Source organism: Emticicia sp. W12TSBA100-4 (assembly GCF_040253585.1).
In the GTDB taxonomy this organism is placed as follows: Bacteria; Bacteroidota; Bacteroidia; order Cytophagales; family Spirosomataceae; genus Emticicia.
In genome coordinates, this window is record NZ_JBELAU010000006.1 from 57,672 (window position 1) to 288,357 (window position 230,686).

188 protein-coding genes, 7 tRNA genes, 1 pseudogene and 1 CRISPR repeat array (2 of these 197 only partly in view) are annotated in these 230,686 nt (G+C 36.6%); of the genes and pseudogenes, 128 read left to right on the plus strand and 68 right to left on the minus strand.

What is annotated here, in order from left to right:
• Both pheT and ABR854_RS09430 read left to right on the plus strand, forming a co-directional pair.
• A protein-coding gene (pheT, locus tag ABR854_RS09425; RefSeq protein ID WP_350265155.1) for a phenylalanine--tRNA ligase subunit beta crosses the window boundary here: on the plus strand, positions 1-282 show its end. The gene continues 2,151 nt to the left of window position 1, outside the view; only the last 282 of its 2,433 coding nucleotides appear in the window; its start codon lies off the left edge, out of view; its stop codon occupies positions 280-282.
• Positions 283-504: 222 nt separating this feature from the next.
• On the plus strand, positions 505-1,122 hold the full coding sequence (locus tag ABR854_RS09430) for a hypothetical protein (RefSeq protein WP_350265156.1): 618 nt from the start codon (positions 505-507) through the stop codon (positions 1,120-1,122).
• A gap of 47 nt (positions 1,123-1,169) precedes the next feature.
• Here the strand turns inward: ABR854_RS09430 and mce are convergent, their stop codons facing one another.
• Positions 1,170-1,571, minus strand: coding sequence for a methylmalonyl-CoA epimerase (mce, locus tag ABR854_RS09435; RefSeq protein ID WP_350265157.1), 402 nt, complete (start codon positions 1,569-1,571; stop codon positions 1,170-1,172).
• A gap of 158 nt (positions 1,572-1,729) precedes the next feature.
• Between mce and ABR854_RS09440 the strand changes: the two genes are divergently transcribed.
• From ABR854_RS09440 to ABR854_RS09475, 8 genes are all read left to right on the plus strand, one after another.
• Entirely contained in the window at positions 1,730-2,083 is a 354-nt protein-coding gene (locus ABR854_RS09440; protein WP_350265158.1) for an S-adenosylmethionine decarboxylase family protein, read from the plus strand.
• 42 nt (positions 2,084-2,125) lie between these two features.
• The gene (locus ABR854_RS09445) at positions 2,126-3,376 is read left to right on the plus strand and encodes a DUF4178 domain-containing protein (RefSeq protein ID WP_350265159.1); all 1,251 of its coding nucleotides are present in this window, start codon (positions 2,126-2,128) and stop codon (positions 3,374-3,376) included.
• On the plus strand, positions 3,373-3,546 hold the full coding sequence (locus ABR854_RS09450) for a hypothetical protein (RefSeq protein ID WP_188768360.1): 174 nt from the start codon (positions 3,373-3,375) through the stop codon (positions 3,544-3,546). The genes ABR854_RS09445 and ABR854_RS09450 overlap by 4 nt, the downstream gene beginning before the upstream one ends.
• Positions 3,547-3,671: 125 nt before the next feature.
• Positions 3,672-3,890 carry a DUF350 domain-containing protein gene (locus tag ABR854_RS09455; protein WP_188768362.1) on the plus strand — a complete coding sequence of 73 codons (219 nt, stop codon included), beginning with the start codon at positions 3,672-3,674 and terminating at the stop codon, positions 3,888-3,890.
• Entirely contained in the window at positions 3,883-5,400 is a 1,518-nt protein-coding gene (locus ABR854_RS09460; RefSeq protein WP_350265160.1) for a polyamine aminopropyltransferase, read from the plus strand. Before ABR854_RS09455 ends, ABR854_RS09460 begins: the two co-directional genes overlap by 8 nt.
• A complete protein-coding gene (locus tag ABR854_RS09465) occupies positions 5,382-7,025 on the plus strand; it encodes a flavin monoamine oxidase family protein (protein WP_350265161.1) in 1,644 nt (547 codons plus the stop codon). The genes ABR854_RS09460 and ABR854_RS09465 overlap by 19 nt, the downstream gene beginning before the upstream one ends.
• A 55-nt stretch (positions 7,026-7,080) precedes the next feature.
• Positions 7,081-8,103 (plus strand): hypothetical protein, encoded by a 1,023-nt coding sequence (locus ABR854_RS09470; RefSeq protein WP_350265162.1) that lies wholly within the window; start codon positions 7,081-7,083, stop codon positions 8,101-8,103.
• A gap of 212 nt (positions 8,104-8,315) precedes the next feature.
• Positions 8,316-8,726 carry a DUF6326 family protein gene (locus ABR854_RS09475; RefSeq protein WP_350265163.1) on the plus strand — a complete coding sequence of 137 codons (411 nt, stop codon included), beginning with the start codon at positions 8,316-8,318 and terminating at the stop codon, positions 8,724-8,726.
• Here the strand turns inward: ABR854_RS09475 and ABR854_RS09480 are convergent.
• Entirely contained in the window at positions 8,698-9,276 is a 579-nt protein-coding gene (locus ABR854_RS09480) for a Crp/Fnr family transcriptional regulator (RefSeq protein WP_350265164.1), read from the minus strand. The two genes, ABR854_RS09475 and ABR854_RS09480, sit on opposite strands and share 29 nt — an antisense overlap.
• A 178-nt stretch (positions 9,277-9,454) precedes the next feature.
• On the opposite strand from ABR854_RS09480, the gene ABR854_RS09485 reads away from it, so the two are divergent.
• The 8 genes from ABR854_RS09485 (at position 9,455) to ABR854_RS09520 (ending at position 14,672) form a co-directional block, all read left to right on the plus strand.
• A complete protein-coding gene (locus tag ABR854_RS09485; protein ID WP_350265165.1) occupies positions 9,455-9,889 on the plus strand; it encodes a hypothetical protein in 435 nt (144 codons plus the stop codon).
• 215 nt (positions 9,890-10,104) lie between these two features.
• Positions 10,105-10,509, plus strand: coding sequence for a hypothetical protein (locus ABR854_RS09490; RefSeq protein WP_350265166.1), 405 nt, complete (start codon positions 10,105-10,107; stop codon positions 10,507-10,509).
• A gap of 121 nt (positions 10,510-10,630) precedes the next feature.
• Positions 10,631-11,212, plus strand: a complete 582-nt coding sequence (locus ABR854_RS09495) for a Crp/Fnr family transcriptional regulator (protein WP_350265167.1) — start codon at positions 10,631-10,633, stop codon at positions 11,210-11,212.
• 29 nt (positions 11,213-11,241) lie between these two features.
• On the plus strand, positions 11,242-11,895 hold the full coding sequence (locus tag ABR854_RS09500) for a hypothetical protein (protein WP_350265168.1): 654 nt from the start codon (positions 11,242-11,244) through the stop codon (positions 11,893-11,895).
• 104 nt (positions 11,896-11,999) lie between these two features.
• Entirely contained in the window at positions 12,000-12,566 is a 567-nt protein-coding gene (locus ABR854_RS09505; RefSeq protein WP_350265169.1) for a Crp/Fnr family transcriptional regulator, read from the plus strand.
• A gap of 65 nt (positions 12,567-12,631) precedes the next feature.
• Complete coding sequence (locus tag ABR854_RS09510) at positions 12,632-13,003, plus strand: VOC family protein (protein ID WP_350265170.1); 372 nt, start codon at positions 12,632-12,634, stop codon at positions 13,001-13,003.
• Between the two features lie 86 nt (positions 13,004-13,089).
• Positions 13,090-13,731 (plus strand): hypothetical protein, encoded by a 642-nt coding sequence (locus tag ABR854_RS09515; RefSeq protein ID WP_350265171.1) that lies wholly within the window; start codon positions 13,090-13,092, stop codon positions 13,729-13,731.
• Positions 13,732-13,835: 104 nt separating this feature from the next.
• Positions 13,836-14,672 carry a DUF2306 domain-containing protein gene (locus ABR854_RS09520; protein ID WP_350265172.1) on the plus strand — a complete coding sequence of 279 codons (837 nt, stop codon included), beginning with the start codon at positions 13,836-13,838 and terminating at the stop codon, positions 14,670-14,672.
• A gap of 147 nt (positions 14,673-14,819) precedes the next feature.
• Here the strand turns inward: ABR854_RS09520 and katG are convergent, their stop codons facing one another.
• The 3 genes from katG to ABR854_RS09535 form a co-directional block, all read right to left on the minus strand.
• Positions 14,820-17,045, minus strand: a complete 2,226-nt coding sequence (gene katG / locus ABR854_RS09525; protein ID WP_350265173.1) for a catalase/peroxidase HPI — start codon at positions 17,043-17,045, stop codon at positions 14,820-14,822.
• A 412-nt stretch (positions 17,046-17,457) separates the two neighbouring features.
• Positions 17,458-17,808, minus strand: a complete 351-nt coding sequence (locus ABR854_RS09530; RefSeq protein WP_350265174.1) for a LytR/AlgR family response regulator transcription factor — start codon at positions 17,806-17,808, stop codon at positions 17,458-17,460.
• Positions 17,809-18,007: 199 nt separating this feature from the next.
• Positions 18,008-20,587, minus strand: coding sequence for a transglycosylase domain-containing protein (locus tag ABR854_RS09535; RefSeq protein ID WP_350265175.1), 2,580 nt, complete (start codon positions 20,585-20,587; stop codon positions 18,008-18,010).
• 318 nt (positions 20,588-20,905) lie between these two features.
• Between ABR854_RS09535 and ABR854_RS09540 the strand changes: the two genes are divergently transcribed.
• Together ABR854_RS09540 and ABR854_RS09545 are read left to right on the plus strand one after the other, a co-directional pair.
• Complete coding sequence (locus ABR854_RS09540) at positions 20,906-21,820, plus strand: ABC transporter ATP-binding protein (RefSeq protein ID WP_350265176.1); 915 nt, start codon at positions 20,906-20,908, stop codon at positions 21,818-21,820.
• Between the two features lie 57 nt (positions 21,821-21,877).
• Entirely contained in the window at positions 21,878-23,215 is a 1,338-nt protein-coding gene (locus ABR854_RS09545; protein ID WP_350265177.1) for an ABC transporter permease, read from the plus strand.
• Positions 23,216-23,303: 88 nt separating this feature from the next.
• On the opposite strand, the gene ABR854_RS09550 is transcribed toward ABR854_RS09545, so the two are convergent.
• The 8 genes from ABR854_RS09550 to fbp form a co-directional block, all read right to left on the minus strand.
• Positions 23,304-25,649: a TonB family protein gene (locus tag ABR854_RS09550; RefSeq protein WP_350265178.1), complete on the minus strand. Its 2,346-nt coding sequence runs from the start codon at positions 25,647-25,649 to the stop codon at positions 23,304-23,306.
• 101 nt (positions 25,650-25,750) lie between these two features.
• Positions 25,751-26,620, minus strand: a complete 870-nt coding sequence (locus ABR854_RS09555; protein WP_350265179.1) for an alpha/beta fold hydrolase — start codon at positions 26,618-26,620, stop codon at positions 25,751-25,753.
• 51 nt (positions 26,621-26,671) lie between these two features.
• Positions 26,672-27,076, minus strand: coding sequence for an energy transducer TonB (locus ABR854_RS09560; RefSeq protein ID WP_350265180.1), 405 nt, complete (start codon positions 27,074-27,076; stop codon positions 26,672-26,674).
• Positions 27,077-27,130: 54 nt separating this feature from the next.
• The gene (locus tag ABR854_RS09565; RefSeq protein WP_350265181.1) at positions 27,131-28,054 is read right to left on the minus strand and encodes a M56 family metallopeptidase; all 924 of its coding nucleotides are present in this window, start codon (positions 28,052-28,054) and stop codon (positions 27,131-27,133) included.
• A 58-nt stretch (positions 28,055-28,112) separates the two neighbouring features.
• Complete coding sequence (locus tag ABR854_RS09570) at positions 28,113-28,490, minus strand: BlaI/MecI/CopY family transcriptional regulator (protein ID WP_350265182.1); 378 nt, start codon at positions 28,488-28,490, stop codon at positions 28,113-28,115.
• 201 nt (positions 28,491-28,691) lie between these two features.
• On the minus strand, positions 28,692-29,228 hold the full coding sequence (locus ABR854_RS09575; protein ID WP_350265183.1) for a photosynthetic reaction center cytochrome c subunit family protein: 537 nt from the start codon (positions 29,226-29,228) through the stop codon (positions 28,692-28,694).
• Between the two features lie 219 nt (positions 29,229-29,447).
• Entirely contained in the window at positions 29,448-31,037 is a 1,590-nt protein-coding gene (pckA, locus tag ABR854_RS09580) for a phosphoenolpyruvate carboxykinase (ATP) (protein ID WP_350265184.1), read from the minus strand.
• A gap of 117 nt (positions 31,038-31,154) precedes the next feature.
• A complete protein-coding gene (gene fbp / locus ABR854_RS09585; protein WP_350265185.1) occupies positions 31,155-32,147 on the minus strand; it encodes a class 1 fructose-bisphosphatase in 993 nt (330 codons plus the stop codon).
• A gap of 378 nt (positions 32,148-32,525) precedes the next feature.
• On the opposite strand from fbp, the gene ABR854_RS09590 reads away from it, so the two are divergent.
• The 9 genes from ABR854_RS09590 (at position 32,526) to ABR854_RS09630 (ending at position 41,805) form a co-directional block, all read left to right on the plus strand.
• Positions 32,526-33,272 carry an acyl-CoA desaturase gene (locus ABR854_RS09590; RefSeq protein WP_350265186.1) on the plus strand — a complete coding sequence of 249 codons (747 nt, stop codon included), beginning with the start codon at positions 32,526-32,528 and terminating at the stop codon, positions 33,270-33,272.
• A gap of 244 nt (positions 33,273-33,516) precedes the next feature.
• Entirely contained in the window at positions 33,517-34,965 is a 1,449-nt protein-coding gene (locus ABR854_RS09595; RefSeq protein ID WP_350265187.1) for a peptide MFS transporter, read from the plus strand.
• Between the two features lie 146 nt (positions 34,966-35,111).
• Positions 35,112-35,903: a PASTA domain-containing protein gene (locus tag ABR854_RS09600; protein WP_350265188.1), complete on the plus strand. Its 792-nt coding sequence runs from the start codon at positions 35,112-35,114 to the stop codon at positions 35,901-35,903.
• 21 nt (positions 35,904-35,924) lie between these two features.
• Positions 35,925-37,727 carry a T9SS type A sorting domain-containing protein gene (locus tag ABR854_RS09605; protein ID WP_350265189.1) on the plus strand — a complete coding sequence of 601 codons (1,803 nt, stop codon included), beginning with the start codon at positions 35,925-35,927 and terminating at the stop codon, positions 37,725-37,727.
• A 26-nt stretch (positions 37,728-37,753) separates the two neighbouring features.
• On the plus strand, positions 37,754-38,062 hold the full coding sequence (locus ABR854_RS09610) for a rhodanese-like domain-containing protein (RefSeq protein ID WP_350265190.1): 309 nt from the start codon (positions 37,754-37,756) through the stop codon (positions 38,060-38,062).
• A 176-nt stretch (positions 38,063-38,238) separates the two neighbouring features.
• Positions 38,239-38,709, plus strand: coding sequence for an NADH-quinone oxidoreductase subunit A (locus ABR854_RS09615; RefSeq protein WP_350265191.1), 471 nt, complete (start codon positions 38,239-38,241; stop codon positions 38,707-38,709).
• Positions 38,706-39,221 carry an NADH-quinone oxidoreductase subunit B gene (locus ABR854_RS09620; protein ID WP_350265192.1) on the plus strand — a complete coding sequence of 172 codons (516 nt, stop codon included), beginning with the start codon at positions 38,706-38,708 and terminating at the stop codon, positions 39,219-39,221. Before ABR854_RS09615 ends, ABR854_RS09620 begins: the two co-directional genes overlap by 4 nt.
• Positions 39,222-39,396: 175 nt before the next feature.
• On the plus strand, positions 39,397-40,548 hold the full coding sequence (locus ABR854_RS09625; protein ID WP_350265193.1) for a hypothetical protein: 1,152 nt from the start codon (positions 39,397-39,399) through the stop codon (positions 40,546-40,548).
• Positions 40,549-40,719: 171 nt separating this feature from the next.
• The gene (locus ABR854_RS09630; RefSeq protein ID WP_350265194.1) at positions 40,720-41,805 is read left to right on the plus strand and encodes a Gfo/Idh/MocA family protein; all 1,086 of its coding nucleotides are present in this window, start codon (positions 40,720-40,722) and stop codon (positions 41,803-41,805) included.
• A gap of 111 nt (positions 41,806-41,916) precedes the next feature.
• Here ABR854_RS09630 and ABR854_RS09635 read toward each other — a convergent pair whose 3' ends face one another.
• On the minus strand, positions 41,917-42,453 hold the full coding sequence (locus ABR854_RS09635; RefSeq protein ID WP_350265195.1) for a DUF8685 domain-containing protein: 537 nt from the start codon (positions 42,451-42,453) through the stop codon (positions 41,917-41,919).
• A 188-nt stretch (positions 42,454-42,641) separates the two neighbouring features.
• Here ABR854_RS09635 and ABR854_RS09640 point away from each other — a divergent pair, with 188 nt between their 5' ends.
• The 3 genes and pseudogenes from ABR854_RS09640 (at position 42,642) to ABR854_RS09650 (ending at position 46,383) form a co-directional block, all read left to right on the plus strand.
• Positions 42,642-44,855 (plus strand): TonB-dependent receptor, encoded by a 2,214-nt coding sequence (locus ABR854_RS09640; protein WP_350265196.1) that lies wholly within the window; start codon positions 42,642-42,644, stop codon positions 44,853-44,855.
• Positions 44,856-44,982: 127 nt separating this feature from the next.
• A pseudogene (locus ABR854_RS09645) lies at positions 44,983-45,669 on the plus strand (CoA transferase subunit A); the annotation flags it as partial.
• A 42-nt stretch (positions 45,670-45,711) separates the two neighbouring features.
• On the plus strand, positions 45,712-46,383 hold the full coding sequence (locus tag ABR854_RS09650; protein WP_350265408.1) for a 3-oxoacid CoA-transferase subunit B: 672 nt from the start codon (positions 45,712-45,714) through the stop codon (positions 46,381-46,383).
• A 90-nt stretch (positions 46,384-46,473) separates the two neighbouring features.
• Here the strand turns inward: ABR854_RS09650 and ABR854_RS09655 are convergent, their stop codons facing one another.
• The 3 genes from ABR854_RS09655 to ABR854_RS09665 all read right to left on the minus strand — a co-directional run bounded on the left by ABR854_RS09655 (position 46,474) and on the right by ABR854_RS09665 (position 50,110).
• Complete coding sequence (locus ABR854_RS09655) at positions 46,474-47,982, minus strand: tetratricopeptide repeat protein (protein ID WP_350265197.1); 1,509 nt, start codon at positions 47,980-47,982, stop codon at positions 46,474-46,476.
• 147 nt (positions 47,983-48,129) lie between these two features.
• Positions 48,130-48,870 carry a zinc ribbon domain-containing protein gene (locus ABR854_RS09660; protein WP_350265198.1) on the minus strand — a complete coding sequence of 247 codons (741 nt, stop codon included), beginning with the start codon at positions 48,868-48,870 and terminating at the stop codon, positions 48,130-48,132.
• A 142-nt stretch (positions 48,871-49,012) separates the two neighbouring features.
• Positions 49,013-50,110 carry a Nif3-like dinuclear metal center hexameric protein gene (locus ABR854_RS09665; RefSeq protein WP_350265199.1) on the minus strand — a complete coding sequence of 366 codons (1,098 nt, stop codon included), beginning with the start codon at positions 50,108-50,110 and terminating at the stop codon, positions 49,013-49,015.
• 250 nt (positions 50,111-50,360) lie between these two features.
• On the opposite strand from ABR854_RS09665, the gene ABR854_RS09670 reads away from it, so the two are divergent.
• Complete coding sequence (locus ABR854_RS09670; RefSeq protein WP_350265200.1) at positions 50,361-51,254, plus strand: 3-keto-disaccharide hydrolase; 894 nt, start codon at positions 50,361-50,363, stop codon at positions 51,252-51,254.
• Positions 51,255-51,352: 98 nt separating this feature from the next.
• Here ABR854_RS09670 and ABR854_RS09675 read toward each other — a convergent pair whose 3' ends face one another.
• Positions 51,353-51,874 (minus strand): DinB family protein, encoded by a 522-nt coding sequence (locus ABR854_RS09675; RefSeq protein ID WP_350265201.1) that lies wholly within the window; start codon positions 51,872-51,874, stop codon positions 51,353-51,355.
• Between the two features lie 99 nt (positions 51,875-51,973).
• Here ABR854_RS09675 and ABR854_RS09680 point away from each other — a divergent pair.
• The 19 genes from ABR854_RS09680 (at position 51,974) to ABR854_RS09770 (ending at position 71,207) form a co-directional block, all read left to right on the plus strand.
• Positions 51,974-52,047, plus strand: a tRNA-Asp gene (locus ABR854_RS09680).
• A gap of 144 nt (positions 52,048-52,191) precedes the next feature.
• Positions 52,192-52,265 (plus strand) — tRNA-Asp (locus tag ABR854_RS09685).
• Between the two features lie 145 nt (positions 52,266-52,410).
• A complete protein-coding gene (locus ABR854_RS09690) occupies positions 52,411-53,634 on the plus strand; it encodes a site-specific integrase (RefSeq protein ID WP_350265202.1) in 1,224 nt (407 codons plus the stop codon).
• Positions 53,631-54,566, plus strand: a complete 936-nt coding sequence (locus tag ABR854_RS09695) for a hypothetical protein (RefSeq protein ID WP_350265203.1) — start codon at positions 53,631-53,633, stop codon at positions 54,564-54,566. The genes ABR854_RS09690 and ABR854_RS09695 overlap by 4 nt, the downstream gene beginning before the upstream one ends.
• 73 nt (positions 54,567-54,639) lie before the next feature.
• Positions 54,640-54,930, plus strand: a complete 291-nt coding sequence (locus tag ABR854_RS09700; protein ID WP_350265204.1) for a hypothetical protein — start codon at positions 54,640-54,642, stop codon at positions 54,928-54,930.
• Positions 54,931-55,049: 119 nt separating this feature from the next.
• Positions 55,050-57,716, plus strand: coding sequence for a BT4734/BF3469 family protein (locus ABR854_RS09705; RefSeq protein ID WP_350265205.1), 2,667 nt, complete (start codon positions 55,050-55,052; stop codon positions 57,714-57,716).
• Between the two features lie 259 nt (positions 57,717-57,975).
• Entirely contained in the window at positions 57,976-58,341 is a 366-nt protein-coding gene (locus ABR854_RS09710; protein WP_350265206.1) for a hypothetical protein, read from the plus strand.
• Positions 58,341-59,039, plus strand: coding sequence for a P-loop NTPase family protein (locus ABR854_RS09715; RefSeq protein WP_350265207.1), 699 nt, complete (start codon positions 58,341-58,343; stop codon positions 59,037-59,039). The genes ABR854_RS09710 and ABR854_RS09715 overlap by 1 nt, the downstream gene beginning before the upstream one ends.
• Entirely contained in the window at positions 59,032-59,562 is a 531-nt protein-coding gene (locus ABR854_RS09720; protein WP_350265208.1) for a hypothetical protein, read from the plus strand. The genes ABR854_RS09715 and ABR854_RS09720 overlap by 8 nt, the downstream gene beginning before the upstream one ends.
• A gap of 211 nt (positions 59,563-59,773) precedes the next feature.
• Entirely contained in the window at positions 59,774-60,412 is a 639-nt protein-coding gene (locus tag ABR854_RS09725) for a hypothetical protein (RefSeq protein ID WP_350265209.1), read from the plus strand.
• The gene (locus ABR854_RS09730; protein ID WP_350265210.1) at positions 60,409-61,281 is read left to right on the plus strand and encodes a relaxase/mobilization nuclease domain-containing protein; all 873 of its coding nucleotides are present in this window, start codon (positions 60,409-60,411) and stop codon (positions 61,279-61,281) included. Before ABR854_RS09725 ends, ABR854_RS09730 begins: the two co-directional genes overlap by 4 nt.
• A 183-nt stretch (positions 61,282-61,464) precedes the next feature.
• A complete protein-coding gene (locus ABR854_RS09735) occupies positions 61,465-62,145 on the plus strand; it encodes a CRISPR-associated endonuclease Cas6 (protein WP_350265211.1) in 681 nt (226 codons plus the stop codon).
• Positions 62,146-62,147: 2 nt separating this feature from the next.
• Positions 62,148-64,727 carry a type III-A CRISPR-associated protein Cas10/Csm1 gene (gene cas10 / locus ABR854_RS09740; protein WP_350265212.1) on the plus strand — a complete coding sequence of 860 codons (2,580 nt, stop codon included), beginning with the start codon at positions 62,148-62,150 and terminating at the stop codon, positions 64,725-64,727.
• 23 nt (positions 64,728-64,750) lie between these two features.
• Positions 64,751-65,146, plus strand: a complete 396-nt coding sequence (gene csm2 / locus ABR854_RS09745) for a type III-A CRISPR-associated protein Csm2 (protein ID WP_350265213.1) — start codon at positions 64,751-64,753, stop codon at positions 65,144-65,146.
• 29 nt (positions 65,147-65,175) lie between these two features.
• Positions 65,176-65,880 (plus strand): type III-A CRISPR-associated RAMP protein Csm3, encoded by a 705-nt coding sequence (csm3, locus tag ABR854_RS09750; RefSeq protein ID WP_350265214.1) that lies wholly within the window; start codon positions 65,176-65,178, stop codon positions 65,878-65,880.
• Position 65,881: 1 nt separating this feature from the next.
• Positions 65,882-66,895: a type III-A CRISPR-associated RAMP protein Csm4 gene (gene csm4, locus ABR854_RS09755; RefSeq protein WP_350265215.1), complete on the plus strand. Its 1,014-nt coding sequence runs from the start codon at positions 65,882-65,884 to the stop codon at positions 66,893-66,895.
• Positions 66,892-68,454: a type III-A CRISPR-associated RAMP protein Csm5 gene (gene csm5 / locus ABR854_RS09760; protein ID WP_350265216.1), complete on the plus strand. Its 1,563-nt coding sequence runs from the start codon at positions 66,892-66,894 to the stop codon at positions 68,452-68,454. The genes csm4 and csm5 overlap by 4 nt, the downstream gene beginning before the upstream one ends.
• 66 nt (positions 68,455-68,520) lie before the next feature.
• On the plus strand, positions 68,521-69,696 hold the full coding sequence (locus ABR854_RS09765) for an ATP-binding protein (RefSeq protein ID WP_350265217.1): 1,176 nt from the start codon (positions 68,521-68,523) through the stop codon (positions 69,694-69,696).
• Positions 69,693-71,207 (plus strand): hypothetical protein, encoded by a 1,515-nt coding sequence (locus tag ABR854_RS09770; RefSeq protein ID WP_350265218.1) that lies wholly within the window; start codon positions 69,693-69,695, stop codon positions 71,205-71,207. Before ABR854_RS09765 ends, ABR854_RS09770 begins: the two co-directional genes overlap by 4 nt.
• On the opposite strand, the gene ABR854_RS09775 is transcribed toward ABR854_RS09770, so the two are convergent.
• Positions 71,199-72,215, minus strand: a complete 1,017-nt coding sequence (locus tag ABR854_RS09775) for a helix-turn-helix transcriptional regulator (RefSeq protein WP_350265219.1) — start codon at positions 72,213-72,215, stop codon at positions 71,199-71,201. The genes ABR854_RS09770 and ABR854_RS09775 overlap by 9 nt on opposite strands.
• 218 nt (positions 72,216-72,433) lie before the next feature.
• On the opposite strand from ABR854_RS09775, the gene ABR854_RS09780 reads away from it, so the two are divergent.
• From ABR854_RS09780 to ABR854_RS09810, 7 genes are all read left to right on the plus strand, one after another.
• A complete protein-coding gene (locus ABR854_RS09780; RefSeq protein WP_350265409.1) occupies positions 72,434-73,711 on the plus strand; it encodes an ATP-dependent DNA helicase in 1,278 nt (425 codons plus the stop codon).
• A gap of 57 nt (positions 73,712-73,768) precedes the next feature.
• Positions 73,769-75,148 carry a coiled-coil domain-containing protein gene (locus tag ABR854_RS09785; protein ID WP_350265220.1) on the plus strand — a complete coding sequence of 460 codons (1,380 nt, stop codon included), beginning with the start codon at positions 73,769-73,771 and terminating at the stop codon, positions 75,146-75,148.
• A gap of 50 nt (positions 75,149-75,198) precedes the next feature.
• Positions 75,199-76,038, plus strand: coding sequence for a hypothetical protein (locus tag ABR854_RS09790; RefSeq protein WP_350265221.1), 840 nt, complete (start codon positions 75,199-75,201; stop codon positions 76,036-76,038).
• 87 nt (positions 76,039-76,125) lie between these two features.
• A complete protein-coding gene (cas1, locus tag ABR854_RS09795) occupies positions 76,126-77,100 on the plus strand; it encodes a CRISPR-associated endonuclease Cas1 (protein WP_350265410.1) in 975 nt (324 codons plus the stop codon).
• A 32-nt stretch (positions 77,101-77,132) separates the two neighbouring features.
• Positions 77,133-78,119, plus strand: coding sequence for a CRISPR-associated primase-polymerase type B (locus ABR854_RS09800; RefSeq protein ID WP_350265411.1), 987 nt, complete (start codon positions 77,133-77,135; stop codon positions 78,117-78,119).
• A 1-nt stretch (position 78,120) separates the two neighbouring features.
• Positions 78,121-78,594, plus strand: a complete 474-nt coding sequence (cas2, locus tag ABR854_RS09805) for a CRISPR-associated endonuclease Cas2 (RefSeq protein ID WP_350265222.1) — start codon at positions 78,121-78,123, stop codon at positions 78,592-78,594.
• Positions 78,595-78,804: 210 nt separating this feature from the next.
• A complete protein-coding gene (locus ABR854_RS09810) occupies positions 78,805-80,085 on the plus strand; it encodes a tetratricopeptide repeat protein (protein ID WP_350265223.1) in 1,281 nt (426 codons plus the stop codon).
• 139 nt (positions 80,086-80,224) lie between these two features.
• A CRISPR array of direct repeats spans positions 80,225-85,603; the repeat unit is 37 nt; unit sequence AACAGAAACCGTCTTCCAGTAGAATAAGGATTAAGAC.
• 177 nt (positions 85,604-85,780) lie between these two features.
• Here ABR854_RS09810 and ABR854_RS09815 read toward each other — a convergent pair.
• Positions 85,781-87,073: a hypothetical protein gene (locus ABR854_RS09815; RefSeq protein WP_350265224.1), complete on the minus strand. Its 1,293-nt coding sequence runs from the start codon at positions 87,071-87,073 to the stop codon at positions 85,781-85,783.
• A gap of 176 nt (positions 87,074-87,249) precedes the next feature.
• Here ABR854_RS09815 and ABR854_RS09820 point away from each other — a divergent pair, with 176 nt between their 5' ends.
• A complete protein-coding gene (locus ABR854_RS09820) occupies positions 87,250-87,528 on the plus strand; it encodes a LytR/AlgR family response regulator transcription factor (protein WP_350265225.1) in 279 nt (92 codons plus the stop codon).
• 114 nt (positions 87,529-87,642) lie between these two features.
• Here ABR854_RS09820 and ABR854_RS09825 read toward each other — a convergent pair whose 3' ends face one another.
• Positions 87,643-88,341, minus strand: a complete 699-nt coding sequence (locus ABR854_RS09825) for an NUDIX hydrolase (protein ID WP_350265226.1) — start codon at positions 88,339-88,341, stop codon at positions 87,643-87,645.
• A 108-nt stretch (positions 88,342-88,449) separates the two neighbouring features.
• On the opposite strand from ABR854_RS09825, the gene ABR854_RS09830 reads away from it, so the two are divergent.
• The 14 genes from ABR854_RS09830 to ABR854_RS09895 all read left to right on the plus strand — a co-directional run bounded on the left by ABR854_RS09830 (position 88,450) and on the right by ABR854_RS09895 (position 105,092).
• The gene (locus tag ABR854_RS09830; protein WP_350265227.1) at positions 88,450-90,081 is read left to right on the plus strand and encodes a carboxylesterase/lipase family protein; all 1,632 of its coding nucleotides are present in this window, start codon (positions 88,450-88,452) and stop codon (positions 90,079-90,081) included.
• Positions 90,082-90,136: 55 nt separating this feature from the next.
• Complete coding sequence (locus tag ABR854_RS09835; RefSeq protein WP_350265228.1) at positions 90,137-91,099, plus strand: sugar phosphate isomerase/epimerase family protein; 963 nt, start codon at positions 90,137-90,139, stop codon at positions 91,097-91,099.
• A gap of 100 nt (positions 91,100-91,199) precedes the next feature.
• Positions 91,200-92,069, plus strand: coding sequence for an alpha/beta hydrolase (locus tag ABR854_RS09840; protein WP_350265229.1), 870 nt, complete (start codon positions 91,200-91,202; stop codon positions 92,067-92,069).
• Positions 92,070-92,105: 36 nt separating this feature from the next.
• Positions 92,106-93,599 carry a DUF1593 domain-containing protein gene (locus tag ABR854_RS09845; RefSeq protein ID WP_350265230.1) on the plus strand — a complete coding sequence of 498 codons (1,494 nt, stop codon included), beginning with the start codon at positions 92,106-92,108 and terminating at the stop codon, positions 93,597-93,599.
• A 5-nt stretch (positions 93,600-93,604) separates the two neighbouring features.
• Positions 93,605-94,537, plus strand: coding sequence for a prolyl oligopeptidase family serine peptidase (locus ABR854_RS09850; RefSeq protein ID WP_350265231.1), 933 nt, complete (start codon positions 93,605-93,607; stop codon positions 94,535-94,537).
• A 10-nt stretch (positions 94,538-94,547) separates the two neighbouring features.
• Entirely contained in the window at positions 94,548-96,062 is a 1,515-nt protein-coding gene (locus tag ABR854_RS09855; protein ID WP_350265232.1) for a carboxylesterase/lipase family protein, read from the plus strand.
• Between the two features lie 142 nt (positions 96,063-96,204).
• Complete coding sequence (locus ABR854_RS09860; RefSeq protein WP_350265233.1) at positions 96,205-96,696, plus strand: HI_0787 family protein; 492 nt, start codon at positions 96,205-96,207, stop codon at positions 96,694-96,696.
• On the plus strand, positions 96,693-97,709 hold the full coding sequence (locus tag ABR854_RS09865) for an alpha/beta hydrolase (RefSeq protein ID WP_350265234.1): 1,017 nt from the start codon (positions 96,693-96,695) through the stop codon (positions 97,707-97,709). The genes ABR854_RS09860 and ABR854_RS09865 overlap by 4 nt, the downstream gene beginning before the upstream one ends.
• A gap of 12 nt (positions 97,710-97,721) precedes the next feature.
• Positions 97,722-98,588 (plus strand): alpha/beta hydrolase, encoded by an 867-nt coding sequence (locus ABR854_RS09870; protein WP_350265235.1) that lies wholly within the window; start codon positions 97,722-97,724, stop codon positions 98,586-98,588.
• Between the two features lie 21 nt (positions 98,589-98,609).
• Positions 98,610-100,247 (plus strand): sulfatase family protein, encoded by a 1,638-nt coding sequence (locus ABR854_RS09875; protein ID WP_350265236.1) that lies wholly within the window; start codon positions 98,610-98,612, stop codon positions 100,245-100,247.
• Between the two features lie 127 nt (positions 100,248-100,374).
• Positions 100,375-101,670 (plus strand): CitMHS family transporter, encoded by a 1,296-nt coding sequence (locus ABR854_RS09880; RefSeq protein WP_350265237.1) that lies wholly within the window; start codon positions 100,375-100,377, stop codon positions 101,668-101,670.
• Positions 101,667-103,046: an acyclic terpene utilization AtuA family protein gene (locus ABR854_RS09885; RefSeq protein WP_350265238.1), complete on the plus strand. Its 1,380-nt coding sequence runs from the start codon at positions 101,667-101,669 to the stop codon at positions 103,044-103,046. The genes ABR854_RS09880 and ABR854_RS09885 overlap by 4 nt, the downstream gene beginning before the upstream one ends.
• A 42-nt stretch (positions 103,047-103,088) precedes the next feature.
• The gene (locus tag ABR854_RS09890) at positions 103,089-103,388 is read left to right on the plus strand and encodes an AtuA-related protein (protein ID WP_350265239.1); all 300 of its coding nucleotides are present in this window, start codon (positions 103,089-103,091) and stop codon (positions 103,386-103,388) included.
• A 102-nt stretch (positions 103,389-103,490) separates the two neighbouring features.
• Positions 103,491-105,092 (plus strand): carboxylesterase/lipase family protein, encoded by a 1,602-nt coding sequence (locus ABR854_RS09895; protein WP_350265240.1) that lies wholly within the window; start codon positions 103,491-103,493, stop codon positions 105,090-105,092.
• A 54-nt stretch (positions 105,093-105,146) separates the two neighbouring features.
• On the opposite strand, the gene ABR854_RS09900 is transcribed toward ABR854_RS09895, so the two are convergent.
• Both ABR854_RS09900 and ABR854_RS09905 read right to left on the minus strand, forming a co-directional pair.
• Complete coding sequence (locus ABR854_RS09900) at positions 105,147-106,172, minus strand: zinc-binding alcohol dehydrogenase family protein (RefSeq protein WP_350265241.1); 1,026 nt, start codon at positions 106,170-106,172, stop codon at positions 105,147-105,149.
• A gap of 25 nt (positions 106,173-106,197) precedes the next feature.
• Positions 106,198-106,965 (minus strand): biotin--[acetyl-CoA-carboxylase] ligase, encoded by a 768-nt coding sequence (locus ABR854_RS09905; RefSeq protein WP_350265242.1) that lies wholly within the window; start codon positions 106,963-106,965, stop codon positions 106,198-106,200.
• Between the two features lie 191 nt (positions 106,966-107,156).
• On the opposite strand from ABR854_RS09905, the gene rsfS reads away from it, so the two are divergent.
• Complete coding sequence (gene rsfS, locus ABR854_RS09910; protein WP_305952636.1) at positions 107,157-107,564, plus strand: ribosome silencing factor; 408 nt, start codon at positions 107,157-107,159, stop codon at positions 107,562-107,564.
• A 97-nt stretch (positions 107,565-107,661) separates the two neighbouring features.
• On the plus strand, positions 107,662-109,665 hold the full coding sequence (gene ftsH, locus ABR854_RS09915; RefSeq protein WP_350265243.1) for an ATP-dependent zinc metalloprotease FtsH: 2,004 nt from the start codon (positions 107,662-107,664) through the stop codon (positions 109,663-109,665).
• Positions 109,666-109,955: 290 nt separating this feature from the next.
• Here ftsH and ABR854_RS09920 read toward each other — a convergent pair whose 3' ends face one another.
• Positions 109,956-110,909 (minus strand): DUF8428 domain-containing protein, encoded by a 954-nt coding sequence (locus ABR854_RS09920; RefSeq protein ID WP_350265244.1) that lies wholly within the window; start codon positions 110,907-110,909, stop codon positions 109,956-109,958.
• A gap of 205 nt (positions 110,910-111,114) precedes the next feature.
• Here ABR854_RS09920 and ABR854_RS09925 point away from each other — a divergent pair, with 205 nt between their 5' ends.
• The gene (locus tag ABR854_RS09925; protein WP_350265245.1) at positions 111,115-112,137 is read left to right on the plus strand and encodes a hypothetical protein; all 1,023 of its coding nucleotides are present in this window, start codon (positions 111,115-111,117) and stop codon (positions 112,135-112,137) included.
• Between the two features lie 45 nt (positions 112,138-112,182).
• On the opposite strand, the gene ABR854_RS09930 is transcribed toward ABR854_RS09925, so the two are convergent.
• On the minus strand, positions 112,183-112,554 hold the full coding sequence (locus ABR854_RS09930) for a DUF423 domain-containing protein (RefSeq protein ID WP_350265246.1): 372 nt from the start codon (positions 112,552-112,554) through the stop codon (positions 112,183-112,185).
• A gap of 53 nt (positions 112,555-112,607) precedes the next feature.
• Positions 112,608-113,900, minus strand: coding sequence for a DUF3472 domain-containing protein (locus ABR854_RS09935; protein ID WP_350265247.1), 1,293 nt, complete (start codon positions 113,898-113,900; stop codon positions 112,608-112,610).
• A 137-nt stretch (positions 113,901-114,037) separates the two neighbouring features.
• Here ABR854_RS09935 and ABR854_RS09940 point away from each other — a divergent pair, with 137 nt between their 5' ends.
• The 8 genes from ABR854_RS09940 to ABR854_RS09975 all read left to right on the plus strand — a co-directional run bounded on the left by ABR854_RS09940 (position 114,038) and on the right by ABR854_RS09975 (position 120,795).
• The gene (locus tag ABR854_RS09940) at positions 114,038-114,919 is read left to right on the plus strand and encodes a pirin family protein (RefSeq protein ID WP_350265248.1); all 882 of its coding nucleotides are present in this window, start codon (positions 114,038-114,040) and stop codon (positions 114,917-114,919) included.
• A 699-nt stretch (positions 114,920-115,618) separates the two neighbouring features.
• On the plus strand, positions 115,619-115,777 hold the full coding sequence (locus ABR854_RS09945; RefSeq protein WP_350265249.1) for a hypothetical protein: 159 nt from the start codon (positions 115,619-115,621) through the stop codon (positions 115,775-115,777).
• A gap of 114 nt (positions 115,778-115,891) precedes the next feature.
• Positions 115,892-117,184, plus strand: coding sequence for a PcfJ domain-containing protein (locus tag ABR854_RS09950; RefSeq protein ID WP_350265250.1), 1,293 nt, complete (start codon positions 115,892-115,894; stop codon positions 117,182-117,184).
• 37 nt (positions 117,185-117,221) lie between these two features.
• Positions 117,222-117,310, plus strand: a tRNA-Cys gene (locus ABR854_RS09955).
• 157 nt (positions 117,311-117,467) lie between these two features.
• Positions 117,468-117,542, plus strand: a tRNA-Pro gene (locus tag ABR854_RS09960).
• A 154-nt stretch (positions 117,543-117,696) separates the two neighbouring features.
• Positions 117,697-117,747, plus strand: a tRNA-OTHER gene (locus ABR854_RS09965).
• Positions 117,748-118,129: 382 nt separating this feature from the next.
• The gene (locus ABR854_RS09970) at positions 118,130-119,224 is read left to right on the plus strand and encodes a slipin family protein (protein ID WP_350265251.1); all 1,095 of its coding nucleotides are present in this window, start codon (positions 118,130-118,132) and stop codon (positions 119,222-119,224) included.
• A gap of 56 nt (positions 119,225-119,280) precedes the next feature.
• Complete coding sequence (locus ABR854_RS09975) at positions 119,281-120,795, plus strand: RtcB family protein (RefSeq protein WP_350265252.1); 1,515 nt, start codon at positions 119,281-119,283, stop codon at positions 120,793-120,795.
• Positions 120,796-120,853: 58 nt separating this feature from the next.
• Here the strand turns inward: ABR854_RS09975 and ABR854_RS09980 are convergent, their stop codons facing one another.
• From ABR854_RS09980 to pdxH, 3 genes are all read right to left on the minus strand, one after another.
• The gene (locus ABR854_RS09980; protein WP_350265253.1) at positions 120,854-123,175 is read right to left on the minus strand and encodes an Ig-like domain-containing protein; all 2,322 of its coding nucleotides are present in this window, start codon (positions 123,173-123,175) and stop codon (positions 120,854-120,856) included.
• Positions 123,176-123,504: 329 nt separating this feature from the next.
• The gene (locus ABR854_RS09985) at positions 123,505-125,109 is read right to left on the minus strand and encodes a GMC family oxidoreductase (protein ID WP_350265254.1); all 1,605 of its coding nucleotides are present in this window, start codon (positions 125,107-125,109) and stop codon (positions 123,505-123,507) included.
• Between the two features lie 131 nt (positions 125,110-125,240).
• Positions 125,241-125,885, minus strand: a complete 645-nt coding sequence (gene pdxH, locus ABR854_RS09990; RefSeq protein WP_350265255.1) for a pyridoxamine 5'-phosphate oxidase — start codon at positions 125,883-125,885, stop codon at positions 125,241-125,243.
• 135 nt (positions 125,886-126,020) lie between these two features.
• On the opposite strand from pdxH, the gene ABR854_RS09995 reads away from it, so the two are divergent.
• From ABR854_RS09995 to ABR854_RS10015, 5 genes are all read left to right on the plus strand, one after another.
• On the plus strand, positions 126,021-128,252 hold the full coding sequence (locus tag ABR854_RS09995; RefSeq protein ID WP_350265256.1) for a DUF349 domain-containing protein: 2,232 nt from the start codon (positions 126,021-126,023) through the stop codon (positions 128,250-128,252).
• 213 nt (positions 128,253-128,465) lie between these two features.
• A tRNA-Thr gene (locus ABR854_RS10000) sits at positions 128,466-128,538 on the plus strand.
• A gap of 124 nt (positions 128,539-128,662) precedes the next feature.
• Positions 128,663-128,735, plus strand: a tRNA-Thr gene (locus ABR854_RS10005).
• Positions 128,736-128,810: 75 nt separating this feature from the next.
• Positions 128,811-129,887, plus strand: a complete 1,077-nt coding sequence (locus ABR854_RS10010; protein ID WP_350265257.1) for an aminopeptidase — start codon at positions 128,811-128,813, stop codon at positions 129,885-129,887.
• A 31-nt stretch (positions 129,888-129,918) separates the two neighbouring features.
• Positions 129,919-130,707 carry a DUF3108 domain-containing protein gene (locus ABR854_RS10015; RefSeq protein WP_350265258.1) on the plus strand — a complete coding sequence of 263 codons (789 nt, stop codon included), beginning with the start codon at positions 129,919-129,921 and terminating at the stop codon, positions 130,705-130,707.
• 112 nt (positions 130,708-130,819) lie between these two features.
• Here ABR854_RS10015 and ABR854_RS10020 read toward each other — a convergent pair whose 3' ends face one another.
• Positions 130,820-131,116, minus strand: coding sequence for a hypothetical protein (locus ABR854_RS10020; protein ID WP_350265259.1), 297 nt, complete (start codon positions 131,114-131,116; stop codon positions 130,820-130,822).
• Between the two features lie 145 nt (positions 131,117-131,261).
• On the opposite strand from ABR854_RS10020, the gene ABR854_RS10025 reads away from it, so the two are divergent.
• The 5 genes from ABR854_RS10025 (at position 131,262) to ABR854_RS10045 (ending at position 135,561) form a co-directional block, all read left to right on the plus strand.
• A complete protein-coding gene (locus ABR854_RS10025) occupies positions 131,262-131,825 on the plus strand; it encodes a thioredoxin family protein (protein ID WP_350265260.1) in 564 nt (187 codons plus the stop codon).
• Between the two features lie 35 nt (positions 131,826-131,860).
• A complete protein-coding gene (locus tag ABR854_RS10030; protein ID WP_350265261.1) occupies positions 131,861-134,155 on the plus strand; it encodes a fused MFS/spermidine synthase in 2,295 nt (764 codons plus the stop codon).
• 61 nt (positions 134,156-134,216) lie between these two features.
• The gene (locus tag ABR854_RS10035) at positions 134,217-134,924 is read left to right on the plus strand and encodes a matrixin family metalloprotease (RefSeq protein WP_350265262.1); all 708 of its coding nucleotides are present in this window, start codon (positions 134,217-134,219) and stop codon (positions 134,922-134,924) included.
• Positions 134,925-134,975: 51 nt separating this feature from the next.
• Positions 134,976-135,203, plus strand: coding sequence for a DUF433 domain-containing protein (locus tag ABR854_RS10040; protein WP_350265263.1), 228 nt, complete (start codon positions 134,976-134,978; stop codon positions 135,201-135,203).
• A gap of 1 nt (position 135,204) precedes the next feature.
• Positions 135,205-135,561: a DUF5615 family PIN-like protein gene (locus ABR854_RS10045; protein ID WP_350265264.1), complete on the plus strand. Its 357-nt coding sequence runs from the start codon at positions 135,205-135,207 to the stop codon at positions 135,559-135,561.
• A gap of 73 nt (positions 135,562-135,634) precedes the next feature.
• Here the strand turns inward: ABR854_RS10045 and clpB are convergent, their stop codons facing one another.
• Complete coding sequence (gene clpB, locus ABR854_RS10050) at positions 135,635-138,265, minus strand: ATP-dependent chaperone ClpB (protein WP_350265265.1); 2,631 nt, start codon at positions 138,263-138,265, stop codon at positions 135,635-135,637.
• Positions 138,266-138,537: 272 nt separating this feature from the next.
• Positions 138,538-138,828 (minus strand): hypothetical protein, encoded by a 291-nt coding sequence (locus tag ABR854_RS10055; protein WP_350265266.1) that lies wholly within the window; start codon positions 138,826-138,828, stop codon positions 138,538-138,540.
• Positions 138,829-139,250: 422 nt separating this feature from the next.
• Here ABR854_RS10055 and ABR854_RS10060 point away from each other — a divergent pair, with 422 nt between their 5' ends.
• From ABR854_RS10060 to ABR854_RS10090, 7 genes are all read left to right on the plus strand, one after another.
• Entirely contained in the window at positions 139,251-139,670 is a 420-nt protein-coding gene (locus ABR854_RS10060) for an OsmC family protein (protein ID WP_350265267.1), read from the plus strand.
• A gap of 80 nt (positions 139,671-139,750) precedes the next feature.
• Positions 139,751-139,942 (plus strand): hypothetical protein, encoded by a 192-nt coding sequence (locus ABR854_RS10065; RefSeq protein ID WP_350265268.1) that lies wholly within the window; start codon positions 139,751-139,753, stop codon positions 139,940-139,942.
• Positions 139,943-140,070: 128 nt separating this feature from the next.
• Positions 140,071-140,895 carry an ion transporter gene (locus ABR854_RS10070; protein ID WP_350265269.1) on the plus strand — a complete coding sequence of 275 codons (825 nt, stop codon included), beginning with the start codon at positions 140,071-140,073 and terminating at the stop codon, positions 140,893-140,895.
• A 96-nt stretch (positions 140,896-140,991) separates the two neighbouring features.
• Entirely contained in the window at positions 140,992-142,131 is a 1,140-nt protein-coding gene (locus ABR854_RS10075; protein WP_350265270.1) for a 5-(carboxyamino)imidazole ribonucleotide synthase, read from the plus strand.
• Between the two features lie 101 nt (positions 142,132-142,232).
• Positions 142,233-142,718, plus strand: coding sequence for a 5-(carboxyamino)imidazole ribonucleotide mutase (gene purE, locus ABR854_RS10080; RefSeq protein ID WP_064198467.1), 486 nt, complete (start codon positions 142,233-142,235; stop codon positions 142,716-142,718).
• A 138-nt stretch (positions 142,719-142,856) separates the two neighbouring features.
• Positions 142,857-143,576, plus strand: a complete 720-nt coding sequence (locus tag ABR854_RS10085; RefSeq protein ID WP_350265271.1) for a LysM peptidoglycan-binding domain-containing protein — start codon at positions 142,857-142,859, stop codon at positions 143,574-143,576.
• A gap of 168 nt (positions 143,577-143,744) precedes the next feature.
• The gene (locus ABR854_RS10090; protein ID WP_350265272.1) at positions 143,745-144,251 is read left to right on the plus strand and encodes an anthrone oxygenase family protein; all 507 of its coding nucleotides are present in this window, start codon (positions 143,745-143,747) and stop codon (positions 144,249-144,251) included.
• A gap of 3 nt (positions 144,252-144,254) precedes the next feature.
• Here ABR854_RS10090 and hemW read toward each other — a convergent pair whose 3' ends face one another.
• From hemW to ABR854_RS10105, 3 genes are all read right to left on the minus strand, one after another.
• Entirely contained in the window at positions 144,255-145,430 is a 1,176-nt protein-coding gene (gene hemW, locus ABR854_RS10095) for a radical SAM family heme chaperone HemW (RefSeq protein ID WP_350265273.1), read from the minus strand.
• Between the two features lie 104 nt (positions 145,431-145,534).
• On the minus strand, positions 145,535-146,311 hold the full coding sequence (locus ABR854_RS10100) for a class I SAM-dependent methyltransferase (protein WP_350265274.1): 777 nt from the start codon (positions 146,309-146,311) through the stop codon (positions 145,535-145,537).
• A 119-nt stretch (positions 146,312-146,430) separates the two neighbouring features.
• The gene (locus ABR854_RS10105; protein WP_350265275.1) at positions 146,431-150,027 is read right to left on the minus strand and encodes a M12 family metallo-peptidase; all 3,597 of its coding nucleotides are present in this window, start codon (positions 150,025-150,027) and stop codon (positions 146,431-146,433) included.
• A 166-nt stretch (positions 150,028-150,193) separates the two neighbouring features.
• On the opposite strand from ABR854_RS10105, the gene ABR854_RS10110 reads away from it, so the two are divergent.
• The gene (locus ABR854_RS10110; RefSeq protein WP_350265276.1) at positions 150,194-150,544 is read left to right on the plus strand and encodes a hypothetical protein; all 351 of its coding nucleotides are present in this window, start codon (positions 150,194-150,196) and stop codon (positions 150,542-150,544) included.
• 74 nt (positions 150,545-150,618) lie between these two features.
• Positions 150,619-151,611: a hypothetical protein gene (locus ABR854_RS10115; RefSeq protein ID WP_350265277.1), complete on the plus strand. Its 993-nt coding sequence runs from the start codon at positions 150,619-150,621 to the stop codon at positions 151,609-151,611.
• 60 nt (positions 151,612-151,671) lie between these two features.
• On the opposite strand, the gene ABR854_RS10120 is transcribed toward ABR854_RS10115, so the two are convergent.
• Positions 151,672-152,766, minus strand: a complete 1,095-nt coding sequence (locus ABR854_RS10120) for a chorismate mutase (protein WP_064198472.1) — start codon at positions 152,764-152,766, stop codon at positions 151,672-151,674.
• Between the two features lie 178 nt (positions 152,767-152,944).
• On the opposite strand from ABR854_RS10120, the gene ABR854_RS10125 reads away from it, so the two are divergent.
• The 4 genes from ABR854_RS10125 (at position 152,945) to ABR854_RS10140 (ending at position 156,224) form a co-directional block, all read left to right on the plus strand.
• Positions 152,945-154,150, plus strand: coding sequence for a proline dehydrogenase family protein (locus tag ABR854_RS10125; protein ID WP_350265278.1), 1,206 nt, complete (start codon positions 152,945-152,947; stop codon positions 154,148-154,150).
• 96 nt (positions 154,151-154,246) lie between these two features.
• Positions 154,247-155,080: a lipoprotein signal peptidase gene (locus tag ABR854_RS10130; protein ID WP_350265279.1), complete on the plus strand. Its 834-nt coding sequence runs from the start codon at positions 154,247-154,249 to the stop codon at positions 155,078-155,080.
• A 4-nt stretch (positions 155,081-155,084) separates the two neighbouring features.
• Positions 155,085-155,345, plus strand: a complete 261-nt coding sequence (locus tag ABR854_RS10135; RefSeq protein ID WP_350265280.1) for a hypothetical protein — start codon at positions 155,085-155,087, stop codon at positions 155,343-155,345.
• A gap of 126 nt (positions 155,346-155,471) precedes the next feature.
• A complete protein-coding gene (locus ABR854_RS10140) occupies positions 155,472-156,224 on the plus strand; it encodes a hypothetical protein (RefSeq protein WP_350265281.1) in 753 nt (250 codons plus the stop codon).
• 21 nt (positions 156,225-156,245) lie between these two features.
• Here ABR854_RS10140 and ABR854_RS10145 read toward each other — a convergent pair whose 3' ends face one another.
• The 5 genes from ABR854_RS10145 to ABR854_RS10165 form a co-directional block, all read right to left on the minus strand.
• Positions 156,246-157,016 (minus strand): hypothetical protein, encoded by a 771-nt coding sequence (locus ABR854_RS10145; RefSeq protein ID WP_350265282.1) that lies wholly within the window; start codon positions 157,014-157,016, stop codon positions 156,246-156,248.
• A gap of 58 nt (positions 157,017-157,074) precedes the next feature.
• Positions 157,075-157,764, minus strand: a complete 690-nt coding sequence (locus ABR854_RS10150) for an HAD family hydrolase (protein ID WP_350265283.1) — start codon at positions 157,762-157,764, stop codon at positions 157,075-157,077.
• A 128-nt stretch (positions 157,765-157,892) separates the two neighbouring features.
• Positions 157,893-158,753 carry a right-handed parallel beta-helix repeat-containing protein gene (locus ABR854_RS10155; RefSeq protein ID WP_350265284.1) on the minus strand — a complete coding sequence of 287 codons (861 nt, stop codon included), beginning with the start codon at positions 158,751-158,753 and terminating at the stop codon, positions 157,893-157,895.
• A gap of 70 nt (positions 158,754-158,823) precedes the next feature.
• On the minus strand, positions 158,824-159,588 hold the full coding sequence (locus tag ABR854_RS10160) for a phage tail-like protein (RefSeq protein WP_350265285.1): 765 nt from the start codon (positions 159,586-159,588) through the stop codon (positions 158,824-158,826).
• A gap of 256 nt (positions 159,589-159,844) precedes the next feature.
• Positions 159,845-161,197, minus strand: a complete 1,353-nt coding sequence (locus ABR854_RS10165; RefSeq protein ID WP_350265286.1) for a M24 family metallopeptidase — start codon at positions 161,195-161,197, stop codon at positions 159,845-159,847.
• A gap of 188 nt (positions 161,198-161,385) precedes the next feature.
• On the opposite strand from ABR854_RS10165, the gene ABR854_RS10170 reads away from it, so the two are divergent.
• From ABR854_RS10170 to ABR854_RS10185, 4 genes are all read left to right on the plus strand, one after another.
• Complete coding sequence (locus ABR854_RS10170; RefSeq protein WP_350265287.1) at positions 161,386-162,513, plus strand: DUF4249 domain-containing protein; 1,128 nt, start codon at positions 161,386-161,388, stop codon at positions 162,511-162,513.
• Between the two features lie 236 nt (positions 162,514-162,749).
• The gene (locus ABR854_RS10175) at positions 162,750-163,874 is read left to right on the plus strand and encodes a DUF4249 domain-containing protein (protein ID WP_350265288.1); all 1,125 of its coding nucleotides are present in this window, start codon (positions 162,750-162,752) and stop codon (positions 163,872-163,874) included.
• A 145-nt stretch (positions 163,875-164,019) separates the two neighbouring features.
• Positions 164,020-165,156, plus strand: coding sequence for a DUF4249 domain-containing protein (locus ABR854_RS10180; RefSeq protein WP_350265289.1), 1,137 nt, complete (start codon positions 164,020-164,022; stop codon positions 165,154-165,156).
• A 49-nt stretch (positions 165,157-165,205) separates the two neighbouring features.
• Positions 165,206-167,587: a TonB-dependent receptor gene (locus ABR854_RS10185; RefSeq protein WP_350265290.1), complete on the plus strand. Its 2,382-nt coding sequence runs from the start codon at positions 165,206-165,208 to the stop codon at positions 167,585-167,587.
• Positions 167,588-167,621: 34 nt separating this feature from the next.
• On the opposite strand, the gene ABR854_RS10190 is transcribed toward ABR854_RS10185, so the two are convergent.
• Entirely contained in the window at positions 167,622-168,617 is a 996-nt protein-coding gene (locus tag ABR854_RS10190) for a ComEA family DNA-binding protein (RefSeq protein WP_350265291.1), read from the minus strand.
• Between the two features lie 149 nt (positions 168,618-168,766).
• On the opposite strand from ABR854_RS10190, the gene ABR854_RS10195 reads away from it, so the two are divergent.
• A complete protein-coding gene (locus tag ABR854_RS10195; RefSeq protein ID WP_350265292.1) occupies positions 168,767-170,269 on the plus strand; it encodes a glycine--tRNA ligase in 1,503 nt (500 codons plus the stop codon).
• 56 nt (positions 170,270-170,325) lie between these two features.
• On the opposite strand, the gene ABR854_RS10200 is transcribed toward ABR854_RS10195, so the two are convergent.
• Positions 170,326-170,544, minus strand: a complete 219-nt coding sequence (locus ABR854_RS10200) for a hypothetical protein (protein ID WP_350265293.1) — start codon at positions 170,542-170,544, stop codon at positions 170,326-170,328.
• A 165-nt stretch (positions 170,545-170,709) separates the two neighbouring features.
• On the opposite strand from ABR854_RS10200, the gene ABR854_RS10205 reads away from it, so the two are divergent.
• On the plus strand, positions 170,710-171,450 hold the full coding sequence (locus ABR854_RS10205) for a hypothetical protein (RefSeq protein ID WP_350265294.1): 741 nt from the start codon (positions 170,710-170,712) through the stop codon (positions 171,448-171,450).
• A gap of 159 nt (positions 171,451-171,609) precedes the next feature.
• On the opposite strand, the gene ABR854_RS10210 is transcribed toward ABR854_RS10205, so the two are convergent.
• The 3 genes from ABR854_RS10210 to ABR854_RS10220 all read right to left on the minus strand — a co-directional run bounded on the left by ABR854_RS10210 (position 171,610) and on the right by ABR854_RS10220 (position 185,704).
• Positions 171,610-182,943: an Ig-like domain-containing protein gene (locus tag ABR854_RS10210; protein WP_350265295.1), complete on the minus strand. Its 11,334-nt coding sequence runs from the start codon at positions 182,941-182,943 to the stop codon at positions 171,610-171,612.
• Between the two features lie 42 nt (positions 182,944-182,985).
• On the minus strand, positions 182,986-185,313 hold the full coding sequence (locus tag ABR854_RS10215; RefSeq protein WP_350265296.1) for a 3-coathanger stack domain-containing protein: 2,328 nt from the start codon (positions 185,311-185,313) through the stop codon (positions 182,986-182,988).
• 217 nt (positions 185,314-185,530) lie between these two features.
• On the minus strand, positions 185,531-185,704 hold the full coding sequence (locus tag ABR854_RS10220) for a hypothetical protein (protein WP_156511091.1): 174 nt from the start codon (positions 185,702-185,704) through the stop codon (positions 185,531-185,533).
• A 182-nt stretch (positions 185,705-185,886) separates the two neighbouring features.
• Between ABR854_RS10220 and ABR854_RS10225 the strand changes: the two genes are divergently transcribed.
• The 3 genes from ABR854_RS10225 to ABR854_RS10235 all read left to right on the plus strand — a co-directional run bounded on the left by ABR854_RS10225 (position 185,887) and on the right by ABR854_RS10235 (position 189,766).
• Complete coding sequence (locus ABR854_RS10225) at positions 185,887-186,345, plus strand: SRPBCC family protein (protein ID WP_350265297.1); 459 nt, start codon at positions 185,887-185,889, stop codon at positions 186,343-186,345.
• Positions 186,346-186,482: 137 nt separating this feature from the next.
• Complete coding sequence (locus ABR854_RS10230) at positions 186,483-187,769, plus strand: dicarboxylate/amino acid:cation symporter (RefSeq protein ID WP_350265298.1); 1,287 nt, start codon at positions 186,483-186,485, stop codon at positions 187,767-187,769.
• A 110-nt stretch (positions 187,770-187,879) separates the two neighbouring features.
• On the plus strand, positions 187,880-189,766 hold the full coding sequence (locus tag ABR854_RS10235) for a CocE/NonD family hydrolase (RefSeq protein ID WP_350265299.1): 1,887 nt from the start codon (positions 187,880-187,882) through the stop codon (positions 189,764-189,766).
• Between the two features lie 61 nt (positions 189,767-189,827).
• Here the strand turns inward: ABR854_RS10235 and sufD are convergent, their stop codons facing one another.
• The 8 genes from sufD to ABR854_RS10275 all read right to left on the minus strand — a co-directional run bounded on the left by sufD (position 189,828) and on the right by ABR854_RS10275 (position 200,710).
• Positions 189,828-191,159 carry a Fe-S cluster assembly protein SufD gene (sufD, locus tag ABR854_RS10240; RefSeq protein WP_350265300.1) on the minus strand — a complete coding sequence of 444 codons (1,332 nt, stop codon included), beginning with the start codon at positions 191,157-191,159 and terminating at the stop codon, positions 189,828-189,830.
• 51 nt (positions 191,160-191,210) lie between these two features.
• On the minus strand, positions 191,211-191,591 hold the full coding sequence (locus ABR854_RS10245) for a RidA family protein (protein WP_350265301.1): 381 nt from the start codon (positions 191,589-191,591) through the stop codon (positions 191,211-191,213).
• 72 nt (positions 191,592-191,663) lie between these two features.
• Entirely contained in the window at positions 191,664-192,428 is a 765-nt protein-coding gene (gene sufC / locus ABR854_RS10250) for a Fe-S cluster assembly ATPase SufC (RefSeq protein WP_350265302.1), read from the minus strand.
• Between the two features lie 183 nt (positions 192,429-192,611).
• Positions 192,612-193,658, minus strand: coding sequence for an adenylate/guanylate cyclase domain-containing protein (locus ABR854_RS10255; protein WP_064198498.1), 1,047 nt, complete (start codon positions 193,656-193,658; stop codon positions 192,612-192,614).
• A complete protein-coding gene (locus ABR854_RS10260) occupies positions 193,655-194,029 on the minus strand; it encodes a response regulator (RefSeq protein ID WP_064198499.1) in 375 nt (124 codons plus the stop codon). The genes ABR854_RS10255 and ABR854_RS10260 overlap by 4 nt, the downstream gene beginning before the upstream one ends.
• A gap of 37 nt (positions 194,030-194,066) precedes the next feature.
• Entirely contained in the window at positions 194,067-196,133 is a 2,067-nt protein-coding gene (locus ABR854_RS10265; RefSeq protein WP_350265303.1) for an ATP-binding protein, read from the minus strand.
• Between the two features lie 7 nt (positions 196,134-196,140).
• Positions 196,141-197,499, minus strand: coding sequence for an ATP-binding protein (locus ABR854_RS10270; protein WP_350265304.1), 1,359 nt, complete (start codon positions 197,497-197,499; stop codon positions 196,141-196,143).
• Between the two features lie 25 nt (positions 197,500-197,524).
• Entirely contained in the window at positions 197,525-200,710 is a 3,186-nt protein-coding gene (locus ABR854_RS10275) for a cyclic nucleotide-binding domain-containing protein (RefSeq protein ID WP_350265305.1), read from the minus strand.
• A 407-nt stretch (positions 200,711-201,117) separates the two neighbouring features.
• Here ABR854_RS10275 and ABR854_RS10280 point away from each other — a divergent pair, with 407 nt between their 5' ends.
• The 4 genes from ABR854_RS10280 to ABR854_RS10295 all read left to right on the plus strand — a co-directional run bounded on the left by ABR854_RS10280 (position 201,118) and on the right by ABR854_RS10295 (position 206,847).
• On the plus strand, positions 201,118-202,551 hold the full coding sequence (locus ABR854_RS10280) for an arginine deiminase family protein (protein ID WP_350265306.1): 1,434 nt from the start codon (positions 201,118-201,120) through the stop codon (positions 202,549-202,551).
• Positions 202,552-202,695: 144 nt separating this feature from the next.
• Complete coding sequence (gene ctlX, locus ABR854_RS10285; protein WP_350265307.1) at positions 202,696-203,625, plus strand: citrulline utilization hydrolase CtlX; 930 nt, start codon at positions 202,696-202,698, stop codon at positions 203,623-203,625.
• Between the two features lie 212 nt (positions 203,626-203,837).
• On the plus strand, positions 203,838-205,262 hold the full coding sequence (locus ABR854_RS10290) for an NAD(P)/FAD-dependent oxidoreductase (RefSeq protein WP_350265308.1): 1,425 nt from the start codon (positions 203,838-203,840) through the stop codon (positions 205,260-205,262).
• Positions 205,263-205,311: 49 nt separating this feature from the next.
• Entirely contained in the window at positions 205,312-206,847 is a 1,536-nt protein-coding gene (locus ABR854_RS10295; protein ID WP_350265309.1) for a 4Fe-4S binding protein, read from the plus strand.
• Positions 206,848-206,919: 72 nt separating this feature from the next.
• On the opposite strand, the gene deoC is transcribed toward ABR854_RS10295, so the two are convergent.
• Positions 206,920-207,591, minus strand: coding sequence for a deoxyribose-phosphate aldolase (gene deoC / locus ABR854_RS10300; protein ID WP_350265310.1), 672 nt, complete (start codon positions 207,589-207,591; stop codon positions 206,920-206,922).
• Between the two features lie 72 nt (positions 207,592-207,663).
• A complete protein-coding gene (locus ABR854_RS10305; RefSeq protein ID WP_350265311.1) occupies positions 207,664-207,951 on the minus strand; it encodes a winged helix-turn-helix transcriptional regulator in 288 nt (95 codons plus the stop codon).
• Between the two features lie 155 nt (positions 207,952-208,106).
• On the opposite strand from ABR854_RS10305, the gene ABR854_RS10310 reads away from it, so the two are divergent.
• Positions 208,107-209,078 (plus strand): ClpXP adapter SpxH family protein, encoded by a 972-nt coding sequence (locus tag ABR854_RS10310; protein ID WP_350265312.1) that lies wholly within the window; start codon positions 208,107-208,109, stop codon positions 209,076-209,078.
• 104 nt (positions 209,079-209,182) lie between these two features.
• Here ABR854_RS10310 and ABR854_RS10315 read toward each other — a convergent pair whose 3' ends face one another.
• The 4 genes from ABR854_RS10315 to ABR854_RS10330 all read right to left on the minus strand — a co-directional run bounded on the left by ABR854_RS10315 (position 209,183) and on the right by ABR854_RS10330 (position 212,134).
• The gene (locus ABR854_RS10315) at positions 209,183-210,085 is read right to left on the minus strand and encodes a histone deacetylase family protein (RefSeq protein WP_350265313.1); all 903 of its coding nucleotides are present in this window, start codon (positions 210,083-210,085) and stop codon (positions 209,183-209,185) included.
• Positions 210,085-210,495, minus strand: a complete 411-nt coding sequence (locus ABR854_RS10320) for a DoxX family protein (RefSeq protein WP_350265314.1) — start codon at positions 210,493-210,495, stop codon at positions 210,085-210,087. Before ABR854_RS10320 ends, ABR854_RS10315 begins: the two co-directional genes overlap by 1 nt.
• Before the next feature lie 35 nt (positions 210,496-210,530).
• Positions 210,531-210,764, minus strand: coding sequence for a hypothetical protein (locus tag ABR854_RS10325; RefSeq protein ID WP_064198512.1), 234 nt, complete (start codon positions 210,762-210,764; stop codon positions 210,531-210,533).
• 104 nt (positions 210,765-210,868) lie between these two features.
• Entirely contained in the window at positions 210,869-212,134 is a 1,266-nt protein-coding gene (locus tag ABR854_RS10330) for a TlpA family protein disulfide reductase (protein ID WP_350265315.1), read from the minus strand.
• 43 nt (positions 212,135-212,177) lie between these two features.
• Between ABR854_RS10330 and ABR854_RS10335 the strand changes: the two genes are divergently transcribed.
• The gene (locus tag ABR854_RS10335) at positions 212,178-212,357 is read left to right on the plus strand and encodes a hypothetical protein (protein WP_350265316.1); all 180 of its coding nucleotides are present in this window, start codon (positions 212,178-212,180) and stop codon (positions 212,355-212,357) included.
• A 27-nt stretch (positions 212,358-212,384) separates the two neighbouring features.
• On the opposite strand, the gene ABR854_RS10340 is transcribed toward ABR854_RS10335, so the two are convergent.
• From ABR854_RS10340 to cobA, 8 genes are all read right to left on the minus strand, one after another.
• Positions 212,385-213,851, minus strand: coding sequence for a rubredoxin (locus ABR854_RS10340; RefSeq protein ID WP_350265317.1), 1,467 nt, complete (start codon positions 213,849-213,851; stop codon positions 212,385-212,387).
• A gap of 49 nt (positions 213,852-213,900) precedes the next feature.
• Positions 213,901-217,503: a molybdopterin-dependent oxidoreductase gene (locus ABR854_RS10345; RefSeq protein ID WP_350265318.1), complete on the minus strand. Its 3,603-nt coding sequence runs from the start codon at positions 217,501-217,503 to the stop codon at positions 213,901-213,903.
• 49 nt (positions 217,504-217,552) lie between these two features.
• On the minus strand, positions 217,553-218,848 hold the full coding sequence (locus ABR854_RS10350) for a NarK family nitrate/nitrite MFS transporter (protein ID WP_350265319.1): 1,296 nt from the start codon (positions 218,846-218,848) through the stop codon (positions 217,553-217,555).
• Positions 218,849-218,996: 148 nt separating this feature from the next.
• The gene (locus ABR854_RS10355) at positions 218,997-219,848 is read right to left on the minus strand and encodes an ABC transporter ATP-binding protein (protein ID WP_350265320.1); all 852 of its coding nucleotides are present in this window, start codon (positions 219,846-219,848) and stop codon (positions 218,997-218,999) included.
• Positions 219,835-220,623: a nitrate ABC transporter permease gene (gene ntrB, locus ABR854_RS10360; RefSeq protein ID WP_350265321.1), complete on the minus strand. Its 789-nt coding sequence runs from the start codon at positions 220,621-220,623 to the stop codon at positions 219,835-219,837. Before ntrB ends, ABR854_RS10355 begins: the two co-directional genes overlap by 14 nt.
• 73 nt (positions 220,624-220,696) lie before the next feature.
• Positions 220,697-221,920, minus strand: coding sequence for a CmpA/NrtA family ABC transporter substrate-binding protein (locus tag ABR854_RS10365; protein ID WP_350265322.1), 1,224 nt, complete (start codon positions 221,918-221,920; stop codon positions 220,697-220,699).
• Between the two features lie 113 nt (positions 221,921-222,033).
• Positions 222,034-223,587, minus strand: coding sequence for an alginate export family protein (locus ABR854_RS10370; RefSeq protein WP_350265323.1), 1,554 nt, complete (start codon positions 223,585-223,587; stop codon positions 222,034-222,036).
• A gap of 594 nt (positions 223,588-224,181) precedes the next feature.
• Positions 224,182-224,934, minus strand: a complete 753-nt coding sequence (gene cobA / locus ABR854_RS10375) for a uroporphyrinogen-III C-methyltransferase (protein WP_350265324.1) — start codon at positions 224,932-224,934, stop codon at positions 224,182-224,184.
• Between the two features lie 310 nt (positions 224,935-225,244).
• Between cobA and ABR854_RS10380 the strand changes: the two genes are divergently transcribed.
• The 5 genes from ABR854_RS10380 to nirB all read left to right on the plus strand — a co-directional run.
• Positions 225,245-226,717 carry an ATP-binding protein gene (locus tag ABR854_RS10380; RefSeq protein WP_350265325.1) on the plus strand — a complete coding sequence of 491 codons (1,473 nt, stop codon included), beginning with the start codon at positions 225,245-225,247 and terminating at the stop codon, positions 226,715-226,717.
• A 44-nt stretch (positions 226,718-226,761) separates the two neighbouring features.
• Entirely contained in the window at positions 226,762-227,415 is a 654-nt protein-coding gene (locus tag ABR854_RS10385) for a response regulator (RefSeq protein ID WP_350265326.1), read from the plus strand.
• 49 nt (positions 227,416-227,464) lie between these two features.
• Complete coding sequence (locus ABR854_RS10390) at positions 227,465-227,695, plus strand: DUF433 domain-containing protein (RefSeq protein ID WP_350265327.1); 231 nt, start codon at positions 227,465-227,467, stop codon at positions 227,693-227,695.
• Positions 227,692-228,054 (plus strand): DUF5615 family PIN-like protein, encoded by a 363-nt coding sequence (locus ABR854_RS10395; protein WP_350265328.1) that lies wholly within the window; start codon positions 227,692-227,694, stop codon positions 228,052-228,054. Before ABR854_RS10390 ends, ABR854_RS10395 begins: the two co-directional genes overlap by 4 nt.
• A gap of 238 nt (positions 228,055-228,292) precedes the next feature.
• A protein-coding gene (gene nirB, locus ABR854_RS10400; RefSeq protein ID WP_350265329.1) for a nitrite reductase large subunit NirB crosses the window boundary here: on the plus strand, positions 228,293-230,686 show its 5' portion. Its footprint extends 126 nt past the window's final position; only the first 2,394 of its 2,520 coding nucleotides appear in the window; it begins with the start codon at positions 228,293-228,295; its stop codon lies beyond the right edge, outside the window.

The window sequence follows — 230,686 nt, forward strand, 5'->3', positions numbered from 1 at the left end:
TTCCCAGAAGTACGTCGTGACCTTTCGTTAGTGATTGATTCGGAGGTGAAATTTGAGCAAGTTTCGGCCATTGCAGCCAAAACCGAAAAGAATTTACTCCAAAGCATCAACGCTTTTGATGTCTATGCAGGCGAAAAACTGGGTGAAGGAAAAAAATCTTACTCTGTTAGCTTCACACTCATCGACAAAGAAAAAACTTTGACCGATGATGTGATCGATAAAACAATGCAACGCCTTATTGTAGCTTACGAAAAAGAACTTGGAGCAGTGATTAGAAAATAATTATAGTCGCCCATTAAAATGGGCGACTGATGGAACAACGGATGAAAAATTTACATGAATAATCGGACTTGAAGTCCGATTATTTTTTTATAAATTCTTTCCTTTGTTCCCTTAGTCGGTCAATTTATTGACTGAATGATAGATTGAATTAGTTTTTTTCGCTCAAAAATGTAATCTTTTTAAAAGAAAAGCGTCTAAAGAAAAACTAAAACAATTTTACGAATGAAAAAGTATGTAATGCTGGCCATTTCAGCCGCTATTTTGAATATTTGTGTTGTAAATACAAGTGTAGCAAATACTCCTAATTTAATAATTGCTCAAGACGAAACTCCAGAAGCTGAAATCTTATTGGATAAAGCTATTGAAGCCGAAGCGGCAGGAAATCAAGACGCTCTTTTAAGTTCCTTGACGGCTGGTACGGCTGCTCTCGAAAAAGAAGCCAAGGCTGATAAAGGAAGTTTTAAAGATAAACTTTTAAGTCAAGTTGGTACATTACAAAAATTTGCACCAATGGTAAAAAGTGGACTTTTGAAAGGAGATATGCTCAAAAAAGTGATTAATACCGTAAAAATGCTTTTGGCAGCCAAACGAATTGAAAGTGCCCTCGGTGGTTCAAATTTACTCGGGAATGTAAGTGGCTTGACCAAAAACTTAGGTTTGATGAAAGCGGGTTTACCGGCCTTGGGTGGAGAATCTCAAAACAAACTCGGTGGTTTATTAAACACAGCCATAAGTAGCGTAGGTAATCTTAGTAAAGGAGGAATGACCGCCAAAGCTGCCGAACCAGCCGTAAAAAAACAACTTGGCGGAATCTTGGATTTTGTGAAAGGAGCGATATGAGTTTAGAGTTCTGAGTTATTTTTTACTCAGAACTCTAAACTCAGAACTCAGCACTCCTGACATAGTTCAATCAAAACTCCATTTGTACCTTTTGGGTGTAGGAAACATACCAATTTATTATCAGCACCACGCTTTGGTATTTGGTTTAAAAGCGTGAAACCTTCTGCTGCCAAACGTTTCATTTCTGCCAAAATATCATCTACTTCAAAGGCAATATGATGTATGCCCTCGCCTTTTTTCTCAATAAACTTTGCGATTGCACTATCAGGATTTGTGGCTTCCAAAAGTTCAATTTTAGTGGCATTTATTTTAAAAAAAGAAGTTGTAACTCCTTCACTTTCAACGCTTTCTGATTTATATGGAGGCACGTTGAAAAGTTTAGTAAATAAATCATTCGAGGCAGAAATATCTTTTACTGCAATTCCTATATGTTCTACGTTTGTTAGCATAATCTGTTGTTAAGTAAGATTGTGATTTAAATAAGTCTGTGGACTCTGGCTATCGACCGTTGACTTAAAAAAAATACTGTCCCAAAAGAATGGAATTTTCATGGAAAAATCTAACTTGCATCTCAAATAATCGCTAAACGATATAGAAATACGATTCCATGACCTACTCAAAGGGTTTGCATATATTGGCCGAGATTGATACCACTGCAATCGAAGCTCTGACAGATTATGCAGCAGCCAAACAATTATTACAGAAACTCATCGAAAAACACCGATTGACGATTGTGGGTGAGGTTTTTGCTAATTTTGAAGGTGGAGGTTTTACGGGTGTGTATTGCTTGACGGAATCTCATATTTCGATTCACACTTGGCCAGAGTTTGGGCGAGTTACTTACGACGTCTTTTTATCTAATTTTCGGAATAATAACGAAGCTATCGTGCGAGATATTCACCAAGAACTCGTTGCGTTTTTTCAACCGACTGCATTAAATCTAAACGAACTTTATAGATAGATGAAGCAACGTATATGCACTAAATGTACAAACAGGATTTCGATGAACGACAACGACACTTTTGTTGCTTGTCCGAAATGCTTTAGCTATCAAGAAGTTACCGAAAACGGAATGAAGTTCCTTTCTTCTTTCAAAAATTCCAATCGCCCGAAAGAAGTATGCTTTGAGTTAGGTCAAAGTATCAGAGTTAATGGAACATCTTATACCATTACAGGAATTACACAGAGAAATGATTCGAAATATAAGTCGTTTAAATGGAGAGAGTATAATCTGAAAAACGATTTAGGCGAAGATGCTTTTCTGAACGAATATAATGGTAATTGGTTGTTGGTTAAACCTTTAACACAAGTTTATATAAGAGGAGACCAGTCATTCAGTTATCAAGATGTAGAGTTTTCTATCTTTCAAGCATATAATCAAGAAGTTAATTGGGCAGTAGGTAATTTTAATTTCGATATTACCGATATTGATAAACTTTACAGTCGAGAGTTTATTGCTCCACCAAAAATGTTGATTTATGAAGTTCAGAAATCTTCTAAAGAAACAAATCCTGAATGGTATGAAGGTGAGTATGTTGATAATAATGAAATCTATCAAGAATATTTAAGTTTGGGTAATACCACAACGTTTCCCTCAAAAATTGGCGTAGGGGCAACTGAGCCATATAAAAGTCAATTTTACTACAAAGATGCCCTAAAAATGAGTCTGATTACCTTAGCTGTAATCTTGACGATTCAGCTTTATTTTATGGCAACTTCGCCTACCACTACGGTTTTTAGAGAAACTTTCAGTGTGGCAGATTTAAAAATTGATTCAACCAGCACTAATCTGACTTCTGCCAAACCTATTGTTTCCAAAAGTTTTTCGATTGATAAAACAGGGAAAATTGAAATCGAACTTAATTCTGGCGTAGATAATTCGTGGTTAGAATCAAATATTACGATGGTCAATGAAAGTACGCTCGAAGAATTGCCGATTGTGATTGGAAACGAATTTTATCATGGCTACGAAGGTGGCGAAAAATGGACGGAAGGCTCAACCAATGCTTCAAAAGATTATTCAGAAGTTCCCGCTGGCAAATATCATTTATTGATAGAAACAATCACTCCAGCAACTAATGGTGGCACTTACGAAGTAAAACTTCAAACTGGCGGAATTTATTGGATAAACATTTTTATTATGCTATGCTTGATTGCTATTTTGCCGATAGTAAAATATTTTCAAGAATATAATTTTGAAAAAGAACGCTGGGCTGATAGCGATTTTTCACCTTATAATTATGATGAAGAATGAAATTAGATAACCGATATAAAATAATGTATGCCGCTTTTCTTATGGTGATAGTTGGCTACTTTGCCTATTCGCTGCAAGTTGGGAAACTTTTTTATGAGTTTAGCACCAAAAGCCAATGGGACGGTAGCAATAGCCGAACATCAGGCGTGAACCGTTTTTATCATAAGTAGTAGAACAACTTTCCAAGTTGTTCGCATTATACAAAAGCAATTTAGAAAATCGCTTTACAAAAACGTAAAAATTAAAGCATTGATAATTAGATACTTACATTTTCTAAAATCTTAAACTCTGTAATATGACCGACATCCTTAGCCTCAAATACGTTTATGCCTCAGTAATTTACTCGCTGATTGGTATTTTTATTTTGGTAATTTCATTCGTGATTCTTGAAAAAATCACTCCCGAAAACATCTATAAAGAAATCGTTCAGAAAGGGAATACCGCTTTGGCGATTATAGCAGGGGCATTTATCATAGCCGTTGCCATTATTATAAGTTCGGCCATTCATGGATAAAAGTTCAACAAAAATTCCAATTTTACTGCTTTTTTCGGTGTTTTTGGTGGCTACTTGCGGGCTTATCTATGAGCTAATTGCGGGTACGTTGGCCAGCTACCTCATGGGTGACTCTATTAGCCAATTTTCAATCATCATCGGATTATATCTTTTTTCGATGGGCATTGGCTCGTTTTGCTCAAAATATTTTGATGAAAACCTACTCGATTGGTTCATTCAAATCGAATTATTGGTCGGGCTCGTCGGTGGAATCACATCAAGCGTTTTGTTTGTGATTTTCAATAGTGTCGATTCTTTTCAATGGATTTTGTATGGGCTCATTAGTCTGACGGGTATTTTCGTTGGCCTCGAAATTCCGTTATTGATGCAAATCCTAAACAAAAGTAATTTTGGATTTAAAGACATCATTTCCAAAGTTTTTACTTTCGATTATGTCGGAGCTTTACTTGCTTCTATTCTTTTTCCATTGGTCTTTGTGCCAAAAATGGGACTGATTCGTACCTCTTTTTTCTTCGGAATCTTGAATACTTTGGTGGCTTTATTGGTGTTGTATAACTATTCTGCACAACTCAAATACCGCCTGACACTTTGGTTTCAAGCCATTTTTGTTTTTATTTTACTCACATTGGGCTTTATTTTTTCGGATAATATTTTATCATGGGCCGAGGCTACAACTTATGACGAAAAAATCATTTTTGCTAAATCTTCGCCTTATCAACGCATTGTGTTGACTCGACAAGGCAGTAATATTAAACTTTTTCTGAATCGAAATCTACAATTTAGTTCGTTCGATGAATATCGTTATCACGAAGCATTGGTTCATCCGTTGATGACTTTTACCAAAAAGCCCGAAAAAGTTTTGATTTTGGGTGGCGGTGATGGTATGGCAGTTCGAGAATTACTAAAATACGAAAGTGTGAAAGCCGTCACGCTCATTGATTTAGATGCCGATATGACGAATTTGTTTCGGAGAAATGAAATGCTCACAAAATTGAATCAAAATGCACTCAATAGCCCTAAAGTTAAGATTTTGAATCAAGATGCCTTTTTGTGGATTAAGCAAAATAAAGCCCTTTTCGATGTCATTATCATTGATTTTCCTGACCCAAATAATTTTGCTTTGGGAAAACTCTACTCTAATACTTTTTATCGTGAACTTACACACACTCTCGCACCCGAAGGCTTAATTGTAGTGCAGTCAACTTCGCCTTTTATGGCTCCAAAATCCTACTGGTGTGTCAATAAAACCTTGCAATCGGTGGGTTTTAAAACGCTCCCTTATCATGTTTTTGTGCCATCTTTTGGCGATTGGGGCTATGTTTTAGCCACAAAAAACGAATTTAATAAAACTCAGAATTTCCCAGAAAACCTACGTTTCATGAATGATGCTGCTTTTGAGCAAAGCAAAGTTTTTCCGAAAGATATGACACAACAAGAAACCGAAGTAAATAAACTCAACAACCAAATTTTGGTTCAGTATTTTGAAGAAGAATGGGCAAAAGTGATGTAAGCATATCTCGCAAAGAGTTTCTTGAGTTATCAGGAATCGCACTTTTGGGTAGCACTTTTGGGCTACAAACACTTACTTCTTGCGAGTCTGCCACTGTTATTCAAGGGCAAATCGTTGGAGCAAATCACTCAATTGGACATTTACTTCGTAAGGCCATTTCTTTGCCAATTCATCAATCACACCAAACAAAAATTCTGATTATCGGTTCTGGAATATCAGGACTTACGGCAGGCTATTTTCTACAAAAAGCGGGTATCAAAGATTATAAAACTTTAGAACTTGAAAGCCATATTGGCGGAAATTCTACCTTTGGCGAAGATGAAGCGGGGCGTTACCCGTGGGCAGCTCATTATTTACCAATTCCGAGTCCAGAAAATAAAGAATTGATTGATTTTTTGTCAGAAAATAAGATAATTACAGGTTTTGATGAGAATGATTTACCGATTTATGATGAATATGCTCTGTGTTTTCACCCCGATGAAAGGCTTTTTGTGAAAGGTTTTTGGCAAGAAGGATTGATTCCGAATATGGATATTTCGGAGGAAGAAAAGAAACAAATTGGAGCGTTTTTGGCAGAAATGAATGCCTTCAAAGCTGCCAAAGGCAATGACCAAAAATGGGCTTTCACGATTCCGTTGGCTTATTCATCGAGCGATACAAGTTTTACAGATTTGGATAAAATCAGCATGAAAACCTGGATGGAGCAAAATATGTTCACCGCCAAACCACTACAATGGTATGTAAACTATTGTTTATTAGATGATTACGGTACTTCAATTGCCGAAACTTCGGCTTGGGCGGGCATTCATTATTTTGCTTCTCGAAAAGGTAAAGCCGCCAATGCCAAAGACGATGATGTATTGACATGGAGCGAAGGAAATGGTTTTCTGATGAAACTTTTGGCCAAAAATCAATTAAATAATATAAAAACTCAGCGTTTGGCCTATCAAATTGAAGAAAAAAATGGAAAAGTTTCGGTGGATGTATATGATTGGAAAACAGAAAAACGAGAAAATTATACAGTCGAACAAATCATTTGGGCAGTTCCGCAGATGCTTCGTCCGTATGTGATGCCGCAACAGAAATCTGATTTTATCAAAGATTTTTCCTATTCGCCTTGGATGGTTGCCAATATTCAAACCATACCTTTCGATACGGGCAGAGGACAAGCACTCTCGTGGGATAATGTGATTTATGAAGGAAATGGATTGGGCTATGTTTTATCGAATCATCAAGAACTCGCTCAAGACCAAAAAACTTGGCAACTGACTTATTATAAGCCACTTACCGATAACAATCCTGCTGACGAACGCAAAAAAGCAATAGCGAAAACCCATGAAGAATGGAAAAATGAAGTGCTGACTGACCTAAAAAAAGCCCACCCCAAAATTGAAGAATCTATCTTGAAAATAGATATAAAACTTTGGGGACACGCCATGATTCGTCCAACAATTTGCTTTATTCATGGTCAAGCTCGTCATGAAGCACAACAATCGCTCAACAACAAAATACATTTTGCCCATTCTGACCTTTCGGGTGTTTCGATTTTTGAAGAAGCGTTTTTTCATGGGGCCGAGGCAGCGAAGAAAGTAATTTCAAATATCTACCACGGAGGCACAGATTAAACGAATTTTCACGGAGAGTAAATCTTTAAATAATTGTCAAAACTTTGAAAATTTCATGGAAACTCAAACTTGGATACACTCAGCTAAATACGATTTGAGTTTTATTATTGCTCCATCATTTTTGGCTGTTATATTACTGTTTTTCTTTCCCGAAAGTTGGCTTTGGTCGAACGAAATGCCCAATTGGGCGTGGTTTGGAATGGTACTTTTGATTGATGTTTCGCATGTTTATAGTAGTTTGTATCGCACTTATTTTGATAAAGTTTCGCTACAAAAACATACAAAACTATTGCTTTTTACACCAATTTGGGTAGTTTTAGTAGCTGGGAGTATTCATTATTTTTCCGAAGCAGTTTTTTGGCGATTGGCTGCCTATTTGGCAGTTTATCATTTTATTCGTCAGCAATATGGTTTTCTGAAACTTTACACCCGCACCGAAGGCATAAAGCAAATTGATGTTTGGATGATTTATATAGTAACGGTTTTCCCGATGCTTTACTGGCATTTGTCAGAGCCACGCAATTTTATGTGGTTTACGGCTGCAGATTTTCTGTTTTACACCAATCAAAATTTGGCAGATTTACTGAAATATATTTTCTGGATTTGGGTGATAATCTACTACCTCTTGGCCGTTAAAGAATACCTCCAAACTCGACAAATCAATTTGCCTAAGACTTTACTGATTATATCTACAATGCTTACTTGGTATCTCGGAATTGTCTATTTCAATGGCGATATGGCATTTACAATGCTCAATGTCGTGGCTCATGGCGTGCCGTATATGGCTTTGGTTTATGCTACTGAACAAAAGAAAGCCTATAAAAAAACTGGCTTTTGGAAGTTGCTTTTCTCCAATTTTGGAGTTTTCATTTTTATCGGAATTTTGTTTGTTTTGGCCTACATCGAAGAAGGTTTTTGGAATGGTCTGGTTTGGCACGAATATGATGAGTTTTTTGTATTTTTTCCAAACATTAGTCTTACCGACAATCTTTGGTTTTCTATCACAATCGCCTTACTATCAATGCCTCAGATTACACACTATATTCTCGATGGTTATATTTGGAAGCGAGACTTTTAAAGGTGTTCACAGAAATGATACTTAAACGATTTCTGTACAAACTATTTTAAAAACTAATCTTGTCGGCATATTCTGACTGATAATTAACTAAAGAAATTATTTCTCTAATGGGCAATTTCAGTTTTTTAAGTAGTCTATATCTTTCTTAACCCAAATCAATTTTTTAAATGATAAGTTTTCAGAGTTTTGTATCATTAAACTTATCAATTAAAATGAACAGAAAAACCTTATTATCAACACTTTGGATATTTGTAACGATTAATTATCTCTATTGCGACCTCATCGGGCTTATGGATGCATCGCTTTTAAAACAATACCTTACGGGAAATGTGGAGGGAATGAAAATCAACGAGAATTTCTTATTGGCTGCGGGAGTTTTGATGGAGATTCCTATTTCGATGATTCTTTTTGCAAAAATCTTAAAAGATAAACCCAATGCAATCGTAAATGTAGTGGCCGCATCTATCAAAACCTCGGTAATGATTTTGACGCTTTTCCTCGGAAAACCTACTATTTATTACCTATTCTTTGCTACAATTGAGATATCTACAACTATTTTCATATTTATCTATGCAATCGGTTGGCTCAAAGAAATTAACGCTTTGAAGCCAAGCGTTTCTTAATCCTACTCAAAGATTCAGGTTTTACTCCAATGTAGCTCGCCAATTGGTATTGTGGAATACGTTGGATAAGGTCAGGACGAGATGCTAATAAGCGTAAATACCTTTGTTCGGGTGTATCAGTCAGATAAGCCATCATCACTTGCTGATATTCGGCAAAGGAATTTTCTACTATTTTTCGAGCAATAGACTCCAATCTTGGGTGTTTTTTAAATAAATCTTGTGCTGAATTATCATTACCAATCAATAAGATACAGTCTTCTTCACAAACCCAATAAAATGCCGAAGGTTTTTCTTCATCAAAACTACTCAACGCAATTATCCATTGGTCTTCAGTAAAAAATGCTGTCGTTTTCTCTTCACCATCAATCAAACAATATTGTCTTATCAAGCCTTTAAATACAAAATAAGTATTTTTGATCAATTGTCCTTCTTTCAAGAGTACTGTGTTTTTTTCATATTCTTTCACCACCGAACTATCATAAATAACTTTTGCTTCGGCTTCCGAAAGTGGTGAAATGTTGGAGAAATAATTGATTAGTTTTTGTTTCATAGCCTATCAATGCATTATTCAAGAAATGAATCCTCCTCAAATTTACATACTTTAAACCAAAAATTACTATTTGAAATTTGGTTATATTTAGGTTACTTAATGATTCTTATGATTTAACTATCTTCCAACCTTTTATTTTAAAATAGTATCTTATCAGAAACATTTAATTTTAATAAACATGAAAAAGCAAAGCCTTAAAGTTCTATTGTTAGTCACTTTTCTATTGGGTTCGGTGATGAGTTGTACTTCCGAAAGTATCAGCACTGACTGTACACCCACGAGCGTAATAAGCGATAAAGCCTCGAAGGATGAAGATAATGTGGTATTAGCACAATTATTCAAGGAAATTGAGAGTTTGAGCAACTCTAAAACTTGTGAAAACGCTGGTCAGTGGCTTTTCGCTCCGATTGGAGAAAAAGCCTGCGGAGGGCCAAGTGGTTATATTGCCTATAGTTCACAGATTGATGTTGCGTGTTTCTTGAAAAAAGTTGAGCATTATACAGCACAAACCAAGAAATATAACACAAAACATGGCATTATGTCAGACTGCTCAATAACCCCTTCGCCCAAAAGTGTTTCTTGCGAAAATGGCAAACCAATTTTAGTCTATTAAGCAAAGATTAAATTTATTTCCAAAGCCCTAAATATCAAGGTTTAGGGCTTTTTTTCTTACCAGTTCATTAATTAACTAAAGTTAAGTTTTTTTGATTTTTCAAGCCTTAATTTTGTCCATTACAATCGAATTGTCATCAAAATCGACAGAGATACACTAAAGTATTTATTTTGTTAATTAATTTTTTTACATAAAATCTACATTAAATAAAAACCATGAAAAAGCAATTAAATTTTATTTTTGCGTCAATCGCACTGGTATTTGTTCTTCAATCTTGTACAAAAGATGACGTTGACTCTTCACCAAATAATAGTGGTAGCCGAGCCATAAAGTATGAAATTACTGGTAATTATTCCGGCGAGATGATTGTGGTTGCTGCCACTAACAACGATGATTTTGAAGTAATTGAGGTAAAAAAACTCCCTTGGAAACTTGAATTTACGGCTAAAGAATCTATCAAAACAATCGTTGCAACTGCACAGGGTTCAACTCCTGGTGTAGCAGGACAAACCGCAACTTTGAAAACGTATGTGGGTGGTACGGAAGTAAGTTCGGGTACTGGAACGGCTCTAAGTACAGGATTTATTTCATTAACCAATAAGGTATATATTCTAAAGTAATCGTATCTAACATTGCTGATGTTTTGTTTCTTTTAGGAAATTTGCCACTCATATAAATTCTTTGTAAAAAAGGTAAATATTCTGCTCATTTGTGATTCGTTTTTCAAGAAATAAGCAAAAAATGAATCATTATTACGAAAAATTCTTCGATTATGTAGCCGAAATATTGGTTATGCCCGAAGCTGATAAAGAGCTTTGCCGACAATTATTTAAGCCTGTTTTTGTTCCGAAAGATACCATTATCGAGAAAGCTGAAAGTGTACATCAAAACCATACTTTCATTGTTTCTGGTTTCATGCGAAACTTTCATATTGATAGCAATGGCAATGAAATTACTAATGATTTGAACGAAGGGTCAAGGTTTTTCACTTCTTATTTTCATTTTATGAATCGTACGGTTTCAAACGAAACCGTACATACTATTACCGACTGCGAATTACTACAAATCAGTCGAGATGATGTCGATATTGCAGCCAGTCAAGGTATTACGCAAAAGGATTATACTGTTAAACTTTTGAATAAACGCTTAGAAATCAACAAACAACGGGCTTTCGATATGGCCAACCTATCAGCCGAAGAACGTTATAATAAATTTGTAAAAGAAAACCCAAACATCATTCGTAATGTACCATTGGGCTACATTGCCTCTTTTTTGGGCATTACGCAAAGACATTTGAGTAGATTGCGTAAAGAAATCAGATGAAACCATTTGACAAATCAACACAGTATATTATGGAAAAACTTTTAGAGAACTTCAAACAAAAACGACTATTCCAAATCTTCACCATCGGTCTTCGTTATCTTATCGGTTCGGCATTTGTATTTGCAAGTATCGTAAAAATTGAAGGGCAACGTTTTACATCAGAATCGGGCGAAAACGCTCCTATCAATAGTGCGTGGCACTTTTTTGAGACCATGTACCGCTCTGGTATCTATTGGAATTTTATTGGCTGGGGACAACTCTTTGCGGGTTTTCTGTTGATGTCACAGATTTTCAGTACACTTGGGGCCATTGCGTTCTTTCCGATAATAACCAATGTTTTTTTCATTACAATTTCCTATTCTTTTGGGGGTACGCCATTTATTACTTTTCTGATGCTTTTGGGCAATATTTATCTATTATTATGGGATTGGGATAAACTCAAAGTACTTGTGTATCCATTGGTCAACTATCAACATAAGCCCATTCCTTTTATGCAAAGAAGAGCGTGGATGTATCTCGGTTTCTTGTATTTTTCTATGACAATTCTGATGCAAAAAAGTGGACAATTCTTAGCCACTCATGCCGATTTGGGCATTAATCCCTTCTTTTTTATGCTTGGCTGTCTGATTATGTTTTTAGTGGTAGGCATTTCAACGTTAATTGTACAAATCCGAAGAAAATAAGAGAGGTAGGGACTCAACTGGTCTATACTGAATTGTATCGGCTTGAAACTTTGCCTTCTAACAATAAAATTGCATTCAAATAGAGATAAAAACTTAATATTTATATGATAATTACTGAAATTTTAGATAAAATTGGCTATTTTTCGGAAGATGATATTCAACTTCTTAAAAATAGAATTATCCAAAAAGAGGTAAAAAAGGGTGATATTTTATTGAATCAAACAGAAGTTTGTAAATCGGTTCATTTTATTGTGAAAGGAGCGTTTTTACAGTATAATTTTAGAGACGAAATTGAGCAAAATATTATTGACCTTCATCTTGAAAACGAATGGGTTTTGAATCAGCAAAGTTTTGTAAAGCAGAAATCTTCCGAAACCATCATCGAAGCATATACCGACAGCATCGTCTTTGAAATAAATATCAATACGCTTCATCAGTTAATTGGACAATCGCCTGCATTTTTTCAATTAAGTAAAGTCTTAGAACCTGTACATTCTCGTATTCAGTTTTTCGATAATTCGTTCACGCCTTTACAAAAGTATCAGTTTCTACTTGATAATCGGAGGGAAATCATACAGACTTTTCCGCTAAAAATCATTGCTTCGTACCTAAAAATAACGCCCGAAACCCTAAGCAGAGTACGAGAAAAACTTGCCAAAGGACATTCTTGATTGTAATCAAGTTATACTTTGAAACTGTTTTTCTATTTTTAAGAATAAATTCTAAAAACAGAGCAATGCAACACAAAGCTATTTCAATCAGACCATTTATTGGAGCAAAAAACTTTCAGATTTCTCGAAATTTCTATCAGGATTTAGGATTTCAGGAGGTGGTTTTAGGCACTAATTTTTCGTATTTTCATACCGATAAAATAGGCTTTTATCTACAAGATGCTTATGTGAAAGATTGGATTGATAATTCAATGGTATTTGTGGAGGTGGATGATACAAACCGTTACTATAATGAAATTTTGGCTCTTGATTTACAAAAAAAATATGAAGGTGTCAGGCTAATACCAGTCAAAGAATTATCGTGGGGAAAAGAATGTTTTCTGCATGACCCATCGGGAATTTTATGGCATTTTGGCGAATTTTCCCATAACGATTGAGTCAAGTTCTCCTTTCTTGATTACAATCAAGTGTACAGCACCAGATGGGTATCTACTTTTGTGACATCACAAAAAATAGATATTCAATGAAAATAAGCTTCCAAAAACTCGCAGGTTATTGCTTAGTTATAGGCTCAATATTGATGGTTCTTACAATGCTTTTGCACCCAAGTGGTGGAAGTCTGGAATACATTACTAAAATCGCCAAAGTGCTAATTATTAGTCATTCAATTGCCATTTTTAGCATTCCTATCATTGCTTTTGGTTTTTACGGATTGTCCGAAACTTTACAAACAAGTTCCAAAAGCTCTTATTTAGGTTTTACGTTCGTTGGCTTTAGCTTAGTTGCAGTTATGCTGGCTGGCTCTATCAATGGTTTAATCTTACCAATGTATGCTTCTAAATTTCACAATGAAATGGGGCAAAATCTCGAAATTGTGAAACTGGTAATTGGCTATGGTTCGAAGTTTAATAAAGCAATGGATTTCGTATTTATCAACGGTTTTTCGATTGCTATGCTTGTTTGGTCGGTTGTCATTATTCAGACATCAAAACTTCCTCGTTGGCTGGGTTTTTATGGTTTTATTCTTTTCACTTTTGTTATTATTGGTTTTTTATTAGACTTTAATTTCATCAGTGTTTGGGGATTTAGCATTTACATTTTCGGAATCGTAAGCTGGATAGTCTTCGCAGGATTCTTCATGGTAAAACTATCTAAAACAACTTAGAATAGCCTTTAAACTAAAAAAAAACCACTCATCCAAATAGGACATTTGTCTAATAAATATAAAGAATAGCTCACTAATTTTGAAAAAACAAAAAGCTATTCTTTATGAAAAACAATGTACTTTCTATTGAAAAACCACCCAGAAAAACTAATTACAACCCCAAATTATTAGATTTTTCTACAAAGTTTTGGTTCATAATCGCTACTATTGGACAATGGATTTTTGGATATTATGTAGTTTCAGTGTATCATGTTTCTACTTTCAAAGGTGACTTTGAAAAATGGAATACCGTACTTCCCAAAGGCTACGTAGCTGGCGACTGGAAAGGCAATCTGATGGTAGGAATCCATGTACTTTTAGCTGCAATTATGGTTATTGGTGGGCCATTACAGTTTATTCCTCAGATTCGAGAGCGATTCCGAACTTTCCACCGATGGTTAGGGATAATTTATGTTTACACAGCAATTATTGTGAGTTCAGTGGGCTTCATAATGGTCTGGACTCGTGGCACGGTTGGTGACACATTTATGCACGTAGCCAACAGTATGCAAACCTTTTACATCATTATTTTTGCAGTTTTAGCAGTAAAATTTGCCCGAGAAAAACAATTTGCGAAACACCGAAACTATACACTTCGGCTTTTTATGGTGGCCAATGGCGTTTGGTTTTTTAGAGTTGGATTAATGTCGTGGTTGGTCATTAATCAAGCTCCAGTGGGTTTCAATCCTGATACATTTACAGGGCCTTTTTTGTGGGTATTATCGACCTTTGCTTATGCAGTTCCTATCTCTTTGATTTTGCTGGAAATGTACTTTTATGCTCAAAAAACACAAAACCAACGATTTTCGACTCTTACTTCGATAGTTATTTTCTTGTTTACAATCATTATGACAATCGGCATTTTCGGAGCCACAATGGGAATGTGGTTGCCCAGAATTTAAAATATGTTTTTATTGAAACATCAAGATATTTAAACGAAAAGACATTTGTTGAAATGTCGTTTATCCTACTTTATAGGTAGTATTTTGTATGAAATTATACACAAAAAGGGTGACTCAAGAGCCACCCTCTTTTTAGTTGTTCGAAAATTATACTAAATCGAAACGGTCAAGATTCATTACTTTTGTCCAAGCTGCAACAAAATCTTTAACAAATTTATCTTGAGAATCTTGGCATCCATAAACTTCAGCAATCGCACGAAGCTCTGAATTTGAACCGAAAATTAGGTCAACACGAGTACCTGTCCATTTAAGTTCACCAGTCATACGGTTGCGTCCTTCAAACACATCTTGATGAGCCGAAGTAGCTTTCCATGTTGTTGATAAATCAAGTAAATTTACAAAGAAATCATTCGTAAGTGTTTCTTTACGAGAAGTAAACACACCATATTCTGAATGATTATAATTGGCATTAAGTACACGTAAACCACCAACTAAAACCGTCATTTCAGGAGCTGTAAGCGTCATCAACTGAGCTTTATCGATCAGCATTTCTTCTGCCGTAGTTGTATAATGTTTCTTTTGATAGTTACGGAAACCATCAGCAATTGGCTCAAGCACAGCAAATGATTCTACATCAGTTTGCTCTTGAGAAGCATCTGTACGACCCGCTGCAAAAGGAACTGTGATTTCATGACCTGCATTTTTGGCAGCTTGCTCAACACCCGCACAACCAGCAAGTACAATTAAATCAGCGATAGACACTCTTTTAGCACCTAATTGAATGCTATTGAATTCTTCTTGAATACTTGTAAGTGTATCAAGTACTTTTGAAAGTTGGGTTGGATTATTTACTTCCCAATACTTTTGTGGCGATAAACGTAAACGACCACCATTTGCACCTCCACGTTTGTCTGAACCACGGAATGTTGAAGCAGAAGCCCATGCAGTCGAAACCAACTCAGATATTGATAAACCTGATGCTAAGATATTTGCTTTCAATGCTGCAATGTCATTTTCATCGATAAGTTCATAACTTACTGCTGGAACAGGGTCTTGCCAAATGAGTTCTTCAGTAGGCACTTCTGGTCCAAGATATAATGATTTTGGCCCCATATCACGGTGAGTCAATTTAAACCAAGCACGAGCAAAAGCATCAGCAAATTGGTCAGGGTTTTCAAAGAAACGTCTTGATATTTTCTCATAAGCAGGGTCCATTCGTAACGCAAGGTCAGTTGTAAACATGATTGGAGCGAAGCTTTTAGCAGGATTGTGAGCATCAGGCACTGTTCCTGCACCTGCTCCACCTTTTGGAATCCATTGGTGAGCTCCCGCTGGACTTTTAGTCAATTCCCATTCAAAACCGAATAAGTTATTGAAGTAATTATTGCTCCATTGAGTTGGAGTTTGTGTCCATGCACCTTCCAAGCCACTGGTAATTGTATATTCACCATTACCCGTACCATAAGTATTTTTCCAGCCCATGCTTTGCTCAGCAATATCAGCTGCTGCTGGTTCTGGTCCAACATATTGGCTTGGGTCAGCTGCACCGTGAGCTTTTCCGAAAGTGTGTCCACCAGCAATCAATGCCACTGTTTCTTCATCATTCATAGCCATACGGCCAAAAGTATCACGTATGTCACGTGCAGCAGCAATTGGGTTTGGATTTCCGTTAGGGCCTTCTGGATTTACATAAATAAGTCCCATCTGAACTGCCGCAAGAGGATTTTCTAATTCACGATCTCCAGAATATCTCTTATCTTCCAGCCATTTCCCTTCAGATCCCCAATAAATATCTTCTTCTGGCTCCCAGACATCTACACGTCCGCCACCAAAACCGAAAGTTTTAAAGCCCATTGATTCTAAAGCACAATTTCCAGCTAAAATCATCAAGTCGGCCCAAGAGATTTTTCTACCATATTTTTGTTTAATTGGCCAAAGCAATAAACGTGCTTTATCAAGATTGCCATTATCAGGCCAGCTATTTAACGGTGCAAAGCGTTGAGTACCTGCCCCAGCTCCGCCACGACCATCAGCAATACGGTAAGTACCTGCACTGTGCCACGCCATACGAATAAAAAATGGCCCATAATGACCATAATCAGCAGGCCACCATTCTTGCGAGGTAGTCATCAGGTCATATATTTCTTTTTTCAACACATCTAAATCAAGCGAGTTAAACTCTTTTGCATAGTCAAAATCTTCACCCATTGGGTTTGATAATGTCGAATGTTGACGAAGAATATTGAGTCTTAGTTGGTTTGGCCACCAATCCTGATTTCTTGTTCCACCACCTGCACTTTGAGTGACTGGGGCTCCTGCTCCATGATGGAATGGGCATTTTGCTTCTCCGCCATTAGATGTATGATTTTCCATTGTCTGTGATTATTTATAAGTTAATTTATGAATGATAAAATATATTTTTTCTCTCTATTAAAGCAAATTCTGAAACTAATAGTATGAAGTTCTATTGTTTGTGACTCAAAATTACAACACAATAGGTAATAAATCAAATTGATTATTTTTATAATAATATAGTTTTCATCTATAAAACAAAAAAAGTAAAAGTTTTGATATTGATAAGAAGGAAGACGATTCTATTGAAGAATTACTATGCCATTGAAGAAATTAAAATATACTAATTTTAAGCATTTAAAAATAATGACTATTATCAAGATTAATATCTAAAGGCATCAAAACAACAACCCCAACGATAATTATCGTTGGGGTTGCTAATATTACCTACAGAATGATAAAGTAGTATATAAATAAAATGAAAAACATCAAATCATTCTTTTGGGAAACTATGATATGACTTCAAAAAGTCTTCTTTGCGGCGTCGGGATAAATTTACATTATACTGTTCGTCTAATTTCACCATTAGCCCTTCATGAATCTGATAACCGACTACGTGTTTTAGATTAACCATAAATGATTTGTGAGTACGAAAAAAATCGAATGGAATAAAACGTTTTTCAAGTTCTTTCAAGGTTTTCGATACTATGAGTGTTTCTCCTCCTTGTAAAAAAACTTCTGTATAATTTACATCAGCTTTGAGGAAAAGAACATCGGCTGGATTCACTTTTTTCTTTCCAGTCAAACGTATTGTTGAGGTGCGGATGGGTAATTGTAATTTCATGATTAAAGAGTGTAATTTGAAATAAATACCATTTATTTGTATGACACCTATTTCATAAAAAAGGTTGTAAGGGATTTGTAAAAAATAAAGTGTCTTATCAGACAGTAAAATGTCGTTTTCAAGAAAAACAAAACATATATAACTGATAATAAGACACTTATCATAAAAACACTAAATATAACTCAAAAATTAATTTTATCTAACGGTTATCACGATTAACAGTTGTATCTCTTTTAATTAGCTCTACTGGTGGCAGTCTTTGGTTTTCTTCAGGTGCTCCCAATGAATCTACCGATGAGGCAGTCGAATCCGATATTGCTACTTCTCCGCCAATAGAAACACAACCTTGATAATCTTTCGTAATCTTCATCCCAGGTTTCGGAAATGCTCCTGGACTGTAACCAAGTTTTTTATCGGTATAAACACTTTGCATAAATTTGCCAAAAATAGGCATTGCCGACCTCGATCCTTCACCCATACGTGTACGGAAGTGAATACTGCGGTCGTCGCCACCTACCCAAACTCCACAAATCAAATCTTTCGTAAAGCCTATGTACCAAGAATCAGAATAGTTGGAAGTCGTACCTGTTTTACCAGCCGCTTGTCCGCCATTACCAAATAATGCACTGCAATATTCAAATAAGCCTTGTGATGTTCCGCCAGGCTCCTCTACCCCGCCACGAAGCATGTATTGCATCAAATATGCCGACTCTGGTTTGATGGCATCACGTTTTTTTGTTTCAAATTCAAACAGTACTTTGCCTTTTGCATCTTCAATCTTAAATACCAACATAGGGTCAGTGTATTGTCCTTCGTTCAGAAATACTCCGTAAGCTGCCACCATTTCGTAAAGTGAAACATCCGAGGTTCCGATTCCAAGCGAAAGTACTGGCTCAAGTGGAGCAGTTATGCCAAGTTTACGAGCGTAGTCAATAATACCACTTGGTTTAACTTCGTCAGATAATTGAGCTGCCACGGAGTTTACCGAGCGAGCAATAGCTCTACGTAAAGTCATATTTGAGTATGAAAATACCCCATCGGCATTCTTCGGCTCCCAAGTTTTAGGTTCACCATTTTCAATCCATTCTTTCTTGAAAGGCTTGTCTTCACGGCGGTCGCAAGGAGAAAGATTCAGCGGGCCATCAATGGCTGCTGTATAAAGAATCGGCTTGAAGGTCGAACCTGGCTGGCGGCGGCCTTGCTTTACATGATCATATTTAAAATAATCATAGTTAATGCCTCCAACCCACGCTTTAATGAAACCCGTGTATGGGTCCATTGCCATCATACCTGTTTGTAAAAATCTTTTATAATAATCAATTGAGTCAACTGGACTCAACATTAATTCTTTTTCACCTTCCCAGCTGAAAACCTTAATTGGTTTCTTTTTTTCGTACATGTAATAACGCACTGAATCTGGACTATTCTTATATTTCTTCACCAAACGTTTATAAATTGGTGTTCGTTTGGCAACTGTATCCAAAAATCCTGGAATTTCTTGTCCGTTTTCGTACGTCCAAGGGTTTCTGCCTTTCCATTCTTGGTCAAAAACTTTTTGTAAACGCTTCATATGGCTCGAAACTGCGGTTTCGGCATGAGTTTGCATTCTTGAATCAATAGTTGTATAAATTTTTAACCCATCACGATACAAATCAATGTCAATTTCATTACTTTTTGCCCAGTTTTCTACAAAACGAGATAATGCTACTTTGAAATAACTTCCCTGACCGTCATACGAATCTTCTAAGTTAATATCAAGTTTTATTTCAGTTTCGCATAGTTTGTCAGCCTCTGTTCGGCTCAAAACGCCATTATTGGCCATGAGTTGTAAAACTGTATTTCGACGTTTCAAAGCATTCTTTGGATTACGAATTGGATTATATAGCGTTGTACCCTTTTGTAGACCAACTAAAATAGCTGCTTCTTCGGGTTGTAATGCAATAGGTTCTTTATTAAAATAGGTCTTTGAAGCAGTACGGATTCCGTAGGCATTATTGCCATAATCTACCGTATTCAAATACATTGTCAAGATTTCACCCTTCGTAAAGTTTCTTTCCAGACGAATGGCAGTAAGCCATTCTTTGGTTTTATAGACCAAGGTTTTCACTAAAGGCACATAATAAAGTAGCCCTTTCATTTCACTTCTACGTGTGTTGTATAAGTTTTTGGCTAATTGTTGCGAAACAGTACTTCCACCTCCACGCTCTCCACCACCAGTCAAAATACCAATTGCTACCCCACCCATCGACTGTAAGTCAATGCCTGAATGTTCGTAAAAACGTTTATCTTCGGTAGCTATGAGTGCCTTAAATAACCAGGGAGACATTTGAGCCGAGTCAATAGTTTTACGGTTTTCGGTAAAGAATTTGCCGATTTCCACGCCATCTGCAGTAAAAATAGTAGAGGATTGTGAGATCTTAGGGTTTGTAAGCTGCTCAATACTTGGCATTCGACCGCACAACCATAGAAAATTGGTTTCAATACAAAATACGTAAATTAAACCCGCTACGATAGCTCGTAAAGTGTATTTGTAAACTTTTGAAATTACAGGGTAATATCCGCCATCGGTATCAAATCTTGATGTAAAATAACTTCTGGCATCATCCAGCTTACGATAATACTTCGTAAACACTCTTTCTACCTTTTCTTCGCCAAAGATTACACATAAAAGACGATAAATTTTGTCAAGAATCCACCATCTTCCCGCACTAACTTTAGAAACGATGTTTGACCAAATTCGCTGAATAGCCGCCAAAATATTTTTTAAATTTTCTATCATAGGGTGAGTATGTAATATTTTTTACAAAAGTAGGGTATTGTGGGCTTACCTACCAAACCGACGTTAATTTTTTAACTAAATACAAAGAAACACGAAAGTTTTGAAAAATGCTTTTACAAGTAAATGATTCTGCTGGAAATTATCAAAATTTAACGATAATACTTCAAAGCATTATAAATTTCTAAACTTCTGATTTCTTTATGACCTAAATTTGCGTTTTATACCTTTTATTTGAGAAAAAATCCACTTGTATATATTTTTTTTTAATATCTGACGAGCTACCTATATTTGAGTCACTAAACCAAACATAAACCAACCGTGAATAATATCTTAGAAGTTCACAATGTTGTGAAACGCTATTCGCAACACACTGCCCTCAACGACGTAAGCATCAATATTCCGAAAGGAGTAATTTTTGGCCTTCTCGGCCCAAATGGTGCAGGAAAAACATCACTCATTCGTATCATCAATCAGATTACTGGCCCCGACGAAGGCTATGTACTTTTTGATGGTCAGAAGCTAAGCCCTCAGCACATCAGAGAAATTGGGTATCTACCCGAAGAGCGTGGACTTTACAAAAAAATGAAAGTCGGCGAGCAATTACTCTATTTGGCTCAACTCAAAGGGCTTTCTGAAAAACAGGCTCTCGAAAAACTCAAGGAATGGTTCATCAAATTTGATATTAAAACTTGGTGGACAAAGAATGTCGAAGACCTCTCGAAAGGTATGCAACAAAAAATTCAATTTGTGGCAACGGTCTTGCACGAGCCTCAATTGATTATTCTGGATGAGCCATTTTCGGGCTTTGACCCTATCAATGCAGATTTGATTAAAAATGAAATCTTAGAATTGAAAGAAAAAGGTTCAACAATCATTTTCTCAACCCACCGAATGGAATCGGTTGAAGAACTCTGCGACCACATTGCACTCATTAACAAATCTCAGAAAGTACTTGATGGCGAGAAAAACGAAATCAAAGAGCGTTTCAAAACACACACTTACCAAGCTAAATATTTGGGAAATTTGGTGGCTGATAACGAAAACTTCGAGATTATAAACACACAAAACATTGCTGATAACTACGTTACATCGACAATAAAGTTAAACCCAAATGTACCTGTTAATCAACTTATTAGGTTACTGATTGACCAAGTTGAGTTGCGTTCGTTCGGAGAGAATATTCCGACGATGAACGATATTTTCAAAATGGTTGTCAATGAAACTATTGATTAATTGTAGGACAAATTTAATCGGATGGGTTACAAACCCTACAAATAAAAAACTAAACACATGAAAAATATACTACTCATATTACGCAGAGAATATTTGGTCAGAATCAAGAAAAAGTCTTTCTGGGTAATGACCCTTTTGATGCCATTGCTCGTTTCAGGTTTTTATGCCTTATTGTTTTGGGGCGTTTTCAATTCTCGTGAAATTCAGCGAGTTTCAATCCTCGATGAAAGTGGTTCATTCACACAAAAATTTAAAGATTCTGAAAAAGTTAAGTTTGAATACTTGAATCTACCGATTGATTCTGCCTTAAATCGCCTCAATCAAAAACGGACCGACATAGTGGCGGTTATTCCAAAAGACATCATCGAAGAGCCGAGTGGTTTAAAAATTTTTACGGGTAAGGGTGTTGGTTTTGAGATTCAAGCCAAAATCGAACGAATCATTCAAAATGAAATCCGTAATGTAAAATTATCAAGGGCGGGTATCGACCAAAAAGTTTTGGATGAAGCAGATGTGGATGTTTCATCGAAAGTAGTGGTAGTGAGCAAAGAAGGCGAGCAAAAAGAACAAAACACTTTGGCCTCAACTGTTTTGGGTTTTATCACAGTAATTCTGATGTTTTCGACCGTAATTGGCTTCGGAATGCAAGTAATGCGTGGTGTAATTGAAGAAAAGACTAACCGTATTATCGAAGTAATAATTTCTTCAGTAAAGCCATTTCAATTAATGATGGGGAAAATTTTGGGCGTTGGCTTAGTTGGCCTTACGCAATTTACGCTCTGGATTGCCCTGACTTTTGTACTGACAACTGTCAGTTCTTCCATGCTGCCGTCTCAACAGATTGCAAAAGCCGCACAAGAACAAATGTCGGAAATGCCACAAAAAGATAAAGATAAAATTGCTAAGAAAATAGAGCAAACACCATCTGATGCAAGCAAAGTGATGAAGTTTATAGAAAGTGCCAAAAACCTTAATATTCCACTCATTATTGGTTGTTTTTTGTTCTATTTCTTGTTTGGCTATTTGTTTTACGCCTCGGTTTATGGGGCAATCGGCTCGGCAGTTGATAACGAAACCGATACCCAGCAATTTATGTTTCCGATTATGTTACCGCTACTGGCTGGCTACTTAATTGGCCTTATGACTGCTGGACAAACCGATAATAAGCTTTTGTTTTGGGCGTCTATGATTCCTTTTACTTCGCCAATTACGATGATGTCACGCCTACCATTTGGCGTTGAACCGTGGGAATTGATTTTATCAATGTCTTTACTCGTAATCAGCACTTTCGGAATGGTATGGATTGCGGCAAAAATTTACCGTGTTGGTATCTTGATGTACGGCAAAAAACCAACCTTCAAAGAGATTGGAAAATGGTTATTTTATAAAGGGTAAGCTTCAAACAAACGAGAGCCACATTTAATGAAAATGTGGCTCTCGTTTGTTTAATTAATATCCTCTTAGCCAAGCATATTCATGTAACTTATTCCAAAGCAAACGCTATTGGCATCGTAAAATAGGTATTTACTGGAACTCCATTTTGCTTCCCAGGAATCCATTTAGGCATCATTGCTATTACTCTCATGGCTTCTTCGTCACATCCATAGCCAATACCTTGCAAAATTGTCAGATCAGAAATAGAGCCATCTTTGCGAACAACAAATTTTATAAATACTTTCCCCTTAATATTATTTCGTTGTGCCTCTTTAGGATATTTCAGTTTTTTTCCAATAAAATCATACATTGCTTTTACTCCTCCAGGATAAGCAGGGGAATCAGAAACCGTAGTATAAACTTCATCGCTCGTTGATTTTTCCTTTCCAGTCTCAAATTCTATCCTAATATTTTTCTTTGTTTTTATCAAAACTACTCCGTTTTTACCTTTTTCTCCATAAATGACTGTTGCCGAAGCATTTCTAAGCACATCAACACTTTCTATATCTTCTGGTCTTATACTCGACATTTCGTCTTTACTTATTACTTTTCCATCAATAACAAATAATGGTTCTCCGTTAACAAAGTTTACATTAGGCTGACTAAAAATACTTACTCCCTTTTCCGAAATTGTAGGTTTCTCCAAAATTCTGATAGTCATACTTTTCTCAATCGTATTTACAGAAATCTCTTCTTTTATCGAACCACTTTGCAAAAGAGGTTTCAATCTTTCTGTTTCTTTATTGATTGATTCTTTATCAGTAAAAGTTCTAATATCTCCTTTTTCGATTACAATCAATTTCTCCCACGGAAAATCAACTTTTGCAATATCTTGTTTCCATTCTTCTAATACAAAACTTACTGGCATGGTAAAATAGACACTCACTGGTTTACCATTTTGTTTACCAGGATTCCATTTTGGCATTGAGCCAAGCACTCTGACGGTTTCTTCGTCACAACCAAAGCCAATTCCTTTTAAGATTTGTAAATCCGAAACACTTCCATCTTTTCTTACAACAAACTTCACAAATACTTTTCCCTGAACATGGGCTCGGCGGGCAGGCTCAGGATAACGAAGGTTTCTTGCAATAAATTGATACATGGCTTTTAGACCATCGGGAAACGATGGATGTTCCTCCACAGTCGTAAAAATTTCCTCGCTCTCATAATTGATAGTTGGTTTATATCCCGCTACAACCACTTCGTGTAAGCCAATAGGAGTGCCATCATTCTTCGATTTTAACTTCACATCAATAACTTTCTTGTCAGTTACAGGCACGGTTGAACTCTCGAAACCTACAAATGTAAAAATCAATTCATCGGCAGGTGTGGCATTTATCGTGTAATTCCCATCTACATCGGTTGTTGTACCTCTATTCTTATCTTTTACCGTTATCATTACTCCCGCCAAAGGTTTACCATCTTCAGCAGCAGTTACTTTACCTTTTACGGGAGTTTCTTTGTCAGCTAAAATTTCCTTAATTGGCAAAATCGACAATTCCGTAATTGGCATTTCGGCGGTTGTTTCTACAATTTTTTCTACTTTCTTGATGTCCTTATTTTTGGCGATACTTGCCGAGGCTATCACGAGCATCAAAGCAAAAAGTGGTGCGGTAAAACCGTATTTCAATAAAGCAATTTTACGAGAGCGTGGCTTATGTAACATTTCGATTCGTCGTTTTAAAGTTGATTTATCAATAAATTGATTAGTAAGTTGGTGTGGATTTAGCCCAAATTGCTGCGAGAAAAGCAACATTGCGTAGTCGGCCTTCGAGGCTTCGAGCTTACTCGCAATATCATCGGCAATAAATTCGTGGATATGTTTTACTGATTTTTTATAGAAATACACCACAGGATTAAACCAACAAAGCACCGCAATGACTTCAAACAAGATTACATCGGCCGAATGTAATTGCTTGATATGCACGTATTCGTGTTCCATCACCACTTCGTGTTTTTGGAGGTCTTTGTCAACAAATACATAATTAAAGAAAGAAAAACCCGCCCCCAATTTTGAATAATCTTCGGTATTTTCTAATATTTTCTTTAATTGTAAGAAATTGAATATCAGCTTAATAGAAAGAAAAAACGTACAGACTATATAAAAGACTTTCAATAAATCATACCAAGTAAAAGGGTTTTCGGTACTGGCTTTTGCTCCAAAAACGGCTGGACTTAGCACTGTATAAAAAACTTCATTGACTTGTTGCGTAATAAAAAACGACTGAATATAATCGGAGTACCAAAACGGAATTCCGAAACTCAGCACCGCCGAACCCACCAAATAGATTCGGTTGAGGTTATAAAAGGTTTCGTTTGCTAACAAGAAGCGATAAAAGCCATAAAACAGCACCAAGTATAGATTTACTTGAATGAGATAGTGTAAGAAAGTCATATCCCAAACCCTCGGCGGGTCGTTTAAATTTTATTTTGTTTGTTTATCATTCCCCAATTTTCATCATAAACTTGACGAATTATGATGACTTTGAAAGTGATTTAATTTTTCAAAGACTCTACTAAAACTTTAATATTACTAATGACTGATTTAGGGTCATCTCTTTGAATATAATGGCCTGAATTAGTAAGATAAATAAGAGTTCCGCCTCTATTTGATGAATAAATTAGTTTTTTCCATCGCTCCATATTCGAGTTATTCTTAATATGAAAAAAGGCTTCCTGGTCAAAATCTTTGCTTCTTCTTTCAATCGGAACTTCAAATTTTCCCCCAACAAAAAAATAAATTGGCACACTGGGCAATGGCAACTTAGCGATTTCGGCAAAATCGGTTCGTCTCAACTCATTCAAAACTTGGGCTTCACTCCAAGGGCCAAAATTCAAGGAATCAACTTTTGAATTTTGTTGATACAGCCTACTGTATAACATTTCGTCGATTTTCTTTTCGGGCACATCCATTTTTCTAAAAATATCATTCCAATCATTCTTAGTTTCGGTAAAATCTGCTGGGTCTATAAACACTAAACCTGCTATTTCATTTGGATAAAACCCTGCATAGCTTCTAATATATAAACCACCTAAAGAATGACCAACCAAAATATAAGGTGGCGGAACATCAAGTGTTTGCAAAATTGCTTTCAGATTTTCGGCCACAACTTTTACCGTTGGCATCTGAAATACTTTTTCAGATTTTCCTACACTTGCTCTATCGTAAGCCAAAACAGGACTAAATTTTGAAATTTGTTCGATGACCGTATTCCAATTGCCGAGGTCAACTCCCATTCCATTTTCAAAAATAATAGCGGGTGTATTTGGTTTACGATTTTCAAAACCCTTTAAGTAAACATTGAAATTGTGTCCATTTGCCTTTACAAGTTTCTCTTGTGATAACGAAATAAAAGAAATGAACACAAAAATGAATACCCATGGGTTTTTAAAGCAAAACTTGTTGTAAGCAATCATTTATTTCGTTTTTTTTCCTTTTTCTAAGGCAAACATCACTGGTAAAACCATTGATGAACGCACTACTTTACCTCCGATTTGAGCAGCATTCCATTTTGGCATCAAGCTTACTACTCGCATCACTTCTTCATCGCAACCAAAGCCAATACCTTTTACGATTTCTGGCGAACTGATAGTACCATCTTTTTCGATAATCATTTTCACAAATACTTTCCCAGATACATTAGCTCTGGCTGCTGGCTTCGGATATTTAAGGTTTTTGCCAATAAAATTAAACATTTCGGTCATTCCGCCTTGATATTCGGCAGTCACGTCTGTTTTTTCGTAAACAGGTTCATTGGTTTGAGCATTGACAGAAAAAATTCCGATTAAAACAAAAGAAAGGGTAATGAATAGCTTTTTCATAAAATCATAATTAGTTAGAAATAAATGTTTGCGGGTTTGAAAATTCAATCAAGATTACTTTTTAATAGTTGTTTGTGGCTTCAGAGCATCATCACCTCTTCTAATGTCTTTTGCTACTATGAAATATCCCATAACAACCAAAAGCGGGACGATTAGCAAGTATTTTGTCTTTGTCCATGCGGGGCTACGTTCTTTCATAATCATCATGATTCGTTCTTTCAGTAGTGAATCGTTGAAAAAATTATTACTCAATGAACTGGCATTGGCCTTAAAATTATACGCAAACAAAAATTCTGCATAACTTACTTTTTCTTCTTCAGTTACTATGCCATCGGCAATAAATTCATGTATTTGGCGAAGCGATTGTTTATAAGAACCAATCAAAGGATTAAACCAACAGAATATCTGCACAAATTCAAGCAAAAGCACATCGAAACTGTGCCACTGACCGATGTGAACTTCTTCGTGATCGGTAATCATTGAGCGGTTATAGTAGAGGTCGTCTCGGTTGAGTATCAGAAAATTAAAGAATGAGTAAGACGAAACTGTGCCTTCGCTCCGCAAAAGCCAATAATTTCTACCTTCACGGGTTTCGTCCTCGCCGAGTGGGTCACCGTTAATTAGTAAATTATAAATCTTAACAAAAGCAAAAACTACCTTTGCCAGTATCAATGCTGCTCCTGTCAAATAGACAACCGCCATTAAGTCAATCCAATTAAAATTAGCAAAAATTGGCGTATAAAAACTACTTTTTATTGACTCAGTTGAGATTTCATTGAGTGTAAGTGGTAATGAACTCTCAAAATCATAATTATGCTTGACTTTTATTAATGGAAGGCATAATGATAATAAAATTGAACCTATTAAATAGAAGCGATTCGCCACAAAAAAGGTATTTCTACGCAAAAACACCCAATAAAATCCGTAGAAAATAACCAAACATAAGTTAGTTTTTAGCAAATAGATGAGTATATCCATAGATAGTACCCCCGCCCCTAAAGAGAGGGATTTAGTTTTAGGGTTGTGCAAACTCTACTTAGGGATTAGAGTTTTTCATTTTATCAATCATTCGTAAAATCTCATCGGCTTCTTTCATGTCGATTTTCTTCTCTCGCACAAAAAACGAAAACATTTCTTCGACCGAATTTTCAAAATAACTTTCCATCAACTTGCCAGTTGCAAAAGATTTGTATTGCTCTTTGCTCACCAACGAATAATACTGATGCGTTTTGCCATAGGCTTTATGACCCACAAAACCTTTTTGTTCCAAAATCCTTACGATAGTCGAAACCGTGTTATAAGCTGGTTTGGGTTCTGGGAAATATTCTAAAATATCTTTCACAAATGTTGGCTCAATCTCCCACAAAATCTGCATTACTTCTTCTTCGGCACGGGTTAAATCTCTTAATTCCATTTTCTTGGTTGTTAATTCTGATTCAAATATATAACTAATTTTTTAGTTTCAAAACTATTTTTATAGTTTTTTTTTCCAACGCACATTTTTAACTTGTATTTAGACGAAAAAAAACGTGATAGATTCGAGAATTTCGAGTCTATCACGTTGCGAGGATTTTGTTTGAATTTTATCCTAAAACCTTTTTTTCAACAGAAAATCTTAGTTTTTTGCACCTTCTGGTGGTTTTGGAGCACCTTCTGGACGCTGGCGTGGACCTTGCGGACGTGGGCCATCGTGTGGTGGTTCTTTCATTTCGTTGTGGCATGAAATACAACCCATCGTTACAGGTTGGCGGAAACCTTTCATTTGTGAAAGCAAATCACGATTAAGGCGGTCGTTCATCACAATCATTTCACGAGTACGTAAGTGGTTACGACTTTTTTCGGAAGCCCAGTTGGTTGTTTCGTGGCAAAACTTACAGGTTACGCCCAAAGCGTGACCCCAATTATTCATAATGCTCAATACTTGTTCTACCGATTTTCCTTTCAGCGATTTGATATTTTTGAAAACAGAATCGGCCACCATTGATTCTTTGCCTTTCAACGAATCTTTGAGTTTGGTCAGGTATTTTTCACGGTCGAGCATCATTGTATCTTTGGCCACTACTTTTGGAGAAGCTTGTGGTGCTTGTTCCGACATCGACATAAATGAGCTGACACCGATAAAAAGAAATAAAACGGGTAAAAGAAGTTTCATAGTTTTTGGTTGATTTTTTTGATTAAAACAAAAGAACAACGCAATATATATAAGTTCAAGGAAAATGAAAAATTGGTACCACAAAAAAAGCCCCACTAACAGCGGGGCATTTTAAACTTAGATTCTAAGCAAAATTAAAATCTATTCAACCTTAATACTTAATTTTTCACACTATACTATATCTTACACAAAAACAATAAAATTCTACATTCTCAATTCTTAATTAATAACAGGGCTTCCTGCCAAAATTTCTTCATCAGCAAAGTCAGCGTATTTTTCAAAATTATGTGCAAACATTTCAGCCAATTTAGTAGCTGTGGCATCATACGCCTCTTTATCAGCCCAAGTATTGCGTGGATTCAAAATATCAGAAACTACATACGGGCAATGCTCAGGAATCATCATTCCGAAAATCGGGTGCTTCGTATAAGAAACTTTATTCAAATCGCCATTCAATGCGGCCGTAATCATGGCTCTGGTGTTTGACAACTTCATACGATTACCCACTCCATAGCTACCGCCTGTCATTCCTGTATTTATCAACCACACACTCACTTTATTTTGGTGAATCTTTTCGCCCAAAAGTGCTGCATATTTTGTTGGGTGCAAAGGTAAAAATGCCGCTCCAAAACACGCCGAGAATGTGGCCTGTGGTTCTTTTACACCCATTTCGGTTCCTGCCACTTTCGATGTATAGCCCGAAATAAAATGATACATTGCCTGCCCAACCGTCAATTTCGAAATTGGAGGCAAAACCCCAAAAGCATCATAAGTCAAAAAGAAAATATTTTTCGGAATTCCACCCACCGAAGGCTCAACGGCATTCGGAATATAATGTATCGGATAGGCAGTACGAGTATTTTCTGTAACCGAATTATTGTGATAATCAACGGTGCGAGTACCTTCAATAAATCTGGTATTCTCTACAATCGAACCGTAACGAATGGCATCGAAAATTTCGGGTTCTTTTTCACGGCTCAAATCTATGACTTTGGCATAGCAGCCTCCTTCAAAATTAAATACGCTGGTTTCTGACCAACCGTGTTCGTCGTCGCCAATCAAACCACGATTTGGGTCAGCCGAAAGTGTTGTTTTACCAGTTCCCGACAATCCAAAGAAAATTGCGGTATCGCCTTGCTCTCCAATATTAGCCGAGCAGTGCATCGAAAGCACGTCGTTTTCTTGTGGTAATAAATAATTAAGTACCGCAAAAATCCCTTTTTTCATTTCGCCAGCATAACCCGTTCCACCGATGAGCAATATACGACGGCTCATATCTACTATCGTAAAGTTTGCCTGACGAGTACCATCAACGGCTGGGTCTGCTTCAAATTCGGGTACACAAATAATAGTAAAACTCGACTGAAAGTTGGTCAAATCATCCTGCGAAGGACGAATGAACATATTATTACAAAATAAATTATGCCACGCTTGAGTATTAATAATTTCGAGACTTAATCTATAATCCTTATTCGCTCCTGCAAACGCTTGACGTACATAAATTCGCTTATCTTCTAAGAAAACAAGCATTTTATTGAGTAAAGCATCAAATTTTTCGGGCGAAAACTTAAAATTCACATCTCCCCACCAAACGGTGTTTTCGGTTTTCTCGTCGCAGACCAAAAATTTATCTTTTGGTGAACGACCCGTAAATTTCCCTGTGTCGCACATCAAAGCCCCAGTGTCGGTCAAGACACCTTCGCCATTTTGTAGAGCAGCCTCTATCAATTCGGCTGGGCTTAGGTTATAATAAATTTGTTTGGCTTTAATGGCCAATTTTGTCGGGGCAGTTTCGGTTAAAAGCTCCATGAGTTTTGTTCAGTTATATTGATGAAGTGTAATGCTGCGACTAAATAACTCTTTTCTTACTTAGTTTTAAATGACTTTTATCATGTAAATACCTGATAATCAACAACTAAAGAGAAATCAGAAATGTAAAAGTAAATCATAGACCATTTCTTTTGCTCCTACATAAATCGGACTTCGTTGATGCAATTCATTGGGTTCAATATCCAAGATATTTTGATAACCGTCGGTTGATGTTGCCCCCGACTGTTCGGCCAAAAAAGCCAACGGATAACATTCATAAAGCAAACGTAACTTTCCTTTTGGATGTTTTTTGGAAGCTGGATAAAGATAAATTCCACCTTTGAGTAAATTTCTATGAAAATCTGCCACCAACGAGCCAATGTATCTTGAAGCGTATTCTCGCATTCGGCATTCTACAATATATGCCCTTGCTCCGCTCACAAAATCATTATAATTACCGTCATTCACCGAATAGATTATACCATTATTAGGACTTTTAATATCATTATGAGATAAAAAATACTCACCCAATGAATTTTCATACGTAAAGGCATTCACGCCTTGCCCAGTTGAATACACTAAAATTGTTGACGAACCATACAAAATATAGCCTGCTGCAACTTGGCTACGTCCACCTTGCATGAAATCTTCGAGTGTGGCACGTGTCCCTGCGGGCGTAACTCTTCGGTAAACCGAAAATATTGTTCCGATTGAAACATTAACATCAATATTCGATGAACCATCAAGTGGGTCAATTGCCACCACATATTTGCCTTCATCATTATCGGTGTAGATGATTTCGTCTTGCTCTTCCGTAATTATCGCACATACTTCTCCACCATTTTTCAAGGCTCTCAAGAAACGAATATCGGCCACCACATCGAGCTTTTGCTGCTCTTCTCCTTGTATATTTTGGTTACCAAAAGCTCCTGTTATATCTACCAAACCAGCCCTATTTATCTCTCGATTTATTATCTTTCCAGCAAGGGCAATATCACGCAAAAGTTGCGATAACTCACCTGATGCTAAAGGCATCGAACTCTGTTGACGTTTAATAAAACGATCAAGCGTGACGCCTACTGGCAGAGCTAAAGTTTCTTGTTTGGTCATGTCTTTATGGCTTAAAAGCGAATCGTTGCACAAATGTATATTGCAGAAAAATGCGAAACAAATATTTTTAGCGAAATTTCGCTTTATTTTTACATTTCTTTAATAAATACAATTTTTGAGCTAAATATTTATTAAAAAAGACAATTTTACATGGGTATTTTTCAGAAAAACTGACTATAAAATTGGCACTTAAAGCCAAAAAAATCAGCTTGCATACTATTTTTTTGAATAGAATTACATTTTTTAAAAATAACTGTCAAAAATACAATTATTAGAAATATTCAAAAACAAAAATATCAAAAACTGATTTTTGTCATAATTTTTTTCGGTATTGAAGCTTACTTTTGCCCAGTTTCTAAACAAATATTTATTTAAAAAATGGTCATTTTAGTTTTCTTTCTCTTGCATTGGTACTTCTCGATTCTGATGCAAACATTCTTCTTACACCGCTACGCATCGCACCAAATGTTTACGATGAATCCGTTTTGGGAGAAAGTATTTTATACACTTACATTCATTGCTCAAGGCTCGTCTTTTTTGAGTCCAAGAGCTTACGGCATTATGCATCGTTTGCACCATGCTCACGCTGATACCGAAGAAGACCCACACTCGCCAAGCTACTCGAAAGGAATTTTTGATATGATGTGGAAAACTCGCCAGATTTACAATAGAATTTTACATAACCAAGACTCGGTAGAAGCTAAATTTAAGAAAGGTGTACCCAATTGGAAGTTTATGGAATGGCTCGGTGATTTGTGGATTTCACGCATTGCTTGGGGTGTGCTTTATACTTTAGTTTATATCAAATTTGCTACTGCTTGGTGGATGTTTTTGTTATTACCAATTCACTTTCTGATGGGGCCAATTCATGGTGTAATCATCAATTGGTATGCTCACCGCTACGGATATACGAATTTTGAAGTTGATGATACGGCCAAAAATCTTTTACCACTTGATTTACTGATGATGGGCGAATCATATCATAATAATCACCACAAATATGGTGGTAGAGCCAACTTTGGTTTCAAATGGCATGAGTTCGACCCAACTTATCCACTTATCAAGTTGCTCGATGCCATGAAAATCATTAAGCTCAAACTAAATAACGATTTGAAGTACATGTAAGCAGTCAATGGTCTTTGCTTCTTTGTTCAACTGCTTTGTATATAAAACCACCTTAAAGGTGATTCGGTCAATGGCTGAATCACCTTTGTTTTTTGGGTAGAAATGAACTTATTTTTTGTTTCCTATCATATTTTTAAACATTTTGCCGTTAGTGAATGCAACAACATTTGCATTATTCAAGAAATAGGCATTACTTTTGACATACACTTTTTAAAATATTCTAACCAAATAAACTAAACCTTACATGCAAGAACGTAAATTCTTCGGACACCCAATGGGCCTTATGGTCTTATTCCTTACAGAAATGTGGGAACGCTTCTCTTATTATGGTATGCGTGCCATTCTGTTTTTATACTTAACCAAAGGAGCAAACGAAGGTGCTTTGGGACTTTCCGAAAAAACTGGCGGAGCAATCATGGGACTTTACATGGCATCAGTTTATTTACTCACTTTACCAGGTGGTTGGATTGCTGATAATATTTTAGGTCAGAAAAAAGCTATTTGGTACGGTGCATTGTGTATCATGGCAGGGCACTTAATTTTAGCGATTCCAGGCTCTCCTGAAGTTTTCTTTCTGGGATTAGCAACTGTGGCCATTGGAACAGGTTTATTGAAAGCAAATATCAGTTCAATCGTTGGCGAATTATATCCCGAAGGCGGTGCAAGGCGTGATGCTGCGTTCTCAATTTTTTACCTCGGTATAAATCTCGGAGCATTTCTTGGAATGTTTGTTGTGGGATATTTAGGAGAAAAAGTTGGCTGGCATTATGGTTTCGGAGCGGCGGCATTTGCGATGCTTTTTGGAGTAATCAACTTTAAAGTAAACGGTAAGCACCTTGATGGAGTTGGAAATCCACCCACTCAAAAATCTTCCAATACTTACTTATATGTAGTTATTACAGCCCTTGTGTTGGTTGGCGTTTTATTAATATCAGGCATCTTAGATAGTGTAGCACTTGCTCAATACATGAAATATGTAATTATTGCCATTACAATATTCTATTTTGCCTACATCGGCTTTATTGATTCTTCGCTTACAGTTATTGAACGTAAAAGAGTTGGAGTACTTTTCATATTATTTATTGGAATATCTATTTTCTGGTCGGGTTTTGAGCAAGCTTCTACAACACTAACAATCTTTGCTGACCGACACACTGAGCGTAGTTTCTTAGGTATGGAATTGCCTGCTTCTTGGCTACAAAATGCCAATTCGATGTTTATCCTTATCTTCTCTGCTCCGATGGGTGCTTTATGGATTTATTTAAATCGTAAAAATTTAAATCCGAGCGTGCCAATCAAATTTGGCTTAGGTTTAGTGCAAATGGGCTTAGGGTTCTTTGTCATGTATCTGGCAGCTCAAAGAGTACTTGATGGCTCAATGGCTGGTCTTGGCTGGCTTTTCTTTACTTATATGTTCCATACACTTGGTGAGCTTTGCATAAGTCCTGTTGGCTTGAGTTCATATACAAAACTTGCTCCTAAAAAATATTACAGTCAACTCATGGGCTTATGGTTTGTTGGAGCAGCTCTCGGCAATCTTATTGCAGGTTTGTTTGCAGGAAACTTTGACGAAAACAATGTAGCTGCCATGCCTGATTTATTTCATCAAGTATTTTTAATCGGAATGGTTTCTGGTTTAGTTTTAATAGTTTTATACAAACCAATAAAAAAATGGATGGGTGGCATCGAATAAAAACCTTTGCTATTTCCGATAAAAAACCTTTTTTTTGCTGAATAATTCTTGAAAGTCCAAGGTCGCTGGTCGATAATCCACAGTTATTAAAATAATACTATGGACGGTGATCTACCGACCGTGGACTAAAAAACCACCCATAAAAAATGGCAAAATTTAGTACGAGTTCAAAAACTGACATCTTTGTTCATATTGGCATAATCATTGCCTTATTTTTAGTGTTTTTCTTTAGCTTTTTCTTTATTTATCTCCCATGGAGTACCAATCATGGGCAGTCGATTACCGTTCCTGATTTGAAAGGTATGACTCTCGAAGAAATGGAAAAAGCCCTTGATGACCGTGATCTTGATTACGAAGTAAGCGACTGTACATTTGTGGCAGGAGCAAAACCACTTTCGATTCTGACGCAATACCCAAAATCGGGTTCGAGTGTAAAAGAAGGACGCAAAATCTATTTGACAATCGTGACTGCAACTGCTCCGATGGTAAAATTACCAGACGTGATTGGTCGCTCGGAGTCAAGTGCAAAAAATCAGTTATTATCGGCACAACTCGTGGCAGGAACAACCGAAATGATTCCAGCTTTAGAAGAGAATACGGTTCTAAAAATGAAGTTTAATGGACAAGAAGTAAAACCAGGGACACTCATACCAAAAGGATCAACGGTTGTATTTGTGGTAGGTGATGGTCTCGGCGACCAAATGGTAGAAATTCCAAACTTGGTAGGAATGGCGGCCGACGAAGCAGAAATATTGGTTTCGGGGCAAAACCTTGTTTTATCGAAGCGATATGTTGGGACAGTTGAAGGCTATGCTGATGGCACAGTTGTAAAGCAAAGACCAGCTTCCGAAGGTAATAAAATTCATATTGGCGACGTTATTGATGTAGAAATCGCTGGTGAGGCTCCGACTGAAGAACCAATCCAAAACAATAATTAACGTGTTAAAGAATCATTTAATATGAACATATTTTTAAACAACAGACCTGTAAGTTTTTGCAGGTCTGTTATTTTATTAGTGCTTTTTTGCTCACAACTCACTTACAGTCAATCCATTACACTACCATTCTTTGATGATTTCTCACTGAATAAAACCTCAATTCCTAATCCAAAACTTTGGAAAAATGGCGGTGTGAGTATCAATAATACTTTCCCAATTAACCAACCATCGGTCAATGTTGCCACTTTTGATAGCCGAAATGCGGCAGGTATTCCCTATAATTTCTCAAATAAATTTGCTTATGGCAGCACCGATACACTGACTTCGGTTGCCATTGATTTATCAGGTCTTGTCGCAAAAGATTCGGTTTATTTAAGCTTTTACTGGGAAGCAAAAGGTTTGGGCGAATTACCCGATAGCGACGACTCGCTCGTTGTTTCATTTCTGAACGATAAAAACCAATGGAAAACCATTTGGCGACAAGAGGGCATCAGCAAAGATGCTTTTACGCAGAAGATTTTAGCTGTTAATCAAGCAGAATATTTACACAAAAACTTTCAGTTTCGTTTCGAGACTCGTGGCCGCCAGTCAGGAGCATTTGATATGTGGCACGTTGACTTTGTCTATCTAAACAAACAACGTCGCCTCAAAGATATTTACACCCAAGATATTGCCTTACGAGGCTTCAAGAATAGTTATCTGAAAAGATATTCAGCCATGCCACTACGCCAATATTTGGTCAATCCATCGGCTGAAACCAATAGTAGTATGGAAGTTTTGGTAAGTGCTTTGCAACGAAATGCACGTTTGGTAAACTTTACTTGGACAGTAAGTGATACTGTTTCAAAAAGTATTTTACTCAACGAAAGAGGTGGAAATGAGACAGTTACAACGCCAAATCCCCCCAATAAAAAGAATAATGTGCCTGTTTTTAGCACTTTCTCGCAAAAACAAGCCGTTTTGAAGTTTACCCAAAAAATTGCATACGAAGGCTCAGGAACTACAATTGTTCCTGATTCAACCAATAATATTCCCGATGCTTTATTATTAAGCAATGACTCTGTCTCACTTTACACTCCCCTACTCGACTACTATGCATACGATGATGGCACAGCTGAAACAGGTGCAGACACTGACCAAACGTTGGGAAAAGTAGCAGTGAAATTTGCATTAAACCGATCCGATACAGTCAATGCAGTAAGATTTAATTTTACTCCTTATTTTAAAGATATTGCTGGGCAGTTTTTCTTATTACAAATCACCGAAAGTGCCAATGGAAAACCTGCAAAAGTTCTGCATCAACAGTCAGTAAGAGTCAGATACCCTTCTGAAATTAATGGATTCATTGAATATCCACTTGATATGAATATTGCGGTTAAAGATACTTTTTTTGTATCTTGGACAAAAGTAAATGAAGATGTAATTGGTGTAGGAGTTGATAAAAATTCAGACTTTGGGAGTAATATTTATTATAGTCTGGGCAATGAATGGATTCAAAATAAGTCCTTAAAAGGCAGTTTGATGGTTCGCCCTGTGATGGGTTTCAAAGCAAATAGTTCAGGACAAAATGGCTCACCTCTGGCAAGTGAAGTTCCGAATGATAAACAGTTTTTGGTGTATCCAAATCCTACTTCAGGAGTTTTACGTTGGAATTTTGAAAACATTCAATCAATCAGTATTTTTGATGTTTCTGGAAAAGAGATTTTTCACAAAAAAACTGATAGTCAAGAACTTAATATAGAAAACTTACCCGATAATATTTATTATATCAATTTTTCAGATGGAAAAAAGAATTTTATTCGTAAGATTGTGGTTGTGCATTAAGAGATAAAAACAATAAAAATATAATCATGGACAAAAATTTTGATATAACAGTTGAACAACTAAAAGAATTAATCGAAGGAGAAAACCCAATTAACCTCTTTGATGTACGTGAAGAATACGAATACGAAGATGATAATTTAGGAGCAATATTAATTCCTTTGGGCGAAATTCCAGATAGACTCGAAGAATTTGAAGCCATTAAAGGACAAGATATCTATATTCACTGCCGCAGCGGAGCAAGAAGTGGAAAAGCAAAACAATTCTTGATTTCGCAAGGTTTTGAAAACGTACACAATGTTTTAGGCGGCATCATGGCCTACCGTGATATGGAGTAGATAATTTAGAATGAATACGGGGTCGCCCATGCGATTGAAAATTGAGAATTAAAAATTTTAAACTTAACATGTTTAAAATGCTTTCACCAGCCTACATAAGACACATAGTTTTATGAACTCAATTTATTCCATTTTCTTCTTACTCATTTTTAATTATCAATTATCCATTAAAAAATATGTTATCTGACTTTGGTATAGTATTATTGGCAATCATTTTGGCGGCAGTTGCAGTACTTGCTGTATTGGGTATTGCGTGGATGCTACGTCCCAACAAACCAAATGAAGAAAAACTAACGACTTACGAATCTGGTGAAGACCCAATTGGCAATGCCAATGTTCAGTTTAATGTTAAATTCTATATTGTTGCTCTAATTTTTATTCTCTTTGATGTGGAATTAGTGTTCTTGTTTCCTTGGGCAACAGTTTTTGGCAACAAACAGTTTATTCAAGATACAAACGGACTTTGGGGCTGGTTTACATTGGCCGAAATGGGTATTTTTATTACAGTTTTAGCTCTTGGATTGGCTTACGTTTGGGCAAAAGGCTACCTCGATTGGGTAAAACCCGAATATCGCACTCCGAAATTTAAGAGTAAGATTCCAATGGAAATGTACAATCAAGTCAACGAAAAATACGCTGATAAATGAATTTTGAAACCCTCGAAAAAGAGGCACATATAAAAACAGGTGAAAGTGAAGTGATTCTGACCTCACTCGACGAGCTAACCAATTGGGCAAGAGCAAATTCGCTTTGGCCGATGGGTTTTGGTTTGGCTTGTTGTGCCATCGAAATGATGGCAACTTATGCTTCATCGTATGACCTTGAACGTTTCGGCGTATTTCCTCGAAACTCACCTCGCCAGTCAGATGTAATTATCATTTCGGGAACAGTTACCTTCAAAATGGCCGACCGTATTCGTCGATTATACGAACAAATGCCCGAACCACGATACGTGATTTCGATGGGAAGTTGCTCAAATTGCGGTGGGCCTTATTGGGAACACGGCTATCATGTTGTAAAAGGTGTTGACCGAATTATACCTGTCGATGTTTACGTGCCAGGTTGTCCACCTCGTCCAGAAGCACTAATTGGTGGTATTTTGAAATTACAAGAAAAAATAAAGACTCAAAGCCTTTCCGAACTTCGAAAAGAAAATTAAAGAATTGATTATTAAGTATTTATACAGCCGAAAAAAGTGATAAACCGATAAAGTTTATCACTTTTTTTATAGCAAATTGCTAATAATTTGTTAATCCATGATTCAGACGAAAGAAAAAACAAGCAAAAATCATTATATTGCGAAACATTTAATATATACTAAAAACTTGCAATTCATGAGAACCTTCCTAAAATACTTTGTTTTAGCATCGGTTATTTTTACAATTTCATGCTCAAAAAGTGGTACAAAAGCTCTTGAAAAAGGCAATTACTACGAAGCAGTTTTACAATCAGTAGAAAAACTTAAAAAAGATAGTGATAACAGTAAAGCTCTCGAAGTCTTACCGACCGCCTATCGAAATGCACAAGAAGAATTTACAAGAGATATTACTCGTGTCAGAAATGCTAATCAGCAATTTCGCTGGGAAACTATCTTGGAGTATTATAACAAGCTCAATAAAATGCAAGAAAGTATTGAGCGTTGCACGGCTTGCCGCCGCATTGTGAGTCCACAAACTTATTTTAAAGAAACCGAAGAAGCCCGTGATAATGCCGCAGCCGAACGTTACGTTTTAGGAGATGACATACTCAGAAAAAACAATTTGAGTAAACTCGATGCTCGTGCTGCCTACGACCATTTTGAACAAATCACTATTTTTGCCCCAAATTATAAAGATGCTCGCAACCGACTTGAAGAAGCCCTTAATTTAGGTTCGGTTCATGTTGTGGTTGAACAACCAAAAATTAATTCTCGTTTGTATCAATACAGTAACGACTATTTTCAAGATAAAGTAGAAGAGTTTTTACGTACAAATCGCCGAATTAATAAATTTATCCGATTCTACGCACCCGAAGAAGCTAAAACTGTCAAACTAAAACCCGACCACGTAGTTCGCCTCGAAATCATTGATTTTGTGGTAGGAGAAACAAATATTGCAACTGACCGCCAAAACGTAACAAGTAAGGACAGTGTAAAAACTGGCGAAGCTACCGTTAATGGCAAAAAAGTACCCGTTTATGGCAAAGTAAATGCCACCATCATCAAGTCTCGCAAAGCAGTCCGTTCGAGAGGTATTCTTTCAATGGAAATATTTGATTATCAGACAAATAAGACACTCTCTCGTGAAGAAATACCTGGTGAATATACATGGGTAAACGAGTGGGCAAGTTTCAATGGCGATGAAAGAGCCTTAACTACCACCGAACTAAATATGACTCGTAACCGTGAACAATTACCGCCCCCACCGCAACAATTATTCATTGAATTTACGAAGCCAATCTACGACCAAGTAACCTCAAGAATCAGACGCTTTTATGATAAGTACTAAATAAAACTTAGCGTTTCGCAGTAACGAAGGCATCGCTTAAAGCGATGCCTTCGTTGGTCATAACAAAATATATTTTGTATAAAGCCACAAAGAATCTAAAATTTTATTCTTAAATTTACCTTATAGTAAAATATACCATTTGTTTTTATTCAACTCTTAATACGTACAAAAATGTTTAACAGACGAGACGCTCTCAAATCAATCATTGTTGGTGGAGCTGCCAGCATTTTTTCACCAAATACATTACTTGCAAGTACTGCACCAAAGAAAGAAAAATTGGGCATTGCCTTAGTAGGTTTGGGCTATTATAGTACTGATTTGCTTGCTCCTGCTCTCCAAACTACCGAAAAGTGTTATTTGGCAGGAATCGTGACAGGCACTCCCGAAAAGGCAGAAAAATGGAAACAGAAGTATAATATTCCAGATAAAAACATCTATAATTATCAGAACTTTGACTCGATAGCTAACAACCCGGATATTGATGTGGTTTATGTGGTTTTACCACCTTCGATGCACAAAGAATATACCATCAGAGCCGCTAAAGCAGGAAAGCACGTTTTCTGTGAAAAGCCAATGGCACCTTCGGTCAATGATTGTATGGCTATGATAAAAGCTTGTAAAGATAACAAAGTAAACTTAGCTATTGGGTATCGCTGCCAACACGACCCCAATACCCAAGAATTTATGCGAATAACTAAAGAAAAACTCTACGGAAAAGTCAGAATGGTTGCCTGCGGAACAGGATATTTTGATAATCGCACTACCCACTGGAAGCAAAATAAAGCTCTTGGTGGCGGTGTAATGGGTGATATGGGAGTTTATGCACTTCAAGGTGCAAGACTCGCTACGGGCGAAGAACCAATTGCTGTAACGGCACAAGCAAGCACTACTCGACCAGAAATTTATAAAGAAGTGGAAGAAACCATGATGTTTCAACTACAATTCCCGAGCGGTGCGTTGGCAGCTTGCCACACAAGTTTTGGTATTCAGATGAATTATTTGCAAATAAATTACGAAAGAGGCTGGCTCAGAATGGATTCACTCTCAAATTATTCGGGCAATAAAGGAAGTCACAGCAAAGGAATTATTGATTTTCCGCTCAAAAGTCAACAAGCCAAACAACTCGATGAAGACTGCATGGCTCTAATGAACTCAACTCAATTAATTGCCCCAGGCGAAGAAGGTCTGCGTGATATAAAAGTGGTAGAAGCCATCTATAAAGCAGCACAGAATGGAGGAACGGTGAAGATTGGCTAAAATGACGAATTACGAGTGACGAATTACGAATAAAATTTTATAATTATCAGCAACAACTGCTATATCCAATTAAAAAAATCGTAATTCGTCACTCTAAAATCGTAATTTTCTCTATGCTTCCACCAATCTCTCTCCCGAAAAATGATGTTGCGGCTCTTTGAATAAAATATTGAAAGTTGTCATCGAGCCATAACAACGAGTGATATATTGTTGAATATTCACTTTTTCTTCATCGTCCATCGTACTGGCGTTTACTCGCTGTTCTAAAACCCGCAGACGGTCACGCATCATCACGATTTTGTGAAAAAATACATCAATCGGAATCTCTTTCGATTGTAAATCTCGACGTCCAGGTTGTAAAATCATTTTTCCGCCCTTCCATTTATCTCCCAACGGTACGACCTCGGTTGCATCCATCCAACGTTGAAGAATTTTTGAAAGATTCCGTTCAACATCAAACAAACTCACCATATCGTGCGATGGTTCGACTACTTCCAACACTTCAAATGGATAATCAATTTTGATATTTTTTGTTCCTATCTCTACAAAAGTAATGACATAAACATCTGATTTAAAGTTAATTACGACCCCGACACCATACTCTGGGTGCTTTACACGTGAGCCAATTCCAAGGATTACATTTGCCATAAAATGTGGTGCGAACTGGGCAACGTTTGCATTCTGTTCGCAGTTTGAATTAAGTATTTTTACAAATTATATTACAAAGAGAATGCCAAACTTTAAAAGTATAATTTAGATTAATCTAAAAATATATTTAGCTTTATTTTGAATATTAATTTTATTCATCAAACTTTGTATTCAGAATTACCAAAAACATGAATAAAAAATTACCAAGCTATATATTTCTAATGCTCATTTTTATCGCTTTTACATCATTTGGAAGTGAAATAAAGGGTATTGTCGTCAATAAAGACAAAGCTGTAAGTTTTGCCAGCATCGTTATTTTAAATACAAAAATTGGTACTCAAGCCGATGAAAATGGCAAATTTATTATCAAAAATGCTCCAATCGGTAAGCAAATAATTCAAGTTTCGAGTATAGGATACAAGACTAAACAACTGACTATCAATGTTTCAGAAGAAAAAAACACTAATCTAACGATTGAGATAGAAGAAGAAAATGCCCAACTCAACGAAGTCGTCGTAACGGGTACAATGAAAGAAACCAGCATCAACGAGTCGCCCGCCCCTATTCAGATTCTAAACCCCACTTTTTTTCGCAAAAATCCTACACCAAGCTTATTTGAATCGCTTTCGATGGTCAATGGTGTGCGTCCGCAACTCAACTGCAATGTTTGTAATACGGGCGATATCCATATCAACGGCATGGAAGGCCCATATACAATGGTAATGATTGACGGAATGCCCATTGTTTCGGCCTTATCGTCGGTTTATGGTTTAAGTGGTATTCCAAACTCAATGGTAGAGCGGATTGAGGTAATGAAAGGCCCAGCCTCAACGCTATATGGTTCAGAGGCTGTCGGGGGTTTGATTAATGTTATCACGAAAAACCCATCAAAAGCACCCAAATTTAATTTCGATTTCAATACCAGCAGCTATCTCGAAAATAATTTTGATGCCAGTGGAAAGACCCAAATCGGTAAATTTGATGTGCTTTTTTCGGGAAACTATTTTCTTTTCAATAAACGTTGGGACCTTAATCAAGATAACTTTACTGATATTACGCTTCAAAACCGAACTTCTTTATTCAATAAATGGTCAATGCGACGCTCACAAAATCGGGTTTTCAATATTGCAGCTCGGTATATTTACGAAGACCGTTTTGGGGGCGAAATGCAATGGCAAAAAAGCAACCGTGGCGGAAGTGAAGTTTACGGAGAATCTATTTTCACAAAACGCATCGAAATGCTCGGAAGTTATCAATTACCAATTGATAAACAGAAGATTACGCTCAACTTTTCATTCAATCAGCACCAACAAAACTCGGTTTACGGAAACACATTTTATTTAGCTACCCAACGCATTGCTTTCGGACAATTATTGTGGGACAAAAAACTCGGCAAAAACCATGATGCACTTTTGGGAGCAACTTTTCGTCATACTTTTTATGATGATAACACACCAGTGACTCAAATTTCTGACAGCCAAAATACTCCTGATTTAATTAGTTTGCCTGGCGTTTTTGCTCAAGATGAAATCACGCTTAACAGCAAAAATAAATTACTCGTTGGACTTCGCTATGACTATAATTCTAAACACGGTGGCATTGCCACGCCTCGACTGAATTGGAAATTTATGCCAAATAAAGACCATATTTTTAGGTTAAGTTTGGGCAATGGCTATCGGGTTGTGAACCTATTTTCGGAAGACCACGCTGCTCTTACTGGCTCACGTAAAGTATTGATAGCAAACGAATTAAAACCAGAACGTTCGTATAACGCAAACCTCGACTATCAACGTTTTTTTACTTTCGAAAATGGTTACGGAAACATTCAACTCAATGGATTTTATACGTATTTCTCCAATAAAATTATTGCTGACTATGACCAAAATCCCGAACTCGTGGTTTATGATAATCTGAAAGGATACGGAATCTCAAAAGGCGTAGCTCTCAACGCTGAATTTAATTTTACATCAAGTCTGAAAATTTTTGTGGGAGCGACCATAATGGATGTTTACAGAAAAGAAAATGACTTGAAAATCAACCAAATTCAAACACCACATTTTACAGGAAACTATGCCATTAGCTATACATTTAGCAAAGCCCAACTCACTTTCGACCTGACTGGAAATCTATATAGCCCGATGCGTTTGCCAGTAGTTAGAGATTACGGCGATACCCGTCCCGAATATTCACCGTGGTTCGGGATTCATAATATTCAAGCCACCAAACGTCTTGCCAACGGTTTGCAGCTTTATGGAGGTATCAAAAATTTTACAAATTTTCTTCCCAAAGACCCAATTTTTAGGCCAGAACTACCTTTCAGCGAGCAATTCGACCCGAGTTATAATTATGCCCCCCTACAAGCCATCAGAGGATTCGTAGGTGCAAGATGGAGTATTTTCTAAATTATCGGATTTTGCATAAAAAGCGATTGATTTTGCATAAAACTAAGTTTTTACTATAATTTTCTTAGAAAAAAACAACCAATAAGCACCTTATATCCGTTATCTTTGCATAGAAACTAAAAAAACTATGATAAATAAAGTAATAAGTGGTGCAAAAGAAGCAGTTGCCGATATTCAAGATGGAGCAACACTCATGCTCGGCGGCTTTGGACTGTGTGGGATTCCAGAAAATACTATTTCTGCCTTGCTCGAAAAAGGAGTAAAAGACCTCACTTGTATTTCAAACAATGCAGGAGTCGATGATTTTGGCATTGGTTTGATGCTAAAAACCAAGCAGGTCAAGAAAATGATTTCTTCGTATGTGGGTGAAAACAAGGAATTTGAACGCCAGTTATTATCAGGCGAACTCGAAGTAGAATTGACTCCACAAGGCACACTTGCTGAGCGAATCAGAGCAGGAGGTGCAGGAATTCCAGCGTTTTTTACTCCTGCGGGTGTAGGAACGGAAGTAGCAGACGGCAAAGAGATTCAAGAATTTGATGACAAAAAATATGTACGAGAAAGCTGGTTAAAAGCCGATTTCGCTATCGTAAAAGCATGGAAAGGCGATACAGCAGGAAATTTGATTTTTAAAGGTACAGCTCAGAACTTTAGCCCAATGATGGCCGCCGCTGGAAAAATTACGATTGCCGAAGTGGAAGAACTCGTTCCAGCAGGTAGTCTCGACCCAGCTCAAATTCATACGCCAGGCATTTACGTTCAACGAATTTTTCAAGGACAAAACTACGAAAAAAGAATTGAGCAGAGAACAATCAGTAAACCTGTAACCGAGGAAACAAATACTGTCGTCACTCCTATTCAAACAGGACAAGGCCTCGATAAAAACCAAATTGCGAAACGCATTGCTCGTGAAGTAAAAGATGGTTATTATGTGAATCTTGGTATTGGGATTCCAACTTTGGTGGCCAATTATATTCCTGAAGGTATTAATGTTGTGCTGCAATCAGAAAATGGGCTTTTGGGTATTGGGCCTTTTCCGACCGAAGATAAAGTTGACCCCGATTTGATAAATGCTGGAAAACAGACTGTCACCTTACTTGATGGTTCGGCTTTGTTTAGTTCAGCCGAAAGTTTTGCCATGATTCGTGGTGGCCACGTTGACTTGACTATTCTGGGTGCAATGGAAGTTTCAGAAAACGGTGACATTGCTAACTGGAAAATTCCGGGAAAGATGGTCAAAGGCATGGGCGGGGCAATGGATTTGGTGGCTTCGGCCGAAAATATCATTGTGGCCATGCAGCATGTCAATAAAGCTGGTGAATCTAAATTATTGAAAACTTGCAGTTTGCCAATCACAGGTTTGCGTTGTGTGAAAAAGATTGTTACCGAACTGGCAGTTTTAGAGGTTGTACCAGAAGGTGGCTTCAAACTATTGGAAAGAGCCCCAGGTATTTCGGTAGAGCAAATACAAAAAGCTACCGAAGGTAAGTTAATAATCGAAGGAGAAGTGCCTGAAATGGAAATATAGACAAAAGATTTTAGACAAAAGACAAGAGAAAAATGAATATTGCATGCTGATTCTTATGTCTCTTGTCTTTTATCTCATTTCTCAACAATCTCAATACCCCATTTCGGTCAGTGCCGCACGGGCTTTATTGTCAATTGAAGTTTTATATTCGTGATTTTTATAGGCAATGGCTTGTTCAAAATGAGCCTTTGCCTTATTTTTTTGCCCCTTTTGTTGCTGAATATAGCCCAGTTGTAAAGCAGAATTTGGAGCAAAACTCCATTCTTGGCTACCCGTTATTGCAACTGACCTTTCAAAATAGCTGATAGCTTTATCCAACTGATTGAGTTTCTGGAAAATACGTCCCGCTCGATAATTAAACTCAGCTTGGTCTTTTGTATTAGTAAAACTCTTTTCTGATAAAGTAGAAAGCTCTTGTTGTGCTTCTTCAAAATAGCCACCATCAAAAAGTAACCTTAGTTTTACCAAAGCTTTACTGGGTAAAGTTTTAGTTTTCTGAAAATTTTCGTAAAATTTTTGTGCAGCTTTATCCGATTCTGCAATCGTATTTCCACCTTCGTTTATCTTCGATAAATACAATTTTGTTTTTTTTTCATCACCCAATAACCAATGACACAAAAACAATTTATAATGGGTGTCTTTCAGAAAAGTTTGTCCTTTAAAATTCCTAAGATAAGTTTGATAGGATGAAACAGCTTGCGGGTAATTCCCTTTAAAAAGCTGTGTTTCGGCTTTGTATAATTCAAAGATTGGAAAATACAAATAATTCGCATCTTTAGGCGTTTTTTTTAATAATTCAATGGCTTGTTCGGTTCGATTATCTTTGAGCGAAATAGCTGTTGCCACCATATTTATATTCATATTATCCGACTGACTATCAACAAATTGCAACATTTCAGTATTTTGTTTAGCATCATATTTCAGCACATACGCTTGAATAAATGTGGTACAAAATCGGGCTTCAGTTCCCCATACTTTATCTTTGGCAGCCGAACGAAGTTCATTCATTCCGAGTTGTATATTTCCACGAAGTCCCAAAAGTTTTGGAATCCATCTTTGTTTGTCAGGAACAGAACCAATCAAGACGTGCAAGCATCCAAGCGATTTTAAACTCGGTAAAAAACTCGGAAATAATTTCTGGTTTTCTTCAAGCAGCTTATATGCCTGAATTACGTTATAACCCGCTTTAACTTCATGCCCAAATCTTATTTTTATCAATGCCCAATGCAGTTTTATTTCAGCCCGCAAAAAACGGTTATAGGGAGATTTTTCATCCAAATCTTCAATTGCCTCTAAGCGTTCATCCTCCTTACTCAATAATTTTTCATACTGCTTTTCATTCTCCGAATTAATCAATTCAGCCATATCAGCAAAATCTTCAACATAAATTCGGAATGGATTCTTAGGATTTTCTTTTGTAAGTAACTCTCTACCCGCCTGAACTCGTAATTTAAAAACTTCGGAATAAGCTTTTTGAAGATTGGGCGTAAAATCAAAATCGGCAGCGTTACAATTATTATTAAACTGTAAACTGTAAATCAATAAAAAACTGATTATTCGGGTGGTTTTGGAAATTATGTGAATGTTTCGAGACTTCAATGTTTTGTTGATTAGTTTTAATAGATACGAAGTCGTTTTTAAATAAGATTTTATTCAAACAAAAATAGCCAAGTTTTCAGAATTAACGAAAACTTGGCTACATTATCAAAGGCCGATGACTGTCGTCGATTAACCGTTGACTGCAAATTATCTTCTAACAATCTCAACGGCATCAACATCGGCTAAGATACGGCCACAATGCTCACACACGATGATTTTCTTTTTGTCTTTAATATCAGCCTGACGTTGTGGCGGAACGATATTGAAACAACCACCGCAAGCACCACGCTTTACCATTACAACCGCCAAACCATTTTCGGCATTGCCACGGATACGGTTATAAGCATTTACTAAACGCTCTTCAACGTTGGCAGCAGCTTTATCACGGCTAACAGTCAATTTCTTTTCGTCTTCTTGACTTTCAGCAACCAACACATCCAATTCCTTGCGTTTTACTTCAAGGTCTTTTTTGCGGCTGGCCATCGCCGACTCAACATCCGAGATTTCAGTGTTTTTATTTTTGATTTTGAATTCAGTTTCACGCGTGCGTTTATCGGCCAACTGAATTTCCAACTCTTGTAATTCTAATTCTTTAGCAATCGCATCATATTCACGATTGTTACGAACATTCATTTGTTGGTCTTTGTACTTCTGAATTAATTTTTCGGCTTCTTTTTTACCTGCACGGTAGCCGTTTAATTCAACGTCCAAAGTTTCAATTTCTTTCTTGAATTTACCAATACGAGTTTCAAAACCAATAACCTCATCTTCCAAATCACGTACTTCGTCTGGCAAATCACCACGTAGTTTTCTCAATTCATCTAATTGTGAATCAATTGATTGAAGTTTAAGCAGTGTTTCTAATTTTTGTGCAACTGTTAATTCCATAATATCTAAAACTAATTTGGTTATTAGTTATTGGTTAATTGGTTATTAGTTTTAATTGAATAATCAAATCTTGACTTTCGTAAGCAAAATTTAATCCAAACCGCCATTGCTGGAACCAATAACAAATAACCAGTATCTATTCTTAATAGTAATAATTGATTGGATTTGTTGGTGTTTCCGACAAATGGACTGCAAAGTTAGTGATTTTTTTACAAATATAATCTTTCAATAACTCTTTTGTGTATTGTTCTGACTCATAATGTCCAATATCGGCAATAATTATACGGTTATCGGCATCAAAAAACTCGTGATACTTGTAATCGGCCGTAATAAAGATGTCGGCCGACTGCCCGATGGCATCTCCGAGCAGAAAACCACCCGAACCACCACAAACCGCAACTCTACGAATTGGCTTACCCAAGAGCTTGGTATGACGAATAACAGAAACGCCCATGTTTTGTTTCAAATACGCCAAGAAATCGGTTTCTGACATCGGTTCATTTAATTCCCCAATTATTCCCGAACCCACTTCTGAGTTTTGGTTTTCGAGCATAATTATATCGTGAGCAACTTCTTCGTATATATGCGTGCGGTGCATAGCCGCCAAAACTTGATTTTTTTGATAAGCTGGAAAAATAACCTCTACCCTATTTTCGTGTACTTCTTCGTCAACGTTTGCAGCTCCGATGGTCGGATTTGCCTTTTCGTTTGGTCGGAAAGCACCAGTTCCTTCCCCTCTGAAACTTACATGGCTGTAATTACCAATCACACCCGCACCCGCTGAATGCAGAGCATCTAAAACTTCTTTTGTGTTACTGACAGGCACAAAAACAACCAATTTCATCAAAACTTGGCTTTTTGGAGCAAGTATTTTTACCTTTTCGAGCTTTAGTTTTTCGGCAATCTTGAAATTTACACCACCAACCACACTATCCAAATTGGTATGCGTGGCATAAATTGTTACATCATTTTTGATGGCTTTGATGATGGTTCGTTCAATGTAGTTTTTGCCCGTTAGTTTCTTTAATCCCTTAAATATAATCGGGTGATGAGCCACCACCAAATTACAACCTTTGGCAACTGCTTCGTCAATGACTTCTTCAGTCGAATCGAGTGTCACCAAAACACCTGTGACTTCTGCCGAGGTATTACCAACGATTAAACCTGCGTTGTCGTAACTTTCTTGGTAGGCCAATGGGGCAAATTCTTCGAGGTAAGTTGTTATGTCTTTTATTGTCATTTTGTTGCTTTTTTTGGACACTGAGTCGCCCAGATTAAAACTCACAGAGTTACACTAAGTTTTTTAAACGATTTTCTATTCAAATATCTTTCAAATATTTTTATTCTTTGCCAAAACCCAATCTGATTTTTTAGTAAGTTTGGTTTTACAAAATTACGCCAAATATTTTGGCAATTATTCATCTATTCAAAGCAAAATCTATCAAGTTTAACAAGTTAGAAACTTGTTCTACATTAAACGCTATTCAACCATGAAAAAACATTTGATTACACTCCTTTTCTTACTTTCAAACCTTATCATTTTTGCTCAAAAACAAGCCGATAAAGAAGAATGGATTTCGCTCTTCAATGGCAAAGACCTTACGGGTTGGGATTTAAAGATTTCGGGACACGAAGTAAACGATAACTACAAAAACACATTTTTGGTAGAAGATGGCATGATGCGAGTGAATTATAAGGAATACCAAAACTTCGATAATAAGTATGGACATATTTATTACAAAACACCTTATTCACATTATCGAGTGCGTTTTGAGTATCGCTTTCAAGGAAATCAAGTACCAGGCGGAGCATCGTGGAACGTCCGAAATAGTGGAATTATGCTGCATTCACAATCGGCAGCCAGCAATGGCAAAGACCAAGATTTTCCTGTTTCACTCGAAATGCAACTTTTGGGCGGCCTCGGAAATGGCCCACGCCACACAGGAAACCTCTGCACCCCTGGAACGATTGTAGATATTGATGGAAAATTACAAACAGCTCACTGTATTGATTCAAAATCAAAAACTTACGATGGTGACCAATGGGTAAAAGCCGAAGCCATAATGATTGGTAGCAAAGTAGTGCATCATTTGATTGAAGGCGATACAGTTTTGACTTTTCAAAATCCTAAAATTGGCGGTGGGTTTCTTGGTAAACCTTATGACTATGCGACCGACAAAGTAAAAAATGGCGAAGAATGGGCAAAAAAAGATGGGATGCCACTCGGTGAAGGCTACATTGCATTACAAGCCGAAAGCCATGCGATTGACTTCCGCAACATTGAATTATTGAATCTGAAAGGTTGTATGGATAAAAAAGCTTTGAATTTCAAATCATATTATCTTGAGCCAGACAACTCTACCTGTAAGTATAATAAGAAATAGTTTTTACTCACCACTAAGGCACGAAGAACACAGAGAGGCACTCAGTGAAACTTCGTACTGGCGTCAACCCGCTTCTTAGTACCTTAGCGGTAAGAAAACTACAAGTAACGCTCTTTCAAAATATTCAAGTGGTGCAGCTCATGCCCCGCAATAAACCAAGCTAATACACGAGCATTAGTTGGCAATTGATTAGCTTTTCCCATTCGACCCAATTCACGCTTGCCCAATGATTTAAAAAACAAAACAGTTGATTTGCGTTGAGTTTTGAATTGTAACAATAAACTACGCAAAGATTTTTTATCGAAATTAGTTGCCTTTACGTAATCATCTTCCTCGAAACCCAACAACGATTGTTTTTCGCCACGAGCTACTGATAACGCTCTGTAAAGCAAGATTTTTTCAGTGTCAACGATGTGTCCGAGTATTTCGAGCGGTGTCCATTTTCCTTCGGCATAGCGGAAATGCAGTTTTTCTTCGGGTATATTTTTGAAAAAATTATCCACAATTGAAATATTTTCGGATAAAGTTTTGAGGGCGTCGTCGCCCGTAACTGCTTGAATATAACGATTTTGGTACGAATTTACGTCGTACTCGGTGGCGGTAGGTCGAGAAATTTTCATATTTTTTTGATTTAAGACTTGACACACAAATATAATAGTTGTACCTTTGCACCACGTTAAACAAACAGAGAAATATTTGAATGTTTAGATAATGTAAATGGTTTGGTAGTTCAGCTGGTTAGAATACCTGCCTGTCACGCAGGGGGTCGCGGGTTCGAGTCCCGTCCAGACCGCAAAAGCACTCAGCAATGAGTGCTTTTTTCATCGAAATTTCAGTCTGAAAATTTAGTTTTAAAGATTTCAACTGGAAAAAGTAAAATCGTCATTAATTTGACAAAATAGTGAGGAAATATTCAAAAAAAGCCTCAAAAACACTCGGTTTGGTAGTTCAGTTGGTTAGAATACATGCCTGTCACGCATGGGGTCGCGGGTTCGAATCCCGTCCAGACCGCCGAAAATTAAGTAAAAAAATCCCTTGTAATCTTATGGTTGTGAGGGATTTTTAGTTTAGTGATTCGTGCTGATTCTCGTTGATTCGTGCGACTTGTTTTACGAAATGTTTTATGGAAGTTTGGTGCTAAAACCATTCTTTCTTCATGAAACTGCCAACAATTACCATTGTTTTTAATCGCCTTAATTCTAAAAACAAAACAGGTATGTACTCACTACATCTCAGAATTACTATAAATAGGAATTCAAAGTACGTACCTATTCCCCTACCTCAGAAAATTTCTCCCTCAGACTGGAATGCCAAACACAAGGGAGATTGCTATGTCAAAAACTCACATCCATTTGCTTTTGAAATCAATCAAAAAATAATTGATATGAAAAATAAAGCAAACGACGTAATTAAAAGGCATTATTTACAGAATAAGTCTATCACATTTGATGCCATACTACAACAGCTTAACAGAAACTCGACTAAACTGACTTTTAATCAATTCGCAGCAGAGTATATTAAGAATCCAAAAGAGAAATTTGAATTAGCTACTATTACTAAATACAATACATTTTTAAAGCATCTTAATGATTTCAACAAACAAGTCCAATTCAATGACTTATCTCCCGAATTGGTGGTCAATTTTAGGACACATTTGGAAGTAAAACTTAATTTGGCTGGCAGCACAATGAAATCTTATTTCGATAAATTTAAAAAGATTGTCAATCAGGCAGAGCGAGAAGGTTATTTAGATTATCAGCAAACAAGGTTTTTGTTTACTGATGCTAAGATTAAGGTGAATGAAGCCAGTAGAACTTTCCTTGAAATCGAAGAGATTCAGCGTTTAATTCAATTAAATTTCAAACAGGAGGAGCAACATTTAGAACGAGACCGAGATTTGTTTTTATTCCAAATTTATACGGGATTGTATTATAATGACCTCAAAATCCTAAAAAAAGAACAACTTAATGAAAAAAAGGGTGTTGGCTTCTTTTTGATTTCACGACGAGATAAAAATAATAACAAGACGATTATTCCGCTTTATAAATTTCCAAATTCATTAAGAATAATAGAGAAGTATGGCTCTATTGATAAGGATGATGAATTAGTATTTGATGCAAAGTATATCATTGAAGACCAACCCTACAATAGAAACCTAAAAGAGTTAGGGGTTAAAGCCAATATCAAAAAGAACATTTCCAACAAAGTGGCAAGACACACGAATGCTCAATTATGGATTCGTTACGGAACAGCTCGTGAAGTAGTTTCGAAGATGATGGGCCATGTTAAAAGCGAAACGACGGAAGAATATTTCAAGATAAATATTAATGATGTTGAAGAAGGTGTTAAACACGTAAATTTCAAAGATTTAGGACTATGATAAATCTTAATATCTTAAATAAAAAACCTAAGAAGTTATCTATTAAGTTTTACCTTCGTAGAGATATATCTCCTATTGTTTATACTCTACATGGTTCTAATGATACCTATTATCACCTTTATATTGAATTTATTTACAGAAGAAAAGTTAATAAATGTAAAAGCAGGTATTTTCAATTTGTGGCAAATGATAGTTATGTATATTCTTTCATCAGAGGATTTGAAGATAGTGGTTTAAAGGGCTATAACATTTATGGAATTAAAGAAAGCGTATTTACAGATGATGTGTATGCAATAATTAATAATGATATAGAAGTAGATTTTACTCAAAGAAAATATAATTTACTTGAGTTGCTATTTATCGAAAAGCAACACCTTAAATATCTATTTCAAATGTTATTTGAAATAGATGAAGAAAATTTCACCTTGTCAAGGGTTTCAGAAGGCTATCAAAATAGCTTAAAGTTTATGTTTGACTATTTTGATTTAGTTATTAAAGAACTACTGCAAAACAAAATTAATTCTATACTTCCATTTTTTCCACTTCTTAACACAAAAGAAAAGTTCACTATACTTTCAACTAAATTATCTCAAACGCTATCAACTTTAGATAGAAGCCATCAAGCTTTAGAAAATGCAGACATTGATTCTATATATAGATATGTTAAGTTATTAAATGTTATCAATATATTATGTGAACGTTATTTGGTATTTGATTTCAAAATTAGTGATTCTAAAGGTATGACATTACCAATTTGGTGCGTTGATAATCATTCTGAAAAACTAAAAGAATATATTTATTTACAAACATTGAAGTTTGGCTTTGAAGATTATTCTAAAAATGAAATAGAAAGTACATTTGATTTTATACTTAGCGAAGTACACGATAGAGTTCAAAAAGATTTATCAATAGTATTAGACTGCTTTAAATAATTTTTTTACCAAAAATGTTTTCCAACTGGAAAGCATTTTCTATATTTGTAAAAACTTATAAAAATTAACAGAAATGAACTCCACAACAATTCCTCAAATCATAATGATTCCCGAACAGGAATTAAAACAAATCAAAGAGACTCAAGGAAAAATTCTTGAAAAATTAGAAAGTCTTCAAACAAGAGAAATACCACAATCGCCCTACATCACAGCGATAGAATTTATGGAAGCTGTTAGAATACGAAGAACAAAATTTGACCATTTAGTAGCTACCAACCAGATAAAAACCTTGAAGAAATCAAGGAAAATATATGTTCCGACGAGCGAAATATCAAAATTCTTTTCCGACCCAAGCATAAAATAAAAAAACGCAAGTTCGGGCAAACTTGCGTTAAAATAATTTCTTGAGCTACAAGAAAGAATCTGGTGCGAATATAACCAGTTTCTTTAGAATTCCCATGTTCAAAAGTAAAAAAAGGTTATATGAATCAACATTTTTCATTTTGCAAAGGTGGTATAAAAAGCCACACTCCCGATTCCGACATTGGAATTGAAAATGCTTTTGCATTAATCAATTCTGATACCTACAAAGAGCAAATTCTTTCGATTAGGACTACGACAGATAAACGACTACAATCTCAACAAAAAAGCAAATTAGACTATTTTATCTTTTCTGGTACTTTTTCTACTCGGAAAGCAGCGGGGTTAATTTCTCATAGTGGGCTGATATGCTTAGATTTTGACAATATCGAAAATGTTGAAGAAGTCAAAAAGAAAATCTACGCTAATGAATTTGTTGTTTTAGGCTTCGTCAGCCCTTCGGGAAATGGTTTAAAAATTATCGTTAGAATTAACATTACAGATAACGCTGCCGCTTGGCAACAATTATTTGAGTATTTCAAGCAAAAATATACTATTGAAGCTGATAAATCAGGCAAAGATGTTTGCCGAGCGTGTTTTGTAAGTTATGATACCACAGCTTATTTTAACTCAAATGCCAAAGTTTTTGAAGTAAAAAAAGTAAAGCAAGCTCCCCTATTTGAAAATTGGCAATCGGAACTGACAAGAGCCAAACGAGTAGTTGAACGAATTACCGATGAACGTATAGACATTACGGATAATTATAATGCATGGGTAAATATTGGTTTTGCACTTGCTACATTTGGCGAAGATGGTAGAGAATTATTTCATTTGACAAGTCAAATGAATGCTCAATATAATAGCGAAGACACAAATAAAAAATTTGATAATTTACTGACCACAGGACGTTTTACCAGCCCTGCTTATTTCTTCAAACGTGCGAAAGAATGTGGTGTTACCATCACTAAAAACCAAAATGCTCAACCAGAAACTCAGGTAATCAAAAATGAAGAAACCTACACAAATGGCATTGTAACGTATGATTTACAAGATTATCAAATTTTGATAAGAGCAGGTCAATCAAGAATAGTAGTTGCCGAAGGCTTTTTGCTTTATATCAAGTATCAAACAACCGACGAAAATGAGCAATATACTTGGGTGTTAGAATTGCGAGTGCCTGACGGAAACCCCATTTATATTGAAGTTACGCATGATGATTTATTTGAGCCAAAAAGCCTTGAAAAAATACTTGGAGCAAAACGCCTAAGTATGAGTATCAATTATCAACAATTGCAGAAACTACGAACATTTTTGTTCACTTGCACCAAGTTTCCCAATGCTATCAAAGTACTTCGTTATGGCTTGCATCCAGCAACGGAGCTTTACTTTTTTGCTAATTGTGCCATTACAAAAACTGGAGAAATCTTACATCCCGATTCCTTTGGTATTCTAAAATATCAAGATATTTATCTATCAGTTCCTCAAGTCAATCGAGGTCAGGTATCGCCATTTACCTACGTTGACAATCATGTAACTTTTGATGAATGGTATTTACTTTTCAGTAAGGCACAGAGGGAAGAAATGACCTTTCTTTCCACCTCTTTCATGCTTTTCTCACTTTTCCGAGATATTGGAATCAAAGAAAATGGTTTTTCACCGATGCTTTACATTTATGGTATCGCTGGTACAGCCAAAAGCACTTTATTTCTCCACCTAAATTATATTTTCGGTACAGATGGAAAAGCAATGGGAGTCAATTTAAAAGGCAGAAACACCGAGCCTGCTTTTGTGGCTAAAATCGAACAACGACACAATGGGTATCAGTTCGGTGATGAATACAAGCCAAATCATCCTTTAACTCCCCTATTTCAAGCCAGTTACGACAACAAAGCCTATTCTAAAATGAATATGTCATCGAAAGGCTATTTAGACACGACCGATTTAGTGCCAAAATGTACGATTGGATTTGCTTCAAATTTTTTGCCTGATTTGCCAAATGATGAGCCATTTTTTAGCCGTTTAGTGATGTTAGTCAATAATAATCGTAACAGAACAGAGGAACAGAAAAAAGCATTTCGAGAGCTTTTAGTCATGCAGGAAAAAGGCATAACCTCGATTGTTTGTGAGATTTGGCAGTACCGAGATTTAATAAAAAAGGAATTTAGAAAGAATTATCATCTCTTGAAAAATGCGTTAGAAAAGCACTTTGAAAGTCATCAAATTGGTAATCCTCGCTATTTCTATAATATCGCTCAGATTTTGACTGTTCCATACATTCTTTCGATTCACGGAAAAATAGCTTTATGTGAAGCCACAAACGAGCAAGATTTATTAACTGAGTTTATTAATCGAAGTGAAACTTCCATTCTGATTTCGGAGCGTTTGGTTCAAGAAAAATCAGCTTTACGAGAGTTTTTTGATTGTATTCAAGAGCTTTTCGATAAGGGACAAATCTATGAATCAGTACATTACAGACTTGAGAATCAGGACATTATTATTAACCTACAAAGGCTTTATCAAAAATTTGTTGGAGAATTTAAAAAACAAAACCGCTTTGAATTGCAACCTCCAAGTATTCAAACGCTTCAAGATGAAATTTTAGCGATACTTGGTTTGGATTCTCAGAGTGAAGAAGTGAGAAACAATTTCTTTAGAAAACTACGATTTACGAATGAAATAGAGAGAAACAAAACTGATTTTATTCGTAATTCTTTCAAAATTAATTATCTGTTTTTACAAAACACTTTTGGTCTTGATTTTACATTTTATCGAACTGATTCAAAAAAATAGCTTTTTTTATGCCACGTTGCCACACTTGAATAAATACTAACATAAACCAATAATTATTAATTACTTATATAAATAATTCTTGTGGCATTTCCGTGGCAAATACGTGGCATTTGTGGCATCGTGGCAGACCTGCCACAAAGATGCCACGCAGAGTTTACTCGTAAAGACTTGGCTATAAGAGTCTTATAACTAATGTGGCATAAAAAAGTGGCGTGGCACGCCACAAGAGGGTAAAAAATATTTTAAAACGTAAAAATAAATGACCAAAGACCTACTAATCGAACTCTATCGCCAACAAGACCGAAGGCGTAAAAGGGTACTCTATGATTTATTTAGTGATACCATTCAAATCAATGCTTCACTTCATTTTATCGCTCAGATGATTAACAAAGAATTGGGTGTTGAAGGCTTAATAACACAAGACGACATAAAATATTGTCGTCATTACTTCAAGGATACAAAAATACAAGTCAAAGCTCGATTGCCAGAAATTCCCAAACGACATCCTATTCCTGACAAAAAGAATGAAACAAGCCGTAGCGACGGTCACTCAAAAGAAATCAACTGGACAAATCCAGACGAAGTAAATCTTAATCAAGTAATCAAATCTAAATTTTCAAAATAATGAAACAATTGCATTTTATTGTACAAGCAAAAGGTGGCGTTGGCAAAAGCCTTTTGACTTACCTTTTTGGATTAACCAAACAACAAGACGAACCAAGTTTGTTTGTTGATGTGGATAGTTCAACACAAACATCTACTCGTCAATTAACTTTTTTGGGTGAAGACAGAACCGAAACCCTTTCTCTTTTGAATGAGAAAGAGGTATTGGTCAGAGATAAATTTATTGCCTATCTGGAGAGTTTGGTCGATACTCCTTTCAATGACATTTATTTCGACTTTGGAGCTCCTGAGTCGGAGCAGTTGCCAGCCTTAATTGAAAGAGATTTACCATTCAAAGAATTCTTAGACGAATTAGATTTTCAAGCCCATTTTCATATTGTTGTTGGCGGTGGCGGAGCATATACATCGTCAGTTGAGTATTTACAAAAAATACTCAAAGCCCTCAATCAACAGTTTGAAGTTTCGGTTTGGCGAAGTATTACTACATTTAGTAATTTCCCAATTTTGGCTCAAGAGTTACAAACCAACTGCAAAAAATTAGGATTGCCATTACGTCAGTTTGGCGATTTCGAGCCAAGTTCAAATTTAGGTAGTCAAATTTTAGATGGTATCAGAAAAGGCTATGGTATCGGTGATTATCAAACGGGTGCAAAAATCAAGTTAAAGAAAGAACTAAACGACAACTTCAAAGGTGAGTGATAATATAATTGACAAAGGCTTTTTGACAAGGTTGAAAGGTGCTTACCAAGCCAAATATGGCATTGAAATGGACGAGTGGTCGGCAATGGTACTTTACGAAATTTCTGAGAATTTTGAAAATAATAACAAAGTTGCTGAAAACACCATCATAGAAATTGAAAAGGCAAGTAACCTGATAAAAGGGCAACTCAAACCTATTCATTTTCATAGAGAAGGTGATTCTTTTTGGTATGGTACGGGTAGAAGTTTGCCCTATGCCATTGCGTTACTTATCATAGGAGTTCTTTACTATCTTCTAATCAGTGATATTTTTGAGTATCGAGAGCTAAAATCTACGATTACAAATTTCAGTAATTACGAAAATCTAATAAAAGAAGGGATTATAGAAGAACAAAAAGGATACTTATATTTGATACTCAATGAACACAAGGAAAATGATGATAGTGTTAGTGTTGGAAAAGAGTTTTTCATAACAAAAGATAAAAAGACCGTTTGGATACCAATAGGTCGAAAACAAGAGTAAAAGCACATATTCCTAACCAATTCAACCTAATTCGACCCAATTCAACTTTTTTCGACTCGTTTCCACTTCGTTCCACTTTTAGCGAAGGGGAAGAAAAAGCAAGCTGTGGTGTGGAAGTCGCATAAATGCTCCTTTCCACACCAGCTTGCAAAGGGAGGCCCCTTTGTACCCCATTATTCGCCTATCGGCTCATAATTCTAAAATACATTTCATGGAAAAGAAAACCAAAGGCAGACCTGCCAAACCAACCGCTAAAAGAAAAAGATTACACTATTCGGTTTGGGTTAGTGCCGAAGAAAAAAAGCAAATTGATGCCTTGATAGCTCAATCGAACCTTCCTGGAAGTCAGTTCTTTTTGACTCAAGTAATTGAAAAACCGATTCAACGACCAAAGAAAAAATCATTGCCTAAATCGGTAATTGAGCAAATTAGCACACTTGAAAAACTTTCTGGACTCTTGGCTTTGTCGGTCTTGAAAACAAAAGACAAAGCAATGATTGCAGAAAATTGGCAACAGAGCAGCCAAAACGTCAAATGGATAACCAACTTGATTGTTTTGAAAATCTTTGAAGATTTCGACTTCCCAAACTTGAGAGATAAGTTATGTAGGATAAAAGACGATGCTCAGTTGCTTTATTGGCAATTAGAATTAAACTCAAAAACCGAAGAACAAAACGAACTTTTAAGTTTTTCAAGTAGGCTACACTACAATAGCAAAGAGTTGCTCGAATCATTTGAAAAACATTACCAAAGTCAGGCAGAGCCACTACGTTTTCAAAAACTTTGGATTGAAGAAATGGACATTCATAAAGAAATTGAAAATATCAAATCTGACTTATTGAAACGATGATAGGGAAAGTTACAGGTGGCTCAAATCCAACTGGATTGTTGAATTATTGTTATTATGAAAAAGAAAAACTTTCTGTGGCAGAGAAAGCACGTTTAACGCCAGCCGATGTTCGAGGTGAAATTGTCTATATCCAAAATTTAGGAATCAACACTATGCCTGATGGACGATTTGATATGGATTATTTGGCAAAGCAGTTTCGAGATTGTGCCGATAAAAATCAAAATTTAAAGAACTATGTTTGGCATCAAAGTTTTTCGTTTCCGAAAGGAGAAACACCAACAAAAGAGCAAATACAGAGAATCAGCACCACTTTTGCGAAAGATTTTGGGTTTTCTGAAAACCAACTCGTTGTATTTCAGCACAACGACACCAATCATGCTCATTTTCATATTGTAGCCAATCGTATCAATTTTAATGGAAAAACTACCGCTAATGATGGGTATAGTTATCTAAAAACTGGTACATTTTGCAGGAAAATTGAACAGGAATTAGGCTTGCAAACTACGCCAAACATGAAAGCATTATTACCCGAAAAAGAACGAGAGATTTCGAGCAATACATTAGCTCAAAGTATTCGAGATAAAATTGATAGAAATTTACTTAAACATAAAACAATGGAAGACCTCAGGAAATCCTTAGAAAAGGAAGGGGTAAAAATTTACCAAAATCGAGGAGTAAGTTTTTTGGATACTAAGACCGCTGCAAAATTTAAAGGTTCTGATTTGGGCAGAGAGTATTCTTTGATGAATATTGAAAAACGATTAGGGCAGCAGCCAGTGATTGAAAAAACTATGATTCCTGAAAAAACAAAGGATATTGAAATAAAATCTTCACCAAAACTTGAAATGGATTGGGGAATGGGAATGTAAATTTTGTAGAATACGTATATTTGAAATTTCCCTAATTAATGAGAATTCTTACTTTCAATACTTCTAAAATGATTAGGCGATATACCTAATAATAAATATATAGCAAGTGAAGTTTGATTGCATTTAAAAATGATTATTTTGCACTCATATTTACTCAACCACCATTATAATTATTATACACTGTTGAAAAAAATACGCTACCTCACAATCCAGTTTGACAATGAAATTGAGCCTTGGGAATTATCATTATTTCGGGGAGCTGTTATTGCAAAAGCAGGAAAAGACCACATCCTATTTCATAATCACCTCAATGACCGAGAGTTTCTCTATGGTTATCCTGTGATTCAATACAAGCGAATAGGAAAATGTCCGATGCTGGTCTGCCTTGATTATGGAACAGATGAAGTACATCATTTCTTCAATACTGGTAATCTTGCCGTAAAAATTGGCGAAAGGGATGTAAATTTAGTTATTCGCAAACTCAATCTGAACCAAATTAATTTACAGGTTTGGGAGAAATCCTTTCGTTTTAAAATAAGAAATTGGATTGCATTGAATCAAGAGAATTATCAGAAATATGCACTCATTAAAGATAACTTGGGCAAAATTGAATTCTTGGAAAATATTTTGAAAGCCAATATTATATCTTTTGCCAAAGGTGTAAAATGGGATATTGACAAACAAATAAGTCTAAGGATTGATAAAATTACTTCATCAAAGCAAGTACCGTATAAAGGTACTCGTTTGACTGGCTTTGATATTGAATTTCGGACAAATGTCTTTCTACCAGATTTTGTGGGCTTGGGTAAAGGTGTAAGTTTAGGTTTCGGAACAGTAACGATTGTAAGAGAAAATCAAAAATAGCGATGGCACAAACGAGAGATGTAATACATTTAGCAGCTTTGCTGCATGATATTGGAAAGTTTTATCAGCGGGCGGATAAAAGTGGCGTTCAATCATCTGAACAAATAGATTATTTCCACAAAAAATTTGAATCAGTAATATGTCCAACTCGTGACGGTCGGTATACACACAAACATGTTATTTGGACAGCTCAGTTTTTTAATGATTTTAAGGACATTTTTGAAAACAATATAGATGCTTTTGGTAAAGATGGCGGTATAAGTAAACAAACCGTTCGCTGGGCTTCTGCTCATCACAATCCCAATGCCACAAGTTTGGAGGAATGTGTTGTTCAATTGGCTGACCATTGTTCATCAGGTGTTGATAGAACTGAGTCAAAAGGTTTGGAAGATGAAGCCGTAGAATATGACTATGAAGTGTCTCTAGGCTGGGATAAGTTTAAGGAAGTAAGAATGAAGAGCATTTTTGAAAACTTACTTGACAATAATACAGATAAGTTTAAATTGCCTATTTCGGACGTGGAACTGACCAAAGCTTTTTTTCCGAAAAGTAAATTTGATACAAATGGACAAATAGAATATGCTAATCTTTGGAAAAAATTCAAAGAAGAATTATCAAATATTCCTAAAAAAGATATTAAACAGTTAACGGATTCTATTTTATACCTTCTTGAAAAATACACTGTAACAATTCCAAGTAGTACACAACATTTACCCGATGTCTCTTTATATGAGCATTCTCGTAGTACAGCTGCTTATGCCCTATGTTTATATGATTATTTGAAAGAAAACAATTCTATTAAATGTCAGATTCAAACTGATGAAGAACCTTTTTTACTTATTGGAGGAGATTTATCGGGTATTCAGCCTTATATCTACGACATTGTTGGTAAAGGAGCTGCCAAAAATTTAAAAGGTCGTTCCTTCTATTTACAACTCATTGTTGAAGTAATAGTTAGCCATATTTTGGAAGAACTAAACTTATATCGCACAAATATCGTGTATAGTTCTGGTGGTGGTTTCTATATTTTAGCACCAAATACAAATTTTGTTAAAGAAAAAATACCCAATTTAATAGCAGCAATTAGTGCTAAAATCAGACAAGAACACGGTACTAAATTATACTTAGCCATTGATACGCAAGCTATCAAAAAAAGTGATGTTTTTAATGGAAGTATTAACACCCTTTGGTCAGAATTAACAAAAAAGCTCTCCGCTCGAAAACAAAACCGTTTTGCTGAATTTATAGAAATACAGGAAGGTTTTGACTTTTTCTTTGAACCAACCGAAGCTGGTGGCGAAACAAAAAGAGATGCTATTACGGGCGAAGAATTCAAAGATTGCGATGGGCTATTTCCATTTCAACCGGAAAATGATGAAGTTCAGAAGCAATTTGTAAAGAAAACGACTTTTGAACAAATACGTTTGGGTAAAATACTACGTGAAAATATTATATATCAAGTAATTACAAAGACGCCGATTTCATATTGGGAAAATGGCTACGAGTTTAATGGACAGCCAACTCATTTTTATTTCCAACCACTGGAATTGGGTAAATACTATTATTTTTTAAGTGAAGAAGATTTAGATAATCTAAAACGAAAAATAAAAGGAAGTGTAGATAATGCTACGATATTGAAAGTAAATAATACACAATTTTCAGATTTTCAGCTTACTGGAAATGGTGTAGTAAACGGCTTTACATTCTATGGAGGAAATGACCTACCTCGCAATAAAGATGATGAAGCACTTTATTTTGATAATTTGGCTGGTGATGAAAATGTATCTTTCAAGCGACTTGGCATTTTAAGAATGGACGTAGATAGACTTGGTTTGATATTTAAAGACGGTTTCCCTGATAATAAAAGAACTTTTTCTCAATATAGCACGCTCAGTCGTTCCTTAGACTTCTTTTTCAAAGGTTATATAAATACAATTTGGAAAGAAAATGAAGATTTTAAGAGTAACACTTTTATACTTTATGCAGGTGGTGACGACTTGTTTATCGTTGGCAAATGGGATATTGCTTTAGCTTTTTCTCAGCAAATTCAAAATGACTTTTTAGCGTGGACTTGCGAAAATCCAATGATGGGGATTTCTGGAGGAATGGCAATTGTTGGTGGTCGTTATCCAATTGCAAAAGCTGCTACCCAATCTGATGAAGAAGAAAAACGAGCTAAAAATCATTCGTTTGAAAATAGAGACAAAAACGCTATTAGCTTTTTAGGAATGCCTTTTGCTTGGGGCAAAGAGTTTGAAATGGTAGAGAGTTTAAAGTGCCAATTAGTATCGTTGATAGGGCAAGAAAATGGCATCTCAAAAGGATTTTTAGGCAAAATCTCAACACTCCATGCCATGAAGACTGAGCAAGAGAGCAAAGGATTAAATCCAAGTTGGCGATGGTTATCAGCTTATGATATTGGTAGAGCAGTTTTATCAGTAAAATCAAGCGAAGGCAAAGCATTTTTGGAATCAGTAAAAATAGCAATATTTACTAATAAAAAAATAGAAGGTAGTCAATATCAATACCTTGATATATTAAATTTTGCCGCCCGTTGGGCTGAATTAGAAATGAGAAGTTAAACTTTTAAACAATAAAAAAATTTATGATACATGAGTTTAAAAAAGAATGGATTACAGCCAATATTACTGAGGACTGTATCACTTTTACAGAAAAATTTGGAAGATATTTAGTTGACAATGGCTTCACTACTTCTCAAATTAGGAATGTTTTTGGTGAGATTAAGCGAATCCAAATGAGTGGTTTCAAAGACCATAAGACAGATTTTCTTTTATTAAGACCCAAAATGGCTTACGCTTCGAAACGAGCGACTGATAAGGATAAAAGAGCAACTGGTGCAAGCGAATTTGAGAAAGTTCTAAAAGAAGCTCATCAAGCCGTTGCCTCTGGAAAAGATGGAGATAATACACGTTTTGAGAACTTCTGTGACTTTGTTGAAGCGGTCTTAGCATATCATAAGGCGGCTGGTGGAAGGGATTAATTTATTTCAAATTTTAACATTATTTATCAATGAAACTTATCAAAAAAATTATTATATCAGGTGAAATCGAAGCTAAAACAGGCTTAATGATTGGTGGTTCAAATACTGCGATGGGTATTGGTGGCCCAGACAGAACTGTTATTCGCAATCCAGTAACAAAACAACCATACATACCTGGAAGTTCTTTAAAAGGCAAAATGAGGTCACTCCTTGAACTTTCTTATGGTAATATTGGCTCAAAAAAAATGGGAAAAGTAGAGAATGGCCCAAGTGAAGACCCTACTCATGCAAGTACAAATCTTTTTGGTTCTGCTCGAACGGATGGTTTTCAACGACCTTCTCGCATAATTTGCCGTGATGGATTTCTTCTAAATCCTGACGATTTAAAAAATACCGATTTACCTTTTACTGAGGCAAAAACTGAAGTCGTAATCGACCGAATAACTTCGGCAGCCATGCCAAGAAGTTTTGAACGAGTTCCTGCAGGTGCAAAGTTTGGGCTTAATATAGTAATCAATATTTTTGATGAAGACCAATTCAAAGACCAATTACAGACCTTAGCTTTTAAAGCATTACAGTTAGTTCAAGATGATTATTTAGGTGGCTCTGGTTCAAGAGGTAGTGGGCAAGTAAAGTTCACAATAACCAAAGTAACCGAAAGACCAAATAGTTTTTATCATGGAGATGGAGGAGAAAGTGATTTAATGAGTTCTGTACCAGAAGATTTAAAATAAAATGGCAAATTTTAAAATATTTAAACTCCACTTTTTAGCACCTTTACATTTATCGAAAGGTAAAACTGATGATTATGGCGAAAGTGAAGAAATTCTTCACTCAGATACCATCAAATCTGCTTTGTATGTGTGTGCCAGACAATTATTTGGTGCAAAGGAGATTGGAGATAATGATAGTTTTTTCAATTCTTTTCAAATCTCATCAGCATTTCCATTTTACGAGGACGAATTGTTTTTTCCGAAACCAATGTCGAAAATTCAACCTTTTAAAAATGAAGAAATAAAAGAGGAGCTACAAGCTAAGAAACATAAAAAAGTCACCTATTTAGGAAAAAGCTATTTTGAGGATTTAATCAATGACCAGAAACTTTATCTTTCAAAGGCTGACTTAACTTCTGATGGAAAATTTATTAGTAATCATGCTGCTATTAAAAAAATAAAAACGCCGATTTTCAAATCAGAAGTACAACAACGTGTTACAATTCCTGCTGATTATTCGGAAGACCCAACACCGTATTACGTTGATAGGCTATTCTTTACACAGGGTGCGGGACTTTGGTTTGCTTTTAAGGGAGATGATGAAATATTTGAAAAAGTATCAAAAGCATTAAAATTGTTGGGAGATTCAGGCATTGGTACTGATAGAAGTGTGGGTAATGGACAATTTGAATCATCTGCTTCTGTGATGAGTTTACAAGTACCCGAAAATGCCAAATATCAATTAAACCTGTCGCTTTGGTGTCCACAAAAGGAAGAAATTAGCGACTCCCTTCTTAAAAGTAGTTCTTATGGACTCATTAAAAGAGGTGGATATATTGCAAGCCCTTCAAAGATAGAGCATTTGACCTTACGTAAAAAATCAATTTATATGTTCACTGAAGGTTCTATTTTTCCAAATCATAAAGTTTTAAAGGGTAAAGTTTCCAATTTGAAACCAGATATCGCAATAGTTACACAAGATATTTGGCGTGATGGATTAGCTTTTATGATACCAATAAACAAAGCAGAAGCATGAACAAATTTTTGATAGAAACCATCACACCATTACATATTGGTAGTGGACGAACTTTACAAGGTAATACAGAATACCTTTATTTTGACAAATCCAAAACTGTTTCGATAATTGATGAACATAAAGTTTTAAAAATTATCGGTGATGAAAATATAGATAGATGGGTTAATATTATTGAAAAGGGCGATAACCTTTTAGATTATTTAATTCAAAGAAGCCCCACAAAATCTATTTCTCCATCACAAACCGATAAACGTTTACTTAAAGTCAAAGGTAATTCAAATCCAGCATTTGGTAAAAGTGGTATTCGTGAACAATTATTTTCGGGAAATGGTCAGCCAATTCTCCCTGGTTCTTCCTTAAAAGGAGCTGTAAGAACTGCCATTTTAAACCAAGTCATTTTGAAAAGCCCATCATTTGCTAATCGAATAAATGACTTTAAAGAAGTTTATAATGGAAGAGTCAAATATAAAGGTGTTCAATTAGAGAAAAAATATTTTGGTGGAGACCCAAATCATGATGTTTTTCGGTTGCTTAGAATATGTGATACACATTTTAATCAAACAGAATGTATTTTGGCTGAAACGCTCAACGAAGAAGGTGGTGTTCAGAAAATAAAACAATCTGTACAACAGCATATTGAATGTATTCCTGCCAATCAAAGTGCTTTGTGTAGCATACAAATACCTCAAGATTTAATACGCGAAATTGAAAAACGCCCCTCTGAATTAAGTCTAATGAAAGGAATTAATTCTATAAAAAGTATTCCAATCATTTTTGCTCAAATTAAAGCTCATTCAAAAAAACATATTGAGCAAGAAATAAAGAAATATGAATTATTGAACCTACCACATCAAGCAGACTCTTATGTTGAAATACTAAAAGACATTTATGAAAGTTATCAAAACCTTTCTGAAAATCAATGTATTCTAAGAGTAGGCTTTGGTACTGGCTATTTAAGTATGACTGGTGGTTGGGCAGAAGAACAATGGAAAAAAATTCCTAATAATGATTATAAAAAAGAAATGAACGACTTGGCTACTGCGGTTCGTAAAAATGATAGATATAATGGAATGGCTTTACCTAAGTCTCGAAAAATAGTATTGGGAGGTATTCCTTTGGGTTTTTTGAAATTAACCCTTTTTACCGCTGACGAAGCTACTCAATGGGAGGAAAAAATCAAACTCCAAGCTATCAAAGACGAAGCAAAACGCCTAAAAGATGAACAAGAAGCCAACGAACAAGCCGAACTAAAAGCCACAGAAGCAGCTATTGCGGAAGCAGAACGAATTGAAAAGGAAAGGTTTGCTGCCGAAGAAGCCAGTAAACCTGAGATGTTTGAAGGGAAAATAAAAAAAGGTGATATTATAGATGCAGAAGTAGTAAAAGTTGAAGGTGGTAAAACTGCTACATTAAAATTTTATGCAGCAGGGCAAGAAACGAATACTTTCAGAAAAATAAACTATAATGGTATTCAAGTTGGGCAAATCATTCAAGTTCAGGTAAATAACATTGCAGGAAATGGAGCAATTGTGGCGGTTGAGTTTAAAAAATTTAAATGACAGAAATTATGCATTCATCGAATTAATCATGTAAATTGCATTTTTAAAATTCAAATTACATGATTAATGATACAACGAATACTTGAATCTACGGTTCTAGAGTCCTTAGATTTCTTTCCTGCGGTGGGTATATTAGGATCACGCCAAGTAGGTAAGACAACCCTGGTGAAGTCGTTGATGAATCAGCTGAATAAATCTTCTGTTTATTTCGATCTAGAGATAGCCGAAGATTATGAGACTCTCGTCAATAATACTACTTGGGTAATTGACAATAATCGAGATAAAACGATAGTAATTGATGAAATTCAACGATACTTACCCCTACTACCACAACTTAGGGGCTTAATTGACAGAAATCGTGTTGCAGGTAGGTTTATTTTGTTGGGGTCGGCTTCGCCTATTTTTTTAAAAAAAAGTTCTGAATCATTGGCTGGGCGAGTAGCTTACCATGAACTTTCACCGATTGGCTATGCTGAAATAACACAAAAAAATATTACTGAAAATATACATTGGCTAAGAGGTGGTTTTCCAAATGCTTTACTTGCCCCGACCGATATATTTTGGAGTAAATGGCAACAAAACTTTATCAAAACTTACATTGAACAGGATTTGTCTAATCTGGGAATGTCGAACCAGCCCATCTTAACGAATAATTTTTTACGAATGATTTCGCATGTGCATGGTTCGTTGCTCAACTATTCAATGATTGCGAACTCACTCGGAATTACGCACACTACCGTACAACGTTATGTAGATATTTTAGAGCAAGCATTTTTGGTTAGAAGGCTCGAACCATGGTTTGTAAACGTGAGTAAAAGAATAGTGAAAAGTCCAAAAATATATATTCGTGATAGTGGAAACTTGCATTATTTGCACAACATAAGGTCTTTTTCTGATTTAACTCAAAACCCAATCGCTGGGGCATCATGGGAAGGATATGTAATAGAGCAAATCATCCAACGACTAAAGGATGGGATTCAGCCATACTTTTATCGAACTTCCAACGGGGCTGAGATGGATTTAGTATTGGTAAAAGGCTTGAAACCAGTGGTTTCGATAGAAATAAAATTATCGTTGACTCCCGCTCTTAAACGTGGCTCAACAGAATCAGTAAACGATTTAAAGACTGAACACAATTTTGTAGTAACACCAGCAGGTGGAAATATGCCACTTAAACCAAGTTGGATACATTGTAATTTGAAAGAAGTATTGACTCAATTAGAAGCATTAGATATTGTATGAAAAATTATTTGGTTATTACACTTGGAATGAGAGAAATTCAGATTCCGATAGGTAAAATAGAAGAAAATAGCTTTGAAGTGATTGAGGAAAAAGGAGAACGATTTTCTAAATATTTCATACAAAATAAAGATAATAAAAATCTTTTAATTGAGGTAAAAAGACCAACCTCTGAATTTCCTGACTTTTATACATTAAATTCTCCAAGGAATGATGGAAAAATCATTGCATCCTCTCATTTTGAATTATTTAAATCAATTATTGATTACCCTATTATTCGTCCAGCAGTCGAATTCTTAAAACAAAAAAATATCAACTTAGATATAGTAACGCTTATTTACACTGACCAAGAAGAAGAATATGACATAGGTCGGGTAGCAGAGTATCATAAAAATAATGATTCTATATTTTATGCAGAAATTTTAGAAAAGCTGTTCAAGGCTGATGATTACTTTCATAAGACTCAAATAGACCTGTTTGTAGTAAAAAAAGAAGTTCATGATTTATCGTTCCAATACGACGATTTTAAAAGAATAAACGAATATTTGCTATATTCAGAACAGGTAGAACAAGTGTTTTTATTTCCACAAGGTGGAATAGATTCAATAAATCAAGCTTTAACTTTACGCTTGATTGAAACATTTGAGGGAAAAGTAATCCAACTTCAAAAAGCTGAAGGTGCAAATTTTAAAGAACTTAATTTTCCTGCTAAGTTTTTAAGTAGCTTAAATAAGCAAAAAGTTTTGAAACACTTAGAAAACTATCAATTTGGTCTAATTGATGAAAATTTAATTGCCGATAATCCTGAAAAAGAGAAAATTCTTAAATTGTCTAAATACGCATACGAAAAACTAAATCTAAATTATACTGCGTTTCCAAAAGGAATTGAAGGTAAATTTAAAGAGGGAGGAAAAATTGAAATAAAGTGTAAAGATTTATATTTGTCTGCAAAAATAAATTTTTATAACCAAGATTACGGAAATTATCTTTGGAAGCTTTTTACTCTTTTGGAAAACCTTTACCGGTATAAATGTGAAAAGTATATTGGAGATACATCTGGCTATTATGATAGTAAATTTGAGAATGGAGTTGAGAATGTGGAATGGATTAAGTTTTTAAAAAACTCATTACCTAACATAAAAAATGATGATAAAAGCCTATTTGATTACCTTGACGGAGTTTATTTACCCGCATCAGGAAATAAGCTGAAATTAAATAATCCTAATAGACATCTATTCAAAAATACATATAGTTTTTTGGTGGGTGCAGGAGTAATTGACGATTCAAGTGAAACGCAAAAAAATCTCGAAAATATTGAAAGAACATTAAACGGTTTATCTTTCAAACGAAATAAAATTGCACATGAGATGGCCCCAGTAAGTATTGAACAGCTTAATAGATTAGTCGGGGAAAATAAAATACAACAGCTAAATAGTAACCTTGACCAAATCTTTAATATCCAAGGTTTCGGTATTTATGACACAATTAAAAAAGAAATCAAAGATTTACTTTAAATACCTTTTTCTCATTTTTGTAGTAATTTCGGCAAATGATTTTCTTAATTCACTTGGTTCAAGCACTTCGGCGTTTGAACCAAGTGCCAATATCTTACTACGAAACTCATAATTATCAATAACAAAAAACTCAAAATCAGTGTATTCATCTTCTTCTAAAATTGCCCGTTGTGAATGATGTAAAACCTTAGACATCATATAGTCGACGCTATTTCCATAAACCCTTAGAACTATTTTTTCAGGTTTTTGACCATCTTTTTTTGTTACACCAATCATATCTTTAAAATGGTTTTCAGCATTCCACCAGTCACTTTTAAAATATGCCAACTTTGGTTTCAAAATTGGGTTGCTATCTCTAATTCTATCTATCGGATACTGAAATATCTGCTTACTTCCAGTTTTTTCATACTCCGTTTCGCTCAAACCAAAGATATACCAACGCCCATTATATTCTTTGAGTAAGTATGGATGAAAAGTATCTTCAAATTTTTGGTTTTGAAAATTTTGGTATCTAATGCTTATAACTTGTTCTTTTTGAATAAAATTTAGAAACTTAGGAAGCAAATCGGCATTCTCCAAGTTTTCGATGGGGTTATCAAACATCACAATTTTGGATGATGAATCAGAAATCCTGAGAGCTATTTCATCAAAATTTACATTCATCAAATCATTGATTTTATTGAAAGCCTGTAACTTGCCCACAATACCTTTCAATTCATCTAATAATAAGGTGTCATTTGTTCCTAATACTTCCAAGAACGAAAATGACTCTGTATAAGAGTATTTTTTTGATTTTTCAGGTATAGGAGCACCTTTACTTCGTAGATATTTTATATCACTAATGAGAGTTCTTCTCGAAATACCAATTTCATAACCGCTCGTATCTTTGATGGTAGAAAGTCTGTGTTTCAATTCTTCCACTAATTCATCGACAGAGTATTTTCCATTTTTTTGTAATAAATCATGAATGATATTTAAACGCTCAAACTGAAGTTTATTTATTGACATATTTTTATTTTTTATGTAAATATAGAATGTTAAGTGAAATTAGATAGCACTATAAATAAATTTATTTTCAAAGCTTTTTTTACTAACATACTTTTGCAGCACAATAATTTTAACAAAACCCCAATACTACCTTCAATACACCAAATGCACTTACTCAATATCTTCCTTTTGTAGCTACATCTGAGCAGGTTTCGGCTTTACAGTCTATCCAACAATTTATTGCTGATGATAGCGATTTTCTGATTGTCCGTGGAGCGGCAGGTACTGGCAAAACTTCTATCATGAAAGCCGTTGTAAGCTATTTGGACGCTAAAGATACTAATTTTCAGCTATTAGCACCTACTGGGCGTGCTGCCAAAAATATTGCTTCTAAAACTGGGTATTCGGCTGGTACAATTCATAGTACCATTTATTCAGTAGAAACTGATACCGAAAAAGCCATTGTAAAGTTTGTACTCAAACTCAATATAGAAGAAGAGCATAAGGTTTTTATTGTGGATGAAAGCTCGATGATTAGCGATAGAATCAGTAAACAAGAAAGTTTTGAAATGAAAGACTCCTTGATGTCGGACTTTATCAAATTCATTAAACAAGGTGCAAAATCAAATAAAGTTATTTTTGTGGGTGATAGCTGTCAGCTTCCGCCTGTAGGATATAGCAACAAAGAGCAGCCACCTGCACTGAGTGTTGATTATCTTACGCAGAAGTATAGTTTGTGCGGAAGCATGATTGAACTATCCAAAGTGATGAGACAGGCCGAAGGTTCGTATATTTTGGATGCTGCTTATCAGGTAAGAGAGTATATTCTGACTCCTACGAAAGGTCGTTTTGGCAAAAAAATAGGTTCTTTTATGGGAAAACCAGAGCAAGTAGCTAAACTATACATTGATAGTTATAATGCTAAAAAGCAGGATGCGGTAGCTATCATTGCCTATGGCAATAAATATGTGAGCGATTGTAATAACTTGGTTAGGTCGGGGCTTGGTTTGACTGGTTCAATCTGCGAAGGTGATAGAATAGTACTTAATCAAAACTATTATGGAAAATCGTTTGCTTATGTGGCTAATGGCGAAGTTGGTGAAATAAAGAGTATAGGCAGTCGAAATAAAATCGCCGATTTATCATTTGTCGATGTTGAAGTGGAATTTAAAGATTCGCTTGATTTACCTTTCAAGGTTCGTACCAAAGTAATGCTCGATACGCTTCAAGATCCAAAAGCTTTGACTCAAGAGAAAAAACAAGCACTTTTTGCCGCTGCTTTTCGAAATAATCCTGTTTTTAGGCAATCTAATAAAATTTGGGATGATGAATATCTTTCGGCCATGCAAGTAAGTTATGGCCATGCGTTTACCTGCCATAAAGCCCAGGGAAGCGAGTGGGATACTGTATTACTCAATACTTGGAGTCCTGATGATGACTATCGGTTTTTATATACGGGAGTGACAAGAGCAAGAAAAAACATTTTCACAAATAGCGGCCACTTAATGGGTAAATAGCAAGATCAATTTACACAAATTTACAGGTAACATTATTTCACTTAAACTTTGACTATTATGACAGATTTCAACACAAATTTCGATAAAGTAAAAGACCTATTTTCAGGCAATTCAGTAGAAAATAACATTTTAGAAAACGCAAATGAGGCTATTATTGAAGCTTCAAATGTTTTTTCTGCGGATGTTATGCGGGTAAATCTAAAAGATTATGCCATCAAGCAATCTATGGCTCATAAAGGCGATGCCAAGGCTTTGCTCAATTTGTTTAATGAGATTCGTAGCGGCCATTTGATTGATGAAAGTGCTGATTTTGAATTTCAAGAAAAACATCGCTACGCCTTGGATGACCAAATTGTTGATTTGGAAAAATCATCGGAAGAGTTATTGGGCGAACAACAGAAAGTCAGTGAGGTGAGTATTCCAAAACTCAAAAAGGTAATTTTGGACTTTGAAGATGCAATTCATCAATGGCGTTTGAAGGAAAAACAGCCACCTACACCCGATGTAATGAATCGTTTTACGCTTTGGAAATATGGTATTATGCTTGGTTTGGGCTTGATTTATATTTTAGCATTTTATATTAGCTGTGTTTATATGGGTATGGTCAGAAACCCAATGGAAGAAGCACAGCTATTAAACCAAAATGGTGGTTCGGCAAATTCTTTATTTGGTGCTATTTTTTCGAGAAGGGCTTTTGGTATTCTTGATTTCCATTGGGTATCTCCGATTCTTCTTTTGATGTTTGCCTTTGTGCTTGATTATCTCATTCATGAGCTAAACGGACGTAAACGTATAGCAACCATAGTTACGCTGATTGTTATAACTTTTATCCTTGATGGATTTATTGCTTATAAGATTGAAAACACCAATTTTGAGATGAAAAAGCTCATGGGCATTGATGACGCTTCTCATCAATGGTACGCCAGTAGCGATTTTTATATAGTACTTATCATGGGTTTCGTTGCTACACTGATTTGGGGAATTTTACTGACAGCATTTAAACAGGAATTAGGTAAAACTGATTTTATAAAAGTAGTTGCTTTAGAGATTGAATTTTTACGCAAGAAAATTGCTGATATGAAAAATCAGATAGAAGCATTGGAGTTGGATTTAGTAGATATTTCGACCAAAATCAAGAAAATATCGCTTGAAATCAGAAAGTTACGAGACCGAAAGCGTGATTTGAAAATCAGCATTCCTGAGCTTGAACGCTACATTACAAAATTTTATGATGGTTGGATGCAAGTGGTAACGATTATTCCCGATAATATAGTAATTAAACAAGCCTGCGAACAAGTCAATGAGGAGTTCCGAGCAATGTATATCACTGGAAACCGACTAATTGATTCTAATCAAGAAGAAATGGAAACAGGTTCAAGAGGCGGACAGTATTATGTGAATGAATATGGCAAGAAAATTTATCTTTCACAATTATAGGCAATAGTCGGTATTATATTCAAAATTATACACTTAAACTACATACACTTATGACGACATTTATTAAATATTTCACTTTTTTTGTTTTATTTTTCTGCTTAATGATTGTAGCACAAGCACAATCGGCCAAGAATGAAAACTATATTGTTTTGCTTGATCTCTCAGACCGACTGCTAACAGTTGACCAAACTAACCGAGACAAACGACTTATTCAAGACGTATTTGCTCGTTTTGAAGGTATTGTTCGTCAAAAATTCATTATCAATTCAAATGATTGTTTCAAGGTTGTTGTTGCTCCACAACAGGGTGGAATTATCACCGAAACTTACGAAAACGAGTTGTATATTTCGATGGCGGAGTTTAATATTCAGCAAAAAAGAAAACAACTTGAAGCTTTTAAGGCGAACCTTCCGAAGGTTTTGGACAAATTATATGCCGATGCTACCAAGGGTAGAAAGTCATCGAAAGATTTTAGTGGAACAGATATCTGGAAATATTTCAATGATTTTTTGGTAAATGATGTGATAAATACGCACCAAAATAAACTCTTTGTGCTAACTGATGGCTATTTTGATTTTGAATCTAACCGTTTTGTTGGTCAATTAGGCAATCGCACTACTGACTCTCGTGTACTGAATAAACTCAGAAATGACTCAGATTGGGAGAAAAAACTGCACTCCATAAATGAGGGTTTAATTCCTGTGAAGAAAAACTTTGGCAAACTCTCAGTATGTTTATTGGAAGTAAAGCCTAAGTTTCAGAACCTCAATGAGCAGGATTTATTGGTGGCGGTTTGGCGAAAATGGCTTTCGGAAATGAAAATTAATTCGTTTACTTTTTCGCCACATGGTTCGCTGCCTGCTACTCAAAAGAAAATTTATACTTTTTGAAATGGTGAAAATAGCTTGCACTATTAAGTATTTACTTTGTGTCATTATTTCACCATCTAAATACTACTAGTCTTCAATACTCAGTTAATTCTCAATAAGCGTGGAACATCTATTTCGGTAAAAGAAGGGCGATACTTTGTAAAAAACAAGGAGCAAGAAAGCTATGTACCGTTTCAGCAAGTGCGAAGTATTATGCTTCATTCGGCTACGAATCTTTCGCATGAAGTAATTTCAACGGCGATTCAGCACAATACCGAGATTTTATTTATTGACCGAAAGGGTTTTCCGATTGGGCGAGTTTGGAGTCATCATTTTGGCTCGATTTCAACGATTCGCAAAAATCAGCTGGCTTTTGCTCAAAGCATTGCAGGAATTAATTGGATTAAAGATATTTTGATAAAAAAAGGCAATAATCAAATTTTGGTTTTAGATCTTTTGAGTATCATTTTGCAAAAAGAAATGGATATGGTAGATACTAAATCAAAGATTCAGGCATCGACTGAAAAAATAAAAAACTATGAAATTCAAGACCACTCCGAAACTTTTGCCAGTTTTAGGGGCTACGAAGGCAGCATGGGTAGGGTTTATTTTCAGGCCATAAGTAGTTTATTGCCAAGCAAATACCAGTTTCAGAAACGTAGTCAACACCCAGCCCATAATGGGTTTAATTGTCTGCTAAATTATGCTTATGGTATGCTCTATGGTATGTGTGAGTCGGCATTGCTGAAAGTTGGTATTGACCCGCACATTGGTATTATGCATCGTGACGAATATAACCGACCGGTACTGGTTTATGATTTTATTGAGCAGTTTAGGCATTGGGCCGATTATGTGGTTTGCCATTTGTGTGTACAGGAGGTTGTTGATACGGATTTTTTTGATGTAGAAAACCAACAGTTTTGGCTCAACCAAACAGGTAAACGGATTTTGATTCAGAGTTTCAACGATTATCTGAATGAAGTTGTGGTGATGGAAGGTCTGAGCCGTTCGAGATTGAATCATATTGAATTGATTGCCCAAAAAACAGCAACATTTTTAAAAACTTTCTCACCTTTAAACTAATATCGCCCTTCACATTTTTTATCGGAAACGCCATCGCCCAATCACCTGCCGAAACCTTAATAGGTATTGCGGCAGAAGATTTATTCTTGAAAATAAAACAAGACCAAACGCTTGCCGTTGAGGTGAGCCGCTTGCGTAAATTGCGAGAACTTGATATAAAAGCTTATAAAATGCTTAAGACTCGATTGCCGTATTTTGTGGGTGCCTCGTTTCGTGAAGGTGTGCGTCATTCGGATAATTTTGAGAATGCTAGCTATCTGACGATTGATGTGGATGATTTTTTTGGTGAAAATACGCAACTTCCTGAGCTATTACTGACGCATCCTGCGGTGTTGATGGCTTTTGTATCGCCGAGTGGCACCGGCTTTAAGGTAATTTTTGGTTTGAATGTTCCATGTTCTGACTTGGGGCAGTACAAAGAGTTTTATCGCAATTTTTCGAGGGTTTTTGCCGAACAAGTTCACTTGGCAGGTAGTATTGACATGAAAACTTGTGATGCTACTCGTGCTTGCTTTTTGAGCTTTGATGAAAATGTTTATTTCAACCCAAATGCCGAATTGGTTGAATGGCAAAGATTTATCAATCAAGAAACAGTAGCGGTATCACTCGATGTAATTAAAACACCAACTGAGCTTGACCAAGAGGCTTTGGGAAAAGTAATGGATAAAATTAGTCCGAATAGGCCAACAAAAAAGGTTTATCAAGGCTATGTTCCAGAAGAATTGAAAACAATGGAACAGGATATTGCTTATGTATGCATCAATAATAACTTGGTTTTGGTGGCAATACTTCCTATTAGTTATGGCTTGAAGATACAAGTAAAACAAGGTTATAGGATGGCTGAAATCAATGTGTTTTTTGGTAAAAAAGGTTATACCGTAACTCGTTCACCCAAAACGGGTACTGATGCTAATTTATCTGAAATAGTATTTTGTTTGATTCACGACATGATTTTCCCACCGGTAAAAGTAATGGGCGTGATGGGTGAAGAATTAACTCAACTTTTATGCGTAAACTGATATGCCCAGAAAAAAACGACAACCACTTAGTATTGGCGAAGCGAATGTGCAGCGAGCAAATGTGGGGCTACCAACTTTAAGTGCCAATGAGGTTTTGGCACTTGAAAACGACTTGCCAGTACATTTCGGACGTTTTTTGGAATGGTTTAACAATCAAAAACATAAAAATTCAGAAGAAATGTACTGTTTTATACTTTATGATGTAGAAAATAATAAAATCAGGCGAATCTTGGCAAAATTTCTTGAAAAGAAAGGATGTATTCGTATTCAAAAATCTGTGTTTTTTGCGAAGGTTCATCGAAAACTTTATCAGGAAATTAAGCAGATTATTACTGAGTTACAATTGTGCTATGATAACCACGATACTATTATTATGCTACCGGTGGGCGAAGATATGCTCAATAGTATGAACTGTATAGGCAAAAACTTTGATTTTGAATTGCTTACACAAAGCAAGCATACAATTATATTTTGAAACTATTTTTCTGATAATACAAACCAAGATACCACCTTCAATACTACCAATACTCAGCAAGTACACGCACTTCGCAAATCTGGCAATTATATTGATGCTCTCACGATTGCCTTCGAGGGCTATCAACTTGAGCCTACTACTCAATATCAAGCCCTATCTTGGGTATATTTTGACCTTTGGAAAAACGCTCTTGAAAAACAAGATTGTGAAATGATTTTAGATATCAAAGAATCGCTCTTTGCACTGCCTTTCTACCAAGATTCGATGTTACAAACACAAGTTTATTGGCTGGTTATAAAAACGGTTTCTCAGGCAATAAAACAACAACAACCATTGTTTTTCGGGCAAAAAATGCTCGCTGATTTATTGCATTTGCCTAATACCAATGATTTGACACTTTCTTTGGCATTTCTGACGATTGCGGCCAAACTTCGAGTAGATTGGGGGGCTTATCTTGCCTTTAATTTATGGGCGAATATTAGTAGCATAGTTGAACCCGCCGAATTGGAACGACTAGTGATTCCAATTGCTAAAACTATGTTGGAAGAACGGAAAGAATATGAGTTTAGTTATATTTTTTATGTTTTTTATGATTGGATAGAAAGCATCTCGCTACGATACCCTGAATCGGTTTATGTACGATATTATGCTGTACAGCTTTTGATTCATACCGGTGATTTAGAGCAAGCACAGCTACTGGTAAAAGATTTGGTAAAAGCTAAGAAAAACGATTTTTGGGTCTGGCAACTAATGGCTGTTTGCTATCAGGATAAGGCAGTGATCAATCACTCAGCACTCTGCAAAGCACTGGCATTGGGTGGTAAAGAGCGAATGTTGGTAGGTTTACGCCAAGAATTTGCCGAAAAACTTATTACTGAAGATAACTGGAAGGCCGCCAAGTATGAAATTGAAAAAATCGTAGGCACACGTACTAAAGAGAGCTGGAAAATACCGTCGAAAGTACAAGAATGGATGAGCAAGTCGGAATACAAGAATGTTACTGGGCTTGCCACTAACTATATAGCATATACGCATACGGCAGAAGAATTACTTTGGGAGACGGCACCTCCGATACTGATTGTGGTAATAAAAATTGATTTACATACTCAGATGGCATACTATATGACGGAAAATGATGGCGGTGGAAAAATAAGTTTACTAAAAACACAAGCACCAGGCATTGAGATTGGAAAGACATATAAAGCCTATACAAGGAAGCATCCGACCAAAGACTACAATCAGGTTATGAGGCTATCAGATACAGATGAAAAGGTAGCGTGGTTCAAGAAATTTACGGGAGTTATTCGTATAAATACCTCTGGGATAGGTTTTGTGGATAATGCTTATATTGCTGCAAATTTGGTGGCTGCAAGCAAGCTAAATACTGATATGCTCACTAACGGATATGCAATTAAAAGCTACGACCATAAGAAAAACCAAGAAGGTTGGAAAGTGATTAGTATAAATAAAGTCGAACTAAGCACCGAATAATTATCAAAAAGGTTATATATTTACGAGGTAATGCTTGATATAAAGAACAAAATCGGCATTACTTTTCTATGAAAGAATATAAAATAAACAATAAAACAATTTTTAAACCTTTATTTATAAACTATTTAAGAATTTTGCTAACAGAAACCGTCTTCCAGTAGAATAAGGATTAAGACTTAACAACTATTTGTTTAAGTTACATAATATAATTAAAACAGAAACCGTCTTCCAGTAGAATAAGGATTAAGACAAACCGTATTTCTACTTGTTGCTAATATCACTGTAACAGAAACCGTCTTCCAGTAGAATAAGGATTAAGACGTTGCTACTTTAGCTTTCAACGCTTTATCTACGTTGTCAAACAGAAACCGTCTTCCAGTAGAATAAGGATTAAGACTGTGACTAACAGGAACATAACTTGTTTCACATACCCAACAGAAACCGTCTTCCAGTAGAATAAGGATTAAGACTTTGTCTTTTAATCCATTTGTTCATGTTCGGTGTTAACAGAAACCGTCTTCCAGTAGAATAAGGATTAAGACAATTTTAAAAGTAAACTATCAATTTCTTGATAATTAACAGAAACCGTCTTCCAGTAGAATAAGGATTAAGACTGCAATAAGATTGCACTATACTAACTCTCTCAGTTAAACAGAAACCGTCTTCCAGTAGAATAAGGATTAAGACTGAGGAAACTGATTACTATAAACCACCATAGATGATAACAGAAACCGTCTTCCAGTAGAATAAGGATTAAGACTTTTATTTGTTAAAAGATTGTTCAAAAATGTAGGCAACAGAAACCGTCTTCCAGTAGAATAAGGATTAAGACATCAGGCATTTGATTTATGATATTTCTTTTTTTTAGAACAGAAACCGTCTTCCAGTAGAATAAGGATTAAGACTTCTTCTTGATTTGTTTTATTGGAATTTATAAATTGTAACAGAAACCGTCTTCCAGTAGAATAAGGATTAAGACTCTCGGTCAATGGCAATTTGTTTTCTTTGTTCATAACAGAAACCGTCTTCCAGTAGAATAAGGATTAAGACTTATCATTGAATAGATCAATAAAAAAAAATAGAAACAGAAACCGTCTTCCAGTAGAATAAGGATTAAGACCTGCATTAGCAACTCTAATGTTTTCTTTGTACTGTAAACAGAAACCGTCTTCCAGTAGAATAAGGATTAAGACTAATTCGTCTTCGTCCTCTTGTGTGGGAGTGTAATAACAGAAACCGTCTTCCAGTAGAATAAGGATTAAGACCCGTTGTTAGTTTCATAGTCGTTCGTGAAGGTTTGAACAGAAACCGTCTTCCAGTAGAATAAGGATTAAGACGACGAGTTTTTCAGTACGTCATAATGTAATTTATTAAAACAGAAACCGTCTTCCAGTAGAATAAGGATTAAGACTTTACTTTTTTTGCTTGATTCGATCGCCATTTTCTAACAGAAACCGTCTTCCAGTAGAATAAGGATTAAGACCGGATATTCCATGATTTTAGAATGTTTAATTGTTTGAACAGAAACCGTCTTCCAGTAGAATAAGGATTAAGACTTCAAACAACAAAGACTGAACATATTCTTCAACTCTTAACAGAAACCGTCTTCCAGTAGAATAAGGATTAAGACTTCATCAAAATTATTTTTATTTTCTTGCCAAAAATAACAGAAACCGTCTTCCAGTAGAATAAGGATTAAGACTTATTTGAATAGTGATGCCATTTTCATTTTCATTTGTTTAACAGAAACCGTCTTCCAGTAGAATAAGGATTAAGACTTCTTGTCAGTGTAGGTCTCATCAGTTCCAATGATAACAGAAACCGTCTTCCAGTAGAATAAGGATTAAGACACCATCATAAACGTGGTAAGATACGCTTGTTTTGAACAGAAACCGTCTTCCAGTAGAATAAGGATTAAGACGCAGCGACGTCATCACCTTTACTGTCCTTGATAACAGAACAGAAACCGTCTTCCAGTAGAATAAGGATTAAGACAAGAATATATGTTTATCTAATTTTTTAACATATTTTAACAGAAACCGTCTTCCAGTAGAATAAGGATTAAGACTCTCTGAGTATTTAACTACTCTTTGAAAGTTTAATTTAACAGAAACCGTCTTCCAGTAGAATAAGGATTAAGACACTTTTTCTTTGAATATTATCATAACTTTGATATTAAATAACAGAAACCGTCTTCCAGTAGAATAAGGATTAAGACTCATATCTGCTTCAAGCGTTAATAACGCTGAAACTTTAACAGAAACCGTCTTCCAGTAGAATAAGGATTAAGACACGTTAAGAGTTGCAGGATGTAAATCCTCATCGAATTGTGAACAGAAACCGTCTTCCAGTAGAATAAGGATTAAGACATCACTACCATTTGTAAAATGATTCCATTGAACACAAACAGAAACCGTCTTCCAGTAGAATAAGGATTAAGACATCATAAGGTTTATTAATGACATCATTGCAAAGCATAACAGAAACCGTCTTCCAGTAGAATAAGGATTAAGACTACCGTCTGAAGTGTGTGCAACCATAACTCCTTTAACAGAAACCGTCTTCCAGTAGAATAAGGATTAAGACCAATTATTTTCATACTTTTTAATAAAATCTGTTAAAACAGAAACCGTCTTCCAGTAGAATAAGGATTAAGACCCAGAAGTATTCCAGCCAATTGCACCAGCATCACCTAAACAGAAACCGTCTTCCAGTAGAATAAGGATTAAGACAGGCCCCGAAACTTCGCATCCGCCAGCGTTGAATGTAACAGAAACCGTCTTCCAGTAGAATAAGGATTAAGACAATCCAATTTTGAACGTTCCCAGCCTTTTAGTGTTTAACAGAAACCGTCTTCCAGTAGAATAAGGATTAAGACAATGACATTTTATCACCAATAATAACACCAACAGAAACAGAAACCGTCTTCCAGTAGAATAAGGATTAAGACAAGGTTGATAATGTATATTAGTTATAAGATACTAATGAACAGAAACCGTCTTCCAGTAGAATAAGGATTAAGACTTGTCGCATTATTACTAATTCCTTAAAATAAGTGTCCAACAGAAACCGTCTTCCAGTAGAATAAGGATTAAGACATCTGGAGTATTTTCTCCACAACAATCTCTTCCAATTAACAGAAACCGTCTTCCAGTAGAATAAGGATTAAGACCCTTTTAATTTTTCAGCCATTTCTGGAGAAACATTAAAACAGAAACCGTCTTCCAGTAGAATAAGGATTAAGACTTCACTAAATTTTTTATTATTTGGAAAATAATAAATTTAACAGAAACCGTCTTCCAGTAGAATAAGGATTAAGACATACTTCACCTGTTAATTCATCATCATTAGTTGAAAACAGAAACCGTCTTCCAGTAGAATAAGGATTAAGACTTCAAATTGTGATAAATCTCCAGTATGAATACATTTAAACAGAAACCGTCTTCCAGTAGAATAAGGATTAAGACCTATCTCCAAGTTCTTTCAACTTGTCAATTTTAGAACAGAAACCGTCTTCCAGTAGAATAAGGATTAAGACAAAGCGAATAAGTACTTTAAAAAAGTTTTCATAAAAAAACAGAAACCGTCTTCCAGTAGAATAAGGATTAAGACTTGTTCGATTAGATATTTTAAATATTTTATTCTCAAACAGAAACCGTCTTCCAGTAGAATAAGGATTAAGACTCTAAAATATGAAGATTAACTCCTAATTCTTTTTTAAAACAGAAACCGTCTTCCAGTAGAATAAAGATTAAGACAGAACTCTATCTTTGGATAATGTTTGAAATAGATGCTAACAGAAACCGTCTTCCAGTAGAATAAGGATTAAGACTCATAAGGCAAGTACGGTATAATGTGTTTTGGTTCTAACAGAAACCGTCTTCCAGTAGAATAAGGATTAAGACAGCAGACTTTTTGTCGTTTGACTTGATACGCTTGAAACAGAAACCGTCTTCCAGTAGAATAAGGATTAAGACATTTTCAGGAATGAACTTAGGACGATTTTTGTATAACAGAAACCGTCTTCCAGTAGAATAAGGATTAAGACACAAAAAAAGGAAGAAGAAGAAAAGCAAAAGTAAGAACAGAAACCGTCTTCCAGTAGAATAAGGATTAAGACTTGGATGTAAAACCGACATAATTTTTGCGAACTTTAACAGAAACCGTCTTCCAGTAGAATAAGGATTAAGACACTGCAGCATTAAGCAAAAGCAAGCATAAAAATGACAACAGAAACCGTCTTCCAGTAGAATAAGGATTAAGACTTGGAGGTAAAACCGACATAATTTTTGCGAACTTTAACAGAAAACGTCTTCCAGTAGAATAAGGATTAAGACAAACTTTCGGGCGTTATTTTGGTAGTTGCAACCATAACAGAAAACGTCTTCCAGTAGAATAAGGATTAAGACTCACGCCAAAACTTCTTGTCGTACTGTTCTGGGCTAACAGAAACCGTCTTCCAGTAGAATAAGGATTAAGACATTCTTTATTCATTTTCTTTCAAATATTTTTCTAAAAAACAGAAACCGTCTTCCAGTAGAATAAGGATTAAGACTTACGGTCGTGCCGAACGAAGCCATGAGAATAAACCTAACAGAAACCGTCTTCCAGTTGAATAAGGATTAAGACTTTTTCTTTCCGTCAACTATTGCTTTGTTTATAAAGTCAACAGAAACCGTCTTCCAGTAGAATAAGGATTAAGACAACCTGGCGATAACCTTTTTGTACGGATAAGGGCTTAACAGAAACCGTCTTCCAGTAGAATAAGGATTAAGACCTTTCAATTGAACATTGAATGACTTGTCTTTGTCAAACAGAAACCGTCTTCCAGTAGAATAAGGATTAAGACTATTACAGCCATGTTTTTAAGCTTTAATTGTTAATCTAACAGAAACCGTCTTCCAGTAGAATAAGGATTAAGACATAGTTGCTAAATTATTTTCAATAAGTTCAAATACATAACAGAAACATTCTTCCAGTAGAATAAGGATTAAGAACTGACTTAAAAGTGATTGAAAGTCTTTGTTATTTGCTGAACAGAAACCGTCTTCAAGTAAAATAAGGATTAAGACAATATTGAATGTATCATAATTCCAGTTAGAACTTAACAGAAACCGTCTTCCAGTAGAATAAGGATTAAGACACGGCTTGCGGTGGTATTTTCCCTCCTAAATCGTTTTTATTTTAACAGAAACCGTCTTCCAGTAGAATAGGGATTAAGACGGCTTTTACCTTTGTTTTGCCGTTTTCTTCGATGTTTTAACAGAAACCGTCTTCCAGTAGAATAAGGATTAAGACAAGACGATGTAATACGTGTAGTCACCGAGTGAGTGATAACAGAAACCGTCTTCCAGTAGAATAAGGATTAAGACTATCTCCCGATTGTCCCATGCTCATAGCTCTCTTTAACAGAAATCGTCTTCCAGTAGAATAAGGATTAAGACTGCTTTAAACCACTACAAGCTGAAATATCTGCCATAAAAAAGAAACCGTCTTCCAGTAGAATAAGGATTAAAATATTGATAGGACAACAGTTTATGAATATTAACATTATAAAAAAAAGTTTTTTATAATGTTTTACTATTAAGGTATAATTTATTGACCACAAACACCTTACAGAGTCCCGTCCAGACCGCAAAACGTTTGTCGCAAAAGCACTCAATTTGAGTGCTTTTTTGTTGTCTTCTCCCCCCTCTCAAAAACCTTCATTTTCCAAGACCTTATTGTTATCTAATATTTTTACATAATCAACTGATCCTAAGCCTTTGAAACCAATGTAAGCTGCCTGCATTTTCCCCAAACTTTTGCCATAATTTGTCTGAAAAGCAAGTTGGTTATCAATGAATATTTGAAGTTTTTTATCTTTAAAGACAATTTTCAAATGCACAAATTCATCCAGATTTATTCCCAGTTTACTTAAATCATAACTTTCACCTCCGATCACTTTATCGGGCAAATGTACGTAAGCATAATGAGAACACCCTTTTTGTGTAAGATTTAACAAAAATTTATGATTTTCTCCCGTAAATACCACCGAAACATCATTACAATTGATTCCTCCTTCTGAAATAGGGTTTTTGAGACGAGTTTCAAAAACCATTTCATCACACGATAAATTTTTATCGAAATTTGCTACTTTTTTAACAAACGAATAGTAAATTGATTGCTCTCTAACAGCATCGGGTAAATCTTCTTTAGCGATATGAGCTACGCCATTTTTCTTCCATTGTTCAGATGGCAAGTAATTGATCTCTTCATAGCCACACACCCAACCATCTGAAGGAATCACAACTTTAGTAGAATCCAACACCTTTCCATCTGCCACCAATCTTACCGTTCGCACCGTTGGGTGCATAAAACATACTGAAGTAGATTGTTTTGTTATATCAAGTTCGAGCGTATCTTTTTTCTTCCACAAAGAATAATCAAGCATCGCACGTTCAAAGTTATGGTGATTGAATTGATAATTAAACCTAACTGTAATCGGTGCTTTATTGCTTTCAAAAAACACCTTTGTCAATTTCCCTTCGATAGAATTGCTTAAAAATTTATTTCTCCAAACAAAAGCAATTGCAATCAACAAACCAAACAACAAAACCACAATTCCAATTATCCGCCAATATGAATTCTCCTTTGAGGTTTTTATAGTAAAATCAGCATTTTGTATAAAATCTTGGTAGTTCTGATAACCAATATAAAGCGATAAAAAATTTCGAGTAGTCTGTTGAAAGGTTGTTTCCTTATCTCGTTCTTCAAAAATTCGGCGAAGTGTTTGTTCACTTACCAAAAACTCTTTTAACTTATGTTCAGGAATTCTTTCTTTATTATTCTTCAATATCGCCCCCACCAAAGCCGACAAATTGATGCTCTCAAAATCATTTTTCCGTATAGGCAAATAAACATCGCCGAAATCTTCGATGACCTTTTCAATAAATTTTTGTCGTAAGGTCTTTAATTGCTGTCCATCCACAAAATTCGTCCCATTCAAGTTAAAACACTAATTTTCAGTCATTTATATTTTTCCAAACGTTTTGTTAAAGTTTCAAAACAGTTTTTTTATTGAATTCTAACAAAAATAAGAATTAATTGCTTCGATAAAAAACTTTCGCTATTCATTAAATTCTTTGCTGTAAAACTTCTAAACAAATCTAACTTTCTTCTACCATGCAATCAAAAAATACCGAGCATATTTGCCATCTCGAAGGCTCAGTCAATTATACGATAGTTCATTTTAATAACGGTCGAAAAGAGGTAATGGCTTATACATTAAAAAAATGTGAAGCACTTTTGAGCGAGTCAGAAAGTAATCATTTTATTCGTATTCATAAATCTTTTTCAGTCAATAAAGACTCTATCAAAGAGATAAAACCTCGACCGCTTAACAAAGTTGTACTGACCTCAGGTTTAGAATTACCTCTTGCTCGCAGACGAAAAATAATTTAACCTCGAAACACCCAACAACCTTTTGCACCTCAAAAAGTAAAAATATTCTTACGAATCCACGCTTCACAATCCCCTACTACTTTTAATTACAAAAGTCAGTAGGGGTATTTTTCTTTAATTTTTATACTCAAAACTATACAGAAATGGTGCTTTATGTGCCGCTCCTGAAAATTGCTTTTCGTGGCGTTTCAAGATTCCCAGACTTAATATTTTTCTTTGGAAAGTACCACGGTGTAATTTTTCGCCCAAAATCGCTTCATAAACTTGTTGTAATTCTTTCATGGTGAAAAGTGTCGGTAAAAGATTCATACCAACCAATTTACGCTCCAAATTATCTCGCAAAGTTTGTAAAGCCTTATTGACAATATTGGCATGGTCGAGCATCAGATTTGGTAATTCATCCAAAGCATACCAATCGCATGAATCAGACAAGGCATCGGGCGTTGGCACAACATCTTCATAGTTTATTAAAGCATAATAAGCCACCGAAATAAATCTATCCAAAAGCCAAGAATATCCTTCCAAAGATTGATTATTGGCTTTCATTATGGTCTCCATAATTTCAGGCTTGTAGCGTGATACACTTCCAAAAGCGTAAAACTGTTCGAGATAAATATTATCTAAGCCCGTTCGCTCTTTCAAACCTCTCCTTACGGCATCGTTTAGGTCTTCATCATGCTTCACAAAACCTCCAGGAAGAGCAAAAAGCCCCGTATTATGGTATTTCATTATCAGAATTTTCAGCTTTTCGCCCGAAAAACCAAAAACCACCGAATCGTACGCAATGTGTTTTAGATAGCCTTTAGAATTCACTTTAGTTATTGTTAAATTATAATTTTTTCAAAAATAAATAGGATTATTTTAAAACACTAATTAATATTGTCGCAAATTGAGACAATAAGTAAAATTTTACTCTTACAAATGAAAAAAATAATCTGTTTATTTAGCCTAATTATGTTTGCAGCGACGGTAACACACGCTCAAAGCATTAATACCTTTGCGGTTCAAACTACTATAGAAAATGGTACAATTGAAGGCAATTACGACACCAAAACTGGTGTTCAAACCTATTTTGGAATTCCGTTTGCGAAGCCACCTGTCGGAGATTTACGTTGGAAAGCACCACAGGCCCTCGAAAATTGGAAAGGTGTAAAAGAAACTAAAAAATTTAGTGCCAGACCAATGCAAAAAATCGTCTTTGGTGATATGGCTTCTCGTTCGAGTGGCTTGAGTGAAGATTGTCTATACCTCAACGTCTGGACACCAGCCAAGCGAAATACCAAAGATTTACCAGTATTACTCTATTTTTATGGTGGTGGAAACTCAGCTGGCGATGCATCTGAGCCACGCTACGATGGTGAATCAATGGCAAAAAAAGGTATCATAGTAGTCACTTGTAATTATCGTTTGAATGTATTTGGCTTTTTGGCTCACCCCGAATTAAGTGCCGAAGCATCTTATAAGGCATCAGGAAACTACGGAATGCTCGACCAAGTAGCTGCCATGAAATGGGTAAACAAAAACATTGCGGCTTTCGGTGGAGACCCAAAAAAGGTAACGATTGCGGGCGAATCGGCTGGTTCGATTGGTGTAAGTATGCAAATGTCATCTCCACTGGGCAGAAACCTAATTGCGGGTGCAATCGGTGAAAGTGGTGCAGGAATTAACCCAACAATGGCTCCTGTTACGTTAGCAGAAGCTGAAAAAATGGGCGTTGAATTTGCAAAAAAAGCAGGTAATCTAAGTATCAAACAACTCCGTGCTTTATCGGCAAGAGATATTTATGAAATTTTCGATGAATCGAAAATGTTTGGTTTTCCTATTGTAATTGATAATTATTTTCTTCCAAAAACAATTCCTCAAATTTTTGCGGCCAAAGAACAAGCCCAAGTACCATTACTTTTGGGTTGGAATTCTGCCGAGATTCCTGGAGGTGCTTTTATGTACGGAATGCCAAACACAACCGAAAATTTTATTACCAGAGTAAAAAAAGAATATCCTGATAATGCTGAGGAAGTTCTGAAATTATATCCTCATAGCACCGAAGCGGAAGTTATACTTTCATCAACTGCCTTGGCTTCCGATAGATTTATCTCTTATTCAACTTGGAAGTGGTTCGATTTGCACCGAAATAATTCTTCTCAACCTGTTTATCGTTATTTATATAGCAAAATTCGCCCCGAATTAGTAGATAAAACATTAGGCTCGGGCTTGGCAGGTGGAACTGTGAAAGCTGATGCAGCAGCCCCAAGACCCAAACCGGTTGGAGCTCCACACGCTTGCGAAATTGAGTATTGTATGGGAAACCTGCACTTAGTAAAGGATTATGCTTGGACAGCCGACGACTACAAGGTTTCGGAAACGATGAATAATTATTTTGCCAATTTTATTAAAACTGGCAATCCAAACGGTGCGAAATTACCAGAGTGGACAGTTGCGAAAGCAGGTGATGCTACTCCACCAGTTATGATAATTGATATAGAATCTCGCACCGAAAAAGCAAAAGACGATGCTCGTTACGAGTTTTTGGATAAAGCTTATAAGAATAAATAATTTACTCAACGCTGGCAGGGTTTAGAACCCTGCCAGCGTTATAAATCGGTAAAATATGACAACAAGACGAGAATTTCTTAAAAACACTTCACTTTTGGCAACTGCGGCTGCCGTGACGCCATTTTCAGAAGTAATGGCGGGTTTAATGAAAGATAATAAATTGGGCATCCAACTTTTTTCGATTCCAAAAATGCTTTCTGAAGATTTTATGGCTGGAATTATGATGCTGCAATCGCAAGGCTATAAAGAACTTGAACTCTTTGGACCGTTTCCATTTAGTGCCGAAAAGGCAAAAAAAGGCTGGGAAGCAGCCGGGAAAATGCTTGGTTTTTCGGGAAGTGGCTATTTTGGTAAATCGGCCAAAGAAGTTAAGAAAATCCTTGACGATCACGGTATGAGTAGCCCAGGCACGCACATCGACCTCGACACTCTGGAACAAAACATGAGTGCTTTAGGCGAAGCCGCAAGCATCTTAGGCCATAAATACGTTACGCTTCCTGCTATTCCAGACGACCGCCGAAAAACACTCGACGATTATAAGCGAATTGCAGAATCATTCAATAAAATTGGAGCGGAAGCTAAGAAAAACGGTATCCGTTTTGGCTATCATAACCACGGTTATGGCATCAAACCAATGAATGGACAAGTTCCACTTCAAATTATTTTGGACAATACCGACCCAAATTTGGTGTTCTTTGAAATGGATATTTTCTGGACAACCTGTGGAGGTGCCGACCCAATCCAGTATTTATCGAAATACCCAAATCGCTACAAAATGCTTCATATTAAAGATATGAAAGAGAAAAAGCAGTTTGCGGGCGATGGTGGCGGTATGGGCGACTGGATGCCAATGTTTTCGTTGATGGCTTCAGCTGGTGATGGGGTACTTGATTTACAAGGAATAGTAAAAAAAGCAAAAGAAGTTGGCGTTGAGCATTTCTTCGTCGAGCAAGATATGGTGGCAAATCCGCAAGTAGCCCTAAAACGCAGCTCTGAGTTTTTGACAAGTAAAATCTAATTTTAATTAAGAATTAGGAATTAAAAATTGAGAATTATTGAAGATAATATTCCAGTAAACCTCATTCTTAATTCCTAATTTTTAATTCTCAATTCTCTCTATGAAAACCTTACTTATAACCCTTTCTCTACTGTGCATTTTGTTGTCAGCAAATGCACAAAAACAAATATTTCTCTATGAAGGGAAACCAGCAGGTTCAGAAAATTGGACTTGGGAGGAAGCCGTTTCGGAGAAAAATCTCTTCAATACCAGAGTTATTTATAATGTTTCTCGTCCTTCGATTACGGCTTATGTTCCTGAAAATCCAAATGGAACTGCTGTCGTGATTGCCCCAGGTGGTGCTTTTCATACCCTTTCAATTGATAGTGAAGGCATTGATGTGGCCAAATGGCTGAATGCAAAAGGTGTAACAGCTTTTGTGCTAAAATATAGAGTTGCCCGTAGTTTTACAGAAGACCCAGTGAAGGAAATCATGGGTAAAATGAGCAATTTCAAAACCCTTGATGAAGAAAATGCTCCCGTTATTCCGCTTGCCACACAAGATGGAATGAAAGCCGTAAAATATATTCGTGAACACGCTGCTGAATATAAAATCGACCCAAAACGCATTGGTTTTATGGGTTTTTCGGCAGGTGGAACACTCACAATGTCAGTCGTTTATAGTGCTGATGATGCCAGCCGACCAAATTTTGTCGCACCAATTTACGCTTACGAAAACGCCATTATTGGCTCAAATATGCCTAAAGAAAAAACTCCAATTTTCGTAGCCGTTGCGGGCGACGACCAACTGGGTTTTATGCCGCATAGCATTAATATTTACAAAAAATGGTTTGATGCCAAACAACCAGCCGAACTACATATTTATGAAAAAGGTGGACACGGTTTTGGGATGCATAAAACCAAAACTTCAAGCGAAGGCTGGATTGAAAACTTCGGCAACTGGCTAAAAATGCAAGGATATGTGAAATAGTTTCACTTCTAATGTATATCAAAAAACTAAACAACCGTGAAAAAAGCTATCTCTCTCCTACTCATTTTTATTTCTCTTGCTGGTTTTTCTCAAAAACCACGTACCATCGTAACAACCGATGGAGAGATTGATGACGTAGATTCTTTTATCAGAATGCTACTTTATGCCAATGAATTTAAACTCGAAGGGTTGGTTTATAGTAGCTCAATGTGGCATTACAAAGGCGATGGTAAAGGCACGAAATTTACCTCTGAAATGGATATGACCAAGAAAATGTACGGTGCAAAAACGGACCTTCGTTGGCCAGGTGTAAGTTGGATGCAAGATTTAATCAATGCTTATGAGAAAGTTTATCCAAACCTGACGAAACACGCAACTGGGTATCCAACTGCTAATCAATTGCGTAGCTTAATCAAAGTTGGAAATATTGATTTTGAAGGCGAAATGGAGCAAGTAACAGAAGGCTCAGAATTTATCAAAAACAAATTACTCGATGCCACCACCGAGCCAATATACCTACAGGTTTGGGGCGGAACGAATACAATTGCCAGAGCCTTAAAGTCTATCGAAGAACAATATAAAAATACCTCAAACTGGAACAAAATTTATCAAAAAGTTTGCAAAAAAGCCATTATTTATGCCATTCTTGACCAAGATGCTACTTACAGAAAATACATTTCGGTAAACTGGAAAGATGTAAAAGTTTTATACAATTCTAATCAATTTTGGTGTTTTGCGTATGCCTGGCAAAAAGCTGTTCCAGAAAGTCAACACTATTTGCTCGAAGGCAAATTTATGAGCGATAATATCATCAATAATCATGGCCCACTTACTAAAATGTATTACAGCTATGGCGATGGACAAAAGCAAGTAGGCGACGACGAGCATATTCACGGAGATTTATCAAAAATCAAAGCAGGGCAATGGGGCAGTTTTGGTCAGTATGATTTCATTTCAGAAGGCGATTCGCCAGCTTATTTTCACTTGATTAATGTAGGACTTGATAATCTCAATAACCCAGAATATGGTGGTTGGGGAGGTCGTTTGGTGCAGTCTGCTCAAAATCCGAAACGTTGGGAAGACGGAGAAAATGCGGCTGACTATAATCCATACACACAAAAAATGGACAAAACTTATGGGCAAACTCGTTGGATTGAAGCTCTTCAAAACGATTTTGCCGCTCGTGCTGACTGGTGCATAAAAGACTACAAAAATGCAAATCATGCTCCGATTGTAAAATTAAATCATGCTTCAAAACTTTCGGCAAAACCAAATACTATAATCAAAATAGGTGGCACAGCAACCGACCCAGATGGCGATAAACTAACATACCGTTGGTGGCAATATGATGAAGTTGATACTTACAGTGGCAAAGTTTCGCTCAATAATCCGAACCAAAAAGACGCTTCATTTACGATGCCTTCTGATATAAAAAATGGAGAAACTATTCATTTGATTTTGGAAGTTTCTGACACTCATGATATTAAATTGACACGTTATCAGAGAGTCATTGTCACTTGTAAAAACTAAGTTTTATGAAAAACCTTACACTATTTTTATTGATAATTTCATATGGTGGCTTTGCTCAACCCAAAGTTGATTATTCAAAATCTGCCATCGAAGCATCAAAATCATGGATTGATATTGATTATGCTGGTGATGGAATAATTGGGCATAAATTAGATATTTTCTTGCCCAAAGAAGGTAAAGCTCCTTTTCCTGTGGTAATTACGATTTACGGTAGTGCGTGGTTTTCAAACTCTTCAAAAAGCACTTGTTTCAATGATGGACTGGGGCAAACACTTCTAAAAAATGGTTTTGCAGTGGTGAGTATCAATCATCGTTCGAGTCGAGATGCAATTTGGCCTGCACAAATACATGATGTTAAAGCAGCCATTCGTTTCATCAGAGGCAATGCTTCGGTCTTTTCGTTAGATACTTCATTTTTGGGAGCAACTGGTTTTTCTTCTGGTGGACACCTCTCTACAATGGCAGGTGTAACAAGCGGTCTAAAAACTACAACAATCAATAATTTACCCATAGATTTAGAAGGAAATGTAGGAAAATTCACAAGCGAAAGCAGCCATGTTGATGCCATAGTTGATTGGTTTGGACCAAGTGATTTTCTTTTAATGGATGCTTGCGGCAGCTCATTTAGCCATAACGATTCAAAATCACCAGAATCTACACTAATTGGTGGTGCAATTCAAGAGAATAAAGAAAAAGTTGCACTCGCAAATCCAATAAGTTATGTAAGTAAAAACACGCCTCCATTTCTAATTTTTCATGGAACTAAAGACCCACTTGTTCCCCATTGTGAAAGCGAGAAACTTTACGAAAAACTGCAAAAAGAAGGTGTAAAAAGTGAGTTAGTAATTATTGAAGGCGGCGGACACGGCCCAGGAGTGATGATTGATAAATATTACACTCAGATGATTGAATTTTTTAAATCGAAAATGAAAAAATAATTTCAAAACTATGAAAAAACTACTTTTTCTCATCCTAATTTCATTTTCAAGCTTCGCCCAAAGCATCATTCAAACCGCTAATGGCAAAGTTGAGGGTTATGCAAAAGAAAACCTACGAATCTTTAAGGGTATTCCGTTTGCTGCTCCGCCAGTGGGTGAGTTTCGCTGGAAAGCTCCACAACCAGTGCAAAACTGGAGTGATGTAAAAAAATGTACTGAGTTTTCGGCAAGTCCGATTCAGAATAAACCTCAGCCCTTTTCGTGCTGGACAGAAGAATTTATTGCTAAACCAGAACCTTTGAACGAAGATTGCCTTTACTTAAATGTTTGGACTTCAAGCAAAAACAAAGAAAAAAAACCAGTTTTAGTTTGGATTTATGGTGGAGGACTAAATAGTGGTTCGGCTAATTGTGATATTTATGATGGTGAAGAAATGGCAAAAAAAGGTGTAGTCTTCGTGAGTATCAATTATAGAGTTGGTGTTATGGGCTTCATGGCTCACCCTGAATTGAGCAAAGAATCAGGCTATAATTCTTCTGGAAATTATGGCTTTCTCGACCAAATTGCGGCTTTGAAATGGGTTCAAAAAAACATTGCAGCTTTTGGTGGTGACCCTAATAATGTTACAATCGCTGGGCAATCGGCAGGAGCATTTAGCGTAAATGCTATGATTGCTTCGCCTTTGACAAAAGGTTTATTTCATAAAGCGATTCCACAAAGCGGCGGACTTTTATCCAACAGATTTAGTCAAAACTTGGCAGAATCGGAACAACAAGGCGTGAAATTTATGGAAAAAGTAAATTGTACTTCGATTGCTGAATTGAGAAAAAAATCGGCTGACGAGATTCAAAAAGCAAGTAATTTGCAAGGTTTTGGCCGATTCGGAACAACGATGGACGGCTATGTACTACCAACAAATATTTTTGAGCATTTCAAAAACGGCAAACACAACCAAGTACCAATCATGACAGGTTGGGTTACAGGTGATGGCAGTTTAATGGGCGTTCCAAAAGCAAGTTTAGAGGATTACAAAAAAGAAGCTCAAACCAAATACGGAGCAAAAGCAGATGAATTTCTGAGTATTTTCCCTGCCTCAACTGACGAAGAAGCCAAAGAAGCAAAATTGAAACAAGGTTTGCTTGGTTTTGCGGGTATGCCTTCACATTTGTTGGCCACTTTCACCAATAAACCTTCTTATTTATATCATTTTAGCCACGTTCCGCCCGATAAGCCTAATTTCCCAAATTATGGTGCTTTTCATACCTCCGAAGTGCCTTATGCTTTGCACACACTTCATACTTGGAAACGAGATTGGCAACAACTGGATAAGGATTTAGAAAATACAATGGCTTCTTATTGGATAAATTTTGCCAAAACTGGCAATCCTAACGGTGCAGGTTTGCCCGTATGGAAAACTTATGACAAACAAGCAGGAAATGTCATGATTTTGGGCGATAAAGTTGAAATTAAACAAGGTTTATTTAAAAAGGAGTTTGATTTTTTAGAAATGAATTCGGGGAAATAAAGCTGTACTTAATTAAGCAATGATTTTTCTTTGAAAAATAAATGATGATACCACAGAAACCTACTCCTGAATTTATCGAATATTATTTGAATAAATTCGATGCAAACGAAAAGCACATTTCGATTGAAAATGCCCTAAAACTTTGCTAAATAGGTTTCCCGAAAACAAAAACATTGATGAAATAAAATTGAAAATTGATTCTATCAATTCTTTATACAGTACAAATATCTATGATACGCTTAATGTTGCTAAACACATTCAAAGTTTAAATCTTGATGATGCACTAATCAATGGTGACATAAGTATTATTCCAAAAATTGCAACTGGACACGGGATTGCTTCATTGAAAAGTGAGACAGGCAAAGAGATAAATTTCTATGCTTTTGCTACAAAGTATTGCAGTTGGCACAATCCTGAAGAATTTCCATTTTTTGATAGTTATATCGAAAAACTATTGATTGCATATCGTGAATTTGGTTTTTATAATTTCAGAAACGTTGAACTGAAACAATATGAAAGATTTAAAACAATCCTAATGAGTTTTAGAGCATACTACGGCTTATCTGATTTAAGCCTAAAAGAAATTGACAAATTTTTATTGTTATACGCCAAAGACTTATTCAAAAACAAATGAAAAAACTACTTCTATTCCTTATTCTTCACTTATCACTTATCACTTTTGCCCAAACTGGCAAAGTGGTAAGTTTTACAATTAACTCAAAAGCCTTACAAAACACAGGCGGCGAAGACCCAAATCGTAAAGTATCGGTGTATTTACCGCCTAATTATGATGCTTCAACGCAGCGTTACCCTGTCATTTACTACTTGCATGGATTCATGGGAAAAGACAATATTTTTCCGCAAATGCAAAAGATTCTGGATGAAGGCATTGCTCGCCAGAAAATCAAACCTTTCATTTTTGTTCAAGCTGACCAATACACGCTTTTTGAAGGAAGTTTTTATTCAAACTCTTCACTAACAGGCAATTGGGATGAGTTTGAGAGCAAAGAATTGGTAGAATATATGGATAAAAACTACCGAACGCTCGCCACCCGTGAAAGTCGAGGCATTGCGGGGCATTCGATGGGAGGTTATGGAGCTTTCAAAATCGGTATGCTTCACCCCGAAGTTTTTAGTAGTATTTATGCACTCAGTCCAGGGTTGCTGGCAATGGTAAAGGAATTTGGGCCAAATAGTAATTCTTTCAAAGACGTCCAAAACGTAAAAACGGTCGAAGATTTAAAGAAAACTTATTATCCAAAAGTTTTGGTTGCTGTTGGGCGTGCTTGGTCGCCGAACCCAAATAAACCGCCATTTTTCTGTGATTTTCCGTTTAGCTACGAAGGAGATAAAATGATTGTCAATCAGCCAATTTTAGAAAAATGGGAAGCAAACATGCCTGTCTATATGGTCGATAAATATGCCGATAATCTACGAAAAATGACAGCTATCAAATTGGATTGGGGAAGAAATGATTCACCACGTTTTCCTGTTCAAATCGGTATGCTGAGTCAACGTTTAGAGAATCTTGGTATCAATCATTTTTCCGAAGAATACATCGGCGACCACGGCAATAAAATCTGGACAATGGATGGACGTGTATTGAATGATTTATTACCATTTTTTAATGATTATTTGAAATTTTAACCTAACAAAACTATGCGTAATTTCCTCTATTTAGCTTTAATTCTATTCACATTTACCGCAAAAGCATCAACCGTTGATAGCCTTGATGTGCCAAGTGCTGTAATGAAAAAAACTTACAAAGCAGCGGTTGTTTTACCCGCTTCTTATTCAAAAAATCAATCGAGTTACCCAGTTTTATATCTCCTTCATGGCGGCGGTGGCCACTTCCGTGATTGGCTCACTTCAACACCCGACAAGAACCTTGTAAAAAACCTTGCTGACAAATACAACTTGATAATAGTAATGCCCGAAGGAGAGACTTTTAGTTGGTATTTAGATAGTCCTTCTGACCCAAATAGCAAATTTGAAACCTATATTACGAAAGAGGTTATTCAGAAAATTGATGCTACTTACCGCACTGTTAAAAGCAATAAAGGCCGAGTAATTACGGGGCTATCGATGGGCGGACATGGTGCGATGTATTTTGCTACTCGTCACCCTGATTTATTTAGTGCAGCCGGAACGATGAGCGGTGTAATGGATATGAATTATACTAAATTCAAAATAAACGCTGATTTTACAAAATCGTTAAAACAAGGATTTGAGAAAGTTTTAGGTACTTCAGACATTTATCAAGATGTTTTTGTGAAAAATTCGATTGTAAATATGGTTGATGCCATCAAGAAAAATGCAATGCCAATTACTATTGATTGTGGTGTTGACGATTTCTTGATTGATACAAATCGTGAACTACATAGTCGATTGCTCTATGCAGGAGTTTCACATGATTATACCGAACGCCCTGGAGCTCACACATGGCCATATTGGGAAAACTCACTGCCTTATCATGTGCTTTTCTTCCATAATTTCTTAAAAAAGAATGGAGTAACGGTAGAATAAAACCTTTTAACTCACAAAAAGATGAAAAAAATAATTTTATTTTTTCTCGCTGTTGGTTTGGTCTCTGTTGGAATTGTTGCCTTCAAACCCCAAAAAAAACGCCATACGATGGTCCGACCCAACATAGTTTTCATCATGTCGGATGACCATGCCTATCAAGCAATTTCGGCATATGATACACGACTCACGCAAACGCCAAACATCGACCGAATTGCCAAAGAAGGAATGTTATTTACGAATGCCTGCGTAACCAATTCGATTTGTGCCCCATCAAGAGCAGTAATTTTGACTGGAAAACATAGCCATCTCAATGGAAAAATTGACAATTATTTTCCGTTTGACACGACTAACATTACTTTTCCACAAATTTTACAAAAGGCTGGTTATCAGACCGCTATGTTTGGAAAATTGCATTTCGGAAACAATCCGAAAGGTTTTGATGAATTTCAGATTTTACCCGACCAAGGCGATTATTACAACCCCGATTTTATAACAAAAAAAGAAGGTAAAAAGAAACTTACTGGTTATGTAACCGACCTCATCACGGACATTACTTTGAATTGGTTAAAAAACGAACGTGATGAAGAAAAGCCTTTTTTTCTCGCCTATTTACACAAAGCACCCCACCGTGAATGGCTGCCCGCCGAACGCCATTTTAAGGAATACTTGAAGAAAACTTTTCCTGAGCCGACTACCCTTTTTGATAATTACGAAGGTCGTGGACGAGCTTCAAAAGAGGCAGAAATGAACCTACTCACGCACATGAATTGGGCCGGTGACTCAAAGATTTTTCCTGAAAATATGGATAAACTGGGTATCAAAGAATCCCACGCGTACGATAAACGAAATTATAATTATACCGTGGGAAGAATGAACGCTGAGCAACGCAAAGTTTGGGACGAACACTACGGAAAAATGAATGAAGAGTTCATAAAACGTTACCCAAACATGACCGAAAAAGATAAAATGAAATGGCGTTATCAACGCTATATGCAAGATTATTTGGGAAGCATCGCCTCGGTAGATGAAGGGGTCGGGCAGGTTTTAGATTTCTTAAAAAAGAACAATTTAGAAGAAAACACAATCGTAGTTTATACCTCTGACCAAGGATTTTATTTGGGCGAACATGGCTGGTTTGACAAGCGATTTATTTTCGACGAATCATTCAAAACTCCTTTGTTAGTTAAATGGCCAAATGTCATAAAAGCAGGCACAAAAAACTCACAAATGGTTCAAAACCTTGACTTTGCCCAAACTTTCCTCGAAGCTGCGGGGATTAAATCCCCATCAGATATGCAAGGCGAAAGTTTGATTCCTATCTTTAAAGGTCAAGGCAAAAATTTCCGTGATGCAGCTTATTATCATTATTACGAATATCCGAGCGTTCACATGGTGAAGCGTCATTACGGAATCGTAACGGAAAAATACAAATTAGTGCATTTCTATTATGATGTCGATGAATGGGAATTATATGACCGTATAAACGATAAAAACGAAATGACAAACGTTTACAACGACCCTAAATACGCCAAAGTCAAAGCTGAATTGCACAAAAAATTGGCTGCTCTTCGTGTGAAATACAAGGACTCTGAAACTTTGGACAAAATGTATATTGAAAAGTATGACCAACTGGTAAAGCAAGGTAAAATTTTTAGATAAAAAAATTAAAAATGGCACGCTGATGACACGGATGTACCATCGCTGATAAATACGGATTTTTATAAATCTGCGAAAATCAGCGTTACGATAGTATCAGCGTCATCAGCGTGCCAATTATTAGATATATATGCTCGCAATACTCGGTTTCTCGACAATTATTGTCTTTTTAATATTGATAATGACAAAAAGATTATCAGTCATGACAGCTTTGGTCATAACTCCAATAATCTTTGGCATAATTGCTGGTTTTTCGCCCAAAGAACTGGGAGAATTTGCCATTACAGGAATCAAACAAGTTGCCCCGACAGGTATTTTATTGATGTTTGCGGTGCTATATTTCGCCACAATGCTTGATGCTGGTCTTTTTGACCCAGTGATAGCTACTATCATAAAATCAGTAAAAGGCGACCCACTGAAAGTAATTGTCGGAACGGCAATTTTAACAATGATTGTGCATCTTGATGGCGATGGAACTGCCACCTTTATGATTGTACTTTCGGCATTTTTGCCTATTTATAAACAACTGAAAATCAATCGTTTAGTACTTTCAAGTATTGTTGCATTGAGCGTTGGACCGATGCACCTTGTGCCGTGGTCAGGAACATCGGCAAGAGCTATTTCGACTTTAAAATCAGATACCGTTCATATTTTTAACCCTAATATTCCTGCTATCATTGGTGGTATCGTTTGGGTGCTTTTTGTGGCTTATATTTTCGGCAAAAAAGAAAGAAAGCGACTCGGAATCATTGATTTTCAATATAATCATAAAGAAAACCTTACGACTGAACAACGAGATTTAAGAAGACCAAAACTACTTATTTTCAATGCAGTACTCACAGTTTCACTAATCATTGCTTTAATGAAAGGTTGGGTTCCAGCATCTGTACTTTTTGTAGTGGCAAGTATGATCGCACTGCTAATAAACTACCCAAAACTCTCTGACCAGCAGAAAGTTATGAAGGCTCACGGCACAAATATCTTTATGGTTTCAAGTATGATTTTTGCCGCAGGAATTTTCTCTGGAATATTGACAGGCTCAAAAATGATTGAAGAAATGGCTAATGCTTTGGTCGCATTGATTCCGCAAAACCATGCAAATCTTTTACCTACCCTTACAGCTATCACAAGTTTACCAGCCAGTATGTTATTTACTCCCGATGCTTATTATTTTGGAGTTGTGCCAATTTTGAGTCAGACCGCAACTCAATTTGGTATTGACCAACTCGAAATCGGGCGAGCAGCTTTACTCGGGCAAATGACGGTTGGTTTTCCTATTAGTCCACTTACCGCCTCAACATTCCTATTGGTAGGTTTGGCAGAAGTTGATTTAGGTGAACACCAACGCCATACCTTTACATGGGCTTGGGGAACAACAATTGTAATGACGATTGTGGCAATTTTAACGGGGTCGATACATTTATGAAAAATAAAATCAGAATAGGTTGCGGAGCAGGATTTTCGGGCGATAGAATCGAACCAGCCATTATTCTTGCCGAAAAGGGAGAATTAGATTATTTGGTGTTAGAATGTTTGGCCGAACGCACGATTGCACTCGCCAACAAACGCAAAATGACTGACCCAACCAAAGGCTACGACCCATTACTGGAGCGTAGAATAGAAACTCTTTTGCCTCATTTGGTCAAAAATAATATTTGTTTAATAACCAATATGGGTGCAGCAAATCCAATTGAAGGTGCAAAAAAAGCCATTGAAATTGCTCAAAAACAAGGATTAAAAGTGAAAGTTGCTGCGATACACGGCGATGACATGAATGATAAATTAAAAAGTGAAAGTTTTGAGATTTTTGGAAATGAAGATATTGCTCTTGAACTAATAAAAAAGCACCAATCTCCAGTCACCAATAACCAGTCACCAATCATTTCCGCTAACGCTTACCTTGGCATTGAAGGCATTTTAGAGGCCTTAAAAGCTGATGCTCAGATAATTATCACAGGCCGTGTTGCCGACCCTTCGCTTTTTCTTGCACCGATGGTTCATGAATTTGGGTGGAAAACCGATAACTATAATTTAATGGGTAAAGGCACAGTAATCGGGCATTTGATGGAATGTGCAGGGCATATTACAGGTGGATATTTTGCCGACCCAATCAAAAAACCAGTCGAAAACATGGAAAATTTGGGACATCCATTCGCTGATGTTTTTGCTGATGGCTCGGCAATTATTAGCAAAGTAGAAGGAACTGGTGGTATAATTAATCTACAAACTGCCAAAGAACAATTGCTTTACGAAGTAATCAATCCGAACGAATATTATACCCCCGATGTCATTGCCGATTTTAAAAGTGCAAAATTGGAAGAAATTGCACAAAACCAAGTTCGGGTAACAGGCGGAGGTGGAAAAGAAAAACCAAAAACATACAAAGTAAGCGTTGGTTACAAAGCATTTTGGCAAGGTGAAGGAGAAATCTCGTATGCTGGTCCAGCCGCCTATGAAAGAGCGAAATTAGCAGGTGAAATTATTAAAAATAGAAGCTCCCTAACCCCCAATGGGGGATTTTTTGATGAACTACAAATTGATTTTGTAGGCATAAATTCTACATTTGATAATCAAGCTCCCCCATCGGGGGTGGGGAGGGCTGAAGTCAGACTCCGAGTAGCTGCCAAAGCAAAAACCCAAGCAGATGCAGCACTTGTTGGCGAAGAAGTTGAAGCTCTTTACACCAACGGTCCAGCGGGTGGTGGTGGCGTAAGAAAATACGTCAATGAAGTAATCGGCATAATATCGGTTTTGGTTGATAGAAGTAAAATCAGACCAATAGTGGCTTATTTTAAAAGCTGATAATATTCACTCATTCTATCACGCACTCATTCAAAATTAAAAATGAAATTATACAACATAGCTCACAGTCGAGCAGGCGATAAAGGCAATATTTCAACGCTTTCTTTGATTCCCTATAATGAGAGCGATTATGAAATGCTTTGTGAGAAAGTTACGATTGAAAAAGTAAAACAACACTTTTCAGGAATCATTGCGGGCGAAATTATTCGCTACGAAATGCCCAATATTTCATCCTTACTTTTTGTGTGTCACGGGGCTTTGGCGGGCGGTGTAACCACCTCTTTGCGAATGGACACGCACGGAAAAGCACTCAGTTACAAACTTTTAGATATGGAAATATAACTTGCCTTTTTATTCATAAAACCCAGTAAATCAAGCAAATATATTCTATTTAGTATTAATTTTCTCAATTTATATTTTAGTTTTCAACTCCATTTTTAAACAATGAAAAAAACAATTCTTTCTCTTTTTGCGTCATGCTGCTTACTTTTTCAAACAGCCGATGCACAATTACAAACGGGCGAAAACGTTGGCATTACGACAACCGATGCGGGTAAAGTTCGTGGTTACATCAATAATGGTATTTTTACTTACAAAGGTATTCCTTATGCCGAAGCCAAACGTTTTGAAGCCCCACAAAAACCAAAAGCGTGGTCAAATGTGCGTAGTTCATTCAGTTATGGCCCTGTTGCTCCATTAGAAAACCCAACTACCAGTATTCAAGATGAAAGCGAGTTCGTTTTCGACCATAGTTGGGGCTTTACGAATGAAGATTGTATGCGTATCAATGTCTGGACTCCTGGCATCAACGATGGCAAAAAACGCCCTGTTTTGTTTTGGATTCACGGTGGTGGATTCACAGCTGGTTCTTCGCAAGAATTACCTTCGTATGATGGTGAAAATTTAGCAAAAAAAGGCGATGTAGTAGTAGTTTCTATCAATCATCGCCTCAATATTTTGGGTTATCTTGACCTTTCAGCATATGGTGAAAAGTACAAGAATTCAGCCAACAATAGTGTTTTGGATATGAAAGCAGCTTTAGAATGGGTAAAAGCCAATATCTCAAATTTCGGTGGCGACCCAAATAATGTTACCATCTTTGGACAGTCTGGTGGAGGAGCAAAAGTTAATACTTTGATGGCAATGCCTTCGGCAAAAGGACTTTTCCACAAAGCAATCAATCAAAGTGGAGCTTTCCGCACAGCTATGCTCGATAAAGCAACTACTCAGGCTATCGGTGCAGAAGTTTTGAAAGAACTCAATATCTCGGCTGATAAAGTGGATGATATTCAAAAAGTTCCGTTCCAAACACTAAGCGATGCAGGTAAAAAAGCACTCAAAACTATTGCTGATAAAATGAAAGCAGAAGGAAAACCAGTTATCGGATTCGGTTTGAGTTGGGGTCCAAGTGCCGATGGCGAAGTTTTACCTTACCAACTATTCTCGAATGAAGCTTTTGAATTATCAAAAAACATTCCCTTAATGATTGGTACAACGATAAATGAATTTGCCGTATTTAGAGGTGGAATTCCGAGTACTGCAAGTGAAGAACAAGCCAAGGAAGCCATCAAAAAAGTATATGGAGAAAAAACAGATGCCTATATTGCGGCCGTAAAAAAAGCCTATCCAAACGGTAAAATGAGCGATATGTTAAGCTATGATGTTACTTTCCGTCCTGGTGCTGTGCAGCAAGCCAACCAAAAATCAGCCATTGCAGGTGGAGCAAATACTTATATGTATCTTTTCGATTGGCAGTCGCCCGTAATGGATGGCAAATACAAAGCCGTACACTGTATGGAAATTGCTTTCTGCTTCGATAACATCCAACGCACCAAAAACATGACAGGTGGTACAAAAGAAGCACAAGCTTTGGCCGATAAGATGAGTTCAGCATGGATAAACTTTGCGAAAGTTGGCAATCCAAATCACAAAGGTTTACCAAACTGGCCAGCGTATAATGCAACCAATACAGCCACCATGCACTTCGATAATACGTGCGTAGTAAAACCACAAATGGATAAAGAATTATTTGAAGTTGTGAAATAAGCAAACTTAAGCTTTTTGAGGAACGAACCCTTGATTGGTTCGCTCCTCAAAATTTTATAACACTGCCATTGCCTTAATCACATGTGACTTTGGGTCGAGCCAAGTTTCAAAGATTGTGGGTAAATCATCGAACGCAGCTTCATGCGTAAGCCAAGCTTTTGTATTGATTTGTCCACTTTCCATTTTTGATATAATGTGCTTAAAATCAGCAGGAAGGGCATTTCTGCTTGCAAAAAGTGTAATTTCTCGGCGATGGAAATCAGGGTCGAAAAATGTTACATCACCTTGAAAAAGTCCAACATACACCAGTTTTCCACCGAAAGCCACGTATGAGAACGCCTTCATCATTGACTGTGCATTTCCAGTAGCATCAAAAACTACCGTTGGCATATTTCCTTTCAATATTTTTCTTAAATCATCGGCCGAAAAATCTTCTGAGGCAATGATACTTTCATCAATTCCGATGGCTTCGTTGGCAAATTCGAGGCGTTGCTTGCTGAAATCCATCACAGCAATTTTTGCTCCGTTGATTTTAGCAAACTGAATAACCGACAAACCAATTGGCCCCGCTCCTATCACCAAAACAATATCGTTTTCGGTCACATTGGCACGTTGAACAGCGTGAGAGCCAATGCCCAACGTTTCAACCAAAGCCAATTGCTCATATTCCAAAATAGCTGATTTGTGCAACTTATTGACAGGCACTTTCAAATATTCTGCCATGCCACCATCAACATGCACTCCCAAAACTTTTAGGCTTTCACAGCAATTGGTTTTGCCGTTTTGGCAAGGCTGACAAACACCACAATTAAGATACGGCTCAACCGAAACTTTATCTCCGATTTTGATTCCGCTCGCTCCTGCCGTACTTCCTAAGCCAATTACTTCCGCACCTAACTCATGCCCAAGCACTCGTGGGTAAGAAAAAAACGGCTGACGACCACGATACGCATGGTAATCTGTCCCACAAATACCAATTCGATGAATTTTCAGTAAAGCCTCATTTTCGGCCAAAGTATCATCAAAATCTCGACTAATTAATTGAAACTCTTGCGGTTTATTTAAAATGATTGTTTTCAAAATTTCTCTATTTAATGGTATATTTTTATTCAATTACAAACGAAACTTCTTTAAAATCAAACTTTTTCACCTCTTCTCCTATTTCCATCATCAAATGACCTGTTTCGGCAACATCAACTATTTTCCCGAAGAATCTTTCTCCATTTTGTTCATATTGATGCCATTCTCCAAACCTAAATACTCGTTCTAAGTACTTTTTTTTCTGAACATCAGTGTGTCCATTCTTCAACTGCAAATAATATTTTTCGATACATTCACAAAGTTGCTCAATTAGTTTTTCTATCTCAAAATCATCTTGGCACTGAGAAGCCAGTCGCAACGAAATTGCCTTATCATTTAAAAAACTTAACTGATTGATATTCAATCCAATACCAATAACAGAATAAGCAATTCGAGTTCCAGAAAGTGTATTTTCAATCAAGACTCCACCCATCTTTCGGTTTCCGACATACACATCGTTAGGCCATTTTATTGTCAGACCGTCGGATAAATATTTACACAAAAATTCGTAAATTCCGAGCGAAACCGCAATATTTAATCTAAATTGTTGAGCAATATTCAGGAAATCAGGTTTTAGAATCATCGAAACCGTGATATTTTGGTTGGGTAGGGTTTCCCACGAGTTCCCTCGTTGCCCACGACCCGCCGTTTGGTCAGATGTTATGACAATTGTTCCATCAAAAACTCGCTTTGTTTGAATTATTTCAGCAGCAATATCGTTAGTTGAATGACAACTTGGCAGATAAACAGTATTTTTGCCGAGAAATAAAGTTTTGGGTTGAAAATTGTGCAACTTTATAGTAATTTAGCGTTTTAAGGTACGCAAGTATTAAATATTTTTAGTGAAGTTCGTATGCTTTCAAAAGAAAGCCGTTTTTTTGAACTTTTAATGATAAACAGAAAGTTTTATATTAAACATTTTTCATTAACAATTCACCATTAACAAAACGAACCGCTCACAAAATTAAATGAAGATAAGATTGAATGAAAGAAATTAAAGAACTTTCTGGTGATGAGTTAAGTCGCTTAGTAGTACACGGAATGTTAGAAAAAAAAGCGACAAATATTGTAGTGATGGATTTACGAAATGTCAAAAATGCTATCACCGATTTTTTTGTAGTTTGTTCGGGTAATACCGATACTCAAATTGCTGCCATTGCCGACTCGGTAGATGAAGAAGTTTTCAAAGCCTCTAAGATTAGCCCTTGGCATCAAGAAGGACGACAAAATCGTGAATGGATTTTGCTCGACTACGTTGATGTAGTGGTGCATGTTTTCAGAAAAGACCGTCGTAAATTTTACGATCTTGAGTCGCTTTGGGGTGACGCTGAAACTACGCTGATAGAAGAAAGCTTTGAGCCAGAAGCACCGAAACAAATGGTCTTCGAATGATGTTAAGAATACTTGAACCTTTACATAGTTCAAAACCATGTAAAGGTTATTTTTTTATATGAATAACTATTGCATTAAATTTTGAAAAATTAGAAAAATGTCAGACAACAACAGTAATGAATTTCCGAAAAGAAAGCCAGCCAACAATGGCGGTGGTTTGCAGGGATGGATTGTAGCGGCGATTATCATGGGCATTATAGGTTTTTTACTTTTCTCGAGGTCAGCATCATTGGCACCGATTAAGTATAAGCAGCTCGAACAAATGATTTTGCAGAAAGATGTAGAAAAAGTAGCCGTAGTAGAGGGCAACCGTAGTGTAGAGGTTACTCTTACTCGTGATGCACTTCAAAAACCACAATACAAAAAAGATTTAGGTAACAATCGCTATAATGCTGGTGGTCCTCATTTGAAAGTTGATTTGGTTTCGGTAGAATCGTTTATGAACGATTACACAAATTTCTTAAAAACGGCTCAAATTGATGAAGCATATCGCCAAACATTATACCCTGAGAGTGTCGAAAGACAAGATATGATGAATATGGTCTGGCAATTGCTCCCATTCATTGTTGTACTTGGATTGATGTATTTCTTGATGAGCCGTATGACAGGTGGTGGTGGCCCAGGAGGTCAGATTTTCAATATTGGAAAATCAAGAGCTGCGTTGTTCGATGCTGATAATAAAGTAAAAATCACATTTAATGATGTGGCTGGCTTAGAAGAAGCCAAAGAAGAACTCCAAGAAATTGTTGATTTCTTGAGAACTCCAAAAAAATATACCGAGCTCGGTGGTAAAATACCAAAAGGAGCATTGCTCGTTGGCCCTCCAGGAACAGGTAAAACATTACTTGCCAAAGCAGTAGCTGGCGAAGCAAGTGTGCCTTTTTTCTCACTTTCGGGTTCAGATTTCGTTGAAATGTTTGTGGGTGTTGGTGCCGCTCGTGTGCGTGACCTTTTCAAACAAGCTAAAGAAAAAGCTCCATGTATTATCTTCATTGATGAGATTGATGCAGTAGGACGTTCTCGTGGACGTGGATCAATGCCAGGAGCAAATGACGAACGAGAAAACACACTCAACTCACTTTTGGTTGAAATGGACGGATTTGGTTCGGATGCAGGAATTATTATTTTGGCTGCCACTAACCGCCCCGATGTACTCGACCCAGCGTTGATGCGTCCAGGTCGTTTCGACCGTCAAATTAGTGTTGATGCTCCTGATATTGTTGGTCGTGAGGCTATCTTCAAAGTTCACATGAAACCTTTGAAACTTTCAAACAATATTGACATCAAGAAACTGGCTACTCAAACTCCAGGTTTTGCGGGTGCTGAAATTGCCAATGTTTGTAATGAGGCCGCCCTTTTGGCAGCACGTCGTGGTAAGACGGCCATCGATATGCAAGATTTCCATGATGCGATCGACCGTGAAATTGGAGGTCTTGAGAAGAAAAACAAGCTTATTTCGCCAGAAGAAAAAGAGATTGTTGCTTATCATGAAGCAGGTCATGCTGTAGCTGGTTGGTTTTTAGAGCATGCCAACCCATTGGTAAAAGTAAGTATTGTTCCTCGTGGAATCGCAGCATTGGGATATGCCCAATATTTACCAAAAGAACAATATTTATATCGTACTGAACAACTTATTGACGAAATGTGTATGACCCTCGGTGGTCGTGCAGCCGAAGAAGTTGTTTTTGGCAAAATCACTACTGGTGCATTGAGCGACTTAGAGCGTATCACAAAAAGTGCCTACGGAATGGTTTCGGTATATGGTATGAATGACCGAATCGGTAATGTTTCGTTTTATGATTCCAAAGGGCAAGGCGAAATGTCATTTACGAAGCCATATTCAGAAGATACAGCAAAAATTATTGATGAAGAGGTAAAGAAACTAATTGACACCGCTTACGTACGCACAAGAGAATTATTGATTGAAAAGCGTGAAGAACTTGAGAAAATCGCTCAAGAATTATTGAAAAAAGAAATTCTCTATCAATCTGACTTAGTTGACTTAATTGGCAAACGCCCATTCGAGAAACTAACAAATTACCAAGAATTCATGGATAAAGTGGATACCCCTACAGAAGAAAAAACTCCGATTGTAGAGTAATCAAATCCAGATTTTATAATAAAAGCAGTAGCAAAAGATTAAACTTGCTACTGCTTTTTTCGTTAAATGGTCTTTTTACTTTATAATTAATCTTTCTGAAAGTTATTTATCAGTTGAAATATTCTTGCTTCCAACTACTCAGAAGAGATACAGGAATGCCTATTTATTTATAGACAAACTTGAAGATTTCTCATTATATAATCCACATAATCTAAATAATAAAGAGTCTGCCTCTTTATTTCGAGACAGACTCTTTACTTTTTGTTTTTTATTACTTGGGAAAAAACTAATTATTTTACTTCAAATACACCACGCCCGATGCTAAATCCTTCTGAGTATAACTCAATATTGTACTTACCTTTTGTATAATTTGCTCCACGGGAGTAAATAAAATCAACATTTTGACCAGAATTATCATACATTACTGATTGCTTAGCAGTATAAACCATTTCTTTTCCGCCATAATTAAATGCACCTGATCCAGTTGCCATATCGGAAATACAGTTACCTTGTGGGTCAAGCATACGCATGTAAATTACTTTATTTTCACGCTTAGTTAGTGGGTTTTCAACTAATTTGAAAGAGATTTTTACTTTCTCAACACGTTTTGCTTTGTATTCACCACCTTCACGCTCTTTGCCACGAGAGTTGATTGCATTTACCGATACATTCATGGCTTTTAAGGCTGCGGCAAGTGTCACTTTTTCAGCTAATTCTTTGTTTTTTACGGTTGTTGCATAAACCGAATCAGCGAGTGCTTGTTTATCAGTTTTAAGTGTCGAAACATCCGTTTTCAAATTAGAATTTTCAGTTCCCAATGTTTTTACTTCGGTAGTCAACTGAGCATTTTCTTCTCTTAGCTTCGCAATTTCAACATCTTTGGCAGTCAAAGCTGCTTCATACCCCTTGATTTTACTCTCAAAATCACGAATAGAAACATTCTTAGAATTGACTAAATTTTTCTTATCTTGTTCAAGTTGAGCTTTAAGGGCTTCGAGGTCAGCGACTTGCCCACCGAGAGAAGTCACTTCTGCAATTTTTTTATCTAACTCAGCTGAAATTGAATCAAGTTTCGTATTTGTCAACAATAACTCTTTAGTTTTTGATGAAATGTCAACGTTTTTTGACTCAATATCCTGACGAGCGTTGAAGTAAAGAAATCCAAAAAGAGCGGCCAAAGCACAGGCTAAAACGAGGCCTGCCGTCATGGCTGTATTACTTTTTCTTTCTTGCATGTTTTCCATAGAAATTGAATGTTAAGTATTTAGAGTTACAGGTTTATTAACGGCAAAGTTATATTTTTATTGAAACTATTTATATAAAACCAAAAAAGTTATTTATATTTTTCAATAAAAATAATGTAATGTATCACTACTTTTGAAAAAAGCAGTTACTTTCAAAGTTTACTTTTACTATCCATCACTTAATTTTCAAAACTAAATTATCCAAATGGCACTAATCTCCAAGAAAAAAATACCATTTAAAATCTCTCCTAAATTAAGAAAATACCTCACAAAGTATGGTCGTGAAAAGGAATTGCCCATCAAATATAGCGATTTATTACGTTTCGATAATGCGTTTCCGCTTTATGATAAAAAGGGGAAAGACACATTGTGGGAGACGGTAATGTATCCCCAAAACGACCTTGAAGAAATATATGAGGCACTGAAAAACATCTATGCCGATTTGAAAACCGATGGAGATGAAGCCGTAATCAAACACTTGGTCGTAGATAGAGTTGATACTTGCACGTATGCCAATACAAAACCGTTCAGAATTAGAATTGTGAATAAAATAAACGATAATCACGATTATTTTTATATCAAGTTAGCCGATGCCTCTCGCATTTATGGGCTTGAATTAGAACATTTACTCTCGCCCAATGTAATGGGTTATTGCACGCACGAGGATACACTCGTAGAGGAGCACATTGCAGGAATTCCTGCCGACCAATTCATGAATAATCACCTCAACGACGCCAATTTCAATCCGATTCGCTTGAGTAAAGAATTTATCAAGTTTAATGAGCGATGTTTCGTTAGACTTTTGGGAGATATGCATTCATCTAATTTTGTGATAATCGTTACGCCCGACTTCGAGGATTTTCATTATCGTTTACGAGCTATAGATTTCGACCAACAATCTTATGAAGCATCAAAATCAGTTTACATGCCACAGTATTTCAAGCAAAACTATGCCATGATTCAGATGGGTATGAAATATCTAACTGCCGAATCGGTGAAGCAGTACCAAGCCGAAGAACGCACACTAATTGCCAACAGATTACGAGAAGAAAAAAGCCGAATACACGATTTGATTGATACAATGAAAAAAGATACACTTTCATTACCTCAAAACCTCGAATCACTCAAACAAGACCTTGCACGGCATTATAAAAATCCCAATTTTCTGAATTGTAAAAGCATGGGAGAAGTTGTAGAATTTAGTCTAAAGCAGGTATTGATACATTGAAATAGACGATTGAGAAATAGTGTCCATTTCTCAATCGTCTATTTTTTATTTTTTCGTAACCGACCAAAACATTAATAACCAGCCAATTACCAACAAAGTACCACCAATTGGAGCAACTGCACCAAATACATTGAGGCCCGTAAAACAAATGGTATATAAAGCTCCGCTAAAAATCAATACACCCGCCAAAATACAATAGCCACTGTAAGTAAGAGTTTTATTTGAAATATGTTTCGATAAAATACCTATCAATACCAATGCAATAGCATGATAAAATTGGTAACGAACACCAGTCTCAAAAGTCTCGAATCGGCCACTTGCCGTAAGCATTGATTTGAGAGCATGAGCCCCAAAAGCACCAACCATCACCCCTACTGCTCCCAAAAGCGAGCCTGCTTGCAAAAAAAGTTTATTCATAATAATCTGTTTTATAATTAATACCGTGAAATTACTCAAAAAAGAGTTTCATTCTATGGCAATTTTGAAAAATCAATTGTGGGAGTATTTCCTTTGAGTGGTCTTGTAAACTTCTGATTAAGGGTAGTATTATCATTGAAGAATCCACAATTTCTCAAATAAAACTGACCATTTTTCATGCCTCCATCATAATCTATTCGGTACCTCTTGCGAGCAGTATTATCGGCCGTAAGTGTAACTTGATTGAGTTCTGTCCAGCCATTTTTAGCTGTAAAAACCCATTGATTATCAAAATTCCCTATGCGTTCTTGGTTTCCAGTTTCGGGAATAAAGTTTTCGAGGAAAGAATACAAACTTTTCAAATAAGTTGATGTTTTCGGGCGTTTGAAACTCGCTATCAATCGCCATTGGTTTTCTTCTGGAGCGAAAAAGTAAGCCGTATAAGTAGTATAATTATCAGCCGTTGGTTTTCCTTGTAACAAAAACTTATAGGTATTTCCCGCTTTCCAATTGTATTTCAAATAGCTTTGTCCGCCCGAACCTTCATTACCAAACTCGCCTGTATAAACGCCATCACCTTTTTTCAAGAGTAAAATCTTTTGGTCTTGTGGAATAGCCGCAGGGTTATCAGTTGTAAACGGACTCCAAACCGAAAACAAAATTCTTCGCTCAGTTTCCGAATTTACCTGCATTCCAAAATAGCCTTCACCAAAACCATTTGCCATAAAATATGAGCCAATTACATCGTTTCCTTTCGGAATCGTGACTTCATTATAAAACCACTCTACATTTTCTAAACCATCAGTCGGATAGCGTAAATGCACCGATGGCCCTCTTCTACCCCAATAAAAATAACTTCCTTCATTATTTTTCACATACGTAAGTTCAGAAGTAACAGATGTACCACTTACTCCCAAACTCGAAATCATCCCGAAGTTGGCATTTGTTTTAGTTATACCTTTTATATCGACCGAAATGTATCCCGCCTGTGGTATATTCCATTCTCCTACAAAAAACTCTCTTTCGGCATCACCTTCAGCCACAAATTCAATACTTCTTTCTAAAATACTGACACTAATTTTACTTTTACCACTCATCGGATTCATCAATACTGATACTTTGAGCGATCCTTTTTGGGCAACATTGAAATAAGTACGACAGATAGTCATTCCAGAATTCCAGTTAACTAAACCTTGTTCCTTAATGGCTCCTCCATTGGTCGTCCAAGCATTTCCACCGAGCGGAATCGTTTGTTTGTTGGTATCATGCTCAATATCAAGCACTTTATCGGCTTTGCATCGCAAAAAAGTTGTCAGAAACACGAGAATTAAAAATTGAATTTTCATTTTGTTGAAGAAGGTTTGTTGAAATTTTTGTATTTTTTGTGAAGGTAATTAAAAAATAAAAAACGATGGAACTCTGAAGAAACAAAATTAGTTGTATATACATACAATGTAATTGTAAATACCAAACAAATACGAAAATGAGCCACATACGATCAGTCCAACAGATATTAACTCCGCCACCATCTCATATGGTAGGCGATGGTTTTAGAGTGCATAACTTTTTCCCGAGTGGATACAAAATGGGAATGCACCGAATGAGTCCGTTTTTCTTGCTTGATTATAATTCAAAAGTTGAGTTTCCACCAAAAGATGAGCCTCGTGGCGTGGGTGTGCATCCACACCGTGGTTTCGAGACAGTCACAATTGCTTATCATGGTAAAATTGCTCACCACGATAGTAGTGGAAATAGTGGTGTAATTGGTACAGGTGACGTACAATGGATGACCGCAGGAAGTGGCGTATTACACAAAGAATACCATGATAGAGAATTCAGCAAAAATGGTGGATTATTTCAGATGGTGCAACTTTGGGTGAATTTGCCAGCCAAAGATAAAATGACAACGCCAAAGTATCAAGGTATTGAAAATGCTCAACTTGGCAAATATTATTTACCTGATAATCAAGGACTTATTGAAGTAATTGCAGGTGAGTATAAAGGTATCAAAGGTGCAGCATCGACTTTCACGCCAATCAACATGTATAATGTTCGTGCGAAAAAAGGTACTACTATTGACCTTTCACTCAATGAAAAACACAATACAGGGATAGTAGTGATAGAGGGAAGTGTGAAGGTAAATGATACAGAAACTGCACCAGTAGATAATTTTATTTTGTTCAAAAATGAAGGAACAGAAATCAAAATCGAAGCCCTCGAAGATACAGTGCTGTTGGTGTTAAGTGGCGAGCCAATCAACGAACCAATCATACAGTACGGTCCATTTTTGATGAATAATAAAGCCGAAATCTTGCAAGCATATGATGATTTAGCGAAAGGCAAATTTGGAGTTTTGGAAGATTAAAAGATAGAAACCCATTGTGTCATCTTTTTTTAGTATGGCACAATGGTATTTTATTCAAGGGTATTCTAACTCAAAATAATCTTATTCCACGCTCATTGAAATTCATAAAAAACATGATGAAAATTAATATTTTTCATTTCAAAATTTCTTTTCAAACACTACACAAAAAGGCCAGAAATCATACCCAAAAAACTTCTATTTTAAATAAGATTTTTATATTCATTTTCTTCTCATAAAACAACTATAAAAATAGCAACTTTTATAGTTTCTTCAGATACTTTCATCGTTTTTCAATCTTCATTATTCGTAAATTTTTAGTTTGAATAGATTTTTTTTCTCAAAAAAGAAAATTTTATACAAAAAACAGATCACCATAAAACACTTGTAATCAATTCATTAAATCATTTTCACAAAAAAAATCAAAAAAATATTTGGAATATATAAAATCTTTTAGCGTAACTTTGTGGCACAAAAACAAACAGAACAAAAAATGCAAAATTATCTAAAAAATACATCTTTCAGCTGCGGAATGGCACACCCGTTTGGAGGAATTTTGCATACATGGCACAGGTACAATTTGTAGTAAAAACTACACCAAAATTTATCTGAGCCTGACCCCAAAAAGTCGGGCTTTTTTATTGCCAAAAACTCAAAACAATTTTTAATTTTTAAAACAAAAAACAAGATAACCAAATGCTAATGTTCAGAAACATACACCCAAAACCCGTAGGCTTACAAAGTCTGATTGCCTTTGCGTGGGGAGCGGTATGTTTGAGTAACTGTTATCGCCCGAATACAAATGCAAAAGCAGATTTTGACAAAGCAATACGACTGAGGTACGAGTGTTTATGCCCATAGGTACGTTCTGGATTTGAACGCCCGCATAAAGCCCGACCTCAACCAAAACGAGGTCGGGCTTTTTTGTGGCCGATTTTCTCGAAGATTGAATTTTTTATTGAAAAAATTACAACAATGGGCAAGCACCTATCAAAATCAGAACGAATCAGAATAGTTCGTGAAAAAGAACAGGCCGAGTATGAGCTTCAGCAAGCATATCAGAAATCGGCCAGATTAAACCAAAGTTTTGTGCGAATCATTGAAGATGCACAAAATACCAACCTCAGAAATGAATATGCCAACAATGAGCGATACCAATTTATGGTTTCATTGCTGATTCAAGCAGAGTTAGTTATCAAAAAAGAAACACTGAGAAAATATATAGCAAATCTGACTTTTCTGACCGAAAAACTCGAAGGAAAATGTCCGAAATGGTTTAAAGACAATGAGTTTATCAGAGCATTAATTGAAGTAGCCAAGCATCGTTCGGCATGGATTCGACCCGTTGAGGACTGGAAACCAAAGGCCAAAGGCGAATACGAAAAATTCAAAGAATTGATAAATTATCTCTTTGCTCAGTATAAATATCCGGCGTTTTTGAACCACATATTTTTTTACCAACAAGACCATTTCTTTATCAAAGATTTTATCTTTTTGGTGCAAGGCGGAAGCATTAAATACATCAATTCGACGATTCCGCTAACGCAAAAAATGAAAGTTGAGTTTATGAAAAGTCCAGACGGATTTCGGGTTTTTGAGGCTTTCAGATATGCACAAGTACTTTGCTTGGGAGGCGACGAATTATTGGCTCATCGAATTGCGTATTCGTGGCTCGGCCGAAGTGATAAACGAGACGAAGCTCTCTGGGAAACTTTTATTAGAATAGTGATTGCGGGAGGAATGTTTAACCTCGACAAAATCGGAGAATTGATTGATTATGTACGAAATGAGGTAAATCAAAATTCTGCGTATTCGCTCAAAGGCAGAACCCTCCAATCGTTGATGCGTCAGAGTGACACTTGGCACAACACGATAAATAAAGAACAACGTAAACAAGGTTTAGTTGTCTGGAAATCAGGCAGTTTCGAGACATTTGAGATTGAAGACGGCAAATGTGAAGATGATGCAACACTCAAAATGATTGAGCTTTTATCGAACCGAGAGTTGGCCGATGAAGGCAAAAAAATGAATCATTGCGTAGGCTCATATACCTACTACTGCGAACGAGGAAGAACCAGAATCGTATCGCTTCGCAAGTATCATTTTTGCTTAGAAACCGACCGATTAGCAACCATCGAACTCGATATGCAGAGCAAGAGAGTTGTACAAGCAAAATATCGTTTCAATAGGCCAATCACCGAAAAAGCCCTGAGTTTTTTACACAAATGGGCAAGTTTGAACGGTTTCGCAATGGGGAAATATTTATGAATACAGGAATAAAAAAACACTAAATCTATATAACGGTGCATGGATGCCTGAGTGGTGAAAGGGACGGTCTGCAAAACCGTTAGTCGTGAGTTCGACAGCGACGGCTGACCGTTCTCACTCCATGCTCAAAACAACCTAATCATCTCGCACAATTAACTAATTATCAATAAATTAAAAATTATTTTAAAAAACATTTTAACTACGCAAATAGGCTGCGTATTGAGTTCTGAACTTTGTATCATCAATCTGATAAAGAAGTTCTTTAAAATAAAAATAGTAAAAACTGGGTGTTCCGCAGATGGTTATACGGGCTTGCTTTGGGAGCAAGAGTTCGCAGGTTCGAATCCTGCTACCCAGACGATGGAAGTTTTTTCTCTCGAACCTGACGAGGGTTTCTGTATAGCCCCATAGTGTTGGAGTAATTACTGCCAATATGCTGTCGTTGAAAGCGGCTTCTATCACCAAACCTGTAGGCCAAGGGTTCGACTCCCTTTTTCGATTTCGGTCGAAATAGCTCAGATGGTTAGAGCAACAGACTCGGATATGCAGGTTCGAATCCTGCCTACTTTTCAGAGTAGAGGCGAATTGGTAACGCAATGGATTTAAGTTCCATCCTTCAGAAGAAAGGGTTTTATCACACCCTAATGTGGTAACGTCAGTCTGGGCAAGTTTGGGTGAAGCAATTCGTAAGAATATGATTCACAATTCAAACAAAGCTCGCAAAACAGTAGATACCGATTTGGAACGGATATTTGCTTTTTTATAGTTCGATTAACAAAAACAATATAACTAACTCATAATAAGTGATTTACGAATATTCATAAAGTTAAAAGAATTATTCAAAACCAACTATCCAATCTTATTTCTCAAGCAGTTTTCCGTTTTGCTGAATCAGATTTATTCAGACTGACTTTTAAACAAAAACACAATTAAATTTATAAAACAATGCAAAAAGTAAGAGTAAATGCCAATCAAATTGGGTTGGTTTTGAAGAATGGAGCTTTCAAGCAAATGCTTTCAGAAGGTTCGTACTGGTTCTGGGGAAATGAAGATGCTTATGTCTATGACAAAGGCACGCAGTTTATAGCACCCATTGAGCTAAATTTACTTTTGCAACATTCAGAAATCGCTGAGGCTTTGGAAGTTGTGGAAGTACAAGACAACGAAATTGTGATTCAATACGAAGATAATCGTTTCCGTATGGTCATGCCCGTTGGTCGATATGCTTTCTGGAAAGGTGTAAAGAATTTTACCTATACCAAAGTCGATTTAAATAAAATAGACATCACCGAAAACATCAATAAACAGCTATTAATCAGCCGATTACCAATGTACACTCGTAGCTTCGTTGTAGAATCTTACGAAAAAGGTGTCTTGATTGTCGATGGAAAATTCGAGAAGGTTTTAGACGGTGGGACGTATCATTGGTGGAAAAACCCGACTACCATTCATGTAGCCAAAGCCGATATGCGTCAGTTACAATTAGAGGTTTCTGGACAAGAAATCTTGACCAAAGATAAAGCCAATTTGCGTTTAAACTTCTTTGTTCAGTATAGAATCACTGATATTGTAAAGGCTTTGTATGAAAACAAAGATTACGAAAAACAACTCTATGTTTTGTTGCAATTGGCTTTGCGTGAATATGTGGGAGGCTTCACTTTAGATGAATTATTGGATAAAAAAGATGCTATCGGAGAATTTATCTTGAAAAACACCACAGCAAAAGTAGCAAACTTGGGAATTGAAGTAAAAAGCTGTGGAGTAAGAGACATCATTTTACCAGGCGATATGAAAGACATCATGAACCAAGTTTTGATGGCCGAAAAGAAAGCTCAAGCAAATATCATCATGCGTCGTGAAGAAACAGCCTCGATGAGAAGTTTGTTAAACACCGCAAAATTGATGGAAGAAAACGAAACTTTGTGGAAATTAAAAGAAATGGAATATGTTGAGAAAATTGCCGATAAAATCGGGTCAATCTCAGTAGCTGGAAACGGACAAATCATTGACCAATTGAAGCAGATTTTTGTAAAGGTTTAACAAAAAACGTAGAGTAGAGACGTTGCATGCAACGTCTCTACATAAGAATGAAACAAATGAACATAACAATCGAACAAATAACAGCCCTTGCTCCAATTCCTGAAGATTTGCATGACGCTTTTCTCAGAGTTGCCAAAGGACTTACTGAGCGAGCCGAATATTCTGCCGAAAAGGTTTTGGGATTATTCGCTCAGATGCTCGAAAATCCAAAGAAGTTTGCCTATTCAAAGAATAAAGTAACCAATTTGGCTCAAAAAATTTACGAATTACAAAAACAAGGTATCGAAATAAATCTTACAGACGAAGGTCGTGCATACATTCCAAAAGAAGAATTTATGCAATTAGATGAAAAACCAAAGTCAACACCATGCGAATTTGATTTGCGAGATGAAAACGTAGCCTACACAATCTATGGCGAAAATTTCATTGAGCAAGGGGCTTTAAATCAGATGAATACGGCTGTAAGTTTGCCAATTTCAATAGCAGGTGCTTTAATGCCCGATGCACATCAGGGCTACGGTTTGCCAATTGGAGGAGTTCTGGCTACCGAAGCTGATAAAATCATTCCGTATGCAGTTGGTGTTGACATTGCTTGCCGCATGTGCTTATCAGTTTTTGATGTTTCGGCAGATGTATTCAAGCGTGAACCTCATCTTTTGAAACGAACGTTGCTCGAAAATACCAAATTTGGTATGGGGGGCGAAACTGCTCATAAATTTGATGAATCGGTAATGGATAAACCTGAATGGACAGCCACTAAGATTATCCGAGATTTGAAAGACAAAGCCTATCGCCAACTCGGAACATCGGGTACGGGCAATCACTTCGTAGAGTGGGGATTGTTAGAAATTTCCGAACAAGATGATTTACTCAACTTGCCAGTTGGAACATATTTGGCCTTACTTTCACACTCAGGTTCACGTGGTTTTGGTGGAACTGTTGCTGGACATTATTCAAAAATTGCCATGCAAAAAACTGTTTTACCAAAACAAGCGGCTCATTTGGCATGGCTCGATTTAAACACCGAAGAAGGTCAAGAATACTGGATAGCGATGAATTTGGCAGGCGATTACGCCTCGGCCAATCACCACGAAATTCATGCAAAAATCGCCAAAGCAATTTCCGAAAAACCATTAATAATGGTCGAAAACCACCATAATTTTGCATGGAAAGAGCAGCATAATGGAAAAGACGTTTTGGTTCACCGAAAAGGTGCAACGCCTGCGGGAATCAACGATTTGGGCATTATTCCGGGCTCAATGACAGCCCCAGGTTTTGTGGTGCGAGGTTTAGGAAATACTAACTCTATCAATTCAGCATCGCACGGAGCGGGACGTTTGATGAGCCGAACAGCAGCTTTTAATTCGGTCACCAAAAATTCGATGAATAAGATTTTGAACGAACACGGTATCGAACTCATCGGTGGAGATTTAGACGAAGCTCCAATGGTTTATAAAGACATCAACGATGTAATTGTCGCTCAAACTGATTTAGTAAAAGTATTGGCGAAATTCACTCCAAAAATTGTCCGAATGGCAGATGCAAATCGAAAGGAAGGCAGAGAAGATTGAAAAAAGCTGGGTAAAAATCGCCCAGCTTTTAAACATAACTATATTACTTTTTAAATATTTACTGTTTTACAATCGTAATCGGAACGCATATTTTTGGAGGACAAACCGAACAGTTAACTGGTGGTGAAACTGTTGTTGTGAGTTCACAACCATTGGCATCCAAAATTCTAATTGATTTAGAACCACTGTTTATCAAGCCCGCTAAAATAGGCGAACTTGGTACGTTATAATTATAAGTTACACCCGTCGAAACATTGTTTACAAACACAGTGTACGTAGTCCCGCTTCCACCAGATGGGTTTAAAACAATCGTAAATGTATCATCTGCCGATGTGCTTGGTGTTCCTGCGTTATTACAAATCGTTATCGCATTGGCCGACATTGGTGCTGGCTTAATTGTCACAGTTACTGTATCTCTATTCACACAACCTCCTGCACTCGTCACCGAAACAATATACTGAGTGGTAAATGTTGGATTTACCGTTATTGAGGCAGTTGTTGCTCCTGTACTCCATAATAAAGCCCCTGTTCCTGTTGCTGTTAAGGTAGTGGACGATGCTCCACAAATCTCCACATCAGCTCCAGCATTAATTGTAGGTAAAGGATTAACATTTACAATTACGGGGCAGCAATTTCCCGAAATACAACCAGAAGTCGAAGTAAAATTGACCGAATAGCTTCCTGTTTCTGTCACTGTAAGTGTAGCATTTGTTGCTCCCAAAATCAGTATGTTATCTTTATACCACTGATAACTTGGTGCGGTTCCTGGGGCTGTCAAAGTAAGCATTTGACCTTGACAAATCTGTATTGGTACCGAAACACAAGCACTTGCTATGTCATCTTCAGTAGTTAAACCATTGTTATAAGGAGAATCTGTATCCGTTTCGTTGGCTGATATAATTTCAGCTATATTGCTTAGTACACCTGTCGAATCAGCCTTGGCAGTAAGCTGTAATGATAAAACATTCGTTAATCCACCCAAAGCACTACCAACATTCCAAATACCAGTTGTAGGATTATAATTTGTTCCAGTAGCCGCCGAATGAGCAACATAAGTAAAACCCACTGGTAGTAAATCTTTTACTTTTAAACCCGTTGCATTCAGGGTTGTATTGTCTCTTGTAGCCGTAACCAAAAAAGTCACATTTGCACCTTGTATTGGCGTAGCATTATCTACTGCCTTCGTGAGCGAAATATCAATTAAGTTATTATCACAGGCATCAGGCACACCATCTCCATCAGCATCTAAGAGGTCATTCCCAGAGCATTTGTCCATACAATCTGGTACACCATCGCCGTCTCCATCTAATTTTACAAAGGCATAATATACATCATAAGCTGCAGCTAAACCAACAGAAACTAATCCTTGAACAACAATTCTTATTCTATTAAATGGCTTTGTTGATTTAAATCCGACTTGATAAATAGGTGATGCTCCACCAACTGCCACCGCCGAAAGAAGAGAATTTCCAGAAACACTTTCCTGAAAAGTTGAACCATTATAAGTTTCTATGGCAATACCTCCGAGTAAATTTAGTCCCAGAATTCCTGCATCATCAGATATAGCAAAGCCTGCAAAAGTTCCTACTGGATAGGTCGTAGAGGCCTCTACCTGAAGATAGCGAGAGCAGTTAACTCCAAGTAAGGGTACAGTGATGGTAGCAGCCAAAGTGGTATCACCAGTTACATTATTAGCATTAGTAATTCCTCCTCCCACACACACACCTCCTAATCCAGTCGTTGGATTACCAGTAGTCCTCGAACCCGTCAATGACAAAACACAATCTTTGGCACAATTTGCAGGACTTTCAAAAGCTCCATAAACCCGAATCGAAGTCAATGCTCCAATTACTCCATTCGACACCAACCGCACTTCATCAAAGTCTTCTGTTGTCACGAAACTCAATATTTGCTTTCCTTCCGAAGTACCTTGTAGCACAGATAAAGATAAAAGTGAACCTCCTCCACTAAACAACCCAGTTTCTTTTAGTAATCCATTTCGATAAGTTTCTACTTTAAGATTTCCCAAAATATTGGCATTGAGTAGCCCTCCGTCAGGCCCAATTATAAAACCTGCTTCATTCCCAGCAGGATAATACTGAAGCGAATCTTTTACAATAATAATAGGTGTATTATTAACTAAACTGACAGGCAATGTTGCTACTGCAAAATTACTTTGGTCGCCATCAATTATGTTAGAAGCGTTAGCCGTTCCACATAACAAACAAACTCCCCCGCCCGAGACGCTACCTATGTAAGCACCACGCCCAGCGATTGGATCCATGCAAATTCTGTTATTTTCAATAGTTTGTTGGGAAAAACCTTGAAAACAACTGACTAATAAAAATAGTTGAAATTTTAGAGTGAGTCCTTTTTTCATTTTGATAAGTTTTTATGGTGATAAAAAATTTATCGAAAAAAGGTATGTGTTTGATAAATAAATTCAACAATTTTGATTATTATTTGGAAAGCACTATAAGTCTAAGTTTTGTTGTTTTCTAATGACTAATCAGTGCTAAAAAACATTGGTTTAAAGTGAATAAAATGTTATTTTCTTTATACGTTGATTATTGAATTTACTGTCAAAAAACGGAGCAAATTTCGTGCCGTAAAAACAAAAAAACATAATATCTTTTTTTTGTTTTTTTCAAAAAAAAACTCTTCCTGCAAAAATACAAAAAGAGTCCTTAACCACTTATAATCAACGCCTTATTGATCTAATATCATCTCTGCTCCTTTCTCGGCAATCATATATACAGGAGCATTCGTATTCCCCGAAACAATAGTTGGCATGACTGAAGCATCAATTACTCTCAACCCTTCGATTCCTTTTACCCTAAGCTGGTCATCAACAACCGCCATTTCATCATTTCCCATCTTGCATGTTCCCACGGGATGATACACCGTTTCGAGTTGTTTTTTGAGGTGTAACATAATCGCATCGTCTGAACTCATATCGGGGGGGGTAATTTGTTTTTTTCGATAAACATCAAAAGCCGAAGCTTGCAGTACTTCAATGGCTTTTTTAGCAGCTTTCAAAAGCGTAATTTGGTCTTGTTCAGCTTCTAAAAAATTAGGTTGAATAATCGGAGCATCCATTGCATTATTACTTCCAAGAGTCACGTAACCTCTACTTTCTGGACGCAGAAGTGTTGGCAAAATTGTAAATCCATCATTATGAGGAAAGGTATTCATATCATAAAAATCATAATCGTAACCTTCGCCGACTTGCAATGAGGCAAAATGAAATTGATAATTTACTCGGTCGGGGCTATCATCTGTCATCCAAAATGCAGCCGACTCAAGTGGGCTAATCGTAAAAACACCTTTCTTGGTAAATACATATTTCATCAATCCCTTCAGTTGATTGAAAGTCTTTAAATGGTGATTTTGCCCAAACTCTTGATTAGATAAACAACTTACGCCCGAAAACAGATGGTCTTGCAGATTTTTGCCCACACCCGAAAGGTTTTTCTTACATACAATATTATGTTTGCTCAACTCATCGGCATCGCCCACGCCCGAAAGCATCAATATTTGTGGCGATGCAAACGCACCCGCCGACAAAATCACTTCTTTATTGGCAAAAGCTTTATCAGTATTGTTTTTGGCCGAAAAATACTCCACTCCTACAGCCCTATCATTTTCAATTAAAATCTGTTTTACTGGAGAATTTGTCTGAACTGTCAAGTTTTTTCGATGCATGACAGGCTTCAAAAATGCCGCAGCGGCACTGAATCTTTTTGCATCTTTAATCGTAAACTGCAAGCGGCTTGCACCTTCTTGGCTTTCACCATTATAATCATCGTTGCGTTTGATGCCCGACTCATCGCAAGCGGCTACAAAAGCATCCGAAAATGGTGTATCAAACCTCGTAGCATAAGTTACATTCAGCAAGCCATCTTTCCCATGATAAGCATTTGAAATCTGCTCATTAGCCTCTGATTTCTTGAAGTACGGTAAAATATCATCATATCCCCAACCTTTGTTACCCAATTTTGCCCAATCATTATAATCTTCTTTATTTCCACGCACGTAGGCCATTGCGTTGGTCGAGCTACTTCCGCCCAAAGTTCGGCCACGTGGCAAATATATTCTTCTATTCAATACGTGTTTTTGAGGTTCGGTACTAAAACCCCAATCGACTTCTGTCTTAAAGAGTTTGGGATAACCCGCTGGAATATGTATTTCCATTTTTTTGTCTGGTCCACCAGCTTCCAATAACAAAACCTTATTGTTAGGGTTTTCGGAAAGCCGATTAGCCAAGACACAGCCTGCCGAACCAGCTCCTATAATAATGAAGTCGTAACGCATAATTTATAGTTTGTTAGGTTGAAATAAATATAATTTTGAATGAGAGAATGATAGAATGAGTGAATATAAGAAAATATAGGTTATTTAGGTCTATTCTATCATTGAAGCATTCGCTCATTCAATCATTAAATTTACGGTGAAAGTCTTTCAATTTTCCAATCGTCACCAACTTTCGTAAACAAAATTCGGTCGTGTAAACGATTCGGGCGACCTTGCCAAAATTCAATTCTCTCGGGTTTTACACAATACCCACCCCAATGAGCAGGTCTTGGAATTATTTCGAGGTCTTTAAACTCATTTTCCAGCTCTGCTAAACGTTTCTCAATTACTTCTCTACCTGCAATTACCGAACTTTGGTTCGATACCCAAGCTCCAATCTGACTACCCCTTGGACGTGAATGAAAATACTCATCCGATTCAACTCCACTCACTTTTTCGATGCTTCCTTCGATACGCACTTGACGCTCCAAATCTCCCCAAAAAAATGTCAACGACGCAAAAGGTGTTTCGGCCACTTCATTCCCTTTATTACTTTTATAATTTGTATAGAAAGTAAAGCCGTTTTCGTCGAAACCTTTCAATAAAACAATCCTTCCATGAGCCCTGCCTCCTGAAACCGTTGATAGTGTCATGGCATTGGGTTCTAAAATTTGGGCATTCAAAGCCTCCGAAAACCACTTCCCAAATTGTTTAATCGGATTCTCTAAAACATTTTCCTCTAACAGTTCGTTTCGAGTATATGATTGCCTAAGAGCAGCTACATCTGTTTTATTCATTAGTTTGCAACGTTTTTAAGTTTTTTTTCGTATATAACATATATATAAGGAATGAAGTTTGTGAAACCTACGGTAATTCCTCTATAAATTTATTACATTTGCAAATCTAATGAGAACTTTTTAGAACATTAAAAAATGACCAATAAAGAATTGGATTTGACAGAAAATGCCACGGATGCTACTGCCAACGAAGAAACCACCTCGGCAACAGTAGAAAATTCTACAGAAAATGTAGATAGTAAAACCATTGAGGAAACAGCCAAAGATAATATGAACGAGCAAAAAGACACAATCGAAAACGCAACCGAAAATGCGGTTGAAGAAGCAGTAAACACCGTTGAGAATACAGCAACCGAGACAATTGACACACTTACAGAAGTGGCAAGCGAAACTATTGCAGAGGTAGAAAGTGTGGCGTCGGAAATAACGGAAGCAGTAGAAAGTACCATTGAAGAAACTCCAGTAGCCGAAGCACCTGCTCCAGTAGAAGAGCCAGTAGCAGTTGCTCATAGCGAAGATATAATTGCTTCGATTGAGCCATTGGCCGACGAAGCAGAATTGGCCATTGAGCCAATCGAAGAGGTTACTCCTCAAGAAGATGTTGATTACAGCAGCTTCACAAAAAAAGATTTTGTTGACCTCGGAGAAAAGCTTTTGGCTTCAATCAAGGCAGAAGGCGTAAGCGTATCAGATGTGAAAAATGCTGATGTGGTGATGCGTGAAATCAAGCCAATTTTTGATGACTTAAAAGCCCGTGAAAAAGCCGAGGCTTTGAAAAAATATATTACTGACAATGGCAACAACGAAGGCTTTGAATACAAAAACGATAACTTCGTAGTTCGTTTCGAGTCGTTGAATGCTCAAATCAGAGACGCTAAAAACTCATTCTTCCAAAAAATCGAAAGATTAAAAGAAGATTATTTTGAGCGTAAAACCCAATTATTACAACGTCTTCGTGAAGTTGTTGATGAAGAAGAGAAAGGCGGTACAAAAAGTAACTGGCAAGAATTTAAGAAGATTCAAGAAGATTGGAAAAATGCAGGAAATGTAAATTCTCCGCACAATACAACACTTTGGTCGGCTTATAATGCTTTGGTTGATAGATATTTCAGTATTCGCCATATTCAAAACGAACTCAAAGACCTCGACCGTAAGAAAAACTTTACAGCTAAGGCTGACATCGTTGTAAAAATCGAAGCAATTGCTCAAGGAATCGAAGATGGTGGTCTGAGCAATACTACTTTACGCCAAGCAAACGATCTGTTGGAAGAATACAAACACATTGGTCCTGCCGCTCGTGAAGCACAAGATGAGCTTTGGAAGCGTTTGAAGGCAGCCTTTGATATTATTCACAACAAACGTCGTGAGCAATCGGCCCAAACCAATCAACTACAAGAAGAAATCTACGCAGCGAAACTTCGTTTAGTAGAAAATCTTAAACCATACATCGAGTTCAACACCGATAGCATCAACGAATGGAATGCCAAAACTAAAGAGGTAATGGCTATTCAAGACCAATGGAATGCTATTAAAGGTGCAATGCCAAAAGAAAAAGGCAAAGACATCAGTCGTGATTTCTGGGGTTTATTGAAAACTTTCTTCCGTAATAAAGGCGATTTCTTTGCAAAATTAGAAGCTCAAAGAGAAGAAAACCTCAAAGCTAAAACCGCTCTTTGTGAACAAGTTGAGACTTTGGTAGCTTCAGAAGATTATTCGGCATCTTTTACAGATAAAGTAGTTGAACTTCAGAAAACTTGGAAAACCATTGGGCACGTTCCAGAAAAAATGAAAGATAAAATCTACGAGCGATTCAAAAAAGCTTGTGATGAGTTTTTCAACGGAAAACGTGCCAAAGGCAACGCCATTGAATTAGAATACGAAGAAAACTTAAAGCAAAAAATTGCTATCTGCGAAGAAATCGAAGCTTTGGCCAAAAGCGGAGATACGCAACTTGGTAAACTTTCTGAGTTCAAAGCTCAATATAATGCCATCGGTTTTGTGCCTCGCAAAGAAATGCAAAATATCCAACGCCGCTTCGTTGATGCTATCAATTCATTCGTGAAAGGCAGCACAGGCATCAGCGGTGCAGAAAAAGAGAAAATGGTACTCCAAAACGAAGTTGAGGTTGTAACCAAAGGTGATAAAGGTGGCTCGAAAGAGTTGGATAAGAAAGAAAACGATATTCGTCGTAAAATGAAAGCCATCGAAGATGACATACATTTATGGCAAAACAATATCGAGTTCTTTGCTCGTTCTAAAAACGCAGCTTCGGTTCGTGCCGAGTACGAAACCAAAATAAAAGGTGCAGAAAAAGAACTGGCCGAATTAAAACAAAAATTAAAAATTATCATCGCCGCTGGCGAATAATTCATACAAAAAATAGAGGTATCGGCAGGTGCCTCTATTTTTTTTGAAAAATTTTTACTTTTTAAATCACTGACTTCCAAATACTTACCTCAAAGTTGTGCAAAAAGCTTAAAAAAAGTTTATAAAACACTTGCGTAATATTTAATATCACACTAATTTTGCACCACAATAACAGAGAGACGAACACAATTCAAAACTCTCTTATCGTAAATTGCCTCCATAGCTCAGCTGATAGAGCAACTGACTTGTAATCAGTAGGTCGCTGGTTTGATCCCGGCTGGGGGCTCTTAAAAATAGAGCAACTGACTTGTAATCAGTAGATCGCTGCGGGGTCTCCCGTGCAATTTGATCCTGTCTGGGTGCTCTAAAGTTAACAGAATACTTTTCAAAAATTTTGTATTATATAGTAAGCCTCCATAGCTCAGCTGATAGAGCAACTGACTTGTAATCAGTAGGTCGCTGGTTTGATCCCGGCTGGGGGCTCTTAAAAAGGATTTCAAGAAATTGAAATCCTTTTTTGCTTTTATACGTTTATTTACAAAATAATCGCTCCCAAAAATGAAAAAAAAGATTTTCAAAATACTAAAATATTCATTCTTGGGTTTATTGGTGGCGTTGATACTTTTCATTGCTTTCAATCTTGATTCTTCTGTCTATGCTTATCGACAAGCCAAAGGGCAATTAAAAATCATTTTCAATACTCGTCCTGTCAGTGAAGTTTTAGCCGATAAATCTTTTCCTGATTCTCTAAAAAAACGAATTTTATTAATTGAAGAAATAAAACGCTTTGCGGTTGATTCGTTGGGGCTGAATCCATCGGATAACTATACCACTTTCTACGACCAACACCAAAAGCCAATCTTGTGGGTGATTACAGCCTGCGAGCCATTTGAGTTGAAAGCTCGAAAATGGGATTTCCCGATTGTGGGAACATTTAGCTACAAAGGCCATTTTGAAAAAGTCATTGCCGATGCCGAACTCAGCGAACTAAAAAAGCAAGGTTTTGATACGCAACTCAATGAAGTATCGGCTTGGAGTACGCTTGGCTACTTGAAAGACCCAATTTTAAGCTCAATGCTTGAAAAATCTGAAGGGCGTTTGGCGGCACTGATAATTCACGAGCTAACGCATGGTACGCTTTTTGTAAAAAACAATTTAGAGTTTAATGAAAATCTGGCAGACTTTGTGGGAGACTACGGAGCGATACGTTTTCTGACAAGTAAATATGGCAAAAATTCCAAAGAATTGGAGCGTTATCAATTCTCGAAAAAGTACAGTGATGCGTATAGCCAGCACTTATTGAGAGGAGCAAAGAAATTGGATAGTTTGTATAAGAATTTCGATAAACAAATGACGATTCAAGAAAAGAAACGTCAGAAGATAGAAATGATAAGTACAATTATAAATAAGAGCGATACACTATTGGCAGGAGAATTTCAGAAACGATTAATTAGTCGCAAGAAATGGGCTTTAAACGACAATAACTTGCCTAATAATGCGTATTTTATTGGGTATCTGACTTATCAGAGCAAACAGAACCAGTTTAAAGACGAATTTGTTAAAGAGTATAAAGGCAACTTTAATAATTATTTAACGTATCTAAAGAATAAATATCCAAGTAGCATTGTTTTCTAAATAACAGCCTCATTCACAATTTTAAAACAAAATGAGTTTTCTAAAAAAAATCTTATTTTTATTCATAATCGTCACTACCAGTTCATTTGTAGTGAGCGATAGCTATCGCTATTTGCCAAATCATGCGTTTAAGGCGGGTGAGTATTTTGAATATAAAGTAAAATATGGTTTTTTGAACGTCGGTGAAGCAACTGTTGATGTGAGTCCACAAATTTATTCGGTCAATAATCGTCCGTGCTATCGGGTTAATATCTTTGGGCGTACTACTGGTTTTACCGACCTTTTCCGCATACGTAATACCTATCGCTCCTACTTGGATACATCGGCTATTTTACCACAAAAATTCTTGATGGATTTACAAGAAAATAGCTATCATAAAGAACAAACGATTACTTTCGACCACACAACCAATGCAGCAGTTAGGGAACAGAACAAAGAGCGTAAAAACTTTAAGCTACCTGATAATGTACACGATGTGGTTTCGGGATATTATTTCTTGCGTACGATTGATTTCACTAAAGTCAAAATTGGTGAAACGGTTTCATCAAATATGTTTTTTGATGATGAAATCTACAATATGAAAGTAAAATACAACGGAAAAGGTGTTATTCGGACAAAATATGGCAAAATCAATGTCATAAAACTGAATCCGATTTTACCTAAAAATAAAATGTTTGATGGTGAAGATGCGATCAGGATTTGGGTTTCTGACGATAAGAATCGTGTACCGATAAAAATTGAAGTTGAGTTTACGGTTGGAAGTGCCACAATGGAATTGAAAAATTATAAAAATACTAAGTATCAGTTTGATTGGCAGTAAGTGGTTACTGGTTGTCTGTTACTGGAAATTGGTTATTAGAAACAATTATTTTAAGATTTTGTAGTACCAATCATAAAAAATGCCTCCTCTAAATGAGAAGGCATTTTTTGTTTTATCTACGTCCGTGACTTCTGCTACCTCTGCTACCTCTGCTATCGCCTCTATAACTCCGATTTTGATAACCATAATTTCGATGTCGATTATAATTATACCTATAAGAATACCTTCTTGGTGGAGCTACATAAACCCGTACCTGTGGCCTTACATAAGGTCGATAGCCATAATAAGGTCTTGAATGATAACGGTCACGATGAGCATATCCGCTATAAAAACAACTCGACAGACTAAGCGACAATAAAGCAAAAATACCAGCTAAAGTCAGCAAACGAAGTTTCGATTGATTTTTCATAATTCTAACATTTTTTATTGTAGATGCTTGAAAACGCAAAAAGGTTGCATTTCATATATAATTAGACAATTTTAATTAGACTTACCCTCATTTACGAACCCAAATTTTGATTAAATTGCATAGAATATCAACTAATCTCTAATTAATGGCTTTAACCGAATCAAATATGCTACCAATCGGGACTATCGCACCCGATTTTAGTTTGAAAGATACTGTATCCGATAAAATCCTGTCAGTCAATGACTTATTCTCCGATAAAGCAACGATTGTCATGTTTATTTGTAATCATTGTCCATACGTAATTCATGTAAAAGACGAGTTGGTTAGACTGGCCCATGATTATCAGCCCAAAGGGGTTAAACTGGTGGCAATTAGTTCGAATGATATTGAAAAATACCCTCAAGATGGCCCTGAAGCCATGAAGGTTTTCGCAAAAGAATCAGGTTTTACATTTCCGTATCTTTATGATGAAACCCAAGAAATAGCACGAGCTTACGATGCTGCTTGCACCCCTGACTTCTACATCTTTGATGGAGCGAAAAAACTGCGTTATCGAGGGCGTTTGGATGAATCTCGCCCAAGAGTAGAAAACCCTAAGCCTGTTACTGGAAAAGATTTGCGAGGAGCTTTAGACGCAATTCTATCCAATCAGTCTATTCCGAAAATACAGTTTCCGAGCATGGGCTGTAATATTAAATGGAAAATTTAAACACTTCATAAAATCACTATACCTAAAACCTTATAATGTCTCAATCAACCACTTCCCAAAAATACCGTTCATTTTCACTACTGTTTATTTTCTTTTTTTCGGGCTTTGCAGCCCTCATTTATCAAGTAATTTGGCAACGTTGGTTGGTATTTTACACAGGAATCAGTTCGGTTAGCATCAGCCTAATAGTTTCGGCATTTATGGCTGGCTTGGGTTTGGGCTATTTAGCTGGTGGTCAAATTGCAGATAAAGTGGGTAAAAACAAGCCGATTTTGTTTTTTGTCTTAGCCGAAATCGGTATTGGAGTTTTTGCATTGGTCAGTAAATCAATCATTTATGATTGGCTATATCAATCAAATGCTCTGGCAGGCGGTTCGCCTTTTCAAACCTACCTAACTCTATTTCTGATTTTACTCTTTCCAACATTTTTGATGGGGCTTTCTCTGCCCCTACTTTCAAAGGCATTTGAGCAAAAAAATGCTGAGAATCAGGCCAGTTACATTAGTTTATTATATTTTACGAATACACTCGGAGCAGCAGCAGGAACTTTCATTACAACATTCATCCTGATTAGAGTTATGGGGTTTGAAAATGCCGTACGTTTGGGAGCTTCTTTCAATTTTTTGTGTGCAATCACTGCTGGTGTAATTTATTATTTTCAAACTCAAAATTCTGCTGTCGAAGATTCTCTTATCCAAGCAAAAACGTCGGAAGCATCAAAAGGCTCATTTTCGTGGAATAAGAATTTCATTTATTGGATTCTTCAATATACAGCATCGGGTTTTATGGCTATTTGCTTTGAAATTATTTGGTTTAGAATGATTGAAACCATGATGAAATCCATTGCCCTGACGTTTTCAATCATCTTGACTATCTATTTGGCAATGATGGCAATTGGCACATATACGGGTGTAAAAATGGCCAAAAGACTCCCAAATAATCGGCTAAAATTATTCTTGAATACTCAGTATGTTTTGTATTTCTATTCAGTAGGAGCAATTTTATTGTTGCAATGGGCGGTTTCTGATGTTTCGGCACTTTCGTTTTTGTTTGAATACTTCAAAAGCTACGAAACATCTTTTGCTCCAAAAATTGCGTTCTCGACTATGGCAGTAATTCCATTTTTCTTAATGGCAGTACCAACATTTATAATGGGTTTTAGTTTTACGCTTTCACAATTAATTATTCAAGATAAATTTGATGAAGTTGGTCGAAAAGTGGGTTGGTTGCAATTTGTGAATATCGTAGGTTCTACGATTGGAGCTTGGTTTGTAACACTCATTGGTTTTAATCATCTCGGTACGGCTCTGACTATCAAGCTGATAAGTCTCATTGGTTTAGTTTATGTGATAGCCTTACACCGAAATAAATTCAATAGTTTATTGTCAAGAATTCTGATGGGAGTATCGTTGATTTTAGTCATTTCACTGCTGCCAAACAACGAAAAACTTTGGATGAAATTTAGTGGAATGGCCGATGAGAAAAGTTTTATTGTCGAGGAAGACGAAACGGCTCTATCATTTATAAAAACACTCGGCGAAGAATCTTACGTTTATGTCAACGGTTTGGGGCAAAGTATGTTTCCATTTAATCGAGATATTACTCACTTTACATTGGGGGCTGTTCCTGCATTGATTCACCCTAATCCCGAAGACATTGGTATAGTTGGCTTGGGTTCGGCCTGTACACTTTATAATGCTGGTGGACGTGTCGAAACTAAATCTTTGGATTGTTTTGAGGTTATCGTAAATCAGCCAAAAGCAGTAAATGAATATGTAAAACGCACAAAAGATAGCACTGCACTATACATCATCAATGATAAACGAGTAAATGTAATTTTGCAAGATGGACGATACTATCTGCACCAAAACCCTAAATTATATGATATTTTGGAAGCTGATGCTTTACGTCCGAAATCTTCTTATTCGGGAAATCTGTATTCGGTTGAGTATTTTAAATTGCTAAAATCAAGGCTCAAAAAAGGCGGAATGGCTATTACTTGGGGTGCAACTGGGCGTATAAGAAATGGTTTTGCTGAAGTTTTTCCGTACATCTACGAGATTGATAGCTTTATGATTATCGGTACTGACCAACCTTTAGAATTTGACGAAAAGAAAATTTTTGAACGCTTAGAAAACTCTTTCACCAAAAATCATTACGGACGTGCAGGTATAAAAGTGCGAGAAAATTTAGAAAAAGTACTAAACAAACGAGTAATATTACAAAATGGCACTACTAAAATTTCAAAATCTTTTAACTCAGATATGTGGCCAAAAGATGAATTTGATTATGGTAAACTTTGGGAGAAAATTCTGGGTAAAGAAGACTGATTTTTTAATCATATCTCTATTTTTTTGAATTTTAACGTTTACTTTCAACCAAAGCAATGTTATGTATTCACGAATTCTTATCGCTATCTGTTTAGTTTTTGTTTTGGCTTGTGACAAAACCGAAACACCAACACCTGTTGATACAACTTGGCAGCCAAGCACAATTGATGGACAGTTTGTATTTAATACTTTCAAAAGTGCAGGGCTTGGTGGCAGCAGAGGTAAAATACAAAAATGGCCTCAAAGCGAAGTTTATTACTGGTTTGATACCGAAGGTTCTGGCACAAATAGCCTCGTTGCGATTTCAGACAGTGTTTTTGCCCAAATTAATCAATTTAGTAAATCGGCAAAGTTTATCAAGACTACTGATGAATCAAAAGCAAATATAAAGATTTTCTCAGGACGTGATACTGAGTTTGAAGCAAAATATAAAATGAGTTTGCAAGGAGAATTACAAGTTGGTGGAACTGCTTTTATGTCGATTTCGAGCAGTAAACAAGAAATTGAGAAAGTTGTTGTTTGGGTAACGAGTGTGTTTCCGTCACTCGATCGCCGATTAATTACACGCCACGAAATTGGACACGCAATTGGTTTCTCGCATGTACCAACCAAACGCTCAATCATGTGGGATACGATAGATTTAGAATATAACCCAACTGCATTTACCGAAGTTGATAATAATTATATCAAAATCCTCTACGATACACGAGCCAAAGCTGGCATGGCCCACGAAGAGTTATTTCCTGTTTATATGGATGTGTTGAAGTGAATTGTTTTAGAATAGATTAAATTTTATATTTGATTAGAAAAAGATAGAAAGATGAATATTTTAGAAAGAATTACAATTAATCCTAACATTTGTCATGGAAAACCGTGTATCAGAGGAATGCGTTGGACAGTTGAAATAATTATTGATTTATTAGGTTCAGGAATGAGCATCAATGAGATCATTGAAGACCATCCAGAACTGGAAAAAGAAGATATTTTTGCAAGTTTGCAATATGCAAAAATGCTTGTTGCTGGTCATACTCTGAAAATTGCTGCTTGATATGAAATTTTTATGTGATGTACATATTTCGTATAAAGTCTGTAAATCTTTAGAACAGTCTGGACATCAAGCAATCCATGTAAATACTATCCTCGATAAATGGTTTACCGAGGATTCCGCAATTTGTGAATATGCTGACCAAAATGATTATATTGTAATAACCAAAGATGAGGATTTCAGAGCAACTTTTTTACTCAAGAAAAAGCCAAAAAAATTAATAAGAATTATCTTAGGTAACATATCAAATCAAGATTTAATAAAAACTTTAGTAGCTTGTCTTTCAACGATTGAAAAATTAAATACAAGTGAATATTTGTTTATGGAAATAGGTGAAGAAATAAACGTATTTTATCCATAAAAAAACTCCTGCAAGAAAATCATCTCGCAGGAGTTTCACACTACTAAACCTAATCTAATTTACCCTATACTACTTATAAGACCTCTTCTACTGAAGCGATATTTTCAAATAAAATTTCACCTTCTGGGCCAAGTTCCATCATCACTACCGAATCTTTCTGCACTTTCCCAGCCAAAATTTCTTTCGATAATTCGTTCAAAACTCTGCGTTGTAGTACTCGTTTGAGCGGTCTTGCTCCGAATGTTATATCATATCCTTCTTCGCCCAGTTTATCCAAAACTGCGTCTGATGCTTCGAGTGTAATGCCTTGTTCGGCCAAACGAGCTTGGATTTGTTTAAACTGAATCTGCACAATTCGACGGATATTGATTTTTGTCAACGGGTCGAATAATACGATTTCATCGATACGATTCAAAAACTCTGGTCTGACCGATGCTTTTAGCAAATTCATAACATCGTTTTTGGCTTCTTCTTTATAGAATAACTGCCAAGCTCTATCATCCCCTTTCGACTCAAGGCATTTATCTTGAATAAAATGACTACCAATATTCGAGGTCATTATCACAATCGTATTTTTGAAATTGGCAGTTCGGCCTTTATTATCGGTCAAACGTCCTTCGTCAAGCACTTGTAATAAAATATTCCATACATCAGGGTGAGCCTTTTCGATTTCGTCCAACAAAATCACACTGTATGGTTTGCGTCTTACGGCCTCAGTTAATTGTCCTCCTTCTTCATAACCCACGTATCCTGGAGGCGAACCCACCAAACGGCTCACGGCATGGCGTTCTTGGTACTCACTCATGTCGATTCTCACCATTGCCGAATCATCATTGAATAAATATTCGGCCAAAGCCTTTGCCAATTCAGTTTTACCAACACCCGTACTTCCCAAAAATAAGAAACTACCAATCGGCTTTTTAGGGTCTTGCATACCTGCACGAGAGCGACGCACCGCATCGGCAACCAACTCAATGGCTTCCTCCTGCCCTGCAACTCTACGACGTAGTTCATCTTCCAAATGCAATAATTTTTCACGTTCACTTTGCAACATTTTTGTTACAGGAACACCCGTCCAACGAGCTACGATTTCAGCAATATTCTCGGCTGTCACTTCCTCATTTAACAAATTATTGGCTGGTTGTTGCTCATTTTTTTTCTGAATCTCATTTAGACGATTATTGGTTTCAATCAATTTACCGTAGCGAATCTCGGCCACTTTTCCATAATCGCCCGCACGTTCGGCTTGGTCTGCTTCGAGTTTTAGTTGCTCAACTTGCTCTTTCAATGAGCGAAGTTCATTCAACGAACCTTTTTCATTTTCCCATTTTGCCTTCAAATCGTCACGTTTTTCGCTTAAATCAGCAATGTCTTTATTCAAAACTGACTCTTTTTCACGGTTATTTTCACGACGAATCGCTTCTCGCTCAATTTCGAGCTGCATGATTTTACGATTCAATTCATCTAATTCTTCAGGCATTGAATCCATTTCGAGGCGAAGTTTCGATGCCGCTTCATCCATCAAATCAATGGCTTTATCGGGCAAAAATCTATCCGAAATATATCTATCCGAAAGTTCAACGGCCGCAATCACGGCATCATCTTGGATTCTTACACCGTGGTGTAATTCGTATTTATCTTTGATTCCTCGCAAAATCGAAATCGCATCTTGCACATTTGGTTCATCAACCACCACTGTTTGAAAACGACGTTCGAGAGCTTTGTCTTTCTCAATATATTTTTGGTATTCGTTGAGTGTTGTTGCACCAATTGTGTGCAATTCACCACGAGAAAGAGCAGGTTTCAATAAGTTTGCGGCATCCATCGCTCCTTCTCCGCCAGCACCAGCCCCCACAAGCGTATGAATTTCATCAATAAACAAAATCATTTCTCCGTCTGAGTCAGTCACTTCCTTGATTACGGCTTTCAGACGTTCTTCAAACTCACCTTTATATTTTGCACCCGCGATCAACAAACCCATATCAAGCGATACGATGGTTTTTGATTTTAAGTTTTCGGGAACATCACCCGATACAATTCTTTGTGCTAAACCTTCTACGATGGCGGTTTTTCCGACACCTGGTTCACCTAACAAAATTGGGTTATTTTTGGTACGGCGTGAGAGAATCTGCAAAACTCGGCGGATTTCTTCGTCACGGCCAATTACGGGGTCAATTTTGCCTTTTCGTGCCAAATCATTCAGATTTTTGCTGTATCGAGAAAGGGCTTGGTAAGTATTTTCGGCGTTTTGGTCTTTCACGGTGTTGTTTCCTCTTAGTTCTTTAATGGCTACTTTTAAGTTTTTTTCATTCAAATTATTCTCTTTCAACAAACTCGCTACCGAGTCTTTTCCTGCGGCCAAACTTAAAAGTAAGAGTTCGACACTCACAAATTCATCACCAAACTCTTTCATCAAATTGGTGGCTTTGCTCAAGGCTTGAGCAGTATCATTGCTCAAATATAATTGGCTGGCGTCGCCCGAAACTTTCGGATAAGCTGACACAATATTTTCGAGCTTTGCTTGTATAGTTTCTTTGTTGACTGCCGCTTTATTTAACAAAAAAGTAGCAGTATTGGCATCTTCTTCCAAAATTGCTTTCAGAATATGCCCAGTTTCAATTGCCTGTTGACCATTTCCGAGGGCAATCTCGGAAGCCTTCTGAATCACTTCTTGGACTTTGATGGTATATTGATTAAAATTCATCGTTTTTATGTTTTTTTAGTAGCACAAGTTTTCAGCTTGTCACCCACAGATTTTTATAATTGTGTGATGGCAATCATATCATCAAAAAGTATGCAGATGTGTATTTTTCGGAAATAATGACCGAAAAATCGCCAAAAACTCAAATAAATAACGACAAAAAGGCAGAAGTAAGCTAAATGACGAAAATACAAGATGACAAAAATGCAAAAGAGCAAAACAACCGAAGTCATTTTGCTCTTAAAATAGTTATATAGTTTGTTTAGAGAAGTCTCTTAGAAAAATCTTGAAAATGCTGTAATCACAAATACAAAAATCGAAGCCCACATTGGTACACGGCGTGCTTTGTAAGTTGCTTCTTGAAATGCCTTTAGATATTCTAAACGCATCCACACTCCTACTGCCAACAATAAGCAAAAAGTAGAACTTGCAAACTTAAATGCCATTGCGTGCATTGGCTCTAATGAAAAGTACAAGAAGATATTTACTAATAAAAGTAGGATTCCAAGAAGAGCGAATACCTTAAATGACCATGTGTAAGTTTCTTTGTCTATGTTATTTCTCATGATTTTGCTGTTTTGTGGTACAAATATAGAAGATTAATTTGATACCTGTCAAGTATTTTATTTAAAATTTTGCTAAAATAACATATTACCAAATAATATTTGGCACACATTCTTTTTATAGTAAATTAAAATATTGGAATAGTACAATATTATTTTTAACAAAAAGCCAATTATATGTTTCAATTTTAACCTTTTATTACAAAAAAGTATCATTTCACAGAAAAACAGGTTTCAAGCAAATAATAAACTTTCAACCTAAACATATCACTTTTCTTATAAAGTCAGCGATAAGATATAAAATATGAACTATTGTAAAATTGATTTATTCAATCTTTGCACAAAGATTCTCAAGAATTGATTTCTCGTTTCGAGAAACTTTCTTTTACTTTGAATATGTTATCAGAAAAACATACATTAAACAGATGAAAGTAGAATTAGTAAGAGTCGATGACGCCTTCCATTTTGAAGCCGTCGGTACAGCAGGTACTGTCAACCACATGGATGCTAATGTTGACATTGGCGGACATAATTTAGGTGCAAGACCAATGGAAATGCTTCTGATGGGCTTGGGTGGCTGCACGGCAATTGACGTAATCTTAATTTTGAAAAAACAACGCCAAGTCATCGAAGACCTCCGAATTTCGGTAGATGGCGAACGAGTGAAAATAGAAGGAACAGAGATGAGTCCATTTCGTAAGATAAATATTCATTTTGCATTTAAGGGTCAGCTCGACCAGGCAAAAGTTGAGCGTGCCATTCAACTTTCGATGGAGAAATACTGCTCGGCAACGGCACAGTTTAGCCCAACTGCCGAAATTACGCATACTTTATCTATCAATTAATTTCCAAGCGAAGTATTGGTATAGTATTTGAGATTCAAAAAGTAATTTATTACTTTTTAAAATCACAAAATATTATAAACATGAGAAAGTTAATCGTAGTTTTGGCATTGGTAGTATCGGCAGCCACTGTTGTTTTGGCAGTTGAGAAAGAAAAAGGTGGTCGCAAAGCCCGCAAAGAAGCAGCAAAAAAAGAAATGAAATGCTGCGATAAAGAAATGGCAAAGGAATGCAAAAAAGAAAGCAAAGCTTGTAGCGAAAAGAAAGCAGAATAACAATCTTATTTTCTATAATCAATTGAGTACCCAAAGGTCAATGAGCAATCGTTGACCTTTTTTAGTATATTCCATTGCTTTAGGTATCATTTTTTCTTAATTTGGCATAATTATACTACCTACATTTTATGAGTCCGAAGGTGTCTTTACGGAAAAACATACACAGTATTCTTGAAATTACTTGGCATCGAAAACTCGGTTTGAGTTTTTGGGTAAATATATTTCTCACCCTAATTATTTCTCTCAATGCGATAGCTATTATTTTAGATACTGTTCCGAGGATTCATGATAATTATCACCAAATTTTACTTGACTTTGAGGTATTTTCGGTTATCGTTTTTACTATCGAATATATACTACGTTTATGGTCTTGTGTTGAAAATCCAGCCTTTTCTCATCCAGTCAAAGGTCGATTAAAATTTATTCTTTCGGCCTGGGGCTTGGTTGATTTACTTTCTATTGCTCCATTTTATGTATCCATTTTCATCACTGATTTAGGGTTTATCCGTATTCTTCGCCTACTCCGAATGCTTCGTTTATTCAGAGTAAGTAAATATTTCCATGCCTTGCGAGTGATTCAAAAAGTAATGAAAGAGAAACAAGAGGAACTCGTATTAAGCTTTGTTTTTATAGTTTTTGTGCTAATTATTTCGTCGAGTACGCTATATTATTTTGAACATGAAGTACAACCACAAAAATTTTCAAGTATTCCAGAGTCAATGTGGTGGGGCGTTAATGCCATGACAACCGTCGGTGATGCTGATTTTCGCCCCATAACACCAATGGGAAAAATAATAGGAGGCTTAATAGCTATACTTGGGGTTGCACTCTTTGCTTTACCAACTGGTATTTTGGCCTCAGGATTTGCCGAACAAATGCGAGGAAACAGACAAAAAATCAAATGTCCACATTGTGGAAGTGAGTTTCATCATTCACATACTGCTAATCCTTAAAATAATCTTCAAAAAAAATAGAATTAATATTTTACTGGTACCTTTAAATTGTTTTTCGATACAGCCCTGCTTATCTTTGCACAAAAAAACTTCTTCGTGCAATTCGATAACTCAAAAAAACTCGGTATTCTTGGCGGTGGCCAATTGGGCAGAATGATTATACAAGCTGCCATTGATTTTGACTTCACCATAAAATCGCTCGACCCTGACCCCAATGCACCTTGCAAACACATTGCTCATGAATTTGTAAATGGTTCGCTGAAAGATTACGATACAGTAATGGCTTTTGGGCAAGACTGCGATATTATTACGATTGAAATTGAAAACGTAAATATTGAAGCACTCGAAACATTTGAGAAACAAGGCAAATTGGTCTATCCGCAACCTTCAGTTCTCCGTTTGATTCAAGATAAACGCATTCAAAAACAGTTCTATAAAGAGAATAACCTTCCGACTGCCGATTTTATTCTTACTGAAAATCAAGCTGATGTGAAAAATTATATTGATTTTCTACCAGCAGTTCATAAACTCGGCACTGGTGGCTACGATGGTAAAGGTGTTCAAGTTCTACGCTCTGAAGCCGATTTAGCCAAAGCATTCGAGCAGCCAAGTGTGTTGGAAAAAATGATTGATTTTGAGAAAGAATTAGCAGTGATTGTGGCACGAAATCCAAGTGGAGAAATCAAAACTTTTCCAGTTGTTGAAATGGTGTTTCATCCAGAAGCCAATTTAGTTGAATACCTATTTGCTCCTGCCGAAATTTCAACCGAAATAGAAACACAAGCTGAGCAAGTAGCTATCAAAACAGCTGAAGCCTTTGGTGTAGTTGGCTTGTTGGCAGTTGAAATGTTTTTAACAAGAGATGGACAGATTTTAATCAATGAAGTTGCACCTCGCCCACATAATAGCGGTCACCAAAGCATCAGAGCCAATGATGTTTCGCAATATGAGCAACATCTAAGAGCCATTTTTGATTTGCCTTTGGGAAGTACAAAAGCACATTCTAAAGCAGCTATGGTCAATCTATTAGGCGAAGATGGCTATTCGGGCGAGGCTGTCTATGAAGGCATGAACGAAGTTTTAGCAGTCGAAGGTGTGCATCCATTTTTATATGGGAAGAAAACAACAAAGCCTTTCCGCAAAATGGGACATATAACGATTATCGACCAAAATTTTGATAAATTAAAAGAAAAGGTCATTTTTGTAAAAGAAAAATTAAAAGTAATAGCGAAATGAATTGAGAATTGTTAATTGAGAATTGATAATTAAACTAATTTTAAATAGTGCGATTCTAAAATCATTCTCCATTCTCCATTCTTAACTCTCAATTTAAAAAGATGGTAGGAATTATAATGGGTAGTTTATCCGACTGGAAAATAATGTCGGCAGCAGTTGAAATATTAGAACAATTCGGAATTCCTTACGAAAAAGAAGTTGTTTCGGCACACCGCACACCACAGAAAATGCTTGATTATGCTCTTTCGGCTCGTAAAAGAGGCTTGAAAGTAATCATTGCTGGTGCGGGTGGAGCAGCTCATTTACCAGGAATGGTCTCATCGAGTACAACTTTGCCGGTGATTGGCGTGCCAATTAAATCAAGCAATTCGATTGACGGTTGGGATTCTATTTTGTCGATTCTGCAAATGCCTGCAGGTGTGCCTGTAGCAACTGTTTCGCTCAATGGAGCAAAAAATGCGGGAATTTTAGCCGCACAGATTTTGGGTGCAAACGATGAAGAAATTGCAAAGAAATTACGAGCATACAGCGAAGGTCTGAAAGATTTGGTTGAAGAAATGAATGAGGAACTAAAAAAAACGGTATAAGCTCAAACGTAAATACCCTATAATTGAATTGATATGCAGATATTTATAGTTATTTTAGCCATTTATAATTATCCAATCTCAATTATACGTTAATTAAAGCACTTGTTTTCCTATTTATAAATTAAAACACCTTTTCCCATGCAGTTCGAAGACCGAGAAAATCGAGAACAACGTAATGAACGTCCCAAAGAGCCTGCTCGTAATCTGCCAATGGCGGTTTTATTAGTTCTTGTGGGTATTATTTGTGCTTTACTTTACATTGGATGGAAGTATATGTCAGATGATACTTCAGGGGGTGATGACCTAACCGCAGTTCCTGCTGATACTGTGGCCAAAGCCATTGGTAATCAGCCAGAAGAGGAAGAAAAAACTCTTACTGAAACAACAAACAATACTACTCCAACTGCTAATGGTTTACCTGAAGTTTCTGTACCAAAAGTAGGCGATAAGAATGAAGCAACAGCTGTAAAGGAAGAAAAACCTAAAGAAGAGAAGCCAAAAGAGGAAAAACCAAAGGAAGAAAAGCCTAAAGTTGAAATTCCTGCGGGTGGAGAAACATATACACATACAGTTGGCGAAGGGGAAACTTTCTTTGGTATTGCCAATCGCTATAACATTAAGAAAGAAACATTGAAAGCAATGAATCCTGGGGTTGATGAAAGCGGCATTAAGATTGGAGTTACTAAACTTAAAGTTCGTATCAAAGCCGTTCATACAGTAGGCCCGGGTGATATTATTAGAGTGGTGAGCAATAAGTATGGTGTTTCTCAAACACTCATCATGCAAGCCAACAAAAAGACTAAAAACTACGCCGCTCGTGGCGAAAAATTGATAATTCCATTTGCTGAGAAGCAGTAGTATTTAATCGAGATATTTAAGAAAAGCCATCTTTCGAGGTGGCTTTTTTTATGAATATATCTTAAAACAATCATTGCTAATCATAGGTTTAGAAAATTTTTATTTTAAGCTGTAACACTCACCCACTTTTTCGCATCTAACAGGCAAAAACTCAAAACCTTTTGAAATATGAAAAAGTATTACAGACTTGAACAAGCCTTACTATTGCTTTTTATTATAGTTGGTGGTATTGAAGTGGGTGGAGGTCTATACGAAATTCGGGTTATACAACCACTTATACTTCATTCTCAACCAGAATCAGTATGGAAATTTAGTTTACTACGTACCCAATATCCCGAATTTGCTATTAATCCGGGATTTAAATTTTGGAAATTCACATCTCCATTTATTCTTATCTCAGCGATTGGTTTGTTAATTCTATCATTCAAAACAAATAAAATACAACAGCGTTTTTTTCTACTAATTTCTACACTCTTGATTATTTGTTTTGTAACCACTTTATTTTATTTTGCCCCTACTACTGGTAAAATCATGGATAGTGCAAAGTTAAAGCTAAATGCAGAGGAAACCACTTCGATAGTTCTAATGTGGACAAGGTTAAATTGGCTACGATTAGTATTTTATATGACAGCTTGGTTGACAGCATTAAAAACTTGGAGAGAAAATAAATTATAAGTATTACACCAGAAACAAATCGCTCGCTATCTTATCAGCAAATAATTTACCTTTTTGCGTAAGTGTAAGTAATTGATTATCAAGACTTAGAAAGTTTTGAGAAAGATTTTGTCGTAGTACTTCTTCGTTGGATTTTAACCATTTTTGCCCCACCATTTTTTCTATCTCTGTCAAATCACACCCCCATTTGGTGCGTAAGCCAGTCATGATATAGTCGTTTACTTTTTCTTCGGGAGTCAGAACTTCATAATCGGCAGGAATTTGACCGAGCGTCAGAGCTTTGATATATGCAGGATTATTCGATACATTAAACTGGCGAGATTCACCATTGAAAGAATGAGCCGATGGCCCAACTCCCAGATATTCATGGCGTTTCCAATACGAAGTGTTATGTCGAGAATAACGATTATCTCTACAAAAATTTGAGATTTCGTATTGCTCATAGCCAGCTTCGGCCAAAGTATTTACCAAAATATCAAATTGTTGCGAAGCGAATTCTTCATCAATAGGCGGTATCTTATTGATTTGTAACCATTTACCGAAAACAGTTTTTGGCTCAATTGTCAAACAATACGACGAAATATGTGGTACATTCAACGAAATTGCCTTTTCTAAATCTCTTTGCCAAATCTGATGTATGCCCTTTGTGAACTCCGACTGTGTCTTTTGCAGTTTTTTAGGAAGCGTCAGTAATGGATGAATGCCATAAATCAAATCAATAGTGAGATTCTCAAATCCCATTTCTTGAGCCAATCGCACACACTCTTCGGCATGCTGCGAAGTGTGAATCCTGTTGAGATATTTTAGATGATTATCATCAAAAGATTGGATACCAATACTAAGGCGATTAAAGCCAAATCTTTGAAGAATTGCCAGACGGTCGCGAGTGATATCGTCGGGGTTGGCTTCCATTGTTATCTCAATATCGTCAGCGAAGGTATAATGCTTCTTGATAGTCTCAAAAATATCATACAATTCGTTCATATTTAGCAACGAAGGAGTGCCACCACCAAAGTAGATAGTCTCTAATCGCTTGTTTTTCAAGTAATTAGCCTGTAAATCTATTTCTCGACAAATGGCTTCAACAACCGTAGTCTTCAACGAAAGATTCGTACTGAAATGAAAATCACAGTAATGACAAGCCCGACGGCAAAAAGGTATGTGGAGGTAAAGGTGCAAATTAGTCTGATTTGTAGAACAACTGCTTCGGCAACGGTCGGAGCCGCTGCCGTCCGATTTCTAAATTGTTCTTTATAACACACATAGCAATTTGGAAAATTGCTCTACTTTGTAGCCACAAAAAAGAAATCAATACACTTTTCTGGCTCGTTTGAAACATGAAAATCGGTTACATCAATCGAAGCTGCCAAACTGCCAGTTTCAGCCATTAGTTTATTTCTATTGAAGCGATTCAAAAATTCGTAAGGAACTCGAAGCATCCAGGCAGGTAAGCGATGCTGTAAATCAAGCACATCGAAACGCATGATTTTATTGACCGATTGTTTATTTTCTTCATAGTAATCCCACACTTTTTTATTTCCGCCCACTCCCATTGTTTCTACTTTCGAGAAATATTTTTGCATCAATGAGCGTAATTCTTGCGTGTCGTACTCACGTACGTGCCAAGGATTTCGGCTTAATGAATATGGGCGATTAACTGTGGTGAGTAATACTCGTCCGTTTGGCTTCAAAACACGTGCAATTTCTGAAAGGAACTTATGGTCGTCTTGAATGTGTTCGATAACCTGAAAAGTTACTACATAATCGAAGGTATTATCTTTGAATGCAGAAAGATGCGGTAAGTCGGCCGTACTAAAAGTATGCATTGGATAAGCCGCTTGAAGTTGGTCAATCAGTGGTTGATTCTTGTCAAGACCTGTATAATGGTCACATTTTTCGATTAGGGTTTCAACGCCTCTTCCCCAGCCACAGCCTAATTCTAAAACATTTCCATGAATAATTTTTGCCGCCTCTACATACGGAAAATATAAACGTTGATGAACAGGATTATCCGATGGAATTTCGGCACTCGTGATTTCGGTGGTTGCGTATTTACTCACTTCTCTAATGTTTTTTTTGCAAAGATAGGGAAGAATTAGAAATTAAGAATTGAGAATTGAGAATTATGCTACAATTATCAATTCTTAATTCGCTAAAAAAGCATCAATACACACTTTTATTAATTTAAAACTAACTTTTTGAGATAGGTTTTATCATTTGTTTTGATTTCGAGTAATACGTTGCCTTGCCAAGAACTATGTATTTTTATTTTATGCGGCAATTCAGATTTTTCATTCGTATAAAGCAAACTTCCTTTTAAATCATATAGCTTAACTGAGTTAATTTTTAGGGATTTTTCTGAATCAACTGTCACCCAGTCATCAGCTGGATTAGGAAAAACATTAATTGTTTGACTCTTATCATCTTCGTTTGCAAGAATAAGCAATTGGAAAGTATCAGAAGTATTTGACGCACATGTAGCATCTGAATTAAAGACTTCAACCTTGTATTGTCCGTTTTGAGTCACTAAAAGTGTACTTTTTGTTCCATTTTCTACTTTTGTTCCATTAAAGTACCATTGTAGATTTTTATCAGCATTTACTTCTAAAATCCAATTATTGGCAGCATTCACCGAAATTATAGGCTTGGCAGGAATTACACAAAACTCTTGAATTACTTCATTGGCAGCGAGAAACTCTGCATTACCCTCTTGTTTAGCTTTTATTGCAACTTTTCCTGTACCAGTTAATGTAACAACATTGGCATTGACTGTTGCTGGGCCAGAAATAATTTGATAGGTAGTTGGCAAACCTGAAGTAGTGGTAGCTGAAAGTGTAAAAGTTCTTTCCGCTAACGTTTTTTGTTCGATTTTAGCAAATGTTATAGTTTGAGAAGCTTTAGCAGTAACTTCAAACGAAAGTTCAACATTCTTAGCTGGTTCGTAGATTTCATTTCCAGGTTGGGAAATTTGTAGTGTTACTTTACCTACTTCACCAGTTAAAGTGATACTATCTTTCTTAATTTTAGCTGGACCTGATACAATTTTATAGCTTAATGGTAAGTTTGAACTTACATTCGCAATTATTTTGAAAGGTTTAGTTGTATTTCTTTGATTAAGGATTTTTTCAGCATTAATTGTTTGTGATTTGACTTGGCCAGAGTCGTCGTAAATGAAAATACCAAAACTATTTGTGAATAACCAAAATCTGTTTTGTCTGTCAACAGCGATTCCTTTATAGTCACTTATAAAACGTAATGGAAGAGGCAGGTCATTTTCGAAGTCAACTCTAATCCATTTATCATTTATAAACTTATATAAAACCACTTTTTGGTTTACTTCACCCAATAACCATATTGTTCCGAATCTATCAGAAAATAAATTCCTATATTGTCCGTTTGGTAAATCTCCGTTGAAAGGGGAAGCTGAAAATTTTCTAATGGTATTATCAGAATTTCTTCTATTTACGCTATTATCAAAACCATTTATCCACCACAAATTTTCTTTAGTGTCAACAATGAATGTAGTATAAAAAGTAAATGGATTTTTTGACTCAATGCTAATCCAATTTTTTCCATCATATTTATAAATACCATCTTCAAAGGTTGAAGCCCAAAGATTATTTCTACTATCAATGTAGATATTCGGAGAATAAATTTTACCTCTACTAAAAAAAGGGATACTACTCCATACTCCCGAGGAATACTTATATATATTAAAATAACCTGAGTCATTTTGCATGACAGTATATAAGTTACCTTTTAAATCTAATGTGAAAACATTCACTTTTTGGCTTTTTGATGCAATAGTATTCGATAGCGGAGAAATTGTGTTTCCATCGTATTTAACAAGCCCAACTTTTGTTTGATTGAAATAAAGGTTATTTTCGAAATCAGACTTGATGTATGTATAGACTTCTGGGTTTAAAAATCCTTTTGTAGATATTGAATTCAAAGGTTCTGTCCAATTCACGCCATCAGTCTTATAGAGCCCAGTAGTGTTTACAAAATAAATATTTGATGAATCTTTATCATTTGTAAAATAGAGTAATCCATCTTTGTACGGGCTATTTAGTTGGTTTAAAAACTTCCATTTTGAATTTTTAACCCCTGTTTTAAAGCTTGACATTTGCCAAGAATCAAAAACATTTTTTTCTTTAAATCGGTAAAAATAGGTTGTATTAGGCTTCAAATTTTCAATTACCTCATAGCCTAAATTATAAAAATTACCAACACTACCAATGACATTCAATAAACGAGATTGCTGAAAAATATTTGTTTTAAAATCCTCACTTTCCGATACTTCCAATATATATTCCCTATTAATACTTGAGGTTGGTACCTCCCAAATTATTGGAAATGTTGTATTAGTTTTTGAAGTTTGTGTCGGATACCATCTACTGATTGGCTTCATTCTTTCAAACTTTCTTAATGTACTCCATTCTCCAACAATATTATTTCTTAATGCTCTTACTTGCCAGAAAAAGAAATCGCTGTAAAATTCAGGTCTATTTAATTCATTGAAAACAAAATATGGAGTTTGAACTTTAAAGGTAGTTACATTATTGCTTTGAGTCTTATTGAATCCGAATTGTAAATAATTATATTGGTCAGTAATTCTAAATTCATAACTTACTGCCTCATTTACAGGATAAACTTCCAGACGAACATTCTCAGTTCTGTCTTTATCCAAAAAGACTCCTTTGATGGCTGGTACACTTAGTGATTCATTTACGGCACATAAAAATTCATTTATCTCCGACCAATCACTTTCTCCAAAAGAATTAATTGATTTTATACGCCAATAATAAGCTTTCCCTTTTTCAAGACTATGCACTTGCAACAAATTAAAATTTGTTATTGAATCAATTAATATATTCGTAAAACTTTGATTTGTTGATAGTTGAACTTCATACTTAGTTGTTTTAACGTTACTATTCCATTCAAGGTATGGCTCAGTTGTAAAATTCGCTGGACTTTTTGTAGAAAGTTTAGGTCTATTGGGAGCAGTTTGAATTTTTGATAGAATTTCATCTGCTCTGTTCCGAATTACTTCCCTGCAAAGTGGATTAAATGTAAAACCACTACTTTGACAATAACTCATAATTGTACCAATGCTCATTAGATAAGAATCTTTTAAGCACTCTCCTTCATTCATACCACAATAATCTATTGGTCCATTTGGCCAATTACAATTATGTGTATGAGGGCAATCAAAACCATGCCCTAACTCATGAGCCATTGTATTTACGACTACCTTTTCATCATTAAAATTTCCTGAGATACAGTAAATATCATAACTACCATCTGAATTTATAATTTTAAATGTAATTCCGCTCGCAAAATTAGGAATAGCATTGCCTAACGTAAATAAATGAGCAATATGATACCCTAATTTCTTTTTACTTTCCTGTAAAGTATCTCCTCTCTGAGTAGTAATAACTTCAATATGATTTACTGTTAACTTAATTTTCATTTCATCTTCATAAACCTTCGAAACTTTATCAAAGTATTGGTAAACTTTTTCTTTAATTAAATCCTGATTTTTATTGTAGTCCAAGTATATTTTATACTCCACCGCAACCGCTACCAAACATTCCAACATTGGCAGGTCTGCCATTCTTAGATTCGAGTTTTTGCCAGCATTCCGCATCCGTTCTAAAACTTTTGCGTCAAGAATTTGGCTATCTGGCGTTCCACAAAGTGGAACTTTACTTTCTTGTGAAAATGCGAATGAAGTAACAAAAAGAAGAATAAACGTAGAGAAAACTTTTAACATAAAGTATATTGTGAATAGATGAAATTTTCAAGTATCACAAATATCAAAAAATTATCAGATACCCCATAAAATAGAAAGAAAAATTATATTGAAATCGAAATGCTGGAAAGAAAATTTAAGTAATAAATCTACGTTATTATACAAACAACCAGCTTACATTAGACTCATGAAAAAACTACTCTTGATTTTTGGGCTGCTTTTATTTTCAACCTTTTGCTTTGCCCAAATAGATATTTACGGAATGCCGCCCAACCGCTCTTACCCATCATTTATGAAACCTATCAATTTCAATAAAACCAAGCCGTTTTTTCGTAATAATTTACTATTCATACAATCAAAACCCATTATTTCTCAGTATTTACCAAAAAAACGAGATTGTTATTATCTGCTGGCTTCACAAACTTCTATATGTTTTAATCGAGAAATAAATCTGGACGCCATGAGCCGACAAACAAAACAATTATTCTTCAAAATGAAAATGTGGGGATGGTTTGTCCCACGAACTGAGCGTCGTTAATGAAGAGGTTTTTATAATGATTTTCCAACTTTTTTAATTATTTTTAGTCAATGAAATAAATAAAGTTTATGTCATTGAAGAAATTAAATTTTATATGCTTAGTCAGTTTTGTATGTTCAATTTCTTGTAAAAAAGAGGTAATCTCAGAACTACAAAATACTGATATTAAGGAGTTATACTCTCTAAAAAAAAGTAATGTAGTATCGAAAAAACTTGTAAAAAACTATGAAATAAAAAACACAAACGACACCTATTATTTAGAAAAAAGTAAGGAGATTGGAATCAAGTTTTCTTATGATTCAAAAGGTAATGTCATAAAATTTGAACATTTCTACACGGAAGACAAATGTAAATATAATAATTCGGGTTTACCGATTTTCAGATACAGCTCCGCTGATTTGAGCTTTATTGAGCAAGAATTTTTCTACAATAACAAAAATTTATTGATACAAGTTAAAGAGCATTTTTTGTATGATAAAAGTTTTTTGAGACAATATGACTTCAATTATAATGCAGATGGCCAATTATCTACGTACAGTATGCGGGAATCGAATGCTGTCATTAATAATCTTCAAAGCTTACTGTATAAAAACAACCAAATTATTTCAACTTACAATAAACAACAAGACACAATTACCTTAAACTCACAACATTTACCCATCAAATTCAATAATTCACTTCTTAAATATTCCATCAAAGATAATACAGTAACGATTGAAGCTACCAACAATAATTTGGCTGAAAAGTATGTGGTTATAGAATTTGACAATAAAAATAAGCCTACAATTCCGTTACCGCAATACTTGAATCTTAACCCTTATCCACTTAATAAACTATTACTCAATATCATTGAATATGCCGACAAAAATCCGTTAAGAATTTCGTCGTATAGTAGAAAAAATAATACTGAAAACTTGGTTTTATCTGATGAAACAATTTTCAATTACAAATATGACTCGGATAATTATCCAACAGAGATTAAACAGAATAAAACTATTTATTATTATCTAAGTGTGGGCTCCTCTCCCGTAAAATCAAATCAAGTTATAAAGATAGAATATCAATAAAATAAAAAAGCGTGGCACACTTTTGAAGTGTGCCACGCTTAGTATTATATCAGACGTAAATTAAGCAGGTTGTTGGTTCATCACCTCTGTTTGCTTACGGATAGATTCCATGTGAATCAATTTGAACATTTCTTCTACTAATTCAGGGTAAAGGTTTAGTTTTTTACCTAAATCAGCACGGTTGTTGTGCAATTCTTTCCAACGGTCAAGTTGCAAAACAGCTACGTTATTTTCACGCTTATATTCTCCCAATTTCTCAACAACTGACATACGAGCTGCCAATACTTCGAGTAATTCACGGTCGATATTATCAATTTTCTGACGTAATTGGTCTAATTCATTTTGGAATTCTACACCATAAGAAGCCTTACGAATTTCTAATGATTTCAACATTTCGCCCAAAGCTTCTGGAGTTAATTGTTGAGATGCATCAGACCATGCTTCATCTGGATTGCGGTGCGACTCAATGATTAAACCATCGTAGTTTAAGTCTAATGCACGTTGTGCTAATTCATACAAATATGCACGTTTTCCAGCCATGTGGCTTGGGTCGCCAATAATTGGTAATTGAGGGAAAAGTGTTTTCAACTCAACTGCCATTTGCCACATTGGAGAATTACGGAATTTTGTTTCTTGGGCATTCGAGAAACCACGGTGAATAGCCGCCATTTTCTTGATACCTGCTCCAGCGATACGCTCAAAAGCACCAACCCAAAGAGCTAAATCTGGGTTTACTGGGTTTTTGATTAATACTGGTACATCAACACCTTTCAAGGCATCAGCTAAATCCTGAACATTAAAAGGGTTTACGGTTGTTCTTGCACCAATCCAAAGGATGTCGATGCCATATTTCAATGCTAACTCAATGTGTTGAGGTGTAGCTACTTCGATTGCAATTGGTAAACCTGTTTGTTTTTTTGCTTCAACCAACCACGGCAAAGCAGCTTCTCCCATGCCTTCAAAACTACCTGGACGAGTACGAGGTTTCCAAACACCCGCGCGTATCACGTGTGCATAGCCTTCTTTGGCGATGCGAGATACGGTTTCCGAAACTTGTTCTTCGGTCTCGGCACTACACGGCCCAGCGATAATCAATGGCTTCCCTGCGGTATCAATCCAACTGCTAAGAGGAAGTACGTCTAAATTTGCTTTCATTAGTTAATTAAAGGAGCGAGGTGACTCGCTTTTATAAAAAAATCAAAAAAAATACTCTATAAATGTAATATATTTGCACCATATTTCAATCAAAAGCTATTTCTATTTAGCATTTTCTCTTGAAATAATACAAATCATCGATCAAACTAAAGATTTCAAAAATTTAAAATCAACAAACATGAAAACTGCTTCGCAGCATCATAATCTGAGTTTTGAGGATACGTCTGTAGCCTTTGCTCATCAATCAGATAGTAAACTTCGCAAAACCTACCTGATTTTTGCGATGATGAATCAAAATTGGCTCGTAAAGATAGGAACTTTTTTTATAAAATTAATACTAAAATTAGGTTTACCTGTAAAATTTCTTATCAAAAATACTTTATTTAGCCAATTTTGTGGGGGAGAAAGCATCGAAACTTGCCAAAAAACAATAGAAAATTTGGCGAAGTCGAAAGTAGGTACAATACTTGATTATTCGGTAGAAGGTGAAGATAATGAAAAAGATTTTGATAAAACTACCGAAGAATTGGTAAAAACCATCAAAAAAGCAGCACAACAAACAACAGATATACCATTTTCGGTATTTAAAGTATCAGGTATTGGCTCAGTTGACCTTCTTGAAAAAGTACAAGAACACGAAGAAGAACTAACGAGTGAAGACAAAGCAGCTTTTGAAAGAGTACATAGTCGAGTTGATAGACTATGTAAATTGGCTGCCGAACTGAACGTCAAGATTTTTTTGGATGCCGAAGAAACTTGGATACAAGATGTGATTGATAATCTTTGCTACGAAATGATGAAAAAATATAACGTAGGTGGCAAAACGATTGTCTATAATACTTATCAATTATATCGTTGGGAAAGTCTTGAAAACCTAATGAAAGCATGTGATAAAGGTCGTGCAGAAGGCTATACTGTTGGAGGAAAACTCGTGCGTGGAGCATATATTGAAAAAGAACGCCGCCGTGCAGCTGAAATGGAATATAAAAGTCCGATTCATGTTACTAAAGAGGATACTGACATTGATTTCAACAAAGCAGTTCATTATGCCATCGACAATGTTGATGTTCTTTCGATATGTCTCGGTACTCACAATGAAGATAGTTGTCTGTTATGTGTGAAATTGATGGAGGATAATGGAATTGCTAAAAACGATGCCCGAATTTGGTTTGCACAGCTTTTGGGTATGAGCGATAATATTTCTTACAATTTGGCAAATGCTGGCTATAATGTAGCAAAATATGTGCCTTATGGACCAGTTGAGGCCGTAATGCCCTACTTATTCCGTCGTGCTGAAGAAAACTCTTCGATTGCTGGACAAAGCAGCCGTGAGTTTTTATTAGTAAAAAAAGAACGTGAACGAAGAATGAGTAAAGCTTCTTAATCACTAAATTCAACAAAATTGATAGAGTATTCGAGAGTTTAGTCTATTTTTGTTGTTTGATAAATAAAATTTGATTTAGTAAATAAAATTTCACGCATGTCTGACATTGCTTTAAAAGGAAAATCTCCCTACAAGTATTTATTCTTGACGCTCATATTGATTCTGCTCGACCAAGCAATCAAACTTTGGATGTATTATGATGTTTTACCGAATCACTACGGCGAGATTGACCTCATTCCTGATTTCTTTAAATTGCATTATGTAGAAAATAAAGGAATGGCATTTGGAATGGAACTTGGTGGCGAGTACGGAAAACTAATTCTGACAACTTTTCGCTTAGGAGCTATGGTTGGAATCTGCTGGTATTTAGTGCATTTGGCACAAAGAAATGCTCATTCAGGCTTACTTTGGTCAATAGCCGCAGTTTTGGGTGGAGCAATCGGAAATGTAATTGATAGTACTTTTTATGGCGTTTTCTTGAATAATGCACCTATTGGTGTTTCAACTCCGTGGTTTCATGGGCAAGTAATTGATATGTTTTACGCTTACGGTCTTGACGGACAGTATCCCGACTGGATTCCATTTATTGGTGGTGATTTCAATACAACGCCGATTTTCAATTTTGCCGATGCATGTATTTTCTGCGGTGTTGTTAGTATTTTGATTTTTCAACAAAGATTTTTCGAGTTCGACCACGTACAAAAGTCTAACATAATTGAAGAGGAATCATTAAATGATGAAACAACAGGTAATGATGAAGTTTCGAGCGAGATTTTGGAAGAATCTTTAGAAGCAGAAGAAAAACTAAATGATGAAATAAACGAAGAAGTAACTGAAATTGTGGCCGAAGACCAGCAATTTAGACTAACCGAAGAACCATCAAAAGATATCAGCGAAGATAATTCTGAATTAGAAACCAAAAATCAATAAAAACATGACATTCTTATCGAATCAAAATTATAAGTGGATAATCATCGTACTATTTTTGGGAGTAATTATTGCACCTGCCCAAATGCCATCACCTACTTTTAAATCTATTGCACTGGGTGTTTTAGGAGGTGGTTGTATAATTTTTGAGCTTCTTTCGCTCAGAAGTCTTAAAAGTAGTACTGAAAACTACCGAAGTGAATTCCGCCAAACAGTTTTACTTATTTTTCTTACTGTGATGTTATTGGTAGTAAATTTAGTGATTTAGTCGTTGGCGAACCCACTAAATTGATCATGATATGCGTTAGAATGTTTAGAATTAGATTGAAGATATTTTAAATGCTAAACATTATCATTAGAGCTATTACGTATTAAAATACTAATGTCAAATGCTATGAAAAAACTTGCTATTATCATTTTTAGCTTATCCCAACCAATGGTTTTTGCTCAAAATGGTATGATGCAAAACACCAAAGATGCACTAAATCTGGGTGGGCTGAGGGTCGGACAACACACATCGACAATGCTTTATGGCTTTGATACTCGCACAACAGATGTCTTAGGAACATATTACCTCGAACAAGATTGGTCTTTGGCTACGGTCCGATTTTATTCAAGAACTATTTCTACTCCAAAAGGTACAGTTAAATTAGACTCTTTGACCGATGTACAGATAAAAGTCATTTTATTTGGTAATGAAGTGGAGTTTAATACGCCAGAAGGCATAAAAATCATTTCGGGTACGCTTATCAAAAGCTTTACTTTGCAAAAGCCAAATCAAATTCCCAAAAACTACGTAAGCACATTAGAATTTGTTGATAATTATGATAAAGTAAAACCGAGCTTCTTTGAAATATTGGTTGATGGCAAAGTAAAATTACTTGAATATACAAAAATAAATATTCAAAAACCTGACTACGTGGAGGCATTTAATACAGGAAGCAAAGATATAAAAATCACGAAAGAGAAAGAGTACTTCATTACGCAAGGCAATGAAGTACTTAAATTTAAACCTAATAAAAGGTCTGTTTTAGCACTAATGGCCGACAAAAGATTAGAAGTTGAGGCTTTTATTAAACAAAATAATCTATTTGTAAAAGACCGTGCTGATTTGTTACAAATATTTAATTTTTATAATGGAAAGTAGAATGATATAAGTTAAAACCAACTAAACAAATTTTTTCACCAAGTACTGCATAAGTAGATTAAGTAAAATATTGACTATGAAGCCAATCGCAAAAGCCATAGCAATTGAAAAATGAGGCAAAAGTTGGGCTTGCAAATATAAAAAAGAAGCAAAACCAATAAAACCTGTGAGTATTCCTCGAAGTATAATAGAAGTGCCATAAGCTCCTTGTGTGTAATGCGTAAATGCTGCTAAAATAGCTGTTATAATAGGAAATGGCGTGAGAATTCCGCTCCAAGTAGGGCCCAATATTTTGGCCAAATAGGTAATTAAAGTTACAAAAACTGTAATAATAATCATTCGGAGATAGATATCATATTTAAGCTTCTGTCCCGAAGCTGACTGAGTCTCTAAGTGTGGAAAAACCTTTATTCCCAACAAACTCAGAATAACTACAAGTAAAAACCATAGATCTAAATTCATCAAGTTTTCAAGTGTTTTAAGCAAAATGGTCGTTCCAATAAAGGCCAAATAAGCCAAGAATAAGCTTATATGCCATTTAGATTTGACTGCCGAGTATATATACGCAAAACAGAAAGCAAGTACACCTATTACACCAATCATAATACCCTTAACGCTATCTACTGCAAAATTAACCCCCTGCTCAAATGTAAAAAATAACATAATTGGTCCAGCAATCCAAGGCATACTGGCAATTATACCTCCCACCAAATTCCCCCATTTTTTGCTGGCAATTGTTACCCCTCCAATCACTAAGGGCATCATTATTATTTTTATCAAAAGTGTATTCATGTTGTAATATTCCACCAAAACTTGGCTTTTGTAAAAGTTCAATCAAAAAAGCATTATTTTACGGAATTAATATAGAAGTTAAATCGGCAGTAGTTACTAATATCAAATTGGGATTTAATGCTTCTAACTCTTCTCGTTCGCCAAAACCACACAAAACCGCAACTGTTTGAGTTTTTGCATTTTTCCCAGCCATCATATCAACTGTTGTATCGCCAACCATTATGCAGTTTTCAACCTCCACTCCCATCTGTAAAGCAGCCCAAACGAGCGGGTCGGCAAATGGTTTTGTATGGGGACAAGTAAGAGCAGTGGCTACACATTTAAAATACTGAGTAATACCAGCATGAGCTAAAAAAGCTTTTACAGTCTGCTCATCGCCTGCACTCGCTACTGCTAATGGGTAATGTTTTGCTAATTCTGCAATCATTGGCTTGATGCCTTCGATGGTCTGGAAATTATGCGTATTTTTAAAAGGTTTCAAAAGCCATCTAATACTATTTATTACTTGATGAATAAATTTATCCCAGCCCCATCTATCGGCATAATGCAAGATTATTTGAGCTGGATTTTCCATAGTCATCACAATACTTCGGGCAGCAGTTTGGGCTTTCTTACTTGAAATCAAAAATTCAAATTTCAATAAAAACAGTTCAAAACTTTTCACCATTTCGTCGTCAGTATCTCGTAAGGTGCCATCAACATCGAATATTATTGCTTTTATTTGAGTTTTATCAAGAGTTGACTGCATGTATTTTTAATGTAAATTCATACAAAAGTACCTGTTTTAACTTAAAATTTATCTTATTTTTAATACAAACACAAAAGACTTGGAATAATATCTATCCCAAGTCCTCAAATCTTTTATATTCAATTATTTTATTGCTTAGCTATAACTTGCATGGGTTGATTTGCAGCATTTCCTGCAATGTTATTATTTCCGAAAGAAATAACTTTTCCAAGACCGTTTCCAATACCAAACATTGAATTATTAAAGATATCCGTGTTTGACAAACGTACAACAGAAGCAGCTTCGCTCGCTATAACACCTACATAATTATTAGAAAGTGATGTACTCTCTACATTTATCACGCCTGCATTTTTTGCTCTTACCCCCGTATGATTGTTTGAAATGTTAGAATTTAAAATGGTCATATAACTTATAGCGGTTGGAGATGATATGCCAGCTACAACATCCACTCCAATATCTACTCCGCTAATTTTAACGTTTTTTAAAGTTGCTTTTATAGTATCGGCAGTATTGGCAATATAAATACCAGTTGCAGAAACTGCAGGTCCAACAATACTTGTATTTTCAACAGATAAAATACCTGCACCTGTTTTACTAACATCTATTCCTCGGGTAGTAAAACCACTAATACTACAATTTTCTACATGTAGCTGCCCTCCAGCTAAAAATCTTATTCCATTAGTTCCTGTTGTAGAGCCATTAATTGATATACTACGAATAACGACTATATCATTCACTCCTGCGTTGATTATAACTCCAGAAACACCCGCACTGAGAATTCCAGCGAGTGTACCATCTCCGTTGATAGTGATTGCTTTTGTAATCGTAACAGCACCGTAACCACCTGGGTCTAAAACCGATATTTCTCCGCCCGCAGCAGTTTTTGAAATAGCACCAGCAAAGGTTTTGCAAGGAGCAGTTCTGCTACAAGGATTAACATCATCACCTACACCTGAAACCCAAGTACGGGTAGCTTGACCTAATACCACATTTTGGAAGGATATAAATAGTAAACAATAAATAAATATTTTTCTCATGATTAGATTAGTATAAGGTTTGTTAAAATCGACGAACTGCTCTGACTCTTGCGGAGGTGCTTTTGGTTTGCAATGAAGATACTCCTGAACTTAGTATAACCTGATAAGCATTAAGCGATGTACTTTCGGGATTTGATACACTTTCTTCAGTCGAACTCCAATAGTTAGCTCCAGCAGTAATAGCAGGAATAACTGCTATTTGTTGAAACATTTTAGTCATTTCGTCCTTCGATGGCAAATACCAATCACCAAAACCACCACTATTATTTTGGGTAGCTATACTCGCAGCATAAATACCAGCACCTTGCTCAGTATTTATACGTTCGGTATTATAAAATCCACTATAAATACCACTTCGAATAGCTAAAGTATTCTTATAGTTTCCATTATACCAAGTAGCAGAACTTTGGTCTGAAAGTGCAGCTACCAAACCATGCTGCCCCGAGTCATCTACATAAAAAACCACTCCCCCAAACTTACTTTGTCCAATAGTTACTGGTGAAAAAGAGGTCACAAACATTGGAGTCCATGATGAACCATTATAACTATACGGGCCAGCACCTAAAGTACAATCAAGGCAATAAACGATAACGCCTACAACAAGTCCAGTCATGTTATTTCGTTGAACTTCGCTCATCCGAGGGGGCAAAAAGCCTTTAGTAGTACTTTGTGCATTGAGAATGCTTGAGCTATTACTGGGGTCAATTAATACGCTTTGGGCGTTTATATGTCCAAAAACGCCCAATAAGTAGACTAAGAATAACCATGTAAGGTGTTTTCTTTTCATTTGTTTATTGTGTTTGTTAAGGTTGAAAAATAGCATTACATTTTAGATACTGAATCTTATTGAATTTGAGTAAGACACAGTTAGAACTTTTCAATAAAAGACATGAAATATCTTTAAATACAGCAAAAATTAAGAAGACAGCAAAGAAAATGAAGAAAATGATTCGCCCTCAATTATTGGTAGAGAGCGAATCATAAAGCAATTTATTGAATATGATTTGATAATTAGTATTTCTGTGGATATAATATTTTTGATACTATTTCACTCCACTCAAAACTCTTGGAATCGAAATAATTTCAGTTTGACGGCCATCAATATATCTGAATCCTTTTTCATCAAAAAAACCATCTTCTTCGAGCATGATTCTGATAGTTTTTTTCCACTCAGTTAATTCTACAGAAGCATTAAGTTCGATTGAATAAGCAGTATTAGTATTTAACGGATAATCTCCGCTTCCAATAGTTTTTCCTTGATTATCCCACATGCCAATCGTCGGGCCAGCTGCATGTCCGTGATTACCAATTGGGTGTGTGTAAATTACGCCTTTCAAACCTTGTTTTTTAGATTGTTCAAGAGCTTTTGCCAAAATATCATTACCACTCATACCTGCCTTAAAATTTTCGGTTAAGCAATCTTGCACTTGATTTCCTTGTTTGAAGGCCTTTTTCAAAAACTCAGGTACGTCGCTTTCTCCCGCACGAAGTACATAGGCATGTTGCTGTTGGTCAGTGTTCAGGCGTAAATAAGTAATTCCAAAATCACAGTGTAGTAAATCACCTGCCATGATTACTTGTTTTTGTGGACGCTTCGAGAATGTACGTAGATGGTCAAAATTTTCGGGGTCGTAGCGTTGAATATCAACGGTTGGGTGAAACCAAGTCTCAAGACCCAAATCAGTTACTCGCTGACGCATCCACCAAACTACATCATCCGTAGTCGTAACTCCTGGCTGAATCACACGGTCAGAAAATGCTTCCTGAATAATTTCGTGCGAAATGCGGCAGATTTGTTGATAAATAGCCATTTCTCTCTCCGTCCGAGTTTCCAGCCAATTTACAGCCAAATTTGATGCAGATACAACTCTACTTTGAAACTCAGCAGGCAATTTATCCATAAATTCTTTCTGCTCGGTATAAGTCAGACCATCGGCATGGGCGTAGTATTTCGAGAAATTTAGTCCAATTTTCTTCGGATTTTTCTCTTTAATAGTTTTCATTAAAGCATCCCATTGGTCAGGATTGGTATTTAAATCCCATTCCCCTTTTAGCAAATTACCTACATCATATCGAGCAATGGCATAACGTTCGACACCTTCTTTCTCACCCTTATCAAAAAACACCATAATTGTTCGACGGCGAGCCGAGAGCCAAACCGCAGGCAGCATTGTTTTCATTACAGGGTCTTCGTTATATTCTCTCGAAATTATGACCCACATATCAATCCCTTCTTTTCGCATCAGTTTGGGCAGCAGATTGGTCATTTTGTCTTCGAGAAGCTCGTCAATGACAGTTGCACGCTCTCGTTCAGGAAGGATTTTGGGAAGATTATTTTGAGCAAAATCTGCAAAATAAGATAAAATGAAAACCAAAAACAAAACACTTTTTTTCATGATGAAGATAGATTGGGGAATTTTTTGAGTCATTAAATTTCTTAATCTCAAAGATATACTCAACAACTCATAAAACAGCTAATTCACCAAAATATTCAAAGATTTTTCTACGATTCAGTATATTTACTCCCAGATTTAGTGTTGCTTTAAGCTCTCTTCTATTTTAATACATTATAAGGTTCTAATTTATGTACAAAAAAATACTACTGATACTGACAATATTCATATGGATTTGTTCTTGTGTTGAACCTTATGACCTTAATGTAAAAAGTAATTTAAGGCTCCTGACCGTAGAAGCCACTCTCACCGATAGCAGCGAAGAACAAGTTGTCAGTATTACAGAATCAGTAAGTTTGTCAAGAAATGTTGCCTCTATTCCTGTACTGAAAGCCACAGTCGAGTTAGAGGTAAATGGCACAACAAAAATACCATTTACTGAACAAGGTTTAGGGAAATATGCTTTACCCAAAAATTTTCAAGCAAAAGCAGGCAATACTTATAAGCTTCTTTTCACAAAAGCCGATGGGACAAAATATGAATCAGGCATAGATAAGATGTTTTCTGTTCCCGAAATCATTAAAGTCCATGATAAATTTGTTTTCAATGGAATAGAAAAAAACTTTGGATATGAACATGCTAATTATATATATCTCGACACCAAAGATCCTGCTGATGAAAAAAATAGTTATGTCTGGTCATGGAAATTATGGGAACGACAAAATATTTGTTTTACGTGTGAAGGTGGACGATATTTTGATACACCTCGTCCAGCAGGATGTAAAATAGAAAGAGGCTATGAAGGAGTTACTTACGACTATTATTGTGATGGTAACTGTTGGGAACTGTTTTTTAGTAAAGAATTAAATGTTTTTACTGATATTTATACAAATGGAAATCTAATAGCAAATCGTTTGATAGCCAAAATACCATTTTATAATTCTTCAGGGGCTTTGATTGAAATCAAACAACAATCAGTCTCACCGAGTGCTTATCAATATTTAAAATTATTAGCCGAACAAGTTCAAAATAACGGTAGTTTGGTTGATACACCTCCCGCAGCTTTGATTGGAAATATTCATAATATCAATAATCCAAATGAAATTGTAGCAGGCTTTTTTATGGTCACAAGTGAACGATATGTAAAATACTGGATTGATAGAAAAGACCCCATTGCTCAAAAACTAACCCCAACGGGCTTGAGAGAACACTCAATTAGAGAAGAACCTATGGGAGATATACCTGGCCGACCGCCACTTACACCTTGTATTTTGAGTCCAACTCGCACACCTTTCAAACCCAAAGGTTGGATTGATTAAATTACCTATGCAATCAATATTATCAGCCTTAGTATAAATTCAGTTTAAAAAACAAAAAACTCTATTGTTAGTAAAACTTTAAACAAGTTTAATTTTAATTACATAGTTTATAGAAAAAATATTCAATTTTTTCTATAAATTTGAATGTACTCAGCCTAAATAAAGCAAGTCATTTGCCTTCTTATAAGTCGTTTAACTTTTCAAATCTTAAAGCTATTACTTATTAAGTTTATTTTATGAAAGCGAAAATCATTGTGGCGATTATCGTCTTGATAGCTTGGCTGAGTGCATGTGTTGATGTCTTTCAGGCTGGAATCGTTAGCGATTTGACAATATTGGTAGTCGATGCTGCACTTAACAATCTCGATACCGAACAGCATATTTCAATCATGGAATCGGTCAATGCAAAAGGTACAGTTTTTAATATTCCAGTACAAAACGCAAAGGTAGAAGTATTGGAAAATAATTCAAACCGAATTTCATTCATTGAAAAACGTGAGGGTATTTACGTTCCTCCTGCAAACTTTAGGCTTAAAATCGGGAACACGTATCAGTTATTATTCACGAAATCTGATGGAAAAAGTTATAAATCTGGGATAGAAAAGCTATCAGGAATATCAGAAATCATTCATATACATGATGTATTCGAGATGAATGGTATTCAGAAAGGTGATAAATACTTACCAGCTAATTATGTATTTATTGATACGCAAGACCCTGAAGATGAAGAAAACAACTACCTCTGGACATGGCAACAATGGGAAAAACAAGATATTTGTATCACTTGTGAAGGTGGGCGGTACAATGTTAATACAGGGTGCCTCAAACAAGCACAATATCAAGGGCAATTTTTTGACTATTATTGTGAGGGTAATTGTTGGGATATTCTTAAAAATACGGAATTAAATGTGTTAAACGATGTGCTATCAAACGGGAAATTAATAAAAAACCGATTGGTAGCAAAAATCCCATATTATTCAACCAATGGTACACTTCTCGAAATTCAACAACAATCCATTTCAGTAGAAGCGTATAAGTATTTTAAATTATTGGCCGAACAAACTCAAAATACAGGGACTTTGGTTGATACTCCACCAGCAGCTATCATCGGTAATATCAAAAATATTAATAATGCTATCGAACCAGTCGTAGGTTTCTTTTTTGTTACGAGTATAACCAAAAAACGATATTGGCTTGACCGAAATGTACCTAACACACTTAAAATAAAGCCTATTGGCCTACGAGACCATCCACTTAACCAAGAGCCACCAATACCAAACGAGTTTGGCAGACCTCCTTTAGTAAAATGTCTTTTAAGCCCAACCCGAACTCCTATCAAACCTGATGGTTGGGAAGAGTAACTCATATCACTCATCTCTAATTCTCCCCAAAAGCTACACATTTACTCTTTTCATCGCATAAATCGCCATTATCCATTTTTAAAATAAAATCTTTCCTTAGAATTCTTATATTTGTCAAAAATACATTTATTCAATTTCTACGATAGTGATAATCAAAAAATTTACGTTACTGACCATAGCACTTAGTTTATGGGTGTGTTCGTGTGTTGAGCCTTTTGAGCAAAACATTGAAAGTAATTTACGCATTCTGACAGTTGATGCCACACTAACTGATACTTCTGACGAACAAATTATTAGTCTCTCTGAATCTGTTAATGTAAATGGCTCTGTATTTGCCCAACCACTGCTCAAAGCTAAGGTAGAAGTAATTGTTGCTGGCAGAGAACGCATAACCTTGATAGAAAAAGGACAAGGTGTATATGCCTTACCAAGCAGTTTCAAGTTACAAACCAATGTTAATTATAAACTGGTATTCTCGAAAGCCGACGGAACAAGTTATGAATCTTCTGAAGACCAAATAACCAAAGTTCCCGAAATTATTGGTGTTCACGATGAGTTTGTGGTAAAAGGTATAGAAAAAGGCAATAACATTTACGACCCTGCCAATTATGTTTATCTTGATACTCAAGATCCCGCCCAAGATAAAAACAATTATTTATGGACATGGAAGCTTTGGGAACGCCAAAATGTATGTGCTACTTGCTATAATGGGCGTTATTTTCTGACTCCAGTGCCTGCACGTTGTCGTGAAGAAAGGGCTTTTAACGGTCAAACATTTGATTACTTTTGTCCAGGCGATTGTTGGGATATTTTGACCAATAAAGACCTCAATGTATTTACTGACATATACTCAGATGGGCAACCAATTGCCAATCGACTTATTGCAAAAATACCCTACTACAACGTAAGAGGAGCTTTAATCGAGATCAAACAGCAATCAATTTCTCCAGCGGCTTATCGTTATTTAAAATTGCTGGCTGACCAAGTTCAAAACAATGGTAGTTTGGTTGATACGCCACCTGCGGCACTGATTGGCAATATAAAAAATGTCAATAATCCAAGCGAATCTATTGCGGGTTTCTTTATGGTAACGAGTGTAAGAACTGTACGATACTGGATAGACAGAAAAGGGGCTGAAGGAAAAAACATCAACCCAATCGGCTTGCTTGACCATCCTCTAAGCCCCGAACCCATGGGTAATGACCTAACACGTCCGCCTTATGCACAATGTGTTTCGAGTTTGACACGCACCCCGAGTCGGCCAAATGGTTGGATAAATTAAACTAAAACATCCAACATTCTCATTTTCCTATCTTGATACTATTTTTAGAATGAAAAAAATATACTTACTTCTAACTTTTCTTTGTAGCCTTGTGGCCTCCGCTCAGGTCAATTACCGATTTAGTGGCTATATCAAAGATACAATCGATGGTAAACCGTTGCCGAAAGCATCTATCAATATTGACTTTGGAAAATTCGGAGGAGTTACTGATGACAAAGGTCGTTTTGATTTATCACTACCTTCGGGCGAACACGCCATTACCATTAAATTTGTAGGTTATCGCCCTTTTCGTGAAGTCATTTACCTAAGAGGAGATATAAACCGACAATATTTTTTACGTCTGGTTGAAAACGAATTAGAAGAGGTGATTGTATCAAGTAAAGGTGCTGAATCAAATATTCAGCGTCCGCTTTTAGGGGTTAGCCAACTTAGTATTAAAACTTTAAGAAAACTTCCAGCCGCAGTTGGCGAAATAGATATTTTACGTGGACTTCAAATGCTTCCAGGGGTGACGAGTGTGGGCGAAGCCTCAAACGGTGTAAATATCCGTGGCGGAACTACCGACCAAAATTTGCTTTTGCTCGATGATATTCCGATTTTTAACCCTACGCACATGTTTGGATTGTTTACGGCATTTCCATCAGAAGCGGCTTCGAGCGTGGAAGTTTATAAAGGAAGTACCCCCGCAAGATTTGGTGGGCGAGCCGCCTCAGTGATGGACGTTGCTCTACAACAACCATCGCTTGATAAGTTTAAGATGAGCGGTGGTATTAGTTTTGTGTCAAATCGGCTTACACTTGATATGCCAATTATTAAAGAGAAACTCGGTGTAATGTTTTCGGGGAGAGCATCTTACAATGACTTTCTTTTGCCTGTTATTTCGCCAAAACTCAATGATATAAAAGCAAATTTTGCTGATTTAGTAGCAAAAGTATTTTGGAGAATCAATACCAAAAATACCTTTACTGCTTCGGGTTATTACAGCAAAGATTTTTTCCAAACAAAACTTTTAGGAGCAATTGGAGCAATCAATGCCACTTCTACTCAATACGATTATCGGAGTAATAGTTTTTCGGCCAGATGGTTTTATGCTATCAGTAATAAACTTAATTTACAAACAACCGTAGTCTCAGCCGATTATGTGCCAAAAACCTTACTTCCAGAACTCAACTCCGATAACAAAGTAGAGTTACTTTCGGGCATCAAATATCAGCAAGCAAAAACCAACCTTAACTACTCAATTGCCAAACAAAATATTGAGATTGGTATCAGTGGTACTCGCTACGAAATAGACCCTGGACAACTCTTGCCAGGCACAAGTAAAAGTGTTTTATCAATCAAAACGCCAAAAGAGTATTCACTCGAAACAGCCATCTATGCCGAAGATGAAATTTCTCTATCTTCAAAAGCAACTGTTTCAGTTGGAGTTCGATATTCTCAGTTTTATGCTCTCGGGCCAGGAACTGTACAGACTTATGTAGCTGGTGAACCACGAGATACTTTTTCGGCAAGAGATACGATTAACTATGGCAAAGGTAAAATCATGCAATCTTACGGCGGGTTCGAACCAAGACTTGGTATGAAGTATTCATTAAATGAACGGACCTCTCTAAAATTGGGTTACAATTTGATGCGTCAATATATGCAGGTTGTTACAAATACTACAACACCTTTACCTACTTCTCGCTGGAAAACTTCTGACTTACACATAAAACCACAAGTAAGTACTTTGCTTTCGGGTGGAATTTTCCATAATTTGAAAGGTAATATTTATGAATTTTCATTAGAAGCCTATTATCGTTTAACCAGTAATATTATCGACTACAAACCTGGTGCTGATTTTTTACTATCGAGTTATCCAGAAACGCAGCTTTTACAAGGTAAAAACCGTTCTTATGGCTTAGAAGTGATGTTTTCTAAGAAAAAAGGTGAAACTACGGGTTGGATAAACTACACATACTCTCGCTCCATGAATAAAGTGAATGAAGGAAGTGGTTTTGGAGAACAAATCAACTTTGGCAACTGGTACGCAGCTAATTATGACCGTCCACACTCATTTAATGCCTCAGTGATTTTTAATCAAGGTACACACCATGATTTTTCTTTTAATTTCTCATACAGTACTGGCCGCCCTTATACTTTACCCGAAGGATTTATTGTTTATCAAGGGCGTAGCTATCCATTTTATGGTGTACGAAACAATGCACGTCTGCCTGACTATCATCGTCTTGATTTTGCATGGAATATCTATCAGCCAGGTATGAAAGATAAACGTTTTAAGAGCCATTTTACTTTTACGGTGTTCAATCTTTACGGAAAGAAAAATGCGTATTCAGTTTTTGTACGTAGTACAGGTACCGCCATTAGTTCTTATAAATTAGTTGTTTTTGGCTCACCAATTCCTTCTTTGTCTTATAATTTTAAATTCTAATATTTGTTGGGGCTTACAATAAGCCCCAACTTTTTTAAAACTCAAGATAAGGCAATAATTTCATAATTGTAGCTTCATCTAATACCTTAATCTGCTTCAAATCTTCCGAATTCTTAAACGCTCCGTGTTGCTCACGATAAGCAATAATTGCTTTAGCTTGGTAGTATTTCAAATAAGGATGTCTAAATTCTGAAATACCTATTTGGTTGACTTTCAGCCTTTTCACTCCATTTTTAACAAATCCATATTTCAACAATTCATCAATAGTTTCGGGCGGAAGCCCGTAAGTTTCTTTGATTTGTTCTGTACTGACAAAGCCGCCCAACATATCTCTAAATTTGATAATTCGTTTGGCATAGCCCGAACCAATACCTTTAATTTTCATAAAATCTGTAGTATCGCCCGTGTTTAATTCAAAACGCACGGGTTGTTTTGGATTTGTTTTTGGGTTTGCTATTTTATTTTCAACTGTCTTGTCTTCACTTGGTGCAGTAGCTGCCACAGTTCGCTCTACGCTTGTGGCTTCGGCTTGCGGCGTGCGTAAAGACTCATCATCTGCTGATGGCAATGTGATGTAAGGCTCTAAACGCTCATAAGTATCTGGTAGAATGCCATAAATTTTAGCAAAATCTTCCCTTTTCCTGAATTTACCGCCTTTGCTACGATATTTTTCAATGCGTTCAGCAATGAATTTTGGTAAACCCAATGACTCAAATTGCTCAACCGAGGCAGTATTTGGGTCGAAATTGAAGTTTTTGTAGGATTTTTTAGCATCATATTTCTCATATTTTTGTCCATAACTCGATTGATTTCCGTAAGCTGGCTTCCGATTATCCAGAGAAACAGTCAGACTATCCAGCATTTTTGGTGAAGAAATAACTAAATTCTGTGGTTTCTGAGCAAAGAACCAGTCAGCTCCAAACATCAGCAAGATTACAAAAATGATGATTCCGAAGATTACGATGACGCCCTTTGCTTCAGCAGGGGACATAGATAGGAGATTACGAACGAAAGTCGTGAGTTTTTTCATAGTTACAGCAGCAAAAATTGAATTATTGGCAAAAATTAAGATATAGGCAAAGTATTTGCAAGGATTTCGTTAATTTTGTGATGAAAATTTATTCAAAAGATGAAAATCAGAAGTCTTACGTTAAAATACCATATAAGTTATAATAAATAATGAGTCAACCAGCCGCAGCTCCTGCAACCAGTCTTCAAGACATTATTAGCCATGCAAAAGAATATGGCTTCGTGTTTCCTTCGTCCGAAATTTATGATGGACTTCAAGCCGTTTATGACTATGGTCAGAATGGTGTTGAATTAAAAAATAACCTCAAAGCTGCATGGTGGAAAGCCATGACTCAGCTTCATGATAATATCGTGGGGATTGATGCCGCTATTTTCATGCACCCGCTTACGTGGAAAGCGTCGGGTCACGTAGATGGCTTCAACGACCCAATGATTGATAATAAAGACAGCAAAAAACGCTACCGTGCCGACCAACTTTTGGAAGGAAAAGCCGAAGAATATGCTAAAGCTGGCGAAACTGAAAAAGCACAAAATTTGCTCAACGAAATGGGTAGATTGCTCGGTGCTGAAGATTTGGACGGTGTAAGAAACTTAATTATTGCCGAAAACATCGTTTGCCCAATTTCAAAAACTCTGAATTGGACAGAAGTTCGTCAATTTAACCTCATGTTTTCAACCCAAGTGGGTTCGGTTGCCGAAGATTCGAGTTTAATATATTTACGTCCAGAAACTGCTCAAGGTATTTTCGTAAACTTCTTGAACGTACAAAAAAGTGGTCGTATGAAAGTGCCTTTTGGCATTGCCCAAATCGGAAAAGCTTTCAGAAATGAGATTGTGGCTCGTCAGTTTATTTTCCGTATGCGTGAGTTTGAACAAATGGAAATGCAGTTTTTCATTCGTCCTGACACTTCTACGCAATGGTATAATAGCTGGAAAGAAACTCGTTTGAAATTCCATAAAGCGATTGGTCTTCCTGCCGAAAAATTAAAGTATCATGACCACGAGAAATTAGCTCACTACGCCAGTGCAGCCGTTGATATTGAGTTTGAATTCCCGTTCGGATTTAGAGAAATCGAAGGTATTCACGCCCGAGGCGATTTCGATTTAAGAAATCACCAAGAATTATCGAAGAAAAAACAACAGTACTTTGATGCTGACCTTGACGAAAATGGCAAACCGTACGGAAATTATATTCCGCACGTAGTAGAAACTTCGGTAGGTGCTGACCGCCTTTTCTTGGCTACTTTCTGTAATGCTTTCACAAAAGAAACGATTCCAAGCAACGAAGAAGGTAAAGAAGATAAAGAAAGAGTTTATTTGAAATTGCACCCAGCTTTAGCCCCAATTAAAGCTGCCGTATTACCACTGGTGAAGAAAGACGGTTTGGCAGAAAAAGCGGAAGCAATTGCAAGCTCATTGAAATCATCGTTCCGTACGGTGTATGACGATGGTGGTGCAATTGGTAAGCGTTATACTCGCCAAGATTTAATCGGAACGCCATTCTGTATTGCAGTTGATTACCAAACAATGGAAGACGATACCGTAACGATTCGTCACCGTGACTCAATGACACAGGAGCGTGTTTCGATTGCTGAATTGAAAGAAAAAATTGGTTACGCAGTGAGCATGGAGAGAATTTTGGAAGCGATATAATTATTACAAATTCCCGTTTCCTTCAGCTTAGCTAAGGGAACGGGAATTTATATTTTTCAATTCAAATCATCAGTTTTTGTGGCATCATAAACAGATTTTATGGCTGCCATTTCCTTTACTAAAAAAGTTTGTAGTTGTTCGTTAAAATCTTTTTTATCTTCTTCAGAAAGGCTTTCGTATAAACCTTTAAGTTCTTCATTGATTGCCAATTTTTCTGCTTCTGTTTCGGCGTTCATACCTCTTACATGATATGATTTCAGATTAAAATTTTTCATTATTCACGTTGGTTTTCGGTCACAAAGTTAAAGGAATTCTTCCAAACATCTTTCTCATTAATTTGTCACTGATACGTTTAATAAATTTTTGGTATATAAAACATCCTTCACTATTGATATATTACAATTTTTACTTAACATTGTCATATCTAATCTTTCACAAATATGAAGGATAACAAATTGCCTATACATTACACAATACTTTGCTTATACCTGATTGTAGCTTTCTTTCTTAACACGAATCTACGTATCACGTTAAATGTATTGTTTTGCCTTTTCTGTGCTTTTTTTTATTATGATAATCGAAAAAAAGCAACTAATACACAAGATATATACTTTATAGTAAGTTTAATTTGTGCAGCAATAGCCTCATTAGTGCCAATCTGGCGGCATCTTCAAGTGGGACTTGTCATAGAAATGCTGATTTCTATACTAATGCTGATTTTCATTCTTTTATGCCTAAAAAGTAAAACTCAATATTTGTTTTTAGGTACAAACTGGGGATTAGTACTTGGCATTATCTTAATTGTTTTATCATTAATCTATTTTACCAATCATTTTTTGCCTTACATTAATGATTTAAATGTTCCTCTTACAGTAATTTTTGTTTTCATTTTAGGGTTTATTTTTATTATTACACTCATTAGGGCTGTCAATGACACCAACTATTATCAATTTTTTTTAGGTGTCTGTCTTATTATTAGCTCATGCATAGTGGCTGCATTTTCGATTTATCATAATACATTTGCTCTTAATAATTATTTGGAAGATGCTCTGGCTATGTCAGGTATATTTTTTTTGACAAATGGTATGCTAAAAAATACTACCCAACTACAATCATCTGAGAGTTATCACCAACATCATCGAAACTTTTCAATTTTGTACTTTCTGAAAAAGATTTTTTGACAATTTGGGCTTAATTATTAAAAACAAGCAACAAAAAAGTAAAGCAATCAATCGCTGACCACTAAAACTTCAGTCATTTTCGACTATATATTCCTTCACCATAAAGAAGTTTAAAAGCACTAAGCCAGACCAAATATTTGTAAGGCTTAGTGTTTTATTTTATGGGTTTATAACAACTTTTTGTACACATTTCCTATTGTCTTCACCCGTTATTATCACAAAATGAATACCTTTAGTAAGATGTACATCAGGGCGAATCGTGATAATTTTTGACTCATTTTTACTTGTACTAAACGAGAGGTCTTTTCCACTCATATCATAAAGTTTAATGGTTTTTGCTTTAATGTTTCTCAAATACAAATTTATTTCATCGCCTTTAGTCCAAGGGTTCGGGAATACTGAACATATCGGATCTGTATTAGTAAAATTCGCTTCGATTACATCAAGATATTTCTTTGTTCCATCTTTGTCGATATAAACCAAACGATAACAATTTTTGCCAGCAAATGGCTGATAATCAACACTTTCATAAGTACTTGCAGAGCCATTTGCCTTTATCTCGCCTATTTTTATAAAGTTCTTACAATCTTCGCTACGTTCTAAGATGTATTTATCAGCTTTGATCTCATAATGGCTCTGCCAATTGAGTTGTACGCTTTGTTTCTCGATTTCTTTACCGCTAAAACTAATTTCTGTAAAATCATTGGCGGTTGCTCCATTTTCTGAAAACTTATTTACATCAAATTGCAAGTAAAAGAAATCTTTAGCGATTTGATTTCCGATAACATTTTTATAAATAACGTAGCTATCCCCCTCCGTAAAATTATCATTATTTTCAAAACCACAATCTTCTCTGATTCCATCATAGTGTAGAATATTGAAATCATTAATAGTTAGATTTGGTAAATTGGTCGAGGTTTTATATTCATTCAATTCTTCATTTAAGTAATAAATACGTAATGAGACATCAGTAGGAAACTCATTCAAAAGAGAGCTTTGAAAATCGACATAGCGAGCCATTAGCTTTGTATCGTTTTTGGTGGCTGGAATTGCAGAACTTCCTCGTCCATAATGACGAATCGAAATAGAAACTTTACCCAAATTTAAGCCATTAGGATTTACTGAAGCATAGATTTTCCCTGAATTATCATGCAAGTCAAACCATTTATTTCCTTTCACACTATCAGCCGAAACTTGCAAACAATTGTTGAAGTTATTCTCAAAAGTTGCGATACAAGGTGAAATCGAAACTTTAAGTGGTAATCGTTCACTTTCGCAAGAAGCCAGATTCTGGGTGGCTGCAAAATAAATGATTTCACCATCTGTTCTTGTATCAGGTATTGGTGTTTGTCTAAACGCATCTTTAGCAGTTAATGAAGCATACCAAACTACTTTATTTTGTGGCAAAGTAGTTGCTGTAAGTGCAAGACTTGGAGCATTTCGACAATAAGCAACATCACTAACAATTGGTTTTTCTGGAATCGCAGCAACCTCAACGTTAAACGATTTTCGCTCGCTTTCGCAACCAAAAGGTGTTATTTGGCTCACATAATAAGTGGTTTTATTCAATTTAGTTATATCAATTTTTGGTGTTGTTTTATCAGCAGTTGTATCAGTAGCTGAATCATACCAAAGTAGAGAATTTGTTGCCGAAACAGCCCTCGTTATATCAAAAACTGTATTTTGACAAACGAATTGATTTGTAACGTCGGGTGCAACTGGACTTGGTTTTAGTTCTACTTTAAAATCTTCTGTCGAACGATTACATGTTGTCGTTTTATCAACTAAAAATGTGATTCTACCACGATAAGTACCAATTTCGTTGATAATTGCAATACCATTAGCATTGGTTGGAATATCAGTATAAGTACTTCCAGTTTTTTTCTGCCACTGATACATAAGCACATTCCCTGTAATACTCAGACTACTGAATGATAATTTACTTACATTTCCATCACAAAGACTCATTGTTGCTAATTTCCCTACAATCTGATTTACTGTCAATATGGCTTCTTCTGAGATAACAGTATTTTTATCATCTTTTATTATGCAACGATATTTTGTCAAATTCGGATTTTCAGTATTTCCGATATTGCTTATTTTGAGCGAATTAGACATTTCATTAGGTAAATCTATAAAACTTGTTTCGTTTGGCCTTTGGCGTTGCCATTGGTAAGTAAATGCACTCGGAGCGGTAGCCGTCACCCTAAATGTCACTGAATTTCCGTCGCAATCGGCCTCTGAAGTTGGTTGTTTAGTAAATTTTAGGCTCGGAATAATAGTGGCAGTAATAGCAGTTCGTTGGCCTACACACCCAAAAGCAGATACTTGAGCCACATAGCGTGTATAGATACCAACCGCTGTAAATACAGGAGCGACTGTCGAAAATGTAGAAGTAGTTGGAGTGGTGTACCAACGTAACACTTGGTTTTCGACAGGAGTCCCTTCAGCAGAGAATGTCAACGTATTTCCTTCATAGATTGGACTTAATGTAGTGTTTTTCGGGGCTGGAGGCAATGCACCCACAGAAACATTTATTACTGCTCTTGGCCCTTCACAGCCTTCGTCAGTACGGTCAGATACATAATATTTGAATACGCCTGCTATACTTGTATTAGGTGTTGGAGCTGTTTTAAATCCACTTCCTCCTACCTCTTGCGTGTACCACACAAGGTTCTGAATTGGGCTATCAACTTTTAATCTTACCGCATTCGCATTCTGACAGTAAAACACACTCGAAACCGATGGAGCAGGAGGAAAACCACTAACAATAAGTTTAGCAGCATCAGTTGGCTCGGTACATTCAAAACCTTGGGTATTGAATTTGACTAAACAACGATAATAAACTCCTTGCTCATAGGTTGCTTTGGTAAATTTTAAAATACTTGTTGAGCTTCCAACAATTCCATTTCCGTCAGTTAAGTTTGTCCATGCCCCACTCGTACCAGGTCGAGTTTGCCATTGATAGCTCATTACATTTCCTGTAATAGTAAAATAGTTTTGTAAATTAAATTCATTGGTAGCTCCTATACATATACCTAAATTAGGCATTGAACCAACCAAAGAATTAACTGTCAATGTCGATATTTCGGAGGTCAAAAACTGTCCATTATTCCCAATAATACAGCGGTATTGGGTTTGGTCTGGATTATTGGCATCTCCCACATTTGACACCGCCATTTCCTTAGCATACCAACCTCTGATTCCTTTTCCATCTTCAACTAAATTGACAAAATCAGGGTCATTTGGACGTTTTCGTTGCCATTGATAAGTAAATTCTGCTTTTGAGCCAACTGCAACAACACCAAAATAGACTGAATTTCCTCTACAATCAACTTGATTTAATGGTTGCTGAGTTATATGAAAATAATTTAAAACTTTTGCGATGATTGGCAATCTGAAGCTTTCGCAACCAGAAATTGGGTCAGTCTGTGTTACCCAGTATGAGTATGTGCCAACAGCCGAAAATGAAGGAGCTGTTGTGGTACCAGTTCCGCCCGACGCACGATTATACCACATTAAAGTGGCGTCTGGAACGGTTGTAAGAGCAGAAAAAATTAATGTAGCAGGCGTGATTACATCGTATGTAATAATCTCAGGTTGCGGAGTTGAATTCACAGTGACTAAAAACGGTGCAGACAAAACATTGAACCCACACTGAGTTGAAGTGCAGCTAACTGTATATGAGGTATTATTTGTTGGCGAAACAGATATTGTAGCAGTTGATTGTCCACTCGACCATGCGATTATCCCTTCGCAATTATTAGCAGTGAGTGTTGTACTTCTACCCAAACAAATCTCGTTTGTCCCTATAATATTTGGCTTTGAAGCAATTAAAACATTCAATTTGGCACCATTTGAATCCTCCTCAGTTGTATATCTGGCACAAGTAGTTGTACCTCCTGTTGAAAAATTTACTTTACAGCGATAATACTGCTCATCAGCATTGGTTGCAGCATTAATTGTAAATGTAGTTGTAGTTGCATCTGCTATATCATTCCATGTACCAGATGTGCCTATTCTTCGCTGCCATTGATAGCCTTGAATATTTCCCGAAATATTAATAGCTGATAAATTAAAACTTGCATTTGCTCCATCACAGATAGTTTGATCTGCAAGACTTCCCTCAACTGAGTTCACAGTAAGTACCGCAATCGTTGAAGTTAAACTGCAAACGGCATTTGAAACTACAACTCTATATTCAGTCAGATTTGGATCTGATGCACTACCAACATCACTAATTGTCAATGCATTAGACGTAGCAGCAACGATATCTGTGAAAGTTCCGTTTGGTATTTTCCGTTGCCATTGATAAGTTGTTACCGAAGTTGCGATAACCCTAAATGTCACCGAATTTCCATTACAATCTGCTTCATTTTTAGGTTGAGTTGTAATAGTAGGATACGAATTGACTGTTATTGTAATTTTATTACTATTATTACTGGTACAAGTTCCATCAAAACAGGTAGCGGTATAATCTACTGAAATAGAAGGACTTACGTTAATTATTGCACCCGTTGATCCATTACTCCAAGTCACAAGACCAGAACAATTTGTAGCAGTAAGAGTGGTAGATTGACCATTACAGATAGTAGCAGTACCACTAATGATAGGTGGATCAACAGGAGTTCCTCCTGAAGCTAACGTGACAGTAGCTAAAGAACTTGTTGTGCTGATACAAGAACTTAGTACACAATTAGCTGAATAACTACCCGCTTCTGAAACTGACAAAGTGCTTCCAGTTTGACCACCATTCCATGTCACAATACCTATACAACCACTGGCAGTTAGAATTGCTGATTGATTTGGACAAATAACAACCGAAGCAGGTGTAATTATAGGGGTATCTGGTACTGGATTTACAGTCACCTTCACAACACTCGACACTCCTTGATTACAAGAGCCAGAACCTGTTCCACTGCATCCATAAATTGCTCGGTAGTATTTAATAATTGTAGCCGTTGTATTATTTGTCAGAACTTTGGTAAAGCTTAGCCCACCTACTTGCTCATTAGTGTAGGTACCAGATAGAGTCAATGAAGATTGCCACGTTGGGGTACACATTCCAGAACCTCCGATGACCGTAGCATCTAAACTAATATTTTCACCCGAACATATTGTACGCTCAGCGGCATCTGTAATTGTAATTTGTGGATCAGGAACTACTTGAATTTGATATACATTGGATGAAACTGCATCAGCTCCACATGCATCTGTCACTTTTCGGCGGTAATAGGTCGTTTCAGTTAATGCAGGCGGGTCAAAAGTTGTTGTGTTCGCCCCTGAAATATCTAAAAAATTCTGATTATCGGTAGATGACTGCCATTGATATAGATAATCTGCCTTACCACCACTCGCCAAACTTACATTTGAGATCGCTCCTGCATTGTATCCTGAACAGTTAATACTACTTGAAGATAATTCGATACTTCCTCCCGCTAACGCTGGTAAAATCGTTACGCTAAAAGTTTGAGTATTATTACAGCCTGTCGTACTATTTTTAATATTCAAAGTAAAGTTTTGAATACCCGTTCTCGCTGGTGGAATTGCCACTAAAATCGGTGATACAGGCAGTATCTCCTCAGTAATCGGCATAAAATTAGGCATTATCGAGGTCAAACTAAACTTATCTGGAGCATTGGTGGTGGCAGTATATGATATACCAAATGTAGTGGCAGTATTACAGATATTATCAATGGTTTCCAGTGAAATGGTTGGTAATGGATTTACACTAACCGTTTGTATCAATGACTCATCACTTATACAAAGGTTTTCTGTACAGGTTGCACTGTATGTGCCTGCTGATGAAACACTCAATATGCTTCCTGTTGTGCCAGTACTCCATGTAATCATCCCTGAACATCCATTAGCAGTCAATGTCGTCGAACCTCCCACACAAAAACTATTATTTCCCGAAATTGTAGGAGCAATTGGTATCGAATTTATAGAAACTATTTTAGTCTGTGAAACAGCACTCACACAATCATTTAAGACACAAGCAACGTTATAAGTGCCTGATGTTGAGACATTTAATGCACTACTGGTCGCACCTGTATTCCAAATTACAACTCCTAAACACCCACTTGCGGTGAGAGTTGTTGAGTTTCCAGAACAAATACTTGTATTTCCAGAAATTATAGGAACAGTTGGAATCGTATTCACTACAACAGTTTGTGTTGTTGATGCCACACTCGCACAATTATTCACGACACAAATCGCTTTATAAGTACCTGATGATGAAACGTTTATAGAAGTAGCACTCGTACTATTAGACCAAACAACTGTACCGCCACAATCACTTACGCTGAGTCTAACAATTGTTCCATCACATACCGTATTATCTATATCATCTGAAATTACAGTTGGAGCATTGGGTATTGGGTTGACCGTTAAATTAAATATATTTGAAGGTAAACTTACACATGAATTTTCAGTACAAGTTGCACTATAAGTTCCCGCTGATGAAACACTTAACGTACTTCCTGTTGATGAATCACTCCACGTAACTGTACCTGCACAACCACTCGCTGTCAAGAGAGTTGAATTACCTACACAAATAGTTGTATTCCCTGAAACTATTGGTGCATTTGGAACATAGTTTACTCTAACTCTTACTGATGATGAAATTGAACGTCCACAAGCACTTGAACCTGTTCCCGAACAGTCATAAACAACTCTGTAATACTTAACCAATGGTGTTGATGAGCTATTATTTATAAGCGTTTTGGAAAAACTCAAACCACCCGCTTGTTCAACTGAATAAGTGCCAGTTTGCGTTGCCGACGATTCCCAAGTGGCGGTACAAGTTCCTGAGCCACCAATTGCGGTTGCTTCTAAATTCACACTTTCACCCGAACAGATTACTCGTTCATTGGCATCCGTTAGCGTAATCTGCGGGTCAGCCACAATTTGAACTTGATGTACATTTGAAGAGTAAACTACTGTTCCACATGCATCAGTTACTTTTCTACGATAATACGTTGTTTGGGTAATGGCAGGCGGATTATAAGTTGTAAGATTTTCTCCAGCAATATCAGTAAAATTTTGATTATCTGTTGATGACTGCCATTGATATACATAAGCTAATTTTCCACCACTTGCTATACTTACACTTGAAATTACTCCAGGATTATAACCAGCACAATTGATTGTACTTGATGAAACTTCAATACTTCCGCCCAGCAAAGCTGGCAAAACTGTTAAACTAAAAGTCTGGCTATTAATACAATTTGTTGTACTATTTTTTAAATTTAATGTAAAACTGTGTGTACCTGTTTTACCAGAAGGGATAGTTATGGTTATAGGCGATACCAATAAATTAGTTTCAGCAGTTGCCATAAAATCTGGCATTGTTGAAGTTAAAGTATATTTATCAGGAGAATTCGTTGAAGATGTATAGGGTAAATCAAAAATTGTTGCAGCATTACAAATACTATTTATAATGCCAAGAGTAACAGTTGGATTTTGATTGACAACTATATTTTGTACCGAAGAAGCTGCACTCATGCAACCATTGACTGAACAAGTAGCGTTATAAGTACCTGATGACGAAACTATTATTGAAGTACCACTTGTGCCATTTGACCAAACAACGGTGCCCACACAATCACTTACAGTTAGCTTTACATTTGTACCTGCACAAACAATATTATCGGCATCATCTGATACTATAGTTGGGGCAGAAGGTATTGAGTTTACTATAACCATTTGGGTAGCAGAAGCTAAACTCACGCATATATTTGCCAAACAAGTAGCATTATATGTTCCTGCTGATGAAACAATTATTGAAGTACCACTTGTGCCATTTGACCAAACGACTGTTCCCGAACAGCCGCTTGCGGTTAAAGTTGTTGAAGCCCCCAAACAGATACTTGTATTTCCAGAAACGGTTGGTGCATTTGGTACTGGATTGATAGTAATACTTGTTGATACCAATCCACTTTCACAATTGGTATTCAATGAGCATTTAAAATCATAATTAAGTATCGTAGAAGAATTATAGGTAGATGGACTTATTGAAACTAAACTTCCATCTGTCCAAGAACCATTATTCAAACGATATTTAGCACTTCCAGAAATACACGAAATAGATAAATTAAATCCTGATTCACTATTACAGAAAGTCGTTTTATTGGCTGAGTTTGCAATCGTTGGAGATTCTGGAATAGCATTTACATTAATAACTATGGCAGTTCTTTCGGTCTGACAGGTAAGATTAGCAGTACTTTGCTGCTCACGAGCTACATAATAGGTTGTGGTTGATGTGAGATTTGGTGTAGAAAAACTTGTACCCGTTTGTGTTTGAGTCAAAGTAGAAGCATCAATAAACCATTTATAGATACCAAATGCACTCGGACTATTAATATTTAATGTTTTTATACCACTTTCACAAATATCTCCTATCGGACTTACTGAAACGTTTGGAATATCACTCCAACCTTGCTTGGTTACTGTAATAGCCGCTGTTGCTGTACAATTTCCAGACATAATTGTTATTCTATATGTATCTGAGTTAGCAGACTGAACTGTGCTATTCACCGTCAAAGTTTGGCTTGTAGCTGTAGCTATATTTCCAGCTAAATTCTGCCATTGATAGCTATATGAACCATTTCCTCCAGTCGGATTAGCAGTTAAAATTGTTGAGCTATTTAAAACACCAGTGATACAAAAAGCATTTGTTCCCGAAATTGATGCCGAAACACTTGGCGTAACAACGACATCAATTTTTGCTCTTAAACTTTCACAATTATTGGCATCTTTCTGACTCACAAAGTAGCTCGTTGTACCTGTTGAACTTGTCGAAGGGCTTGGAGCAGCTCCACTTAAAGTTCCACCGACAGCATTAGTACCGTACCAAAGTAAAATATTTGTACCTATTGAGGTAGCTGAAAGTGCCGAAGCTGTCGAGTTTTGACAATATTCTACGGGAGTTGCCACTGTCGGTGTTGGTGGTAAATCATTGATTGTTACAGCAATTGATGCTCTTGGGCTCTCGCAATTGGCAGGTGATGGCGATATTTGACTTACATAATAAGCAAATGTACCAATACTTGCCGTACTTGGAGTTGTAGCTGCAGTGCTTGCTGTTCCAGCAACTGAACTTAAACCATACCATAATAAAGTATTAGAGCCAGAGTTTGTAGCAGTAAGAGCTCCTGCTGTGGCATTTTGACAATAATTGATAGATGAAGTTGCGGGAGCCACTGGGACTGCATGAACTACTACAGAAATTAAGGCTCTCGAACTCTCACAGTTATTGGCATTTTTCTGGCTTACATAATAAGATGTTGTACCGATTATACTCGAACTTGGGGTTGGAGCTATAAGACTTGATGTTCCATTTGATGGGCTCGTACCGTACCATAACAAAGAATTAGAACCACTTGCAATTGCCGACAGTATAGTTGTTGAAGCATTCTGACAATAATTTATCGGATTCGTAACAGTCGGTGTAACGGGTGTATCATTAATTTTAATAGTAAAAATTTGGTCTGGCGAGATACAGGTCGTGCTGGAATTTTTTACTGAAACAATAAATTGATAAGTATTAGGTGTTGCATTCGCAGGAATTGTAACATCAATTGGCGAACTGCCCATTGTGGCATTATTAATTGCTAAAAAATTACTCAAAGCTGGACTTCCCACAGAAATGCTATATTGATTTGGCGAATTTGTGGTAGCAGAAAAGGGTAAACTAAAACTCGTAGCATTATTACAAATATCAGCCACACTGCCCAAAGTAATAGTTGGAATAGCATTTACGATAACTGTTACTGGCGTACGAATACTTTCGCAAGTGGTACTACTATTATATACACTTAAATAATAGGTATATGTACCAACGGCTAATGAAGTAGTTGTATAAGTTGCTGCTGTTCCTAAAACTGTCGTTGAAACATTGGTTTCATACCATCTAAAACTTTCATCTGCATTTAAAGTTGAAGTTGCAGAAAGCGTTACTGTTCCAACATCACATCGAGAGGCATTATTGGCAGTTGGAGCGATTGGTAAAGCGTTGACGATCAATTTACCAGAATTATTTACAGAACTTACCACTTGAGTTTTTGTACAAGTACCTGTCCCTGAGTTTGTTACGGTCGTAAATACTGCTCTTACTCTATAAAATGTATTATTATCTAAAAAAGGAACATTCGACAACGAAAGAGTATTGGTGGTTGTTCCAAGTATGTTGGGTGAACTATCATTCAAATCACTATATGAACCAGCCGTAGTTTCAACAGTACCTTTTTGCCATTTAATGGAAGTTGTGATTCCTACAAAAGTTGCTAAAAAAGAAGTACTTCCGCCTGTACAAATAGCTGGTGAATCTGCAATATTATTTATTGAATTAACTGATAAAGTTGCTTGATTTGAGATCATCGAGCAAGAATTTGCATCAGAAACAACACATCTATAAATGCTCAAATGCGGATTTTCGGCATTCCCGATATTTTTAACTTTTAATTCAGAAGTTGTCGATGTACTTGTTATAACCAAGTTTGTTGTGGCACTTACAGTCAAGAAATCTGCATCACTGGGCTTCTTACATTGCCATACAAAGGTACTTCCTGCAGACGCGGTTATTGTAAAGTCAACAGTATTTCCATCACAGTCTGTCTGAGAAATTGGTTGGAGTGAAATACTGGGGCGTTGAGGAGTTAGCGTAATTCCCGAGGTGGGCAAAGTGTTTATTCCACCACAATTTGTAAATAAACAACGTACTTTTTTGGAGGTTGTTAAGCTGGTCAGTGTCAATGAAACAGTCCCTCCAGCAATATTCATTGAACCATTTGCACCCGAAATATTCAACCAATTTCCTGCCGAAATTTCTTCTTGCCAAATATAAGTATCTGCCCCAGTAGCAGCGGCGGTTAAGGTTACATTCGTTCCCCAACAAAACGCGGCTGGTGTCAATGGTTGGGTAGTAATATTGATAGGATTGCTAACCGTAAAAGTTGCTTTATAATTTGCCCCCCCAACATTCTGATAGTGAGTTCCACTTCCTCCACTATAAGTAAAATCCGCACTTGAATAAACCTCAATAGTATAAGTTCCATCGGCCAAACCTTGCAAAATGTTAGTATTTGCTCCTGAATTTGTCCATTGTTGGTCGCCCGAACCATTTAGATTAATATCAAAACCAAGATTTATTGATGTAAAACCAACCAAATTGGGGTCCGTCCCATTTTTATAGACACGGTAATATAAATAGCCATTTAGAATATTATCAGTGCCATTTTTATAGGTTTTATTCTGTCCTCCCTTTATTACAAGTGAGTTTACACACGAAAATACACCCAAATTTAAACCTTGAAAATCGGGGTTTCCTGTGGATGCGAACAAATCATAATAATTAGCTGACCCTCCATTAGCTTGAACAATTACATAAGATTCAAATATGCCACTTCCCGCAAAAGTTGAAGTCGAACACAGCCCTAAAATTATAAAAACAGCAATAAGTTTTTTTGTGAATGAAAGGAGAACATTCTTCATAAATAATAAGTTAAATTTTTACAGCAAAGTTTTATAAGGCGATCATTTATCTCCGCCACAACCATCAATAAATGCTTCGAAAACTGCACCCTGCTCTACTTGAAAGCCAGGGTTTAACAAGATTTTCTTGGCTGCATCATATTTGATATTTGCTCCATTTTCGAGCAAATTAGAGGCTGAAATTGTATTCGGTGATTCAAATTTCAAAATACTCCCATTCGGCAGTTTTTTACTTAAATTATACTCAAAGCATGGAGGTTCGCCTTGTATATAGACAGTGAAACTCTTAGGAGGTAACGAAATAAAAATTCGATTTTGAGAATCGATTGTAGTAGTTAAAGTTGAAGATTTTTGAAGAATATCGGTAAACTTTGTCCCTGCTGGATATCGCCCATTGTTAGCAATTAAGTGATTGACTTTCAAGCTATCATCATCAAAGTTGATCGCAACAATTACTTCACGCTTGCCCACACTTCCTGTTGAATCAAGTTGGTAAATCAAGCTTCGCCAATGTTTACCTTTTTGATAAAAATTTGGAGAAGGGACAGGGTTCAATGCTCCTCCATAGTGATTGAGGTAATAAACTGCTTGCGAACCATTGATAAATCGTTTTTGAATTTGTAAAAGTTGGTCAATTTCTTTTTTCAAAGGTTGTAAACCTGTCGGATGATAATCAAAACCGTAAGTATCAGTACCATAAGTAGTATTATGAGCTGGATAACCATAATAATCGGGATAAAAAACCGTAGGCACTCCCAACTGATTATTTGTCAAAATATAAGCATAAGCTAAAATCGGATTTTGCCAAATCAAAGCATCACCATAAGTCGGGTTTGAACTTCTGAAATCGTGGTTATTTACAAAGGTTACCAAGTTGAAGCCACTCATGCCACGTCCATCTCTGAAACTATTATAAAAAGCATTTCGAGCATCCGCACCATTATCGCAGGCTTGCTTAAGGGCATCTCTTAAAGCAAAATCAAAAACTTTTGGCTGAATGGCCGTTCGAGCAGCCGTGCTCATCGAAGCGTTTACATCAGCTACCCAATTTTGTATCGCTGGATTTTCTTGTCCGTACCACTCACCTACTACCAAATCAGGGATTTTATTGGCATTATACATTTCGGTCAGCATTTTCCCAACAAAATTTGCTTCAAAATGCTTGATAGCATCCATCCTTAGGCCTCTTACTTCCAATTCATCATACGCCCATTTTGTCCAAGCAATCAAGGTATCACGAGCCATTGATTGATTATGATCATAGTCATAAAAATAATCCATGCTTTGCATACTCCATTGAGGGCCAATACAAGTAGTTGTCGCCCCGCCCGTTGAACTTGCTCCACCTTCGTTCCAATTTGGTCTGAATGACTTCCAGTTACTTCCACCACGTCCACTTGGTAAACCCGTAAAATCTGTAAATGTCTGAAACTGAACTTTATAGGCCGAAGAATTCCAGTTTGCAGGATTAGCAATATCTGTGCTACCAGTAGTGTACCAAATCTTCGAAATTCGGTGGTCGGTGTAATCACCACAAAGATTTATAGCTTGAATAACTAACGTATCGCCATCAGAATTGTAATTATTGGCATCAAGTGTAATTTTAAATTCATCAACATCATTCGTAAAATCAAAAGTATTCCAATAGCCTTGCTTCAGATTCGTTACATACTCAGCACCAGATGCAGCAATATCTGAGTTAACTGTAATAGCTGTGTTTTTCGGGTTGCAACCACTCACAAAATCCCAAGCTTGTCCGCCACCTGCTTTAGTTGTAGTAGCAAAAAGCATAATTTTCTTACCAACATATCCGCCCGAACGAGAACCAATACTCACATAATATGTACCTACTCCCAAACCAGTTGAACCACCAACGGGAATTATCATGCGTACTCGGTCAGATGGAAATGGTGATTTGTAAGAAGTATTGGGGCAAGAACCATCATTTCTTCCTGCATAAAACAACATATACTCTTTTACGGCATTATTAGCTTCGGGTTTTCCACCATCACGGTGATTATAAACCATATCGCCCACTGGTTTTAGATTATTTGCCGTAAAAGTTGCCACCATATCTTTGATTTCTTGCTTAGTCCCGAGAGAAGTTTGCGTAGAATTCTGCCCAATAAATAAATCTTTTGGGTCATAGCCTCCCGACTTATTTCCATTGCCTGCAAATGGTGGAAACCAAATATGTGTAAAACCAGCCGCCGAAAGTTCAGGAGCTTTATTTTTGAGCGTATCTGACCAATTATAGCCTTGTCCGGCTTTGGGATAATCCCAATAAAAACCTTGAAGAAGCACCTGCTGTGCAAAAATAGAAGATAAGCCTCCGAGATAAATCCAGAGGAAAAGTGTGAAGCTTTTCATTTTAATTATTTGGTTATAAGTATTTTCGTTAAACCAAACTTAGAATAAATGTTGCGTGCATCCAAGTAAAAAATATACTTTTTCTATATTTCATATAATTATATTAAGATTATATATAAAATGCGAAGTCTAACTTCATAAAATCAATCAACAAAAAAGCCGTCTCAAACGAAACGGCTCTTTGTGTACAACCCTAACCACTATGATGAAACATAATCTACTTAATATATTTACGCTGGCCGAAGTTTCGACCAATGCTCAAAAATTTTCCTATTTCTAAAAAATGATAGAGTTCATAAACTCCCAAAGCAAACAAAACCCCTACTAATAAAAATTGTAGTGGATAAATCATGATTAAATGACCAAGACTTGTGTAAATTTGTAAAAACATAAAGCTTCTTTTTTGGGTTATTTGAACATAACAAAGGTCTGAAAGTATTTTTGATAATTTTAGCGTAAAAACCCCTGATTTTTAGTACGTATTTTACGGTACTTCTACTTACGTATTTACCACTCGGACAGTTTTCCTTTCTTAAAAACTATTTTATTTCACGCTCAAATAAGCAACAAACAATGAAAATAAACATCGAAACCGCTGTAGATCAATCGGTTAGTGACGTATGGAATCAATTTGATGATAAATTACTCCTCAAACTATCTCCACCATTTCCTCCTGTGAAACTTATATCCTTTGGACAGAAAGTTGGTGAAAAAGTTACATTTGAACTAAACTTTTTTATTATACGGCAAGTTTGGGTGAGTAAAATCACAGATTCTTATTTATCGGTAGCAGAATCATACTTTATTGATGAAGGAGTTCAGCTTCCTTTTTTCCTAAAATACTGGAAACACAAGCATAGAATCGTAAGAGATAATACTTCGATTAAAGGCTCTGGAAGTAAAATTATTGACGAAATTGAGTTTCGCACGCCCACTATTTTGACAGATTACATTTTTTATCCTATCTTGTATCTTCAATTCCTTTATCGCAAACCAATTTATCAGCGAATTTTCAAAACCCCTAACCCCTAAAGGGGAATAAAAGTCCCTAAAAGCTGATGTTGGTTGAAAAAATATGACCAAAGAAAATACTTAAAACTCCTTTAGGGCAAGGAGTAAATCAACTAACTAAACAGCACATCCTTTAGGTGGAGGATGTATTTACCACTATGAAATTAAACATTACTTGGAAAATCTTCATCGGCATGACGCTTGGTATCATTGTCGGTTATTTCATCCACAATCATTTTGATTTAGGGCAATTTAGCATCAAAGATTCCGCATTGCTTACACCTGAACAGGTAAAAGCCAATGAAGGCGTAAAAGATTGGAGTTCATATCTGCAGTTGCTTTCAAAGATTTTTTTACGAATGATTCAGATGATTCTGGGGCCATTGGTACTTTCTATTTTGGTTGTTGGAATTGCCAAACTTGGAGATTTCAAAGTAGTTGGTCGTATCGGCCTTAAAACATTGGGTTATTTTTATTTTGCCACCATTCTTTCATTGGCTACGGGTTTGATTGCCGTAAATATTATGAAACCTGGCAAAGTAATGACGCTTGATTTACCAAGTACAGGCACCGATACAGGTGTTGAAGCTAAGAAAATGACGCTCGAAAACTTTATCACGCACGTTTTCCCAAAAAGTATTTTTGAAGCACTTTCTACCAATGAAGTGCTACAAATAGTAGTATTTTCATTATTTTTTGGTGTAGCATTGGCAGCCATTGGCGAAAAAGGAAAAAGTGTAACCAAAGCCCTCGATGCCATTTCTGAAGTGATGTTTAAGATTGTTGGTTATGTAATGACATTCGCTCCTTATGCAGTTTTTGGTTCGGTTGCGGCCGTTATTGCCGCCAAAGGTTTGGGTGTACTCGGTGGTTATTTATATTTAATCGTTTGTTTCTTCGCAACATTGGCTTTTTTCATCGTCGTTGTTCTGTGGGTAATTTGTCTTGTTCAGAAAATCGACTACTGGAAATTATTGAAATTTGTAAAAGACGCTCTATTCTTATCGTTCAGTACGGCAAGTTCGGAGGCATCAATGCCTTTACAGATTGAACAACTCAAAAAATTTGGTATTTCTGAGCGAATCATCAGTTTTGTTTTGCCTTTAGGTTATTCTTTCAACCTTGATGGTTCAATGATGTACATGACCTTTGCAACAGGATTTATCGCTCAAATCTATGGTATCGAACTAACACTTGGCCAACAAGTAACGATGTTACTTACGCTCCTACTCACAAGTAAAGGTATTGCAGGCGTGCCACGTGCGTCGTTGGTTGTTATTGCGGGAACACTCACCATGTTTGGACTCCCACAAGAAGGCATTAGTTTAGTTTTGGCGGTTGATTGGTTGTTAGATATGGGTCGCTCAGCAACTTCAGTAGCAGGGAATGCGGTAGCAACAGCAGTTGTGGCTAAGTGGGAAGGAGAATTGAATGAAGCTGCATAAAATTCAGCAGTTTAGATAACATAGTTTGAGCCACTATTTTTGCTAAGATAGTGGCTCAAATTTTTAAGGTAATCAACTCGATAAATAGTAATCAACTCTTCTAATAAATCATGAAAAAAACTTTTATTTTATTGATAGTAAGCATATTATCAATTACAGCAAAAGCACAAACACTAACTATTGCACAGCAAGATTCTGCTTTTGTGAGAGAAAATTACGTAAAAACCCAAGTACAAATCTCGATGCGAGATGGGGTAAAACTTTTTACCAATATCTATACACCAAAAGATGCTTCTCCAAACAATACTTATCCAATAGTGATGCAACGGACTTGCTATGATGTTGCTCCTTATGGAAAGGAAGAATACCCTAAAATGTTATATTATTCTCGCTATATGATGCGAGAAAAGTTCATTTTTGTTGACCAAGATGTACGTGGACGATGGATGTCGGAAGGTGTATTCACCAATATGACACCTCATATACCTAACAAAACAAAGCCAACTGACGTTGATGAAGCGTCAGATACTTACGATACCATTGATTGGTTAGTAAAAAATATTCCAAACAACAATGGTCGAGTTGGTCAATATGGCATTTCTTATCCAGGATTTTATACCATCGCTGGAGCTTTATGCGGGCATCCAGCCTTGAAAGCGGCCTCACCACAAGCACCAATTTCTGACTTTTTCTTTGATGATTTTCACCATAATGGAGCTTTTACTCTGGGTTATGGTATGACTTTCCCAGTTTTTGGTGTACAGCACCCTCAACCAACGCCCAATTCGTGGTATGATGATAAATTTCCAAAACTCAATACAGTCGATGGTTTTGATTGGTATAAAACCATGACTCCTTTAAAGAATTTCAACAAAGTTTATGGCGATAATTTCTTTTGGAATGAACTCATCGAACACCCAAATTATGATGAATTTTGGCAAAAACGAAACATCCTTCCTCATCTAAAAAATGTCAAAAATTTACCTGCAATCATGGTAGTTGGTGGTTGGTTTGATGCTGAAGATTTACCTGGTCCATTGAATATCTATAAAAATTTAGAAAAATATAATGCAAATGCCTATAATACAATCGTAATGGGGCCTTTTGGGCATGGAGATTGGTCTCGTGAGCGTGGACATCATTTTCACTCAAATGTTTATTTTGGAGATAGTGTTTCTACCTATTTTCAAAAAAATATGGAATTGAAATTCTTCAAACACTTTTTAAAAGAATCGGGAGATGGAAAAACTGGTTTACCTGAAGCATATTTATTTGATACTGGGAAAAAAGAATGGCGTGAATTTGCTGAGTTTCCAGTAAAAACTGCTCAAAAAATTGATTTTTACTTAAATCCAAATGGGAAATTATCAAATGAAATGACAGGAAAAGGATTTGGAGAGTATATTTCTGACCCATCAAAGCCAGTACCATATACCGAAGACCCAAAGCAAATTACAGGCTTTAGTCCACGAAACTATATGAGTGAAGACCAACGTTTTGCAGGTCGCAGAACAGATGTAATGACTTACGAAACCGAAGTTTTGACAGAAGACGTCACACTTGGTGGCGAAATAATGGCAAACCTTAAAATTTCAACAACAGGAACGGATGCTGACTTTTTTGTTAAATTAATTGATGTTTACCCAGGAGACGAACCAAACTCCCCATACACACCCAAACATATTACGTTGGGTGGCTACCAACAAATGGTACGTAGCGAAATCATGCGTGCTCGTTTCCGTAACTCATTTTCAAAACCAGAACCTTTAGTGGCAAATAAGAAGACTGATATTAATTTCCGTTTGCAAGATGTTTTGCACACATTTAAAAAAGGGCATAAAATCATGATTCAAGTGCAATCAACGGCCTTTCCTTTATTTGATATTAACCCACAAAAATATGTACCAAATATCTACAAAGCCGAGGAAAAGGATTTTCAGAAAGCAACGCATCGCATTTATGCCGATAGCAAGATTTCAGTAGAAGTATTGAAGTAGATTTCAAACAAAAACGCCTCATAATCGCTGATTATGAGGCGTTTTGATATATATTATTCTATCAAGCTCCTTGAAGTTTATCTAAGATTAACTCTTCGATATATTCTCTAATTGAATCAATTTTGATTTGTGTTACAACATCTTGTGCAAAAGCTAAAAGTTGCAAACGAATCGCTTCTTTTTTCGGAATACCTCTCGACTGCATATAGAAAATAGCTTCATCGTTCAATTGCCCAGTTGTTGTTCCGTGCGAGCATTTTACATCGTCCGCCCAAATTTCTAACTGTGGTTTTGTATTCATGGTTGCTTCATCAGAAGTCACCACATTACGGCAGTTTTGGTAAGCGTTGGTTTTCTGAGCGTCTTCTCTTACGAAAATTTTACCATTGAAAACACCTGTTGACTTATCCATCAAAATACCTTTATAAAGCTCGTGGCTTTCGCAATTTGGTTTTCTGTGGTCAACAACTGTGTGATTATCAACGTGTTGCTTGCCATTTGGCACGTACAAGCCAAATAAATGACTTTCGATATGCTCACCATCAAGTACCACATTGAGGTTGTTTCTTACAAATCCACCATTCAAAGTTGCCGTTGCTGAATAAAAATAACTACGGCCTTTTTGGTAAACTTGCGTAGTACCGATATGATACGATTTATCGCTTTCGCTTTGCACTTTATAGTAATCAACCATTGCCGACTCATCAACGATGATTTCGGTAACAGTATTTACAAATGCAGCACCGTCGCCCACTGTGCGATACGCTTCAGCAATTTTTACTTGTGAATTTTTACCAACAATTATCAAATTACGAGGCTGAGAACCCACATTTGCCGTGCGTACATCAGAAATAAATCTCAAAATAATTGGTTCTTCAACTATCTTATTATCAGCCACTTGTACCACAACACCATCGTTGGCAAGAGCAGTATTTAGAGCCGTGAAAGCATCAGTTTCGTAATTGGCATATTTACCAAAATAACCTTCGATTAATTCGGGTTGTTGAGCCAATGCTTCCGAAAACGGAATAACTTTCAGTTTATTTTCGGGAGTAGCAATTTGCGAAAGTTCAGCATTATACACACCGTTGATAAAATACAAGACGTTTCCAGTAAGATGTGGCAACGGAATCTTATCAAGGTCGGCTTGATTAAAATCGGTTTTTGTATGAAAATCGAATGTTTGCTTTACTAAATTGCTCACATTCGAGTATTTCCATTCTTCATGACGAATAGTTGGAAAACCTAATTTATCGAAGTTTTGCATCGCTTCACCACGCAATTGATGAATCGGCAAAGCGGCTTTTCCATTCAATTTTGCTTGTGACAACTGAAAATCAGCGATTAATTCTGCTTTTAGACTTGATGCGTCTTTATTTTCTATCGAACTCATTATTCAAAATTTTCTATAATCAATTTCTCCGAACAATTTCGGAAAATTGTTCTACAATTCTGCAATTGCTTCTAATTCTACTTTATATCCAAAGTGCAATTCAGGCACTGGAATGATTGAACGTGCGGGGCGATGTTCTCCGAAAAATTTTGCATAAAGTTCGTTCACAATTCCCCAATTTTCTCCGCCTGAAATATAAACCGTAGTTTTTACTACATTTTCAGAGCTCAACCCTACTTCCTGCAAAATCAGCGTCAAATTATCAAAAACAACTTTTAATTGTTCTTCAATATTTGACTCGATTGGTAGTTTTTCGGCCGTTATGATTTTTATCGGCAAAATACCCGAAGTAAAAAGCAGCCCACCACTCACAATCGCTTGCGAATAATGCCCCACAGGTTTCGTACTATCTTTAACTTGAATTTTCTGCATAAAAACTAATTTTGAATGAGTGAATGATAGAATTTTTAATATTTCTTCATTCTATCATTCACTCATTGAGTATTATGCTACCTCAAGAGCGTCAACTTCGTTCTTAATCCAATCGTAGCCTTTTTCTTCCAATTCGAGAGCTAATTCTTTTGTTCCCGATTTTACGATACGACCTTTGTAAAGTACGTGAACGAAATCTGGCACGATGTAATCGAGCAAACGTTGGTAGTGAGTTACTACTACAAACGAACGTTGTCCATCACGTAATTGGTTTACGCCTTCGGCAACAATACGAAGAGCATCAATATCAAGACCCGAATCGGTTTCGTCTAAAAGTCCGAGAGTTGGCTCAAGCATAGCCATTTGAAAAATTTCGTTGCGTTTTTTCTCTCCACCCGAAAAGCCTTCATTGAGTGAGCGTTTCAAAAGAGCATCGTCGATTTTTACCAATTTTGCTTTTTCTTTCATACGCTTCAAAAATTGAGCGGCATCGAGTGGTTCTTGACCATTATATTTACGAATTTCGTTGAGAGCCGTTTTCAAGAAATTGATGGTTGTAACACCTGGAATCTCAACAGGGTATTGGAATGCCAAGAAAATACCTTCAGCAGCACGTTTTTCGGGAGCTAAATCGAGTAAGTCTTTTCCGTTGAATGTAACCGAACCGTCGGTTACTTCGTATTCTTCACGACCTGCCAAAACCGAAGCCAAAGTACTTTTACCTGAGCCGTTTGGCCCCATGATAGCATGAACTTCACCTGGTTTGATTTCTAAATTGATTCCACGTAATATTTCTTTTTCCTCAATTCTGGCGTGTAAATTACTGATAGTGAGCATTTTATTTTTATTGCTTATGATAAACTTAATAGGTATGTACGAAATAAAATAACAAAATAGATAAGTTTTAGTTCGCAAATAATTCGCAAAGATACAATCAAAATAGCCAAGATGCTATTCTTAATTATAATAACTCTAAATAAAACATTGTTGTTCCTTTTTTCTTGGATTTTTTATATGTTTTCAAGAAACTACTTCGTAAACCTTCACAGGTAAAGCTTTATTTTTGAGATTGATTTCGCCTACTTCTTGGCACGTAAAAGATTCTTTTACAATCATGTAGGCTTTTTCGCTCAATAATATTTGACTTGGCTGGGCAGCAGACTGCAAACGTTGGGCAGTATTTACAACATCGCCGATAACGGTATAGTCCAATCGTCGGAGCGATGCCGAGCCAATATTTCCCGAAATGACCTCACCAGTATTGATTCCAATTGAAACCTTTGGCGTATATTTTATATGGCTTGGTAAACTTTCTTCGATAGAATCTATTCTTGTTCTTACAGCTAATGCCGCTTCAATGGCACGGTCGAGGTGATATTCTCCCTTGAAAACCGCCATTACGGCATCGCCCATAAATTTATCAATGTGTCCGCCTTGCTCCATGATTTCTTTGACCATCGCATCAAAATATTTATTTATGAGATTGACAACAATATCGGGCGTTTCTTTCTCCGAAATGGCCGTAAAGCCGCAAATATCAACAAATAAAACGCTGGCTTCTATGGTTTCGTTGGCGGTCAATGAAGACTCAAATTCGTGGCTTCCCATAAATTTCAGTACATTTTCATCGACATACATTTTTAAAATATTATTTTCTTTAATGGCTTGAAGCGTTTCTCTGATTTGAATAACGTGCTTGAGAGTTTTCTCGACTGTTAGTTCCAAATCTTCAAAATTGATGGGTTTACACAAAAAATCAAATGCTCCTCGATTCATGGCCACTCTGATATTATCCATATCGCCATAAGCAGAAACAATTACTGATTTTAGTAAGGGATTTTGCTCGGCCAATTTTGTAAGCAATGTCAAACCGTCCATTTCGGGCATGTTAATATCGCTCAATATCATGTCAATATCTGGATTTTCCTGCAAAAGACGCAAGGCTTCTGCACCGTTGGCAGCAAAGGAGAATTCATATACTTTTTCTCTAATTTGTCGGCGGAATTTTTGTTTGATGAGGATTTCTAAATCGGCCTCATCATCAACAACCATTATTTTGGCGTTCATAGTGAGCTTTGGAGTTTTTGTTTGAGTTCGATGAAGTCGAGTGGTTTTGTCAGGAAATCGTTCGCTCCCAAAGCCAATGCTTGGTCATGGCTTTGAGCATCGCCGTAGGCAGTTATCATCATAATTGTTGGCGGTGAAGTAGGCGATTTTGAACGAATTTGGCGTAGAAGTTCAATACCACTCATGCCTGGCATATTAATGTCGGAAAGTATCAGCACTGCTTCTAAGTCTTGGTCTTTCAAAAACTCAAGAGCTTCCTCGCCCGAACCGCTGAATGCAAAATCAAATTCGCCCGCACGGATTTCTCGGCGAAAACGTTGCTGAAACAGCGTTCTAACATCTTCTTCATCATCAACGACTAATATTTTCATGGGAATATGGGCTATTTTATTTCAATTGAAATTGCTTTCAAATATAAGGTAATTTAATGATAAATGTTGTTCCTTCGCCTTCAATGCTTTCTACTTCGAGCGTGCCGCCATGACCTTTTGTGATAATATCATAACTCAGAGAAAGCCCCAAGCCTGTACCTTCACCTGTGGGTTTTGTTGTGAAGAATGGTTGAAAGATTTTGGCTTTTGTTTCTTCTGACATTCCTGTTCCGTTGTCTTGTACTTTGATTTCAATAGTGTTACCTATTTTTTTTGATGTGACAAAAATCATTGGATGATATTGCGTTTGTAGAGACTGGGTCGCCTCAGACGTTGCATGCAACGTCTCTACGGGGTCGATTCTGCGTTGATTTACCGCATAAAAGGCATTGTTGAATAAATTCAACAAAACACGTCCAATTTCCTGTGGAATTACTGCTATTTTAGGTAGATTTTCATCAAAATCGGTTCTGAAATCAGCATTAAATCGAGACGTCGAACCGCTTTTATCCTTCGCTCGCAGTCCATGATAACTCAATCGAAGATATTCATCTGTTAAAGCATTCATATCGGTTAATTCTTTTTCGCCCGAACTTGAGCGTGAATGTTGCAACATCCCTTTTACAATGCTACTTGCCCTTTTACCGTGTTGATTGATTTTTTGTTGATTTTGAGTTAAATCTCCAATGATTTCATCAATATATTCTTTGTCTTTTTCTGGAATACTTACTTTTTCTATTTCTTCCTTCAATTCTTGGGTAAGGTCGATGCTTAATTCGGAGAAATTATTGACAAAATTTAATGGATTCTGAATTTCGTGGGCAATTCCTGCCGTAAGCTCTCCCAATGAAGCGAGTTTTTCTGATTGTATTAATTGTGCTTGGGTAGCTTTCAAATCTTGAAAGGCTTTTTCCGCCTTCGCTCGTTGCGTATCTATTTCCTCTTTCTGGCTATGCAATATCTGATTGGCCTTGTGCTTGATTTTATTATTCCGATAAAGGAAGAAAAGCACCAAAAGTACAATAATGAGTAGTGTCGAAATACCATAAATTTTGATTTTATCTTCGAGGTCTGCTTGATGAACTTCACTTCGACGTTGGATTATTAACTCACGTTCTTTTTCATCATACGCAAGACGTTCGATTTGTCGAATTTGTTCCTCATTAAAAAGGCTGTCTTTTTCGGCCGTTGCAATTTTGGTGTAGAATAAAGCTGATTTTAAATCGTTTTTCTTTTCATATAATTCCGAAAGTAGTTGTGCCGAAAATACTGTAATAGGAATAAACTGATTTTCATTGGAGCGAGTGAGTGCTTTTTTTGCATAAAATATCGCCGAATCGAGTTGATTGGAGGCCTTAAATACACTGGCTAAACCATAATAAACTCGTCCTTCGTGGAATTTTGCTTGAAAAGAAAGACTTTTACGAAAATATGCCAAAGCCGAATCTCTTTGATTAAGAGCAGCAAAAGTACTTCCAATATAATAACTGGTTGTTGATAATTGGTGTGCGGCTTTCTTTGTTATTAAATTCTGATACGCATTTTTGAAGAAACCAAGTGCTTTTTGAAATTCGCCCATATCTTTATAGACATATCCAGAGGTTTGATTGAGCGGATAATCAAGGTCGGGAATTTGCAAAGAATCTCGAACTTGATGAGCTTTTGATAGATACTCCAAAGCACTTTTAAACTGCTTACGATTGGTATAAAGTAAAGCCAATTTTAGATTAATGTTGCCCAATTCTTTTGGCATTTTGCTCTTTTCACAGATATATCGAGCTTCTAAAAGTTTATTGAGTGCCTCGGCATAATCAGAAGTATTGAGCATGATTTGGCATGATGACAACGCACTTAAAACTTTACCCTTATCATACTTGATTTTACTTGCCAAAGCCCACGCTTCTCGCCCATAACGCAATGCCTGAGTCGGATTACTGGAAGCAAACAAAGTAGTAAGTTTATCTAAAATCAGTACTTTTGTGGTATCATGTTTGGCTTTTGAAAGTTCATTTTTTAGGCTATCAATCGAAGCAGCATTGAATGATTGTGCAAAAAGCACATTTGCAGTAAAAGTGAATAAAAACAAACAAATGTACTTTTTCATAAAGCTTTTATTTTAACGGTAATGTTATAATAAATGTCGTTCCTTCGCCTTCGGTGCTTTCAACTTCGAGTGTTCCTGCATGTCCTTTTGTGATAATATCGTAGCTGAGTGAAAGTCCCAAACCTGTTCCTTGGCCAGTTGGTTTGGTGGTAAAAAATGGTTGAAAAATCTTTGTTTTTATGTTTTCCGGCATTCCTCCGCCATTATCGGTTATTTTTATCACAATTTCTTCATCGGTCATTAACGTTTTTATTTGCACAAGTGGTTTGTAGCCTTCTATTCCTTGTTTGGCTTTTTGCTGAACTGCATAAAACGCATTATTGATAATATTGAGTAAAACTCGTCCAAAATCTTGAGGAATAACTTCGATTTTAGGCAGATTTGGGTCTAAATCAGTCTTGAAATCAGCATTGAAAGTTTTGTCTTTGGCTCTAAGACCATGATAACTCAGACGCAAATATTCATCGGCCAGTGCGTTGATGTCGGTCAATTCTTTTTGACCATTGCTGGCTCTTGAATGTTGTAACATTCCTCGCACAATGCTTGCGGCACGCTGCCCATGATGTGTAATTTTTTGTTGATTTTGACTTATATCTCTTAAAATTTCGGCGATATAAGTTTTGTCGAAATCTTCTTTGTCGAGTTCTTCTTGTAGTTCTTGGCAAAGTTCCACCGAAACCTCCGAAAAATTGTTGACAAAATTGAGCGGATTCTGGATTTCGTGGGCAATTCCTGCCGTGAGTTCGCCCAAAGAAGCCATTTTCTCGGCCTGAATGAGTTGGTTTTGTGTGGTTTTTAGTTCTTCAAGAGCTAATTCTAAAGATTCTTTTTGTTGTGTAAGTTCGGCTGTTCGTTCGGCAACTTGGTATTCGAGTTCTTGTTTCTTTGCTTCAATGATTCTTCTTTCAGCTTCGGCTTTATCACGCACTACTTTGTCACGTTGGGCTTGGCGTTGGGCATAAATCGTAAAACCTAAAACCCACATAAAAGCAAATCCACGAGCGGTATCGAAGTAATCTTTGTTATCTTTAAAAAAGTTAGGTGTAAGAAACAAAAAAAAGTCATTGATGAGATAGACAATAGCCGCTGGCACAAAAGCAATGGACAACATTCGGGCAGGTGGAAAGCCTTTTGAACGCTGTACAGCAAACAGTACAGTCAAACAAATAATTGTCGAATAGGATGTTTCATAACCCATCAAATTTATCAGCATCGACAAAAGCATCATGCCGAGCCACGCAAAATTTAATATGGTATGAAGCCTGTGGTCACGAGTCTTTGTTTCTAAGATTTTTGTGACAACACCCATCACAACCGCCATTGTGGAAGTGGCAATTACAACATCGCTAAAATCAATTTTACTCATCGAAATTGTGGGTTTAAGATTTGTTTTAACTCAAACGTCTGATTTTGTCATTTTGATTTCTGATTCTCTGACAAAGAATTCGTAGCACACTTCTCAAAAGTTCGTTTCGTTCTTCCATCAAATCAAAGAAATCTTCTTGGTCGATTCTGAAAAGTAAAACATCGCTTTCTACAACCGCCGATGCTGAGCGTGGTTCGGCATCGAGCAAGGCCAATTCGCCAAAAACATCGCCTTTTGTGAAAGTTGCGAGTAAAGTTTCGTGGTCATAAATACCGATTTCGCCCGCATAAATGATATACATACAATTTCCGATTTCGCCTTTTTTGAAAATCGTTTTTCCTTCGTGAAAGCTAATTTCCTTCATGATTGGCACAATTGATGTTAGTACATTTTCGGGAGTTTCGGCAAAAAGTTGGGTATTTTTCAATACAATCACTCGTTCGAGTTCGGATACAGTAGCTTTTTCGTGTGAATGACTCATATCAATCTGTTTAATATATTTTTCAAATTCGGGTTGTTGTATGAAAACTTCATTATCGGTAAGTGTCTTGAAAGCCGCTTCTCTGACCAGCGTATTTGGATGGTTGAGATACGCCTCAAAAATACTTAATTCTCCTAACGAAAACTTACTTTGTGCAGGTCTCCAAACTTGCAATGCCTGTGCAATTGTCCAGTTTCCAAAATAGCGTTCGCCCTTATCTAAAATCACAGAAATAATAGATTTTAGCTCCGTGTTCTTGCCGATGTACTCACCAAAAATACTTTTTTTCTCTTCGATACCCGAATCATCGAGCAAAGCGTGAAGACATTTATAGATTTCTCTCGGAATGATATTATCCAAAATTTCGAGAGCATTGGCTCGTTTTTCTTTCGATGAATGTTCTACTCCCTGCATGGCATCTTGCACGATGTCTCGGTCATAAAGAGAGGTGAGTATATAAAAAATACGGTCGGAAGTTTGGTCTAATTCATAGGATAAAGTATCCTTTGGCATCGAATCAAAACCATTTAAGAGTTGATAAACGTGCTTGAACTCCAATTCCAAGGATTGCTCAAAGAAAGCTCGATGAGCTTCATTTTTTTCAAAATTGCCTAAAGCCTTCAAAGCAGCCGTACTTACTTCCCAATTTTTGTTTTCGATTAAATAAAACAGCAGTTTTCGAGAGTCTTCGGTTTGATATTTCTCACAAAAATTGATAAGTTTTCTAAGAGCGAACGTATCTTCGGTGTTTTTGAGGGAAGAAATGGTAATGAAACCTTCCTCGCCAATGTCAATGAGTTGTTTCAATGCTTGTTTGGCCATCGAATGGCTAAACAAAAATTGTGTCAGCATTACAACCAACCGTTTTGTAGCCAAACTTCCTGCGGCTTTGATAGCTTCAGATTGAAGTTCGGTTTTCAATGAAGATCCCAAAACAAAAACTTCATAATCTTCTAATTTTAAGGCTTTTATGATTCGTAAAGCCACTTGTTTCTGCTCTAAACTACTTTCAGGTAAGCAATATTTATCCAATTGCTGTTTGCCAACTTTGTTGGGCGTGGCAAGCGTGGTTGTCAGAATACCTTCGGTCAATGCCAAATCATCAGAAGATAGGTATTCATTTAGTTTTTGGTCTGTCCAAACCCCTTTTTTACTTAAAATTTGTCCGCCCAATTGTCTGCAAATGGCGTTGGGTTCGGTCGCAATATTGTCACTCAATATTTTGATGCTTTCGGCACTCAATTCAAGTTTATCGGCTGCACGCAAAGCTGCTATACGCACATTCTCAGATGAATGTTGGAGTAAATTTGGCAAATATGCATCTAATTTTGGTGCATCGAAACGAGTTATCCAATCAATGGCACTGATGACTTCTTCGGTTTTTTCGCTTTTGAGGTTTTTAATAATTGCCTTGAAGGCATCTTTTTGCATCACCAATTCATCATCGCTTAAGAAACGCTTGCTCAAAGCCGATTTCAGTTCAATAATGTAATGACGAAACGCTCGACTAAGATAATACGAAGCCAAAAACGCCGAAATAACCGTAAAACCGAAGTGAATCCAAGTAAACGAAAAGTCGAAATAATATTCGGCCAAGAGCAAAAGGCCAGCGATTCCCATGCCGAGTGGTTCATAAAAACCTTTGGCCAGCGTATGCCCTTTGAGGCGTTGATGCGTGGAGAGTGGCTGAAACATCACCAAAAACACAGGGTCGAAAATGGTTCGACGCATCACTTCAAAAAGCAAATAGGCGGCACTAAATTCAATCCATAAAACAGATTCATCTTGCTGTAAAGTAGAAATAATCACTAAAACGATTGAAATAATAACCGTTCCGATAGGCAAGAAAAGCAAAGCATTCCGAAGCCCAAAACGCTCAATGACTTTACTCGAAATCAGCAATTTTACGACCGTAGAAATAGAATACGTAATGGCCAAGGTATAACCCACAAAGGCAATGACATCGTGTTGGTTGTGAAATTTATATTTGACGTTTACGAAGAAATTATACTCTATCCAAGTAGCTGAAAGTGCTACCGCCACCAAACCGATACACATTTCGAAAATCAATCGGTTTCCGCCAAAAAGCTGCTGAATGTACTTGGCATCATCTTTACGGCTTTTGCGTTCGGGTTGCGACCCTGGCACTTCAGTGAGCTGAAAAGTACGTTTTTGAGTAAAAAAAGCTAACAAAAACATAAAAAACGCCACCGCAATTAAAATAGAAAGTACCGACGTTGAATGAATGAGTACCGTAAGGATTGCACCAATGGCCTTAGCAGGAACATCGCCCGAGCCAATAACGCTGAAAATTCGCTTGCTTTGACGAACATCAAAAACCACCGCTGAAACGCCCCAAAACTCTAAATTGACCAACAAATAAATGATACGAAACCCAACCATTATGCCGATTGCTGTAAAAATCGAATGACTCAGATAAACTATCAAACCCATGAGCATTGACATCACCAAAACCGATAACAAAACCCGCATACTGAGGGTTTGTAATAAATAATGGTGTTCGTAATATTCGTAGATTTTCCCGACGCCCATCATGGCCAATGTCGAGACGATGTAGGCAATTGGTAATGAAAACTCAGGGTGATTTTCGAGCAAAATGATATTTGCCGAAACGTACACCAAGACGGTTCCGATACTGATAAAAAAATTATGAAGGAAAAATAAAATTAACTGCGATTGTTCTCGATTTCGGCTAAACAAATTGGTCATTGTGGGTCTTAAATGTGAACATCGCAAGTTAGGAATTTTGCTTGAAAAACTTTTGAAATAAGTTTAATGATTTGTAATATTGCAACAGACTATGGTAATAATACAAAAAAATATATCCAAAAAAATCCAATTGCGTGGCGAAAATTGTAGCTTCACGCTCACGGGATTGTATCGCCATTTTTGTAAACCACACCGAATCTCAGTTTTCTTCTTTCAACTCATGGCATTCATGGCCAATTTTGGTTTTTACTAATTTTTTTATAGCATTTAGCAATTACCGTTAGCTACGGGCGGCGTTCCGCTTAGCTTTCGGAAATATCCCCTTTGTTTCGAGGAAAGGTTAATTCTTTACATTAAAATCATCAAAGCTAAAAGCTAATCACTAATAGCTAAAAGCAGTAAAAAAAATGAACAACAATATATTTGTATCTTCAGAAGTTGGCACTTTGCGTCGCCTTATTATCCATAGTCCAGATAGTGGTTTGGGCAAAGTTGTACCCTCAAAAGCTCAAGATTGGTTATTTGAAGACATCGTTCATCTCGAGACTATGCGTAGAGATGAGTATGATTTCTACGTAAAAATCCTTTTGTATTTTCTTGATAATGAAAAAGTTAAAGGAAAACTCAGCGAAATTGATGCCGACAAATCAAGAGATTTTCATAAGCCTTCCAACAAAAAATATTTTAATTCAGATAAAGTTATTGAGTTTGAGAAACTACTCTCGGATATTTTAGAAATGTCCGTAGTTCGTACACAACTCATTGCGGCGGTTTGTGCCGTTGAAGAATGTTCGTACCAATTTCAAAACGAAATGGCCAAAATGCCAAACATTGACTTGGCCAGGGTATTGATAACGGGTATTTTGCCGAACAATAAAATGCTTTTTCCGCCAATTCCAAACTTGATTTTTACCCGTGATATTGGTATTGTTGTAAATGACCATCTTTTGCTCAATAAACCAGCCAAATATGCTCGTACACGAGAGTCACTTTTGGCAAAATATGTATTCTTTAATCATCCAATGTTTGAAGATTTACAAGGGAAAATTATTGAAATTACGGAAGACGAAAACCATTTTTTACTACCCGAAGAAGAACAAGAAGGTCGTTTAAATACGCTCGAAGGTGGCGATGTAATGATGGTTGCTCCAAATCATTTATTGATTGGTGTCAGCGAACGAACTTCAGTTGAAGCCGCCAGACAAGCCATTGAATTATTGTTCGAGAAAAACGCAGTGCAGAAAGTTACAATTGTGAAAATTCCGCAAAAACGTGATTATATGCACATCGACACCGTTTTTACGCAAATCAAACGCAATGTTTGGGTACTGTTGGGTTCACTCGGTAGAATTCAAGAAGAGGCCGAAAAGCAATCTATTTGGGAAGAATTGGGTCAACAACCGAGTTATGAAGCCTTGACAATAAAACAATTTATCAATAAAGATGGCGTAGTGAAAGTGAAAAACTTTGCTAACCTCGAAGACCTGCTTTCGTCGATAACAAAAGATGATTTGAATTGTTATGAGCCTATAAAGTTTGTATATTCGGGCAATAATGAATTCCCTTACGGAGCAAGAGAACAATGGACGGATTCGTGTAATTTATTGGTAGTAAAAGAAGGAATCGCCATCGGCTATGACCGAAACGATAAAACCGCCGAAGCATTCCGTGAAGCTGGTTTCCAAACAATTAGAGCGGCTGAATTGCTCGAAAAATTTGAGAAAAACGAACTTTCACCGGAAACTTTGACTGATACAATTATCATGTTGCCATCGGCCGAACTTTCAAGAGCCAGAGGAGGCTCACATTGTATGAGTATGCCAATACTTAGAGAATTTTGAAGCGGTTCGCCGCCCGTTCAGAATGAGTGAATGATGGAATAGAAAAAAACTTATTCTATCACTCACTCATTTATGAAGAGTAATTCACTTCTTCAAAACTATTATTCATTCATTCTCTCATTCACTAATTCAACATTAAATTTTATGCAAACACAAACCACTTCCAACATATTAATGATTCGGCCTGTGAACTTTGCTTTTAATGAGCAAACCGCCGAAAGTAATGCTTTTCAAGATACAAAAGCTAAGTCTTTAACAAACTCTATTACACAAGAAGCAGCCCTCCAAGAATTTGATGCAATGGTGAGCCAACTGCGGGCTGCGGGCGTAAATGTGATGGTCTATGACGATACACTTGAGCCACATACGCCCGATAGTATTTTCCCAAATAATTGGATTTCGTTTCATCATTCGGGCAAGGTTTGTTTGTACCCGATGCAAGCCGAAAACCGCCGTTTGGAGCGTAGAAGCGATATAATCGATGATTTACGCACGAAATTCCATGTAGAAGTTATACTTGATTTTACGCATTTCGAGAAAGAAAATAAATTTCTCGAAGGTACAGGCAGCATGGTTCTCGACCGAATGCACCGCACTTCTTATGCCTGCATTTCGCCACGAACAAACGCAGAGGTTTTGGATGCTTGGGCAAAGCAAATGAACTACAAATTAGTAAAGTTTACTTCGGTTGATAGACAAGGCAAAGAAGTCTATCATACTAACGTTGTGATGTGCATTGGCGATACTTTTGCGGTTATTTGCTTGGAATCCATTCCAGATTTAGATGAGCGTTTGGCGGTGAAAACTACTTTGGAAAATAGTGGTAAAAATGTCATTGTAATTTCGCTCGAACAAATGAATCAGTTTTCTGGTAATATGCTATTGGTCAAGAGTTTAAAAGGAAATAATTTACTTGTGATGTCAACATCAGCTTATAATTCTCTTAGCCATGCTCAAATCGTTGAACTCGAAGAATATGCTGTTATTCAGCACTTTGACCTCACAATGATTGAAACCTGCGGTGGCGGTTCGGCACGCTGTATGATGGCGGAAGTACATTTGCCTGAGAAATAAATCGTAACACAAGTTGTCCGCAACTCCGATTTCAAATTGTAACAGTCACAGGCAATTTGGAAATCGGACTGCCGAAGCAGTTGCTATACAAACTAATTATAAAATTTCTTCGTATATTTCGTCGGTTAGCTGACAAACCAGCATCTTCAAAATCTACAAATTTGTAAACGAAAACGGGCAATCAAAAGAATAGTTTTACAAACTCAACCCACATGGAACACGTAGTTATTATAGGAAATGGCATTAGCGGAATTACGGCCGCTCGACATATCAGAAAGCAGTCTGATTGTAAAATCACAGTCATTTCGGGCGAAACTGACCATTTTTTTTCTCGTACGGCTCTCATGTATGTCTATATGGGACACATGAAATTTGAACATACAAAACCCTACGAAGATTGTTTTTGGGAGAAAAATCGTATTGAACTGAAGCGTGCTTGGGTTAAAACAGTTGATTTTGAAGAAAAGAAATTATATTTCAGATTGCTCAATGATGATGATGACAAAGAAGCTAAAATCGGAGGGGCAATAAGTTACGATAAATTGATTTTAGCACTTGGTTCAACCCCCAATAAATTTGGCTGGAAAGGGCAAAACCTCAAAGGCGTACAAGGACTTTACAGCTACCAAGATTTAGAATCTTTGGAAGAAATAACACCCACAATCAAAAGAGCGGTTATTGTAGGCGGGGGTTTGATTGGTGTAGAATTGGCCGAAATGCTTCATTCGAGAGGAATCGAAGTGACATTTTTGGTACGAGAAAGTAGTTTTTGGAATGCCGTAATGCCTCCCGAAGAATCGGCTTTGATTTCGAGACATATCAAAGATAATCATATAAATCTCAAGTTTTCGAGCGAGTTAGATGAAATAATTGGCGATAAAAATGGACAAGTAAAAGCGATACGAACAAAATCTGGTGAGGAAATCGAATGCCAATTTGTAGGTTTAACGGTAGGAGTTAGTCCAAATATTGGTTTGTTGAAAGTGCCACAAGGAAACATGATTGGAAGAGAAAAGCCTGCGTTTGTGTTGGGCGTTGGCGGAATAAAACTCAATCGTGGAATTTTGGTCAATGAATATCTCGAAACAAATATTGCTGATGTCTATGCCATTGGCGATTGTGCCGAACACGAAACCCCACAAAAAGACCGCAAAAGCATTGAACAAATTTGGTACACAGGCCGAATCATGGGCGAAACAGTAGCCCGAACACTCTGCGGTAAACCAACAAAATATCAACCTGGGATTTTCTTTAATTCTGCCAAATTCTTTGATATTGAGTACCAAACTTACGGTCAAGTTCCTGCTGAATTGCCAGCAGATACGAAAACTTTTTATTGGGAACATACATCGGGTAGAATCTGCGTAAGAATAAATTATCAAGCTGGTAGTAAGAGTGTTACGGGTGTGAACACATTTGGCATCAGAATGCGACACGAAATTTGGGATGAATGGATTTCATCAGGTAAAAGCATCGAATATGTTTTAGAAAACCTTCCAAAAGCCAACTTCGACCCCGAATTTTTTAAACAGTACGAAAAGGAAATATTGGAAAAATACAATATTGAAACTGGAAGTAATTTACAATTAAAATCAAAAAAAGGACTCTTTTCTAAATTACTATCCGCAAAATCATAATTTCTTGAGCAACCATTTCGTAAATCATCATTCGTAAATCCTGTACGTCATGCTACAAAAACTCGGACTCTTCATTTTTCTTGCTGCATTTGGGCTATTTGTTGGCACTCTGGGCATGAATAATTATACATTGACCAGCGAAATTTTGGAGAAAAACTTCAAAGAAGATGCCCTTCTGGATGCTAAAATAGAATTGGCAGCGATGGTTGATCAAAGCTATTCAAATTCCTATACTTTCACCGTTGAATTAACAGAAGGCATAAATCAACTCAATAAAGTCTATATTGCCCAACAAGCATGGGATAAAAAGATTTACGAAGATACAATCTTGACAATCGTAAAATCTTCTGCAAACGGATATTTAGCTGATAATAAAGGCATTATGTTTTTATTAACTTTCGGTTTGGCTATTTTGGGAGCACTACTTTTCATTCTTCCCGAAGCTCAAAGACCCGCAGGAATTAAAAACAATGGCATTTACTTCAACCCTGCCATGACACGCAAATGGCTGGGTATGGGCATTGGTACTTTTTTAATAGTATTCTACATTGCTTTGTACTTCAAACCGCAGTACATTGCCAATTGGACAATGCTCGTTGACCCTGTGAGTAAACTCATCAACGGTGGGGAGGCGAGCCGTTGGTTTATGTATGGTTTTCTCTATACGATTTCAGTTTTGGTAATGGGAATCCGATATATTATCAAATATCGACACTCTAAGTATCAGATATTCAGAACTTTATCTATCATGTTTTTTCAGACTTGTATAGCTTTCATTCTGCCCGAAATCATGTCGAATCTGAATTTACCTTCAGCTGATTTGAAAAATATGTGGCCGCTTGATTATTCTTTTTTCTTTAATTACAGGATTGACAAATTAATTGCTGGCGGAACATTTGGTATATTTTTATTGGTATGGGGAATTGCACTTTTTGTAGTTGGCGTGCCTGTGATGGTCTATTTTTTCGGCAAACGTTGGTATTGTTCGTGGGTTTGTGGTTGTGGAGGTTTGGCCGAGACTTTGGGCGACCCTTTCCGACAACTTTCTGACAAATCTTTGAAGGCGTGGAAGATAGAACGCTACCTCATTCATGGTGTTTTGGCCTTTGCCATTATCATGACAATTGGTGTGCTTTATACATATTTTACGGGTAGCTATAATATACTCGGTTTTATTCCAACTGAAAGCCTAAAATCAAGCTATGGATTCTTGATTGGTTCGATTTTTTCGGGTGTTGTTGGTACAGGTTTTTATCCACTCATGGGCAATAGAGTTTGGTGCAGATTTGGTTGTCCGTTGGCAGCTTATCTTGGAATAATACAAAGATTCAAATCGAAATTCAGAATCACAACGAATGGCGGACAATGCATTTCGTGTGGTAACTGCTCAACGCATTGCGAAATGGGAATTGATGTACGTGCTTACGCCCAAAAAGGGCAAGATATTGTACGTTCGTCGTGTGTAGGTTGTGGCGTTTGTTCGGCGGTTTGTCCACGTGGCGTTTTAAATCTTGAAAATGCAGAAACTGGTAGTCGAGTAATGATTGCTCCTGATGTTTTGTTAGGAAATTTGATGGAGAAATAAGATTTTGTAGAACAATTTTTCAAATTGTTTATGGCAATAACAAACAACTTAAAAAGTTGTTCTACATATAAATCAATACCCACTATACCCTACTCCCCCACTCACAATGGCCACACCCGACGACGTGCCGAGTCGGGTTGCTCCAGCTTCGATGAAAGCCATTGCTTGCTCATACGTTTGAATTCCGCCCGATGCTTTGATTTGAATGTTACTTGGTAATACTTCTCGCATGAGTTTAACTTGCTCAATATCAGCACCTTTTGGAGCGAAGCCAGTGGAAGTTTTTACAAAATCTACGCCAACTTCTTCACAGATTTCGCAAGCTATTCGTATATCAAAATTATCTAAATAGGCAGTTTCAATGATTACTTTCAGTAAAGCATTTTTTTTGTGAGTAATTTCAACTAATGTTTTTATCTCTTGCTTAACTGTTTCATAAGCCATTGATTTAAAAGCATTTATATTCATCACCATATCCAATTCATCAGCACCATCTGCCAAAACCTTTTGTGCTTCGGCTATCTTTGTTTCTGTAGAATGATAACCTAAAGGAAAGCCAATAACCGTACAAACTTTGGCATCACTGTATTCAAGCAGCTCTTTTACAAAACTCACATAAAATGGCGGTACACAAGCAGAATAAAAACTATTTTGATAAATTTCTTCACACAATTTTCTGAAATCCATTTCGGTTGCAGTAGGTTTCAACAATGTATGGTCGATGTATTTTGAAATATTTAGCATGAAGCGAGTTTCGTATAGTATTAAATGAAAACCGAATAGCGTTTAGTTTTGTTTAGGTAGCTTACTTTTGCTTTAAAAATCTTCAAATTGCTGTAATAAAGGCACAATTTTTTGTCCTTTTTCGGTCAAACTATATTCTATATGCAAAGGTTTTAGTTTAATTGTTGTCTTCAATAAAATTCCTTCGGTTTCCAATTCTTTCAAGGCAGTTGCAATGGCTTGCTTGGTGGCTCCTTCTAATTGACGTAATAGAGCGTTGAAGCGAACAGGATTATCAATTGCTAATTTCAAAATCTGCGGTTTCCACTTTCCTGCAATAGATTTTAATAATTCTTCGGCGGGGCATTTAGTTTCTTTCATAATTACAATATTGGTAGTCAGTTTTTTTTGACTAATTGACAGCTGTTGGACTTCTTTGCAATTTTGCAACATCATTTTATGGTCATAGGTTCATCCCTACTCGACCAAATTTTGGTTTTGAATAAATAAATTAAAAAATCTTAACAATCGCAAAAATGAAGGTTCTATTTTTTTTCGTTTGTTTAGGTTTAGCTTTTTGTAACGCACAAAACAATAAGAAAATGTTAAACGATAATCCACTACTATGTGATATTAATTCAGGAATTTGTGGCGTAGAACCAGATAGCACCTCAACGGTAGCACTGGTAGAAGCAAAATCTAAATCCATCAAAATTATATACTTTACTGACCCAATTTGCTCTTCATGTTGGGGTATCGAGCCTCAATTACGGAGATTAAAACTTGAGTATGGAAAAGAGGTAGAAATAGAATATCACATGGGTGGTCTGCTCAAAGATTGGTCGTATAATAGTGGAGGTATCAGTAAACCAAGCGATGTAGCTCATCATTGGGACGAGGTTAGCAGACATTATGAAATGCCAATTGATGGTGATGTTTGGTTGGAAGACCCTCTTGCATCATCTTATCCACCGTCGATTGCATTTAAAGCAGCCGAAATTCAGGATAAACAAAAAGCGATTTTGTTTTTGAGAAGAATCCGAGAAATGGTTTTTCTTGAGAAAAAGAATATCACAAAATGGCAATATTTAGAAGAAGCTGCCAAAGAAATTGGACTTGATGCAGAGCAATTAAAGCAAGATTTTGACGGACAGGCTAAGGAATTATTTAGAAAAGATTTGGTTCTGGCCCAAGAAATGGGAGTACGAGGCTTTCCGAGCTTATTTTTTTCAGATGCTTCGAAAAATACATTATTTCTTTATGGTGCTCGACCTTACACCGAATTTGAAGCAAAACTTAGCACACTCATACCGAGTATTCGGCCCCAATTTTTCAAAAATGATCGGAAATCAGTATTTCAAAAATATAATACCTTGACTCTCAAAGAGTTTGCAGTCTTAACAAGTCAAACACTAAAAAATGCAGAAGTCAATCTGCAAGAGTTGACCAAAGAGAATTTTCTTGAAGTATTTAGCACTAAAAATGGCTCAATTTGGAAGCTAAAATAAAGTTTTTTACTATCCTATCCTCATAACTCTTAGTCGGGAATTGATATACAAACTTTTCCCGACTTTAATTTTATTTGAATTGAATAATTAGTTTTAAAGCTTCATCAAAAGTACATCTTTTCGGCCAAACGAAAGGTATTACAATGAGCCTCAACAATATCGGCAATACGAGGCGAATACCCTCCACCCATCGAAACTACCACTGGAATCTTGTATTTGATTGCTTGTTCAAAAACAAATTCATCACGTCGGCGGCAGCCTTCCATCGAAACTTTTAGTTTACCCAATTTATCGGATGCCAAAATATCTACACCCGAAATATAGAAGATAAATTGTGGTTTTTCTTGTTCGATTAATCTCGGTAAAGTTTCATAGAGCAAACTCAAATATTGTCCATCTTCGCAGTAAGTTGGCAGCTCAATATCTAAATCCGAGATTTCTTTTTTCAGTGGGTAATTCTCTTTTCCGTGCATTGAAAAAGTAAAAACTCGTGGTTCATTCTGAAAAATCACGGCAGTTCCATTGCCTTGATGCACATCTAAATCAACGACCAAAATCTTACTAACTATCTTATTTTCAAGCAAATAATTGGCCGCTACTGCCACATCATTGAGTAAACAAAAACCTTCTCCTTTATCAGCGTAGGCGTGATGCGTTCCACCCGCAATATTCATCGAAATGCCATATTCTAAAGCAAAATGACTACAATCAATTGTACCTTGTGTAATGATAAGTTCTCGCTTAACGAGCATTTCTGAGACTGGAAAACCTATTCGACGTTCCATTTTCGGGTCGATGCTAAGATTCAGTAAATCATTGAAATACTGCTCATCATGCACGCCCAGAACCCAACGTTTCTCAACTTCAGCTGGCGAAAAGAAACTTTCTTCAGTACAAGTGCCTTCGTAGATTAATTGCTCAGGAATCAACTCATATTTCAGCATCGGGAAACGATGTCCTTCGGGCAGTGGATGTCGGTAAATTGGGTTGAAGGCAATTTTAAGCATTACTTAAATATCTTCGCATCAATCGAATATTTCCCTGCACCAGTCAGAAAAATACTAAGATAAGCAAACAAATACAAAAGTGCGTGTTCTTTATCGCCAAGTGGGTCAGCACCGTGAATAGAAAAGCTAACGATTGCCATACAACCAATCAGAATTACGAGTGCGGGGCGAGTAAATAAGCCTAAAACGAGTAAAATTGAGCAGAAAAATTCGGCAAAAACTGTTAGTCCGTGTGAAACCGTCGGTGAAACGTGCAGTGGGTCAGGAAAATCGTGGTTTCCTGCTAAAAATTCTTGCATTTTATCATATCCGTGTGGAATCATCAAAAATCCGAAACTGAGACGTAAAACTAAAACTGCCAAACTTACTTGGTTTGGCAGAGATGCTGGCTTTAAATATTTTTTTATCATTGTTTATTAATTATGGAACAAGTTTGAAACTTGTTTTACTTAACTTCCTCGTAATCAACATATTGACCACCTTCAAAACCTTTATTTTTTGAACTCGTTGGTGTTGTTTTTACTTTAATTTCACCTTCTTTGCCACGCTCTTTTTCCATAAAATCGTTGTAGCGTTTTTGTTGTTTGGCGATTTGATTTCCAACCAAAATCTCGAATATAAACCTACGAATGGCAGGAACGAAGGCAATTGCCAAAAGAATTAATATGATATATTTCATCGAATCTGAATTTTATAAAACAAAGTTACACTAAGATTAGAAAAACTTGCAAGATTTTTTCTATTGTTGTATCATGCCGTTGTTGGTATTCTCACCTTCAACATTTATTCCATTAACTTCAAAAGTAAATCTAAAGTTTCAGGACTGCTCGGACGTGGTGCATCTGGACGCACAATTGTGCCGCTCTTATCAATAATCATATAACGAGGAATACTGTTGATTTTGTATTTCTGGCATACGCTCGAAGCCCAACCACCTTCCGAAAGTCCGTGGTCGCCGTTGTTGAGTTTTAGGTTATCAATCGCACCTTTCCAATTGTTGGGGTCTTCATCAATCGAAACGTACAAGAAAACAATATTTTTCTTTTGTTTTTCGGTGAAACCATCGTGCATTTTCTTAGAAAACGGAAACTCAGCACGGCAAGGCCCGCACCAACTCGCCCAAAAATCAACGTAAACTACTTTTCCTTTGTATTTCGCAAAGTTAAATTGTTTACCATCAATACCCACCAAAACTGGGTAATCGCTCGTACCAAGAGGGAGTTTATCTTTATCATCTTTTTTCTTCGCAACTTCTTCTTTCTTATTGAGGGTCTCTTTGCAGTGGCTCAAAAGCATATTTCGGTAATCATTGGCAGCAACTTGACTAATCCAAAATTTGGCCGACGATGCCGTAAGTTTTCCGCAATTATCATAGAGTAATTTGGTCAGTGTGTAGTCCAAAACTTGTCCTTTGAGGTATTTTTGAGCGAAATTCCCTTTGTCGGAAATGGCTTTTACTTGGTCTGCGTATTTGACAAATTTCTGTTCTTGAGAATTAAAATAAGTTACAAAAAAAGGCAAGAAATTTCGGTAACTTTCTACCATCATCAATTTTTCGTCGTTGATTTTTGCGGGGTCGAGTTCTTCGGTCATTACGGCTGGCAACGACACCACACGAGTGAGTTTTGTATCAATATTACTGCGAACGATTGAGTACGCCAGCAATAAATGCCAGTAATTCCATTTGATATTAGCTTCAACCAACGACTGAAATTCTGGATTTAGTTTCGTAAGATTTGGGTAGTTTTTTAAGAAATTCAGCTGACTTTTTCGGTCATCATACAATTTCATTTCCCAATCATCAACATTGGCCGAAATCAAATGAACATAACGAATATCTTTATCGAATGTATTGGGGTATTTCTTATGAAAATCTACCAAAAATGCTTGAGCATCAGCATTTTCGATTAAATCAGTGGCTTTTTTGAGGATATTGCCATCGCCATATTCTACAAAAATATCGGCACTATCGGGAATTGTAAAACCTACGGTCTTCTGTGCAAACGAAATGACTGGAAACAGCAACAAAAAAATAAAATTCTTCAACATAGTTTTGTTTGTTAATAATTGCTTACAAAACTAACGAAAATCTATGCCAAAGAATTCTTTTGTTGGTAATAAAATGCAAAAAGGCAGATGTAAAAATCCCGTTAGGGATTCAACATCGGTAGAAAGTAATCATCTAACAAAACGCTATGAAACCAAAACAATATATGTGTCATACCTACGGCATGAGCGTTTTCCTGTACATACGATGAGCTACCAATATTAAAAATGGGATACCAACTAAAAGCTAAGATTATGCCATTACATTTTCAATTTCCACTACCTTAAAATCTTTTTTGTTGGCCTCACAAGTAGAGCAAACATAGTTTGATGGAAGTTTTGCGAATAGAACACCCACAGGAATATTATTTAATAAATCACCAAATTCCGGGTCATAAATTGTGAAGCAATGTTTGCATTGATGCACTTTTTTAGTACTTGGTTTGACGAGTTCTTCTTCTTTGTGGTCATCTCGCAAACCTGCTGCTTTTATGGCATTTTCAGCAATCATTTTGTTATATTTCAATACATTTCGACGTAATTGTTCGGCTAAATTTACACGCAAAATACTTGTCTCGAAATACTTTTTTGTACGACCATTTGGGTTGAAATCTTCTGTGTACGAAATGTCATACACATAATGGAGAGGAATCAAATTAAAGAGTCTAAAACGTCGGCGTTGCACCATGATTGAGGCATAAACTTCAGTACGTGGACGAGTTTTTATACCAAAACAAAGCCCAAAAGTCCGTAAATCTTGATGGTCGAAGGCTTCTACCAAACTTAATTTAAGCTTCAAGGCTTCATCAGAATCGTCTTCTACTTGCCAGTTCAGTTCGTTGGCTGCGTGACGCACATTAATGTTAAACTCTGATAAAATATTGCTCCATTTATTCCTATTATTTTCATCAATACCCTTGATAATCAATGATTTGAATGGTGTTAGACAGATTTCGCCAATTTTAGTTTCTTGACAAAGCTCGCAGAGTTTTATCAAGAATTTTGCATTGAAATATTCATTTCGACGGTAAATTCCGAGCCACGATTTTTTACCATAACGATTGAAACCTTCGTAATAGGGCAGTGTAAATTTGGCAGGTTCGAGTTCAGCTTCTTTATTGAGTGATATAAAAGTTGGTAAATCAACGAAAAGTTGTTCGATATTTTCGGCAAATTGTTCTTCTTTGCCCGAAATTTTTTCTTCCAGAAACTTACACAGTTTGGGAATTTCGTTTGAGAAAATGAGTTTATCGAAACTAAAAACTTTGTTGGTTTTGGGTAAACGTATATACAAATACCAAAAATTTGGATTTGCGGAGGCTATAAAATTGAGATGTCCCGAAAAATAAGGTGTAAAACTCTGTTGATTGTCCGAAAGATTGATTTTTAGTTTGGCATCATAATCGAACAAATCAAGAATATCTTTATAGATTCCTTCGGTCAGCCAGTTTCCTTTTTGGAAAACTTCTTCAGCTACATACGAACTGATAATATTAGGAAATTCATTTACATCCGACTGAAAATCAATCTTTTGTGCCAACATTTTCTGCTCAAAAATTCGGGCAAATGGGTGCGGCAAATGCAAAATCATTTGCTGGCGTAGCCCAAAACGCACCTCATCAACCTGTGAATCTTGGGCTGCATTTAATATATATTTCAACTCTCCAGGCGAAGCAATTCCGCCCTTGAAGTTTATTCTGACTGTGTAAAAATCTTTCATAATGTCAACACCCCTAACCCCTAAAGGGGGATTTTAGTTAAAATACAATTTAAGCTTCAACCAAAGCATCTTTTTCAAACTTCTCCAAAATCATTCTGACTTCGGGGCGGCAGCTTCCGCAACCTGTGCCTGCTCCTGTTTTTTGGCAAAGTTGAGCAAAATCAGTGCATCCGCCTTTGATGGCATTTTCGAGATTTCCTTGTCCAACATTATTGCACGAACACACTAATTTTCCCAAAACTGGTTCAGATTTTTGATTTGAACGAAGTAATTGTAAACGTTTTTCAGATAATTCAATGCCATTGGCAATCAAATCTTTAAATTCGAGAAACTCTGATTTATCGCCAATCAGAATTGCACCAACCAATCTATCGTTATGAATGATACATTTTTTGTAATAATGTTTGGCTTTATCGATAAAGGTAACTTCCTCATAATCAGTGCTTCCTGCTGGAGTTTCGATTACTCCGAGCGAACAAAGGTTTAAGCCGTGCATTTTCAGAAGATTCATTGATAAACTTCCTTTATAGAAACTTGATAAATCGCCAGCCAAGAATTTGGCTACTACTTCGGCTTGCTGCTCGGCGGCAGCGGTTATTCCCCACATTTGTTTTTTCCATTCGGCAATTTCGCCACAAGCAAAAATATCGGGGTCAGAAGTTTGTAAATAATCGTTTACTTCTACGCCTCTATTGCATTGTAAACCTGCTTCTCGTGCTAACTGAATCGTTGGAGTGGTTCCTGCCGCAACAATAATGGCATCGCAATCTATTTTTTGACCAGATTTTAGGCGAACACCTTCTATTTTTTCTGTGCCATAAAACTGCTCTACTTCATCATTGTAATACACATCAATGCCACGAGCCACGATTTCTTCGTGCAAAATATCACTTCCGAGTGGGTCGAGTTGGCGGTCCATAAAACGACCGATACGCTGCACGACAGTAACATTTACTTTGATTTCTCGTAATGAAGCAGCCATTTCGAGACCTAAAAGCCCACCGCCTACTATTACAACGTGCCTTCGGTTGGGTTCGGCTGGAGTTCCAGTCGAGGGCAGCGGCTTGAGAAATGGCAATAAAGTATCAGCATCTAAACGGCTACGCATATTGAAAATCCCTGCCATTTTTGGAAAGTTTTTGGGCATAAACGCCTGACTTCCCATTCCGAGAAATAGTTTATCGTAGCTGTGTTCGTTGCCTAAATCATCAACTATAATCTTATTTTTTCGGTCAATATGATTGATACCGATGCCTTTATGAACTTTAATATTATTTTCTTCAAATTGGTCTTCTCGTAGTTTCACAAGTTGTTCCCACGATTGCGTGCCACTGATATAGTCGGGCAGCATCACACGGTTATAAAACGGATAGATTTCTTTTGAAAAAACCTCAATATCATCGGTTTGATTGAGTTTTCGGTAAGATGAAATAAATCCAAGTCCAGCCGAGCCAGCTCCGATGATGATGATTTTTTCTTTTGGCTTAACGTATTTCACAACCTCAACTGCTGAAAACTTAAAATCTGGCTCTTTTGAGCGAGCATCTACCAAAACATTAGTCAGGTTATTGGCTCGACCAAAATCATTACCTAAAACTCGGCCCCAGTGCATTGGTAAAAAACACGTACCTATTTTTACTTCATCGGTTATTTTGGCTTTTACTTTTACACTTCCACGATTACCATTTACTTCTACAATCGTACCTTCTTCGATAGCACGCTTTTCTGCATCTTTTGGGTGAATCTCGACAAAAGGTGTTGGAATATGTTGATTGAGCTTATTCACTCGTGCGGTTTTGGTCATGGTATGCCATTGGTCACGGATACGACCAGTTAGCAGTATCAAAGGAAAATCTTTGCTTAATTTTTCCGAAAGATTTTCGTCTGGCACAGCGTGAATTTTTGCTCGCTTGTTGGGAGTGTAAAACTCTCCATTTTCAAAAAGTCTTTTCTTTCCAAAGTTCTGAGTTCTGAGTTCTGAGTTCTGAGTATTTATCGTTTGTAACTCAGAACTCAGAATTCTTAATTCAGAACTCTTGTACGGCCACTGCACTGTCCTTTCTTTCAACAACTCATAACTTACGCCCGTCACATCAATATTTGTTCCACGAGTGGTTTCGGTATATTCTTTATAGATTTCACCGAAATTATTATATTTAAATTTATTTCCCCAACCCATTTTTGCGGCAAATCGACAAATAATTTCAGCATCGGGAAGAGCTTCGGCAGGAGCGTCAACTACTTTATTGAGGTAGGAAATTCTACGCTCGGCGTTGGTCATGGTGCCTTCTTTTTCTGCCCAAGCAGCCGCAGGAAGCACTACATCGGCAAACTTTATGGTATCGGCTTTGTTGGAAACATCTTGCACTACCACAAATTTGGCATTTTTCATGGCTAATTCTGCCATTCGAGCATCGGGAAGGCTCACCATAGGGTTCGTACAAACTATCCAGATAGCTTTTAGTTTTCCTTCTTCTAAGCCCTTAAATATTTCGGTGGCGGTCAGACCAATTTTATCAGAAATAGTTGTTCCACCCCAAAACTCTTCCATTTCAAGTCGATGAACTGGATTAGCAATTTCACGGTGCGAAGCCAACATATTTGCGAGTCCGCCAACCTCACGACCACCCATTGCATTGGGTTGGCCTGTGAGTGAAAATGGGCCATTTCCTGCTTTACCGATTTTTCCAGTAATTAAGCTAAGATTGATGAGCGAGAGGTTTTTATTTACCCCAATCACCGACTGATTGAGTCCCATTGTCCACATTGATAAAAAACCTTTGGCTTTGGCAATCAATGAAGCAGTTTTGATGATTAACTTCTCATCAACGCCACAAATTTCGGCCGATTCGGCAAGTGAACGTTCAAAAACTTTTGTTTTGTAATCTTCAAAACCATCGGTGTGATTTTGAATAAAGTCATTATCAAGCCAATTATTTTCAATTAAAATTCTACCAATGGCATGATTTAATGTAACATCTGTACCAGGATTTATCTGCAAATGAATATCTGAACTCGTAGCCGTTTGCGTGCGGCGTGGGTCAACCGTAATAATTTTCACATTTGGATTTGCCGCTTTGTGAGCCTCTACCCTACGCCAAATAATCGGATGACACCAAGCAGGATTTGCACCTTCAACCAAAATACAATCTGATTGCTCAATATCATCGTAGCAAACTGGCACAGAATCTTCTCCCAAAGAAAGTTTATACCCAACCACTGCCGAAGACATACATAAACGTGAATTGGTGTCAATGTTATTTGAGCCAATAAAGCCCTTCATGAGTTTATTCCAAAGATAATATTCTTCGGTAAGGCATTGCCCTGAAACGTAGAAACCTACCGAATCAGGGCCGTATTTGCTGATGAATGTCTTGAAAATAGCGGCCGTACGCTCCAAAGCTTCATCCCAAGTGGTGCGTTGCATAGGCATACTACGGTTCATACGCATTTGTGGATACAGTAGGCGGTCTGATTTGTCATTGACGGTATAATGCAAATTTAAGCCCTTAGAACAGAGCATTCCACGGTTCACTGGGTGGTCTTTATCTCCTTCTATCGAGATTTTATTATTCCCTAAATCCGTTGCTACGATTCCACAACCTACTCCGCAGTAGCAACATGTGGTTTTATATTTCTTTTGAGTATTCATTTGCAAATTATTTTTCACCTCTCCAATTCATTACTATAATTGGCTTTATTTAAGCCAACTCTTCCTCCAAAGTTTCAATTTTCAACTTCTCATTTTTCGAGAATTTAGTTACAAGAATAAGAGCAGCAGCTACAATTGCAGCATAGCCTACATATTCAAAGGCATCGGCATAAGTCAGGTTTTCAGATTTGAATAAAAAGCCCATCAACATTCCTCCGATATTTCCACCAGCACCCACAATTCCTGCCACCATACCCACATTTTTAGTATTGATAAATGGCGTAAGTGCATAAGTTGCACCATTGGCCATTTTTAGGAACAAAGCAAATAAAACCATTGATGCAATAGCCAAAGGAAGTGAAGTAGAACCCGCAAAAAATATAAGTCCGATTCCCTCAATAGCAATCAAAACTGCTAAAAGTTTTCCTTTACCCGAAAGACCGCTTTTCTTCCCAATTTTATCGGCCCAAATGCCACCGAGGGCACGAGCGAAAATATTCATAAAGCCAAACAAACCAGCCAGCAAACCAGCCAACTTTTGGTCAACGCCAAAATTATCTACGAAGTGAAGAGCGGCTACGTTATCGAATGTAATTTCCATTCCAAAACAAATTGAATACGAAAATGCCAATGCCCAAACTCTCCAATCTTTCACAACTTCCATTGTGTTTGGTTTTTCTTTCTTGGCTACTTCACGGTTAATGTCTTCGTAGTTTCCTGCAGGAGTATCTTTCGTAAACTTATAGTAAAGAAGTGCACTGATAAGTAGCAATGTGCCAGGCACAATCATTGCCAAACGCCATGCTTCGCCTTTTGTATAACCTAAGCCTACGATTCCTGCAAAAATTACGGGCATCAACATGTTGGTAATTCCTCCGCCCAAATTTCCCCAACCACCAGCCACAGCATTGGCCGTGCCTTTGATATTTGGTGCAAACATGACGGAAGTATGGTATTGTGTAATGACAAACGAAGCACCGATTACACCAATGGCTAATCTGAAAAGCAAGAAAGTTTCGTAGCTGTGCGAAAGTCCAACCAAATAAACTGGAATGGCTGAAAATACTAATAGAGCCGTGTAAGTTTTGCGTGGCCCCCAAGTATCGCAAAGGCGACCGATAAGCAAACGAGCAATAATTGTAGCCGAAACCGCCGCAATGAGCGTATTGCCGACTTGTGCTTTTGTAAGTCCTAAATCTTCACGAATGGTTGGCATGAGTGGAGCAAGTCCGAACCAGCCAAAAAAGCACATAAAAAATGTAAACCACGTAATGTGGAAAGTACGCATCTGAACGCCCGAAAAACTCAGTACATTGAGCGATGAAAGTGGTTGATTTGTTTTCATATTTTCTTTGATTGACAGTATTTAATATTTTAGTTATTTATACTTATTTTTATAAGTATTTATACTCAAAAATTGACAGTTTTATGGAAAAATCCCAATTGGCAAGGCCAAGAGGGATTCGTATCGGCTGTCAACCAATGACTAATTATTAATCTTCTATTGAGAATTTATCGAACAATAAATTCAATAATCGGTCATGGACTTCTTGATATTCGGGTAAGTGTATGATGTCTTTTTTATTACGTGGGCGAGCGAGCGGAATATCCACAATCTCTTTGATGGTAGCCGCAGGCCCATTATTCATCACTACAACTCTATCCGATAAGAAAATCGCTTCTTCGATATCGTGCGTAACCATTACGATTGTTTTGTTTCGATTATCCAAATTCCAAAGTTTCAATAATTCGATGTGCATTGAGCCTTTTGTGAGTGCATCTAATGCACCGAAAGGCTCATCGAGTAACAAAATACTTGGGTTGATTGCAAATGCACGAGCAATAGCTACCCTTTGTTTCATTCCACCAGAAAGCTGACTTGGAAGTTTGTCTCTGTGTGGTAAAAGATTTACCATTTCGAGATTTTTCTCAACTAATTCTACTTTTTCGGCTTTTGAAAGATGTGGCAAAACCGAATCTACGGCCTCAAAAACATTTTTATAGACAGTTAGCCAAGGCAAAAGTGAGTAATTTTGAAATACAATTCCTCGGTCTGGTCCGGGGCCAGTTACGGTTTTGCCGTTGGCAATCACTTCGCCCGTAGATGGGGCAACCATACCCGAAATTGTGTTCATCAACGTTGACTTTCCGCAACCTGAGTGACCAATGATGCTCACGATTTCGCCTTTTTCAATTGTAAGGTCTATGTCCTTCACGGCAGTAAAAGTGCCTTTACTTTTCGATTTGAATGAAACCGTTACATCTTTAATTTCAATACTGGTTTCGGTAGCTATTTTATGAAACGATGATGCATCATCAATTAAAAGTTCATTATTTGCTTTCATAACTAAATGCTTTTTGAAGTACATTGAAAATTTTGTCGAACAATAAACCTACTGTTCCGATAATGAGAATTGCCGAAAGTATTTTTTCGAGACTCAAACCATTCCAAGAATCCCAAACGAAGAAACCAATTCCTACACCGCCCGATAGCATTTCTCCCGCTACAATTACTACCCAAGCAATACCGATAGATAAGCGAAGACCTGTAACAATATGCGGTAAGGCAAAAGGCAATAACACTTTCGTGAGGTATTTCCAACGTGAAAAACCAAATGCTTTAGCTACATTTTTGTGGTCGGAAGGAATAGACGAGACGCCAAAAGCTGTGTTGATAAGCGTTGGCCACATTGAAGTGATTGTAATGATAAAAATCGTTGCTTGGTCTGATGCCTTGAAAGCCAGTAAACCTAATGGAAACCAAGCCAAAGGCGAAACTGGACGAAGAATCTGAACGATTGGGTTTAATAAATTCATCCCAACTTTTGAAGACCCCATTACCAAACCCGCAGGAATAGCAATTAAACTACCCAAAGCAAAACCCACAAACACACGACGAAGCGAATACCAAAGTTGCAAGCCAATTCCTTTGTCGTTGGGACCATAATCATAGAATGGCTCGGCCATCATTTCTGAAAAAACCGCCCAAGTGGCTATTGGGCCAGGAATCTCGGCTTTTGTTACAATCGTAACCAATTGCCATAAGCCCATGAGAATGAGCATACTTCCGAGGAAGTAAAGCGTACTCAATGGTGAATATTTTGAAAGAATATTTTTCATATTTGGAGAATTTAAAAATTTAACCTTTTAAATTTCCCCACCTTATTTTCAAGGAGGGGAAATATTTCATTGTTTACTTCTTCGTTGCTGATAAGTATCCTGCAATATTATTTGGGTCGAAGTTGATATCGAGTGTAGTTTTGAATGCTTGCATATCTGGTTGAACAGGTACACTCATTTCTTTGGCTACTTCGGCATACAAATCGTCTAAGACTAATTTTTCTGCAATACCTTTGTAGTCAGGTGCTGATTTTAAGTAACCAAATCGCACATACTGAGCTAAAAACCACATCGCATACGATTTTTTAGGAGTTGCAACTACACCATTATTGTAGAATGTCATGTAATCGTCTTTGTATTTTTGTACGCCTAAATCACAGCCTAAATCGTTTGAGCCAAGCAAGCGTGCCTCTAAAACTGCTACTGGAGCATTTACATAATATGGTTTCGATAACCAAGCAGCCGCTTTTTTACGATTTCCCATATTGTCCAGCCATTTTTGAGCTTCGATGATAGCCTTCATTACTTTTTTCAAATCTTCTCTTTGACTTGAAGCAAATTTGCTATTCACAACCAATGCTTTTTCTGGGTGATGTTTCCAAATATCTTGGCTGGCAATGTGTGTAAACCCTACATTCTGAGCAGCCGCAACACCATTCCAAGGCTCACCAACACTGAAACCTTCCATGTTATCAACTTTCATGTTGGCAACCATTTGTGGTGGTGGAATCGTAATAATACCTACTGCTTTTTGATTTACGCCCGCTGCTGCCATCCAATTTCTTAACCAAATGTCATGCGTTCCACCAGGGAAAGTCATAGCGAAGGTTACTTCTTTACGTTTTTTGAGTTCGGCAATAGCAGCGTTTACTTTCTTCAAATCTTTGAAACCAACCAAGCCACAGAAATCTTTTGAGAGCGTAATTGCTTGACCATTATTATTTAAAGTCATGGCAATTTTCATTTCTGAACCTGCCTTTCCGCCTACTCCTGTATAAACCGACATCGGCATTGAGAATAAACAATGAGCTCCGTCTAATTCACCATTCAATACTTTATCACGAATATTTGCCCAAGATGCTTCTTTGCTCAATTCTACGTTTACACCATATTTGGCAAATAAACCTAACTCTTTTGCTGCAACTAATGGAGCACAGTCTGTCAATGGAATAAAACCTAATTTAATTGCCTCAGCGGCTGGATATTTGAAAGCTGAGATGGTAGAAGCTAAGATAATGATAGCCCCCAACCCCAATGGGGAGCTAATTTTGAATATTGATTTGAATATATTTTTCATAAGATTAGAAGCCCCCTTGCCCCCAGATGGGGAATTTTTGGACTATATTTTTATGTTTTTTTTAATAATTTTAACATTGTTCCTAAATCCCCCTTTAGGGGTTAGGGGTGTGCTTATTGCTTAATAGCCACTGGTTTAGTGTAGAAAAAATCTGGACGAATGTTAAGCATCAAGTATCCCCATTGGCCTGTTTTACGTGTTTTGTCCATCGAAGCTTGCTTCACGTATTCAAGGCTATTATTTCCTTTCATTACAGAGTATCCAAACTCAACAGCCGTGAATTTATTGAGGGCATAATTCAACACTAAGTCGTATTCTGTACCCAACATTGGCGATATTTTAGCACCTGCTGGAGCATCTTTCATTTTGTTTGGAGTATCGGCCGCTAAAGCAAAATAATGAATATCGAAAGTTGATGTTAGGCGTTTCCCAGCGTGTTTTAGCTTAAAGAAAGCATTTTGCAAACCACCAACTGGCGAGCCAGTACCAACATAAAAGTAGTCCATATACCCCCAGTGTTTGTGTGGTGTGCCATACAGTGGGTCGAAACGGCTTGTTTCAGCTGCTTTTGTAGTAAAACCATCATTTCCCGATAACACTTCATATCCAGGACCAAAGCTGATAAGACCTTTTTGCATCATGAAGTTTGCACCATAATGAAATGCTTTCTTGATTTTCAAACCATCACGGTCAGTGCCAGACTGTAAATAACCAAACGCTTGCCATGCAATTTTACCAAGTTTAGCCGAAGCATTTCCAAATTGACCTGTAAACATTGCTCCGTAAGTTATGCGAGAATTTACACCAATTTGGTCATAACGCCTTCCATATACGTAACCTTGAGTTGCATTACCGATACTATCAATTCTAAATTTTGAGAAATCATCTTTGAAGAAAAGTGCAGAAAACTTAGTTTGCTTGAATTTGTGTGTCAAATACGCCATTTGAAACGATTTAAACATTTGATTTTGACCGTTTGTACTGGCTGCATTTGCCAAAACTGGAGCTCCGCCTTTTGTAGCTGTTGGTAAAAATCCCGCTGGAATCGCCAATGTTACGTTTTTGTTAGAAAGTGCCGATGCTGGAGCGTTTCCACCTACATAATAAGTGCCATTTGTACCAAAGGCATCACCATTTTGATTGAAACCACCACCAAAATCTAATGACCAACCCAAATGTTGAGCTTTAAAGATAGCAGCATCGAAACGGCGGCCTTGTTGTAGCCAATCAAGGTTTCCAAGTAAACGAACATCGTCGTAAACCAACTCCTGACGTCCTATTTTTAATGAAAGATTTTGTATCGGTTTGAATTTTACGGTTGTATCAGCCGAGTTTGCTAAAACGATTTCGGCCCATGCTTCATGTACGCCAAATTTGCCACCATCGGCATTTGAAATTGATGAAGCGTCTTGCCCCCACACACGTACATCTTGTACGGCCATACCAAAAGTTACTCTGTCCCATTTGTAGCCAAAAGTTAGACGAGTGCGTTGCGAAGTAAACGCTGAATACTTTGTGCCAAGTGGTGCAAGATTGCCGAGACCATCACGAACTTCTGTACGAGTTCTGACTTGACCAAGTAATGAAAATTGAGAATAGGATGCCTTGAAAAAAGATACTGTGAAGAAAATTGCAAGCCCAAACTTGCTAAATAGATTTTTTTTCATTTGTTTTGAATTGAATTGTGAATAAATACCTACGTTCTGCGATTCGTTCGCCGATTTGACACCCCCATGTCAAGTCGGTTTTTTTGTTTGGTTCAAGACAAAGCCCCCACTTCGCCCCTCCCCGATTTCTTTCAATTTTTTGCTGATTTTCCTACGTTTGCATTTGTTTTAGAAGTTAAATAATAGATTGGCACTTTTAATTAATTTTTTGATAGCCCCCACTACCAAAATTTTCTTTGGTTATTTATACTTAAATAAACTGTTTCTATTTTGCTTATTCAAATGTATAAAATAATATTTTATACTCAAAACACAAAACAACATATTTTAGTCATTTTTAACATTTTTACTCAAAATTCTTTTAATTCTTAAACTTGTTTTTAGAAAAATACAATTTTATTTTCTAAAAAACGACATTTTTGAAACCTATTTTTTAGTTTTTCCCATTTTTCAAATTTAAACTTTATAATTTTAAAACTCCAAAAACATAGCGATTAACACTTAATTTCATTTCCTACAAATGTGTGTATGATAAAACAAAAATGCCGCCCTTATCAGGGCGGCATTTTTGACAGTATATATATAAGGTATAACTCACAATTTCATTTCAGCCACATACGCCTCCACATATTCGGGGTGCAGGCCAACTACATCACCAACAATAATTACGGCAGGATTACTCACCTTCGCTTCGTTGACTTTTTCTACAATATCTTTTATTTGTCCAAAAACAGATTTCTGTTCACCAGTAGTACCATTCTGAATGATTGCAACTGGAATGGTTGATTTGCCATGCTTCTCAAAAATAGTAGCTATTTCAGCCAATTTACTCATTCCCATCAAAACAACCACCGTTGCCGATGACTGTGCTGCCAGTTCGAGGTCTTTTGGTAAACTTCCGTCGCTTGTATGACCAGTAACTACCCAAAAACTTCGAGCAATATCTCGGTGAGTAATCGGAATCTGAACTGCCGCCGCTACACCAATCGAACTTGAAACCCCAGGAATTACTTCCGTCGAAATTCCGAAAGCTTTGGCGTGTTCTAATTCTTCGTAGCCACGTCCAAACACAAATGGGTCACCGCCTTTCAAACGCACAACATGACCGTGTTCGAGTGCCGACGAAACTATCAAATTATTGATTTCGTCTTGTTTAAACGAATGTTGTCCTTTACGTTTGCCAACGTTGATTTTTACGGCACCTTTTGGTGCATATTCGAGCAAAGAATCATTGGCAAGGGCATCATATAATACTACATCTGCACTTTGCAGAGCCTTGATAGCCTTTAATGTAATGAGTTCGCTGTCGCCCGGACCCGCCCCCACGAGTGTTAGCTTAGAGTGCATAGTTTCTGAGTATTAATGTTTAGTAGTAAAAAGGGTGGATTCAGTAGGTATAAAAACCCTAAAATAAAAAATGATACGGTCGTAGCCATATATTTCATGGCATAAAAGTAAAGTCAATATTTGCCTAAAACACACTTTAACCAAAGAAAATTTTAAATTAGTTATTTTTAGACAAACAATTATTAATAAAATACAAAATGAGTAAAATTACTTAAAATACAAATAGCACAAAAGAAACAAAAAATTTGATATAACTAAGAACTTTTAATGGTGGCTTGTTAGTTCAAAAAAAATGCTTTAATTTTTCAGAATGCAAAATCTCGACAAGCAAGTATCGCAGCGATTAACACGCCTTTACATGGTGGCACTCTTTGTGGTGGCACTGCTTTCGTTATTTGGACAAATGCTGATTCAGCGATCACTCAATGAGTCGAGCGATGATGCCCACGTCGTCAATTTAGCGGGTCGTCAACGTATGCTTAGTCAACGCCTCTGCAAAATGGCCATATTGCTAACTAATAAAACACAATTTGCCGAAGAAGCCTCTTTTTATGAAAATGACTTTAGCGAAACGCTCAACCTGTGGGTAAAATGTCATTATGGATTAAAAAATGGCAAACTTGGTTTAGATAAAACGTATTTTGTAAAAAATAGTGCGGCAATACAAAACTTATTTAACGATTTAGAACCAAAATTTCAAGTAATCAGCGTCAATGCCGATAGCGTCGCTCAAAAAAATTATACTAATAAAAGCAGCCACACCATTATCAGAAATATGCTGACCAATGAGCGAGATTTTTTGAAAATAATGGATAAAATTGTTTCTCAATATGATGTTGAAGCAAAAGAAAGGGTTGAAAATGTTAAGCGAATCGAATTTATACTTTTCGGATTTACGATTTTAACACTTGTACTCGAAGCTTTTCTGATTTTTATACCACTTGTCAGATATGTTCAGGAAGTTATTCTCAGAATTAAAGAATCTGAAAATGAATTACAAGTAAAAAATCAACAACTCGAAGAAACCAATGAACAGCTTATTTCAACCCAAAAAGATTTAGTAAAAGCCACTGAAGAGAAATATTTACTGATTCGTAAAGAAGATAACACCCGCTCAACGGCACTCATTGAGGGGCAAGAAGAAGAACGTAAACGCTTGGCTCGTGAATTGCACGACGGTATCGGTCAGATGCTTACTGGCCTTAAACTCGATAGTGAACAACTAAAAAGTTTGCCTTTTGTAAATGAAAAACAAAGAAAATCATTTGAAGAACATCAGAAACTAATCGACGAAACAATCGAAGCAACCCGCACGGTTTCGTTCAATTTGATGCCCTCTGTATTGACTGATTTTGGGCTTTCATCAGCAATCAGATTATTACTCGAACGCACCGCTAAAGGAGCAGACTTTCGAGCTTCATTCAATGATTTGACTGATAATATTACGATTCCGAATAAAATTGAGAATAATTTGTATAGAATTACACAAGAAACGCTCAATAACATAATGAAGCACGCCAAAGCAAAAAAGGTGTCGATTACACTATCTAACGAAAAAAATAAGTACATTTCACTCGTGGTAATAGATGATGGAAAAGGCTTTGATATGAAAAAAAACAAGAAAAGCCGAATTGGAGGAAATGGTTTGGGAAATCTACAAACCCGTGTACGATTGCTCAACGGAACGATTAAAATAGAATCAGAAGCAGGAAAAGGGACGAGTATTTTTGTAAAAATTCCACTTATAAACGATGAAGTCAGAGCAGCTCATCGAAGTAATTAATCTATCACAACCTATTATTTGCATCAACTAAACAAAACAATATAATGACAAACAAAATTAAGTTACTTATCGTAGATGACCATGCGGTTGTGCGAAAGGGTATTCAGAATCTGCTCGAAGAAGAACCCAATGTCGAAATTATAGGCGAAGCCTCCGATGGCATCGAAGCTATTGAAAAAGTAAAAACGCTTAAACCAACAATCGTACTTCTCGACCTTACAATGCCCCAAATGTCAGGCTTTGAGGTGGCCAAAATTATTTCGGATAAATACCCATCAACCAAATCTCTTATTTTTTCGATGCACAATAACCCAGAATACATGGTTACATCGGTAGAAAATGGAGCAATGGGTTATTTACTAAAGGATACAAGCAAAGAAGAAATATTAAAGGCTTTGGAGAGTGTATCGGCGGGTAACAAATACTTCCCTCCCACGGTTTCGGCCATGATTATTGACGGGCTTTTGGCTCAACGCAAGCAAAAAACTACGCCGAAATTAAAGAATACCAGCTTATTTGCTAAAATCTCTAAAAAAGAGCGTGAAATCTTAAAATATATCACTGAAGGCTTGAGCAGTCAAGAGATTGCTGAAAAACTTTCGCTGAGTGTTCGTACAGTTTCTAATCACAGAGCAAATATTCTCCGAAAAACCGATGTAAAAAATACAGCAGAGCTGGTCAGGTTGGCAGTAGAGTAATTTTGAAATTTGCTAAAAAAAACTTTACTTTTGTAAAAAACTCAGCAAAATGAATACATTAAATCGAATAACACTGAATCCCTTAATAATGGGTGGAAAGCCTTGCATAAGAGGGATGAGAATTACGGTTGGTACAGTTGTTGGCTTAGTAGCTACTGGATATTCTTTTGATGAAATCTTAAAGACATATCCTTACTTAGAAAAAGATGATATTTTAGAAGCACTTAGCTATGCTTCGTGGCGTGCTGAAGAAATGGAACTTAATTTAAGTGCTGCATGAAAATTTTAATTGATATGAATTTAACTCCACTTTGGGTTAAATTTTTTCAAGAAAATAATATTAATGCCATACATTGGACAGAAATAGGTAAAGTTAATGCTCCTGACAAAGAAATTTTTGATTATGCAATCGAAAACAACTATCTCATATTTACTAATGACTTAGATTTCGGAGCAATACTTGCCAATACCCACACTCAAACACCCAGCGTAATACAAGTCCGAACTCAAGACTTAATGCCACATTCTTTAGGAAAAACAATACTCGAATTATTATCTCAATTCGAGCAAAGTCTAAACGATGGTGCTTTAATTACACTTGATAAACAAAGAATGAGAGTGAGGGTTTTACCTCTCTAAACAACGATTACTTTTTGTTTTATATTTATTCTGTAATAAATACAATTTACCAAAACATTAACTACAAAAATTAAATTTTACCAAATAAAAACTTGTTTTTCACAAAACCATAACATACATTTGAATAAAAATGAGTATTTATACTCATTAAAAAAGAAATTAAAGCATAATTGAGTTCAGAATGGGGGAAACGTACTGAACCAATCAATGCAGCAAACGTAGGAAAACATAATTCAAAATGACAAACGGAACTAACATCCGTGTCGTTGTGGTGGGCAACGGCATGGTCGGTTATAAGTTTTGCGAGAAACTTATTGCCAAAGCCAAAGATATTCACTTCGAAATTACAGTTTTTGGCGAAGAACCACGTCCAGCCTATGACCGTGTTCACCTTTCTGAATACTTCGCTGGAAAAACCGCAGAAGACCTTACGATGGCACCGCTCGACTGGTACTTCGATAACGGCATCAAACTTCACCTTTCTGACCCAATCACCAACATCGACCGTGAAGCAAAAACAGTTTCTTCGCATCATGGGCTTACAATTCCTTATGATTATCTAATTTTAGCTACTGGTTCGGCTGCTTTCGTTCCACCAATTCCAGGGGTTGAAAAGGATGGTGTTTTTGTATATCGTACCATTGAAGACCTCGATATGATGCAAGCACACGCCAAGAAAGCAACAAAAGGTGCGGTAATTGGTGGTGGATTATTGGGTTTGGAAGCGGCAAAAGCTCTTTTGGATTTAGGTTTAGAAGAAACGCATGTCATTGAGTTTGCCCCACGACTTATGCCTCGTCAGATTGACCAAGCTGGCTCTGATATTCTGAAAGCGAAACTTGAAACTTTAGGTTTAAAAATACATTTGAATAAAAATACGCAAGAAATTGCAGGTAATGGCGTGATTTCGGCGATGAATTTTATTGATGGCACAAAACTCGAAGTAGATATGCTTGTTATTTCGGCAGGTATCAAGCCTCGTGACGAAGTGGCTCGTTTGTCGGGTTTGGAAGTTGGTTCTCGTGGCGGAATTGTAGTCAATGACAAACTTCAAACTTCTGACCCAAGTATTTTTGCCATTGGAGAATGTGCTTTACACGACCACATGATTTATGGATTGGTTGCTCCTGGCTACGAAATGGCAGATATTGTGGCTACCAATCTTTGTAATGGGACAAAGGAATTTAAGGCCTTCGATATGTCAACCAAGTTAAAATTAATTGGTGTTGATGTGGCAAGTTTCGGAAATGCTTTTATCTCAGAGCCTGACTGTCAAACGATTGTTTATGAAAACAAATCGAAAGGTATTTATAAAAGAATCAATATCTCGAACGATAATCAATTATTGCTGGGCGGAATCTTGGTGGGCGATGCCGAGCAATATAATATGCTTTTACAGACTACCAATAATAAATTAGTGCTTCCGAAAGACCCAGAAAACCTGATTCTCGGTGCAAGAGGCGGTGAAGAAGAAGCTGGTGCAGGAGTCATGGGTTTGCCTGATGATGCCTTGATTTGTTCGTGCGAAGCAGTAACAAAAGGGCAAATTTGCCACGAAGTTTCTGAAAATAAAGTACATAGCATCGATGGTTTGAAGAAATGCACCAAAGCAGGAACTGGTTGTGGTGGGTGCGTGCCGATGGTAAAAGATTTGATGCTCGGAACAATGAAAGAACAGGGAATCTATGTAAGAAATGTAGTCTGCGAACACTTTGATTATACTCGCCAAGAGCTTTTTGATTTAGTAAAAATCAACGAAATAAAGTCTTACGAAGGTGTGTTAGATAAATTCGGCAAGGGTGACGGTTGCGAAGTTTGTAAGCCCGCCGTAGCTTCGATTTTGGCGAGTCTTTGGAATGACATGATTCTTGCAAAAGGCAATGATATTGCTCAAGATTCAAACGACCGTTTCTTGGCGAATATCCAAAAGGGAGGTACTTATTCTGTCGTCCCACGAATTCCAGGAGGAGAAATCACTCCTGATAAATTGATTGTGATAGGCTCGGTTGCTAAAAAATACAATCTCTATACAAAAATCACTGGCGGTCAACGAATCGACTTATTTGGAGCTCACCTTAACGATTTACCTGCTATTTGGGAAGAATTGATTGCGGCAGGTTTCGAGTCAGGACATGCTTATGGAAAAGCCCTACGTACCGTAAAATCCTGTGTAGGTTCTACTTGGTGTCGTTTTGGCTTGCACGATTCGGTAACGTTTGCTGTTGAAGTAGAAAATCGCTACAAAGGCATCAGAGCTCCACATAAATTCAAAGGAGGGGTTTCAGGTTGCGTGCGTGAATGTGCAGAAGCCCAAGCAAAAGATTTCGGAATTATTGCTACCGAAAAAGGTTGGAATCTGTACGTTTGTGGTAATGGTGGAGCAAAACCACAACACGCTCAGTTGATTGCGGGCGATATTTCAAAAGAAGAATGTGTAAAATACCTTGATAGATTCTTGATGTTTTATATCAAAACTGCCGAACCTTTAACTCGTACTGCTACTTGGCTAAACAAAATGGATGGTGGCATTACTTATCTGAAAAACGTTGTGGTTAACGACAGTCTCGGAATTGCAAAAGAATTAGAAGCAGAAATGGCAAGTTTAATTGGCAACTATAAATGTGAATGGAAA

Coding starts and splice junctions, on each gene's coding strand:
- ABR854_RS09430 (WP_350265156.1), top strand. CDS start 505: ATGAAAAAGTATGTAATGCTGGCCATTTCAGCCGCTATTTTGAATATT.
- mce (WP_350265157.1), bottom strand. CDS start 1,571: ATGCTAACAAACGTAGAACATATAGGAATTGCAGTAAAAGATATTTCT.
- ABR854_RS09440 (WP_350265158.1), top strand. CDS start 1,730: ATGACCTACTCAAAGGGTTTGCATATATTGGCCGAGATTGATACCACT.
- ABR854_RS09445 (WP_350265159.1), top strand. CDS start 2,126: ATGAACGACAACGACACTTTTGTTGCTTGTCCGAAATGCTTTAGCTAT.
- ABR854_RS09450 (WP_188768360.1), top strand. CDS start 3,373: ATGAAATTAGATAACCGATATAAAATAATGTATGCCGCTTTTCTTATG.
- ABR854_RS09455 (WP_188768362.1), top strand. CDS start 3,672: ATGACCGACATCCTTAGCCTCAAATACGTTTATGCCTCAGTAATTTAC.
- ABR854_RS09460 (WP_350265160.1), top strand. CDS start 3,883: ATGGATAAAAGTTCAACAAAAATTCCAATTTTACTGCTTTTTTCGGTG.
- ABR854_RS09465 (WP_350265161.1), top strand. CDS start 5,382: ATGGGCAAAAGTGATGTAAGCATATCTCGCAAAGAGTTTCTTGAGTTA.
- ABR854_RS09470 (WP_350265162.1), top strand. CDS start 7,081: ATGGAAACTCAAACTTGGATACACTCAGCTAAATACGATTTGAGTTTT.
- ABR854_RS09475 (WP_350265163.1), top strand. CDS start 8,316: ATGAACAGAAAAACCTTATTATCAACACTTTGGATATTTGTAACGATT.
- ABR854_RS09480 (WP_350265164.1), bottom strand. CDS start 9,276: ATGAAACAAAAACTAATCAATTATTTCTCCAACATTTCACCACTTTCG.
- ABR854_RS09485 (WP_350265165.1), top strand. CDS start 9,455: ATGAAAAAGCAAAGCCTTAAAGTTCTATTGTTAGTCACTTTTCTATTG.
- ABR854_RS09490 (WP_350265166.1), top strand. CDS start 10,105: ATGAAAAAGCAATTAAATTTTATTTTTGCGTCAATCGCACTGGTATTT.
- ABR854_RS09495 (WP_350265167.1), top strand. CDS start 10,631: ATGAATCATTATTACGAAAAATTCTTCGATTATGTAGCCGAAATATTG.
- ABR854_RS09500 (WP_350265168.1), top strand. CDS start 11,242: ATGGAAAAACTTTTAGAGAACTTCAAACAAAAACGACTATTCCAAATC.
- ABR854_RS09505 (WP_350265169.1), top strand. CDS start 12,000: ATGATAATTACTGAAATTTTAGATAAAATTGGCTATTTTTCGGAAGAT.
- ABR854_RS09510 (WP_350265170.1), top strand. CDS start 12,632: ATGCAACACAAAGCTATTTCAATCAGACCATTTATTGGAGCAAAAAAC.
- ABR854_RS09515 (WP_350265171.1), top strand. CDS start 13,090: ATGAAAATAAGCTTCCAAAAACTCGCAGGTTATTGCTTAGTTATAGGC.
- ABR854_RS09520 (WP_350265172.1), top strand. CDS start 13,836: ATGAAAAACAATGTACTTTCTATTGAAAAACCACCCAGAAAAACTAAT.
- katG (WP_350265173.1), bottom strand. CDS start 17,045: ATGGAAAATCATACATCTAATGGCGGAGAAGCAAAATGCCCATTCCAT.
- ABR854_RS09530 (WP_350265174.1), bottom strand. CDS start 17,808: ATGAAATTACAATTACCCATCCGCACCTCAACAATACGTTTGACTGGA.
- ABR854_RS09535 (WP_350265175.1), bottom strand. CDS start 20,587: ATGATAGAAAATTTAAAAAATATTTTGGCGGCTATTCAGCGAATTTGG.
- ABR854_RS09545 (WP_350265177.1), top strand. CDS start 21,878: ATGAAAAATATACTACTCATATTACGCAGAGAATATTTGGTCAGAATC.
- ABR854_RS09550 (WP_350265178.1), bottom strand. CDS start 25,649: ATGACTTTCTTACACTATCTCATTCAAGTAAATCTATACTTGGTGCTG.
- ABR854_RS09560 (WP_350265180.1), bottom strand. CDS start 27,076: ATGAAAAAGCTATTCATTACCCTTTCTTTTGTTTTAATCGGAATTTTT.
- ABR854_RS09565 (WP_350265181.1), bottom strand. CDS start 28,054: ATGGATATACTCATCTATTTGCTAAAAACTAACTTATGTTTGGTTATT.
- ABR854_RS09570 (WP_350265182.1), bottom strand. CDS start 28,490: ATGGAATTAAGAGATTTAACCCGTGCCGAAGAAGAAGTAATGCAGATT.
- ABR854_RS09575 (WP_350265183.1), bottom strand. CDS start 29,228: ATGAAACTTCTTTTACCCGTTTTATTTCTTTTTATCGGTGTCAGCTCA.
- pckA (WP_350265184.1), bottom strand. CDS start 31,037: ATGGAGCTTTTAACCGAAACTGCCCCGACAAAATTGGCCATTAAAGCC.
- fbp (WP_350265185.1), bottom strand. CDS start 32,147: ATGACCAAACAAGAAACTTTAGCTCTGCCAGTAGGCGTCACGCTTGAT.
- ABR854_RS09590 (WP_350265186.1), top strand. CDS start 32,526: ATGGTCATTTTAGTTTTCTTTCTCTTGCATTGGTACTTCTCGATTCTG.
- ABR854_RS09595 (WP_350265187.1), top strand. CDS start 33,517: ATGCAAGAACGTAAATTCTTCGGACACCCAATGGGCCTTATGGTCTTA.
- ABR854_RS09600 (WP_350265188.1), top strand. CDS start 35,112: ATGGCAAAATTTAGTACGAGTTCAAAAACTGACATCTTTGTTCATATT.
- ABR854_RS09605 (WP_350265189.1), top strand. CDS start 35,925: ATGAACATATTTTTAAACAACAGACCTGTAAGTTTTTGCAGGTCTGTT.
- ABR854_RS09610 (WP_350265190.1), top strand. CDS start 37,754: ATGGACAAAAATTTTGATATAACAGTTGAACAACTAAAAGAATTAATC.
- ABR854_RS09615 (WP_350265191.1), top strand. CDS start 38,239: ATGTTATCTGACTTTGGTATAGTATTATTGGCAATCATTTTGGCGGCA.
- ABR854_RS09620 (WP_350265192.1), top strand. CDS start 38,706: ATGAATTTTGAAACCCTCGAAAAAGAGGCACATATAAAAACAGGTGAA.
- ABR854_RS09625 (WP_350265193.1), top strand. CDS start 39,397: ATGAGAACCTTCCTAAAATACTTTGTTTTAGCATCGGTTATTTTTACA.
- ABR854_RS09630 (WP_350265194.1), top strand. CDS start 40,720: ATGTTTAACAGACGAGACGCTCTCAAATCAATCATTGTTGGTGGAGCT.
- ABR854_RS09635 (WP_350265195.1), bottom strand. CDS start 42,453: ATGGCAAATGTAATCCTTGGAATTGGCTCACGTGTAAAGCACCCAGAG.
- ABR854_RS09640 (WP_350265196.1), top strand. CDS start 42,642: ATGAATAAAAAATTACCAAGCTATATATTTCTAATGCTCATTTTTATC.
- ABR854_RS09660 (WP_350265198.1), bottom strand. CDS start 48,870: ATGGAATTAACAGTTGCACAAAAATTAGAAACACTGCTTAAACTTCAA.
- ABR854_RS09665 (WP_350265199.1), bottom strand. CDS start 50,110: ATGACAATAAAAGACATAACAACTTACCTCGAAGAATTTGCCCCATTG.
- ABR854_RS09670 (WP_350265200.1), top strand. CDS start 50,361: ATGAAAAAACATTTGATTACACTCCTTTTCTTACTTTCAAACCTTATC.
- ABR854_RS09675 (WP_350265201.1), bottom strand. CDS start 51,874: ATGAAAATTTCTCGACCTACCGCCACCGAGTACGACGTAAATTCGTAC.
- ABR854_RS09690 (WP_350265202.1), top strand. CDS start 52,411: ATGAAACTGCCAACAATTACCATTGTTTTTAATCGCCTTAATTCTAAA.
- ABR854_RS09695 (WP_350265203.1), top strand. CDS start 53,631: ATGATAAATCTTAATATCTTAAATAAAAAACCTAAGAAGTTATCTATT.
- ABR854_RS09700 (WP_350265204.1), top strand. CDS start 54,640: ATGAACTCCACAACAATTCCTCAAATCATAATGATTCCCGAACAGGAA.
- ABR854_RS09705 (WP_350265205.1), top strand. CDS start 55,050: ATGAATCAACATTTTTCATTTTGCAAAGGTGGTATAAAAAGCCACACT.
- ABR854_RS09710 (WP_350265206.1), top strand. CDS start 57,976: ATGACCAAAGACCTACTAATCGAACTCTATCGCCAACAAGACCGAAGG.
- ABR854_RS09715 (WP_350265207.1), top strand. CDS start 58,341: ATGAAACAATTGCATTTTATTGTACAAGCAAAAGGTGGCGTTGGCAAA.
- ABR854_RS09725 (WP_350265209.1), top strand. CDS start 59,774: ATGGAAAAGAAAACCAAAGGCAGACCTGCCAAACCAACCGCTAAAAGA.
- ABR854_RS09730 (WP_350265210.1), top strand. CDS start 60,409: ATGATAGGGAAAGTTACAGGTGGCTCAAATCCAACTGGATTGTTGAAT.
- cas10 (WP_350265212.1), top strand. CDS start 62,148: ATGGCACAAACGAGAGATGTAATACATTTAGCAGCTTTGCTGCATGAT.
- csm2 (WP_350265213.1), top strand. CDS start 64,751: ATGATACATGAGTTTAAAAAAGAATGGATTACAGCCAATATTACTGAG.
- csm3 (WP_350265214.1), top strand. CDS start 65,176: ATGAAACTTATCAAAAAAATTATTATATCAGGTGAAATCGAAGCTAAA.
- csm4 (WP_350265215.1), top strand. CDS start 65,882: ATGGCAAATTTTAAAATATTTAAACTCCACTTTTTAGCACCTTTACAT.
- csm5 (WP_350265216.1), top strand. CDS start 66,892: ATGAACAAATTTTTGATAGAAACCATCACACCATTACATATTGGTAGT.
- ABR854_RS09765 (WP_350265217.1), top strand. CDS start 68,521: ATGATACAACGAATACTTGAATCTACGGTTCTAGAGTCCTTAGATTTC.
- ABR854_RS09770 (WP_350265218.1), top strand. CDS start 69,693: ATGAAAAATTATTTGGTTATTACACTTGGAATGAGAGAAATTCAGATT.
- ABR854_RS09775 (WP_350265219.1), bottom strand. CDS start 72,215: ATGTCAATAAATAAACTTCAGTTTGAGCGTTTAAATATCATTCATGAT.
- ABR854_RS09785 (WP_350265220.1), top strand. CDS start 73,769: ATGACAGATTTCAACACAAATTTCGATAAAGTAAAAGACCTATTTTCA.
- ABR854_RS09790 (WP_350265221.1), top strand. CDS start 75,199: ATGACGACATTTATTAAATATTTCACTTTTTTTGTTTTATTTTTCTGC.
- cas2 (WP_350265222.1), top strand. CDS start 78,121: ATGCCCAGAAAAAAACGACAACCACTTAGTATTGGCGAAGCGAATGTG.
- ABR854_RS09810 (WP_350265223.1), top strand. CDS start 78,805: ATGATTTTAGATATCAAAGAATCGCTCTTTGCACTGCCTTTCTACCAA.
- ABR854_RS09820 (WP_350265225.1), top strand. CDS start 87,250: ATGCAATCAAAAAATACCGAGCATATTTGCCATCTCGAAGGCTCAGTC.
- ABR854_RS09830 (WP_350265227.1), top strand. CDS start 88,450: ATGAAAAAAATAATCTGTTTATTTAGCCTAATTATGTTTGCAGCGACG.
- ABR854_RS09835 (WP_350265228.1), top strand. CDS start 90,137: ATGACAACAAGACGAGAATTTCTTAAAAACACTTCACTTTTGGCAACT.
- ABR854_RS09840 (WP_350265229.1), top strand. CDS start 91,200: ATGAAAACCTTACTTATAACCCTTTCTCTACTGTGCATTTTGTTGTCA.
- ABR854_RS09850 (WP_350265231.1), top strand. CDS start 93,605: ATGAAAAACCTTACACTATTTTTATTGATAATTTCATATGGTGGCTTT.
- ABR854_RS09855 (WP_350265232.1), top strand. CDS start 94,548: ATGAAAAAACTACTTTTTCTCATCCTAATTTCATTTTCAAGCTTCGCC.
- ABR854_RS09865 (WP_350265234.1), top strand. CDS start 96,693: ATGAAAAAACTACTTCTATTCCTTATTCTTCACTTATCACTTATCACT.
- ABR854_RS09870 (WP_350265235.1), top strand. CDS start 97,722: ATGCGTAATTTCCTCTATTTAGCTTTAATTCTATTCACATTTACCGCA.
- ABR854_RS09875 (WP_350265236.1), top strand. CDS start 98,610: ATGAAAAAAATAATTTTATTTTTTCTCGCTGTTGGTTTGGTCTCTGTT.
- ABR854_RS09880 (WP_350265237.1), top strand. CDS start 100,375: ATGCTCGCAATACTCGGTTTCTCGACAATTATTGTCTTTTTAATATTG.
- ABR854_RS09885 (WP_350265238.1), top strand. CDS start 101,667: ATGAAAAATAAAATCAGAATAGGTTGCGGAGCAGGATTTTCGGGCGAT.
- ABR854_RS09890 (WP_350265239.1), top strand. CDS start 103,089: ATGAAATTATACAACATAGCTCACAGTCGAGCAGGCGATAAAGGCAAT.
- ABR854_RS09895 (WP_350265240.1), top strand. CDS start 103,491: ATGAAAAAAACAATTCTTTCTCTTTTTGCGTCATGCTGCTTACTTTTT.
- rsfS (WP_305952636.1), top strand. CDS start 107,157: ATGAAAGAAATTAAAGAACTTTCTGGTGATGAGTTAAGTCGCTTAGTA.
- ftsH (WP_350265243.1), top strand. CDS start 107,662: ATGTCAGACAACAACAGTAATGAATTTCCGAAAAGAAAGCCAGCCAAC.
- ABR854_RS09920 (WP_350265244.1), bottom strand. CDS start 110,909: ATGGAAAACATGCAAGAAAGAAAAAGTAATACAGCCATGACGGCAGGC.
- ABR854_RS09925 (WP_350265245.1), top strand. CDS start 111,115: ATGGCACTAATCTCCAAGAAAAAAATACCATTTAAAATCTCTCCTAAA.
- ABR854_RS09930 (WP_350265246.1), bottom strand. CDS start 112,554: ATGAATAAACTTTTTTTGCAAGCAGGCTCGCTTTTGGGAGCAGTAGGG.
- ABR854_RS09935 (WP_350265247.1), bottom strand. CDS start 113,900: ATGAAAATTCAATTTTTAATTCTCGTGTTTCTGACAACTTTTTTGCGA.
- ABR854_RS09940 (WP_350265248.1), top strand. CDS start 114,038: ATGAGCCACATACGATCAGTCCAACAGATATTAACTCCGCCACCATCT.
- ABR854_RS09945 (WP_350265249.1), top strand. CDS start 115,619: ATGTTCAGAAACATACACCCAAAACCCGTAGGCTTACAAAGTCTGATT.
- ABR854_RS09950 (WP_350265250.1), top strand. CDS start 115,892: ATGGGCAAGCACCTATCAAAATCAGAACGAATCAGAATAGTTCGTGAA.
- ABR854_RS09970 (WP_350265251.1), top strand. CDS start 118,130: ATGCAAAAAGTAAGAGTAAATGCCAATCAAATTGGGTTGGTTTTGAAG.
- ABR854_RS09975 (WP_350265252.1), top strand. CDS start 119,281: ATGAACATAACAATCGAACAAATAACAGCCCTTGCTCCAATTCCTGAA.
- ABR854_RS09980 (WP_350265253.1), bottom strand. CDS start 123,175: ATGAAAAAAGGACTCACTCTAAAATTTCAACTATTTTTATTAGTCAGT.
- ABR854_RS09985 (WP_350265254.1), bottom strand. CDS start 125,109: ATGCGTTACGACTTCATTATTATAGGAGCTGGTTCGGCAGGCTGTGTC.
- pdxH (WP_350265255.1), bottom strand. CDS start 125,885: ATGAATAAAACAGATGTAGCTGCTCTTAGGCAATCATATACTCGAAAC.
- ABR854_RS09995 (WP_350265256.1), top strand. CDS start 126,021: ATGACCAATAAAGAATTGGATTTGACAGAAAATGCCACGGATGCTACT.
- ABR854_RS10010 (WP_350265257.1), top strand. CDS start 128,811: ATGAAAAAAAAGATTTTCAAAATACTAAAATATTCATTCTTGGGTTTA.
- ABR854_RS10015 (WP_350265258.1), top strand. CDS start 129,919: ATGAGTTTTCTAAAAAAAATCTTATTTTTATTCATAATCGTCACTACC.
- ABR854_RS10020 (WP_350265259.1), bottom strand. CDS start 131,116: ATGAAAAATCAATCGAAACTTCGTTTGCTGACTTTAGCTGGTATTTTT.
- ABR854_RS10025 (WP_350265260.1), top strand. CDS start 131,262: ATGGCTTTAACCGAATCAAATATGCTACCAATCGGGACTATCGCACCC.
- ABR854_RS10030 (WP_350265261.1), top strand. CDS start 131,861: ATGTCTCAATCAACCACTTCCCAAAAATACCGTTCATTTTCACTACTG.
- ABR854_RS10035 (WP_350265262.1), top strand. CDS start 134,217: ATGTATTCACGAATTCTTATCGCTATCTGTTTAGTTTTTGTTTTGGCT.
- ABR854_RS10040 (WP_350265263.1), top strand. CDS start 134,976: ATGAATATTTTAGAAAGAATTACAATTAATCCTAACATTTGTCATGGA.
- ABR854_RS10045 (WP_350265264.1), top strand. CDS start 135,205: ATGAAATTTTTATGTGATGTACATATTTCGTATAAAGTCTGTAAATCT.
- clpB (WP_350265265.1), bottom strand. CDS start 138,265: ATGAATTTTAATCAATATACCATCAAAGTCCAAGAAGTGATTCAGAAG.
- ABR854_RS10055 (WP_350265266.1), bottom strand. CDS start 138,828: ATGAGAAATAACATAGACAAAGAAACTTACACATGGTCATTTAAGGTA.
- ABR854_RS10060 (WP_350265267.1), top strand. CDS start 139,251: ATGAAAGTAGAATTAGTAAGAGTCGATGACGCCTTCCATTTTGAAGCC.
- ABR854_RS10065 (WP_350265268.1), top strand. CDS start 139,751: ATGAGAAAGTTAATCGTAGTTTTGGCATTGGTAGTATCGGCAGCCACT.
- ABR854_RS10070 (WP_350265269.1), top strand. CDS start 140,071: ATGAGTCCGAAGGTGTCTTTACGGAAAAACATACACAGTATTCTTGAA.
- purE (WP_064198467.1), top strand. CDS start 142,233: ATGGTAGGAATTATAATGGGTAGTTTATCCGACTGGAAAATAATGTCG.
- ABR854_RS10085 (WP_350265271.1), top strand. CDS start 142,857: ATGCAGTTCGAAGACCGAGAAAATCGAGAACAACGTAATGAACGTCCC.
- ABR854_RS10090 (WP_350265272.1), top strand. CDS start 143,745: ATGAAAAAGTATTACAGACTTGAACAAGCCTTACTATTGCTTTTTATT.
- ABR854_RS10105 (WP_350265275.1), bottom strand. CDS start 150,027: ATGTTAAAAGTTTTCTCTACGTTTATTCTTCTTTTTGTTACTTCATTC.
- ABR854_RS10110 (WP_350265276.1), top strand. CDS start 150,194: ATGAAAAAACTACTCTTGATTTTTGGGCTGCTTTTATTTTCAACCTTT.
- ABR854_RS10120 (WP_064198472.1), bottom strand. CDS start 152,766: ATGAAAGCAAATTTAGACGTACTTCCTCTTAGCAGTTGGATTGATACC.
- ABR854_RS10125 (WP_350265278.1), top strand. CDS start 152,945: ATGAAAACTGCTTCGCAGCATCATAATCTGAGTTTTGAGGATACGTCT.
- ABR854_RS10130 (WP_350265279.1), top strand. CDS start 154,247: ATGTCTGACATTGCTTTAAAAGGAAAATCTCCCTACAAGTATTTATTC.
- ABR854_RS10135 (WP_350265280.1), top strand. CDS start 155,085: ATGACATTCTTATCGAATCAAAATTATAAGTGGATAATCATCGTACTA.
- ABR854_RS10140 (WP_350265281.1), top strand. CDS start 155,472: ATGAAAAAACTTGCTATTATCATTTTTAGCTTATCCCAACCAATGGTT.
- ABR854_RS10145 (WP_350265282.1), bottom strand. CDS start 157,016: ATGAATACACTTTTGATAAAAATAATAATGATGCCCTTAGTGATTGGA.
- ABR854_RS10150 (WP_350265283.1), bottom strand. CDS start 157,764: ATGCAGTCAACTCTTGATAAAACTCAAATAAAAGCAATAATATTCGAT.
- ABR854_RS10160 (WP_350265285.1), bottom strand. CDS start 159,588: ATGAAAAGAAAACACCTTACATGGTTATTCTTAGTCTACTTATTGGGC.
- ABR854_RS10165 (WP_350265286.1), bottom strand. CDS start 161,197: ATGAAAAAAAGTGTTTTGTTTTTGGTTTTCATTTTATCTTATTTTGCA.
- ABR854_RS10170 (WP_350265287.1), top strand. CDS start 161,386: ATGTACAAAAAAATACTACTGATACTGACAATATTCATATGGATTTGT.
- ABR854_RS10175 (WP_350265288.1), top strand. CDS start 162,750: ATGAAAGCGAAAATCATTGTGGCGATTATCGTCTTGATAGCTTGGCTG.
- ABR854_RS10185 (WP_350265290.1), top strand. CDS start 165,206: ATGAAAAAAATATACTTACTTCTAACTTTTCTTTGTAGCCTTGTGGCC.
- ABR854_RS10190 (WP_350265291.1), bottom strand. CDS start 168,617: ATGAAAAAACTCACGACTTTCGTTCGTAATCTCCTATCTATGTCCCCT.
- ABR854_RS10195 (WP_350265292.1), top strand. CDS start 168,767: ATGAGTCAACCAGCCGCAGCTCCTGCAACCAGTCTTCAAGACATTATT.
- ABR854_RS10200 (WP_350265293.1), bottom strand. CDS start 170,544: ATGAAAAATTTTAATCTGAAATCATATCATGTAAGAGGTATGAACGCC.
- ABR854_RS10205 (WP_350265294.1), top strand. CDS start 170,710: ATGAAGGATAACAAATTGCCTATACATTACACAATACTTTGCTTATAC.
- ABR854_RS10210 (WP_350265295.1), bottom strand. CDS start 182,943: ATGAAGAATGTTCTCCTTTCATTCACAAAAAAACTTATTGCTGTTTTT.
- ABR854_RS10215 (WP_350265296.1), bottom strand. CDS start 185,313: ATGAAAAGCTTCACACTTTTCCTCTGGATTTATCTCGGAGGCTTATCT.
- ABR854_RS10220 (WP_156511091.1), bottom strand. CDS start 185,704: ATGTTTTTACAAATTTACACAAGTCTTGGTCATTTAATCATGATTTAT.
- ABR854_RS10225 (WP_350265297.1), top strand. CDS start 185,887: ATGAAAATAAACATCGAAACCGCTGTAGATCAATCGGTTAGTGACGTA.
- ABR854_RS10230 (WP_350265298.1), top strand. CDS start 186,483: ATGAAATTAAACATTACTTGGAAAATCTTCATCGGCATGACGCTTGGT.
- ABR854_RS10235 (WP_350265299.1), top strand. CDS start 187,880: ATGAAAAAAACTTTTATTTTATTGATAGTAAGCATATTATCAATTACA.
- sufD (WP_350265300.1), bottom strand. CDS start 191,159: ATGAGTTCGATAGAAAATAAAGACGCATCAAGTCTAAAAGCAGAATTA.
- ABR854_RS10245 (WP_350265301.1), bottom strand. CDS start 191,591: ATGCAGAAAATTCAAGTTAAAGATAGTACGAAACCTGTGGGGCATTAT.
- sufC (WP_350265302.1), bottom strand. CDS start 192,428: ATGCTCACTATCAGTAATTTACACGCCAGAATTGAGGAAAAAGAAATA.
- ABR854_RS10255 (WP_064198498.1), bottom strand. CDS start 193,658: ATGAACGCCAAAATAATGGTTGTTGATGATGAGGCCGATTTAGAAATC.
- ABR854_RS10260 (WP_064198499.1), bottom strand. CDS start 194,029: ATGAAAATATTAGTCGTTGATGATGAAGAAGATGTTAGAACGCTGTTT.
- ABR854_RS10265 (WP_350265303.1), bottom strand. CDS start 196,133: ATGAAAAAGTACATTTGTTTGTTTTTATTCACTTTTACTGCAAATGTG.
- ABR854_RS10270 (WP_350265304.1), bottom strand. CDS start 197,499: ATGAGTAAAATTGATTTTAGCGATGTTGTAATTGCCACTTCCACAATG.
- ABR854_RS10275 (WP_350265305.1), bottom strand. CDS start 200,710: ATGACCAATTTGTTTAGCCGAAATCGAGAACAATCGCAGTTAATTTTA.
- ABR854_RS10280 (WP_350265306.1), top strand. CDS start 201,118: ATGAACAACAATATATTTGTATCTTCAGAAGTTGGCACTTTGCGTCGC.
- ctlX (WP_350265307.1), top strand. CDS start 202,696: ATGCAAACACAAACCACTTCCAACATATTAATGATTCGGCCTGTGAAC.
- ABR854_RS10290 (WP_350265308.1), top strand. CDS start 203,838: ATGGAACACGTAGTTATTATAGGAAATGGCATTAGCGGAATTACGGCC.
- ABR854_RS10295 (WP_350265309.1), top strand. CDS start 205,312: ATGCTACAAAAACTCGGACTCTTCATTTTTCTTGCTGCATTTGGGCTA.
- deoC (WP_350265310.1), bottom strand. CDS start 207,591: ATGCTAAATATTTCAAAATACATCGACCATACATTGTTGAAACCTACT.
- ABR854_RS10305 (WP_350265311.1), bottom strand. CDS start 207,951: ATGAAAGAAACTAAATGCCCCGCCGAAGAATTATTAAAATCTATTGCA.
- ABR854_RS10310 (WP_350265312.1), top strand. CDS start 208,107: ATGAAGGTTCTATTTTTTTTCGTTTGTTTAGGTTTAGCTTTTTGTAAC.
- ABR854_RS10315 (WP_350265313.1), bottom strand. CDS start 210,085: ATGCTTAAAATTGCCTTCAACCCAATTTACCGACATCCACTGCCCGAA.
- ABR854_RS10320 (WP_350265314.1), bottom strand. CDS start 210,495: ATGATAAAAAAATATTTAAAGCCAGCATCTCTGCCAAACCAAGTAAGT.
- ABR854_RS10325 (WP_064198512.1), bottom strand. CDS start 210,764: ATGAAATATATCATATTAATTCTTTTGGCAATTGCCTTCGTTCCTGCC.
- ABR854_RS10330 (WP_350265315.1), bottom strand. CDS start 212,134: ATGTTGAAGAATTTTATTTTTTTGTTGCTGTTTCCAGTCATTTCGTTT.
- ABR854_RS10335 (WP_350265316.1), top strand. CDS start 212,178: ATGCCAAAGAATTCTTTTGTTGGTAATAAAATGCAAAAAGGCAGATGT.
- ABR854_RS10340 (WP_350265317.1), bottom strand. CDS start 213,851: ATGAAAGATTTTTACACAGTCAGAATAAACTTCAAGGGCGGAATTGCT.
- ABR854_RS10345 (WP_350265318.1), bottom strand. CDS start 217,503: ATGAATACTCAAAAGAAATATAAAACCACATGTTGCTACTGCGGAGTA.
- ABR854_RS10350 (WP_350265319.1), bottom strand. CDS start 218,848: ATGAAAACAAATCAACCACTTTCATCGCTCAATGTACTGAGTTTTTCG.
- ABR854_RS10355 (WP_350265320.1), bottom strand. CDS start 219,848: ATGAAAGCAAATAATGAACTTTTAATTGATGATGCATCATCGTTTCAT.
- ntrB (WP_350265321.1), bottom strand. CDS start 220,623: ATGAAAAATATTCTTTCAAAATATTCACCATTGAGTACGCTTTACTTC.
- ABR854_RS10365 (WP_350265322.1), bottom strand. CDS start 221,920: ATGAAAAATATATTCAAATCAATATTCAAAATTAGCTCCCCATTGGGG.
- ABR854_RS10370 (WP_350265323.1), bottom strand. CDS start 223,587: ATGAAAAAAAATCTATTTAGCAAGTTTGGGCTTGCAATTTTCTTCACA.
- cobA (WP_350265324.1), bottom strand. CDS start 224,934: ATGCACTCTAAGCTAACACTCGTGGGGGCGGGTCCGGGCGACAGCGAA.
- ABR854_RS10380 (WP_350265325.1), top strand. CDS start 225,245: ATGCAAAATCTCGACAAGCAAGTATCGCAGCGATTAACACGCCTTTAC.
- ABR854_RS10385 (WP_350265326.1), top strand. CDS start 226,762: ATGACAAACAAAATTAAGTTACTTATCGTAGATGACCATGCGGTTGTG.
- ABR854_RS10390 (WP_350265327.1), top strand. CDS start 227,465: ATGAATACATTAAATCGAATAACACTGAATCCCTTAATAATGGGTGGA.
- ABR854_RS10395 (WP_350265328.1), top strand. CDS start 227,692: ATGAAAATTTTAATTGATATGAATTTAACTCCACTTTGGGTTAAATTT.